Below are 215841 nucleotides of genomic sequence, written 5' to 3' on the forward strand. Positions count from 1 at the left end.
TGATTGTCACATACGTAAACCAAGTTGCATTCGCTTCAACTGCTTGTGTGCCAAGGCCAAGGAGAATACCACTCGCCTGAACAAGACCWWGCWGCAATTACAAGATACCTCGGCGTTATCCTTGGTCTTGTTCAGGCGATTGGTATTCTCCTTGGCCTTGGCACACAAGCAGTTGAAGCGAATGCAACTTGGTTTACGTATGTGACAATCATCGCCTGCCTCACAGCGGGTACGGCGCTCATCATGTGGATCGGCGAGCGGATCACAGAGCATGGTATTGGAAACGGTATCTCCCTGCTGATCTTTATCAGCATTATCTCCCGCGTACCGAATATGCTGCAAAATATTGGCGGCGCAGTGGTATCCGGGGAGACGAGCTTCTGGTCGGTGGTGATCGTTGCGGGCCTTGCGTTTGTCATTATCCTTGGTATCACGTTTGTGGACCTTGGGGAACGCAGGATTCCGGTGCAGTACGCAAAGCGTGTTGTCGGCAGGAAGATGTACGGCGGACAGTCCACCCACATCCCGATGAAGGTCAACCAAAGCGGCGTTATGCCTTTGATTTTCGCGGTAACGATCCTGATGCTTCCGGGCATGATCGGTCAGTTCTGGCCGGAAAGCGGATTCTATCAGTGGTATCAGCTGTACGCAGGACCGGGAACGATCGTTTATGGTGTGATTTACGCACTGCTGATTCTGTTCTTCTCGTATTTCTATTCACAGATTGCGTTCAATCCTGTGGATGTGAGTAAGAACCTGCAGCAAAACGGCGGATTTATTCCGGGTATCAGGCCGGGCAAGCCCACGTCTGATTACCTGGCAAAGATACTTTCCAGAATTACTCTGTTTGGCGCAATTTTCCTTGCGGTTGTTGCGGCGGTTCCGTCACTGTTTACATTTACGACGGGCGTTACCAGTATCTTCGGTGCAACCAGTTTGCTGATCATGGTAAATGTTGCGCTTGAGACAACCAAACAGCTGGAATCGCAGATGATGATGAGGCACTACAAAGGCTTCCTGAACTAGGGAGCAGCGTCCGAACCTTGGGTTCGGCTAATGTTGCCCCGGCAAGGGATGTCCGTGATGCCTGACGCTCTGAATGCGGAGCATTCAGCAAGCGGAAGGTATGCAGAGCGCGCGAGCCGCAGGCGAAGCGGAAGCGGGAACATCCTACTGCCTGCATCTCATTTGCTCTATGCAAATACGACATAATGCTCTCAAAAGAGCAGAGAGGGAATTACCATGAACGTGATTTTCTTGGGCCCTCCCGGATCGGGAAAAGGCACAATGGCTGAAATAGTCGGCAAAGAAATGAAGCTCGCCCACATCTCCACCGGCGATATGCTGCGTGCTGAGATGAAAGCGGGAAGCGAGCTTGGAACGCTGGCAAAGTCCTATATCGATAAAGGCGCTCTGGTGCCGGATCAGGTGATCATTGATATGATGGGCCAGCGTATGAAGCAGGATGATGCAAAGGAAGGCGTGCTGCTGGACGGATTTCCAAGAACGGTCGCTCAGGCGGAAGCGCTTGACCAAATCGCTTCGATTGATGCGGTTGTAAACCTTGAGGTTGACGTTCAGGTAATCGTAAACCGTGTGCTTGCACGAAGGGTATGCCCGGACTGCGGCGCGGTATACAGCACAAAAAGCCACGCATCTGAAAAGTGCGATAAATGCAATGGCACGCTCATAACGCGTGCAGACGATAACGAAGAGACGGTTCGTGAGCGTTTCAGAGTTTATGAGGAGCAGACAGCGCCGCTCATTGATTTTTACGCAAAACGCGGAAAAGTCAGCAACGTAGACGGGACAATGCCCATCGACGAAGAAGCGGCTTATATCTGTGAGATACTGAAAAAAATATGATCAATATCAAATCGCCGCAGGAGATCGCGCTGATGCGCGAGTCCGGGCGGCTGTTATACAACTGTATGCAGGAACTGCTTGCGCAGGTTCGCCCGGGCGTATCGACCGGACAGCTTGACAGGATCGTAGCGCAGTATCTGGAGGATGCGGGAGCAATTCCCTCCTTCAAAGGATACCAGGGCTTCCCGGGGAACATCTGTACCTCGGTCAACGATGGCGTGGTGCACGGCATCCCGTCGGACAAGGAGATTCTGAAGGACGGCGATATCCTCAGTGTCGATATGGGCGCAATACTCTCCGGCTGGCAGTCGGATATGGCGCGCACCGTGGCGGTGGGAGATATTACGCCGACCGAGCAAAAGCTGATCGACGTAACGCGCGAAAGCTTCTTTGCAGGAGCAAAGCAGGCGCGCGAAGGAAACCGCCTCAAAGACATCAGCAGGGCGGTTGAAGAAGTAATTCTTGCAAACGATATGGGAATTGTAAGGGAGCTTGTGGGCCATGGGATCGGGCGTGAAATGCACGAATCGCCGGAAATCCCGAATTATACGTTCCGCGGGCCGAATCCACGGCTTGAGGTGGGCATGGTGCTCGCCATAGAGCCAATGGTGACTTTGGGATCGGACCGGATCAAGTGGACGGATGACGGATGGCTGGTGAAGACCGCGGACGGCAGTATGGCCGCCCACTATGAAAACACCGTAGCGATCACAGAAAACGGGCCTGAAATCCTTACAGCGCCGTAAATAAGAAAAGCGTGGGATATATATGTCAAATAACAACCCCGTGGAAATAGGCAGAGTCGTGCTCAGCAGATCAGGCAGGGACAAAGGACGTGCGTTCCTGATCGTGGGAGTGATAGACAGCCCGTATGTGCTCATTGCCGACGGCGGCCTGAGACGGCTTGCAAAGCCAAAGAAAAAGAAGCTTAAGCACCTGGATTTACAGCCAATGGTTCTTGAAAACATTCAGGAAAAGCTCACACAAGGGAAAAAGGTGTTCGACGCGGAGCTGAGAAGCGCGCTTAAGAACGCAATGGAATCACAGAAGGAGGAGTGAATTTGTCTAAAAGCGACGTAATCGAAGTGGAAGGAACCGTAACAGATACCTATCCAAACGCTTCATTTGAAGTAGAGCTTGAAAACGGACACAAAGTACTGGCGCATATCTCCGGGAAACTGCGTATGCACTATATCCGCATATTGCCCGGCGACAAAGTGACAGTGGAACTCTCACCCTACGACCTCACAAGAGGCAGGATCACATGGCGTGGAAAGGCGTAAGCCAAAAGGCCGTGTGCGTTATATAATTGCAAGAAAAAGAGGAGGCTTTTAAGATGAAAGTAAGACCATCGGTAAAACCCATTTGCGAAAAATGCAAAATCATCAAGAGAAAAGGGAAAGTAATGGTAATCTGCCCGAACGTAAAGCATAAGCAGAAACAGGGCTAAGGAAAATAACGTTTATACGAGCGGCTGATTTGCAACGCGAAAAGTGTGTGCGAATATTACGTATAAGCTTTATATAACACAGATAATGTGGTATAATTAACCAGTTATCATCATTTTTGGAAAAACAAAAAAGTAGCAGCGGCGAACCCGCTTATAATTCACGGAGGTGTTTAAAAAAGTATGGCACGTATTGCTGGCGTAGACTTGCCCAGAGACAAACGCGTAGAGATTGGCCTCACATACATTTATGGGATCGGCCTGAGAACCTCTCAGCGGATTTTATCTGAGACAAATGTAAATCCTGACATCAGAGTGAAAGACCTCGATGAGAACGATCTTTCCAAAATCAGGGAATATATCGACAAAAACATTAAAGTAGAAGGCGACCTGAGAAGAGAAGTATCTCTTAACATCAAGCGCCTGATGGAAATCGGTTGCTATCGCGGCATCCGTCATAGAAAAGGCCTGCCTGTTCGCGGTCAGAGCACGAAGCAGAATGCTCGTACCCGCAAGGGACCGAAGAGAACAGTTGCCGGTAAGAAAAAGTAAGGAGGAATTCGTAAATGGCTGCACCTAAGAAAAAAGTGTCCAGAAGACGCAGAGAAAAGAAGAACATTGAAAAAGGCCAGGCGCATATTCGTTCTTCCTTTAACAATACGATTGTTACAATGACAGATATGCAGGGAAATGCTCTTTCGCAGGCGAGCTCCGGGGCAATGGGCTTCCGTGGTTCCAAAAAGAGCACACCTTTTGCTGCACAGGTTGCTTCCGAAACGGCTGCAAGGGCCGCAATGGAACATGGTCTTAAGTTTGTAGAAGTTTTTGTAAAAGGCCCGGGCAGCGGCAGGGAAGCCGCGATCCGCGCACTGCAGACAGCAGGACTTGAAGTAACGCTGATCAAAGACGTGACGCCCATTCCGCACAACGGATGCCGTCCGCCAAAACGCAGAAGGGTATAAGGAGGTAACGAATTATGGCTAGATATACAGGACCGGTTTGCCGCCTATGCCGCAGGGAAGGAGCAAAGCTCTTCCTGAAGGGAGATAAATGCTACTCCCAGAAGTGCGCTTACACACTGCGCCCCAACGCTCCGGGACAGCATGGAGCAGGAAGACATGGAAAGATGTCTGAATATGGTACGCAGCTTCGTGAAAAACAGAAGGTAAAACGCGCATACGGTATTTTGGAAAGCCAGTTTAGAAAATATTTTGATATTGCTGCAAAAATGAAGGGTAAAGCGGGCGAGAACCTGCTGCAATTACTGGAACGCCGTCTTGATAACGTGTGCTTCCGCCTTGGCATCGGTGACAGCCGTGCACAGGCGCGCCAGCTCGTTATGCACGGTCATATCCTGGTAAATGGGCACAAGGTTGATATTCCGTCCTACTTGGTGGAAGCCGGAGATGTGATTACAGTAGCTCAGAAATCCGCTTCGCAGGAGTACTTCAAAACGCTCAAGGAAGAGGGCGGTAAAGGTCTTCCGAAATGGTTGGAATTTGACGTCGCTACGCTTACCGGCAAGGTAGTTGCCCTGCCTGAAAGAGACGACATCGACCTCACGATCGAGGAGCATCTCATCGTCGAGTTGTATTCCAAATAATGAGATCCCGGTATACACCTTGTGTATCCCAGACTGCTTATTACGCAGTATCAGGTTACCTGCACGCGTTATGGGCGCGTGCGCGTAGCTCATTCTTAAGGGAGGTTACAATATGCTTGAGATAGAAAGACCAAACATAGAATGCGTCAGCATGAGTGAAGACAAGAAGTATGCCAAGTTTGTCATGGAGCCGCTCGAAAGAGGCTTTGGAACGACGCTCGGTAATTCTTTGAGACGTATCCTTATGTCTAGTCTGCCCGGCGTTGCAGTAACAAGCGTAAAGATAGACGGCGTATTGCACGAATTCTCCACCATTGAGGGCGTACATGAAGATGTAACGAATATCGTGCTGAATTTAAAGGGCCTGTGTGCGAAAATGTATACGGACGAGCCCAAGAAGCTGATTATCAATGCAAAAGGCCCCAAGGATGTCACTGCCGCAGATATCGAAACGGATTCCGAAGTGGAAATTATCAATCCAGACCTCCACATCGCGACGATCGATAAGTCGGCAAATCTCTATATGGAGATTATGCTGGAAAAAGGCAGAGGCTATGTCCTTGCGGATAAGAATAAAGACGCGAATACGCCGATCGGCGAGGTTCCGATGGATTCGCTGTTCACTCCTGTAACAAAGGTAAATTTTGCAGTAGAGAATACGCGTGTCGGACAGATCACCGATTTTGACAAATTGACACTTGAAGTCTGGACAAACGGCAGCATCAATGCCGATGAAGCAACTTCTTTGGCTGCGAAAATCATGAGCGAATATTTATCGCAGTTCATCAACCTGACAGATCACGTAAGCGACGTGGAAATCATGGTGGAAAAAGAAGAAGACAAAAAAGAAAAAATACTGGAAATCACGATCGAGGAACTGGATCTTTCGGTACGCTCCTACAACTGCTTGAAGCGTGCGGGGATCAACACAGTGGAAGAGCTTATTATGCGCGACGAAGAGGAAATGATGAAAGTGCGTAACTTGGGCAAAAAATCACTGGAAGAAGTTCAGCAGAAGCTGGAGGCCCTGGGGCTTTCGCTGCGCAAGGAAGACTGATTTTCTGTAACAAAATGTACGGAGGTATAAAAACGCTATGAGAAAATTAGGCAGACCTTCCGACCAGAGAAAAGCGATGCTTCGCGGCCTTGTGACTTCGCTGCTTTGGAACGGCAAGATAGAAACGACAATGATGCGTGCGAAAGAAACGCAGAGAATTGCGGAAAAGCTGATTACAAAAGCAATCAGGCAATATGACAATACGGTAGAGGTAGAAAAGACGATCGACGGCACGAAAACAAAGGTTGTCAACGACTCGCCGGAAAAGCTGGCTGTACGCCGTGCGATTATTTCATATTTGTATAACGTTCCTGAGAAAAAGCAGGAAAAGGAAAGCAAATACGATTACAGGAAACGTACAGGCGACGTAAATATGCCGGTTGTGGAGAAATTGTTCCGCGATATCGCTCCCAAGTACGCACAGCGTGCAAAGGACAAAGGACAGGGCGGCGGTTATTCACGCATCATCAAAAAGGGACCGAGACGCGGAGACGCGGCGGAGGTTGTCATTTTGGAGTTGGTGTAACGCACACCGCAAAGTAAGAATTTGGGAGGGGGAACTTAAAGAGGTGTCTTAAGTTCCTTCTTTTGGTTTCCCGGGAGTACAAAAGGATTGGTAGTATGTCGAACATCATCGATGCGAAAAACTTAAAATATTCCTACCCCGTTATGGAAGGCGAAAAGCCAAAAGATGCGCTCAGGGGCGTTTCGGTCACTGTGGAAAAGGGCCAGTTTGTGGCGGTGCTTGGGCATAACGGAAGCGGGAAATCAACGTTTGCAAAACATATCAATGTGCTTTTGAAGGCGCAGGAAGGCACGCTTTTTGTAGTGGGGCTCGACGCGTCCGATGAGAAAAATGTGTGGGACATCCGCAGGAATGCGGGTATGGTGTTCCAGAATCCGGATAACCAGATTGTTTCCACCATTGTGGAGGAGGACGTCGCATTTGGCCCGGAGAACCTCGGCGTGCCGCAGGAAGAAATTCAGGAACGCGTACAGGAGGCGCTCGGGGCGGTTGGCATGACAGGCTTTGAAAAACGTGCGCCACATATGCTTTCCGGCGGACAGAAGCAGCGGGTTGCGATTGCAGGCGTACTTGCAATGCACCCGGACATCGTTGTGTTTGACGAACCTACGGCGATGCTCGATCCACAGGGACGCAAAGAAGTCATGGATACGATCAAGTATCTCAACAAAGAAGAGGGAAAGACGATCATCCTGATCACACATTATATGGAAGAGGCCTCGGAAGCAGACAAGGTATTTGTAATGACCGACGGCATTATTACTGACGAGGGTATACCGCGCGAGGTGTTTTCACACCAGGAAAAACTCGATGAGGCGGGCCTTATGCCGCCGCTGGCAACACAGGTGTATCAGGATCTGAAAAAGAATGGGATTGACCTTGGCGTATGCCCGGTCACGCTGCATGAATTGGTGGATGAATTATGCCGCTTGTAATCAAAGATTTAAACTATTATTATATGACAGGAACGCCCTTTGAGGTTCATGCGCTGAAGGGTATCAACCTGCGTGTGGAAGATGGGGAGTTTGTGGGGATAATCGGACACACAGGCTGCGGAAAGTCCACGCTTACCCAGCAGATCGCCGGGCTGTTGAAACCGACGAGCGGGACAGTCGAGATCAATGGTGAGGATATCAACGCCTCCGGCTATGACCGCAAAAAGCTGCGCCGGACGGTAGGAGTGGTATTCCAGTATCCGGAATACCAGCTTTTCGAAGAAAACGTCGGCAAAGACGTTGCGTTTGGGCCGACAAAGGTAGGCATGAGCGAGGATGAAGTAAACCAGTCGGTAGACGATGCGTTGCGCCTTGTTGGCTTTGAGCCGGAGCAAATCAAAGAGTCGTCTCCCTTCGATCTCTCCGGGGGACAAAAGCGCAAGGTTGCAATCGCTGGCGTATTGGCCATGAAACCGGGCATACTGATCCTCGATGAGCCGATTGCAGGGCTTGATCCTGTGGGGCGTGAGCAGTTTATGGAGCTGATCAAAAGGCTCAACAACGAGGGAACCACGATTCTGATGATATCGCATAATATGGACGGACTGTGCGATTACGCTTCGCGTATCATCGCTATGGAGCATGGCGAGATTTATGCGGACGGCACGCCAAAGGAGGTCTTCTCAGACCTTGATAGGCTCCGTGAAATAGGGTTGGGGGCAAGCGAGGCGCGTACGGCGGCGTACCTGCTAAAACAGCGCGGATGGAATGCGCCGGATGACATTATCAAAAAAGACGAATTGGTTTCGTATATCATGAACCATTATAAAGAGGGCGGCAAATGCTGAAAAACATTACATTGGGCCAGTACTTTCCGGGCGATACGGTCGTCCACAGACTGGACCCGCGCACAAAAATTTTAATTGCCATTCTATTCCTGGTAGCCGTATTTGTGGTACGTACCTACTATGGATTCCTGGCGCTGGCGATCCTGTTTGGAATCATCATTGCACTTTCCAGGGTTGGCGTCCGAACGATCCTGCGAAGCATCAAACCGCTATTATTTATTATTATATTTACGTTTTTACTCAATATTTTCTTTTACACAGGCGAAACAATTCTTTGGGAATGGGGAATCCTGCATATTTCCGTGCAGGGGATCGAGAAAGCCATCTTTATTGCAATCAGGCTGCTGCTGCTTATTATCGCAACCAGCCTTTTAACGCTTACAACGTCGCCAATGCAGCTGACAGACGGGATGGAGAGCCTGCTGAAGCCACTGAAAAAGATTAAATTCCCAGTCCATGAAATGGCGATGATGATGAGCATCGCCATGCGCTTTATCCCTACGCTCGTAGAGGAAACAGACCGTATTATGAAAGCGCAGACAGCGCGTGGAGCTGAGTTTGACAGCGGTAATCTCCTGAAAAAAGCCAAAAACATGATCCCGCTTCTTGTGCCGCTTTTTGTGGGAGCATTCAAGCGTGCGGATGAGCTTGCGCTTGCCATGGAAAGCCGTTGTTACCGCGGCGATATTGGCAGGACAAAAATGAAAACCCTCAGGCTTGGACGTATCGACCTGTGGTCGCTCGTTATCTGCACGGCGTCGTGCGTATTGATGATGGTTTTTTTATAGGAGAGAAAAGCTTGAGAGTCGTTCTGTACATTGAATATGACGGGACAAATTACTGCGGCTGGCAGATACAAAAGAACGGCGTCAGCATTCAGCAGAAAATAGAGGAGGCGCTGGAAAAAACGCTTGGAACCCAAACAGCCGTCCACGCTTCAGGAAGGACGGACGCGGGCGTACATGCGCTTTGCCAGGTTGCGCATTTCGATGCGGAGACGGATATTCCCGCAGATAAGTTTTCTTATGTGTTAAATGTGCTGTTGCCGGAAGATATCCGCATCAAAAGGTCTTTTGAGGCGGATGGGGATTTTCATGCGCGTTTTTGCGCCAAGGGCAAGCATTACCGTTATATCATCCATAATGTCAGGCAGAAGAGCGCCTTAAGCAGGCTTTATTGCATGAATGTGCCGGTGCCGCTTGAGCTCCGGAGCATGCAGGAGGCTGCAAAATATATCGAAGGCACGCATGATTTTTCGGCCTTCTGCGCGGCGGGTACGGACATCAAGGGAACGGTGCGTACTGTGGAGCGTGTGCAGGTGGAAAAGCATGGCGAGTATATCCATATCGATGTTTATGGAAGCGGATTTTTGTATAATATGGTGCGGATCATTGCAGGGACGCTTATTGCCGTTGGCAAGGGAAAGATGGAACCACAGCAGGTAGGGGCGGCAATCGAGCGAAAGGACAGGACGCTCGCGGGAGCGACAGCGCAGGCACAGGGCCTGTTTTTGGTAGAAGTTTTTTATTGAGCGCTATGTTGGGGGAAGAAAATGGAAGTTACAGTTCGTAAATACAGGCGGCAGGACCTGACAGAAATGACAGAAATATGGAATCGTGTGGTTGAGGCAGCAAACGCATTCCCCCAGATGGAGCCCATGGGCGAAGCGGAAGCGGAGCAGTTTTTTGCCGCACAGTCTTACACCGGTGTGGCGGAGCGTTTTGGAGAGATCGTGGGGCTGTACATCCTCCATCCCAATAACGTCGGACGCTGTGGGCACATCGCCAATGCTTCCTACGCTGTAAAGGATGGCTGCCGCGGCCTGCACATCGGTGAACAGCTGGTCAGGGACTGTCTGCTTCAAGGCAGGGAACTGGGCTTTCGGATCCTGCAGTTTAATGCTGTGGTCGCATCCAATACGGCTGCAATCAGGCTGTATAAAAAGCTTGGCTTCGATGTGATCGGCACAGTAAAAGGCGGCTTTCTGATGAAGGACGGAAGCTATGAGGATATCGTTCTGTTTTATATTGAGCTGTAATATAAAACAGGACCTTATTCAAGGCCCTTTACGTATTCGACCAACGGCTGAATATTGCCGATATCAGTGAAATCATTTTTTTCATAAAAATGCGCAAGCAGCCCGTTTTCCCAATCGGCCTTTTCGGTAGCTTTGCGCTTTTCAAGCATTTTTTTCAGCATATTCATGAGCAATTTATCCCTGGCAGTCATGGAATCATAATCAAGCGCGCCGCGCAGGTAAAAAAGAGGGATGTTTTGCATGGTTGTTGTCAGGTTATGCTTTTTGACTTCGTTTACCACTTCGTCCGACGCGGGAGAAGAACCGACGGCAAACAAAACCAGGTTTTTTCCGGTGAAGCCCGGAAAATGCTTTTTTATCTTTGGGAAACCGGCGATACCGCCTGCGTAAAGGCCGCCGCCATAAATGATTACATCATATTGCAGAAGGCTTTTTAAAGACGCTTCCTTCTGGGTACAAAGCGTTGCACCCAGCTCCCGGGCGATCCATTCCGCATATTTTTTCGTACTGCCGTATTTCGAGCGATATACAACGACGATTTGTTTCATTTGTTTTCTCCTTGCATTTGCAGTAAATTTTCATAAAGTGAAGCCAATCCGTCCTGCAATTTTTTTAGTTCGGTACTCGAAAAGCCTTCAAACAGGGTTTTCAGGAAGATTTCGTTTTTTGCGTGATGTAGCTTTTCATATTCCTGCGCTTTTTCCAGAGGCACGATGCGCAGGACGCGGCGGTCGGACGTATCCTTCCTGATATCGATAAAGCCTTTTTCCTCTAGGCGCAACGCGAGCTGTTTAACATTTTGATGTGAATTACCCATTTGCGCTGCGAGCTGGCCTACAGTCGGCGGCTCTTTGAAGAACGTTGTCAATACAGCAAGAAAAAACCATTGCTTTACTGTCAGCTCATCCAGAAAATCATTCCCGATTGCCTCAAGTTTAGTGGAAAGTAAAAACAGGCTGCCAAAAACTGCATGCCTGCTGTCTATGGTGGAAGGGATTGTCATTGCGGCGGTTTTCCAATCTCCAAGTAGGTAATATATTACCTTTATAAGGTAGTATATTACCTGAATATGTTTTTGTCAACGGCAGGGAAAATAAATGCCTGCATGGGAAGAAATTCATGAAAAAGCTTGACATTATGCGGAATTTTGCGTAAAATATTTCATGCGCCTATATGCACAATTAGCCCTGTGCTGGCGCAAAGCAATGTTTTTTGTTTTGAAAATTGGGACCTTTCAAAAGAGGAAGCAATGCGCCAATTACATTACAATACCATGGGAGGAAAGCCTAATGAACACATATATGGCGAAACCCGGTGAAGTTGAGCAAAAGTGGTATGTTGTCGATGCTGAGGGACAGGTATTCGGCAGACTTGCAAGTAAGGTTGCAGACATTCTCCACGGCAAAAACAAACCGGAATATACCCCGCACGTTGATACAGGCGATTTTGTAATCGTGATCAATGCGGAAAAGCTCGTATTTACGGGCAAAAAACTGGACCAGAAAATTTATTACAAGCACTCAGGATATGTGGGTGGCCTGAAAGAAACAAAATACAGGGACCTGATGCAGGAAAAGCCTGAATTTGCTTTCTATGAAGCGGTAAGAAGAATGCTTCCTAAAAATAAGCTGGGTAGCAAAATGCTTAAGAAGCTGCGCGTATACAGAGGCGCAGAGCACGACCACGCGGCCCAGAAGCCCGAAGCAATAGAGCTATAAAAGGGAGGGAAGTAGTAAATGGCAAAGAAAGAACAGTTCCTGGGAACAGGCAGAAGAAAAAAATCGATTGCCAGAGTCCGCATCATGCCGGGCAAAGGCGAGATCACGATCAACAAAAGAGATATCGAAGAATTTTTTGGATATGAGACTCTGAAGATGCTGGTTCGTTCACCGTTTGTCGTAACAGACACAATGGGCAAATACGACGTATTTGTATCGGTGAAGGGCGGCGGTTATACCGGTCAGGCCGGCGCTGTCCGTCACGGCATTGCAAGGGCGCTGATCAAAGCAGAGCCGGAACTTCGCGGCGCGCTTAAGTCGGCAGGGTTCCTGACGCGCGATCCGAGAATGAAGGAGAGAAAGAAATACGGCCTGAAGGCTGCAAGAAGAGCTCCACAGTTCTCCAAGCGTTAATCAGGCGAACAAACATTATTGTATCAAAAAAACCCGCCGTCCAGTTGGACGGCGGTTTTTTTGTAAGGAAATACGCCGGGATAAGACTACGATATCCATAGCTCAGGCGGAAAAGATGATGCCGGCTTGCCTGCGCATCTGTGCGGTTACTTCAGATACTGCAATGCACAATTCGCGGATATAGGTATATTCATGGTACGTTTCCTCCGGCTTTTCAATATATCGTATCAGGTCGCGGATTTCATTTGCCATAAGCGTAAGTCTTGGAACATCGTCCGCAATCCGCTCTGTCGTCCCATTGTTATAATGAATCGTAATATCCGTAAAATTGGAAACGAGGCCGAAGGTCATGGTGCCCAGAGTTCCCATGATTTCAGAGCCAAGATAGCTTTGGCCGGCTTTGCTGCTTGTAAGCGTTACGAGTTTGTCCGGATAACGGTAGATGCTGCAGAAGCTGATATCCGCGCCGCTGTCCAGGAGCTGCGCCTGGGTAAAAAGTTCATCCGGCCGCCCGAAAAGGCCGAGTGCAGTATAAATGATATAAACTCCCAGATTCATCATGCAACCTGATGCAAATTTTGGGTTGAAAACATTTGGATTTTCTCCTTCCAGATACTTCTGGTATTTTGCTGAATACTGGGAATAATCCAGCCGCGCACTCAGGATGGGGCCTATTTTTTTTAAGGACGTTTTAACAGTATGAAATTGCGGCTGATGTAACATAATGATCGCTTCCAAAAAAATAACGTGATTTTTGTCCGCGATATGATAAAGCTCGCGCGCCTCATCAGGGTAAACAACTGCCGGCTTTTCGCATATGACATGCTTGCCGTTTTCAAGAAAAAGCCTGCATTGTTTATAATGCAGCGAATTCGGGCTCGCGATGTAGACGAGGTCGATGTCGCTCGTTGCAAGCCTTTCAAGGTCGTCATAAGCGACGGCGCAGTTGTTTTTCGCGGCGAATTTGCGCGCGCGTAAAATATCGCGCGAATATACGCCCGCAAGTTCAAAGTTATTCATCGTATTTGCGCTGTCGATGAAGGCCTGTGTGATCCATCCGGTTCCTATGGTTCCATATTTCATATTGATACCTCCTTTTCCACTACAAAAGATTATATAACAAGAGTAAACGTTTAACAATGCTATATAAAAGAAAAAATAAGACATTTTACATGGGATTTTAAAGAATAAATAAATGAATTGACAATCAATGGAGATGATTATATAATGAGAACAAAAGAAACAAGCTCATTTAAAAAACAAAAAAACAAATTTTCAGGTGAAAAGTATGAAATATAGGATTGGAATCGATATTGGCGGCACAAAAATCGCCTACGGAATTTTTGATAACAACAGAGTAATCGTTTACCGTAATCAAACAAAAACAAACGCACTCGCGACGCCAAAGGAATTTGAAGAACAAATTGTCGGGGACGTGATCCATATTTTGGACGGTCAACGGCTTAAAATAAGCGATCTCAGTGGAATCGCAATGGGATTTCCGTCGTATGTAAACTTTGACAAAGGCGAAGTGGTATTTACCAGCAATATGCCAAACTTGCATCATTTTCGGGCAAGGAAAGCGTTTGAAAAGCGTTTCCCGGGAGTCAGGATCGTTGTGGATAACGATACCAATATCGCGGCTATCGCAGAACACAGATACGGTGCGGGACGCGGCTACGACCATATGCTGTATACAGCGGTCAGCACGGGAATCGGCAGCGGTTTTATACTGAATGGAAAGATCTACAGGGGCGCTTATGGGGGCGCGGGCGAATCAGGGCATATGCTGATCACACCGGATGCGGGAGTGATGTGCGGTTGTGAAAACAGGGGTTGCTTTATGAGTAACGCCTCTGGATCGATGATCGTGAAGCACGCAAAGGCCGCGATTTTAAACGGACGGGAATCGGTACTTCCCGGCATGGTGGACGGGGACCTCGATCAGTTGACTGCTGTTCATATCAATGAAGCGTTTGCCATGGGCGACGCGCTGGCAACAGAAATGATAGATCAAATCGGATACTATATGGGAGTGTATACCTACAATTTTTTTATCGGGCTCAACCTGAACTGCTATGTTTACGGAGGAGGCATGATGAATATTGGCCAGCCGCTCATTGAACGGATACACCGTACCTTTGAACGGTATAACCACCAGAAGGACCAGAAAGTATTTTTGAAGATAGCGGAACTGAAACAGGACGTTGGAATTATTGGAGCGGCAGAGCTCCTGTACTGATCGGTTGCTTGATACGATAAATGGAGGTGCAGAATGGAATATTTTGGAAAACCAAACGGAAGAATCACACGGATGCGCGAGGATATCATGGATACACAGCCAACCGTATGCGCAGAGCGAGCGGTGCTTACGACACAGGCTTACCAGGCAAACAAGGAAAAAAGGCCGGTCCTGAAACGTGCGCTTGCGCTCGACCATGTGCTCAGGAATATGACGATCTATATTGAGAAGGAGGGGCTTATTGTCGGGAATCAGGCAAGTGCGAATCGGGCGGCGCCGATCTTCCCGGAATACGCAATGGACTGGGTCGTGGAAGAACTGGACCTATGGGAAAAACGGAACGGGGACCGGTTCACTATTACGGAAGCAAACAAGAAAAAAATACGGGAGATCGCTCCTTTTTGGGAAGGAATTACAGTAAAAGATAAAGGGCTTGCCCTGATGCCCCCGCTCGCAAGGAAATATTATGACATTGGTATTATCAAGGTGGAGGGAAACCTCACTGCGGGGGACGCGCATCTGGCGGTGGATTATGAAAAGCTCCTGCGGTGCGGACTGCAGGGAATCCGGGAAGAGGCGTTTGCCGCGAAGAAAAAAGTGGACATGAGCGATTTTTCCCAAATGAAAAAAGAATATTTTTATGAAGCGGTCATTATCATGATCGATGCGTGCATTGCTTTTGCAAACAGGTATGCGCAGCTTGCCGAAGAAATGGCGGGACAGGAACGGGATACGGTGCGCAAACAGGAATTGCTGGAAATTGCGGAGGTCTGCAGGCGGGTGCCGCAATATCCTGCGCGGACATTCCGCGAAGCAGTACAGTCCCTGTGGTTCGCGCACTTGATCCTGCAGATCGAGTCGAGCGGGCATTCCCTTTCTTTCGGCAGGTTTGACCAGTTCATGTATCCTTATTTTCAACGGGAAATGGAAGAAGGAACGTTGACGGAGGAGGGAGCGCTGGAGCTGCTGGAAAATCTTTGGCTGAAAACTTTTACGATCAATAAGATCAGGAGCGACGCGCATACCAAGTTTTCGGCAGGAAGCCCGCTTTACCAGAATGTGTGTATCGGCGGACAGACGCAGGATGGAAAGGACGCGGTTAACCAGTTATCTTTCCTTGTTTTAAAGAGCGTCGCGCAGCTGCACCTGACGCAGCCCAATTTATCCGTCAGGTATCACAAAGGGATATCCGACAAATTCATGTACGATTGTGTGCAGATGATCAAAATGGGTTTTGGCATGCCCTCTTTCAATAATGATGAAATCATTATCGATTCGTATATCAAACGGGGCGTGGCAAAAGAGGACGCATATAATTACTGCTCGATCGGCTGTATCGAGGTATCCATTCCCGGAAAATTCGGGTACCGGACGTCTGGGATGAACTTTATGAACTTCCCTAAAATATTGATGATCACCCTTAACAATGGCGTGGATGTCACTACGGGGGAAAAGGTGTATGACGGCGGCGGATATTTCCCGGACATGAAAAGCTTTGACGAGGTCTGGGAGGCATGGAGAAAAGCGGTAAAGTATTATACCAGGTATAGCGTGATCCTTGATAACTGTGCAGATCTTGCGCTGGAAGAAGAGGTGCCGGACCTGCTTTGCTCTTCGCTGGTACAGGATTGCATCAAAAGGGGACTGACGCTCAAAGAGGGCGGCGCGGTTTACGATTTCATCGGGCCGTTGCAGGTTGGGATCGCAAATATTGGCGATTCGCTGGCGGCAATCAAAAAACTGGTATTTGAAGAGAAAAAGATAACGCCTCAGGAGCTTTGGATGGCCCTGCTCAGCGATTTTGCCGGGGAAGAAGGAGAACGGATCCGGAAGATGCTCCTTTATGACGCGCCAAAATTTGGAAATGACGACGATTATGTTGACCAGCTGACGGCGGATGCTTATGAGGTATATATTGACGAGATAGCAAAGTATAAAAATACCCGCTATGGAAGGGGGCCGATCGGCGGCGGATACTACGCGGGGACGTCTTCCATTTCCGCCAATGTTCCGCAAGGCAAAATCGTGTGCGCTACGCCGGATGGAAGGAAAGCGGGGGAACCCCTTGCGGAAGGATGCTCTCCTACGCATTCGACGGATGTAAACGGCCCGACGGCGGTGTTTAAATCCATCTCCAAGCTTCCGACGATTAAGCTTACGGGCGGAGTACTGCTGAATCAAAAGTTAAATCCGAAATCCCTGGAAGAGGAGCGCGATATCAAAAAGCTGATCCTGATGCTCCGCACCTTTTTTGATACGCTGAAAGGATTCCATGTACAATATAATGTCGTATCGAAGGATACCCTGCTCGATGCGCAGGAGCATCCGGAGAAACACAGGGACCTTATTGTACGCGTGGCCGGGTACAGCGCGTTTTTCAACGTGCTCTCAAGGGAGACGCAGGATGATATTATTGAAAGAACGGAGCATACGCTTTAGGTGGAACAGGAAAAAAAGGGGCTGGTTTACAATATTCAACGATACAGCATTCATGACGGCCCCGGAATCAGGACTACCGTTTTCCTGAAGGGATGCCCGCTGCGCTGCAAATGGTGCGCAAATCCAGAGTCGCAGGAGCGGGCGGTGGAGCTTGCATACGATGGGACTAAATGTATTTTGTGCGGCAGGTGTATTGCGGCCTGCGGAAGCGGCGCGTTATCAATAGGAACTGAGAAAGTGCGGATCGACCGGCAATTATGCACGCGGTGTATGGACTGCGTGCAGGTATGCCCTGCGCACGCGCTGTTCGTGGAGGGCCGGGAATATACGGTGGAAGAAGTGATGCGGGAAGTCCGCAAGGATAAGCCGTTTTACGACAAATCAGGCGGAGGTGTGACGCTATCGGGCGGGGAACCACTGATGCAGCGGGAGTTTGTAATGGCACTGCTCGGGGAGCTCAAAAAGGAAGGAATCCACGTTGTGGTGGAAACCTCTGGGTATAGCGCGTTTTTCAGGGAAGCGCTGCCGTATATCGACCTGCTGTATTTTGATGTAAAGCATCCCGACACTCAAAAGCATCTCACCATGACAGGGAAGGATAACATCCTGATTTTGGAGAACCTGCAGTATGCGCTCCGGCAGGGGAAGGATGTGGTAGCGCGCATCCCTGTGATCCCCGGGCTTAACGATACAAAAGAGGATTGGGCTGCATATGGAAGGCTTTTCCGGGAGCTTGGCGTCAAAAAGGCGCACTTGCTGCCTTTCCACCAGTTCGGTTTGGGAAAATACCGGGATATGGGCAGGGAATATGCGTATGAAGGGTATCCTTCCATGGATAAAAACGAGCTTTGGGAGATGAAAAAATTTTTTGACGACATGGGCCTCAGTACGCAGCTGGGGGGGGTGAAAACGCCTTGTGTCGTTGACAAAGGAAGTAAAAAAAATTAAAATGTCATTATGGCTGAAAATTCAGAAAGCGGGAAAAAAATGGGCGAGAATGGCGAGAAAATCTCCATAAAAAAACTGTCCGAAATCACAGGTTATTCTGTTGCGACCGTTTCACGCGTCATCAACAATGTGGGACGATACTCCAAGGAAACCGAAAATAAGATCAAGCGGGCGATCCGGCAGTATAATTATGTGCCGAATATGATTGCCAAGGGGCTGCGTACAAACCAGATACCGACGATCGGTATTATCGTGCCGGATATTACCAACGAGTTTTTTTCGCGTATTACGCTGGCGGCGCAGACAGCATTGTTTAAGCAGTCTTATTCCGCTTTTATCTGTAATACAAATGAAAAAAAGGCGTTGGAGGAGCGGCATTTGGAACTGATGCGTGCAAACCACATCAGCGGGGTCATTTTTGTCTGCTCTGAGCACGTGTACGAAGGTGATTTATACAGGCAGATTCCGAGGGTTTATGTGGACAGGATGCCGGCGGCGCTCGAGGAAGACACAAGCGACCAGTTTTACCTGATACAGTCGGATAACTATGAAGGCGGCAGGATGGCAATCAGGGAGCTTGTGAACAGCGGATGTAAACGGATCATCTCTATTTTCGAGAAGCGGGAAATTTCGCCTAAAAAAGAGCGCCTGCGCGGGGTAAAAGACGAGCTTTCCGCTCATGGAATGCAGAGCGATGAAAACATTTACTATGCTCAAAACCTTACGTTCAAGGATTCTTACGATATCGTTAACCAGATACTCGACGAGGGGAAAAGCTTTGACGGGATTTTTTGTTATACTGATATCAGTGCGCTTGGTGCGATACGGGCGCTTTCCAACAGGGGGATCAGCGCGCCGCGCGGCGTAAGGGTAGTCGGATTTGACGATGTAACGGCCGCCGGGCATAATACCCCTTCCATTACCACGATCCACCAGCCTATGGAAGAAATGGGCGAAATGGCGGCAAATGTGATGCTGCGCCTTTTGCAGGCAGACGATAAGGTGGAGAAACGTTACAGGCTTCCCGTAAAGCTTGTTCGCAGGGAAACTACGAAATGTTAAAATAAAATTGTTGACAAGCAAAATGAAAAGTAGTATATTTATAGCATCGATGAGTAATCGTTTACCTAATAAATTTAAAGTTTAATCATTTCAATCATCAATAAGCAATACCAAAAGTAAACAGGCCAGTTTCAAAATGTAAAAAGCAGTTGAATTTTACAGAAAAAAAACAGAAACCAATAAATTTAAAAAAAAATAATGTGACAGTTCAAAAATAGTAAAACAATTTTTAAAAATGAGTAATCGTTTACCTAACGCATCGATATATAGTTAGGAGGGAGAAAGTTTTGATGATAGGAATTGGAAGCGACCATACGGCCTTGGAATTAAAAGGAATCATAAAGGAACATTTGGAAAAGTGTGGATTTTTGGTGAAGGATTATGGGACGCATACCCCCGAACGTACTGATTATCCAATCTACGCAGAAAAGGTTGCCCTGGCAGTAAAAAACGGGGAATGTGAACGTGGGATCTTGATCTGCGGTTCCGGCGTCGGGATGGGAATCGCGGCAAACAAAATAAGAGGAATACGTTGCGTTATATGCAGCGAAGCATATTCCGCGAGGATGAGCAGGAAGCACAATGATACCAATATGCTGGCGTTGGGCGCGCGCGTGGTAGGGCCTGACGCGGCAAAAATGATTGTGGATGAATGGCTCGGTACGGAATATGAAGGAGGTCGGCACCAGCGGCGGGTGGATATGATCTGTTCGTTGGAGCAGGAAATATGAATTTGGTTTTCCCAAGGGAAAAAATATATTAGTTATTAGGAGGAAACAAATGAAAAAAGTAAAAACGATGGTTGCATTGACGGTGGTGATCATACTGTGCGCTACGATGCTTATGGCTTGTGGGCAGCCGGCGCAGCAGGAGACAAACACGGAACCAACGCAGACGATTGAAGCATCAGCTGGCGCAAGTGAATCTGCGGCGCAGAGCACAGGAACGGCGGACGGCAACGCAGAGGACGTCAGTCTCTATTTTATACTGAAAACCTTTTCGAATCCCTTCCATGTAGCGATTGCGGATGCGATTAAGGCGGAAGCGGAAGCGCAGGGTGTAACCGTTTTTGTTGACGCGATGAATTCTGAGGATGAAGCCACGCCGCAGCTTGATAAGCTGATGACGGCTGTTAACAGCGATTACGACGGCGTAGGCGTAGGACCGATTTCCGCGACGAACCTGGTGGAAGGGATTGCGGCAGCATCGGAAAAGGGAATCCCGGTTGTAGACCTTGACGAGCCGATCGACGAAGCAGGCCTTGAAGCGTCTGGCGGTTATCTGGCGGCTTTTATTACAACGGATAATAAGGATGTAGGGAAGAAAGGCGCACAATACATCATTGACCAAATCGGCGCGGACGGTGGAAAGGTTGCGATTATTGAAGGAAAAGCAGGTTCGGCAGCTGGTGAAGACCGCAAAGCGGGAGCGACGGAGGCATTTGAATCGGCGGAAGGAATCGAGCTTGTGGACAGCCAGCCGGCGGATTGGGACAGGAACAGGGCGCTTGACGTCGCGACCAATATCCTCAGCCAGAATCCGGACCTGAAAGGCTTCTACTGCTGTAACGATACCATGGCGCTTGGCGTACAGGAAGCGGTTGAAAATTCCGGCCTGGAAGGAAAATGTATCGTAGTCGGCACGGACGGCCTGGATGAGGCGTACGATTCGATCAGGGCGGGCAAAATGGCCGCCACGGTAGCGCAGGACCCGGCGATGATCGGAAAGACGGCTTTTGAAAAATTGCTGCAGTCAGTCAGGGACGGAAATGCGGGAACAAAAGGACAGGCTCCGGAACCGACCTATATTGATTCCATTTTATACACGAAAGACAATCTGAAATAAAGTAACCGGAGAATGATGCGCCCCCTTTTACAGGACTCTGGAAGGGGGCCAATTCTCAGGACAGACGGGAGGCAAAAATGGAAAAACTGGTAGAAATGGAACATATTACCAAGAAATTTCCGGGAGTCGTCGCCCTGGACAATATGAGCCTTGATCTTTATCCGGGCGAGGTACACGTCCTGATGGGGGAAAACGGCGCGGGCAAATCGACGCTGATGAAAATACTCAGCGGGATCTATACGCCCACAAGCGGACAAATTAGGCTGCATGGCAAAACATACCAGCATCTTACGCCCGGAATTTCACAGGAAAGCGGGATCAGCATCATTTATCAGGAGCTGAGCGTGATCGATGAATTGTCTATCGCGGAAAACCTGTTTGTAGGAAGACTGCCGCAGCGCAGGCTTCTGGGGGTGCCGGTGGTCGATTTTAAGTATATCAACAAAAAAGCAAAAGAAATGATGGAGCTCGTTGGGCTTAGGCGTTCTCCGGGAACGATGGTGGAAGACCTGCCGATTTCTGAGAAACAGCTGGTAGAGATCGCAAAAGCGCTGGTACTCAACACAAAAATACTGATTATGGACGAACCGACCTCATCGCTGACGATCGACGAAACACAAAACCTGTTCAAGATCATACGTTCCCTTCAGGAGAAGGGAGTCGGAATTATTTACATTTCACATAAAATTGATGAAGTAAAACAAATCGGCAACCGAATCACGGTTCTCAAAGACGGAAAATATGTGGGAACGAAGAATGTTGCGGATATCACCAGCAAAGAAGAAATCGTTACGATGATGGTGGGGCGCGAACTCAAGGACAAGTATTTAAGCGGACAAAAAAAGACGGACGCGCACGGACAGGTCATCTTCCAGGCGGAACACATCTCGCGGCAGGATAAAAAAGTAAACGATGTGAGTTTTCATCTGCGCAAATATGAAATACTTGGATTTGCGGGGCTGGTGGGATCTGGCCGCACGGAGCTTATGAATGTGCTGTTTGGCGTTGAAAAAAAGGAAACGGGAGACGTTTCCCTCAATGGGAAAAAGCTTGAGATCAGGCGCACGTACGACGCGGTGAAGGAAGGAATTGCGTATCTAACCGAAAACAGGCGTGAAACGGGATTTTTTGATAATTTTGAAATATGGAAAAACATTGCGATGGAGCAGTCGCTCAAAAGTTCGAAATGGGGCGGGATTTATGGCCTTTCGAATGCAAGGCGGGAGCAGGAGGAGGCGCGCTCGGCGGCGGAAAAGCTCAATGTAAAGTGCACGTCGGTCTATCAGAATATTACCGAGCTGTCTGGCGGCAACCAGCAAAAGGTTATCGTTGCAAAGTGGCTTGCGGCGAATGCGGAGTTGTTGATTTTTGACGAACCGACCCGCGGGATCGACGTAGGGGCAAAGAGCGAAATTTACAAGATCATGCGCCAGCTTGCCGACGAAGGAAAAGGAGTACTTATGGTGTCTTCCGAGCTTCCTGAGCTTTTGGCTGTGTGCGACAGGATCCTCGTTTTTAACGAGGGGGAGATCAAGGCGGAATTCAGCAGCGAAGAGGCGACCGAAGAAAAAATAATACTTGCTGCTACCTAAGGAGGAGATTACAATGAATAGTTTCAGTCGAAAAGCGGAGAGCCTTACGGCAAAAAAGGATTTTGCATATTATTGGGCGCGCTTTGGGACGTTGATCATATTTTTTATGCTTATGGTGGTAATTGCCATCATCGCGCCAAAGGGAAGCAACTTCCTGTCGCCGGCGAACCTGATCAACATTGTCTATCAAAGCACGGATAAAATACTAATTGGCCTGGGCGTGTTTTTTGCGATATTGATCGCGGGGATCGATCTTTCGATCGGTTCGGTAATGGCATTGTGCGGGATATGGATGGGCCTTATGATGAAGGCTGGTATGCCGGTGTGGTCGGCGATCCTGATTGGCGCGGTGCTCGGCGGAGCGTTGCTTGGCGCGATCAATGGAAGCCTTGTAAACCTTACGGGCGTACATCCGTTTATTATTACGCTTGGCACACAATGGATTTTCCGTGGGATTATTATGGTTATATCCGGCGCGCGGTCTGTGTCCGGGTTCCCGGAAAGCTTTAAAGAAGTAGTAAATTACCGCGTGGGAGGACAGATTCCCATGGCAATTTTTATTGCTATAGGAGTAGCCGCGATCCTGTGGTTTATTGCGGCGCATACGAAGATGGGCAGGAACATCTATGCCTTTGGCGGAAATAAAGAGGCGGCATGGTATTCGGGGATCAATATCAAGTTGCACACGCTGATCGTGTTTATGATTTCCGGCATCTGCGCGGGGCTCGCGGGCCTGATTATAACGGCGAAGACGGGAGCGGCAGAACCGCTTGCGGGCAGCGGATACGAAACTTTTGCCATTGCTGCGGCTGTAATCGGCGGCACAAGCTTTTTCGGCGGGAAAGGAAATGTCTGGAGCGTCGTGGTTGGCGGCTTGATTATAGGCCTGATTAACAACGGCCTGAATATGATGCGCGTGGATTCGTTCTACCAGCAGGTGGTAATGGGAATCCTGATCATTGCAGCCGTAACGCTTGATACCCTGTTGCTCAGAAAGAGGAAATAAACATGAAAGTAAAAATCTCTCCTTCATTGATGTGTATGGATATGATGAATGTGCAGGAGCAAATGAAGGTTTTAAACCGGGCGGATTACCTGCACATCGATATTCTGGACTGGCATTACGTGAAGAACCTATGTCTGGCTCCCTGCTTTATGGAGCAGTTGAAAGAGATCACGGATGTCCCGATGGACGCGCACCTGATGGTGGATAATACGGACGTAGACCTCGTGGATCTCTGCATTGATTCGGGCGCGGGGATAGTCACGCTCGCCCCGGACGTCGTGGAACGCAAGGCATTTCGCCTGATCGACCATATCAAATCAAAGGGCGCGCGGGCGGGCGCTTATATCAATCCGGGCATGGCGCTCGAAGTGGTATTCCCTTACATCCATTTGCTGGACGTGATTACGTTTATGACAGTAGACCCCGGCTTTGCAGGGCAGCGGTTTATAGGGGAATCACTTGAAAAAATGAGGCAGGCAAAACGCCTGAAGCAGGAAAAAGGCTATGCTTATGAAATTCAGGTGGACGGATCGTGCAATAAAACGACATACAAAAAAATGTATGACGCGGGCGCCGAGATATTCGTAGTGGGTTCGTCCGGACTGTTTGGAAACGACCCTGACCTTGTAAAAGCATGGGAGATTATGGAACGCGATATTGCGAAAGCGATCGGATAGCGTATGGAAGAGGAAAGATGGATTGTCGGGATCGACATCGGCGGGACAAATTTCAGGATAGGCTGCGTTTCTACAAGCGGAAGAGTGGCAAACGTAAAAATTACGCCAAGCAGCTTTTTGACAAGGGGTGAATGCGTCCAGAAAACGCTTGCCGGGTACATCACGAAGTATAGAAAGGAAACCGGCGTTACGCCGGCGTGCATATCGGTGGGGATTCCGGGTTCGGTCAGCAAGGGCAGGCGCAGTATAATTTCTGTACCAAACCTGCAGGATGCGAAAGGGACCCATTTGCTGGACGGACTGAATCTTGCGGACGATTTGGAAAAGCTTATGGGAACACGGGTGATCCTGAATAAGGATGTGGATAACCTTTTGGCGTTTGACATCCTGATGAACGGGCTCGTAGATGAGGAAATCGTGGTCGGTTGCTATATTGGCACCGGCTTTGGCGGGGCGATCCGCATTATGGGCCGATATCTCTCAGGAAAAAACGGCGCCGCAAATGAGATCGGACATATCCCATTCTATAAGAAAGACCTTATTTGCGGTTGCGGAAAAAGAGGTTGTGCGGAGTGCTATGCTTCGGGAACCGCGCTTAAAAGGATACAGGAAAAATACTACCCGGAAACCTTTATTGGCGATATTTTTGTAGAGCATGGGACGCAGCAGCGACTCATAGAATTTGTAGAGGCATGCGCGCTTCCCATTGCCACGGAAATAAATATTTTTGATCCGGACTGCGTGGTCATTGGCGGCGGCGTTGTGGATATGCCGGGGTTTCCAAAAGATATGCTGAAGCAGTTTATATGGGACAACACCAGGAAGCCGCTTCCGGCAGGGAATCTGAAATTGATTTTTTCCAATCAGGACAAGGACATGGGCGTTATCGGCGCAGCGTTGCTGGCGGCAGAAGGGTTGAAGCTCGATCGCGAGAAAATGACGCGCGGCCTGTTGGAGCATTTTGGCAAACACTGATCCTCGTGGGAGGATAGGAGGTGACCTTATGAAAATAGGCGCGTATTTTGCATATTGGGAACAGGAATGGGATGTAGCATTCCTGCCTTATGTGGAGAAATATAAAAGGTTGGGATTGGATGTGCTCGAAATTTCCGGCGGGGGACTCATGAATATGGAAGACGACGAGATTACCGCGCTCAGGGAAAAGGCGGAAGAAAACGATATCGTCATTACCTGCGGGATCGGCCTTCCGCAGGAATTCAGTACTTCTTCACCGGATAAAAGGGTTCGCACAGCTGGAATGGATTATATGAAGCGGTTATTTGACGCGATGGGAAAACTGGACGCAAAATTAATCGGAGGAACGGTTCATTCCTATTGGCCGGCGGACTATTCAAAACCTGTGGAAAAGCGGAAGGAGTGGGAAATATCCATCCAAAGCGTGAAGGAACTCGCAGATTATGCTGTGCAATACGGTATTGTAATCGCCGTGGAAGCTTTGAACCGCTTTGAACAATATCTGGTAAACGATACAAACGAGGCGGTACGGTACGTGGAAGAGGTAAATAGGCACAACGTAAAGCTTTTGCTGGATACGTTCCATATGAATGTCGAGGAAGATAATCTTCCGGACGCGATCCGGAAGGCGGGAAATCATTTGGCGCATTTCCATGCTGGTGAAGCGAACCGGAGGGTGCCGGGGAAGGGCAGTATGCCGTGGAAGGAAATTGGCCGCGCGTTACATGATATCGGCTACCAGGGCTATATCGTTATGGAACCTTTTGTGAGGCCGGGAGGCACGGTCGGCTCGGATATTAAGCTGTGGAGGGATCTTTCCGGTCATGCCGATAACGATAAGCTGGACCGGGATATTAAAGAAGCAGCCTGTTTTTTAAAAGGCGTATTATAAAGTTGGATCGGACATGAAAGGAATATAGGATATGAAAATATTATTTGTTGGGGAATCATGGACCGTCCAGGAGACGCATATCAAAGGCTTTGACAGCGTTGACCTGGGAAGGCTGGAGCAAACCACTGCCGGGCCGGTACTGGACGCGCTTGACGAAGCTGGAATTGAAGTGGAATATATGCCCAGCCACATTGCACAGTACAGTTTTCCGGAAACGGCAGAACAGTTAGGCGAATATGATGCGATCGCCCTGAGCGACATTGGAAGCAACACCCTGATGCTCGATCCGGTTATGCAGCTTCAGGGAAAACGGAAAGGGAACCGTCTGCTGGCCTGCAAAGAATACGTAATGAATGGCGGGGGACTCGTTATGATAGGCGGTTACCTGAGCTTTGCGGGAATCGGGAACAAAGCCCGCTATGCGATGACGCCGTTGGCGGAAGTATTACCGGTGGAAATACTTCATTATGACGACAGAATGGAACACCCGGAGGGCATAAGGCCGGAAATTACCTTGCCCGGCCATCCGGTGCTGGAAGGGATAGACGATAAAAAATGGCCTTATTTTTTGGGGTATAATAAGGTAAGGGCAAAAGAAACTGCGGATGAAATTGCGACGATCAACGGGGATACGTTTATGGCGGCAATGGAATTTGGAAAAGGCAGGAGCTTTGTATTTACGTCAGACTGTACGTTCCATTGGGGGTCGGAGGAGTTTTTAAGCTGGCCTTACTACAGGAAATTATTTGGGAATATCTTTTTATGGCTGGATAAAGAATTGTGAAAATAAAACTGATTTGAGAGACAACAAGACACACATGATATAACAAAAACACCTTGCCCCGGGGCAAGGTGTTTTTTTAGCGCAATTTTTTATTCACCAATAATCTGAACGTCCACGGTTCTCTTACGGGCGCGTACCTGATCCCAGTCAATGAAATAGACATAACCGAAATCGCCCAAATCAAGCTCGCCGTCGCAGGCGACGATCGTTTCTGAGCGTCCAAAGAAAACGGAACGAAGATGCGCCTCCGTATTGAGGCTAGTCCATTCTCCTTCCTCTGTTCCAAGGCCCATTGCAAATTCGATGTGCTTGGGGCCCGGGTGCATATATTGTCCTTCATAGCGGCAGGTAGGAATCAGTTTTTCCATAATGTTGCACAAATCCTGCTGCAGGAATTCATGTCCAAAATAGGTTTTGTCGTGCGAGCATTCCTGCGTCATGACAGAACAGGTTGTGTGGTGGGAATAGACAACGCAAATCCCGTTTTGAATGCCGGAGTTTTCGAATATCTTTTTCACCTCGGCCGTAATGTCGTGGAATGTTGGGTTCAGGCCGTTCGATTGTACGTCGATTGTTTCGCGATAAGTTTTCATTTTGTTACTCTCCTTTGTTCTTGTTATTTGTGGGCTGCGCGTCGCGCAGCTGAATATCTGGCTGTTTTCAGAATGCTTTGTGCCGCGCATCCCATGCGTCGCGCAGGGCATGGATCATTTCATCCACCATACCGATTGGATCGTCCGCCTTCACAATGCCGCTTGTGCAGCCGGTGGCCTCTGCCCCTGCGTAAATTACATCATATACATCCTGCGGCGTACTGATGCCTGCGCCCTGCAGGACGTGGATATCAGGGTTAACGTCTTTGATTGCTTTCGTGGTAGAAAGGACGTAGTCCAGTCCGCTTGTTTTGCCTGTACCAATCAGCTCCGTCGGCTCTGCGACAATGATATTTGGCGCAAAATGAGCGATTGCGCTCGCGTCTTCAAGGGAATCGGCGCATACGATAGTGGCAAGTCCAATCTCATCGGCACGTTTGATGGTCTGGTTCAACACAGAAAGGCCAAGGGGATGTTCTGCATGGTTTAACATAACGCCTTTTGCACCGGCTGCTTTTACAGCTTCCGGAAGTACGGAGCCAAGGCCGCGTCCAACGCATAACGCATCCATATGCTGGGCAAAAACCAGTAGTCTTTTGGTTTCATTCGAAAGTAAAGGGATATCGGTGTATTGCGGTGTGAATATGATTTGGACGTCATATTTTTCGCAGGCTCGCTCGGCTGCGAGCGCAAGCTCCAAAACATCCCTGCCATATAGATACGCTTTCGGGCCAATTTCAAAAAACGGCGGTTTAATAGAGAAATCCTTATACATACTGAGACCTCCATTTTGTTTTAGTGAGATAATTTACAAAAGTGTATTCAATGCATCGAATGTTTTCCTGTATAGTTGCAGCATAACATACACTTTCGAAAACGTCAATAAAAATATTTCGAATAACTTATGATTGATTTTATAAAAACAATATATTAAACTGAAAAGAAAGAAAAACAAAAGGAGTAAAATTGAAATGAAGGACAAAGGTTTGGAATTTGCACTGAAATCTGTAGAGATCGAAGCCGCAGAAGTGGCGCGTGTTGCTGAAATCGTAAAAACGGCGGAGTTTGCGCAGGCGGTGGATATCCTCAGCAAGGCAAATAAAATCGTAACGTCAGGCAGCGGCGGTACGGGCGTTGCCGCGAAGAAGTTCGCGCATTCGCTTTCGTGTATCGAGCGCAACGGCGTGTTCCTCTCGCCCGCGGAGGGAATGCACGGCGGCATGGGAGTGGTGCAGAAGGGAGACGCAATGGTGGTGGTCTCCAAGGGAGGAAAAACGGCAGAGCTGCTGCCGCTGATCGACGTGTGCAAAAAGAAGGGAGCAAAGCTCATTGGAGTGACGCAAAACCCGGATTCGCCGCTTGCAAAGCAGGCGGATGTGTTTTTAAAGATGGACGTGCATCACGAAAGCGACCGTTACGACATCATGGCAACGTCGAGCGTAATCGCACTGGTGGCACTGTTCGACGCGCTGCAGGTGGCGATCATGGAGGAGACGGACTACAAACTGGAACAGTTTGCGCTCATCCATCCGGGCGGCGCCGTGGGGCAGAAGCTGAATGCGTAAAAAACACGAAGAAAAAGGGCTCTGGAATCATTTCCAAAGCCCTTGATATTCATATGAAGCCTGTTTAATTGGAAGGTGCACGGCTTACACGGTGACCACGTTCACACCCTTTTTGACAATTTTCTCCAGATGAGCGGGCAGCGCATTCGTATCCGTGATCAGGTAATCGATACTGTCAATGTCCGCAACCTGGGAAAAGGCCTCCTGACCTATTTTTGAGAAATCCGTAACGGCGATCGAATACTTGGAGCGTTCGATCATCAGCCTGCTTACTTCCGTCTCTTCAAAATCGCGGATAGAGATTCCGGCCGTTGCGCTTACGCCGTCTATGGAAAGGATGGCGACGTCAGCCTTATATTTCCGCAGCGCGACGAGCGTGTCGTCTCCGTAGGTGAAGGAATGCGGAAACTTGATATTACCGCCAAGCAATATAATTTGGTTGTAGGGCGAGTCGCTCATTTCAGTCGCGATATTGACGGAGTTTGTAACTACCTTCAGGTGCTTTTTTGACTTTAACTCACGTGCGATAAAAAAAGAAGTGGTGCCGGAGCTGAGCATTACGGTATCCCGGTCGTGTATCATATCAGCGGCAGCCGCAGCAATGCGGTGCTTTTCTTCGGCATGCTTTGTTTTCCGTTCGTAAAAATTCATGCTGTAATAGGTACGCATAGAAGGAATCGCGCCTCCGTGCACACGCTCCAGCGCATTTTCCCTCTCCAGGTCTGCAAGGTCATTGCGGATCGTTACTTCCGAAATCGAAAATATCCGGCTTAATTCGCTGACCTTCACCTTGCCTTCCTCATTCAGGATATCCAATATTTTTTTTCGCCGCTTGTCGGCATTCAAGTTGCTGAAATCAGACATCATTGTCTACTCCTTCACCATTTTATTATGGAAAAATAAACTTCTACTTAAAATATAGCATAGAATGAACAAGAATACCACGGAATAGAATGAAAGCAGAGCGAAAACAGATCGCTTTGATATAGAAAGCCATTATATCTTTTTTCGAAACTCAGAAGGAGAACAGCCCGTATATTTCTTAAAGATAAGGCTGAAGTAGTAAGGATCGCTGATCCCGACCTTTTCACTGATCTCAAAAATTTTCAGGCTCGGATCCTTCAGCAAATTTTGAGCCTCCGAAACCCGTACCTTATTGACAAATTCGGAAAAAGAAATTCCTTCATTCTTTTTAAAGAGCTGTCCAAGGTAGTTTCGGCTTACGCCCAGCCGCTCTGCTACGCCCGCAATGGATATATTGTCGGAATATTCGGCAAATGCTATTCTTTTTGCCTGTTCGAGCAATTTTTTACCCGAGCCGGACGACGTGTTTTTGGTATACTCAAGCACCTGGTCGATCATATGGAATATCTGGACACGGCATTCCTCCTTATCGGTCACCTTTAAATCATAATTGAGCATTTCCTCATAATCGTTGATGTATTTGTTGTTGACTTCAACATTAATTTCTCCAAATACGCTGATACAGGCGAAAGCAACTCCCATGATGAGCGCCTGCAGGCTTTCCGGTTTACAGCTTTGCGGATCGTCTCCCACCGCAAGAAGCTGCTCTTCGAGAAGCGCATGGACGCGCTTTTTGTTGCCAAGCTTTAAATTCACGTGCAGATCGATGATCTGGTTCAAATTCAGGTTTGCGCTGGCATACCTGCGTACGTCGGATATCTTCTTCATGGACGGCTGGCTGCCACGGTCAAACGAGCTGTAGCGCAAGGCAAAGCATGCCTCCAGATAGGAAGTCCGCAGCTCTGTGATGCAGTCTGTTTCCATTCCGAGCCCTGATATCAGAAGCAGGTCGTGTTCCGTCCTGCAATACGAAGTCAGTTTGCCAAGAAGCTCGGTTGCAATGCTGTCGGGGGCAAAAAACGCGAACGCCATCTTTTTGTCCTGGACAGGGAAAGCAAAGTAATCCGTCTGCCCGGGGAAAAGAAAGGCCAGCGCGTCCTTTACCCTTTGGACGGGCATATGCTTTAAAAGCTCTTTACGGGAAAGGCGCGCTGAAAGATTTGTCGTTGGAGATATTTTTGATATGGTAAGCACTGCCGCCTGGAATATACGCCTGTCAAAGGGGAGGGAAAGCTCTTTGCACTTGGTACGAATCTCCTGGGTACTGAGCCGCCCGGAAAAAACGTCCTGAAAAAATACGCTCAGGATATCGGGCAGGTGCAGGTCCAGCGTGCGCTGCATATTCGAGATCGTCTCGATGTTTTTTTTGTGCCGGGAGGCCTTTGTAAAAAGATCGGAGGCTATTTCCGGTATCTGCGCTGGGGCGAGCGGTTTCAGGATAAATTCCGCAACGCCATACTTTATCGTTTCCTGAGCGAATGAAAAATCGTCGTATCCGGATAAAACAATTTTGACAGACTGCGAAAAATTTCCATTGGGATTCTCATCCTGTAAGGTCTTCAAAAACTCCATGCCATTCATTTTAGGCATCATCAGGTCAATTATCATGGCCGAAAAGGAATGCTCCCGGCACAGCTCCATGGCTTCAAGTCCATTTTTGGCGCACAGGATCGAATCAAACAGGCCAAGCTCTCCAATGCTTTCCGCCAAACCATTGCGAATAATCGTTTCATCGTCAATAATCAGTAAACTAAGCATTATTAATTCCCCCTCACGATTGGTATCCTGATCCTGATAACGGTCCAGGATTCCTCGATTTCATAATGAAGGCCATATTCATCACCGTACGCGCATTTAATACGGTCGTTTACATTCACGATGCCCAGGCCAAGCCGCGCATCCTGTACGGAAGGATGCGAGAGGCGGTGATTGATTTCCTTCATTTTTTCCGGCGCCAGATTACCGCCGTTGTCAGACACCTCCAGCAGAATATGGTCACCCATAAGCCGTCCGCGGATTGCGATGACGCCGTTGTCGTTTCCGCGCACGCCATGGTAAATCGCATTTTCCACAAGCGGCTGCAGTATCATTTTGATTACAAGGCAAGCGTTAATCTGCTCTTCGACGTCAAATTGATAGACAAAGTCGCCCTCATAGCGTATCATCTGAATATCGAGGTAATATTTGATATGCTCCATTTCCTTTGAAATAGGGATCACTTCATTTCCGCGGCTGGTGCTAATTCGGAACATCTGCGAAAGCGCATGCGTCATAACGGCGGCTTTTTCGTTTTGCCCGCGGTCAATCAGCCAGATGATTGTGGATAGGGTATTATACAAAAAGTGCGGCTTTATCTGCGCCTCAAATGCCTTTAGCTCCAGCTCGCGCTGCTTTTTCCTGCCCTCGTCAAGCAGATAGTTCTGGTGGTTGAGCTCTTCCGCCATATTGTTATAGCAACGCATGATGTAACCCATTTCGTCATAATATTTGGGCGTAAGCGTCTGTATTTTACCCAGCTTTGCTTTTTGCATCAGCTGCGCGAGCTTTTGGATTGGGTTCACAAAGGAATTTGACAAAATGATTGCCAGCAGGAAGACAATAAAAATAATGGTGAGCACAAGCATAAAGGTGAGGCTGATAATGCCGCTGTTTGTCTGCGTCGCTTCAGAGACAGGTAAAATACTCAGATAGCGTCCATAATTGGAATTTGTATCCGGGTTGGAATTAACGAGATATTTGACCCCTGAAAAATCTATGATCCTGCCGGAAACAGGACGATCTGCGGGAATCGAAGAAATCAGCGAGCCAAGGGCAAGCGTGGAGCCCGGCTGCGTGCTGGAAAAGACGGAATTATCCTGATCGATCAGTACAATCGTTCCAATCGCAGAGGAATCATTTTCATTGACCAAACGCTTTACCGATTTTTCATTGACGCCTGAGAAAACATAGCCGGTCACTTTTTGGTTTGTATTGTCAAATACCTTCTGTGCAAAGGTCTTGTAGCGCGCCTGGCCAATCTGTATGACAGGGCCGTAATAGGTGAGCGCCGGGCTTTGCTCAAATTCAGAAAAAGAGGGGCTGGCGGCGATATCGGATATCGCAGAATCGATGCCCTCCGTACGGGAAAAATGCAGGCCGTTCTTTCCATAAAGGTATAAAAAATTTGTATATGGATTCGACGTGCCCGTAATGAGCAGCTTTTGTATCTGCGGATAGGAATGCGAGTCTGCCGGAACGCTGCGTTCCATGAAGCTTACAATATTTTCATCCCGCGCAATTTCAATCGACTGGTAGATCAGGTCGTCGTAAATCTGGCTCCGGACTATGCTGTGTATGTTTTTAAGCAAGTTTTGCGATTCTGCGCTCTTTGCCTTCAAAACGCTGTCCTGCGAGAGGGAATAGGAATAGATACCGATAATTGTGATGGGAATTACGGAAACGCAGATCATCATAATAAACAGCTTTTTTTTAAGGCTAAGATTGCCAAAAAAGTGAATAGCTGCTTTTTTGCCCCTTTTTAACCAATGCTTCATTGATTCACCATAAATAAAAATACGACTGTAAAAATACACTGTTGCGGTCCGGTAAGACCGGTACAAAAATAGTAATAGTGCCATAAAAAGCTGCGTTGGTACAAATATTGATAAATTAATAATAACAATAACTGTCGGTTTTGTAAATAAAATATTATGAAATATTATATAATTGATTTTGTTTTAGCTTCGTTTAATGAAAAATCGTTGTTTTTTAATATTAATATTACATTATTCAATTCTAATCCCTTTCCACGCCCACTATAATTAAAGTAACAATTCAAAGGTGTGGAAAAGAGGTGAGAACTGTTTGGCAAAAGAAGTAATGACCAGAAGGAGTGCGGACAACGAATATTTCCACAAGGACTTCCATATCTCCTGCGACCTTGGAATATCCTATGTAGGCGAACATTATGGCGACGACGGCGCGAGGGAATATATCAGGAATTATACGGCAAACTACCTTGCGCCCCTTTCAAATCAAATCCGCGAGGAAGGCTTTCAGGCGCTGGAGCAGTATTTAAAAAAACTGTACGAAACGGAAAAAGCGCCCGGGGTGCTGAAAATACGGCGCAGCGACGATGAAATCGAAGTTACGATCACTGCCTGCCCCGCCATTGCCTTTATGAAAGAAAGCGGGCATACTCCATCAAAATGGTATATCGATACGACTACGGTGTTGTATGAAACGATTGCGCAGAACGCAGGCGCCCAATTTGAACTGATCCAATATGACGAGCAAAGCGGCGCTGCACAATTCAGAATGTTTTCAGGAACAAAATAATCCATATCGCGTAAAATGCGACAGTAAATTCTTAATAAAAATGAATAAAATGCCGGAGGGCAAAACGGAAAGGAAGTGATTTCCTGTGATTTCATGTACGCAATTTATCCCTGCCTACAGCGAATTGTTCCGCTTTCTTGAGGAACGTGAGGGATACGCGGGCGTTCAAAAATATTGGGAATATGTATCAGACAATTATGTGGAGCCGCGGCTTGGCAAGGCGATCCAAAAGAGCGGTTTAAGAGGATGCTTTGAATATTGGTCTCATTCGCTCAATGAAGAATCCGCAGATTTTACAATGACGCTGGATGAGGACGAAGGCGTTTTTCAGATCGATATGCACGACTGCCCGTCCAAGGGCAGGCTCAATCAGATCAGCCACATAAAGCCGTACGAAAATTATTGCAGGCACTGCGATATCCTGTATCGTCGGGTGGTGGAACGCTACGGCTTTCAATACGAATTTCAATGCCCTGAAGGCAGCGAAACACATTGCGTTCTGAGGGTGCTGCAGACCAAAAGCCTGTAACCACCCTTTTAACAAATTGCTATCAAAGCAAAAGACCAATCAACAGATTAAGGACGGGAGAGAAGAAGGATGAATAAAACAGTAGGAACGATGGAGGGGGGCCTGGGTTCCCGGGTACTGGGTAAGATCAAAGGATTTTTCAGAGAGTATGCTATTATCTATGCGGTGTTGGCGCTGATTGTCATTTTGTCATTTGCATCTCCGAATTTCTTTCAGGTTTCAAATTTTGTAAACGTACTGAGGCAGATTTCGATGATCGCGATTTTGGCGGTTGGAATTTTCTTCGTCATGGTGGGCGCAGGAATTGATATCTCAATCGGCGCTATCGTAGGATTGACTGGCGTACTGTTTGCGATGTTCATGGTAAATTACGGCATACCGCCGGTTCTGGCGTTTGTTTTCACAGCGCTTGTCGGCCTTGGGATTGGAATCGTCAACGGGCTGATGGTGGCAAAGCTGAGTATACCGGCGATGATTGCGACGCTGGCGACCCAATCCGTGTGCCGCGGCATGACCTACGTTATCACAGGGGCCTATCCGATTTCCGGATTACCGGAGGAAGTTTCCTTCCTTGGCAGAGGCTATGTCGGCGGACTTGAATGGCTTCCTTGGCCTGTATTTATTATGGTAATCGTAGCCATTTTGGCTCATATCGTATCAGAGCGCACGAAGTTTGGACGGTCGGTTTATGCAATCGGCGGAAACCCGGAGGCGGCGCACCTTTCCGGAATCAAGCACAAAAAAGTAGAGATTACAACGTATGTTATCTGCGGTGGGCTTGCGGCGTTAGCCGGCATGATCCTGACGTCCAGGATGGATTCCGGCCAGCCAAACGGCGGCCTTACCTGGGAATTCGAGGCGATCACCGCGGCGGTTATCGGCGGCGTATCGATCACCGGCGGACGGGGAAAGGTTTTGGGAGCGTTATTGGGGGCGATTTTGGTAGGCTTGCTCACAAACGGTATGACATTGCTCAACGTAAACTCATACTATCAGCAGGTGGTAAAGGGAGTCGTAATGGTTGTGGCAATCGCCTTTGACGTATATTCCGTCAAGAGAAAGCAGAAGAGATAAGGAGGTCGCACCATGAACGAAAATGATTATGTATTGCGCGTGCAGAACATATCAAAGGCATTTCCGGGCGTAAAGGCACTGGACGACGTAAGCTTTGACATCAGGCGCGGGAGCTTCCATGCGCTGGTCGGTGAAAACGGCGCGGGAAAGTCGACGCTGATCAAAATACTCTCAGGAGTTTATATCGCCGATTCCGGCTCTGTCACCTTCAATGGGAAACCGATGGAGGTCAAAAGCCCGCTGGAGGCGCAGCAGCTTGGCATCAGTGTTGTGCATCAGGAGCTAAAGCTCGTTGAATCGCTCACTGTAAAGGAAAATATTTTCCTCGGGCGGCCGATTATGGGGAAGTTTGGCGTGAGCATGCAAAAAATGCGCGAGGAGGCCCGAAAGTTCCTCGACCGGCTCAAAATGCCGCTCGATCCGGATGAGTTGGTGTCCAACCTTTCCGTGGCGCAGAAGCAAATCGTCGAAATCTGCAAGGCGCTGTCGTTTAACTCAGACCTGATCATTATGGACGAACCGTCGGCGACGTTGACTGAAAAGGAATTGGAGCTGTTGTTCGATATCCTGAGGGACCTGAAAAAAGCGGGCATCACCATCATCTATATTTCCCATCGCCTGGAAGAAATATTTGAACTGGCGGACGAGGTGTCCGTAATCCGCGATGGCAAACATATCAAAACCATGCCGGTTGAAGGCGTGACGCGCGAAGAGCTGATACGGCTGATGGTGGGCCGGACGCTGGGAATGGAATATCCCAAGAAAAAGGTAAATATCGGCGAAACCATCATGAAGGTGGAGCACCTCTCCAGCAAGGACGTATTGCACGATATCAATTTTGAATTGCGCAGCGGTGAGATATTAGGCTTTGCAGGACTTGTAGGCGCAGGCCGTACAGAGGTGGCGAGGGCGCTGTTCGGAGCGGATAAAAACGCAACAGGCAATGTGACGGTCAAAGGGAAAGCATACCACATTAAAAATGTACCCAACGCCATTGAACACAAAATAGGCCTTGTACCGGAGGATCGTAAGCTTCAGGGGCTGATCCTCGAGATGAAAATCAGGGAAAACGTATCGATGGCGAATATGGACGCAATCACACGTTCACGGATGCTCTCGTTCCATAAGGAAGAAAAGCTGGCATGGGATTATGTGGATAAGCTTCATATCGCAACGCCGGACGTAGTCCGCAAGGTGGCGGATTTATCAGGGGGGAACCAGCAAAAGGTGGTCATTGCAAAATGGCTCAACGCAGACAGCGACATCCTGATCATCGACGAACCGACACGGGGAATCGACGTTGGCGCGAAGGCTGAAATTTATAACCTGATTTGCGATATGGCGGCGCAGGGCAAAGCGATCATCATGATATCGTCGGATATGCCGGAGCTCCTTGGCGTGTGCGACCGGATCATCGTGATGCACGACGGACGTATTACAGGGGAACTCAACATCGAAGAAGCCACACAGGAAAGGATACTGGAATACGCGATTCAATAAAGATCAATTTTTGGGAAGCATTCCCAAACAAATACAAGGAGGAAGAAAAATGAGAATGAAAAAACAAATTGCGGTAATCCTTGGGATTTTACTGCTGGCAACCTGCCTTCTGGCGGGATGCTCGTCCCAGGAAGCGCCCGCGCCGTCCGCGGACGGCACGACAGAAGCAAAGGCGAGCGAAAGCGCCGCGGCAGTGCAAAGCGCGGATGGTGAGAAGAGCGGAAAGCCGGTTCTGGGCGTATCGCTGTTCTATCGCAGGGATGAATACTACAAGGATCTTGACGCTTCATTCGTAAAAGAAGCGGCGGATGCGGGCCTTGACATTATCATCCAGGATGCAGACAGCGATGCTTCCAAGCAGACGCAGCAGCTTGAGGACTTTGTACAGCAGGGTGTGGACGCAATCGCGCTCGCTCCATGCGATCCGGCAGGGCTGGTGCCGGCCATCGAAGCGGCTGTGGACGCAGGTATCCCGGTTGTTGTGTTTGATAACCAGGCAGAGACGGATAAGGTTTCAACGTCGGTAAACTTCGATTACGAAGAAGACGGCGGCATGGTGGGCGATTGGACGGCAAACTACATCAATGAAAAGCTGGACGGCAAAGCCAAGGTAGCTGTCATCGATTTTCCGCAGTCCCCCATCGTATGCGGCGGACGCGTGAACGGCTTTGTCAATAAAGTAAAAGAGCTGCCCGGCGTAGAAATCGTTTCCCAGCAGGACGGCAAGGCGAGCAGGTCGGATTCCATGAACGTAATGGAAAACATCCTGACCTCAAACCCTGACGTACAGATCGTATTTGGCGTAAACTTTGACACCTGCGCGGGCGCAAAAGCGGCTATCGAAGCGGCAGGACGCGACGATATCATCGTGGTTGGCTCTGCGTACGGCGAAGAGGAATTCCAAGCGCTTGCGAATGACGACGCGATACTCAAGGCATTTTCAACAAGCTCGCCGCAGCAGCAGGCAAAAGACACGGTAGCAGCGGTTGTAAAAATACTGAACGGCGAATCCGTTGAAAAGGACACGCTTTCGCACTCTCAGCTTTTGGATGCACAAACCATCAAGGACTATGACTGGGAGTCGATTATTGCAGCAAGGGAAAGCTAACCGCTTATACTCTTTGGAAACCGGGAAAGGAACGGATTGTCCGTTCCTCCGGGTTCCAGCATAAGAATCCTAATTGGGGCAGGTACCATGAAAAATACGATGGGAAAAATCGGAATCGTCAATTTATGCCATAAGGATTATCTGGACGAAACGGTTGAAATTTTATTTCAAAATGCGGTGGATACCGTAAGGCAAACGGGCGTGGAGCTTGTCCTTGCGCCGGAGTATGTCTGGGATTTTAAAGACGGGATCAAAGCGGGAGTCGCCCTTTGCGGGCAGGATCTTGACGGAGTGATCCTGTTTCTGGGTTCGTGGATCGAATGCAGCGCCGCGATGGCGGTTTTGCGGGAGGTAGAGCATCTGCCGCTGCTTTTGTGGGGCGTGCCCATGTTTGAAGCAAAGGGGCAGATGTGCAGCACAGGCTCGTATGTGTCGTTTGCGATGTTTAAAGGTTCTATGACAAGGGCCGGATATGTATCTGAGGACGTTTTGGGGCTTCCGGAAGACAGTCAGGCGCAGGAAAAAATAACTGATTTTTGTTGCGCGGCGCGGGCAAAAAAATTACTGAAAAGACAAAAAATAGGGCTGATTGGTTACAGCTCTATGAATATATATCCCGGTACCTTCGACCACCTCTTCCTGAGGACAAAAATTGGCCCTGAGGTAGAGCAGATGGACGCGTATACCGTCATTGGCAGGGCACAGGACTATGGCAGGGAAGCGCTTTTGGATGGCGCGGCGAAGATAGGTAAAGCGGGGGAAATTTGCACCGGTGTAAGTGAGAAGGCGCTTTTGAAAACAGCGGGAATCTATCTTGCGCTCAGGGAGCTTTGTTATGAGCGGCAATGGGATGCGTTCAATATCAAATGCCAATACGAATTTTCAAAGGAATACCGGGCGGTTCCATGCGTGCCGGTTGGAATGCTTGCGGATGAAGGCGTCGTTGCGTCCTGCGAGGGAGATATGCTGTGCACGGTTTCCATGATGATGCTTTCGCTGCTGTCCGGGCAGGTGGTAACATATGGGGACGCCATCAACCACACAGGAAATGTGCTGAAAATTTCCTCCTGTGGAATGCTGCCTTTTTCCATGGGCTTTGGGCAGCGTCATATCAGGAAATTTATGCCGCACGACGGCTTTCATGGAATCCAGGCAAGCTTTGTAATGAGGCCGGAAAAAGTTACGTTGCTGCGGCTCGTGGAAGACTGCGGCAGTTACCATCTGTTGTATGGAACCGGAATGGGGCAGTTAACGCAGCTTCGACAGGGATATATGCCGGCCCTCGATATCCTTCTTGACGGAAGTATGGAAAACCTGATCCGGCATTATGCCGGGCAGCATTTCGCGGTGTGCTATGGAGATTATGCAGGCAAGCTGGAAACACTCGCGGCCATGATGGGAATTGGCACGGTCAAAATATGATAAGAAGAAAGAGGAAAAAAGATGGAAAAAAATTTTTTGTTTGAACCGGCGGCGTTTGTACCGTTTCGCGACAGGGAAGTATTGGAGCGGGTACGCAACCTGACAAGGGAAGAAATCACGCAGCATTCCAACCCGGATTTTAAAATCAAAATCGTTCCGGACGCTACGAGCATTTGGGTAGGGGATATGGTAATGCGTATGAAGGAATCCGACGAGCAGGATAAAAAATGCGTCATGATTGTTCCGAATCCGTGTCCCGCAGTCTATATCCAGGTTGCGGAGCTTGTGAACCGCTTCAGGATCGATTGCCGCAACGTACATTTGTTCGCCATGGACGAGTGGGCGGATCAGGATGGCAATATTGCGCCGCTCTCTTACCAGGCGGGTTTTGGGCATTCCATGATGAAGTATTTCGTGGGAAATATCGACGAAGAGCTGCGTATGCCCGCTCAAAATGTACATTACCACAGTAACGAAACCATCAAGGATTATACGAAAATCCTTGAGGATGTCGGCGAAGGCGGAGCGGATGTTTGTTACAGCGGGCCCGGATGGGCGGGGCATATTGCCTTTGTCGATCCTGACGTGCCTGAGCTTGCGGCAGATTCGCTGGAAGAATATCTGGATTATGGCGCGCGCGTTGTGACGCTGCATCCCCTCACGGTAGCACAGAATTCGCTCCACGGGTGCTTTGGATGGTCCGGAGACCTTGCAAATGTTCCGCCAAAGGCTGCGACAATCGGGCCACGCGATGTCAAAAATGCGAGAAACCGTCTTGAAATCCACTCGCTTACCACGATGGGAACCTTTTCTTCCTGGCAGCGAATGGTTTCGCGGCTGATACTCCACGGGCCTGTTACGCCAAAGGTGCCGAGCTCTATTCTACAATTATGGCCGACGACCGTTTATGTCAGCGAACAGATTGCCGCGCCGATTGTGTGCGACGAATTGGGCGGCTACTGATCAGGAGATGCAAATGCAGGAATATAAAGCGATTGTAAACGCAAAGGTCGTTACCGAACAGGAAATCATAAACGATGGGTTTATTTTGTACGGAGATGGAAAAATTGTCGAAGCGGGGAAAAACTGCGGGAGGCTTCCGCAGGGCAATACGGAAATCATCGATGCGCGCGGGTGCTATGTTGGCCCGGGATTCGTAGATATCCACTGCCATGCAGGCGGGGAACACTGGTGCCATGAAGAGCCGGAAAAAATGGCGCTCCATCACCTTCACGGCGGTACGACCTCGCTTGTATGCACGCTGTACCACAATATTGGGATTGACGGTATTCTGTCCGGAGGCAAAAAGATCAAACGGGCGATGCTGGAAGGCCGTCCGGGAAATATCGCCGGAATCCATATAGAAGGCCCCTACCTTTCAAAGAAATACGGCGCAACGGCAAGCAATGCGCGAACGCCTGAAACAAAGGAACACGAGCTGTACCTGAAAGAGTTTGGCGACGCGATCCGCCAGTGGACGGTGTCGCCCGAGGTGGAGGGAATCGAGCCGTTTGTCAAATCGGCGCTCGATGCGGGTATTGTGATATCGCTTGGACATTCAGAAGCGTCGCCGGAGCGGGTTTATGAAATGGCAGAAATGGGCGCTGGAATCTGCACCCATATTACGAATGCGACGGGCTGCGCTATCTCGCCCACAAGGTATGGCGGAACGCTCGAGGTATCCTTTGATCATGCGGCAATGCTGTGCGACAGCCTGCTTTGTGAAATGATCAACGACGAAAAGGGCGTGCATATGCGGCCGGATATGACAAGGCTTGTACTCAAAACGATTGGCATAAGCCGTGCAGTGGGCGTTACGGACGCTTGCGCGGGCAGGGATGACGGCGAGCAGGTGAACATCGTGGACGGTGAGATTTTTGGATCAAAGCTCAAAATGAATCAGGTCGCTAAAAATTTCAGGAACAATACCGGCCTTGGCGTATCTGATATTTTCCGCGTTTGTTCTTCAAACCCTGCGCGCGCGGTAAAGCTTACGCAGGTGGGAAGCATTTCGCCGGGCAAGGATGCGGATTTTGTTTTTCTGGATGAAAATCTGGAGCTTTTGAAGGTGATTCTCAAAGGAAAAGAGGTGCCATATGATTGATCATAAAGAATGCAGGCTGGGAGTTTGCCCGATTGGTAAATTTGCATTCTCGCATGAAGATGCAAAGGTACAAAAAAATGCGGTTATGGATAAGCTGCGCGAACTGGGCGTGGATTATGCAGATATTGAGGAAGCCGTGCCGGATGGACTCGTACGCTCCAAAGACCAGGCTGCGGCAGTCGTGGCGTATTTAAAGGAAAAACAGGTTGACGCGCTTTTTATGCCGCACTGTAATTTTGGAACGGAGGATGCGACAGGGATTATCGCAAGGGAGCTGGATGTGCCGGTACTTTTGTGGGCGCCGCGGGACGGGGCTCCGCTTGCGGATGGTTCGCGCCTGCGGGATTCGTTATGCGGGAGCTTTGCGGCAAGCAAGGTTTTGCATACAATGGGCGTGAAATTCGACTATATCGAAAATTGCCGTGTGGAAGACGGGGCGTTCCGGCGTGGAATGGAATTGTTTTTGGGCGCGGTGCGCGTGGTAAAGGCTGTAAAAACAGCGCGGATCGGGCAGATTGGGATCCGGATTCCGTTTTTCTGGTGTACGGTCATTGACGAAGCAAGGCTGCTAAACCAGCTTGGCGTACAGGTATATCCGTTTGATATGGTGGAATTTATCGAACGTTACCGCACACGACTTAAAAAAGACGGGAAGAAATACGAGGAAGAGCTGCGGGAAATACGCAAATGGCTTGATCCGGGAAATATTGCGGAGCAGGGAATGCTTACAAGCCTCGCCATGAAGGACGAGCTTTTTGAGATGGCGGAGCAAAATGGGATTGACGCTTATGCAATCCAGAATTTTGATTCGCTTACGGTAGATATGGGCGAGGGCTCCGGCCTTGGCGGCGCGCTTGCGGAGGAGCGTATCCCGGTTGCGGCCGAAACAGATATTCATGGAGCATTGAGCTCAATTATCATCGAAGCCGCGGCGAATGGCAGGGAACCGTCGTTTTTTCCGGAGTTCACAATCCGTCATCCACAAAACGATAATGCCGTTTTGATGTGGCATGCGTCGGCGCCGCCGTCCCTGCGCGATCCGCAAAAGGGAAAGGTAAGCATCAGGGAGCCATGGATTTTAAAATCGCTTCCGGCTACAAGCCTTCAATTTCCGCTTAAAAACGGGGAATTAACGGTATGCCGCTTTGACGGGAATAACGGCGAATACCGGATCGGCACGGGAGAAGGCAAGGCAATCGACGGGCCGCAGACGCGGGAGGTATACACCTGGTATGAGGTGGACGACTGGCCCAAATGGGAACGCAGGCTGATCGAAGGGCCTTACGTACACCACGTATCGTGCCTGTATGGGAATTATTCCGATATCCTCGAAAAGGCGTGCAGGTTTTTGCCGGGCGTTGTATGCGAAAGGTTTGACAGGTAATAAAATGGCATGGATAGCGATTGATCTTGGAACAACAGGGTGCAGGAGCCTGATATTTGACGAACGGCTTCAAATCGTTGGGGAATCGTACTATGAGTACCCGCTCATCACACTCTCAGACCTCGCCATCGAGCAGGACGCAAATCTGTGGTGGGAGCTTACAAAGAAAACGATTCTCGAGGCGCTGCGGCGTTCAGGGATTCCAGCGGAAACGATAAAAGGGATTGGCATCAGCACGCAGGGTATTTCCGTTGTGCCGGTGGATCAAAACGGAAATGCGCTCCGCAATGCGTTTAGCTGGCTGGACCGGCGCGCGCAGGAGGAAGCGGAAAAAATCGAGGCGGATTTTGGCGCGGAAGGGATTTTTGACCTTGCAGGCAAGCCTGCGGCGGCGGCCTATACGCTCCCCAAGCTTATGTGGATGAAAAAGCACGAGAGAAAGCTTTACGACAGTACCTACCGCTTTTTACTTCCGCACGATTACCTGGTGATGAAGCTGACCGGCGAATTTTTGACCGACCATACAATGGCGGGCGGAACGCTCCTGTATGATATCAAAAAACAGGGCTGGTCGGACGAAATCCTCGAAAAGGAAGGGATAGACAGGTCAAAGCTTCCGAATATCCGCTGGAGCGGCGAGGGTGCGGGCACGCTTCGAAGCGAGGTCGCACGGGAGCTGGGGCTTGCGGAATCGGTGGTTGTGGCAATCGGCGGACAGGATCAGAAATGCGCCGCGTTTGGGGCCGGGATTGCCGGCGATGTGATCACATTGTCGCTTGGTACGGCAGGAGCCATCGAAAAAATTTACGATTATCCCTTTGTTGATCCGGCGCGGAAAACGCCTTCATTTTCTTTCCTTTCGCCTCGAATGTGGATTGCGGAAGGCGTAGTCGATACGGCGGCGGGCGCAATGCGCTGGCTCAAGGACACCCTGTTTCCGGATTGCGGTTACGGGCAGATGAGCGCTTTAGCGCAGCAGGCACTTTGCAGCCCGTTGTTTTTCCATCCGCATTTGTGCGGGGACAGCTCAGTGGGAAGTAAGAAAAATGCCTGCGGGAATTATTATAATATCAGCCTGCATACAAAGCGCGGTGAGTTTGTCAGCGCGCTGATGGAAGGGGTTGCATTCGAAATAAAACGAATCGTTTCGCAGATGGAGGCGCAGGAAAAACCAACGGCGGAGATCAGGATTTTCGGCGGCGGGGCCAAGAGTGATGTTTGGTGCCATATCATTGCGGATATTACGAAAAAAACGGTGCGAAAGGTTTCTACAGAAGAAGCGGCAAGCGCGGGCGCGGCAATGCTCGCAGGGATCGCGCAGGGTAGCTACGGCAGGGATTCGGCCGGGGAACTCATCGGCGTCTCGCACGCCTTTGAACCGGAGGAGATTCTTATGAGGCGCTACGAAAAAAAATATGACGATTATATGGAGCTTTACGACAGGCTGTGGGAGTAAGCCGCAAACCGAAAAACAGTTTTTTATCATATAACTAAAATTACAGGAGGAAAAAAGATGTCGTTTTACTTTGGAGAAAAAACATGGGAAGAAATTGATGAATACCGCAAAAAAAATGCACTTGTGATCCTTCCGGTGGGTACGACCGAGGAGCATGGAAGCCACCTGCCCGTAGAAACGGATGCGATCATCGCAACGGAATTTGGAAGGGTGCTTGGCGAGGTTTGCGAAGAAAAAGGAATACCCGCGCTTGTGATGCGTACAATTTATTATGGATTTTCCATGGGGATCGTACGCAAATGGCCGGGATGTCCGAATGTGGAGCCGGACACCTTTACAGATTATATTTACAATATCGTAAAATCGACGGTGGAAATGGGATTCAAAAAAATTGTATTGCTCGATTGCCACGGAAACCACGATTGCCTGCTACGTACGGTAATGCGGAAAATTGCGGACGAATACAATATTTTTATTATGGTGCTCAACCCGTTTGCGCTTGCAGGCAAAAAGTACAACGAAATCAAAAAGGATCCGGCCGGGGACATTCACGGCGGGGAATATGAGACGTCCTGTGTGCTGCACGTGCGTCCCGAGCTCGTAAAGACTGATAAATACACCAACGTAGACGCGATTCGCTGCAACAGCAAGCTTCGCGGCCCGGTATCCACATGGGGGCTGCAGGAAACGAAAACCGGGCTGTTCGGCGATCCGACCTATTCCGAGGCGGAAACCGGGAAGGCCATTTTTGACGCATTGCGCGAGGAAGGCTATTCTTATCTTGAAGCCTTTTATCAGCATCAGGAACAAAGCGAATAATCTCTGAAAACATGTGGCAAATAAATCAAACGCAAGAAAAAACCCGCCGGAAGTTCTTCCGGCGGGTTTGGTTTTTTCCGCGTCAGTGATGGCTTCAGCAAATGACAGATTTTACCAAAAATATCCATGGAACATAAAATAATGAAAAACCTCTTGACTTGGAGCGGACTCCAGGGTGTAGAGTAACTGTAGGAAAAGCAATCGATCAAAAAATAATGGAGACAATATGGATGGTATATCAGATGCACTTGTCGACAGGGGAATTGGTTGAGGTTGGTCTGTTTGGAAGAAGGCCTCGTTAAATTGATGATAACAGGAAAGGAAAAATTGAAATGTCAAAAAAAAGTCTGGTTGTTTATTATACCCACTCCGGAAACACGAAAAAAATCGCAGAGCTGATCGCAGAAAAAACGGGAAGCACATTATTTGCGATAGAGCCTGAAAAGGCTTATCCAACGGCCTATCAAGCGGTGGTAGAGCAGGCAAAACAGGAAATACGGGCAGGCTACAGGCCCGCGTTAAACAGCACGATTGATGTGGGGGATTACAACATGGTATTTGTGGGTTCGCCTAATTGGTGGAGCACGATCGCCCCGCCGGTTGCGTCTTTCCTGGATGAAGCGGACTTTGCGGGAAAGACGGTTGTTCCTTTTTGTACGCATGGCGGCGGAGGGATGGCAAATGTCGCCCGGGATATCGCGCAGCTATGTCCTGATTCCGAGGTTTTAAACGGGTTCGAAATTTATGGAAACGGAAGCGCACGGGCACGCGGGGAAGTGGGCGCGTGGCTGGAAAGAATTGGAATAAAGCTGTAAAAAATTGGAGGTAGTGCTATGCCACATATTGCGATTACGATGTTCCCCGGACGCAGCCGGGAGGTAAAGGCGGAGCTGGCCGTTAAGGTACAGGATTTTGTTGCGGCGGAGCTGCAGCTCAAAAAGGAATTTGTCTCAGTCTCGGTTGAAGATATTCCAAAAGAGCAATGGGAGGAATCGATCAAAAAATACCCGGAAGACGTTATGTATGTAAAACCGGGCGTATAAGGAAAAAGAAGCGCTATTCATGCGAGCCTGCGTGGCAAAGACGATTCTGAGCGGAAGACGTATCCCTTTTGTTTAAAAGCCTTTGCACCGGCCTGTGGCGTAGCTTTTGGTAGACATGATGCAGCAGGATCAATAAAAGCACAATGCCGATTCCAGACAACAGGCAAAGGAAACGATTCTCGATTGCGTCAGGGGTGTTGAGCAGGAGAAGGGAGGCATTGAGCGCGCAAATCGCGTTTGCGATTTGTTTGTATTTGTACTCGGGCGTGTAAAAACTCAGGTAGCAAAACAACATGATCAGCAGCATGGAGAATTCCGCGGGGACAAGGATCTGGAACAATATCACGAATACGGCGGAACCGATCAAAGTGGCGACCACGCGGTATTTGATACGCAGGAAGGTCTCGCTGAATTCAAGCTGTGTGAGGGACATGACGACGATGCTGATCCACAAAGGCTTTTTCAAATGGAAGGCCATGCCGATCAGCATTGCAAGCGCAAGGCCGACAGACATCCGCAGGATCAGGCTTTTTCGTTTGCTGCTGAGCAAAACCTGTTCTTTCAGGCTGCGTGCATTTTTGCCGTAGCCTTTTTTGCGCCACCAGATGACAGTTGCGGCACAAACAATAACAGAGCCGATCAGCAGGCTTTCCATACGGAGTGGGAATTCGCTCCAGGGTACGGGCGTTGCCTGCGAAAAGATAAAGCAAAGCAGAAAACAGATAAAGGGCTTTAATTGATAAGGCTCGCTTGTCAGCAGCATGATCAGCATAACAAAGACGAAGTTGATTGGAAGCGCAATTAAGGGTGAAGCAAGCGCGAGCTGTGCCGTAAGCCCGGAACCAAGGAACAATAAAAACGTAATAAAAACCATGGTCAGCGGCCTGATACCAAAATCTGTGATTGGGAACATCGTAGCCGCAACGCATACGGCAACGCCGGGCAGGATGTTAGCCGGCCCAAAAATCATCTGGTATACCCAGACAAAGGCGATATTGAATAAAAAAAGAAGCGTGTTTTTACAAATCAGCTTCGCAGTGGAATGCTTTTTAAGCAGCTTTTTGGTTTCCGACATCGTTCATTCCCCCTGTCCGCATAGACGCCGGTATGATCATTTCTTTTTATGATAGCAATTTGTAAAACCGGCTACAAGAACGTCGGTTTGTGAATTTTTTATGAACAAATTTATTTTCGTGAGCGGTTTATCCAATCTGCTGTAAAATCGCGCTGCAAAAATAAGTGGGAAAACATCGCAGCGCGATAGATTTTCATACGTTTTTGATGTAAAATGAAAAAAGAATCGGAGGGTGCAAATGGAAGAGATCAAATTTACAACAAAAACGGATTTTCAGGTGTTCAGGGATTATTGGATGTTTACACTGTTTGAAAAGAAGGGCGTAAACGGAAAAATGAACGCTTTTTCCAAATATATGCTGGTGCTTTGCATTGTACTTGGAGCAGCGGTGGTTCTTGCGGTGTGTAACTATGCGCTGCTCGATAATATGATGGGTATTGTACCGTTGATTTTGCTTTTGGCGGTGATCGCGGCGTTTGCGTCCTGTTTTATCACTGTGACACAGACGCAGCCCAAAAGGCAGTATAAGCTTGTGCAGGCCGCGGTAGAAAGCCCGCAGAAATATACGTTTACCCCGCTTCAGATGGAAGTGCGCGAGGACGACGAGGAAGAGGGGCGCGAAACGCTCGCTGAGTTCCCCTATGACAGGTTGTCGGAAGTCTACGAGACAGGAAAAGCCTTTTATCTGTTTATCAGCGATACGGAAGCGTTCCTGATTCCAAGGGAGCAGATTACAGGGATATCGCCGGAGGCGTTCGCCGCATTTTTGCAGGAGAAAGCACCGGGAAAATATCACAAAAGCAAAAAGAAAAACAAAGGGTGACACGTCCTGTTTTTTTGTGTTTATATATGAATTATGATATGATATGGAAAGGTTATTTCGAGGAGGTTTTTCGATGACATATGATGTGATTATTGCAGGCGCGGGGCCGGCGGGGCTTACTGCTGCCATATATGCGTGCAGGGGCGGGCTCAAAACGCTTGTTTTGGAACGCGCGTTTGCGGGCGGGCAGATGGCGATCAGCCATGTAATCGATAATTATCCGGGATTTGAAATGGAAGTAACCGGAGCAAAGCTCGCGCACAGCATGAAACTGCAGGCACAAAATCTGGGCGCGGAGATCATCACGGAAGAGATCACAAAATTTGAGCTGAAGCAGCCGGTCAAAAAGATTACGACGCTCAAAAACACCTATGAAGCAAAAGCGGTCATCCTCGCAATGGGCGCGACTCCCAAAAAGCTTGGGATGAAGGGCGAGGACGAATTTATCGGCGCGGGGGTTTCTTATTGTGCGACATGCGACGGGGCGTTTTTCCGGGAACGCGACGTAGCGGTAATCGGCGGCGGAAATACTGCGGTTGAGGATGCTTTGTATCTCGCAAAATTTTGTAAAAAGGTTTATATCGTACACCGGCGCGATGAGTTCCGTGCGCTCAAAGGAATGGTAGACGCTGCTGCGGAAATCGACAACATAGAATTTGTATTGAGCCACGTGCCGGAATCGATTAATGGAGAGAATACGGTGCAGAGCCTTACGGTAAAGGACGTGAATACCGGACAGGAAAAGGACCTTTTTGTGTCGGGTATTTTTATTGCGGTGGGCCAAACGCCAAAAACCGATCTTGTGAAGGATCAGGTCGAGCTTGGCGAAGGCGGATTTATCAAGGCGGATGAATCTTGTAAAACAAACCTGCCGGGCGTCTCCTGCGCGGGCGATATCCGCACCAAGCGGATGCGCCAGATCGTAACGGCAGTTGCCGACGGAGCTGTCGCGGCGGATAACAGCCTCGGTATTGATTGCGTGCTGCAGGCAAGCAGGGCAAACCAGTAAAATAAAAGTATTGTTTTGGATAAGGAGAATTGAATGGCAAGGCTATTTGGGACGGACGGCGTTCGAGGAATCGCCAATGAAAAATTGACCTCTAAGCTCGCTTATGATTTGGGGCGGGCGGGCGCGTATTGCCTTACGAATGAAATACACAGCGCAAAAATACTGATTGGCAAGGATACCCGCGGTTCGGGAGATATGCTTGAATCCGCATTGGTGGCAGGAATTTGTTCGGCAGGCGCGGAAGCGGTGGTCGCGTGTACGCTGCCAACCTCGGCGATTGCTTATTTGACGCGGCATTCCGGCTATGACGCGGGAGTTGTGATTTCCGCCTCCCACAACACGGTGGAATATAATGGAATCAAATTTTTCAATTCGAACGGCTATAAACTGGCCGATGAAATTGAAGACCGTATCGAGAACATTATCATGAACCACTCGGAAGAGGTGCCCCAGCCAACCGGCAAAAAGATCGGGCGAAGGGTGCGACTCAAAAAAGCCGCGCAGGATTACATTGATTTCGTGGTAGAGAGTACGGATGTGAGCCTTGACGGGCTCAAGGTTGTGCTCGACTGCGCAAATGGCGCGTCCAGCGAAGTCGCTCCATGGATTTTCAAGCTGCTTGGCGCTGAGGTGATTCCCTATTACAATATGCCGGATGGCAATAATATCAATGAAAATTGCGGTTCAACGCATCCGGAGCAGCTTTCACGCCTGGTTTCCGAGCTTGGCGCGGATGTGGGGCTTGCGTTTGACGGGGACGCCGACCGCCTCATAGCGGTGGATGAGCATGGCGGCATCGTGGACGGGGATAAGGTTATGGCGATTTGTGCGATGGACCTTAAGAAGCGCGGGATGCTGAAAAAGGATACGCTCGTCGCAACGGTGATGAGCAATATGGGCGTAGAGTCTACGCTCAAAGAAAACGGGATCCATCTGAAGCGCACAGGCGTGGGAGACCGCTATGTGCTGGAGGAGATGCTTGCAAACGGCTATAATTTCGGCGGCGAGCAGTCGGGGCATATCATATTTCTTGACCACAATACGACAGGCGACGGAATCCTGTCGGGTGTGCAGCTGATGTCGGTCATGAAGCGGGAGGATAAGCCGCTTGCGCGCCTTGCGCGCCCGGTAAGCATTTATCCCCAGGTACTGGTAAACGCGCTGGTAAACGAAGAAAAGAAGCATGATTACGACAAGGACGAAGAAATCCTGTCCGCAATCGCAAAGCTTGAAAAGGAATTCAATGGCGAGGGACGCGTGCTCATAAGGACGTCGGGTACGGAGCCGCTTGTGCGGGTGATGATCGAAGGCAAGGATAAGGATGCGATTACAAAGCAGGCGGTTGCCGTGGCAAGGCTGATCGAGCAAAGGCTGAAATAATAACAGAAATAAAGGGAGACGCAGAAATGCGTTTCTTTTTCTATTTTCTTTTTGTATGAAATCAGATATAATAGAAAATGATTTTATTTTTTACAAAAACAGGACAGGAGAAAATTCATGTGCGGAATTGTTGGTTATATTGGTGACAGAAATGTAATCCCCGTTTTAATTGGCGGGTTGCAGAAGCTGGAATACCGTGGTTATGACAGCGCGGGAATTGCATATCTGGATCAGGGGAAACTGACGGTATATAAAGAAAAAGGAAAACTTGCGGAGCTTGAAAAGCTGGTAAACGGAAAGGTGTCCGAGCATACGCTCGGTATTGGGCATACGCGCTGGGCGACGCATGGCGAGCCGAGCAGGATCAATGCGCATCCGCATACAAACAGCGCGGGAGACCTCGCAATCGTGCACAATGGGATCATTGAAAACTATATGCACCTGCGCGAGTGGCTTTCCAAAAAAGGGGTGCAGTTTGTTTCGGATACGGATACTGAGGTAATCGTCCACCTGATCGATTACTATTTAAAGGATGATTTGAAGGAAGCTGTGGCGCAGGCGATTTCCAAGCTGAAGGGAAGCTATGCGCTGGGCGTTGTAAGCGAACGCTTTCCGCAGGAAATTGTCGCGGTTCGCAAAGACAGCCCGCTTGTCGTGGGCGTGGGAGAAAACGAAAACCTGATCGCATCGGATATCCCGGCGCTTCTTGAATACACACGCGATGTGTATTTCCTGAATAATGGAGAGATTGCCGTCGTGAAAAAGGACGGTGTGCAGCTTTACGACGAAGTACTCAATCCCATTGAACGCGAGTTGTTTACGGTGGAGTGGGACGTATCCCAGGCGGAAAAAGCAGGCTATCCGCATTTCATGCTCAAGGAGATTGAAGAACAGCCGCGCGTGCTTGCTGAGACAATCAATCCGCGTGTGAAAGACGGGGAAATTTGTTTTGATGAAATAAACCTGACGGATGAAACGCTCAGGGATATCGATAAAATCACGATCATTGCCTGCGGAACGGCTTACCATGCGTCCTGCGTTGGGAAATATGTGATGGAGCGCTTTGCGCGCGTGCCGGTCGAGGTGGAGATCGCGTCGGAGTTCCGTTACAAAGAGCCGATTATGGACGAAAACAGTTTTGTGATTATCGTGAGCCAGTCCGGCGAGACGGCGGATACGATTGCCGCAATGCGCGAGGCGAAAAAACGCGGTGCGTATGTTCTTGCGATTGCAAACGTGGTGGGTTCCACCATTGCGCGCGAGGCGGACAGCGTACTCTATACGCGCGCAGGGCTGGAGATTGCGGTTGCGTCCACCAAGGCGTACACAACCCAGCTGATGTCCATGTATATGTTCTCTTTGAAGCTTGCGTATGCAAAAGGCCGGATTTCAAAAGAGGATTACCTGAAATATGTAAAGGAGCTGCAGGCCGTGCCGGATAAGGCCGCGCAGGTGATTGCAAACAAAGAGCTCTTACAGAAGTTTGCTTATGAACATTTTACGGAGCACAGCGTTTTTTATATCGGCAGGGGGCTTGATTACGCGCTTGCCATGGAAGGCTCGCTCAAACTCAAGGAGATCAGCTATATCCATTCCGAAGCATATGCGGCGGGAGAGTTGAAGCATGGAACCATTGCGCTCATCGAACAGGGAACGTTGGTTGTCGCGGCGCTCACACAGGGAGACCTGCTTGAGAAATGCGTCAGCAACGTCAAAGAGGTGAAATCCCGCGGCGCGGTGGTTATGGTGATCACGCAGGAGCGTTATCAGGATCTTGTGAAGGATATTGCGGATAAATTGGTGATCATACCGGATACTGTAGATTTTGAAGCGACGATCACATCCATTATTCCAATGCAGATTTTTGCGTATTATATGTCTGTGCAAAAGGGCTGCGATGTGGATAAGCCTAGGAACCTTGCAAAAAGCGTTACGGTGGAATAAACGGAATCAATCAGCATCGGATGATCAAAACGCCGCAATTTGCGGCGTTTTTCATCATTTGTTTACATTCATGACAAAATTGTGTGATATAATCATATAGTATCACGAAATAAAAGATAAGCAGGCATAAGTGAATGGGGAGAATGAAGAGCAGGACTCAAAGGACAAAAGCGCGGACGGAAAAGAAGAAAGCGGTTTGGGGCTGGGTGATCGCAATCGGTGTGGCAGTGGCCGTCGCATTTCTGGTCAGGGCGTTTTTATTTGAAATTATAATGGTGGATGGGCCGTCTATGCAGCCGACGCTGCACACGGACGAACGCCTCGCGGTGGAAAAGGTGTCGCGTTATGCGGGGATGCCCCAGCGCGGGGACATTATCATCGTCCATTATTCGGATGGAACAAACAACAATTATGTTAAGCGCGCAATCGGACTTCCGGGCGATACGGTGGAGATCAAAGACAGCGTTGTTTACATCAATGGGGAAGCGCTCAGCGAGGATTATGTGAGCCCTGCGCCATATGCGGACATGGAGGCGGTGGTCGTGCCGGAGGATGAGGTGTTTGTCATGGGAGATAACCGCGCCAATTCTATGGACAGCCGTATGGTGGGGCCGATTAAGCATGAACAAATCGTCGGGCACGCAATGGCGGTTATTTTTCCTTTCAATGAAATACGTGGATTGAATTAAGTAAGTCAAAGCATAAAAAAGCCGCGGCACTGCCGCGGCTTTTGTTTTGTTTCCGGTTTACCGGACGTCGATTTTGTGGGACTTTTTTTCTTCCTCTGTACTTTTGGGAAGATTGATTTTTAAAACGCCATCCTTATATTCCGCGGTGATTTCATCATCCTTCACATCGGGGACGGAGAAAGAACGCGATACGCGCCCCGTCCTGCGTTCGTTGATGACATAATCATCCTTTTCCGTTTTGGATTCTTCATCCATATCAGCGCTGATTGTGAGCATTCCGTCGTTGATTGTGACGTCAATCATTTCACGGTGCAGACCGGGAAGGTCTGCGTCGATTTGATAATGATCGCCTTTGTCCCTTACATCCACGCGAAAGTTGCTGAAGCCTTCCGAGCCGTTAAAAAAGTTTCGCAGAAAGCTTTTGTCCCAAAAATCCAGGTCGTCAAAAGTATTCATTCTCGAGAGTCCGTGACGACGCGAACCAAATGGTGTCAGTTCTGCCATATGAAACATCTCCTTTATTGGTATTCTTATTTCTATCATACCAACAAATCAGGACTTTAAACAAAACCCGGCGAATTTTAATCAATCAAAAAGAATCGCGGGACATCAGGCTTGCTTTACACAAAAATTCGTAAATTGGCTTCAAAAGAGCAAAATCAGAAGTAAGCTTATCGGCAAGGCCGTCGGAGAATAAAACGTCCGCGTCCGTACTATTGCACATAAAATCGATGTTGCGGCGGTCCAGCCAGTTGCGAAGCGCCTTTGATGCCTCGGGGGCCTTGCTGCGTTTGTAGAAATCGCCTTCCATCTGAAAGACGTCCTGTCTGGATGCGGCCCTTTTGGCTCTGCGGAAAGAGGGATCGTCCTGCAAAATCAGTTGGCGCATGACTTCCATCGTTTTTGTAGGAGCGTCGTAATATCCGCAGCCGTAACGAAAACCCTGCGGTGAAAATTCAAATACAAAACCAGGCAGGTCTCCGTGCTCTTTCTTGCTTCGTACAAAACATACCCACATCACCTCGCGATACAACGATTTATCATGCGAAAACCGCGTATCCCTGTAAATACGGGAAATGGTTCGATCCACCTTTGGCTCCGTCACAAACTGAGGATCGATTTCCAGCATTTTAGGAGCCATACGAATAGAAAGCTCCTTTAACGGTTCAAGCACATAACGCTGATATTCCGGTTTGTGTTCCAAATACCATTGCCTGCTGTTGTGGAATCTGTTTTCTGCCAGAAAGCGTAGCGTCTCATTTGTGATTGGCATAATATTCCTCCCGATCGTATCATTTTTCTATTTGTATTGTAGCATGAAGGGCGGAAAAAGTCGATTACAGCAACGTCTGTAAATAAATTTCAAAAAATGAAAAAAGGTGCGAATTTTATTCCTGATATTGAAATAAATTTCCTGATTGACAATATCTTTCAAAACAGATTGACTTTAAAGGCTATTTGAATTATTGTAAATGGCAGATGCAAATAAAATAGAGACCATCAAATAACGACTCAGCACCTGCTGAATGAATCTGATTGAAATCATGTAAAAAAGTGAATGTTGCAAACTGGTATGCGTTTTGGGCGATTACTTTTGTTTCGTATTGCCTGAAATGGAATGATGAGGAATATTTGGACATTTTTGTATGTACAAAAATGTACGACAACCAAAAAACATGAAGCAAGGGGCTATGATATGAAAAAGAAAAAAATTGTTATGTTTGGAAGCTATGTTGCTGACCTGACCGGTATTGCGGAGCATTTGCCAAAAGCGGCGGAAACCGTGTTTGGCGACGAGTTTAAAATTGGACCGGGCGGAAAGGGAAGTAACCAGGCGGTTGCGGCGCATCGCGCAGGTGCGGATATTACGATTGTAACAAAAATAGGCCGCGACGTATTTGGCCAGCTCGCTACGGATTTTTACAGGAAGGAAAACATCAATACGGAATATGTTTTGGTGGATGAGGAAAAGGGAACCGGGGTTGCTCTCATCTGCGTGGACCAGCAGACAGGACAGAACCAGATATTGGTCATTCCGGGAGCCTGCACCAATTTTACACAGTCTGATATCGATAAGATACGCGTGGTTTTGCAGGATGCGGATATCCTGCTCGCACAATTCGAGGTCAATATGGAGGCGCTTGCACAGGTGATTGGGATTGCAGAAAGCGCAGGCGTGATGGTAGTCTTAAATCCGGCTCCCGCACGGGAAATATCGCTGGAAACGCTTCAGAAGGTAGATATTATAACGCCAAACGAGGTAGAGGCGGAGGCGCTCACGGGCGTAGCAGTACCGGATGAAGCGGGAGCGAAAGCTGCTGCGGATGTATTCCATTCCTGGGGAATTCCCTCTGTTATTATTACAATGGGAAAGCAGGGCGTATTTGTAAGCACGGTGGAAGGAACGCGTATGGTTCCGGCACGGCTTGTGGAGGCGGTAGATACGACGGGCGCAGGCGATGCCTTTAACGGCGGTTTCGTGACGGGGATTTCGGAGGGCATGGATTTATTTGCCGCGGCGGAATTTGGAAACATGGTTGCGTCGCTGTCTGTCCAGAAATTTGGAACCGCGCCATCCATGCCTCTGCGTGAGGAGATCGATAAGCTCGTATAGGAAAAGCTTTTTACAGCGAACGGATGAAACGTTGCAAAGAGTGCAGGTATAATAACCTGCGCTGCATAGCGGTTTTGGTAAATGTGAGTGAAACCATTTGATAAGCTGCAATAGGAAATGAGGGGACATATGAAACGATTTGCATTGATTCTGGTAACAATGATTTTTGCGTGCGCGTTATTTGCGGGATGCGGGGCGTCCTGGGACGGCGTGGCGGACGACGCGGTGGTTGCGCAGGTTGGAGATATATCAATCACTTACCGCCTCTTGAAGTATTACAGCGCGCAACAGGAGATCGGATCTGAGATTGCGAACGAACTGCTCAAAGAGCAGGGCCAGCAGGTCAAAGCAGAAAAGCTGTCCGAACAGGATTACCTTGATGAGCTGATAGAAAACGCAGCGCTTGCCCAGGTTGCGCTATCCCGTGATGACGCGCTTTCACGCGACGATGCCCTTTCGCGGGCAAAGGAAGAGTTTACGCAGGTAAACTATGACTACCTGGAGGACTACAACAACAAGTTGAAAGAAAAGATGGGATTCAATGACGATGAGCTGCTTGCGGTTGCCGCGGAAGACCGGTATATTTCCCTTAACGCGGATCTCGTACTGGCCGACGTAGCCGAGAGCCTTGGGGACAGCGTGGCGCAGGATAAGCTTGGAGACGAGATTGCAAAAAAGCTTGCAGAGCTTACAAATGGCCTGGAAATAAAACAGCTTATCCCAACCGAGAAAACAGTGAAGCCTGATTTCAAAAAACTCGGGGGACAGGCGGCGATCCTGTATTAGCCCTTGAACCGATATTCCGCACAACCATGCGGAATACCGGGTGAATACATGATTTTTTGTAACCGGTTACTTTTTTTCTGAAATCTATTGACAGGCCAAAAGAATAGTGATACTATAATTACTGTAACCGGTTACATTATTACAAATGCAAATTCAATTTTTACATGATTTCAAACAAGTATTGATGATTTCAATCAACAGGATATCGACTGCCCGTGAAAAGCTGCAGGCAATGCGGACAAAGATATAAAGAAGATTTCCACAAGGAGATAATTTTATTATGGCACAGGGGAGACTCATTAATTCCAAAAATGTAAAGCCTTTTATATGTGATGAAACCTATTCGTCAAAGCTTTTGATTGGCGACGAGGTTGCCGGTTGCGAAGTAATCAACGTCAACGAAGGAACGCTGGAAGCCAGGCAGAGAACTGCCGGCGGCGTGCATGAGCAGACGGAAATTTATTATATTGTAAGCGGGACGGGAGATGTGTGGCTCGACGAAACCTGCTATCATGTAGTGCCGGGCGATTTTATTATCATCCCGCCGGGAACGTTCCATTATATAGACAACACAATGAACGATGAGAAATTTGTGCTGATGACCTTCTGGTCGCGGCAGGAATATAACGAAGTATATTTTGCAAGGAAAGAAGCTTGGGGGAAATCCTTCAAGACAATCGACGAAGAATAACAGTCTCGCTTTTACAAAACAAAATTTATGATATCCATAAAAAGTACGGGAAGCTTAGAAGGCGGCAACATATTATGGATATTTGCAGCAGTGTATTCATCAGGTCTGGCAAACTCCAATAAAAATTAAGGTTTAAACAGGTAATGCGAAAAAAGAGAAAATCGCATTGTCATGTTTAATGCACCAAAAAATACTAGGAGGGAATTGAAATGAAAAAAAAGACCAAACTGCTCTGCATGGTAATGGCAATTTTACTGTGCGCATCTGTATTCGTTGCCTGCGCGGCTGAGCCCGCAGCATCCGAATCGCCTTCACAGGCTGCTTCCGAGTCTGCATCGGCTGAGGCGTCCGCGCCCGCGGAATCGGCTGAGGCTTCGCAGGCGTCAAGCGGCGGAGATGACATCAATCCGGCTGAATATCCGGTTGCTGTTGCAATGATGCTGAAAAACCATCCTGTTCACAGAATGGTACAGCTCGGCTTCCTGAAAGCTGCAAAAGAGCTCGGCTACACAGACGCGCAGGTTATCGGAACAGAGAGCGCGGATGTAAACGAACAATATACGGCATGCGACACCTTCGCGGCACAGGGCGGAAAAGGCCTGCTGCTGTGGTCAGGCGACGACACCTGCTTCCCGACGCTTAAGAAAATGAAAGCAGCGGGCGTAAGGGTTGGTATCCCGCACTTTAAACTGATCGAGGAAGATGGCGAAATGCCGGAAGGACTCGATTTCAACATGGCGTGCGATCCGGTTGCATACGGCAAGCTGGTAGCAGACTTTATGGCGGAAAAACTGGAAGGCAAGACCGGTAAAGTAGCCGTCACACAGAACACGAAAAACAACACGGAAAATGCAGCTGCCGAATCGTTTGCGGCACGCATGGCGGAACTGAACCTGGACGGCATTACGGTTCTTGAACCGGAGCTGGAAGGTGGAGAAGCGACACAGGCTGCAAATGTAAACGCGGCGATCATCCAGAAGAATCCTGACCTCGTAGGCGCGTTCTCTACAACGGGCGGCGGCAGCGCTTCCTGGTCTACGGCAGCTCAGAAGGCTGGAAAAGAGAATGGCGAAATCGTAATCGTTGCGATGGATATCACGGAAGAAAACCTGAAGTATCTGGAAGACGGACAGGTTGCGGCTCTCGTATATCAGCCGCTTTATGAGGAAGCTTTCAAAACAATGGAATATCTTGACACACTGTTCCGCGGCGGCGAAGTGCCGGCATGGACAGACCTCGACGCACCTCTCGTATATGTTGGTGGCAGCGGAGCATCCGATCCGGCTACTTACAAGAGCTACATCGACGAAGTAAAGACATGGTTCGAGCAATAAATGGCAGGGAACCACAACACTATCTGTAGAATGATTGAGGGGAAACGGCCAACCGTTTCCCCTCAAAAAAAGATATGGGGAAAAGACATCAAAGTGAAGAGGCGCGCCGGTAAGATCGCATGGGATAACCGGGGCCTCAATCAGCAATGATGAGCGTCAAACAGGCGGTGCAAAAAAAATTCAGTTGCATTGTCATGTTATATATAACAACTTAGGAGGGAATTTGTAAATGAAGAAAATGACCAAAATGCTCTGCGTAGTAATCGCAATTATGCTGTGTGTATCCGTATTCGCAGCGTGCTCCGCCCAGCCGGCGGCATCAGAATCGCCTTCACAGGCAGCTTCTGAATCTCCGTCAGCGGAAGCATCAGCATCGGCTGAAGCATCCCAGGCATCGAGCGGCGGCAACGACATCAATCCGGCTGAATATCCGGTAGCGATTGCGATGGATTCCAAGAACCATCCTGTTCACAGAATGGTACAGCTTGGATTTTTGAAAGCTGCAAAAGAGCTGGGCTACACTGACGCACAGGTTATCGGTACGGAGGGCGCGGATGCGAACGAAGTATATACGGCCTGCGATACCTTCGCTGCCCAGGGCGGCAAGGGCCTGATGCTGTGGCGTGGTGACGACACCTGTTTCCCTACGCTCAAAAAGATGAAGGCTGCTGGCGTTAAGGTTGGCATAGCTCACTTCAAGTTTGTGCAGGATGACGGAACATTACCAGATGGCCTTGATTTTAACATGGCTTGCGATCCCGCGAAATACGGCGCTGATGTGGCGGATTTCATGGCGGAAAGACTGGAAGGAAAGACGGGAAAAATTGCTGTAACACAGAACACAAAGAACGCGACGGAAAATGCTGCTGCAGAAGCATTCACAGCACGCATGAAGGAACTGAACCTGGATGGGATCACGGTTCTCGACGCTGAGCTCGAGGGCTCTGACGCAACGCAGGCTGCAAATGTAAACGCGGCGATCATCCAGAAGAATCCCGACCTCGTAGGCGCGTTCTCCACAACGGGCGGCGGTGCTGCTTCCTGGTCCACAGCGGCCCAGAAAGCTGGAAAATCCGACGACGACCTGGTGTTGGTTGCAATGGACATCACAGAAGAGAACCTTGGCTACCTCAACGACGGCAAAATCGACGGAATCGTATATCAGCCGCTCTATGAAGAAGCTTTCCAGACGATGGAAAACCTCGACAAGCTGTTCCGCGGTGAAGAAGTACCTGTATGGACAGACCTTGAAGCTCCAATCGTGTATGTTGGCGGTAGTGGTGCATCCGATCCGGCAACCTATCAGAGCTATATCGACGAAGTAAAAACATGGTTTGAACAGTAATACGGCCGCGAACGGGAAAAAGAGGAAAATAAACGCTTATGGCAATTTGTCAAAAGACCAGTTACAAACTTTTGATATAAATTGCAGATGCAAGCGATTTATCGTAAGTATTGCATAAACTGCATTCAGTAAAATCGCTGCAGGATCAAAAAAGAGGGGGGACGGCATGTCCCCCCAAAAATAAAAGATATACCAGGGGATACCGCTTCCCGCCGCAGGGAGGGTGCGGCAGGAAGCAAAATCAGAAATCATTATACATAGTAACCCTGCATTGTCGAGCAAGTTTTTGTGGCTTTATGAGTAACTATAAGGAAGTGAGAATGATCATGGGAGAATACATACTCGAAGCGATTAATATAACCAAAAAATTTCCGGGCGTAATCGCAAACGATAATGTGTGTTTAAATACAAAAAAAGGTGAAATTCTTGGACTGATCGGTGAGAACGGTGCGGGAAAATCAACCATTTTAAAAATATTAAACGGCATTTACCCAAGCGGTAGCTACACGGGCACGCTTAAGATAAACGGCGAAGTGGTGGAGCCGAAAAGCCCGCAGGACGCGATTGACTTGGGAATCGGTTTTGTACCGCAGGAAATCAATGTGCTCAATAATTTCAGCGTTGCTGAAAATATCTATATGAGTGATCTTGGGCTTGGGAACAAGAACGCGAAAACGGTTAATTTCAAGGAACTCTTCAACAGGGCAAGCGAATTACTCAGCAGCAATAAAATTAACCTTGATCCCCGGGCAGATGTAAGAAAACTTTCTATCGGCCAGCAGCAGATGCTGATGATCGCAAGAGCGCTTTCCAGCCAGCCCAAAATACTGATTCTGGACGAGCCGACCACCTCTCTTTCCGCAGCGGACGTGGAAAGCCTGTTTGAAGTGGTAAGGCACCTGAAAGAAAAGGGAACGAGCGTTATTTTCGTAACGCACAAGCTTGCGGAAATTCTGGAGCTTACAGACCGCGTCACAATCCTGCGCGACGGCAAGAATATCAGCAGCTTTGAAAAGGCGGAATACCAGACCGAAAAAATTATCGCGGATATGATCGGACGTAAAATGGACAACATGTATCCGGCAAGAAACGCAAAGATAGGGGATGTCGTGCTGGAGGTAAACGGCCTTACAGTGCCACATCCGCATATTTTGGGCAGGAACCTCATTGAAGACATATCCTTTAAAGTCCGTGCGGGCCAGGTTGTCGGCCTTGCAGGACTTGTCGGCGCCGGGCGCACAGAAGTTGTTTCCGCAATTTACGGCATGTTCCAGCCGAGCGCCGGTACGATTACGATGAACGGCAAGCCCGTCAAAATACGCAATACAACGGACGCAGTAAATCAGGGAATTGCCCTTGCAAGCGAGGACCGCAAAAAATACGGCCTCAATTTTGTGTGGGATATCAAAAAGAATATCGCAGTTTCCAACCTGGACGCAATTTCTACCGCAGGGATATTTATATCCGGGCAAAAGGAAGATAAGCGTTCGCGGCGCTACTTTGACGAAATGCACATCAAAGCACCGTCGCTGAAAACAAAGGTCGGTACGCTTTCCGGCGGTAACCAGCAGAAGGTCGTAATTGCCCGCTGCCTCAACGCAGAGCCAAAGCTGATCATTCTGGACGAGCCTACAAAAGGAATCGACGTTGGTTCTAAAAATGAAATCTACCAGCTCATCAACCAGCTTGCCGAAGAGGGCAACGCGGTGTTGATGATTTCGTCGGAGCTGCCCGAGCTGATGGCTATGAGCGACCACTTCATTGTTATGGCGGAAGGAAGGGTTGTCGGAGAGCTTAAGAAGGGTGAAGCCACAGACTCCAGGATTATGGAAATGGCTGTATCGACGTTTAAGGAATTTTAGCTCAGGTAAGGAGTCATACTATGGAAAAAGGATTAAATACCCGCAAATCGGGAAAAGCGTCAAAAATATTTTTAAGCCCGGCGTTTAGCATTGCGATACCGATTATCATTATTTGTATTGTAACCGGTATTTCTAAACCAAGCTTTGCATCGCTGGGAAATGTTCAGGCAATACTCACCACCTGTATCTTCATCGGTACGGCGGCCCTTGGGCAAAGCGTCGTCATGATGAGCGGTGAAATCGACCTTTCCGTCGGTTGCGCCGCGGGCTTCAATGGCATTATGTTTGGTGCTGCGGCAGTCTGGTGGGGCTTGAATCCGTTCTTATGCGTTCTGATCGGCCTTGCAGCCGGCGCGTTCGTCGGGTTCATCAATGGACTTTTGGTTGCAAAGCTTGGCATGGTGAACTTTATCGCAACGCTCGCAACCATGTTTATTACGCAGGGCGTCGGACTGACGATCTCGCAGGGAACGCCTATCGGTCCGCTGCCGGATTTCTGGATCGACGTTGCGATTGCAAAACCGCTTGGGCTTTCCATTATGTTCTTCATCTTTATCGCAATCTATATTGGCTTGTTCATATTGATGCGTTGCACGAAAACAGGAACAAAAATACTCGCCGTGGGCGGTAATAAAAACGCGGCCCTGATGGCGGGCATCAACGTCACAAAAGTAAAATGGGGCGTGTATATCCTTTCAGGCGTACTTGCAGCGGTATCCGGTATTTTCTCGGCGATCACAATGAGCGCGGCTTCGGCTGAGACCGGCATCGGAATGGAATTCAGGACGATTACGGCATGCGCGATCGGCGGAATCAGCTTTGCAGGCGGCAAAGGATCGATGGTCGGCCTTCTGATCGGTATTTTATTTATCAATGTGCTCAACAATGCGCTTCAGGCTCTTGCCGTTGAGTCGAATGTCCAGATGGTTATTATCGGTATCATTCTGATCGCAGCGGTGCTTGTTGAAATCGTACGCGACAAAATGGAAGCAAAAAGTGTTGCGGAATAAGCGCTACTGGGGATAGGAGTGAATGATATGGAAAAACAATTAACAATCAAGAAAGAATCACTGTGGTCAAGAATCGTTCACACGGACGAGTTCGGCGTTGTAATTCCGCTGGTGGCCCTGATTATTATAACAGGAATTATCAATCCGGATTTTATGACGGTGAGCAATTTCACCACAATACTGAAAAACGCACCGTTCCAGGGGATTTGCGCGCTGGGTATTATGTTCGTGCTGATCACCGGAAAGGTGGATATCTCGGTTGGACGTGTCGCGGGCTTTGCGGGAATGATTTTCCCCTTCTGCATGATGCGCCTTGGGATGCACTGGGCTCCGGCTCTGATTATCGCTCTTGCGGTAGGCGCGGGCTTCGGGCTTCTGAACGGACTTTTGATCGTAAAGGTCGGCATGCCGGACTTCGTTGCGACGATCGGTACGCTCTACATTGCCGGGGGGCTTCGTTTCCTGCTTACGGCGGGGTATCCGCTGACAGACCTGCCTTATGACCTTGGCGCGTGGGGAGACCAGGTGGTGCTTGGCGTCTCATGGCCATTCTGGATTATGATAGGACTCTTTATAGTAGCGGCCTTTGTGTTGAAAAAGACGCTTTGGGGCCGGCACCTGCTGGCAACGGGCGACAGCCAGGAGGTTGCGGCGCTGGCAGGTATCAAGACGGTAAAGGTACGCATGACGGCGCATGTTATTTGTAGCGTGCTCGCAGCGGTTGCAGGCGTTTTGCTTACGATCGACGCGAACAACGGGCTACCGCAAAGTGGCGATGGCTGGGAATTCCGTGCGATTGCGGCATGTGCGGTTGGCGGCGTCAGCCTTGCCGGCGGCAAGGGCTCCGCGATCGGCGCGCTCATCGGCGTGGTGCTGTTGTACGTCCTGGAAAATGCGCTCGTAATGATCGGCATTCCGTCTACCATGCAAAAGGCGGTAAACGGCGCGGTTCTGGCAGGCGCGGTATTATTCGATATGTATAAACAAAACAGGAAAATCAAAGCTTAACGTTGAAAAATCAATCGCTATGATTTGTTAACAGCATATTAACAAATCATAGCGCACGATGTGCGTATAAAAAATGTTTGCTGCATGGCAGTTTCCTGCAAAGATTGCTTGCACAATCATTTGAGAAACAGCAATAAGAGATCGAAAAATCCTGTTGAGTATATTGAAAGGGCATGGATTTATGGTATGATGAATAATATCACCATACCTACATTTTGGAAGAAATGAAAGCGGGTGGTGAAAGACGTAAGAAGCAAATGCGAAGGGCGGGGACGATTCATGATGTTGCAGACAAAGGTTACGATTTACGATGTGGCCAAGGAATTGGGTATATCCACGGCAACGGTAAACAGGGCGCTTGGTGGAAAAGCAAATGTGAGCGACAAGACAAGAAAGCTCGTGGTTGAAACTGCTGAGAAGATGGGATATCGGCCCAGCAAAACAGCGTCGTCCCTGAAGAGGAATCCGAAAAAAATAGCGGTATTGCTGCCTGTAACGGTACACGGCTTTGTAGCCGAGGTGGCGCGGGGCGCGAGGAAAGCCTTTGAAGACCTGTTCGACTACGGAGTTTATGGCGAAATTATTGAAATGGTAGGCGAAGAAACAGATGCCTTTCTCGAACGCCTTTACGAAATAGGGCAGAGCGATTACGATGGAGTCGTGATCCTGCCGAACTCTGACGAGGCGGCGGTGACACGGGTTGTGAAGGAGCTTTCGGTAAATCCAAAGCAAATTTACGCGACCGTAACGTCGGATCTTACAGGCTCAGGCAGGATATTGTCGGTGCAGAACAACGGTAAAGTCGCCGGTAAGATGGCGGCGGAGCTGATTGGGTATATGATGCCGGATAAAACGCGTCCGGTAGCCCTCGTGACAGGGCAGGTAAGCTCGCTCGTCCACAGGAAAACGGTGGAGGGCTTCGTATCGGACATCGATAAGTACGGCCTGGGGTTTGCCGGGGTATACGAGCATCACGACGTGTTGCAGAATGCGTACGATTTGGTGGAAGTAATCCTGAAAGCCCATCCGGACTTGGGAGCGATTTATTTCAGCTCGGCGAACTCGGTAACGTTCTGTAACCGTCTTAAGGAGCTGGGACACGGACACGACATGACAATCGTGGCTTCCGACGTCTTTCCGGATATCGTAAACCTGATGGACGAAGGCGTTATCAATGCCACCATCTTCCAGAACCCGTTTTTACAGGGGAGGCTGGCTGTGCGCTATTTGTACGAATATATGGTAGAAGGCAGACGGTTTGAAGAAGACATCGTGCTGCTCGATCCGCAAATCGTACTCAGAAGCAACCTGTCGCTGTTTTCCGAAATTCTGGAACAGATGAAAGACGACATTATCCTCTAGTACTTCCTTAAAAGCATTTGCAGCATTACAATTATCATTCAAACAAATCATTCGATTTCAATGGAAAAACTGAACAGGCCCTGTTGCACGTACTGCTTGTGTAAAAGGGCCTTATCTGCAAAAGGGCTGTGTCCGTCCGCCGTACAGGTGTGAACAGGAATCATGGCTTAATAAACGCAGGCGTCTTTCGCGATGCCTGGAAGGAGTATGTATGAATATTGATTTAACAGGAAAGACTGCGGTCGTAACGGGTGGTTCCGGAGCGATCGGCGGCGCAATGTGCGAATATTATATAAAGTCCGGCGCCCAGGTGGCGGTTGTGGATGTAAATGCCGAACGCGGCGAAGAATTTGTACAAACGCTCAGGGATATGGGCGGCGACGCAAAATTTTTCCAGGGAGATGTTTCTGGTAAGGAGAGCATGGAAAAAATGTGCGCGGACGTGCTTGGCACATTTGGCAAAATAGATATCCTGGTAAATAACGCAGGCGTGAACGTCGGACCGGAGGGACGCGTGCCGATTCAGGAGTTTGCCGAAAAGGACTGGAACCGGATCATTAATATCGATCTTTCAGGCGTGTATTATTGCTCCGGGCCAATTATCCGGCATATGGCGGAACGTAAATACGGAAGGATTATCAATGTTGCATCTATTGTTGGATTGGTGCCGCTCCGCTACCAGTGCGCATTTGCTGCGGCAAAGGCGGGCGTTGTAAACCTGACGAAGGCAATGGCAATCGAGCTTGCGCCCGATGGGATCCTTGTGAATGGGATATGCCCGGGTTCCGTTATGTTTGAAGGGACAAGGGCGCTCTTCTATGCCGATAAGGAAAAGGCGGACCGCATGATGTCGCATATTCCTCTTGGAAGGCCGGGCGAACCGCACGAGATCGCAGGTTCCACGATTTTCCTTTCTTCAGATGAAATGACATATATGACGGGAAATATTCTCACGGTTGACGGTGGTTGGACTTGCGGCTTCGCAAGAGATTTTTAAGAAAGACATTTGCATACAACAGATTGAGAGGTAACTTGAATGAAGGCATTTATAGCAAAAGAACCTGGTGTAACGGAATTTGTGGAAGTTGACAAGCCGAAACTGGGACCAAAAGACATCTTGGCAAAGGTCGCTTATGCGGGAATATGCGCCACGGACATAGCCCTGATCACAGGAGATACAACATTTGTGAGAGAGGGTATGGCAAAATATCCTATCAGGATAGGGCATGAATGGTCAGGAGAAATCGTGGAGGTGGGCAGCGAGGTAAAAACGCTTAAGCCCGGCGACCATGTGATCGCAGAGAACGGGGTTCCATGTTTTGACTGCCCTACCTGCTGGAGCGGCGATTTTGCGCATTGCCCGAATGGAAAGAGCGTTGGAACGATTAACACCTACGACGGATGCTTTGCGGAATACATGAAAATGCCTGAACGAAGCACCTATAAGCTTGACGATTCCATAGATCTTGAGGAGGCGGCGCTCATAGAGCCCGCATCCATCGCAATGGCGGGAATCATCAAAAGCGGCGTAGGCTTTGGCGATATCGTTATGATGATTGGAACAGGGCCGATTGGGCTTACGGGCGTAGGGCTTTTAAAAGCAATCGGATGCACGGTAATCCTGGTTGGCAGACGGGATTCCAAGCTTGAGATCGGCAGGCAGATGGGTGCGGATTACCTTTTGAATTCCGCAACGCAGGACATCGCCGAAGAGCTTAAGAAAATCACGCCGACAGGACGTGTGTGCGCGGTGTTTGAATCCTCCGGAAATATCCAGATGTTCAAAGACACAGCCAATTTTGTCAAAAGCGGCGGAAACGTGATCATCCTGGGATTTTTCGAGCAGAATTTGAATGATTTCAACATCGATAAATTTGTCGTAAACGACGTAAACCTGTTGGGTGTTGCGGGAACCGGCGGAAGTATGCAGGGCATCATACAGCTGTTGAGAAACAAGCAGGTTTCATTCAGGCCTCTTATTTCGGCGGTTTATGATTTTGACGATGCGCAGGAAGCGGTTGAACGCGTCATTAAAAATGATGGCGACAGGATTAAAGTTCTGCTGAAATTTTAACCGAACGACAAGGGAAATTCCTCCAGGCAGGGCGTAACCGTCCTGCTTTTTCCCTGCATAAAGGGAAGCCTTTTGCAGGGGGTAACGATAAGGCGGGTGTGACAATGAGATTTTCAGAGAAAATAAAAAATTTGAAGGTAGAACCGGGCAGCGTGTGCGTCGTATGGATCGGACAGGCGGGGTTCCTCCTCAAAACGGCAGGCGGAAAAACGATAGTGATCGATCCGTACCTTACGGATTATGTGTATAAGCTGTTCCGTGAAGAGGAAGGGCTTGCGTTTAAGAGGTTGTCCGTGCCGCTTTTTGAACCGGATGAAATTGAGCCGGATTACCTGCTGATTTCCCATGAGCATGGAGACCACCTCGATATGGAAGCGCTGCCGTTTTTTCTTGGAAACGGAAAAACGCAATGCTATGCAAACCGCGTATGTATTGAAGAAGCGGAAAAAGCGGGGATCAAAACGGACGGTATCCATTGCATTGAAAAAAACAAGAGCTACGACCTGGGTGAATTTAAACTGAAAACGCTGGACTGCGATCATGGCGAGCTATCGCCGGAGGCGCTCGGTCTTTTGCTGGATTTTGGTTTTACGAAGGTATATTATTCGGGCGACACTTCCTACAGCCTTGCACGGCTACAGGGTGCGGTTGCCCTGCGCCCGGAGGTAGCGCTTTTGCCAATCAACGGTGCGTTTGGGAACCTTGACGCGAAAGAGGCGGCTCAGTTTGCAGCCGACCTTCATGCGCGCGTATGTATTCCCCACCATTTCTGGACGTTTCCCAAGCACCTTGGAAATCCGATTGAAGCGCTCGATACCTTCCCGGAATATGCGCCGGATTGCAGGCTTGATATGGTTACGCCCGGGGATATCTGCATTTACTGAGGAACGTGACCGGAAAGGATGAAACGCTATGCCCTGTTATGAAGGAAGCTATAAAGACCAGCGTGCGGTTGTTTTAAAAAATGGAATGCTGGAAGTGCGTTTTTTGCCGGACACAGGGGCAAACCTCGCTTACCTTTCGGACGGACGGCGCCAGTTTATGGTTCAGCGCCCGGAGGGAAGCTACCGCCGGGTGCCTTTCGACGGCAGCTATGTAGACGGCGAATGCTGCGGGATGGACGATATGTTTCCAACCATCGACGTTTGCTACTGCGAAAATTTTCCGTGGCAGGGAACGAAGCTCGCGGATCACGGCGAGGTGTGGAACCTTGCCTGCGATACAAAAATAGAAGGAGAAAGCGCTACGTTCAAAATGAACGGCGTACGCTTGCCGTACCTGTTTGAAAAACGCGTAAGCCTGGTTCGCGAAAACTGCCTGCGGATCGATTACAAGGCGACGAACCTGAGCGCGTTTGATATGGATTTTTTGTGGGCGGGCCACACAATGCTTGTCAGCGAGCCGGGGCTGAGGCTTTTTGTTCCTGGTGACTGCAGGACTGGAATCGCCGTGTTTTCGAGCAAAGGGGAAATCGGCGCGTACGGAGATGCGTTTTCTTATCCTGTTTTCACTACAAAGGATGGCAAACAAAGGGATATGAGCGTCATGGGCGAACCGGAAAACGAGTCGGAGAAGTTTTATTTTAAAAACAAACTAAAGGATGGCTGGTGTGCAATTAAGTATCCTGACGGGACAAAGCTCACGATGAGATTCCCGGCAGACCGGATTCCTTATCTGGGAATTTTGCAGAACAGGGGAGGGTTCCGTGACATTTACAACATATTTCTGGAGCCGTGCAGCGCGCCCTTTGACAGGCCGGATGTTGCGCGGATACGGGGACAGCAAAGCGTGCTATATGCAAATACGTCCCTTACATGGTATGTAGAAATGGAAATCGAATCATAATAAGGAGGACAGACAAATGAAGGAAATGCTGCCGGTAGGCGTTAGACGCGACGGCTCTTATTATACGAAGGTGGTGTGGGCGAGCCATACGGAAAAGGATCCGACCTTTTGGGTGTGCAACGCCATCAGCGACGACAACGAAAGGAATGGAGGTACGTGGGCCACAAATACCATGGGCCCCGCGAACCTGGTGATTGATTTCTGGGGGGAAACGCAGAAAATATCAACGATCAAGCTGTTCCGCAATGTTGGGGTTACAATCAGCATTCTAAAGGAGCTGGCAAAGGATATCAATATCTATGTTTCAAACGACGACGCGGATAAAAAGCTGCGCCGCGAAGGGGATGATATCGAATCTGTAAACTGGAAGCTGATTGCACAGGTGGAAACGGAAGAGGCGGAAGGCTGGCAGGCGGTGGAGCTCGCAGAGCCCGTGGAAGCAAGGTTTGTACGCGTGGAGCTTGTGCGAAACCATGGAACCACGCCGGACATTCCGTGGACGGAAATCAACCAAATCAAACTCTATCCATGACAGGCGGAACCGGAATGAAGAAAAATATTGGAATCGACATCGGCGGGACAAAGGTACTGATGGGTGTGGTAGACGAGCAGGGAACCGTCCACGCGGAAAAAAAGATAGCGATGGAACCGGCAAAACCACCCAAAGAAATGATTGGTGAAATCGCCCGGGCGCTAAAAAAGATGCTTGAGGACGCTGGAATCAGGCTCGGGGAAATCGGCTTTATCGGCGCGGGAGTTCCGGGCACGACTAACACAAAAACAGGGATTGTGGAATACTGCCCCAATATCAGCTGGGTGGACGTACCCGCGGGAGAATATTTCAGGCAGGCGCTGGGGCGCGAGGTGCTTTTGTCACAGGATTCATGGCTGGCTGCCCTGGGGGAATCGCTGTTCGGAGCGGGAAAAAATTATGACAGCATTGCCTGCATTACGCTTGGAACGGGTATTGGCTGCGGTCTCATCTATGACCGCAAGATTTTTGGCGGAGGACTTGGAACGGCGGGAGAGCTTGGACATACTGTTTTTGTGCCGGGCGGAAGGGACTGCCCGTGCGGACGGCAGGGGTGTCTGGAGCGCTACAGCTCCGGAACGGGAATCCTGCTTGAAGCAAAGGAGCGTTATCCGGATGCGTTTTCCGGTGTGAAGCGTACAGAAGATGTGTTTGAGCTTGCCTACGGGGGAAACGAACCGGCAAAGGAAGTGATAGCGGACTGCGTGGATAAGCTGGCATTTGGTATCGCCGCACTTGTGAATCTCGTTGCGCCGCAGGCAGTCGTTATCAGCGGGGGATTGTGCGTTCACGAAGAGCTTGTGGTAGCGCCGCTCGAGCGCGAGGTATACCGGCAGGGATATGTGGCCTGGACGCGGAAAAAACAATTCAGGATACTGCCGGCAGAGCTTGGAAGCAGGGCACCGATGATCGGCGCATCGGCATTATACCGCGGAATCTGAAACCACTGGAGTTTGGGGGCGTCGGGTTTGAAAGAAACGAATACGGCAAAAAACGAGGATATTCTGGCAGGGTGTGGAGAAGTTTTCACCGCTTTTGCAGGATATCCTTTTTTTACAAAAATGAAATAAGTTTGTTAGAATTTTCGCAAGCTGTGAAATAAATTTCATGGGGAAAAGAGAAATAAAATGTCGTTTTGAAATAAATTTCATAATTTGAATTTTTGTGCAAAATCGGTTGACTTTCAACCTCCAATGACTTATTTTGGTAGTAGACAACAAAGGGTTTGACAGAAAAAATCAAGGAAGTAAACATTCAAACTCTTATGCAAAGATAACGATCCTGAAAAGCAAACAGATATGAAAAGAGGAGCGCCGGAAGATAGAATTGACGTGCAGGCTTGTTTCGTATTGCCTTTTTCAGGAAAAGGGGCGGGGGAAATCACTTGAACCAGCAGGAATTGGGGCAAAAGATACGTGCAGAGGTACTGGAAGCGGTAAAGGAAAAAACGGGAAAACGCTATGTCCCGGCTGCCGCGTCAAACAGGCATGTGCATCTTTGCCAAAAAGATATCGATACCCTTTTTGGGGAAGGCTACCAGCTTACGCCGGTAAAGCCGCTTTCCCAGCCAAACCAGTTTGCGGGCAAAGAGACGCTCACGCTTGTGGGCCCAAAGGGAAAAATTGAAAAAATACGTGTTTTGGGGCCGGCAAGGAAGGAAACACAGGTGGAAATCTCCATCACGGATTCCTTCAAGCTTGGCATAAAGCCGGAGATCCGCATGTCAGGAGACACCGCGGGAACGCCGGGAGGCACGCTCGTAAGCGAGCGCGCGAGCGTAGAGCTCGCGCAGGGCGTAATGGTGTCCGCAAGGCACCTGCATTTGTCCGGACAGCAGGCGGCTGCGTTTGGCCTTCGCGACGGGCAAACCGTTTCGCTGCGGTCTCAGGGGCAGCGTGCGGTTGTTTTTGAAAACGTACTGGTACGCAGCGGCGACGCGCATGAAATGGAGGTTCACCTCGATGTGGACGAAGCAAATGCCGCAGGGCTGAAAAATGGAGACATTCTGGAAATTATAGAATGAGCAGAGAAGAGCTAAACGCACTGATCAATCGAATAACACAAGAGGTATTATACCGGTTAAAGGAATTGGAACCGGCTGACGAGAACGTATCGGGGACGGTTGTGATTGTTTCCTCCTTTATCCCGTCCCCGAAAACAGCGCTTGAAACCATCCATACCCGTTATGGAAAGGACGCGCAGTTTATCACGTTCGGAACGTCGTTCACACCCATTGGGAGCCGTGTACTGAACGCGGAAGAACAGGAGAAGGACAGCATCCTTGAAAGGGTTGCCGGCAGTGCGAATATAGTGCTGATGACGCCGAAGGTGGGGCTGCTATCCAATATCGCGCTGGGCAATGACGACGGGTTTATCGAGCATCTTGTTATGAGGTCGCTGCTGTGGGGCAGGAAGGTCAGCGTGCTTCTGGATTTCAAGCCGCCGCGTTTCAAACGAAACACCTTCTTTGAAAAGATCGTTACGGTGATTGAAACGCTTGGCGATATGGGCGTGGAGGTGCTGAGCTATCAATGCGCAGTGGCAAAGGATGGCGAGCGCCTGACGCTGGTAACGGAAAACGAAGTGGTAGCGGCATACAAAACAAAGGAAAAGCAGGTGCTGTGCGCTGCTGATGCGATCATCACGCCATCGGCAAAGGACAAGGCAAAGGAACTGGGCGTAGACTTAAATTATTAGGAGCTAAACAATGCAGATTGCAAGAGTAAAAGGAACGGTGGTCAGCACCAATAAATCAGATAAGCTTACGGGGCTGAAGCTGCTGATCGTAAAACCGATCGATATTGAAACCTTTGAGGAAAAGGGCAGCCTGATGGTGGCAATTGACGCCGTAGGCGCAGGCGAAGGGGAAATCGTGATGTGCGTGGGCGGCAGCTCGTCGCGGCAGACGGCGATTACTGACGGCAAGCCGGTAGACCAGTCCATCGTGGCGATCATCGATTCTGTGGATGTGGACGGTAAAAGGGTGTTTGAGAAGTTTGCAGCCTTTGAATGAAGGATCGGGACAGCAATGCAGGCTGCATGCTGCGTCAGCAAAAGAATTTCAACAAATATTTTGTCTCATTCTTTTGTAACTACGCTATAACGAAAAAAATAAACAGTTTGAACAAAGAAACCGAGGGATGAAAAATGGGGCTCAGTGAACAGCAAATCAAACAAATCGTAGAAGAAACAGTAAGGAATATCGGCACGGGAACAGCCGGGGCCGCCTGCAGCGGAAGCTGGATGTGCGACGATGCGAACGATGCTGTGGAAAACGCAAAACGCGCGCAAAAGCAGCTTATGACCATGACGCTCGAGCAGCGTGGAAGGCTTGTTTCGGCAATGCGCGAGGCGGCGCTTGCAAATTCTGTAAAGCTTGCGGAAATGGCGCATGAAGAAACCGGGTACGGCAGCGTAGAGCATAAAATTATGAAAAACGAGCTTGCGGCGAAAAAAACGCCGGGCATCGAAGACCTGCACACGCAGGCGTTCAGCGGAGACGACGGGCTTACAATCGTGGAACAGGCGCCGTTTGGGGTAATCGGCTCCATCACGCCCTCCACCAATCCGACCTCAACGGTCATCAATAATTCAATCAGCATGGTAGCGGCGGGAAACGCCGTTGTATATAACCCGCATCCGGCGGCAAAACGGGCATCGCAGGAAGCGATGCGGATTCTGAACGAGGCGATCGTATCGGCTGGCGGCCCTGCGACGCTCATTACGACGGTGAAGGAGCCTACCCTCGAAAGCGGGCAGGTGATCATGAACCACAGGGATATCAAAATGCTTTCGATCACAGGCGGCGAGGCTGTTGTGGCAGTGGCGATGAAGACCGGTAAAAAGGTCGTTGCCGCAGGCCCGGGGAATCCTCCGGTCATCGTGGACGATACGGCGGTGATTCCCAAGGCGGCTAAGGATATCGTAGACGGCGCGAGCTTTGACAATAACGTGCTGTGCGTCGCCGAAAAAGAGGTGTTCGCGTTTGATAACATCACGGACCAGCTGATGAGCGAAATGGAGAAAAACGGCGCATACCGCGTAAGCGGCGAGGACATTAACAAGATTGTGAACACAGTGCTTGTTTTGAAGGACGGGCATTATGTAATCAACCGGAAATTTGTAGGAAGGGACGCAACCTACATCATGCAGGAGTCCGGCGTATCCTATACCGGCAATCCGCGGCTCGTGATTGCCGAGGTGAGCGCAAACCATCCGTTTGTCACGGTGGAGATGCTGATGCCGGTGCTGGGCGTGGTACGGGTAAGGAATATTGACGAGGCTGTGGACGAGGCGTTCCGTGCGGAGCGCGGATGCCAGCATTCGGCGCTCATCCATTCAACCAATATCCGCAATATGTCCAAGGCCGCATCAACAATGAATACGACAATCTTTGTAAAAAATGCGCCCTCCTATTCGGGACTTGGATTCGGCGGAGAGGGTTATGCGACGCTTACGATTGCGACGCCGACGGGCGAAGGGCTGACAAGCGCAAAGACCTTTACCCGCGCAAGAAGATGTGTGTTAAAAGGCGATCTGCGGATCATTTGAGGATAACAGGAAATGGATATTGCAGGTAAAATCCGCGAAGCCGGCATCGTAGGTGCGGGTGGGGCGGGATTTCCGACTCATGTAAAAGTAAATTGTAAGGCGGAATATGTGATCGCAAACGGCGCGGAGTGCGAGCCGCTTTTGCGGGTAGACCAGCAGGTGATGCAGTATTATGCGGACGGCGTGGTCGAAGGGTTGCTTGCCGTCATGGAGCAGACCGGCGCAAAGAAGGGCGTGATCGCTCTCAAGGATCACTATAAGGATGCAATCGCGGCGCTTGAAAAAGCGATACAGGGCGCGGACGACGTGGAGCTGCACATCATGAACAGCTATTATCCCGCAGGAGACGAACAGCAGATCGTCTACGAAGTGACGGGGCGCGTGGTTCCGACCGGCGGATTGCCGCTGGATGTGGGAGCTGTGGTGTGCAATGTGAGCACATTGACAGAGATCGCGCGGGCGCTGGAAGGCAAAACCGTCACAGATAAGTTTGTAACCGTGGGCGGAGCGGTAAAAAATCCGCGCACGCTGAAGGTTCCAATCGGTATTTCAGGACTGGAGCTGATTGAAGCGGCAGGCGGCACGACAGATGACTGCGTATACGTTATTGGCGGGCCGTGTATGGGCAGGATGAGCGATACAGCGGATGTTCCGGTCACAAAGACGACCGGCGGGCTGCTCGCAATTCCCAAAAACCATCCGCTGGTACAGAAAAAGGACGACTGCATGAATGTGCAGGTGATACAGGCAGTTTGCTGCCAGTGCTCCATGTGCACGCAGATGTGTCCGAGGAATGCGTTGGGGCTCAACGTAGCGCCGCATAAGGCGATGCGTGCGGTGGCCAACGGGGTAGACCTCATCGGGAACAGCATGAATGGAATCTTTTCCTGCTGCGACTGCGGGATATGCACCTATTACGCGTGCAACTTCGGCCTGAAGCCCTCCAAAATAATGCAGCGCTTCAAGGCGCAGCTGATGAATGCGGGGGTAAAACCCAAAAAAGAAGTATTCACCACGGTTGATACGTGCTTTGATACCAAAAAGCTTCCGGTGTCGCGCATTATATCGCGGCTGGGCATCGAGGAGTTCGACGTGCCGGCGCCGATGCAGCAATCGAGGCTTAGGACGGATGTGGTGAGGATTCCGCTCAAAATGCACGTAGGCGCGCCGGCAGTTCCGGTGGTAAGCGAAGGGCAGCAGGTAAAGCGGGGAATGATGATCGCGGACATCAGGGAAAAGGCCCTGGGGGCAAAAATACATGCGAGCATCACAGGAACGGTTACGAAGGTCACGGACGACTGGATCGAGATAAGGGGAACCAAAGCATGAACTCACTGGGAATGGTAGAAATCGTAAGCGTACCGGCAGGAATCGAGGCCGGGGATACCATGCTCAAAGCGGCTTCCGTAGAGCTGGTAACGGCACAGCCGGTCTGTGCGGGAAAATATATTGTGATCGTGACGGGAGACGTTGCGGCGGTGAAGGCAAGCGTGAAGGCGGGCGCAAAGTCCGCAGGGGCAATGCTTATCGACAGCGTCATCATCTCCGGCATACACGAGCAGGTACCGCGGGCAATCAACGCCTGCAGCGAAATCGGCAAAGTAAGCGCGGTGGGTGTGATGGAAACATTTTCATTGTGCGCGGCGGTCATCACGGCAGACGCGGCGGTGAAGGCAGCGGACATCGACCTCATCGAAATAAGGCTTGGGCGCGGGCTTGGCGGGAAATCGTTTATTACGATGACAGGCGAAGTGGCGGCGGTGAAAGCCGCTGTAGACGCGGCGAAAGCCATTAAACAGGCTCAGGGACTGATGTCGGGGAGCGTAGTAATACCCTCGCCGCATCCTGATATAATCAAATCGCTAATATAAAATCTGGGAGGATAAATAGCAATGTCAAAAGAAGCACTCGGAATGGTAGAAACAAAAGGACTCATCGGTGCAATCGAGGCGGCTGACGCAATGGTAAAGGCTGCAAACGTAACGCTCATCGGGAAACAGCAGATCGGATCGGGACTCGTAACGGTTATGGTTCGCGGCGACGTAGGAGCGGTGAAGGCATCCGTAGACGCGGGGGCTGCAGCTGCAAAGCGCGTAGGCGACCTCTATGGAGTACATGTCATTCCAAGCCCGCACGGCGATGTGGAATCGATCCTGCCTACAGTTGCAAAAACAACGGTTACACCGGGAAAGTAAGCAGAACGAATGTATACGGGCGAAGTGGTTGGCTGCGTCGTAGCGACGGTCAAGGAAGAAAATCTGAATAATATCCCGCTTTTGGTCGTAAGGCTCATAGAGAACGGGAAAAAGACGAAGATGATCGTGGCGGCGGATGCAACCAGGCAGGCCGGCCGGGGAGACTTTGTATATCTGATCGGATCCAAGGAGGCCGCGCGTATGTTCCGCAAGCAATATACGCCTGCGGACGCGGCAATCGTGGGATTCATTGATCAATATAGGGAACAACTATAAATCACTAAAAAATGCGAGGTTAAACAAAATGGAAAAACAGGCTTTAGGAATGGTAGAAACAAAGGGATTGATCGGCTCTATCGAAGCGGCTGACGCAATGGTAAAAGCGGCTGACGTAATGCTGATCGGCAAGGAGCAGATCGGATCCGGACTCGTTACGGTCATGGTTCGCGGCGACGTTGGCGCAGTGAAGGCTGCTGTGGATGCAGGCGCTGCGGCTGCAAAGCGCGTGGGCGACCTGTATGGCGTACACGTAATTCCGAGCCCGCATAACGACGTGGAAATGATCCTGCCGAAAAAATAAGGGGACCCGCATGAGAATTGCAAGGGTTGTAGGGAATGTTGTTTCCACCATCAAGGATGAGTCGTATTACGGCTACAAATTGATGATTATCGAATATCTGGATGAAAACGGGGAGCCGGACGGCAACCGCCTGATTGCGTTTGACGCGGGGCAGGCGGGCGTTGGGGACACCGTTCTGGTTAATGTTGACGGCGGGGCTGCAAATATGCTGCTCGACAAAGACATTATCGCGGATGTTACGATATGCGGGGTTCTGGACAGCTTCACCTACGACGGCAAGACGACAAGGCTCAACTGATAAGGGTAAAGGGCATGGATATAGACAAAATTATAAAAGAGGTCATGGAACAGGTTCATGCGCAAAGCACGGCGAGCGCCGTGATTACGGATATGTGCTGCGATGCGTTTGAGGTTCCCTCAAGGCTCGAGCATTCCCTGCTGAACCCCGACGTGTGCGTGGACAAGATACGCGAGGAATGCTTAAGTGCGCGCAGATACTGCGTGGCGGCGGTTTGCGTCGCGCCGTATTATGTATCGGAGGCGGCGGACTCTTTGCGGGGTTCGAGCGTAAAGGTATGCGCGGCGATTGGTTTTCCGCATGGGGCGATGTCTGCTGCCGCAAAGGCGGCTGAAGCGCGCGAGTGCATCAAAAACGGCGCGCAGGAGCTTGACGTTGCGATGAATATCCTCGCGGTAAAGTCCGGCAGGATGTCGGATGCGCGCAGGGATTTGGAGGAGATCGTTTCGGTCGCGCAGGGCAAGGCGCAGGTAAAGGCTGTTTTTGAACACTGCGTGTATACGGACGACGAAAAGGTTTCGGTGCTTAACATGGCGCGGTCGTGCGGCGTGGATTTTGTGAAAATACAAAATGTGCTGAGCGGCAAGGGCGCGGACGTGGAAGACATCCGGTTCGCGAAGGAAATACTTGGGAACAACGTAAAAATCAAAATAGACGGCGGTGTAAAAACGCTGGAAAAGGCACAGGAACTGATCTGTGCCGGAGCAGACAGAATCGGTCTCACAGCTACGGTCAAAATAGCACAGGAAGCATTGGGCGCAAAATAGGAGCGAAAGCAGTGGCAAAAGATATCGAGAACAACGAGCTGAACCTGATGATCAGCGTGGTCAAAAAGTATTACGAGCTGGGAATGAACCAGGAGCAGATCGCCAAAGAGGAATTTATTTCAAAATCGTCCGTATGCCGCCTGATCAAAAAAGCGGTGGACAACGGTTATGTGAAATTCCAGATCAATTATCCGGTCGAATCCGTCAAAACGCTGGAAAATGAATTCCACAGGATGTTCGACCTGGATAAGGTATTCATTACGCCTACCTATACGGAAGACGCGGATATCAGGCTTAAGGATACCTGTAAATCCGTAGCGGGCGATATCTGTAAAATCGTAAAGCCTGACGATATTATCGGCGTTACATGGGGAACCACGATGGAGCAGCTCGCAAATACGATCATGACCATACCGAACACCAAAAAATGTTCCAAGGTTGTTCTGATAAACGGTTCTGTGGCGGGCGATATCAGCTCCACAAAATCAAGCCAGATCGTAGAGCAGTTCTCGCAGTTTTTTTCGGCGCAGGGGTTTTTGCTCCCGGTTCCGCTGGTAGTGGACAACAAACGTATCGCTCAGGCAATCCAGATGGATTCCCATGTGAAGTACGTAATGGATTTGGCGCATGAATCGCAGCTGGCGATTGTAAGCGTGGGCGCGGTTTCCTATGAATCGGTGCTGCGGACGAGAAGCGCATATTCCAAAGAGGATTTTGACGAAATTATGGCGCTTGGCGCGGTGGGCGATATTGCCGGAAGATGTTTTGATATCAATGGCAAACAGGTCAGCAAACCGGTGATAGACCGAACGATTGGCCTGAAAACAGAGGACATCAAAAGTAAAAAAGTCCGCATTGGCGTAGCGGTGGGCGAAAAAAAGGTAAAGGCCATCATCGGCGCGCTGCGCGGAGGTATTATCAACAGATTTTATACGGATGAGATTACAGCGCAGGAAGTCATCAAGGTCTTTAAAAACATACAAAGAGAGGAAAAGCAATGAAAGCGGTTAGAATGTATAAACCCGGCGACCTGAGGGTGGAAGACGTACCAAAGCCGGTACCTACGGACGACGAGGTTTTATTAAAAGTTATGGCGTGCGGCGTGTGCGGTTCGGATATCCCGCGCGTACTGACCTATGGGGCACATATCGCGCCTCTCACGATCGGACATGAATTTTCCGCGGAAGTGGAAGAAGTAGGAAAAAATATCAAAAATTTCAAGGTGGGCGACAGAGTAACGGTTCCGCCGCTGATGCCCTGCCATAAGTGCGAATGGTGCGAAAAGGGAATTTATTCCCTGTGTGAAGATTACGATTATTTCGGTTCCAGAAGGGACGGCGCAATGGCTGAATACGTGTGCTCTCCTGAAGAGAACCTGATGAAGCTGCCGGATAACGTGGATTATCTGGACGCAGCGACGACAGATCCGTGCGCAAATGCGATTCATGGACTGACGCGCGGCAATATCCAGGAAGGCGATACCGTATGTATTTACGGTGCGGGGCCGATCGGATTGTTTGCCATCCAGTGCGCGAAGGTGTTTGGCGCTGATAAGGTGATCGCCGTAGACCTCGGTGCGGAAAAGCTTGCGGTTGCAAAAGAATGCGGCGCGGATTATATCATCGACTCCAAAGAGCAGGATGCGGTGGAAGAGATCAAAAAGATTACGGACGGCGAGATGGCTGACGTGGTTGTAGATTTTACAGGCGCTCCGCCGGCACAGCTTAACGCGATCAATTCAGCTGGAAAAATGGGCCGGGTTGTATTCGTGGGAATTTCCCATAAGGGCCTCAACCTTGGGGATAAGGAAGTGGACAACATCATGAGGGGGCAGATTTCCCTGATTGGTTCGTGGAACTCCTTTACAGATCCGTTCCCGGGCTACGACTGGACGGAATCCTTAAAGCTGTTTGAAGAAGGCAAAATTACGGCAAAACCGATGCTCAGCCATAAGCTTCCGCTTGACGACGCACCGGCGATTTTCCAGAAAATCAAAGAAGGCGGGTTCTTCTTCAATAAGATTTTGTTCCTGCCGCACGGCGAAAATTTTGACAAATAAATAATAAAACCGGATCAGATAAAGAAAGAACGAAGCGCCGGCGCGCCGCGCCGGCCCAAGGAGGTAGGTTCCACAATGGATATCAATGAAATCATAAAACAGGTTACCGAACAGGTTTGTGCAAAATACTATAGCCAGCCTTCCGGCGCAGAGCAGGGCGATTACTCCCCGGCATCGCTGGCAAAATATATCGATCATACACTTTTGAAGCAGCAGGCTTCTTTGGACGACATCCGTAAGGTGTGCGACGAAGCGAAGAAATACCACTTTGCAAGCGTGTGCGTCAATCCGTCCTATATTAAGTTCGTAGCGGATTATCTTGAAGGCAGCGGCGTAACGCCGTGCTGTGTTATTGCCTTCCCACTGGGGGCAAGCACGCCGGAGGCCAAGGCAAACGAGGCGCTTGACGCGGCAAACAACGGCGCGAAGGAAGTAGATATGGTGATCAACGTCGGCGCAATCAAATCCGGCGACTGGATGCTCGTAAAACGCGACATCGAGGGCGTTGTTATGGCGACGCGGGGCCGTGCAATCGTAAAGGTAATCATTGAGACATGCCTGCTTACAGATGAAGAAAAGGTAAAGGCGTGTGCGGTGAGCAAGCTTGCGGGGGCGCATTTTGTAAAAACGTCCACGGGCTTCTCTACAGGCGGCGCGACAGCTGAGGATGTGAAGCTGATGAGGGAAACGGTTGGCCCGGAAATCGGCGTAAAGGCCTCTGGCGGCGTGAAAACGTACGACGACGCAGTGAAGATGATCAAAGCGGGAGCAAGCAGGCTTGGAACGAGCTCGGGCGCGGCGATTGTGAGCGGCGGCGGTACGGGACACGAATGCGTAAACTGCGGCGCATGCAAAAAGACCTGCCCGACAGGAAATGCAACGATTGTAAAGAACTGCTATTGAGCCATTTGTTGAACAAAGAAGAATTATAATTGTTCCAGATAATATGAAACGGTAAATGGCTTTTGGGGAAAAGCCATTTACCGGACAGCAAGGTGGGGAAAATGTCAAAGTCATATTTTATGGGCCTTGATTTTGGTACGCAGGGAGTCAGATGCGGCGTTACCGACGAGCAGGGCAACATTCTGAATTACAGTGAAAAAAAGTATCAAACAACATATCCGAAACCTGGCTGGGCAGAGCAATCTCCGGCTGATTGGGTGGAGAAGATGGAGCAAAGCATCGGCGAATGCTACGACAAGCTTGGAGCGGAAATTTTTTCCGGCATCAAGGCAATGGCGGTTTGCACAACCTCTTCCACAGTCATTCCAATGAGCGATGGGGACGAATACCTTTCAGACGCGATTTTGTGGATGGATAACCGTTCCGTAGAGCAGGCAAGGCGGATCAACGCCTCAGGGCACGCGCTTTTGAAGCACTGCGGCAAGGAAGTGTCTGTGGAATGGATCGTTCCCAAGATGATGTGGCTCAAGGAAAACAGGCCTGACGTCTACGAAAAAGCCGAGAGGATTGTAGAGCAGCAGGATTATATCAACCATCATTTTACCGGGCGGTGGTGCGCGTCGGTCAGCCAGGCTACCTGCAAATCGAATTTTGTGGAGGAAGCGGGCGGCTACGATAAAAGCTTCTTTGAGGCGATCGGTTTTCCGGATTTTTTTGAAAAAGCGGATACGGACGTTTTGAGGCAGGCGCAGCCGGTCGGTGCGATAAAGGATGAGATCGCGGACAAATACCACCTGAGCCGCGGAATAATTGTCTATCAGGGCGGCGTGGACGCACATGTCAACATGATTGGCCTTGGGGTTGTGAATCCCGGCGAAACGGGTGTGGTGATGGGCAGCAGTTTTGTACATCTTTCGCTGACAGACCAGGAAATTTTTAAGGACGGTATCTGGGGGCCTTATAAGGATGCGATTATACCGGACATGTATTGCATGGAGGGTGGGCAGGTGTCCGCAGGTTCGATCACAAAGTGGTTTTTGAACGAATTTGGCGTCGGCGGGGAAAATCCCTACGGAACCATGGCGGAAGAAGCCGCGAAGATTCCGGCGGGAAGCGAAGGCGTGGTCGCGCTGGACTTTTTCCAGGGGAACCGCACGCCGTACAAGGATCCGGTGGCAAAAGGTATTTTCTATGGGATTACGCTGAGCCACACGCGCGCGCACCTCTATCGCGCGATTCTTGAAAGCGTTGCCTATGGCACGCGTAACATTGTGGAATCGATGGAATCAGAGGAAAACAAAATCAATCGTTTGCGCGGATGCGGCGGCGTGGTGTTCAATCCGCTGTGGCTGCAAATCATTGCAGACGTAACAGGAAAGCCGATTGTACTCACCGAGCAATCGGGAAACGCGGGCGTACTGGGATGCGCTGTGATCGCGGCAGTTGGAAGCGGAGAATATGAAAGCTTCCCGCAGGCGTGCGAGCATATGGTTCACGTGACAAAGGTTGTAGAACCGGATGAGCAGGCTCACGAGGCTTACAGCGGGAATTACCGGAAATATCTTGATTTATACAAATGCACAAAACATTTAAACGAAATTTGAGGGCAGGCATGATAGCAATTTGTCAAAAGGCTGGCAACAGGCTTTTGGTATAAATTGCATATGCAAGCGATTTATCGTAAGTTTTGCATAACCTGCATTCAGTTAAATTGCTGCAGAGGGAGAAATTTTACAATGAGAAGACCGATTATAGCGGGAAACTGGAAAATGAATAAAACGCCGTCGGAGACGATCAAACTGATCAGCGAGCTGAAGCCGCTCGTGGCCGGTGCGAATGCCCAGGTAGTGGTTTGCCCGACGTCCGTATGCCTGTTTGCCGCAAAGGGCGCGGCGGAAGGCTCTAATATAGCGATTGGCGCGCAAAATGTGTTTTTTGAGGATGCAGGGGCCTATACGGGTGAAATCAGCTGCGATTCTCTGCTCGAGCTGGGCGTGGAATTTGTGATTATCGGGCACTCCGAACGCCGCCAGTATTTTGCGGAGACAGATGAAACGGTCAATAAGAAGGTGCTCAAAGCGTTACAAAAAGGCCTGAAACCCATCATATGTGTGGGAGAGCACCTGAAAGAGAAGGAGCATGGGATCACAAACGAGATCGTTCGGATGCAGACGAAGCTCGCGCTTGAGGGCGTACTTGCAAACGATATCGAAAACATTGTGATCGCGTACGAGCCTGTTTGGGCAATCGGCACGGGGCTGACGGCTACAAGCCAGGAAGCAAACAACACGATTCGTGAAATACGCAAAGCAGTGGGTGAGCTGTATGGAGAGAGGGCTGAAGATATCCGTATTCAGTATGGCGGCAGCATGAACGCGGGCAACGCGTCCGAGCTGATGGGAATGAGCGATATAGATGGCGGCCTCATTGGCGGCGCAAGCCTGAAAGCCGCAGATTTTGCAAAAGTAGTCAATTATTGAAAAAAGACCGAAATCGTAGACTTTTTTGGTCGAGTTGATTTTTAACCTGAAACGCCTGAAAAGGCGTTTTTATTATGCCTTTTTTGCCGACCAAAAAAGTCTACATTATCCTGTCAGCAAGCCATGCCGTGTTATGGTATGGCAGGCAAAAACAAATTTGTATTGTGGAACGATTGCAGTTTATCAGTTGTATTTTATTAATTAGCTGTAAGACAAGTAGAAATTAGGAGGTGGCACGAATGTCTGAACCAATCCTTGAGATGAAACAGATCAATAAAGGATTTCCGGGTGTGCAGGCTTTGAGCGATGTCGACTTTACGGTAAACAGGGGTGAAGTGCATTGCCTGATTGGGGCAAACGGCGCAGGAAAATCGACGTTGATGAAAATCCTTGCCGGAGCATATCCAAAAGACAGCGGAACCGTTACGTTTGACGGAGTCGAGCTCAAAAACGGAAACACGCTGGATGCGAAGAAAAACGGTATATCGGTTATTTACCAGGAGCTTTCTCTGGTAAACGAACTGTCAGTAACGGAAAACATACTGATTAACAATATGCCGCGTAAATTTGGAAAAATAGACTGGAAGGAATCCAACCGGATTGCGCAACGGCTGGTGGATCAGTTAAACCTCAATATTGACGTCCACGCAAAAGCGGGAGAATTGAGCATCGGTTCACGCCAGCTGGTGGAATTGATGAAGTGCCTTGCGTGCGATTCCAAGTTGATCGTAATGGACGAGCCGTCGGCGACGCTTTCCCAAAGCGAATTTGATACGCTCATGAAGACCATTGCGGACCTCAAAGAAAAAGGAATGACGATTGTTTATATTTCCCACAGGCTGGAGGAGCTGTTTATCGTGGGAGACCGCGTGACGATCCTCAAGGACGGAAAAAATGTCGCGGTATGCGAGCTTGCGGGTATCAACCAGGACCAGCTCGTGGAATATATGATCGGGCATAAAATAGAAGCGCGCAGGTATGAAAGCACGACGGAAAACGATAACGAAGTCGTTCTGGAAACAAAGAATTTCAATAACAAGAATCTGGATAACGTATCCCTGAAGCTCCACAAAGGCGAAATTATCGGAATGTACGGATTGGTTGGCGCCGGACGGACTGAATTTCTGCGGGCGATTTACGGCGCGGACAAAATTGATTCCGGCGAGCTGTTTATCCATGGCAAATCCCACAAACCAAAGGATCCGCGTACTTCGATCAAAAACGGAATCGGGATGCTGCCGGAAAACCGGAAAATGCAGGGCCTGGTGCTCGATCTTCCCGTGTGGGAAAACATGATCATGGTTGCGGTCAAAGATTTCGTAGGCAAAGGCATACTCAATTATAAGAAGGTCACAAAGGAATGCCAGGCCTATATCGACAGCCTTTCGATCAAAACACCCAGCGAAAAGACGCCTACGGTATCCCTTTCAGGCGGAAACCAGCAGAAGGTGATCCTCGCAAAGTGGTTGTTACAGAATTCGGACATCCTGCTGGTGGACGAGCCGACGCAGGGTATCGACGTAGGGGTAAAGGACGAGATCTACAAGATATTGAGACAAGCAGCGGAAGACGGACATTCCATTATCATCGCATCGAGCGAGCTTGAGGAGTTGGTCGGCGTGTGCGACCGCATCATAGCGATGCACCATGGGAAAATAGTTGCCGACTTTGGAAAAGACGATTTAGATGAAGTAGCTATTCTGCAGTATGCAGTGGCGGGGAGGTAGTTTTATGGAATCAGTACAGAAACAAGGTATGACGTTTAAACAATTTTTGAAAAGGTACAGCACGCTGCTGCTGCTGATCGTTTTCATTATTCTGGCTACGTGCCTTTCACAGAACTTCTTTACGCTGGGCAACCTTTCGAACATCCTGCTGTCCTATGCGGCTCCGGGCATCATAGCAATCGGTATGACGTTCGTCATATTGACGGGAGGCGTAGACCTTTCAGTCGGCTCGGTTGCAGCCCTTTCCGCTATGGTTTCGGCAATGTGCCTCGTGCAGGGCGTTCCTGTATTTGTGGCAGTGCTGGTCGGCGTGTTTGTGGGTGCGGTGCTTGGTACGGTAACGGGACTCATCGTAACCTTTGCACGGCTCGAGCCGTTTATCTGCTCCCTTGCCACAATGGTTTCGGCCCGCGGACTGGCGATGCTGGCAACGGATGGTAAGGTTATCTCAGGCTTGAAAAGCCTTGCGGGCGGCGAAGCGTTTTGCTACCTTGGAGGCGGCTCGATCGATCTTGGATTTATGAGGCTTCCGATTGCAGGGCTCACATGGATCGCGATCACAATCATTGCGGCGCTGATCCTCAAATACACAATTTTTGGAAGAGGCGTATACGCAATCGGCGGCAATCGTGAAGCGGCAATCCTTTCAGGCGTTCGCGTAAAATTATTCGGAACGCTCGTGTGGACGATCTCCGGGGCGCTTGCCGGTTATGCGGGCATCATGACGATCTCGTGGCTCACAACGGCCCAGCCGACAATCATGGACGGCGCAGAGCTTGACGCAATCGCAGCGGCGGTTATCGGCGGAACGTCGATGACAGGCGGTAAAGGAGGGATGATCGGCACCTTTGCCGGCGTAATCCTGCTGGCAATTATCACGAATATTTTCAATCTGCTGGGGCTGCAGTCTTACTGGCAACAGATATTCAAAGGTATCATCATCGTGGCGGCTCTGCTGCTGAACCTGTTCGTATCAAAGCAGGAAGATTAACGACGAATCAAAGCTTGCCGTGCGAAGTGTACGGCGCGATATAAAAAAGACATAGGAGGAATTAAAAATGTCGAAAAAAATTTTGGTAGTGTTTGCTGTTATCCTGACAGTCGCTATGCTGGCAGTCGGATGTAGCGGCCAGCCCGCGGCATCCACATCCCCGTCCGCTGAGGCGTCCGCTTCTGTAGAGGCATCTGCGGCGGCATCGGAAAGCGCAGAGGCGAGCAAACCCGCTTCCGGCGACAAAATCAAGATCGGTTTCTCTCAGGCTACAATGGCAGGGCCGTTCTATGTATCGGAAGTAGACGCTGCAAAAGCGGCTGCTGAAGCTGCAGGCGTAGAACTCGTTGTTGCCGATGCAAACGAAGACGTTGCAAAGCAGAACCAGGACGTGCTCGACATGATCCAGTCCGGCATCCAGGTACTGATCCTCAACGCGGTTGATCCGGATGGCGTGGCTCCGTCCCTCGAAGCGTGCAAGAATGCAGGAATCCCGATCGTAACGGAAGACCGTTTCGTAAATGGCGATGTTGACTGCGTCGTAGGACGTGACAACCAGGAAATGGGTAAACTCGTCGGCGAGCAGATCGTTGAAGCACTGGGCGGAAAAGGCCAGGCAAAAGGTAAAGTCCTTGAAGTAATGGGCAGCGGCGGAGACCGCGTGCAGGAAGCACGCAGCGCTGGTTTCCACGAAGCTGTAGACGCTGAACCCGGTATCACGGTTGTTCAGACTCCTTACTGCGACTATGACCGTTCCAAAGCTGCAACGGCTACACAGGACATGATCCAGTCCAATCCTGACATCGACGTAGTTTATGGCCATAACGACGACATGGGCCTGGGCGCGCTGGGCGTATGCCTCGACAACGGTATGGATAACGTTCTTGGCAGCGGCGTTGACGGACTGATGGAAGCAGTACAGTCTATCATCGATGGAAAATACATTGCAACAGCTGCAAACGATCCGCAGAAAATGGGCCAGGTTGCTCTCGAGCAGGCTCTGAAAATCGCTAAGGGCGAAACAGTAGAAGCAAACGTTGACTGCGGTACGGTTCTCGTAAACAAAGACAATGCAAACGATTACTATGACGACAGCATTATGTTCGTTCATCAGGCAGACTAATCAAACTTTGGAAGTTGGCAACCGCCTACTTTGGTAGGTTACAATACCAATAAGGAAAAAGGCCCGGCGCATATGCGCGGGTGTCATAAAGAAGTATGGAAGCGGTGTAGCCCTACTGGGCTATACCGCTTTAACGCTGCAGGGAAAATCCTTTGAGGGAATTTCACCAATGAAGTTGTAGTAAATATCGATCTGCTGGGTGCGCTTGCCGGAGGACTTGTCCGGGGCGTGAATAACAATCTTGTGAATAAACTCGTTTAGGATTGTCGCGTCCAGCTTTTCAATGCGTGTATACTTGTGTACTATCGCAAGGAAGTTGCCAATGCCGGACACTTTTCGCTCCGTTTCGTCAAGCCGCGCCTGCAACTCCCGCATACTGGATTTCAGCGCAGCCTGTTCGTCCTCGTAGCCTTTGGACAGAATACCGAAGCGTTCGTCAGATATCCTGCCGGAAACATTATCCTCATAGAGCCTTTGGAACAGTGCGTCGAGCTGCGCGATTCGTTTTTGCGCGGCAGTGAGGGCGCTGTGCGCGTCCCGGCGCTCTTTTTCCCAGCTCCGTGCGGATTGGTCGCTGACCGCCTGAATAAAGTCATCCTCGAAGCCCCTGGCAAACGCAAGCGTCTGCCGCAGGTGTTCGTGAACCAACTTTTCGAGGACAAGCTGGCGGATGTAATGCGCGGAACACGTTCCGGTGTTGCTCTTGTAGTTCGCGCAAACGAAGAAGTCCTGATTCGGTGTAAAGTTATTCGTTGTGCAGTAGTAGAGCTTTTCACCGCAATCGGCGCAGTACACCAGCCCTGAGAATATGCTGGACTTTCCGGTTTTGCAGGGTCTGCGCTTGTGTTTGCGCAGTTCCTGCACCCTGTCCCACACATCTTGCTGGATGACCGGTTTGTGCGTGCCCTCAAACACCCGTTGGTTTTCCACCGGATTCACCTTTGACCTTTTATCCTTGTAGGATTTGGTGAAGGTCTTGAAATTGACCGTGTGGCCAAGGTAATCCTTACGCGCAAGGATTTTCGCGACAGTTTCCGCCTTCCATTTGCAGGGATCGGCGGGAATGGGATTGCGCTGCTTGTGTCCCTGATGCACGACATAGGCCGCGGGACATAACACACGGTCAGCGCGGAGGATTCTTGCGATCTGCATCGGGCCATAGCCATCCATGCACAGCGAGAAGATACGTTGTACCACGCCAGCGGCTTCTTCATCAACGACCCATCGTTTGGGATTCTCCTTATCCTTTACATACCCGTAGGGTGGGTGCGAAGCGATATGTTCGCCCGCTTCGCCTTTTGCCTTGAACACCGCCCGAATTTTCTTAGAGCTGTCCTTTAAGTACCATTCGTTGATGATGTTGAGGAAAGGGGTAAAATCGCTGTCCTGCTGATTGATGCTGTCGATCCCGTTGCCAATGGCGATGAAGCGCACATCCATGTCGGGAAACATAACCTCGGTGTAAAAGCCTACCTTGAGGTAGTCCCGGCCGAAACGGGACATATCCCTGACAATGATTGTCCCGATCTTTCCGTCCCGCACCAGTGAAATCATACGGTTGAAGTCCGGACGGTCAAAATCCCCGCCGGAATACCCGTCGTCCACGAAAAATTCGGGATTGTGGAATTTGTGTTCTTTGGCGAATTTATCCAGCATTTTTTTCTGATTTGCAATACTGTAGGAATCACCTTCGTTTTCGTCGTCACGCGAAAGCCTGCAATACAACGCGGTGATCCGTTCTGGCTGCTTTGTCATATGTTTCTATGCCTCCTTTATACAAAGGCAGCCGGACAAACGGTAATGCAGCGTAGCAACATTATACCGTACCCGGCTGCCCAAGTCTATCCTAAGCGGGGAATTTGCGTGAAAGAATAACCCGCCGCAGTTTGGAGGCCATATCCTCCCTTGCGTCTTTCCTGAAGTATCCTTTCACAATATATGCCGTCCCGCCAATTTTCCCGCAAAGCCTGAGTTCCGGTATTTTTTTCGTGCTGCCCGTGTCACTCATACTGCTCCTCCATATTCTGTTTTCAAAGTGTGTGTGTTTCGTATAAAGTACCTCCTCCTGTAGTTATTTGAACAAATGGATCAAGGTGTCGAATAAGACAATCGTGGGCACAACGGCGAGATAAATGGATATCCAGACATTGCGCCTGCGCTGGGAGGCCCAATACCGCTCGTGCTGCCTGTGGGCTTCGGAAATATCATTTTGAACAACAGTAATATATTGCCGCACTGCTTTGTTCACATTGCCGAGAGTTTCATCTAAGCCCTGCCGTGTATCCTTACAGAGAGCGTCCATCGTCCCTGCGAATCCCGCGATGCTGCCGTCTATTGCCTCTTTGAGCGCCAGGTTGCTGTCTTTTAGTTTCCGCAGCCTTATCCCTACGTTCTCCCAATGCTCCTGTTCCTTCCGATTCATTGCGTCCAATTCCTGATTCAGAGTATCTGTCTGGGATTGCTTGAATATCCTCCAATCTTGAGCGAAGCTTGTCCACAGCTCCTTGAGCTGCGCGTTTTCCAGAGTGAGCAGATCGCGGTTCACCCGCTCTTCCAGTATATCCTTGTTCCTTTGTATTTCCGTATTCCTGTCTTTGCGCATTTGATTCAAATCCATGCAGCAGTTCCTCCTTTGAAAGATTGACCTTAAAGGTTGCGGAGAGTGTCTTATTCCGGACTTTTTTCCCGTCCGGCGTGATGAAGGTGATATATTTCCTGCCGCCTTTCCAATTCACAGTATATCCTTTATCTTCCAGTACCTGTATGAAAGCATCCCTGCTTCGGGACATTTGCATTGCATCCTGCACCGCAATGACAGTATCCAGCAGCCGGCTATGGTATGTGCCCTGCGCGGCTTTTTCCAAAGCCTTGTATGCTTTGGTACGGAAGGAGGTAACGGAGCGCCCCTTTTCGCAGACGCTCTTGCCGCGCTCTTTGAGGATTTTGTCGGAAAAGTCCTTGAGTTCCTGTAACATCCGTTTGGAATACCGGAACTTATATCCATGCTCAAAACTGACTGAATTGACAATCCAATGCGTGTGGATGTGTCCCTTGTCTATATGGGTGGCGTAACAGACCTCATAGCCCTTGAATAAAGGGGAACGGCGGATCAGTTCCCCTGCGATGTCAAAAGCTTCCTCCGGGGTAATATCTTCATCGTAGGGGAAGCTTTGGATGAAGTGTTTGTACTGCCTGCCACCCGTCTTGCGCCATGCGTCTTTGGTGTCCCGCATTTCCTCAATGGCGCACATGGGATTGCAGTTGTATCCGCCGACCAGCGTGCGCTCCGTTTTCTCACCGCCTGTGATGTAGTTGACAGCCCGCGCAAGGCTTGCCCGTGAATTTACCGCCTTGATTACTGCCATGCCCTGCGCACCTCCCGCACCTCAGCATAGATATGCTGCAGCTCCTGTGCACAGTCATAAATGCGCCCGGCGTTGGCAAGGTAAGTAAGCTGGTTGAGATTGTTTCCCAAACGCTTAAGTTCCACGACTACCTCGCGCCCGCCGGGTTTGACAATAATGTCTTTGCCGCAAACACACCGCAGGAAAAACTCCCGCAGCGTCAGCCCGGACAACCGTACTTTCCTTTGAATCAGCTTCCACTCCCTGTCGTTTACCCGTAGCCCTATATTATGTTTTCTGCTGCGTTCTGCTATACGCATCTCTCCTTCCTGTGCAATGCCCTTTTTCCTTACCCGCAAAACCCGATTGCGGGTTTGCGGGGCAACGGGACGGCGGCTTCTACTGCGGCAGCCGTTCCGCGCCTACGGGGGTTCAAAGGGGGGGCGCCCCCCTTGCAAGCTTCCGGGGTCCCCGACCGACATGGTCGGTTGGGGTGGTCTCCAAGTGGCGTGCCACTTGGGGAGCTTGCCATACCCGCCGCAAGGGCGGGTATGTGATGTGATCCATTTACCTCGATGTTTTCCCGGAATTTTTTTCACCCCCTGCGGACTGGTTGTGGATAACTTCTCCTCCTTCCGTTTCATAGAAAAGACCGTTTCGAACCTTCCTCCCCGCATTCCTGTGCCGGGCCGTCCCCATTGCGTGCGGCGCGTATGTTCGTGCTGCGCCCAGGCTGTGGCTGGACGGAAGTATCATTGTGCAGTTGGCAGGATACAAGCTGTCGTTCAGGGCTTGACAAAATCCCGTAAAAATATTATCCTCAAAATATGAAGAGTTAAAAAGAGCTAATATTTATATAATAAGGGGGATTGAACGTGCACAAAGATAATATAGGAGCTATATTAAAGAAGATCATTAAGGACAGGGGGTTCACACAGGAAGAGTTTGCCGAAGCGGCGGGAGTGGGCCTGTCCAGCTTAAAGAAATATATGTCGGGAAAAGTGAGCTATTCGGTGGAAACGCTGGAGATCATGGCAGATATATTGCAATGCTCGTATGATTACCTGCTGGGGAAAAGCCACACGCCGGAGCGGGAGCTTCAGGATGTGAAGGAGGCCACGCAGCTGTCCGACGGAGCGTTGGAGCGGATCACGGAACACGCGAAGCAGTATGATAGCGACGGTTACAGCAGGAAATATTTGAATACGTTAAGTACATTGGTGCAGACGAATTTCCTGATTGACCGGATCATGGATTTCCTGTATATCGATGTGGAGGAACCTTACCTGACGACAGAACGGGATACTCTGCCGCAGCCGGGTTTGTGGATTGGAACCGAACACCTGACCGTACCGGATGTGGAGGATGCGTACCTGCTGGGGATCGTACGGGCGCTTGCGCAGGCGCGGGAAGTTGTCAATGAGAATATTCCTATAAGACGACGGAATTACAGGACAAAATTAGTAGAAAAAGAAAAATCTAAAAATAGCGTTGAATAAAATCTTCATATAATATATCATGTTATATGAATAAGTACTGTGTTAAGGAGAAATGCGCATGGTGGCAGTAGGCGATAGGCTTCGCATATTGCGTGATAGGATTGATTTTTCACAAAAAACCTTGCGGAAGAATTCGGAACAGTGCAATCGGCAATAAACCGTTATGAAAAAAACATTCAGACGCACCATATAAAATACTACTGAAATATGCGGAATATTTTGATGTTTCTTTGGACTGTTTTTTGCCGCATGGATACCGTAGGGCAAATTATATAATTATGAGGCGCAGGCATTGAAAGGCCGTGCCGCTAAAGATGATACGTGGAAAGAATTTGTGGATATGTGTTTCGATCCCACTTCCCCTATGAATACTAAACTCAAAAAAATGATGTTGGATATGGCAGGGAAAAAAAGAAAAATGAAAATTTAGTTGTCGATTCCACAGAAATCACAATTCTAAAAATTGAAGATAAAGACTGTATCTCCCTTACAGATATGATTAAGGCAAAGGATGGAGACTTTTCATTTCAGATTGGTTACGTAACCGGAATACAGTTGAATTTTCAGGAATTTGGGAACAGATACATAGCCCGGTTTTTAATTATGGCAAATTCGCCATAATTAGGAGTCAAGCAGGGCTGAATCATTACAAAATAAGCGTGAAGGAATGGGCGCGAAAAATTATTGATGGTACCAATAAAATTTATGATATAAATTGCGGATTTATTTTTCCCTATGATATGATATATAATTATTTTCCCATTCGATGGACGGTTGGAGAGACATTCTATGATTTACAATGTAACCTTTGATATTTGCGCCGGAGTGATTTCCGTTCTTTCCCTATATGTGATTATTTCCAAAAAAGGGGTGCAAAAAGAATCCAATCAATTACTGTTATTTGTTATTATTGCAGCACTGATCTCCGCTGTTTTTGATATCTGGAGTTCTGTTGGTAATTCTTATATAGATCAATATACGTATTTTTCACGGGATATCCTCAACTATATTTTCTTATTTGTTCATACCAGCACAGCATGCTTGTTTGCATGGTATATGATCGTATTGCTTGGATTGAAGCATCGCATTAAAAAGCCGCTTTTTATTCTGTTTCTGTTGCCGGAAGTTCTTTTCATTTTTCTGCCGCTGGCGCTGAATCCGGTTTTGGGCTGGGTATTTTATTACGATGCAAATGGTATCTATTCCCACGGCGTTATGATCTACGCTCTATATGGTGCAGGGTATTTATACATGCTATTGGCGGTATATTTAGCAATTCGGTTTCAGAACCTATTACTTAAATCGCAGCGGCATGCGGCGATCATGCTGCTTATTTTCAGCATTATTCCTATTTTTGTGCAGCAGGTTTTCATGTCGCATCAGCTTCTGGAGCTTTTCTTCCAGTCTATCGGTATTTTTGGATTTTTGACTACAGTAGAAAATCTGGACGTAACCTATAATCCGGTTACAAAAGTATACAACCGCGCAGCTTTTTTGCGAAGTATTGATTTGGCAGTCCAAAATCAAGCCAGCCTTTATGTGACGATAGTCAAGCTCTCGCGTTCCCATTATTTTGATATTGCCGCGCTTGGCGCAGGATATGTTAATGGATTTATGGCTGGTGCGGCAGAATGGCTCAATAGCCTATCTAAAAAAATAGACGTGTATGACTGTGAAAGAGGACATTTTGTTCTGACGGTATTCCGTGATAGTTATGATATGCAACTATTAACAGAGAAAATAGCCCGAAAATTTTCTGGTGAATGGCAGTACAAAAATCAAATGGTGCGGCTTCCCATACAAATTTGCGCAGTAGATTTAACGGGAACAGACTGGACGGTGGAAGACTTGATGCGTCTTGTGGATCTATCATATATCGGGCATAATAAGCAAACGGTGACCGTCAAGACAGAAGAATTAAAAGCTGCGGAGCAGGAACGAACGGCTGAAGAATCCGGGGAAGGCCAATTTGCTTCTGAAGTTTTAAGTATGCTGGATTCTTTTGTGGAGCGGACTGCGGCATTGACTCCGGCTGAACGGAATATTCTGAAATATTATATAAACGGACGTGAAATTGCTGAAATACCGGGGTTGGCATTTATCAGCATTCATACGGTACGAAAACACAATAAAAATATCTATCGAAAGCTTGCGGTCAGTACGAAAGAAGAACTGTTGCTCTATATTGACCTGCTCCGCCGCAGCAACCGATTGGTTGAAATTGAAAACTTGACCGATTAAAACAATTATAAAGCCTGAAAAACCGAATTTTTTCAAGAATGGTACCCGCGTGGTACCGTTTTTTATTATGGCATAAAAAGGGAAGCAAACCAAAGAGTACCCGTTGGGTACTATACTATTCCGTATAGATTTTGATATTATCTTGGATAGAAAAAGGCCTTTTGCAGATCAATTCTATGTTGGTGAAATCACAACTAAAATTTAAAAATAATACGGGAGAGAAGAAATGAAAAAAGTTTATATTGTTATTTTAGTTTTGTTTGTCTTTTGCCTATTCGCGGGCTGCGGCGCAGGGGGATTGCAAGAAGAAGCTTCACCTCTGGTGGGGAAATGGCAAAGCGCGGATCTTATGGAAGAAGTTTACGAATTCAAGGCGGACGGTACAGGTCATAATGAAAATGCGTTGTTGGCCTATGATTTCAAATATGATACGGATGAAGATCAACTCAACATTTATGCTGAACTATTCGGAATGGAAAGTGACGAAGCGATGGTGTTTTCCTACTCGGTCAACGGCGACACTTTAATCTTGACAGATATGTCGACAGGCGAAGAAGGCATCAGTTACGAGTATACGCGGGAATAATTTGCATGGACACGATTTAAGATTAAGAGAGGTACACTTATGAAAACTTCAAAATTTTTAAAAGTAATGGGAATTATTATGCTGATTTTCGGGATCATCGCAATCATCGGCGGATTGCTTTCGCTGGCAGGGATCGGGATGGTCGTATCATTGGCAGGATTGGCCGGGGTTGCAGTACCGGTGGAACTATTGACGGCGTCTCTTATTATAGCATTGGCCAGCGCAGTTTTTGAGTTGATTGCAGGGATTCTGGGAATCAAAAATTGGAATGTTCCGGAGAAAGTAAACGGCTGCATGATTTGTGGAATTTTAACTGTCACGTTGTGCGTTATATCTATTATAATGACACTGGTGGGCTATCCTGACAGTTTCAGTATATTGTCCATTGTGACAGGACTGGTTGTTCCCGTTCTTTATTTGGCCGCGACGTTTCAATATAAAGCAAAACAATAAAAAGCAAGCCAACAATTTTTGGGGGAGTCTGTTTCTATCATTTACAGATTACCGAAAACATTAAAAAACAAGGAAGATAAATTTCTTCCTTGTTTTTCAGTTTGCCCGTTGCCTCTTAGATGGGATAAATTACTTCTTTATCCTACCTGTCCTTATGCGCCGGGCCTTTTTCCTTTGCTCAATATCAGTCCTCTACAATCGCGATCACACTGACAGGACAGCTTTGTTCCGCTTCAAACGCGGCGTCTTTGTTTTCATCAGTCACCTCGGCATAAGCTTCGGCCTTTCCGTCGTCATCCATTCGAAAAACCTCGGGACATATGCTCTCGCACAACGCGCAGCCGATGCAACCGTCTTTATCTACTGTGGCTGTCATAACGCATCCCCTTCTTTCACTGGAAATACAACGACAAGAAACATTTTGAACTGCTCGGGAGCAAAAACAGCGTGCGGGTGCTTTGCCGGCATTACAATCGCTTCGCCTGTCTGTAAAGAGTGCTTCTGCCCGTCGATCGTAACTTCGCCAGTTCCTTCGAGTGCGATTACAAGCGCGTCGCCCTGTGATTCATGTGTACTGATTTCCTCCCCCTTGTCAAAAGCAAACAGGGTAAGGCTCACATAAGGGTTTTGCGCGAGCGTTTTGCTTGTGACCTGCCCGGGAAGATAACCGACCTGGTCTGCAAATGACAGCGCCGCCTCAAATTCAATATTTTTCAAAAGCTGTTTCATAGTGTCGTTTCCTTTCTTTACTCTCTTTTTATTTTATAATCTTCCTGCGGGGAATGAAACATAAATTTCTCAATAAGCAGCAGAAAAGCTGCGAGAATTTTGTTTGAAATCAGTGCCATTCTGTTATATATTAATAAGTGAATTTACCAAAGGGGGGTAATTTGTATGGCCACGGAAAATAAAATAATTTGTAATTGTAAACAGGTGTCTCTCGCTGATATTGAGTACGCCCTGCGCCATTCCAAAAACATGAGCGACGTGGAGTCCGCGTTTGCAGACGTACAGGAACAGACGCATTGCTCAACCGGATGCGGAAAATGCCACGATAACATCATGGACGTGATATCCGATATGATCTACGAGATCATCTGAATCATGAAAAATGATTTTCAGCAGGAGCCTTTGGCTCCTGTTTTTTTATACTGGTTTGCCATTTTTGGCATATGCAATCTTTTTATTTTTTATGCTTCCCAAGATACCTGTCTTCTTCGCTGAAAATACAACCGCAGTATTTCTGCATATAAATACCAAGTTCGCGCGCGGTTTGCTGGCCCTGCCTGAAATATGGGCGGAAGTCACGGTAAATAAAACGAATCCCGTTTTGCCCGGCCGCCTTTTCACCGGTTTCACAAATCAGTTCATGGTTTTGGTATGGGCTGATGAGCAGGGTGGTAGAAAATCCGTCATATCCGTTTTCTGCGGCATAACGGGCCGTGGCTCCAAGACGGGTATCGTAGCAATAATTGCAGCGATGGTCTATGTCGGAGGAAACGGCCTCAACAAAAGGGCGAAGCCCGTAGTGATCCTGTAAAAGCAGCCCGGCGCCAATCTCTTCTGCATAACCGATCATGGCGTCCCTGCGGGAACGGTACTCCGTAACGGGATGAATATTGGGATTATACCAAAAAAGCGTTGGCTCCAATCCCTCTTCGCGGAGGGCTTCAATACATTTGATCGAACAGGGAGCACAACAAACATGAAGCAATAATTTCATACAATTCCCCTTTCATAAGTCATCTAATATAATATTCAGTATAAAGAAAAGCAAAGCATGTGGCAAGTGAAATCGTCTGTGGCTGCCGCTGGTTTATCCGCTGTAGCGAGACTGTTTGACAATTCTTTTGACACGTATATTTTGTCCGTTGGTAGTACGCTTGCACTATGATAGTATTTCGTGCCTTTGCGGGCAAAATCACCTGGCAGGAGGTTATTATAAGTTAAGACTCGTTGCAATCGAAGTCAAATAATTTGTTGACAGGAAAAGGAAAAAGGTTTATATTGTTAGCATAGCAACTATTTGCGTGCTAACTTATTGGGGAGGGTTGAAAATGAATGACACAAGACCGAAAACGGTTGGGATGGAAATCAAGAAGCTTTCGCATCTTATTATGCGGGAAATTTCAAAAATGTCAAAGGATATGCCAATTCCGAGTCCCCCAACAGAGATGCAGGTGCGCGTGGTTGATTACCTGTTAAGGGCCGGCGGACAGGAAGTTGTGCAAAAGGATCTGGAGGAAGCATTTACCATCCGTAAATCCACGGTATCCCGCCTGCTTGATTCGCTGGAACAAAAGGGAATTGTCAAACGGCTCCCAGTATCCGGCGATGCGCGGCTCAAACGGCTTGTCATAGCAGATGAGGCGCTTGAGAATCATACCAGAATGATGAAAAAAGCGGCTGAAATGGAAAACAGGATGCTTGAAGGCGTAACGGAAGAGGAAAGGGAAACATTCTTCCGCGTGATTGACAAAATTAAAGATAATCTAAAATAAAGCCGTCTCTTTTCAGGGTGGCTTTAAAAATAATCATATAGTTAGCGTGCTTACAGTAAGCATCATAACGAATGAAAGGACAAATTATGCTAAAGATACTGAGATATTTGAAAAAGGAAGAATGGGCGATGATTGGCGTCAGCCTTGCGTTTATCGTGCTGCAGGTATATTTGGATCTGTTGCTGCCCGACTTCATGAATAACATCACCACGCTCATTCAGTCCGGTACGGCAACAGTGAATGCGTTGCTGACCGAGGGCGCCCGAATGCTGCTCTGTGCGTTGGGAAGCGTAGGAACATCCTTTGTCGTCGGATTTTTTGCGGCTAAGGTGGCAGCAGGTCTTTCGAGGACGCTTCGTGAGTTGCAGTTTGATAAGACGCTTTCGTTTTCTATGGAAGAAATCAACAAGTTCTCCACAGCCAGCCTGATTACCCGCTCCACCAATGATATCACGCAGATACAGACACTGGTGGCGATGGGATTGCAGGCAATCATTAAGGCTCCTATCCTTGCCGTATGGGCGATCATCAAGATTGCAGGCAAAAGCTGGCAATGGACGGCTGCCACGGGCCTCGCTGTTATCGCGCTTATGATTGTGATTGCAGTTGTCATCATCTTTGCCGTGCCAAAGTTCAAAAAAGTACAGAAGCAGACGGATAAAATCAATCAGGTGACGCGTGAAAACCTGACCGGCCTGCGCGTAGTGCGGGCATATAATGCTGAAGGTTATCAGGAAGAAAAATTTGAACAGGCAAACGAGGACCTCACGAAAACAAACCTGTTCACCAACCGGATCATGGCTTTGTTGTCGCCGACCATGACGCTCGTTATGTCAGGATTAACCCTTGCAGTTTACTGGATTGGAGCCTATCTGATCGGTGGCGCGGGGGGCTCGCAACAAATGGTATTGTTTTCAGATATGGTAGTATTCTCATCTTATGCGATGCAGGTCGTGATGGCGTTTATGTTGCTGACAATGATCTTTATCCTGCTGCCGCGCGCCAGCGTTGCCGCCGGACGCATCTGCGACGTATTGGAGACAGGTCTTTCCATACAGGACGGGAGGCTGACAGACGGGCTCGACGGCATTACAGGCACTGTGGAATTTAAAAACGTCAGCTTTCGCTATCCGGACGCCAAGGGCACAGTTTTGGAGGAAATCAGCTTCACTGCCAAAAAGGGCGAGACAGTAGCCTTTATCGGCGCGACGGGAAGCGGTAAATCCACTCTGGTACAAATGATTCCACGTTTTTACGACGCAACATCCGGTGAGGTGTTTGTGGATGGACGCAACGTAAAAGAGTACAATCAGGAAGTGCTGCACAATAAGATCGGTTATGTTTCGCAACAGGCTACAATGTTCAGCGGCACAATACGCTCCAATGTAGCTTATGGAGATAACGGAAAACCGCCGGCTTCGGACCAGGCGGTTAAGGAAGCGGTGCGCGAAGCACAGGCAACAGAATTTGTGGAAAAGGCAGACGGCGGATACAATGCTGCTGTTTCGCAGGGGGGTACAAACCTTTCCGGCGGTCAAAAACAGCGGCTATCTATTGCGCGTGCGCTGTGCAAAAATCCGGAAATCCTTATTTTCGACGACAGTTTTTCCGCACTGGACTACAAGACCGATAAAAAGCTGCGCAAAACGTTGAATCAAAAAACGGCCGACACGACCAAGATTATCGTGGCCCAACGCATTGGCACGATCAAAGATGCCGACACCATCATTGTGCTTGATGAGGGAAAGATCGTGGGGATGGGCAAACATAAGGAATTACTGAAAAATTGTCCCGTTTATCAGGAGATCGCCCATTCACAGCTTAGCGAGGAGGAACTTACATATGCCTAATAACGAATATAAGATTGGCAGCCAACATAAGACTGAACACAAAGGGCCGGGAATCGGCGGGGGACCGGGGATGTCGGTAGGCTCCGGCGAAAAAGCCAAAAATTTTGGAAAAACATGGGGCAAGCTTATTGCATATTGCAAGCCTTACCTGCCTGCCATCATCATCGCGCTGTTGCTGGCGTGCGTCGGCTCCGTCTTCAATATTATCGGGCCGAGCAAGCTGAGCGAGATCACAGACCTCATCACGGCGGGTATGGGGGGCGGAGCCATAGACCTTGGCGCAATCACCGGTGTGGGGCTTACACTTGTCGCATTGTACCTAATGGGCTACGCATTCAATTACATTCAGGGCTTTATCATGGCGACTATGACGCAAAAGGTTTCCAAGGGACTGCGGACGGATATCTCGAAAAAGATCAACCGCGTACCTTTAAGTTATTTTGACAAGACGAGCTATGGCGATGTGCTCTCCCGCGTGACAAACGATGTGGATACCATTGGCCAGACGCTCAATCAAAGCATCGGTATGCTGGTGACATCCATCACGATGTTCGTCGGCTCTTTTATCATGATGCTTACGATCAACGTACTTATGACGGTAGCGGCGGTTGTCGCCGTGGTGATTGGGTTTGTTCTGATGCTTGTGATCATTTCGCACTCTCAGAAGCACTTCAACCGCCAGCAAAAAGCGCTTGGTAAAATGAACGGACATGTCGAGGAGGTTTACGCCGGGCATTCGGTTGTAAAAGCATACAATGGAGAAAAGGATGAGAAAAAAACATTTGATCAAATCAACAAAGATTTGTATCAAAGCGCGTGGAAATCCCAGTTTATGTCCGGTATGATGATGCCCATCATGACGTTTATTGGAAATCTTGGCTATGTTGCGGTGTGCGTTGTGGGCGCGATCCTTGCCATTAATGGCTCCATTACATTTGGTGTGATCGTAGCGTTTATGGTGTATATACGCCTGTTTACACAGCCCCTTTCGCAGATTGCGCAAGCAGCTACAACCCTGCAATCCACAGCTGCTGCAGGCGAGCGCGTGTTCGAATTTCTGGAAGAAAGGGAACTCGAGGATGAAAGCGGAAAAACACAGGTTTTAAAAAATATAGAAGGGAACGTTACATTTAAAAACGTTCAGTTTGGCTATACCAAAAACAAGACGATCATAAAAAATTTCTCCGTAGATGTAAAGGCCGGACAGAAGGTGGCAATCGTGGGGCCTACCGGCGCCGGAAAGACTACCATGGTAAACCTGCTCATGCGTTTTTATGAGATTGGGGATGGACAGATCAAGGTTGACGGCGTACCCATTGATTCGCTGACGCGCGAAAATGTGCACGATATGTTTTGCATGGTGCTTCAGGACACATGGCTGTTTGAGGGGACGATAAAAGAAAATATTATCTATAATAAAGAAGGCGTAACAGACGAGCAGGTTGTAAATGCCTGCAAAGCTGCGGGAGTTCACAAATTTATTACCTCGCTGCCACATGGTTATGATACGATCCTGAACGACAAGGCCAATCTTTCCGCGGGGCAAAAACAACTGATTACCATTGCGCGCGCCATGGTGGATGACGCTCCCATGCTCATCTTGGACGAGGCGACAAGCTCAGTCGATACGCGTACTGAGATCATGATCCAGCGGGCTATGGATAAACTGATGGACGGACGCACTACCTTTGTGATCGCGCACAGGCTGTCTACCATCAAGAATTCCAATTTGATCCTGACGATGTGCGACGGCGATATTGTCGAAGCAGGTACGCATGAGGAATTGCTTGCCTTAGACGGCATTTATGCAGAGCTTTACAACAGCCAATTTGAAAATAACGCTGCGTAGGTAGAAAAAGATGTGAACACGGTTAGGATAAAATAAAGCAGCCTGTATCATTTGATACAGGCTGCTTTTGTTGGTGGAGACAGCTGGGCTCGAACCAGTGACCCCTTGCGTGTGGAGCAAGTGCTCTACCAACTGAGCTATGCCTCCGATGTGTTTTATTATAGCATAGATGTTAGCGCTTGAAAATGGATTTTTTTTGAAATACGCTACTTTTTTATGGGCAACGGGTTACAAATATATGCAAAGAGAATGGCAATAGGATTGGAAAACAGCATCTGTATATTAAGAAAATATAAAGATAAATGAAAAATTTGGAGTAATTTTATTAGGATTTTATGAATTTTGGTTTCGGTTCATATCCAGGCAATAAAATATGCTATAATAAAAGATATTATTAGGGCGTTGAAAGGACTGACATGGGGGAGAAAGAGCGTTTTCAGACTGACTGTAAAATGGGGCTTACGGACGAGCAGGTCAAGAGCCGGATTGACGCGGGGCTGACGAATAATTTTAACACCAACACAACAAAATCATATCGCCAGATTTTTAAAGATAATTTGTTCACTTTTTTCAATGTGCTGAATTTGGTGTTTACCGTTTTGATCATTATGACGGGCTACATCAAAGAGCTTGTCTTTTTGCTTGTAGTCGTGGGGAATCTTATCATAGGTATCGCGCAGGAGATCGTGACCAAAAAGACACTGGATAAGCTTTCCGTAATTGTCGCCGCTAAGGTGGATGTCGTGCGCAACGGCAAAGAATACAGGATTAACGTTGCAGACCTTGTGCTGGACGACATTATGCAAATGAAGCCCGGCGATCAGGTATGTGCCGACGGGATTATCCTCGAAGGTACTGTGGAGGTAAACGAATCGCTGATTACGGGCGAAGCGGACGTGGTTGTAAAATCCGCAGGGGATTTTCTGTATTCCGGCAGCTTTATTGTCTCCGGTAATGCCTACACACGCGTAGAGCGGGTGGGTATGGAGAATTATGCCAACAAAATTTCATACGATGCGAAAGCGTCCAAAAAACGGACTTCCGAGCTTCGCACGGCGTTGAATAAAATATTGAAGGTTATCAGTATTATCATTGTGCCAATCGGGATACTGTTGTTCCTGAAGCAAGGGCTTATCGTGGGGCTGCCGATTGCGGATAATACGGTTAAAACAGTTGGGGCCCTCATAGGGATGATCCCGGAAGGGCTTATTTTACTGACGAGTATTTCCCTTGCGACGAGCGCGGTGATCCTCGCCACAAGGCGGACGCTTGTGCAGGACCTTTACTGTATTGAGACGCTCGCAAGGGTTGACGTGCTCTGCCTCGATAAAACAGGGACGATCACTGAGGGCAAAATGCACGTGGAAAAGGTCGTCAATCTGGATCAAACGGAACATATCGACGAGATATTGGCAAATATGGCGGGAGCCCTGCAGGACGACAACGCCACCTTCCACGCGGTTGTGGAGAAATTCGGGAAGCGGTTCGACTATCAGGTCAGGTCAATCGTACCCTTTTCCTCCGCTCGTAAATACAGCGGAGTCAGCTTTGAGCAGGAAGGAACCTACTTTCTGGGAGCGTTTGAATTTATTTTTCCTGAGGGATACGGGGATATCGATACGGAGCAGTACGCAAAAGAGGGATGCCGCGTTCTTGTTCTGGCGCACAGCGATACAATGGACGTAATCGATAATAAAGTGCCAGTGGGGATGAAGCCTTTGGCGCTGCTATTGATTACGGACCGCATCCGCGACGATGCTGCGGCGACGCTGGAATATTTCGAAAAGCAAAAGGTACAGCTTAAAATTATCTCGGGCGACAGCCCGGTCACAGTCAGCGCGGTTGCAAGGCGCGCTGGAATGAAGGAATATGACGCAGTGGATGCGACCACGCTTAAAACGCCGGAAGATATCGAAGCGGCGGCAAAGAAATACAATGTATTTGGGAGGGTTACGCCCTCGCAGAAAAAGGAACTGATTGCAGCGCTGAAAAAGCAGGGGCATACGGTCGCCATGACAGGCGACGGTGTAAACGATGTTTTGGCGCTTAAGGAATCGGACTGCAGCATTGCAATGGCGTCCGGCAGCGACGCAGCCAAAAATATTGCAAACCTGGTGCTGCTTGATTCCAATTTTGCGACAATGCCGGGCATCGTAAATGAAGGCCGCAAGGTGATTAATAATATCGAGCGTGTGGCTACATTGTTTATCACCAAGACAGTATATGCCGTGTTGCTGGCGCTTGCAACTGTCATCTTCCTTGATAACAGCTATCCGTTTACGCCGCTGCAGCTTACGCTGATCAGTTTCGTAACGATTGGATTTCCTGCATTCTTTCTTGCGCTGGAACCGAATTTTGCTCCAATCAAAAAGCGGTTTTTGCTTAACATCCTGAAGAAATCGCTTCCAGGCGGATTATCTGTCATCATAGGGATTCTGGTGGTCAATATCCTCGCCGGGATTTTCAACTATACGCCCGCGGCAGTTTCCACAATGTGCATGCTGCTTGCGGTAGCAGCGGGCATGTGGGTGGTTGCAAAGGTCAGCGTACCATTTACCACTGCGCGGAAGGTTATTTTTGGAAGCGCAATCGGCCTGTTTTTCCTGTGCCTGATCTTCCTGAGTTCTTTCTTTGATATTGCGCCCATCAGTCTGCCGCAGGCGGTTGTCGTGCTTGCGATTACGGCGGTGATGCCGTTCATGATGAAGCTCGTGGAAAAGGGCGTTGGAAAATGGGCGGATAAAATACTGTCAAAAAAGCTGATTAAAAAAGGCCTGAGCAAAATCAAATAGGAATGAGATAGTATTTGCCAAAAGGGGATGTTTTGAGTGTTGCTGAATGGGGCTCAGGCTCCCCTTTTGTTATCCTGTAAACCGCAGGAGGGCAAGAATAAAAAAATAGTATTGACACATCCATAGGATTCGTGTTATAAATTATGTAAAAGATGTAAACGTTATCATTTTCAATGACCAGCTTTATAATACAGTACCCGGAGATACTTTATGGCAGTTACAATCAAGGATATCGCATCAAAAGCAAATGTATCCATCGCGACGGTTTCCAGATACCTGAACAACCCTGAAGTCGTCTCGGTAAAAACGGGGAAGGCCATTCAGGAAGCAATCGAAGAGCTGGACTATACGCCCAACGACATTGCGCGCAGCCTGATCACAAACAACAGTTATACGATCGGGCTGATATTACCGGATATTAATAACGTTTTTTATCCTCCTATTTTAAGAGGGATAGAGGATATCGCAGAGCAATACGATTATATTTTTTTCTTATGTAATACAGACCAGAATATACGGCGCGAAAAAAAATATATCGACGTTTTGCTCAGCAAACGGGCCGCCGGAATGATTTTTATCGGCACACGGCCAACGGACGACGAAAAAAACAGGCATATCTTTACGCTGAGTAAAAAGCTCCCCGTATTGCTCCTGTATGAGCATTTCGAGGGAATCAGCAGCATAACGACAGACGATATGCTCGGATCATACAAGGCGGTCAATTACCTGTTCGATCTTGGGCACAGGGACATAGCCTTTGTGAGCGCGCCGCCAAATTTTTCGACCTACGTGCGAAAGCGCCGCGGATATGAAAAGGCGATGCGCGAAGCCGGGATTCCTTTCAGGGACGAATATGTCGTATACCAGGATGCTTATGAGTCGGGCGGTTATCAGGCGATGTGCCAGCTGCTCAAACTCAAAAACCGCCCTACCGCTGTGCACGCGGTCAACGACCAGATGGCAATCGGCGTGATGCGCGCGGCGCTTGAAAACGGGCTTAAAATACCGGAAGACCTTTCCGTAGTGGGCTTCTCCAATTCATCGATCTCTTCACAGATCTATCCAAGGCTCACAACGGTAAACCAGTTTGGTTATGATGTTGGCAAAATGGCGGCAAAAAAAATAATCAATATGATCAATAAAAAAGACGTGGACAAAACCATGGAATTGATCGAGCCTGAGCTTGTTGTCAGGAACTCCTGCGCAAGAATAGGGCAGTAACCGCTTTTTATAAATACATTTTATTACAGTTATCAAATAGTTACGTAAGCAATATTGCTGTACGGCGTTCACGATTGTATCCGTGTCGTTCGCTGCGGCTCATGAATTAACTGTAAATTTTCACAGGAAACACAACTGAATGAAAGCAAATGCTTAACTCTGGTAAAAAAGGATGATGGCAATATTATTTAAACAAAAATGAAAACGTTTACATTTCGAGACATGACAATACGAAAAGGAGAAAATGAGATGAAAGCAGTCGTTTATGAAAAACCAAGGGAGTTTGGCGTTACGGAAATCGGCAAACCAAAAATCGAGGACAATCAGGTACTTTTAAAAGTGGAGCTGTGCGGGATTTGCCGTACGGATATGCACATCCATAACGGTGAATTTATTTCACGCTTTCCGCTTACGCCTGGGCATGAATTTACGGGATATGTCAGCGAAGTCGGAAAAAATGTAGAAGGGTTTGCGGTTGGGGACAGGGTGGTTGCAGATAACACGGTACTGTGCGGGGAATGCGAATATTGCCGTCGCGATATGCCGCTTTTCTGCGAACGTTTTTATTCCCTTGGCGTAAATGGACCGGGTGGATTCGCGGAATATGTCGCAGTCAATTATGACAAGGTGTTCCACATCAGCGACAGCCTTACGTTTGAGCAGGCCGCGTTTGCGGAGCCGGTTGCTTGCGCGGTGCATGGAATGGATGTGATCGACGTTTCGTGCGGGGATGACATTCTGGTTTTCGGCGCGGGGCCGACCGGTATTATTTTGACGCAGCTTTTGAAGCAGGGCGGGGCGGGCCGTGTAGTAGTATGTGCTTCCTCCCGCAAAAAACTGGAGCTGATCGAAAAAAACGGATATGCGCAAACAGTCCTGATGGACAGGGGCGATTACTCTTTGCACACGGGCGAACTGATCGATATGGCGCCGAAGGGCTTTGATATCGTAGTCGACGCCACAGGCTCGCCAAAGGTTCTCGAGCAATGCTTCAATTTTGTCCGGCCAACCGGAAAGATCGTGATTTATGGAGTTTGCGGAAATGACGAACGTATCACGATCAGCCCATACCGCATTTTTGAAAATGAGCTGAAGATACTCGGTTCCTTTGCACAGACGCATTGTTTTCCCCGTGCGGTGAAGTTTCTGGAGGAAGGAATCGTCAAGGTGGACGACCTTGTTTCCAGCACGTATCCTTTGAGCGAATTTTCCGATGCGCTGGAGTTGATGGAAAAGGGAAAAGACATTTTGAAAATTATGATAAAGCCATAACAGGCGGCTTCAAAAGCACTTGAATGAAAGGGGGAAAAACATGAACGGTGAGAACGAATTTATTCTGGAGATGAAGAACTGCCGAAAGGAATTTCCGGGCGTTGTGGCGCTCGACGATGTTTCCCTGTATGTAAAGCGCGGGGAAGTACATGCGCTGATGGGGGAAAATGGCGCGGGGAAATCCACCATCATGAAAATACTTGCGGGGATTTATACCCTGGACGGCGGAGAAATCCTTATGAATGGGGAACCCTTTGTTGCAAAAAGTCCTGCGGACGCACTGCAAAAGGGCATATCCATGATCCATCAGGAGCTTGAAATGCTTCCGGATATGACTGTGGAACAAAACATCTTCGCCGGAAGGGAAAAAGCGGGGCCCTGCGGGGTAATCAACAGGAAAAAGCTGGTCAGGCAGGCGCAAAAAATACTGGATGATATGAATCTTGATATTGACGCGAATACCCGTGTACGGGATCTCAGCGTTGCCCAGATGCAGATGGTGGAGATTGCCAAGGCAACCTCTGTCAATGCGGAGATCATCATTATGGACGAGCCGACCTCGGCAATCCCGGATAAAGAAGTGGAACAGCTTTTCGAAATTATCGGACGTCTTAAAAAACAAAATAAAGCAATTATCTATATTTCCCACAGGCTGGATGAGATTTTCCAGATTACAGACATGATCACTGTGATGCGCGACGGCTGTCTTGTGGGCACAAAGCCCACAAAGGATATCACGCGTGAAGAGCTTGTGCATATGATGGTAGGCCGGGAGCTTAAGGATATGTTTGTCAAAGAGAGCGGCCGGGAATTTGGGAAGAACAGCGACGTGGTACTGAAGGTGGAAGGGCTCACCCGGGAAGGTGAATTTGAGGACGTAAGCTTTGAAGTGCACCGCGGAGAAATTTTTGGCATTTCAGGCCTCATGGGCGCAGGGCGAACAGAGGTAATGGAAACTGTGTTTGGCATGCGCAGCGCGGATGCGGGAGAAATATACCTGAACGGAAACAAGGTAAAGATCAAAACGCCAAAGGATGCTATTCGGCAGGGAATCGCGTTTATCACTGAGGACAGGAAACTGTACGGACTGAATCTCTTAGGCTCGATCAAAACAAACATAACGCAGGCATATATGGATCAAATCACCAAAATGAGCTGCATTATGGATTTGAAAAAGGAAAAGGGGACTGTCGATTCCCTGATGAAAACACTTCGCGTAAAAGCGCCGGACAGGGAAACAATCGTCAATAATTTATCCGGCGGGAACCAGCAAAAGGTTGTCATTGCCAAATGGCTGATGGGGAAACCGGACGTACTCATTATGGACGAGCCGACGCGGGGAATTGACGTGGGCGCAAAGGCGGAGATTTACCAGATCATGGACTCCCTTGCAAAAGAGGGAAAGACGATTATTATGATCTCTTCGGAAATGCCTGAGCTTCTTGGAATGAGCGACCGCGTGGTGGTGTTGTGCAACGGGAGGATAACAGGAGAATTTCTGCGGGATGAATGCAGTCAGGAAAAGCTGATGGCATGTGCGATTGGCGAGGGAGGTATGAACTAATGGAAAAGAGTTTGAAACAATTTGGTGTAAAAAAGTTACTTGGAAAATATGCGGTATACCTGGCGTTTTTGATACTGTTTATCGCGTGCGCGCTCGCGTCGCCGGTGTTCCTCACCGCAAATAACCTGATCAATGTGCTGCGGCAGATCGCCGTCATCGGAATCATCAGCGTGGGCATGACGTTCGTTATTATTACAGGCGGAATCGACCTCTCGGTAGGCGCGATCGTAGCAATGAGCGCGGTCGTCGCCACGAGCTTTGCCAGGGAAGGCTCGCAGTTCCCCGTAGGATTTGCGGTGCTCCTTGGCATTCTGGTCGGCCTTGCAATGGGCGCGTTCACAGGCTTCTTTGTTGCAAAAATGAAAGTCGCCCCGTTTATCGCCACGCTTGCCACAATGACCATAGGCAGGGGGTTTGCTTATATCTATACGGATGGGAGGCCGATCACGGGCCTTTCCGACGCATATACGTTTATTGGAAAAGGAACGGTTGGCGTGGTTCCGGTTCCGGTCATCATTTTTGCGGTGGTGGTGGTAATCGGCGTGTTCCTGCTGCATTACACTAAATTCGGACGGCAGGTATTCGCGGTCGGCGGAAACGAGCATTCGGCGGTCGTATCCGGCATCAACGCCACAAAAATCAAATTTTTCGTTTACCTGCTTTCAGGCCTGCTTTCAGCAGTTGCGGCAATCGTACTTTCCTCGCGGATACAGACAGGGCAGCCAAACGCGGGCGACGGATACGAGCTTGACGCGATTACCGCGGTCGTGATCGGCGGTACCAGTCTTTCCGGGGGAACGGGAACAATCGTCGGCTCTATGATCGGTATGCTGATTATCGGCGTGATGACCAATGGGCTTGACCTTTTGAGCGTATCGTCATATTACCAGCAGGTAATCAAAGGCGTAATCATACTCGTCGCGGTCACGATGGACCGCAAAAAATTAGCATAGGAATTGAATTTGCCGAAAGGCAGAAAAAAAGGCTCACAAGCCAAATAACAGGAGGAAAACATGAAAAAAATAGTGGTTTTGGTTTTGGCGGTATTCCTGGCGTTTTCGCTGGTCGCTTGTTCTGCGGGAGGGGAAACCCCAAGCGCGGCGGCAACGGAAAGTGCCGCAGGATCGGCAGAACAGACAGAATCGGCTCAGCCGGCTGCGCAGGCAGGGGAAAAGGACGAATATGTAATCGGCGTAACCATCCCCAATATGCAGAATGAATCGAATGCGGTATACGCCGAGGCAATGCAGAAGTACGCAGACGAGCTTGGCAATGTAAAGCTGCTCGTGACGGATGGCGCTGGTTCGGCGGAAAACCAGGTATCCCAGTGCGAAACCTTTGCAACACAGGGAGTGGACGCCGTCATCCTTTGCCCATACGACGCGCAGGGCTGCGTACCTGCGGCACAGGCGTGCGTGGATGCGGGCATCCCGGTGCTGACCTCTAAGGTTGAAATTGCCGACCAGAGCCTTGTATCCTGCTATGTTGGGGCGGACGATTTCAACGGCGGCCAGATCGAAATGCAGTATATTGCGGATAAGCTTGGCGGTAAGGGAAATATCGTAGTACTGGAAGGCCCGACGGGGATTTCTGCGGCGACGCTCCGCATGGACGGCATCAACGACGTACTGACAAAATACCCGGACATCAAGGTTTTGCATACGCAGCCTGCGGACTGGGACCGTAACCTTGCAATGCAAACCATGGAAAACTGGCTGCAGCTTGGAGAGCAAATCGACGCGGTTGTCGCGCACAACGATGAAATGGCGCTCGGCGCATATGACGCGCTCAAAGACGCAGGAAAAGAAAAAGAGGTTCCGGTGATTGGCATTGACGCGATTGACGCTGCGCTCGAGTCTGTAAAAGCGGGAGGCCTCACAGCGACAGTATTCCAGGATGTAGAGGGAATCGCGCGCAAGGCTGTTGATGTTGCACTGGAGATTGCACAGGGCAAACCGGTTGACGAGAACTATTATATTGACTATGTGCTGATCGATTCCAGTAATATTGACGAATACGCGAAGTAATAGTGTGTGCAGGTACCGTTTTTTGAAGCGGTACCTGCCAATAATCCGAAGGCCCGCGGGGCACGGAAGAGGATAATCGAGTCCGCAGGGCCAAAAACAAGGAGTAAGCAGTATGAAAAACCAGACGGCTTTTTTAGACGAAGCGTTTAAAATTAATATCAGGAATACGAAAATGCCGCAGATTGGCGACGAGGATGTTCTGGTAAAAATATCGCATGTCACAATTTGCGGATCGGATGCGTATTTTTTCAGGGATCCTACGTTTGCGGGTACGATTGTGCCCCCCATTCTTCCAATCGTTCTGGGACATGAATGCGGGGGCGTGATCGAAGAGGTCGGATCGAACGTAAAGCACCTCAAAAAGGGAGACCGGGTGGCGATTGAGCCCGGGGCAGGCTGCGGCGAATGCGATGATTGCCTGAGCGGACGGTATAACCTGTGCCGCGATATGGATTTTATGGCCGCTCCGCCTTTTACAAGGGGAGCGCTCTCAAGATATGTTTCGCATCCGGCGAAAATGGTATTCAAACTACCGGACAATATGGATACCATAGAAGGAGCCCTTATTGAGCCTCTTTCCGTTGGGATGCACGCCGCAAACAGGGGTGGTGCAAAGCTGGGGAAAACGGCTGTCGTGCTTGGCGCGGGCTGCATTGGCCTGATGACCATAGCGTCCTTGAAAGCAATGGGAGTAAGCACGGTTATTGCCTCAGACCTGTATCAAAACAGGCTTGAGAATGCGAAAAAAATGGGCGCAGGCAATACAGTGAATGCAAAAGAGGAAGACGTCAAAAAAAGGGTGATGGAGCTTACCGGCGGACGAGGGGCGGATCTTGTGTTCGAAACTGCGGGAAACCAAAAAACAGCGGCGCAGACGATAGACCTTGTAAGGCCGGGCGGCAAGATTGTTATGGTGGGAAATGTGCATGGAGAAACCCCGTTCCGGTTTATGGAAGCGAACAACAAGGAAGCGGATGTGATTTCCGTATTCCGCTATGTTAACATCTATCCTATGGCAATCAGCGCGGTGGCAAGCGGACAGATCAACGTAAAGGATATGATCAGCAAAACCTTCCCGTTCGAAAAAACGCAGGAAGCGTTTGAATGCGCGGTAAACGAGCAGGATACTGTAATGAAGGTATTGATCGAATTCTGAAAAGAAGGAAACGAAAAGGCATGAAGAAAACGGGAATTATCAATAAGAAGCTGTGCGAGCAGCTTGCAGGGCTTGGGCATACGGATTGCTTTTTGGTGTGCGACGCAGGATTTCCAGTCCCGCGGGATGCAATATGTATCGATCTTGCCATACGGTTTGGGGAACCGGGACTCACGGATTGCGTGGACGCCATCCTTTCCGAGGTGATTGTGGAAGAAGTGGCGATTGCAGAAGAGAGCCTCGAAAACAACCGGATATTACCGGACTATGTGGAAAAAAGATTCCGAAACCAAAGGATAAGTACGCTGCCGCAAAAAGAACTTGCAGAATGTGGAAAAAATGCAAAGTTTATTGTGCGGAGCGGCGATGTGGAGCCATATTCGAATATTCTGCTTACAGCGGCTTCAGGCGTGGAAAAGTACAGGCGCGGCCTGGTGATAGAGCCGGATTGACAGGAGCCTGCCAAAGAGGCTGATAGCATGTGGATGAGCGGATAAAAAAATATTTTTCAAAAGGGCGGCATATATTTTCAAAGCCGCCTTTTTGTATACAACTTTGAAACAAATGCCATATAAAATAATTTAAGGACTTTGTGGAATGATAGCCAATATCAACGGGTGTTATGCTATAATGAAAACGTAGGCTGTGGGTGTGATATTGAAAGGGTTCATTTTGCCCCCATGGATCGCCATGGGGATTTTTTATGCAACGGAGGATACGGTGTGGAGCCAATCATTGCCGCCAGGAATTTAAAAAAAATATACCGGATGGGAAGCGCGAAGATACACGCTCTGGACGGCGTTGATATCGACGTGATGCCGGGTGAGATATGCGCGATTCTGGGAACCTCAGGCAGCGGAAAATCAACGCTGCTGAGCCTGCTTGCAGGCCTTGAGCATCCGAGTGCCGGTAAAATTTTCATCAAGAAAAAACCAACCTATAAGATGACGGAAAAAGAGCTGGTGGATTTCCGGCTGGAGCACATTGGATTCGTATTCCAGTCCTTTAACCTGATGCCCACGATGACCGCGGCTGAAAATGTGGCCCTGCCGCTGATGTTTCGCGGCGTTCCGCGTGCAAAGCGTCTCAAGGCTGCAAAAAAGCTTCTGATCAAAATGGGCATGAAGCAGCAGCTTGGTAACCATCCAAACCAGCTTTCCGGAGGGCAGCAGCAGCGCGTATCCATCGCGCGTGCAATTATCGCAAAGCCTGAAATTATTTTTGCGGACGAGCCGACCGGAAACCTTGATTCTGCAACAGCAATACAAATCATGGATATTATGTGCGGCGCCGCGAGGGAACGGGGCGCTACGCTGCTTTTTGTAACGCACGATCCAAGCAAGGCGGAATATGCGGATCAGGTTATACATATTATTGACGGAAAGGTTGCAAAGCGGGAGACGCGCAGCCGTGAAATCGATGCAGAAACCATCGTACAGGCAGAATTAGGAACACAAGGAGAAGAATGAAATGAAAAAACGGATTTTAGTATTTGTGCTCGTGCTGCTACTGGCATTTGGCTGTATGGTCCCGGTTGCGGGAGCTACGGTGCCCGAGTCAAACCGCGGAACGGCATTGCGTATTGATGCGACCTACCTCTATCCTGGTATGGATAATACCTATCAGGGCGGTTACAGTCCCACGGTATCGGACGGGCAGGCGCAAATCGTGCTGCCGCTGATCGATGGGGCCGGCTCGCAGCAGGTAAAAGCCGGCGCGGAGGTCAACATTTCAGTAAACCTTGGGGATCCGTCAAAAGCCCCGTTTGTGTTCAATAATTATGATACGGTGGTAAAAAAGCAAAGCAATTCGCTTGCAGACGGCAGTACAAGGGATTCTTATCTGGTAAACCTCGACCTGCCGCTTGCGGAAAACCGGACAAACGGCAATTATCCTGTGGTAATCACCGCAAAATATCCAATCGCGGACGGGACGGTCAAGATGCAGGAATTTACCGTTTTTGTCAAAATTACAGATGGAAGCGGCCCGGCAGATCCGGGCGGCGAGCCTTCTTCAGAACCAACGCCCGATGAGCCGGCAGTAGATCCGGGAACGGGCGGCGGCGGTGGAGGCGGTGGAGGTACCGCTTCGCAGCCAAAGGTGATTATCAGCAATTATACAATCTCGCCGGATCCGGTCAATGCGGGCGAGCGTTTTACGGTGGATGTGACGCTTACCAATACGAGCAAATCTACAAGCGTAAAAAATATCACGGTTACGTTCAAAAGCCAGACAACGGATCTGATGCCCGGCGATAACACCAACACGGCTTACATCGAAAAAATCAGTCCGCAGAAAACGGCGGATTTCAGTTTTTCCATGATTGCGCGTGCCGACGCAAAGGCAGGGCCGCAGAAAATAGATATTGCGATTGCTTACGAGGACAGTCAGGCGGCCCAGCTTACCGCTGCGGATGAAATCAGCGTTGAGGTGCACCAGAAAATCCGTCTGGAATACGATCCGCCGAAATTTCCCACACAGGTATATATGGGGGATTCCACCTCGGCGAGCCTGAATCTTTATAACAAGGGTAAAAATACGCTGTATAACGTGACGGTAACGCTTGACGTTCCGGGCCTTACGCCTGAATCGAGCGCGTTCCTTGGGAATATGGAATCCGGAACGGCAAAAACAGCAGACATTTATGCGGCTGTCGCGCCCGATCCAACCGCAGGCATGGAGCCGGCAGGGGAAGACGGAATGGCGGACGGCGGCGGTATGGCAATGGCAGGTATGGAAGCCGGAGTCGATATGTCTGTAATCGGCGGCGCGGACGGCCCGGCAGGTATGGCTGTGAATAACGAAGGGGACGTCAAGGATGGCGCAGCTGCTTCAGGCGAAGCGGGCGCAGATATGGCGGAGATGGTGCAGCCCGGGCCGGTGGAAGGAAATTTCGTCGTTACGTATGAGGATGAGTATGGCGAAGAATATGAGATCAAAGTACCGGTATCGACAGAGCTCGTGCCCATGCCCGATTATAACGGCGGCATGGAGCCGGGAGAAGATATTCCGCCGGAGGAGACCGGTTTCCCATGGTGGGGATGGGTTCTGATTGCAGCAGGCGCTGCTGCCGTGGTAATCGTAGTCGTGCTCAAAAAGAAAAAGAAGAAACGCGCGCAGGAGCTTGAGGAGGATATGGACGACGATGACATTCTTTGATATAGTCGCGCTTGCGGCGTCTAATCTGTGGCGGCGCAAAATGCGTACCATTCTAACGGTTTTGGGCGTTATCATCGGCACGGCATGTATTGTCATCATGGTTGCACTGGGGCTTGGAAACCTAGAGCAGTTCAAGCAAAACATTTTGCAGAGTACAGACCTGACGCAGATCGAGATATCTCCGATGGGCTCCGGCGAAAACGCAAAACTGACGGATGCGAAGTTGAACCAGATCAGGGGGATTAAGGGCGTGAAAAGCGCAACGGGCGTGATGCAGATACCCTCCTATATTGTGATGGGAAAGTACAAAGCGGATACGTCCGTCATGGCGGTTGATCCCAAAACCATGGATTTTAAGTTTATGGATGGCAGCGTTTTTTCGGACAACACGAACGTTGAGCTTGTGGTTGGAGCAAACGCGCGCCAGTTTTTTAGCGATCCAAACGATACCTCCGGCATGGGCGGAATGATGTACATGGGGGGCGGGATGGCCATGGCGACCTCCGTAGACGGGGAATACCAGGAGCCCACAGGCCCTGACGTAGACTGGGTTGGCATGAATGTGAAGTATTATCCGGGCAGCGGATACCTGATCGAAAATCCGGATCCCACCACGCCGGACCAGCCAAAGCCCAAGGAATACAGGGGAAAGATCACAGGCATACTGGAACAGTCCGACAGCCAGGAAAGCTACAATATTTATATGAGCATCCCCGCGGCAAACCAGCTGATACGGGATAACCGCAAATTGATGGATCAGGCGGGCGTAAAAGAGGGACAGTATTCCCAGGGGTATGTCAACGCGGTGGATGTGGATTCTGTGACGGATGTGCTCGCGGCGGTCAAGGATATGGGATTCCAGGCCTATAGCCCCACCGAATGGATTACGCAGATGCAGGAAGAGCAGTCGCGGCAGCAGTCGCAGCTGATTGCGATTGGCCTTATTTCGCTGCTCGTATCGGCGATTGGCATTGCAAATACCATGCTTGCAAGCATTCTGGAACGCAGCCGCGAGATCGGCGTAATGAAGGTCATTGGGCTTTCCATCCCCAAAATCAACCTGATGTTTTTGGTGGAGGCTGCAATGATCGGGCTTCTGGGGGGATTGATTGGCCTTGGTATCAGCTATATTCTGGGGGCGATCGTAAACTTTGGCGGCGGGGAGGTCAGCTTCCTTGGAATGTATTTCCAAAACGGCGTGCAGCTTTCGATCCCGTGGTGGCTTGCGCTTGGCGCGGTTGCAATCGCCGTAGGCGTGGGAATTGTGTCTGGTATCTATCCGGCGCGCAAAGCAACGAAGATGAGCCCGCTGGAGGCAATCAGGAGTTCCAACTAGGATAAATAAAAAGGCGGCTATTCATAAGAAAGTGAACCTGAAGGAATAGCTGTCAAACAGGATTAAAGTGAAAAGATCAATGAGCAGAATTTACTTATTGGTCTTTTTTTGTAGAAATGATTCCAAAAAACAAAATAGTAATTACTCGTGCGGCTTAATCCCTCTGAAAAATTCCGCAAAATCCACATTACAAACCTGGTGGAGCGCAACCAAATCCGTCACCTTTATATTGCGTTTTCCAAGTTCTATTTTGAATAAGCACTTCTTTCAAGGAGACTCCCAAGCAAATTAATTTTAGCAGTAAGCGCCTCTTGCGATAACCCCGATTCTTTCCGTAAGCGTTTTAAATTTGTAGATAAGCTAACGTTTTGGATAAGCATATTTCTCATAACAATACCTCTCTAAAAAATGTGGCGTATTAAGCACAAATTTTAAACGAAGAGCATCGCAGCTTTGAAGTAAGGCGAAAACGTCTTGAGGAATTAGACCGGCAAAATAAATTGTAACGATTTCTGAAAAAGGTTCTTTTTCCGGTATTTCAGATTAAAAGAATCCAAGCTGTTTGCCGACGGGCGGATTTTTGGGATTGGCCTTGCCTTCCTCAAGAGCGATATTTGGGATGCCGCTTAAAAACGGGGAACGTTCCTGCGGATCGGTCAAAAGCAAAAGCTCGTCCTGCGCGCGTGTCATTCCCACATAAAAAAGCCGCCGTTCCTCGCTCAGGTCGCATGTGTGTTTTTCGTTTTGCAGGGGAATCGTGCCGTCCGTTACACCACAAAGGAACACCACCGGATATTCGAGTCCCTTGGAAGCGTGCAGCGTCATCAGCGTAACAGCGTCAGGGGAATAGACCTTCGCGCCGCTGCGCGTAATATCGCCCTCGCTGCCAAGCGAAAGGTTTTGCAGGAACGCGGGCATCCTGTCATAAAAAAGTGCGGTATTTTGCAGGCGTTCCATGCAGTTTAAATGCTCGCCCAAACCGTTATCCTCCATCCATTGCCCAATCAGCTCGTCCGGCTTTGTGTTGCGGACAAGCGGCGCATATTTTTCAAGCAGGCCGGCGAGGCCTTCCATATTGCCAAGGCCGCGTATGAGGTCAATCGCGGAAGCGATATTCTGCTTCCCCGCAGTATACTGCAAAAGCAGCTCCTGCGCCGCTACGGGCGGGACGCTTGCCGCTTTGAGGCAGGTGGTGAGCGATACGCTGTCCCTGGGATCGCACAGAAAGCGGAAAAAGGAAAGCGCACTACGCACCCTGCGGTCAGACAGGGAATCATCCCTGCCCGTTACCACATAAGGAATGCCTTCCTTTTTCAGGCAATCCTCGATGATTTCAGACTGGCGGTGCGTGCGGTACAGGACGGCGATCTCAGAAAAGCCGCGCACCCTTTCCCCACGTTTTTTGGAAGAGGAGTGTGCGTCCAGCATGTCCACGCCGCCGACCATACGGTTGATCTCTTTGGCGATAAAAAGCGCTTCGGAAAACGGGGATTCAGCTGTCAAAAGGCGTACCTTTGCGCTGTCCGCACGGTTTGCCTGCAGGAAGGCTTCGTCGTGGCCCAGCACAGGCAAAGCCGCTCTCAGGATTTGAGGAGTGGAGCGGTAATTTTGCGTCAGGCGTATTTCGCGCACTGATGAAAAATCGCGGCGCAGCCTGTCAAAGCAATGCGCATCCGAGCCGCGGAAGCCATAAATGGCCTGGTCCGGATCGCCGATCACAAAGATAGCGTCGCTCTTTTTCCCCCATTGCCTGATCAGGCGGTACTGAACCGCGTTGATATCCTGGAATTCATCCACCAGAAGCTGGGAAAAACGCGGCAGCAGGGCCTCGCATTTTTGATCGCCGCTTTCAAATTTTTCGAGCGCCTGAAGCAGGATATCGTCATAATCAACTGTGTGGTATTTTTCAAGCTGGGCTTGGTATGCTTCAAAAACCACTTGTGGAATCACTGCGCTTTCGAGTGAAACCTGTCCGTTTTTGATCCTCGAAATCTCCTGCATGGCGTCGCGCACAGCAACGGTACAGTTGCACGCGCGCAGTACATCCGCGAGGATGGAAAGCGCCTCGTGGGGATCTATGATTGTGACGTTTTTATTCCATTCCGAAAGCTGTTTCAGGCAGATGGAATGAAAGGTTCCGATATTCATGGCTTTCACAAGGCGTTTGTCATTAAAATGTTCCTGCAGGCGTTCGCGCATCTCGCCGGCAGCCTTATTGGTAAATGTAACTGCGGTGATGGCGGACGGATCTACGCCGCGTTCTTCCACAAGGTAAGCGACGCGGTACACCAGCGTGCGCGTTTTACCGGTGCCGGGGCCTGCGAGCACTGCTGTTACGGTATCCGTGGCGCTTACGCCCTGCCACTGCCCGTCGTTAAGCCCATAAAGCGTCTTCGCGTCACAGGCGGGATGGGGAGGAACGCTTTGCACAGGGCTTGAAGGTGTAACCGGTTTTGGAAGCCCGGCAAAAGAAGCGTCCTTGTGTTTGGCTTTTTCTTCTTTTTCAAACAGGCTTATCTGTCCTGCAAAACGGCTTACGTCGTCCTTGTTCATGACAAGGATTTTGCCATATTCGCCGTCATAACCAGGATGGATTTCCACTTCGTGGCAGCGCAGGCGGCGGATGCCCTCCGCAATACCCGGGCCCGCCTTGCGGCTGATCTCCTCAAGCGGCGCATCCCGTAAAATAAAAAGCTCCGGTCCCAGCTCTTTGATGATATCTTCATAGGCTGCCTTTACTTTTTTGCTGGCAGTGGTCATCCCCATGGACGAGGCGACGACCTCGGGCAATGGAACGATGCTTTCAAAGTGCTTGTGCCGTTCCGGGATGTAGCCGGGCTCGCGGTCGGCAAGCTCCACTACGCGGTGCAGCACGCCAACGGTGATCCTGCGCCCGCAAACCGGGCATTTCCCCCCGGCGGCAATCGTTTCCTCCGGCGTCAGGCAAATTTTGCAGTTCCGGTGTCCGTCGTTATGGTATTTACCCTCTTCAGGGAAAAATTCAAGCGTGCCGTAAAATTCGTCGGTATCGTGATTTTGAAGCGCCGCTGCGATTGCGGGATAGGAAAGCTCCGTATTGAAAAGGTTTGCTTCGCGCGCAAGGTTGGCGGGCGAATGCGCGTCTGAATTCGATACCATTGTATAAGAATCGAGCGCGGACAGCCGCCAGTTCATTGGCGGATCAGAGGACAGCCCGGTTTCGAGCGCGTGAATATGCGGCGTCAGATCCGAAAAACAGTCTTCAATGCGGTCAAAACCCGAGTAAGCGCCAAACAGTGAAAAGTGCGGCGTCCAGATATGCGCGGGAATAAAAATGGCGTCAGGGCAGATTTCAAGCGTGATCTCCAGAAGGTCATGGCTGGAAAGGCCCAATATCGGCCTGCCGTCAGAGTGCAGGTTTCCCACCAGTTCGAGCCGGTGTGCAAGCGCTTCCGATGCCTCGATAGAAGGGAGAAGAATCACATTATGCACTTTGCGGACTTTACCGTCCTGCTTGTAGATAGAGCTGATTTCACCTGAAATAATAAAGCGCGGTTTTGCATCTCCGCCTACAGTCTCTTTCAGCCTGTGCTCATCCTTTAAAACATACAGACCTTCCTCCTGTGGAGTTAGCTTTTCTTTCAGCTCGTCCCGCCAGGCGGGGTGTGTAAAATCGCCGGTGCCAATCAGGTCAAGCCCCTTGCGCCGCGCCCATAAATCCAGATATTCAGGCACGCATTCTTTACTCGTAGCCCTGGAATATTTGGAATGAGTATGCAAATCAGCGATAAACATGGTTTTTCTCCGTTTCATTTGGATATTCTTTTCTTTATGATAGCACAAAAAGGCGGCGGCATACAAAAAAGGAGTTCAATTTTTTGCAGGTTGGACGCAAAAGGAACAGCCGCCGGCATTGGCAGATGCCGACGGCTGTACACACGGAGTATCAAACAAGAAAAAGACACGCGCTGCGCGCCGATTCCGTCCGAACGAAATAATAGATTACCGAATAGGTATGCTTTATGCCTTCAAAAAACGATCTAGTCAGCCTCGTTTTCCTTAACGGCAAAGTGCTCGCAATGGCGCCTTTCCCCTGTCAGCAGTTCGGGGGCAATATCCCCATAAATCTGGCAGGAACGAAGCTCCGGCATTCCCGGAGCAAAGGAAAGCACTCCATAATGCACGCAGGTATAACACAGCACATTTTCCTCGTTGACATAATTTTGCTTGATCTGTATTCCCATTGTGCGTTATTCTCCTTTCGGTCAGTCTCTATTATATCTTGTTTATGGACAGAATTACAAGCTCTGGTCACAAATTTTAAAGAAATTTTATTGATTGTTGACAAAAATAAATCTGTCGTATATACCAAAGACAAATAATTCTTCTGATTTAACGGCAGATTTAAAAAACATGTGAACACACGGCAATAACCGCCGGCTGGCGTATACAGGAAGCCCCAGTCCATGAAGCAGATTGTTGCAGCGGTGAAAGAGCAGGGAAGCGTAACGTGGGGATATAAGACCGATCACACTTATTTGTGCAACATGTGCGAGAAGGGCCTGATTACCTCGGAAGAGCGAACCCTGAAGGATAAGCTGTATTCTGCCGCAGTATCGAGGGAAGAGGCTATGAAGGCGGAATCGGACAGCATCGTTACACGCAGCAATTATTTTGGATCGGCTGGGTTGGCGAGGTCAACCTCAAACGCGATATCAAAAGAAGCACTGCGCCTGTACCAAAATAGGTGCGGGAGGAATTGGCCGACTACAAAAAGTGGCTTGGCATCAAACGGCCGTGGGATTTCCCACGGCCGTTTGTTTATCAAAGCAGTTCGCCATATCTTCGCACAAATTTGTTTTTGAGCAGGGTTACAAGCAGCATATACAACACGAGCGTGATAAGCAGCAGCGGGAAATAGACTGCCGGCATGGGCAGCAGGCCGATTGCCCCGCCGATGGGCGTATAGGGGATAATCGTTCCGATTGCGATGCCGATGGTGGTCAGCAGGGTAAGCTGCCAGGATGCGCGGCTCTTGACAAACGGGATGTGCGGCGTGCGGATCATGTGGATAACAAGTGTCTGCGACCACAGCGATTCCACAAACCAGCCCGCGTGGAACAATGCGGTAAAGCCCTCCTGACCGGCCTCTCCAAGTGTGTGGTATGCTCCGCCGAATACCATTGGGCAAATCAGGAAATACATCGCAAGATAGGTCGTAATATCAAAAACCGAGCTTGACGGGCCGATCCATACCATAAATTTGCTGATGGAGGACGCGTCCCATTGCCGTGGAACCCTGAGGTAATCCTCATCCACATTATCCCATGGGATGGCAAGGCAGGAAACGTCGTAAATCAGGTTCAGCAGCAAAATCTGCACCGGAGTCATGGGGAGGAAGGGCAGGAACGCGCTTGCAGCCAGAACCGAAAACATATTTCCAAAATTGGAGCTTGCCGTCATTTTAATATATTTGATGATATTGGCATATGTTTTGCGCCCTTCGATCACGCCTTCCTCCAGCACCATCAGGTCTTTTTCGAGCAAAATGATGTTGGCGGATTCCTTGGCAATATCCACAGCCGTATCCACGGAAATACCCACATCCGCTTCGCGCATGGCTGCCGCGTCGTTGATGCCGTCGCCCATAAAGCCTACGGTGTGGCCCTTTGCACGCAACGCCGCGACGATACGTGCCTTTTGCTGCGGGGACAGCTTTGCAAATACGTGTACGCCTTCCACGATGGACTCCAGCTCGCCGTCGTCCATCCTTTCCACGTCAGCGCCTGACAGGATGTGCTTTGCGGGTATGCCGACCTTGCTGCAAATGTATTTCGTGACCGCGTCGTTATCTCCGGTCAGAACCTTTACATCCACCCCGTATTCATGGAGCGCCCGCAGCGCGCGCTTTGTGCTTTCCTTGGGCGGATCGAGAAACGCGAGAAAACCGATGAGCACCATGTCCGATTCGTCGGCAACGGAAAACGCTCCGGCAGGCGCGGGATTGGTCTTATGTGCAATACCAAGGACGCGCATTCCGTCCGCATTGTATTTTTCCACGGTTTTCAGGATTTCCGTACGGATTTCATCCGTCATCGGCTCCACCCTGCCGTCAAATTCGGCATAAGCGCACACGCTGAGCATTTCCTCAATCGCGCCTTTGGTGATGAGCTGCGTTTTCTGGTTTTTGTCTTCCACCACAACGCTCATACGGCGGCGCGCAAAGTCAAAAGGAATTTCGTCTACCTTGTGATAGTTGCGGATAAGCCCTTCCATGCCCTGTTCCTCCGCATGGCTTACAATCGCCGCGTCCATCAGGTTGCGAAGGCCGGTCTGGTGATAGCTGTTGAGAAAGCCGTGGCGCAGTACGCGGGGATCTTCGTTGCCGTGAATATCGAGCGAATACTCCAGTACCACCTTATCCTGCGTAAGCGTGCCTGTTTTATCCGTACAGAGCACGTCCATCGCGCCGAAGTTCTGGATCGCGTGCAGGTCTTTTACGATCACCTTCTTTTTGGACATTGCAACCGCGCCTTTCGCAAGGTTGGCGGAAACGATCATGGGCAGCATTTCGGGAGTGAGGCCCACCGCAACAGAGATTGCGAACAGGAACGCCTGTATCCAGTCGCCCTTGGTAAAACCATTCAAAAAAAGTACGACGGGAACCATCACCAGCATAAAGCGGATGAGGATCCACGAGACAGAGTTAACGCCTTTTTCAAAGCTGGTTTTAGGTTTTTTTTCAGTGAGCTGATGGGCGAGCGAACCAAACAGCGTATCGTCGCCCACGGCGACCACAATGGCGCTTGCGCTGCCGCTTACGACGTTGCTCCCCATAAACGCAAGGTTATCCGCCCCAAGGACGTCCGTAACCTCTCCCTTAAGCGCCCGGCCAAATTTTTCTACCGGTTCGCTTTCGCCGGTCAGCGAGGACTGGCTTACAAACAGGTCTTTTGCCTGTAATATACGTACGTCGGCGGGTATCATGTCTCCTGCCGCAAGACGCACCACATCGCCCACCACGATTTCATCGAGAGGGATTTCGGTTTCAACTCCCCCGCGTATGGCGGCTGTCGTCGTCTCTACCAGTTCGCTCAGTTTCTCTGCCGATTTTTCAGAGCGGGTTTCCTGCACAAACTGCAGCGTCCCGCTGATCAGCACCATTGCCAGCACGATAATCACGGAAACAACGTCCTTATCGCCGGGGGCGGCCATTACAACGTCCGTCACAAACGAAATGACGGCGAGCACAAGCAGCACCACGGTAAACGGATTGATGAACGCTTTAAACAGACGCTTTAAGAGCGAATCGCCGTTTTGATAGGTGATACGGTTTTCACCGTATTTGCCGCGCATTTTTTCCACGCGCTCCGGTGAAAAGCCTTCATAGGTATTGGAATATTTTTTGAGTACGCTGTCCTGGCTTTGCACCGCGGCTGCAAGCAGCCGTTTTTTTGCCTGCTGCACGCCGGGGCTTTCCTGGATCAGGTTCTTTTTGATCATGTTCATTGGCCGAAACCTCCTTTTCCGGTTTCTGCCCGGCGTTGCTGATAAACAGACACGCCGGACAAAGGTTCGTTTCAAGAAAAGGGCGTATGGCCGGAGAGGTTATAAAATGCGCTTCTCCCGGGCACGAAAAGCGGAGATGAGCCGCAGCCGCGCCGCAGGAAATAACACTGGTATCATTCGCCCCCCGGGGCCCTTGCCGTTGTTACTTCGTTCAATATCCACTTTTCTCACCCCCTGACGCTTCAAAAATGCGGGATGGAAACTGTGTCCATCCGTATGAATCGATCCTTCCGGCAGGCCAACCAAAAAATCCCTGCCCAAGCAAGAACGCTTTTGGCAGGGATTTCTCCACAATCAAAACAACACTGTATGCACTACCGTTCAAGCTTCAGCTTCGCAGGGCGATGTAATTGCGTTAGTCTATGCCTTGGTTTCGACATAAACTGCTGGCCCTCTCATAGTGTCTCCACTACTCCGCGGCAGCAATCCGTATCCCTGCGGTAACCTCACCTACCGAAATATTCAATTCCGAAACCCAGTATAGCGATCATTTGCTTTTTTGTCAAATTTCCATCCGTACCGGCCCGGCGCAAAGGATTTTTGCCTTCCTTGTTGTAAACAAAATCTATTTGCGGTAAGATATCTAATGTAATAATAAACACAATAAGCGGAGGCGGAACATGAAATTTGCGGATAAAATGCAAGTGTTCGACATGAACATTTTTTCCAAACTGGAGGATAAAAAAGCGGAGATCGCAAAAAGCGGCAGGGAGGTCATTAATCTCTCGGTGGGCACGCCGGATTTTAAGCCGGACGATCATGTGATCGCAGCGCTTAAGGAAGCTGCGGGCGTTGCGGATAATTTTAAATATTCGCTTGCGGACCTGCCGGAGTTGATCGACGCAGTGATTGCGTGGTATGCAAGGCGCTATGGCGTTACGCTCGAAAGAGATCAGGTGATGTCTGTGTACGGCACGCAGGAAGGGATGGCGCATGTGGCGCTGCCCATCTGCAATCCGGGCGACCTTGTGATCGCCCCGGATCCATGTTACCCTGTTTTTATGTTTGGGCCGCGTATGGCGGAGGCGGAAATCTATTATACGCCGCTCAAAAAGGAGAACGGATTCCTCATCGATTTTGACAGTATCCCGCAGGACGTGGCACAGCGGGCAAAAATGATCGTGGTGTCTTATCCAAACAACCCTGTTACCGCGCTTGCTACCTTTGAATTTTATGAAAAACTCGTGGCATGGGCCCAAAAATACGATGTGGTCGTGGTGCATGACAACGCTTATTCCGAGCTTGTGATGGACGAGGAGCCAGGGATGTCCTTTTTGAAGGTTCCGGGTGCAATGGATGTGGGTATCGAGTTTAATTCGCTGTCCAAATCGTATAACCTGACGGGCCTTCGGATTTCGTTTGCCATGGGAAATACAGAAATCATACGGAATTTCCGCTGCCTGCGTTCGCAGATCGATTATGGCATTTCCTTTCCGGTGCAAAAAGCCGCGATTGCGGCACTTAACGGTCCGCAGGATATTTTGGAGCGAAACAGGAAGGGATACCGCGAGCGCCGCGACGCGCTGTGCGGAGGGCTCAGGAGCATTGGCTGGGACGTGCCCGATTCGCCGGGAACGATGTTTGTATGGGCGCCGCTGCCAAGTGGCTATGATAAATCATTCGATTTTGTGTTGGAATTGATGGAAAAAACGGGCGTGATCTGCGTGCCGGGCGAAAGCTTTGGGCCTGCGGGCGAGGGATTCGTACGGTTTGCGCTTGTGGCGGGCGTGCCTACAATAGAAAAAGCGGTCAGGCTGATTGCGGAAAGCGGAATCGTTCGATAATTTGTAATAAAGTTGGAGTTGGTTGGAATTGAAGGAGCAGATAGAGTATATCTGTTCTTTTTTTGTAAAAATTGCAATAAAACACAAGTTTTAATGTTGCAATACAATGTAAATGTGGTATAATAACAATAGAAAAGGTTGGAGTTGATTGGAATTATGAAAAAATTAACGCAGGAAAGAAGAAATGAAATCGCCCAAAAGCTGCTTCTTGACGGGAAGGTAAGCGCTTCCGCGCTCGCAGAAGAATATGGCGTTTCGGCGGAGACAATCCGCAAGGATATGATTTACCTCGAGGAAAACGGCATTGCCAAAAAGGGCTACGGCGGCGCTGTGGTTGCAACAGAGCTGATGGAACCGAGCTTTCTTGAGAAGTCCGTTAAGCATCAGGATAAAAAGGCTGCGATCGCGGGAAAGGCCGCGGAGCTTGTGGCGGACGGCAGCACAGTGCTGCTTGATAACGGCAGTACAGTGCTTGCGATTGCAAAGCAGCTCATTTTGAAAAAGGATATTACGGTGTTCACCAACTCGATCAAGGTTGCACAGGTGCTCATCGATTCAGGCGTGAAGGTCTATCTGCTGGGAGGCGAGATGCGTCATACGAGCAACGCCGTCGTGGGCAGCTGGACGCTGAGGGCGCTCGCAGAGATCAGGGCGGATATTGCATTTTTAGGGACGAGCGGATTTATGGGCCGCAAAGGGCCGTGTATCGAAAATTTCCAGGAAAGCGACGTAAAACAGGCGATGATGAAAAGCGCAAACCGTGTGATTGTCGTTGCGGACAGCAGCAAAGCGTCGAGCGATTCCATGATACAGTTCGGAACGTGGGAGGAAATGGACGCTCTTGTCACAGACAGCGATATCGATCCGGCGGTCATAAAAGAACTGGAAAAAAAGACGGAAATCATACTGGCATAAGGAGAAGCATTTGGAACAGAAGGGAATTGTTTTCGGGATACAGCATTTTTCGATTCATGACGGCCCGGGAATCCGTACGACGGTTTTCCTGAAAGGCTGCAATATGAATTGCGCGTGGTGCCATAACCCGGAGAGTATCGCAAAAAAACCGACGCTTGCCTATACGGACAGCAAATGTATCCGGTGCGGGGACTGCGTGCGGGTTTGCCCGCAGGTGCACAGTATCAGGGATGGAATCCATAAGATAGACAGAAGTAAGTGCACTTGCTGCGGAAGATGCGTGCAGGCCTGCTGCAAGGGGGCCCTTTCCATAATGGGCGAAGAAATGGATGCAGGCGAGGTGATCGGGGAGGCCTTAAGGGATAAACGTTACTTTGAAAGAAGCGGGGGCGGGATCACGATCTCCGGCGGAGAGCCGATGTGTCAGGCGGCGTTCACAAAAGCCCTGTGCAAAAAGGCAAAGGAAGAGGGCGTCAGTACTGCAATCGAGACAAATGGGTACGCGGATTTTTCGGAATATGAAAAGCTGCTTCCTTACGCAGACCTGTTCCTGATCGATTATAAGCTGACGGACGACGCAAAGCACAAGAAATTTACGGGCGTATCGGGGAAAAGGATACTGGAAAACCTGAAACACTTTTGCATGGCGGGAAAGCCGGTGATCCTGAGGTGTCCGGTCATACCGGGCGTCAACGATACGGATGGTCATTTCAAGGCAATCGCGTTGCTTACGAGGCAGTATCATAACATATTGGGCTTTGAACTGATGCCCTACCATAAGCTGGGAATGTCAAAGGCAAAGCGTATCGGCGAGGAAGGCTACGAGGAATTTGAGGTTCCTGACGCCAGTACGGTGGAAAGCTGGACGGAACGGGTTTGTTCCTTCGGCGGGAGAATTTATGAAGCAGATGGTCTGGAGGTTAAAAAACATGAGCGACAGAATTGAACAAATGAGAAAAAACATAGACGCATTAAATGACGCGGGGGTTAGAAGCACTTATTTTTATCCAATGGTTTACGAATCGCTTCAGCAGACGAAGGGCGAGCCGACGCAGATCAGGAGGGCGAAGGCAATCGCGCACCTGATGGATGAATCGCCCATCGAAGTGTTGCCATACGAGCTTCTTGTGGGAACGATGGCAGCCTTTTGCCCGGTTGCGAAAAACGTTCCGCCTTATGAGGAAACCAGGAAGGAAGCGGTACAGATTATAGAGGATTACCTGCGGCAAAAGAAACAGGGAACCGCGCAGGAAACGGTGAAAACAGGGGAGATCAAAACCTTCGAGGCGGATTTCACAACAAAGAAAAGCCGTTGGGCATTGATGAGCCGCGTACACCACGACGCAAATATAGATTACAGCGACCTGCAGAAGCTGATTGCGGAAATGCAGGAGCAGTTTAAAGACGAGGACATCGAAAAATATGAGATCGGCAGGGAGCTGGAGCGCAGCTTTAAGATTGATTACGGCAAGGGCGTGCGCGAGGAAATAGACGCGCTGCCATGGTTTGCCGCCAATCATCTGAGCCTGAACTATGGAAGAATTGTGGAGCAGGGGCTTGGCGCGACGAAAAAGAGAATCGTGGAAAAGCTGGGCGAAGCCAAAGACGAAGAGAAAAAAGAATATTATAACGCGGCGCTGATTACGGTAGAAAGCGTTATACGCTACATCATGCGCTATGCGGACGAGCTCAAAAAGCAGAGCAAAAATGAAATGCACAGCAAAGAGCGCAGGCAGGAGCTTGCAGCAATGGCGGAAATCTGTGCAAAGGTTTCGACAGAAAAAGCGGATACCTTTTATGAGGGCGTACAGCTTGTATGGCTGCTACACATGGTGCAGAGCATATGCTGGGGCTCGGCGCTTTCCTTTGGGCGGTTTGACCAGTATCTGGCGGGGCTTTATGAAAACGATATCAAAAACGGCACGATTACAAAGGATCAGGCAAAGGAAATCCTGTGCTGTATGTGGCTTAAGGTAAATGAACCGCGCATGAGAACCGTGCAGAGCCTGACAGTCGGCGGAATTACGCCGGACGGAAAGGATGCGGCAAACAGCCTGACACGCCTGTGCCTTGAGGTCGTCAGGGAAATGAAGCTTCCGTATCCAAATGTGGGCGCGCGTATCAATAAGCTCAATCCGGAATGGCTGTACGATGAAATCGTGGATTCCATCCGCGCTGGCGGCGGACAGCCGATGATTATGAACGACGACGTTTGGATTGCGGCGCTCCGGCGTCTTGGCTATGAGGACAAATACGCCAACGATTATTACAACATGGGATGTGTGGAAATCATGATTCCCGGCAAGCAGCCAAACTGGGGCGTGACAGATCCGATCGCATTCCCGATGCTGATAGAAGATATCTTTACAAAATACAGGCAGGGAAGCCTGAAACTCGATACGTTTGAGGATTTTTATGCAGCTTATGTGGACGAACTCAAAGCTGCTGTCGCCGCGGACAGGAAGGAAGCGCAGGGCAAGATCGAAAACATGGCGGGCAGGTGCTTTGATCCGTTTGCGTCGCTTCTCATCGACGGCTGCATCGAGAACGGAAAGGATATGTTCCAGGGCGGCAGCGAGATCGGCACGCACTGGTCGGTATACGCGTACGGGCTGGGCACTGCGGCGGACGCAATGGCAGCCGTGAAAAAGTTTGTATACGACGACAAAACGGTTTCAATCGCGCAAATGTCGCAAGCGCTTGAGCATAATTTTGAAGGATACGAAAAGCTGCAGGCCTTCCTCGACACCAAAACGCCGAGCTATGGAAACGACAAGGACGACGTAGACCTGCTTGCAAAGGATATGCTGCTGAATTTTACGGACATCGTCTTTGACCAGAACGAGCCTGGAAGCAGGGACAAATACGTTTCGACGTTGTTTGGATATTTTTTCCACATCTATCACGGAGAGATCACAGGCGCAACGCCCAACGGCAGGAGAAGAGGGGAAACCTTCAGCGACAGCATGGGGCCATCGCAGGGTAAGGACGTAAGCGGGCCGACAAGGATGCTCAATTCCGTTCTCAAGCTTAACCACGACGAGGTGACGGGCGGTTATGCTTTGAACCTCAAGATCAACCCGGAGCTTGTGCGCGACGGCGTGGGTATCAATGCGTTAAAGGCGCTTGTAAAATCATACATCGAGGGTGGCGGCCCGCAGCTGCAGGTGAATTTTGTGGATGTGGAATCGCTTAAAAAAGCGAAGACCGAGCCGGAGAAATACAGGAACCTTATCGTGAGAATCGGCGGTTACTGCGAATATTTTGTAAATCTTGACGGATCTCTGCAGGATGAGATCATTACAAGGACAATACACGGACTGTAATAAGGAAGGAAACGGGAATGAAGGTAAAAGCGGTTAGATTATATGGGAAAAAGGATTTACGGTTTGAGGAATTCGACCTGCGGGACATCGGCCCGGATGAAATCCTTGCTAAGGTACTCACAGACAGCCTTTGCATGTCAAGCTACAAAGCAATGTTGCAGGCAAGCGAGCACAGGTGCATTCCGGACGATATCGACAAAAACCCTGTCATCATGGGGCACGAGCTTTCAGGCGTAATCGTAGAGGTTGGCGATCATCTCAAAGGGGCCTACAGCGTGGGAGATACCTTTGCGGTGCAGGCGAAGATGTATTTTGGAGAGCGAATCACATCGCCGGGATATTCCTATACGGAATACGGCGGAAATGCAACCCATATTATTGTCCCTGCGGAAGTCATAGAAGGCGGATACATCCTGAAATACGACGGGGACGCACACTTTAAAGCATCGGTGGCAGAACCGATTTCCTGCCTGATTTCAGCGCTCACCTCGGCTTATCACCTTGCGGAAAACAATAAGGATCACATTATGGGACTGAAGCAGGGCGGAAACATGGCGATCCTTGCAGGCTGCGGCCCGATGGGGCTTGGCGCGGCGGAGCTTGCGATGAATATGAAGCAAAAGCCGAAGCGCCTTGTAATTACAGACATTGACGAGAATCGCGTCCAGCGGGCTAAGAAGGTATTGAAGCCACAGAACGGCGTGGAGCTTATTTTTGCGAATACCGCAGGAAAGGAAAATGAAGCGGAGTTCTTAAAGGGGCTTACAGGCGGCGAAGGGTTTGACGATGTGCTGATTATGGCGCCTGTGCCGGCGGTAATCGAAACAGCGGATAAAATCGCAGGGCTCGATAGCTGCCTTAACTTCTTTGCAGGCCCCACAAAGAAAGATTTTTACGCGAATATCAACTTCTATGACGTGCATTACAACTATAAGCACATCATCGGAACATCCGGAGGGGATCTCACCGATATGAAAGAGGCTGTGCGTATGATCGAAACGAATACGATTGATCCTTCGATCCTGATCACACATATTGGAGGGCTCAACAGCGCGGCTGAGGCGACGCTCAACCTGCCGCAGATTCCGGGCGGCAAAAAGCTGATTTACTGCAACATTGACCTTCCTTTGACAGCGATTGACGAATTTGAGGAAAAAGGAAAAAGTGATCCGCTGTTTCAGGCGCTGCACGAAATCTGCAGCCGGAATTCCATGCTGTGGAATAAGGAAGCGGAGGACTATCTTCTCGCACACGGAAAAGATATTATGCAATGAGGAGCCCGGATGGCGATTAAATTAAAAAAACGGCAGCGGTTCTCTCCAACCGGACAAGTATGTTGAAAAGCAAAGGAGAAACAGAGCATAAAAAGACAGGCGGAAAGCCACCTGTCTTTTTTTGGTTGTTATTTTTATGAATAAGTTTAACGGAAGGAAAGCGGACAGTGCATGGCAGAGAACAACGGTTTATAACCCGTCTTGCCATCTGATGAAAGCTTCTGGCTTTTCGACCGTCAGCGACAGAGACAGCCTTGCCTGTTTTATAGCCGTTTGCCGGTTTCTTTATCGGTAAATACTGCCTCATAGTCATAATTCAAAATATCGGCTATTTGTTTCAGGTCTTTTTCCGAAAAATTATCACGGGCCATTTTTCCACTCATTGTTGACAAACTTTTATTTAACAGTTTGGATAAATCTGTAAGTGTCATTTCGCGCTCAACTAAAAGCATTTTTATTTTTTTGCAGCAGCCAATTAAATCACCTCGTTTTTCTTAATTATACGTTTATTGCCGAAGAACATCAATTAAAAAACGAATAAAATTTGGGTAATATTGAATTTGCCGTCGCCTTTATTTGGCATATACCGTAATAATAATCTGTACGAGTGGGAGAACAGAAAGCCAGCGCTTATTTTAACAAAATTAGCGCGGCAGGGGGTATATCTTCAGATATGCCCCTGCCGTAAATCTGCTGTCAGTTCTATCGCACCGGAGTACAGTTTCCAGAACCTACTTGCGTTTGCGCGACAGGTTCAGGATGGAAAGCGTATAAAAAATTGCGGCAGTTGCGAACAGCACGATGATACAGGTTGTGATCGTCGTAGTGAAATCGCCAAACTGGAAGTTTACACCCATCTCGTGCGTAAAATCTTCCACCGCGCTTGCGGGCGCGCCGTCAAAGGAGACGGCCATCGGCTGCTCAAGCATGGACGTGCGGAACAGGGAGGCGGAATAAGAAACGGGAAATGCCTTGATGATTCCCTGCACAGCGTCAGGAAGACTGCCAATGGGAATATATACGCCGGTCAAAAAGCCGATCAGCGTCCCGATGATCGTGCTTGCGGTGCCAAACGCGTTCTGGCTTTTGAAAAAAGAGACGATGAAAAGCACGATCGAACTGCTCGAGAATACGGAAAGGAAAATTCCACCGATCACCTGTAACATATTTTCCGTGGGAAGCAGCTCCCCGCCGGCTGCTACGATGTAGAGCTCTCCGATCACAAGAGCCACAAGGCTCATGATAATACCCACGCATACGGAGCACAGGATGTAGCCTCCCGCGATATCCCCGCGCCTTAAGGGCGATACTGAGAAATCCTTGGATATCTTTTTGGCGCGGTCCTCCACCATAACGCCAAACGCACCCAACGTGGAAGTCATAGAGATGACTGCGAGGATTCCTGCGATCACCCAACTGTTGACCAGATTATCGATTCCCGGAACGTTTTCGTTGCCGCTTGTGATTGTATCGCCCAGAAAAACGGCGTACAGTGCAATGATGATGAAGACTGCAAGGAGCGAGAAAAATACCGAGCTCCTGTCCCTGAAAAAAACCTTTATATTTCTTTTTGCCATATTGAGCATCAGTTTCTTACCTCCGAGCCAGTAATGTTTAAAAATACGTCGTCCATAGAGCCGCGGCGGACTTCCATTCCCGCGATGTTTTCTTTGTTTTGTTCGATGATGCCAATCGCGTCGGCTGTGTGTTTTAGCCGGACGACATATTCGCCGCCTGTTTTCTGAAATGAAATACTGCTTTTTTCAAGGCTTGCTTCAAGCGCTGACGCATCCTTGGGGGTTATCTTGAGGCTATCCTTGGTATACTCTTCTTTGAGCTGCGCGGGCGTGCCTTTGGCAAGGATTTTGCCGTGGTCCATGATGGTAATGTAATCCGCCTGCGCGGCTTCTTCCATGTAATGCGTGGTCAGGAAAATCGTCATATTGCGTTCCTTTTGCAGGAGCCGGATGGTTTCCCATACCTTTTTACGCGTCTGCGGATCAAGGCCGGTCGTCGGCTCGTCCAAAAACAGGATTTCCGGCGTATTGATAAGGGCGCGCGCAATATCCGCCCGCCTTCTCTGGCCTCCGGAAAGCTTGCCATAACGCTGGTTGAGAAAATCGCCGACATCCGCAGTGCGTACCGCGCTTTCTACGGCGTTTTTGAGCTGCGCCCGGCTGAGGCCGTAAAAGCTGCCGCGCAGGAAAAGATTTTCCCTGACGGTAAGAAGCGCGTCGAGTACGCTGTCCTGGAACACGATACCAATCTCCGCGCGGATTTTTCCGTCGCCCTTCCCAAGCTGGTTACCATCTACGATAACCCTGCCGCTATCCGGTTTCAGCTGTGTGGAGATCATATCGATCGTTGTGGATTTTCCCGCGCCGTTTGGCCCTAAAAATGCAAACAACGAGCCCTTTTCCACATAAAAATCAATTCCTTTCACAGCTTCTATGGTTCCAAAGGATTTTTTAAGTCCTGAAACTTCAATAATTTTTTGCATATTATTCCCTTTCCTGTTTCATTTTTTTGATTTGGCGGTTGATGTTTTCCGCATCGGCCCTGTTTTTGATTGCAAGCACGCCGAACGTTCCGAAATAGACCGCTGCGATCATGCCAAGCACGATTCCGACATAAGGGGCCTCAAACGGGATGAAGCCTGTAAAGCCGCCGATGATAAATACCACGGCCACAATGTCTGCAAGGTTTAGCGCCATAGAAAGGGGCGTTGAATTCACAGGTATCTTATCCGTCAGGAAGATCAGTACGGCGATGCAGGTCGTCATCAGGAACAGGATAAATATTGCCTCAACTGCTACAGTCGCAAAACCGAACGCAGACAGGAGGCTGTAAAGAAGTGCCAAAAGCGTAAACGAGACGCAGTCCATTGTAAAATAATATTTAAACTTTGCCATAATGCTCCTCCTCTATATCTTCATTTTTTTCTTGAGCGCGTCTACATAATGGCGGTTGATGACCACCTTTTCGCCATTGCTGAGTTCCGCCTCCATTTTGCCGTGCAGCAGCGCCCGGACGCTCTCAAGCACCATGATATTCAGGATGCTCGATTTGCTGATGCGGACAAAATTGGTTTTGGTAAGTTGCTCTTCCAGCTCGTAGAGCTTGAGGTCGCATTGGTACACCTCGTCTCGGGTGTACACAAAGGTCCTGTTGTCCACAGATTCGAAATAATAAATATCGGAAAGGCTTATGTTGTATTGCTTGCCGTCGCGTCGCGCTGATACCGAAAACGAATAAAGCCTTATCTGGGCAATCAGTTTTTCAAGCTCCGTATCTATAAGGCCGCATTTGATGATGATTTCAACTTCCTCGTTGTCTGGAGACTGGTCGATTAGAAGCTTCAATAGATTTCACACTCCCGTTTTTTGATATATGGCACCGTATCACAGTTACTAAGGTAACAGACGGGCAGCGCCGTTTCAACCGGTTTTATGTAAGATGCACAAATAAAATGGTGAAATACATTTTCAGGCAGCGTGCACACAGACTTCACTTTACTGTGGATAATAAAATATAAGATCAAACAGGAAAGGAGCACGATCATGAAAAAATTATGGATGATTGTACTGGGAATAACGCTTTTTGCGTTCATATTTACCGCTTGTTCTTCGCCTGCTGCGACGAGCTCTGCACAGCAGACAGGGGAAACGGCGAAAGAAGTGTACGGGCAGGTGACGGCGGTTGACGGAGATGAGATAACGATTTCGCTGGGAACCGTACAGGAACCGGAAATGGACGGCGCGCCGGATATGGAAAACGGTGGAACGCCGCCATCCGGTGCACCGTCAGGGGAAATACCTGAGGCGGGGAGCGGCGGCGGACAGGGCGAAATGCCATCGGGAGAACCGCCGCAGGGCAGCGGCGCACCAGACAGCTCAGGTGAAGGCGGCGCACCCCCTGAATTGCCTTCCACAGAAACCGGAACGGGGAATGCTGAAGGCGGCACGCCTCCGGAGATGCCGCAGGGCGGCGGAATGGGAGGCTTTACCGCAGACGGCACCACGATCAAAATTACGCTTTCGGACGACGTGGCCGTAACGAGGCAAAACGGGGAGGAAACGCAGGAGGCATCCCTTTCAGACCTTGCGGTAAACGACATCCTGAAAATGACGGGGAGCGGCGAAGGGGTTGGATTTGTTCCCGCAGAAATCGTCATACAATCCATGGGGACAGGCGGCCCCGGTGGAAATATGGAGGGCTCCGATACGGGGAGCATTGAGCTGACAGGCGTTTATACTGTGGACGGCACAGAAGAAACGTCGGATGGCACCGATTACGCATCCAGCTCCGCTGACCAGAATACGGTGCTGGTAACAAACGGCGGCGACCTGGTGCTCAGCGGCGGTACGCTCTCTAAAACGGGAGACAGCTCCAGCGCGGACGAAAGCAACTTTTACGCACTGAATGCAGTATTTGCAGCGGCGGCAGGCAGCACTGCGCAAATTTCCGATGCGCAGGTCACGTCGGACGCCGAAGGTGCGAACGCAATTTTTGCAACAGGGGAAGGCTCTGACGTTCTTGTGAAAAACGTTACCATACAGACGGCAGGCGATTCCTCGCGCGGACTGGATGCAACCTATGGCGGAAGTATTACCGCACAGGATGTGAATATTACAACGCAGGGCGCGCACTCTGCGCCGATCGCAACAGACCGCGGGGAAGGGACGATCAATGTGACCACGGCAACCGTATCTGCGGCGGGGGACGGCAGTCCCTGTATTTACTCTACGGGAACGATTACAGTAAACGATGTAACAGGGACGGCGACCGGCAGCCAGGCGGCTGTTGTGGAGGGTAAGAATTCGATCACGATGACGGATACGGATCTCACCGGAGCGGGCCCGAACGGCGTTATGCTCTACCAGAGCACATCGGGCGACGCTGCGGAGGGGACGGCGATGTTTACAGCCGTGGATTCCCGGCTGTCCACCACTACGGACGGGCCAATGTTTTACGTAACCAATACCGAGGCCGAGGCAGACCTTTCCAATACGGAATTGTCTTTTGCGAGCGGTATACTGGCAAACGTTGCGGGCAACGATACAAATAACTGGGGAACGCCCGGCTCAAACGGCGGGGATTTCACACTCAAAGGAACGGGCCAGACGCTTGCGGGCGACGTGACCTGCGACAGCATCAGTACGTTTTCATTGATACTCAATGAAAGCTCCGCATATACGGGAGCGGTTAACAGCGAAAATACTGCAAAAGAGGTGAGCGTATCGCTTGATGCTTCCAGCACATGGACGCTGACAGGCGACAGCTACGTAACAGTGTTTGCAAACGGCGATACAAGTTGCGCCAATATTGCCTCCAATGGGTTTCATATTTATTATGATTCGGAAAACGAGGCGAACCAATGGCTCAACGCAAGGACGATTACGCTTGCGGGGGGCGGAAGTCTGACGCCTGCCTGAACTTACATGAAAAAGAGCCGGGGATTGGTTGTCCCCGGCTCTTTTGACATTTATTTTATTCTGCTTCCCGTTTGTTAACGTAGTCCACCACATCCTGCACCGTATCGAACAGGCGCAGGTCGCGGTCCGGTATTGAGATACTGAATTCCTTTTCGAAGACGGAAACAGTGTCAAGGAGACTGAAAGAATCAAGCTCCAGGTCTTTCACAAGATGCTTTTCCGGAGTGATCTCATCCTCCGTAACGGGCGACGCCTCGGCGAGTAAATGCCTGATTGTTGCAAGCTCTGCCATAAATATGATACCTCCTTCATCAAAACGATCGGTTCATATTTAAATTACCCTAAATGCACCGCATTCAAACCGCGAAAGCTCTGGCGTTTGAATTCGCTTTTGTCATATTCTTTTTCGATCTCCGGATCAACCATCGGGATCACGGAAAAGCATTTATCGTAACATTTTGCGGGCGTATCCCTTCCGCAGCATTCCTGCCATGAAAGGGAACCCTTTTTTGCGAATTCGGCAAAGTCCCTCTGCACCTCTGCGGAAATACGTTTTGACGTTTTGGCGGAGGACAGCAAAAACATCCATTTAAAGATACCCGCATGGAAGTTGCCGAATACGAACGGGATATCGCTTGAATGGCACGCACGCAGCGCGCAGGCTTTCATTGCAGTCGTTTCATAATCAAAACGGTACATCCATGTGTTGGCGTATTGGCTGTATACCTCCGCATACCATACGCTCGCCATGCGAAATACACGGTCCGTAAGCATCATGGATTCCGCGCGCTTACCATAACGCAGGTAGGCTTTTTCAAGACGCATCCGGGTTTCTTCCTTTTCAAGCGCGATATTGCGTTTCAATATTTTTTTGATATCGAGTACGTTGGAGAGAACCTTGATGCACAGAAAAGACATTTCTTCCTTGGTTGTACCAATCAAAATAGGAATATCCTTTGCAGCACCCTGCGCCGCTGCGGGAATGGGGTATTCCGGAACCAAGCCGCCGTCTACCTCGATCATAAACGTGCCGTCTCCAAGTCCGCAATGGGACGCAAATTTCTTTTGACTTCCCACGAGCCTGGCAGCAGGAATGCTAAGAAGTTCCTGCGCGCTTGAAATCCCCATGAATTTCATAAACTGCTTTGCGACATTCTGGTACTCTTCCCTGGTATAAAGCAGCGTTGGGCCGCCGCTCATCATGATTACCCTGGAAACATATTTTTTTGCCGCCGGCATAACAGGCAGCACGGAGGCTGCAATCGCCCCGGCAGACTGGCCCAGCACCGTAATGCTTTCCGGATCGCCGCCGAATGCGCTGATGTTTTCGTAAACCCAGCGCAGCGCCTGCACGATATCAGAGAGGCCGCAGTTGGGCGAAAATTCCTCTCCCAGAAAAGAAAAATCAAGGAAACCGAGCGCTCCGAGGCGGTAGTTGATGGTCACAACCACAACATCCGCAGCCTTGGCAAGGTTTGCGCCGTTGTATTCAGGATCGCTTCCCGCACCTGAGCAAAAGGAACCGCCATGGATGTAAAAAAATACGGCGCGTTTCCGGTCATCCGCCCCGGGAGACCAGATGTTCAGCGTCAGGCAATCTTCGCTTGCGATTTGCCTGGAACGCCTGTTTTGCGGACAGATTGCGCTATGCGCCGAGGCGTCCAAAATACCCTTCCAGTTTTCCGGCGGCTGGGCCGGACGAAAGCGCAGGTTGCCTACGGGCGGTGCCGCGTAAGGGATTCCTTTCCATGTGGCGACGTCCTTTTCATAGGCGCCGCTTACTCTGCCGCTTTTTGTTTCGACTATGTTATCCTGTTTATTATCCTGCATATTTTAACCTTTATTACCTTGTCAGTTTTCCTTATTATACTACTTCAAAAAACAATGTAAACAAAACAAAGGTTTCTTTTCAAAAATTTAACATTTTAAGCCGTTGTGTAAAGTGGTTTGCCTGTATGAAATTTATTTCTGAGCGCGAAAGTGCTATCATATAAATAACCGGTATTGGTTTTTACAGGAGACGGGCAGGGTATTAATGGAACAGGTGGGTATGCCTTTAGAATCAAAGGGGGTAATCGTGTGGAGAAGGCAAAAATAATATTGACGGCGATTGTTTCCTCCGTGCTTATCGTAGGCGGCATTTTCCTTGCGGCAAACCCTATCATGATTATCGGCGTATTTGCGCGTGTTCTGGGCATCCTGCTCACAATCTTTGGAAGCGTCAGGATATTATTCTTTCTGTTTGTGCGCGATAATGCGCCTCATATTACTGCGTCGACGATCGTAATTGGGCTGATCACACTTGGCTGCGGTATTTTTTTGTTGGCATATCCGGGAGTGATCGACCAGGTCGTACGGATTACATTAGCGGTATGGCTCTTTTTCTCCGGTGGAGTGAGCCTGCTGACTGCCTATTCCTATCACGCAAACGACGAGAAAAAGTGGGTGCCCGCGCTGATATGGGGAATCCTCCTTATGGCGGCGTTCCTGGCGCTGCTTACCGCGCAGGAGCTGTGGGTATTTGTGCTTTCCACGTTTGTCGCAGCCTATTGCATCATGCTGGGGTTTACGGCCCTGCTGCGGCTTTTTATGATTGTGAATCAAAAAAATAAAAAACGGAAAAATATACCATTGCCATTTTTTGTGGAGGCGGCCCTTCCCAAGGCGACATTGGAATGGGTTAAATCCACATTCGAAGGGGACGCGGACGAATCGGACGGCGAAGTGGTGACAAGCGGAAATATCCCCAAAGGGCCAACGGATATCGAAATACTCGTTCATTTATCGGATATTGGGACAAACGCCCTTGGCCACGTGGACCTTGTGGTGGATGGACAGGTGTTTTCGTACGGCAATTACGATCATGATCCAAAGCAGACAAGGTTGTTCGGACTTTTCTGGGACGGCGTCTTTGCCGTCTGCGGGCGCGAAAAGTATATCAAATTTTCGCTTGACAGCGCGCGCAAAACGATCATTGGTTATGAGCTGCAGCTTTCCGGGGAAGATGAAGAGCGCGTGAAAGCCAATATAGCCGATTTTCTGAAGGACTGCGAGCCATGGGAGCCGCAGGAACCGCAGAAAAACGGATACGCCCGGGCGCTTGCCCGCCAGGGGGCAAAGCTGTTTAAAGTAAAGCAGGGAAAATATAAAACATATTTTATGCTCAATACCAACTGCGCGCTGCTCCTTGAAGATTTCCTTGCGGGAACGAGCATCCCAAAGGCACGCGTATTTGGAGGCGTTATGACGCCGGGGGCGCTGCTTTCCATGTATGAAAACGAACTGAAGAGGCCGGGGAGCCCGGTTGTGGGAAGGACGCTGTATGTAAGCGAGCGTATGGCGTCGGCGCAAAAGAAAAAGACGCACGAGGGGCTTTTGGATTTGAAGGATTTTATCCAGCATGAACTGGAAGAACGGAAAATAAAAAAACACCCCGACTGAGCGCAGCCGGGGTGAGATACTTTTTTCAATTTGAGGAGTAGGCCTCGTCCACGATTGTGAAGATTTCATCGATCCACAGTCCGGACTGCCTTGCTTCGCGCGTGGCCTTTACAAACATCTCGCGTATTTCCTCCTTACGCATTTCCTTGATGCGCATGGCGTTATCGGCTACGAAATCGCCCTTGCCCGCCACGGAATAGAGGATGCCCTCCTTTTCGAGCAGTGCATAGGATTTCTGGATGGTATTGGGGTTTACGCCAAGCTCCCGGGCCATTTTACGCACCGAAGGAATCTGCTCGTGCGGATGGAGTTTACCCATCATTACAAGGGATTTCAGACCGTCGACAATCTGGCGGTAAATTGGTTGTTTTAATGAGTGGTCAAGCTGGATCAGCGCCATGGATGTTGCTCCTTTATTTGAAAATCTGTATTATGTGTATTAGTACAATTAAGATTATATAAGGAGGAAAAGCTGATGTCAACCGATAATTTCGCAAGTTTTTTTACCTAAATAACTAAATTGGTATTTCCATACTACCAATTTAGTATTATAATGAAAATAATACTTTAGGTAATGGCTTTGAGAACCGTTTCTATTATCCGTATGAAATAATTCAATAATAGGAGGGATCGAAGGAATGAACATTATGTATCTGGCTCTGATCGGAGCCCTCATTGCACTTGTTTTTGCGGCAGTCACCGCATCGGGTGTCATGAAGAAAAGCGAAGGCAGCGAGAAAATCAAGAAAATTGCCGGAGCAATCAAGAAGGGCGCAAACGCATATCTTAAGCGCCAGTATAAAAGCGTTGCAATCTTTTTTATCATTGTTACAATTCTACTGTTTATCATGGTGGCGTTCGGCTTTATGTCGTTCTTTGTACCGATCGCATTTTTTGTGGGCGGCGTTTTCAGCGCAATGGCGGGCTTCATCGGCATGAAGATAGCGACTGCGGCAAACTCGCGTACGGTAAACGGCGCTACAAAGAGCCTCAATTCGGCGCTTCGCGTGTCTTTTTCAAGCGGCGCGGTCATGGGAATGACGGTTGTGGGCCTTGGGCTTTTGTATCTCACAATCTGGTATTTTATCCTCAACGCGTATTATGCGGGGGATTCTGCCCAGATTGCAAGTAATATGCTGATGTTTGGCATGGGCGCATCCTGTATGGCGCTGTTCGCGCGTGTGGGCGGCGGTATCTTCACCAAAGCTGCCGACGTGGGTGCAGACCTTGTCGGCAAGGTGGAAGCGGGCATCCCGGAGGACGATCCGAGGAACCCGGCTACCATTGCGGATAATGTTGGCGATAATGTCGGCGACGTTGCGGGCATGGGCGCAGACCTTTATGAATCGTATGTAGGTTCTATTATTTCGTCGGGCGCGCTTGCCATTGCGGCAGGCCTTGGCGCAAACGGGCTTGCGCTGCCGATGATTCTGGCGGCGCTCGGAATCGTTGCGAGCGTAATCGGAACATTCTTTGTAAGGACAAAAGAAAACGCTTCCCAGAAGAGCCTTCTTTCAGCACTGCATAAAGGAGTTTATATCGCAGCGGCGATTGTTGCCGTCGTAAGTTTCTTTGTCGTGACCGGAATGCTCGGAATGGAAAACATCGGCGTGTATTTTGCGATCATCTCCGGCCTCGTGGCAGGCATTGTGATCGGCTACTACACAGAATATGTTACGAGCGACCACTTCAAACCAACGCAGACGCTTGCAGATTCCGCAGTAACAGGCCCGGCGACAACGATTATCAACGGCTTTGCGCTTGGTATGAAATCGACGGCCATCCCGGTCATCGTAGTGGTGGCAAGCGTGCTGATCAGCTATTTCGCATCCGGCGGGGCAAATGGTTTTGACGTCGGCCTTTACGGCGTTGCAATCTCGGCGGTAGGCATGCTTTCCACACTTGGAATCACGCTGGCGACAGATGCTTACGGCCCGGTTGCGGATAACGCAGGGGGCCTCGCGGAAATGAGCGGGCAGGAAGAGATCGTAAGGGAGCGTACAGACGCGCTCGATTCGCTTGGAAATACAACGGCGGCTACGGGTAAGGGCTTTGCAATCGGCAGTGCGGCGCTGACTGCGCTGGCGCTGATTGCGGCGTTTGCAGATCAGGTTAAGCTTGACGTTTCCAACCTCAGTCTTTTGAATCCAACGCTTTTGATGGGAATCTTTATCGGCGCGATGCTGCCATTCCTGTTCTCAGCGCTCACGATGAGCGCGGTGGGTACGGCGGCGCAGAAAATCGTTGTGGAGGTGCGCAGGCAGTTCAAGCACATCAAAGGCATTATGACGGGGGAGGCAGAGCCTGATTATGAATCGTGCGTGGACATCTGCACAAAGAGCGCGCTGCACCTGATGCTGGCGCCTGCTATCCTGGGTTTTGTATCGCCTATTATCGTTGGAGTTGTGCTGGGAGCCAGCGGTGTGATCGGTATGCTTGCAGGAGCGACGGCCAGCGGCTTTGTGCTTGCGGTCATGATGGCAAATTCCGGCGGCGCATGGGATAACGCCAAGAAATACATCGAAGGCGGAAAACACGGCGGCAAAGGCTCTGAGGCGCATAAAGCGGCTGTTGTGGGCGATACGGTTGGCGATCCGTTCAAGGATACTTCCGGGCCGTCCATCAATATCCTCATCAAGCTGATGTCCATGGTTGCGGTGGTTTTCGCATCGTTTATCATGAGTGTCTCCATACTGTAACCGAAAGTAAAACAGCGCCGTAAAAACGGCGCTGTTTTTTTTGTCTGATGAAATATCCTTACCCCACGCTATACCCGGCGTATTCTTTAGACAAAAAAAAGACCGCACAATGGTAGCTATCCATAAGACAGGGGATAGCTGCCAAACAGGATAAATGAGAAAAGGCCAATGAGCAAAATTTAACTCATTGGCCTTTTTGCTGCGTCGACATTTAGACAAGAGTTTCCAATATTGGTATGATGCCTCAATTACATTTCGAGAAGATGTTTCTGAATATGTAAAATCTATTGAACTCTTGTTTTTGGGTTCCAAAGATGTTCTAAAAGACTATTTTGGTGTCATATTTAATTAATAATTAATTACTCGTGCGGCTTAATTCCTTTAAAGAACTCCGCAAAATCCACATTGTAAACTTGCTGGAGCGCAACCAAATCCGTCACCTTTATGTTGCGCGTTCCAAGTTCTATTTTCGTATAAGTGTTTCGATCAATCGTACTGCCCAGTAGATTCATTTTCGATGTTAATTCCCTTTGAGATAATCCTGCGGCAGCCCGTAGTCTCCTCAAATTTGTTTGTAAACTTGCATTCTGTAATATTAAACCTTTCATAGAATTCTCCCTTATAAAAAAGTGACTCATTAGCACATGTTTATCTTGATTATATTCCTAAAAGGAGATACAATAGGTGCTAACAAGTAACCTATCTATTTTTAGTTAAGGAGCACAACTATGTCAAATAAAAAAGTATTGGAAAGTTTGGAGCAGAATATAGAGGGCGTGGAGCAGCTGGTATATTTCATGCAATACAACGAAGAATTGACGGCAGATGAATTGATGATAGATATTGAAATCGACCGCTTCAAGGGCTATGAACACTGTTTGGCAATCATGCTGCTTGCGGCTGATGATCCTGTTATCAATCGCACAAGAAAAAGACTATTCTTACAATGGTTCGGAGCAGAAATGAAAAAGGCTGGCGAGGAACAAACCATAAACAGGATTGCACAAATTTTAAACGAAGAACATCACAGCTTTGAAGCAAGACGAAAGCGTCTTGAGGAATTAGACCAGTAAAATAAATTGTAAGAAATAATCTACTATAAAATAAGGTCTATTTCTTGAAACTCGCGTCGCCCGTTATAAAATTTCTGGAAAAGGTTCCTTTTTGGGCGCTTCGGATTGTGTTAGTAGTGAGGGGACATATAAGGGATATTAGTCTACCAGCAAGCATAGGAAGTGTATTAACACTTCCACATTTTGAATCATGACCGCTTGCGCGTCCATGAATCAAAATTGCTTGTTGGGGATTCTCCCCAAACCCCTTTAGTCTATCACGAAACGGAGAGGAACCCATGAGCAAAATACGAATCGTAAATAACAGTATCGTTGTAAAGAACCCGACCACATTCACCCAAAACGAAAAAACGGCATAGCGGAAAACCGCTATACCGTTTCAAATACTCATACTGTCTTATGCAGCCGCCACTAACGTGCGGCCTTTTTGTAGCTGCTATTTTTTCAGCGCAACCGGTGAAAAATCATTTCCGCCGAGGCTGAATTCTTTTGCGTTTGCCCAGTCCAGAGGAACTTCATATACGAGGACTGTTTGTACGCGGCTGCCGTCTGACTGAAAGGCAATCGCTTTGCACGGATACTGCGTAGTACCGTCCGTTACGTAGGAAGGCGTTCCCCCGGCAGGGAGAAACGATGCCTGCGCGTCGTCAAGACTGTTTTCAGCCGTACCGAGCTTTACCACGAGAAACGTATTCCCACTGCCCGGAGCCATTCCTGAAACCTCGTTTGAGGAGGTGATTTCCGCTACGTCATACGAAGCGCCGGAAGTCTGGAATGTAACAGGCGAGCTGCAGGCAGTCAGTACCATGCAGCAAAGAAGCGCGACACACAGGACAGTTATGATCTTTTTCATGGGCCCTCCGGTAAAACATATCAAAATAGGTGGAATCTATATATCTATCTAAATATCATAGTACGATAATTGATTTCAAAAGTCAATGAGCAACGCCGTATATCGTGGGTATGACGCGGTAAAATATGAACCTGCGAATGGGATGCGCGGGTATACTTTGCGCATAGCACAGCGGAAATTCTGAAAAGAAGTTGACGGAAGGCCTTGTAATTTGTTAGAATAAGACAGGGTATCGCAATGGAGTGCAATGTTCCATCGCGATATTTTTTTGCGGCAAGCCGTTTCATGAATGGCTGTGCGGCTTCCCAAATAATGTAATTGTTAGGAGTGAACGAAATGTCCGGTATTGTTGTGTTCGGCGCTCAGTGGGGCGACGAAGGAAAGGGCAGATTTGTAGATTATCTCGCTTCCAAGGCCGATATGGTGGTTCGTTACCAGGGAGGCAACAACGCGGGCCATACCGTTGTTGCAGACGGCGTAACCTATAAGCTGCACCTGATCCCGTCTGGAATTCTTTCGAAAAAGGCGTGCGTAATCGCAAACGGCGTGGTGATAGATCCTAAGGCGCTGAAAAAGGAGATCGATTATCTTGCGGAGCGCGGCGTTTCCGTGGATCAGCTTTATATCAGCGACAGGGCCCATATGATTATGCCATATCACAGGGAGCTTGACGTTCTCAACGAAAAAAAGCTGGGCGATTTCAAGATTGGCACGACCTGCAACGGCATCGGGCCATGCTATACGGATAAAGTGGCGCGCACAGGGCTTCGTATGTGCGACCTCATCGATGAAAACACCTTCCCCGCAAAGCTCAAAAAGTGCGTGGAAGACAAAAACGAAGTCATTACAAAGGTATATGGCGGCGAGCCTCTCGATTATGAAGAAATGCTCGAGGAATACCGCCAGCACGCAAAATATTTTAAACCGTTCATCTGTGATACGGTTTCCATGCTGCAGGAATACCATGCCGCGGGAAAAAATCTGCTTTTCGAGGGCGCTCAGGGAATGCTGCTCGATATCGATTTCGGCACCTATCCTTATGTAACCTCCTCGCATCCGAATACGGGCGGGGTTTGCTCGGGGGCGGGCGTTGGGCCGCAGACCATTACCGATGTGATCGGCGTGGTAAAGGCGTATACGACGCGCGTGGGAGAGGGCCCGTTTGTAACGGAGCTTCTTGATGCGACAGGAGACGAGATTCGCGAAAAAGGCCACGAATACGGTACGACGACAGGCCGTCCGCGCCGCTGCGGGTGGCTGGATCTGGTAATCGTTGATTTTGCGGCAAAAACAAGCGGTATTACGGGATTTGCCGTGTCACGCATGGATACGCTCGGCGGCCTTGATAAAGTTTTTGTTTGCATTGGCTATGACATTGATGGTAAAATAGTAAATACGTATCCGGCGTCGCTTGAAACGCTTGCGAAGGCAAAGCCGGTTTACAAGGAATTCGAGGGCTGGAGCAGCGACCTTTCGCACATCCGCAAATACGAAGATTTGCCGGCAGCGGCGAAGACCTACATTGAGTTCATCGAAGAGCAGACCGGAGTACCGGTTGTGATGATCGGCGTGGGCGCGGGCCGTGAGGAATGTATTTTCCGTGGGCTGTAAGCACCTCGTAATAAAATATTGTTTTCAAGTTTGCCGTACTAGACGGGGAGTTAGCGGTGTCCTGTAACCCGCAAGCCGCTATAGCGGGGTTGAATCCCATGCGGAGGGTTTTCTTTGTAGGGTATGGAGTACATTACTTGGCGTTGAGGGATGGGTCCTGTGCAATGTTGCGTTGTGAACCCTGTCAGGTCCTGACGGAAGCAGCAGTAAGCAAATTGCAGCGTGTGCCGCAGGTTCGCCTGTTCTGAGTCAATGATGTAAATTCCTCTTATGAGGCCAAAATTCGATGTATGGTGTACGGCTTCTAATTTAAAAAATGCCGGTCAGAAATGACCGGCATTTTTGATGCGTTTTTATCTTTTTCTCGCTGATACGAGCAGCATCATGGGCCGCCGCAGCTCGTCCGTCATACCGGACACGGTATGCAGCATTTCTTCGCTTGGCTCCGGCTCGATCAAGCCGGTGATTTCAAAGCCTGTCCGAATCAGGCCGTTTACATACGTTGTGAGCGTTTTGTGGTATTTTTGCACGGTCTCTCCAAGGAAGATGGTGCTGCGCCTGCCCTCGTTAAAATACCGGTCTACCGGCCAATGCAGGATATTGCCCCTGTCATCGTAATACCAATCCTCGGTGCCGTAGGCCGTAAAGACAGGATGTTCTACAGAGAAAACAAAATTACTGCCCGGCGAAAGGCTGTCGTACACTTTTTTACAGATATCCTCAAAAGACTGGATATAATGGAAGGCCAGCGAGCTGATCACAACATCAAAGGATGAAGGCGGGAAGGCGATGTCTTCGATGGGCAGGCAAATATATGAAATCGCGTCCGAGCTCCTTTTGGCGTGCGCCTCGGCCAGCATTTTTTCTGAAATATCGATGCCGACAGCGCTCGCCGCACCGTTTTTTATTGCGTACTCACAGTGCCAGCCGAAGCCGCAGCCAAGATCCAGAATGCGTTTGCCCCTGAAATCAGGCAGCATTTGTTTGAGTACATGCCACTCGCCTGCGCCGTCCAGTCCTTTTTTGGAACGGTCCATCTGGCTGTATTTTTCAAAAAAAACATTGTCGTCATATTTATTTTCCTTCATGTTTCAATTCTCCTGTTACCCTTGATTTTCCTGTTCATCCGCATCCGGTTCTTTGGGATTCAGGATAAAGCGGTTGATGGGAAGCGCTACGAATACGCCTGCCAGCGTTTCGAGCGTCCGGTTTATGACATATGGCACCGTATCAAGCGCGCTGCCTGTGTGGAAGAATACGATGACTGCAAAGATAACGCAGCTTGGGGCAACCGAGTCCTTCAGGTTTAATACGTTGCACACAAAAATGAGCGCAAGCATCATCAGTGGAAATATGATGATATATAGAAATTCGTTATAGTATGGAATAATCCCTGCAAGCTCCAGCGTAAGAAGGCTGAAGCCGGAGCCAATCAGCGTTCCGATTACACGGTGAAAACCGGTGTGCTTTGACTTATCATAGGTTGGCTGGATACAGAGAATTGCCGCGACTACTGCAAATACGGCGGTAGAGCGGCCGAAAATATAACTTAAAAACAGGCAGACTGCAACTGCGATTGCCGTTTTGATTGCACGATATCCTAGCCTGTAAGAAAAATCCATTTTTGATTCACATTCCTTCCGTCGTTCCTGCGCGCAGCATCCGGGCCGGAGGAAAACGGCAGGTTATTCCGTAATCAATCCGCGCTTGAAGTGTTTGTTGAAAAATACTAATACACCGACGACCGCGCCGCAAATACCGGTAATCACCATGAGCGTCTCGATGCGTATGGTATCGGCAATCGGCCCGAAAAAGACCATGCCAATGGGCACCATGGCAGTCATGACGATCTGCGTCAGGCTAAATACGCGTCCCTGCATATTGGGATCCACCTGTTCCTGTAATAACACCATGGAAGGGGTTGTAAACAGGGGGACCGTACTTCCCGTAAGAAACATCAGGATCAAAAAGGCGACAAATCCGGGAATAATCCCCACAAGCATTGTAAGGGTACCAAACAGGATACAGCAGAGCGCAATCGTGTGCATGCGGTTTTTGAAGCCACCCCATGCGGAAATCACGATACCACCCAAAACGCCGCCCGCCGAAAAGGTAATTTCCATTGTGGAAAGCCGCCAGTATTCGTCGCCGAAGGTACGCGAGACCATCAGCGGCGTAAGCTGCGACGCAGGTACGATCAGGAAGAAGAACAGCGCGTAAAACAGGAAATATGACCGGAAGAAACCGCTGCCCGCCACGTATTTGATCCCTGCCGTAAGATCGTCGAAGTAGCCGCCTTTTTGTCTGAGCTTTGCTTTTTCATGCAGCGGAATTTTCAGGCAGACCATGATTACAATCGCGACAGCCGCTGTGCTCACGTCGATAAAAAAGGTCGATTCCAGCGATGCGATGGAAAGCAGCATTCCTGCCGCCGCGGGTGAAAGAATAAACATCACTGATTGGAGGCTTCCATTGATCCCGCCAATCCGGATCAGCTTGTCAGGAGGCACAATCTGCGGGAGCACCGCGTTCACTGCGGGCGTTTGGATACCCGAGCCGACGGACCGGATCGCCGATACCAGGAATACCATCCACAGGTCGTCGTGGCCGGACAGAAAGAAGAGCGCCAACACAAAGGTGGCGGAAGCGACCATTGCATCCGCGCCGATGATCAGCAGCTTACGGTTGTAGCGATCCGCCCACACGCCGGAAAAAAGGGATATCGCAACCTGCGGCGCGAAGCCGCATACGGAGGCTATGGTCATCATAGCTCCGGACTGCGTGGAAAGGGTAATATACCATATGATTGCAAACTGCACCAGCGAAGAGCCGAACAGGGATACCGTCTGGCCGGATAAAAATAATGCTGTTTTTTGCTTCCAGCGTGAAAAATCGCCGGAAGGCTTTGTTGGTTCTGGTTTGATAGCTTCTGTTTCCGTCATTTAGGAGGTTCCTTTCCGGGCGATATATTTCCCTTTTTCAAAAGGGTTCTCTTAATATAACATACCCCCTTGGGGCAAAGTCAAGTAATTTGTTTCTCTTTTGCAAATATATACATTGACAGGCGAGGTATATGAATATATAATGTAAATTGAAATTGGACATATTTTATTGAGAGGAGGGAACTGAATGTCATTAACTTCGGATCTAATCCGCGGGCATACTGAAACGATTATCCTGGCGCAGCTGCTCAAAAAAGACAGCTATGGCTATGAGATCAACAAGTCGATCCAACAGACGACGCACGGGGAATACGAACTGAAAGAAGCGACGCTCTATTCCGCCTTCCGGCGGCTTGAAAACGCCGAGATGATCGAATCCTACTGGGGAGACGAAACAACAGGCGCGCGCAGGCGCTACTACCGCATCACCAGGCTGGGGCGGGCAATGTATGAACAGAATAAAGAAGAGTGGGAAAGAACCAAACAGTTGATTGATCACCTGATCTAACCACTGCGGGAGGAAGAAAATGGAAGAAAAATTACGTCAGTATGTGGAAAATCTTTTTGCAGATGCTCCAAAATCCAGAAAAATGCTGGAGCTGCGGGAGGAAATTTTTACAAATCTCAAAGAGAAGTACTACGACCTGAGGGAAACGGGCGCCTCTGAGGAAGAAGCGTACGACATCGTCAAAAGCAGCATCGGCGATGTGGACGAGTTGATCAGCAGCGCGAACGATCCTGTGGCAAATAAAGCCCAAACCGAGGCGGAACGCAGGCGCAGCGCGCGCCTGGTGGCGATTGCAATCATGCTCTATATCCTGTCGCCGGTGGCAATTATTATTCTGGGAAGGATGAACCAGCCAATTATTGGCCTCACCATTATGTTTGCGCTGATTGCGGTAGCCACAGGCCTGCTTGTTTACAACAGCTCGCTGCGCCCAAAGTACGAAAAAATGGACGACACCATGGTAGAGGAATTCAAGCAGTGGCAGGACGAAAGCAAGCACAAAAACGAAAAACGCTCCGCGTACCTTGGCGCGTTCTGGTCGCTCATCGTGGCGCTTTACTTCATCATCAGCTTTGCGACGATGGCCTGGTATATCACCTGGATCATCTTCCTGATCGGCGCGGCGGTAGAGCAGATCATCAAGGCGTCGACTAAATAAGGAGAAACGGGAATGGACGAACAACAACACAAAAAGATGGAACAGATCAAAGCGTATCAAAGTGCGATGTGGCTGATTATCGTGGCATTGTACTTTGTAATCAGCTTCACCACACATGCGTGGTATATCACATGGCTGATTTTCCTTGTTGGGGCGGCGTTGCAGCAGCTTTTGAAGGCTGCGCTGACAGACGAAAGCATTGCGTCTCAGCCGCCGACACGGGAGGAACGGCAGCACGCGTATACCTCGGCATTGTGGCTGATTATTGTGATTTTGTATTTTGTAATCAGCTTTACGACGCGCGCCTGGTATATCACGTGGATTATCTTCCTGATCGGTGGGGCGGTTAGCTCGATCGTCAAGGTCAACATAAAGTGAGGTAATATAATGAGTAAAACGGGAAAAATCGTATTATGGGCCATTGTGGCGGTTATACTGGCTGCGGTCATGTTTTGGGGAATTATAGGCGGCTCGGCCATCAGGGGATTCTTTGGCAATATTGCAAACACCATAACGGGAATCAGCGCTGAGGACTTTGTGGACAACCTTCCGGACGACGCGCAGAAAAATGTGGAATTTGAGAAGCCGGTTGCAGACATCAAAGAAATTTCCATGCGTTTTGTTGACGAGAACATCGAAATTGTTCCTACGGATGAGAATGTGATCCGTGTGGAGGAAACCAGCAGCCATAAGATTGAGGAAGAAGACGTTATGCGTTACGGCGTGAAAAATGGAGAGCTTGTAATACAGAGCGGGCGCAACGGGAAGACGTTCCTTAATTGGGGCAGGAGCTACAGGATAGACGTAAAGGTAATGGTGCCCAAAAGCTTTGCAGGCGTACTCGATATCCAGACCATTTCAGGCGAGCTTTCTGCGGAAACAATCAATGCGACAAGAGCGCTATTCTCTACGACGTCGGGCAATATTTCCGTTGCAGGCGGAATGTGCGACAACCTGAGCCTTGACAGCACATCCGGCAGGATAGACGCAACGGACATACAAGCGGAAAAGGCCTCTGCAGACACAATGTCGGGAGAGATCACGCTCAAGGGAACCTTCGGATATATAGAGGGAGACAGCACGTCCGGCAGCGTCAAAATCGAAGCCGCAAACGTGCAGGAGGTCAGCACGGACACCACCAGCGGATCGATTGAAGTCGTATGTGTCGACTCGGACCTGCTCGAAAAAATCGACGCAAATTCTGTTTCCGGCAGCGTGCGGATCGTTTTACCTGATGAGACGGGCTTCAAATTGAGCTATGACACGGTTTCAGGCTCGACGGACAACGATTTTGCAATGAAGAATGATCAGTACAGCGACGGACGTGTTTCCATCAACGTGGATACAGTTTCGGGCTCGCTCAAAATTCTTCAAAAATAATTCATTAACAATTAAGAATTGTGAGGAAAAAAACCTGATATAATAAAGGTGGGAAAAATAAGGGGAATGGCAAAAAACCTTGTTCTTCCTGCCTTTTTCTTTGGGAAACAGGAGCTGGGCGGGGATGCGATCGGAGGCTTATGGAAACAAAATACCCATTGGATACTGCGGCGAAGCTTTTCCCGGCGGTGACCAGGAGGACCAATACGTCTGTTTACAGGATATCGGCGATATTAAAGGAAGAGGTGTGTAAGGAGACGTTACAGCAAGCCGTGCGGGATACGCTCAAACGGTATCCGGCCTTTGCGGTCAAGCTGACAAGCACTTCGTTTGACCAGTATTTCGAACCAAACGACGCTCCTTTTTTTGTAAAACATGAAGTGGAATATCCCTGCGCGCTGATGAAGCCGGAGGAAAACAACGGCTATTTGTTCCTGGTTCTGTATTATGGGAACCGCATTTCGCTCGAGGCGTTCCATGCGCTTGCGGATGGCGCGGGCGCGGTGGAATTTTTAAAAACGCTGCTATACAGGTATTTCACCCTGCGCGGAGAGAAAATCGATCCGGAAGGGAAAATTTTACTGCCGGAGGATACGCCGGGCGCGGAAGAGTCGGAAGACGCTTTACTGAAGTATTATGACGCAGACAGGAGCAAGGTAAGCAAACTGCCGCCTGCTTTTAAAATCAAGGGAACGCCATACGAGCCATATGGTAATAACGTGCTGCAGGGCGTAGTCAGCGTAAGTGCGCTCAAAGCTGCTGCCAAAAGAAGCGACGCGACAATCACGGAATATCTTACGGCGCTTTTGATCCTTGCGATCTACAGGGAAGCGGTGCGCGAGGAGCTTGACGACGAGCCTATCGTGATATCGGTTCCGGTGAACCTGCGTAGTTTGTTCCCATCGAAAACAGTCCGGAATTTTTTCTGTATCCTGAATCTGTCGGTACCGATCCGTACGGGAATGAATTTTGAATCGATCCTTACGGAGGTGCAGCGGCAGATCAGGGAAAAGACGAGCGAGGAGAACCTCCTTGGCGCGATTGCAGAAAGCTGCGGTGTGATGGAGCATCCTGTAGTCAAAGCGGTTCCGCGGTTTATGCGGGAGGCGGGCACAAAATTTGTATTTGCATTTTTTGGCGAGGACATCAAGACGATGACGCTTTCCAATGTAGGATTGATCGATTTGCCTGCGGGCCTGGCAAAGCACGTGGAGCGGGCGGAATCAATCATATATCCTACGGAACGCAGCCCAATTAACTGCTGTATGTGTTCGGTAAATGGGAAGCTGACGATTTCTTTTATTAAAACGATCAAAGAGACTGCGATTATCCGTTATTTCTTTGGTTTCCTGGCAAGGGAAACAGGGACGGATGTAGAGATTTATACAAATAACTGGGGGATCTGTGATGAACAGGTGTGAATATTGTAATGTTTCTGTGGATGGGGCGCTGACGACCTGTCCGCTGTGTGGCAGGACGGTCGCACGCGGCGAAAAAGAAAGAAAGCAGGCGCAGAGCTATCCGGCTTACAGTATGGAAAGCCGGGAAGAGGAGCCAAAAAAGCGTCCTGTGTATAAAGCGGCTGCGGTAACCGCGGGCGTGGTGGGCATATGCGCGTGGATCAACCTTGCCACGCGCGGTGTGAACGGCGGTTTTTGGTGCCTTGATATCGCGGTGATTTTTGGATACATCTGGCTGCTTGTGCTCAATACCGTGCGCTCCAAAATACGGGGCAGTGTAAAACTGATGCTGCAGGCGGGGATTATCAGCCTGATGCTGTGCGTGTTTGACTGGAATGCCGGACGAGGCCTTTGGTCTGTGAATTACGCAATTCCAATCGCTTGTATCGCGCTCAATTTTTTGGTAACATATATAGTGTTCACAAGGAAGCTTTCGTGGCGCGAATATATTGGATACATGATTGCCGTTCTCATCTTTGGGCAGACGCCTTTTATCGGTGTGTTGACAGGCGTGACGCTTGTCGTATGGCCAAGCTTTACGGCGGGAGCTTACGCGGTAGTAACCTTTGTGATGATGCTGGTTTGCGCGGACGGGAAATATAAGGAAAGCCGTGCAAAGAGATTTCGTTTTTAAGGGAGAATGCGGGGATGGCAATCAATACAGGTGCGCTGGTTGAAGAAATGATGAAGTATGAGCGGGGGATTCCGCATCGGGTGAATCACTTTTTGAAGGTATATTCTTTTGCAAAGGTGATTGGAGAGCTCGAACAGCTGGACAGGGATATGCAGGACACGCTGGAAACGGCGGCGATCGTGCACGACATCGGAATCCGCCCAAGCGTGGAAAAGTACCAGTCTGACGGTGGGAATTTCCAGGAAATAGAGGGACCGCCGATTGCGCGTGAAATGCTTGGCCGCCTTGGGTATCCGGAAGAAATGACAGAGCGTGTGTGCTGGCTTGTGGGGCATCACCATACCTATGGAAATATAGAAGAAAAAGATCATCAAATATTGGTGGAAGCGGATTTTCTGGTGAACCTGTACGAACAGAAATCGAACAAACAGGCGATCCTTTCCGCACGCAAAAATATTTTCCGCACAGCCGCGGGGATCAGGCTGATCAATCATCTGTTCAGCCTGCCGGAAGTATGATTACATTTAAGAAAATAGAAGCTGATAAAAAACAATATATGGATTTATTGTGGGAGGCCGATCCGTCTGAAAAGATGATAGACCGTTATCTTGAGGACGGGGATCTTTATGTGGCCGAGGATGACGGCAGCGCGGTCTGCGTGGCTGTTGTGCTGCCTGTTTCGAAACGGGAATGCGAGCTGAAAAACCTTGCCGTTGCGCCGATGCTTCATGCAAAGGGCTACGGAAGGCAGATGGTTCAGTATCTTTTCCGGGTTTACAGGGGAAGGTTTGCGGTAATGAGCGTAGGCACTGCGGATATAGAAACCGGATGCAAGGGATTTTATGAAAAGCAGGGCTTCTCGTATACCCACACGCTCAAAGGTTTTTTTACGGATAACTATGAAGAGCCGATTTATGAAAATGGAACGCTCATTGAGGATATGGCGTATTTTGAGAAGGTGCTTTAGCAATGGACTTATTCGACCTGAAGGAAAAACGCGCGATTGTGACCGGCGGCAGCAGGGGTATTGGCCTTGCGCTTGCAAGGTTTCTTGCGCAGGCGGGCGCGCAGGTCGTTGTTTTTTACCACCATACAAAATTTGAAGCGGAAGACCGCATACAGGGAGTAAGCTGCGACCTGCTTGACCGGCAGGATATGAAGCGTGCATTTTGCGAGGCCGTTTCACTGCTCGGCGGCGTTGATATTCTGGTAAACGCAGCCGGTTTGCACAAAAAAGAGGATGCGGAGCGTTTCCCGCTGGAAGAATGGGAGAATATCCAGAAGGTAAACGTATTTGCAGCGTTTCGGATGTGCCAGTTGGCAGGAAATGAAATGATCAGGCAGGGCGGCGGCAAGATCGTCAATATCTGCTCGGTGCGCAGCGTGCTTGCAGGGGAACGCAGCTCGGCTTACTCCACAAGCAAGGCGGCGCTTCTGCAAATGACAAAAGCGCTGGCAAAGGAATGGGGAAAATACAGTATTAATGTAAATGCGCTTGCTCCCGGGTATATCCTGACGGATATGACGGCGGAATCGTTAACGGATCCGCAGACAAAAGAAGCGCTTTTGGAACATACGCCAATCCGGCGGTTCGGCACAATGGAAGACCTGCGCGGCGCGCTTTATTTCCTGTGCAGCGCCGCATCCGATTACGCTACAGGAATATTACTGCCGGTGGACGGCGGATTTTTGTGCTGAAAATAAAAAATAAATCAAAATTTGTTCAGTGCTTTTACTAATTTTTTGTAATTGACCGTTTTGGAACTGTCAAGACCGACTGCTTTGGCTATATCCTGGCAAAGGGCTGACGACTCATTTCGATAGGCTTCCAATTTCTTATATTCACTACCATTTAAAGTTTCTTTGTTTGCTTTGAGATATTTCGCCAACAGATTTGTTCTTGCAACGACATCAATTGCGAGCTCCCAATCTGTTTTTTTTCTTATTTCTGTAGGAATGGAAAGAAATGTAATCGTATTGCGTTGTATTTTCGAAAAGTATTTTTGAAAGAAATCCATCACGGGCATGCCCAAAATATTTTTGTCCAGATATTTTTTTGCCTCTTCTTCAGAAATAGCCAATGTGCGGATATCTGTAAGCAGTGTGTGTAATAGATTTTGTTTGTTGATAAAACTAACGCAAAAACCCAGAAAATTAATACATATCAATATTGCTATAAAAGAGGCGGTTGCAGTCATCTGATTTAAAGTAATGGAAAACGTAGTAAATTTAGCTTTGTGATATGTAACTAGCAAAAAAGAGAAAATAAGCAAACAAATTGATAAAGCAATCAACAATTTTGTACGATGATAGCGGATAAAAAAATAAATTGAATGTTTATGAAATGATGGAGATGGATGGTCATTGAATTGTGCAATGATAACAACAACGAATAAAAACATACCAATAAAGAAAAGGATTAAATAAAGAATTGAATCAGGGATAAGCATAAGTGGCATTACAAATATGAAAAGACAAAACATAAGAAGCCAGACAGTATTTGCAATTTGAAACCCGGAAACAAATCTGGTTACGATTGGATGGTTTATTTTATTGTTGGATACACAAAAAATAATGACAAATAAAAACGCAACCCAAAGTGCAGAAATGAATAATAATGTAATCAAGGTCGAAAATTCTTCTGATCCAAATGGAACCGCAGTTGTGTGTTCAATAAATTTGAACATTAAGGTGACGATTAGTCCCAACAATAGCCAGAGTGATATTCCATAAAAAGTCCTTTTTTGCTGATTTTGATCCAATAACGAAATAACGGTTTGTTCAATTTTTTCCATGATAGATTCTCCTTATGGATACATCTCATTCCGCCGCACACAATACACATCATGCGGCATATCGATACCATAATAATGCTTTAGCAGCGTGCCGGTTTTGTGCATGCCATTTTTTCGCGCAACCTTTTTGGACGCTTCGTTGGAATCGCGGATGATGGAATAGACCGCTTCGAATCCCAGGACATGGAAAGCGTATTCCCGGCAGGCAATGGCTGCCTCTGTGGCGTAACCGCAGTGCCAGAATGCCTTGCGGAAAAGATATCCAATCTCAGGGACTTCCGTTCCGTTACAGTCCTGCATTGTGATTCCGCATTGACCGATAAATTCGCCCGTTTCTTTCAGGATGACAGCCCACAGGCCGAAACCGTCCTTTTCATAGCGTCTGAGCTGGCGGCATAACCATTCGCTGACTTCATCGTCGCTGAATGCGTGCTCGTAAGCATACATCACCTGCGCGTCCTGCAAGATACTGCACAGATTGCTGAAATCGTCTTTATTTAATTTGCGCAGGTATAAACGTTCTGTTTCCAGGATCAAGGAAACTCCTCCAATCGAAAATATGTGTATTGCTAAAGATATCATAAAATGAATTTCGACCAATGTAAAGATACAACAAAAAGAAAACCCCGGCGGCATAAGCTGGGGTTTCCTTCAGACTTATATATTAATTGTAGGTTCTGTTTGGGTGGGTTATGTTTCTCAGGTCATTTTTTTACCATAGGCACGAACCTCCTTGCTTCCTTTGTTAAACTTATGTTAACGCTCCTGTGTGAATTCTATATGAAAAAGATATGAACTTTTTAAGAATTCGTTGGAACGGATTCTGTCAGCGTAACGTTCGTGGAAGCAGTCCTGCCTGAACGTTCAATCGTGATTTCCACTGTGTCTCCGGGCGAATGGCTTTTCAGGACGTTATTCAGGTCTGTCGCACCGGTAATTTCCGTGCCGTCAAGCGATACGATGCGGTCTCCCGCCTTGATTCCAAGGTTTGCAGCCTCGGAGCCGTCCTCTACCTGCAGGACATATACGCCCGTCGAGGACAGCCTGTAGGACATTGCTGCCTGCTGGGAATTCACGTCGATTACGCTCATGCCAAGGCTTGCGCGTCCCTGTACGTAGCCGTTTTCAATCAGTTCGTCAAGAATCGTCTTTGCTTCGTTGCCGGGGATTGCAAATCCAAGGCCTTCGATGTTGGTTCCGCCGGATTTTGCAACCACTACGCCGATAAGCTCGCCTTGCCCGTTAAAGAGGCCGCCGCCCGAGTTGCCGGGGTTGATTGCGGCATTCGTCTGGATCAGGCTCATTGTGCCGTCGCCAAGGTCTATTTCGCGGTTGAGCGCACTGATGATGCCGTTGGTTACTGTGCCGCCCAGTGTGCCAAGGGGATTGCCGATCGCAACTGCCGTGTCGCCCACTTCAAGCGCGCTCGAATCGCCGAATGTGACTGGCGTAAGGCCTTCCGCCTCAACCTTGAGCACCGCAAGGTCCATTGTGGGATCCCTGCCGATGAGTGTAGCATCGTAGCTTTCACCATTCTTCAGGCGGACGGTAAAGCTGGTTCCGCCTTCCACTACATGGTTATTGGTCGCGATGTAGCCATCCGCGGAAATGATGATGCCGCTTCCAGCCGCTTCACCGGAAACCTCCTGCATAAACTGGTTTGTCTGGACAACCTCCGTTGTGATTTCCACAATCGAATTCTGTGTCTTATTAACAATATCTGAAACAGAAAGGTCGCTGCCCGTGCCGCCGGCCTCCGCCGCGGTCTGGATGACGCCCGTGTCGCTGCCTGCGCTGCCCGTGCTGTTGCCCTGACCGCTCATCACGCCTGCGCTATACCCAAAAACAGCGGATGCGCCAACGCACAGCGCCAATACTATGGCCGCCGCCTTTTTGGTCAGGAAGGGCGTTTTTTCCTTTTTGGGCTTTCTGCCGCCTGAGCCTGGGCCGTCCTGGTAAAACTGCTCGCTGCCCATCCGGCGCGGATAGGGAGAGCTATTCTGGCTCAAAATTTCGTTTTCCTGCCGGGGCGTAATTCCCTCCTGCGGCGTATTGCCGTTATTTACATAGGATGGCGCGCCTTGCAGGCCATCGTTGTTATGATTGCTGTTATCATTATAAAAAAATCTATTATCATTCATTTGTTATAAGCCTCCTCATATATTTTCGTATATTTCAAAACGTTGTTTTCGTTTTTTGTTTTACAATTTAATGATAAAGCACAAAAGTGACCAATTCTTGAACTGCATTTGAATAATATTTGAAGGAAAAGTAACAAAATTGTGAAGATAAAAAGGGCGCGGCATTTTTGCCGCGCCCTTTTTATGGAGAGCTGTAAATGAGGATTCAGATTAAGAATGGGGGGACGGTTGCTGCGCCGCCTTTGCTTTTTTGTCCTGGAACAACCTGATAACCGTCAAGATAACGCTTATGCACAAAATAGCCGTGCCAATCGCGTATACGGTCTGCATTCCATAGACAAATACATCCGGCCTTCCGTTAATATAGCCCTTGACCTGATAACCGACCTTTGAGCTCATCAAAGAGTAAAGCAAAGTGGTGAGGAGCGAGATTCCCGTCACACTCCCAAAATTGCGTGTGAAAGCGTTGATACTGCCCACAATCCCAAGCTTTTCCTTGGGGGCTGTGGACATAATCAGCGAAGTATTCGGCGCGGAGAATATACCTGCGCCAAGACCTACGATGCACAGGAATACAATCAGCTTAATCACAGGCTCCGTTGCGGTCATGGTTGCGAGCAGGCCAAGGCCTAATGTCATGATTACAAGGCCTACAAGCGTAATTTTTGCAGCGCCGACCTTGTCTGAGATATATCCTGAAAGCGGCGACATAATCCCCATTACGATTGGAAAGCTCATCATGATCAGGCCCGTAGAACCGGGATCGATTTTCAGGACGTCCTCGATATAGAAGGGCTGTATAATACTGATACCGCTCATCGCAAAGAACTGGATCAATACGCAAATGACACTGAGTGTAAACAAAGAATTTTTGAACAGGGAAAGATCAATGATAGGCTGCTGGCTTCTTTTTTCAAAGTACAGGAAAAGGGCAACCAGAATCACCGCCCCTGCAAAGGACATTATGATGTAGTATTTATCATAGCCCTTGCTCTGTCCGGTTAAAAGTCCAAAGAAAAACAGGATGACAGCCGCTGCAAGCAAAGCGGTGCCCCGGTAATCGACCTGCTGGTCTGTCTTTTTGCCGCGCGGCAGCAGCTTGAGCGCCAATATAAAAGCGACGATGCCAACCGGCACATTAATCAGGAAGATGTAATTCCAACTGAGATAGGTAACGATCAGCCCGCCGATGGGGGGGCCCAGCATGGTGCCAAGTGCGACGGAGATGCCGGAGATGCCCAGTGCGCGTCCCCGTTCATTCGCGGGGAAGACCTCGGTGATAATACCCTGGTTGTTGGCAAGCGCCGCGGCGCCGCCTATTCCTTCGATCACGCGCGATACAATCAGAAATTCGAGCGTGTGCGAAAGACCGGCCATAAGCGAACCGGCGGTAAAAACAACGGTGCCAAACATAAAGAGGCGTCCTTTGCCCTTGATGTCGCCAAGCCGTCCAAACAGCAGGATAGACGCAACCACGGCAACAAGATAAACGATCACCACCATTTGGATCGATTCCATATCCGTATTGAGGTCCTTCACCATGACGGGGAGCGCGACGTTTACGACAGTTCCGTCAAGGGTTACCATAAAAGGCATAAAAATAAGGACTGCCAGAATCGACCATTTATGTTTCGCGTAATAATCCAATGAAGTTCTGTCTGCCATAATTCTTCCTCTTTCCGTGTGATTTGTAATAAAAACGATAAAAAATTTACAATAAAACGGTAAATAACATTAATTATATAAACAGGAAGCTGGCAGATAATCATTGAAAGCGTCAAAAGCAGTAGCGGAAAAATTAAAATGAACAATAAAAAAATCGGTTTGACACCAATCAAAAAGACAAGCTTATTTCCAGATGAAAAGGCCGGCCGGTTCCGACAAACGTCAGGAATCAGCCGGCAGAAGGCGGACCAGCACGATTTCCGGCTGTGCGAAAAGGCGCACAGGCACGACGCTTGAACCAAGGCCCTTGCTTAAAATCATGGTGGTGCTGCCGCTGGTGTAAAGGCCGTCCGAATATTCAGGAAGCCATTCGCCTGAGGGGGAAAACAACGCCTTGCCTCCGGGAAGGCGCAACTGGCCGCCATGCGTATGGCCGGAAAGGACAAGATCGGCTTTTTTCTGGTCGTAGGTTCCGCGGAACGGATCCGGCGTATGTGCGAGCAGCACATTGAAATGCCGGGAGTCCGGGAACCGGAGCTTTTCTATGCTGCCCGGATCAACGGTGGCGTCGTCAGTTCCGCCAATGTTAAGGGAAGTTGTCCCGACGATAAGGGGAATCACATTTCCATGGAGCACGGCAACCCCGTTTTTGGAAAACAGTTTTTTCACCTCGTCCGCCCAGAAGCGTTCGTGGTTTCCGGTCACAAAAAACGAAGGGGCGATACCGGAGCAACGCCTTGCGACGTTTTCGATGTAAGCGGTATTCAGGCTGTCCGTATAGGAATGATAGATCATATCTCCCGTGATGCAGATGAGGTCAGGGTTAAGACTTTCGACCGTATCAAACAGGCGGGAGTTGTCTTTTCCAAAGGATTTCTCGTGCAGGTCGGAAATCTGGACAAGCGTAACGGGACTATCAATTTTACTGCTTTTTATTTCATATTCTGTTATTTCAACGATATTGTTTTGTCCGATGTAAGCCATGGGAAGATTCACCGCAAAAAATGCGATCAGCAGGAAAAAAAGGATGCTTCGTTTTTGTTTTTTCATAAAAAAGTAAAATCCCTTCCTGTGTTTTTTTAAGAGTATATAAAAAAGCCCATGCAATGTAAATAAAAAAAACATGAACAATCTGTAAAAACATTGGAAAAAATCATTGCTTTTTGCTGCGCTTATGCTATAATAAATAATGCTACTTTTGGAAGAAAGAGGTGAAGGGTAATGAAAGAAGGAATTCATCCGAAGTATGGCGAATGCACCGTTACGTGTGCGTGCGGCGAAACTTTTAAGACCGGCTCTGTAAAACCAGAGATGAGAGTTGATATTTGTTCAAAATGCCATCCGTTCTTCACGGGAAAACAGAAGCTTGTTGATACAGGCGGTCGTGTAGACAGATTTAAGAAAAGATACGGCATTAAATAATACAATACTGTTTATTTTGACGTGTTTTAAAAGACTGCAGACCGTGACGTTTTTAAGGTTCACGGTCTGTTTTTTTGCAGTATGCAAAAGCCGCGTTTTTGCGGCATAAGGAGCAAAGCATGAAAAGAACAAGTATCGGAGGACAGGGGGTTCTTGAGGGCGTTATGATGCGCTCGCCGGAAAAAACGGCGATTGCAGTGCGCAGGGAATCCGGCGAGATCGTAACACAAAAGCAGGACTCGCAGTCGCTTTCCACCCGTTATAAAATATTAGGAGTGCCGATTATCCGCGGCGTGGTCAATTTTATAGAAATGATGGTTTCCGGCGTCAAGACGATTACAGATGCAGCGCGGATGTATGATCCGGAGGATGAAGAGCTCGAACCGAGCAAAACAGAAGAGTATATCGCGGAAAAGACTGGCAAAAACCCAATGGACGTGGCAATCGTTTTTGCGGTTGTGATCGCCCTTGTGATTGCAGTCGGCCTGTTTTTTATCCTGCCCAACCTGATTACAGGCTGGATTACGCCTTACGTACACACAGCGTTTGGCAAAAATCTGATCGACGGGCTGATCCGCGTGGGAATGTTTTTGATTTACCTCGTGGCGATCAGCAATATGAAGGATATTAAACGCCTGTTTGGTTACCATGGCGCAGAGCATAAGGTGATCAACTGTTTTGAGCATGATATGCCGATGGACGTGGAGCACGCGCGCCAGAATACGCGGTTACACCCGCGTTGCGGAACAAGCTTTCTTTTGATCGTCATGATTATTTCCATCCTGCTCTTTACGCTGCTTGGCTGGAGCGACAACTGGGCGGTCCGCATTGGCCTTCGCCTTGCGATGCTCCCAATCGTCGCAGGCGTATCCTACGAAGTGCTGAAGCTTCTTGCAAAGTACGAGAATAAGTTTACGGAGGCGCTCAGAAAGCCGGGTATGGCCTTGCAATACCTTACGACGCGCGAACCGGACGATGGAATGCTGGAGGTGGCGCTTGTGTCGTTCCTTGCGGCAGAGGACAAAAAGACGGACGAGGAAATCGATAAAATGGCGAGGGATTACAGCCACAAGATCGACGGATCGCCGGCTGATTTTGCGGACGCAGCAGATGCGGCGCAGGCTGAGGCGGCGCCTGAAGGACTTACTGCGTCGGCGCTCGAGATAAATGAGTAATTGGGGAGAGGTTTACCATAATACTTTAAGAACGCTTGAGCAGGCGGGCTTTGAGGAGGCTGCCACAGAGGCGAAGATGATATTAGCGCACGTGTACGGCGGCGATTTTTCGCAGCTGTACCTGCGCTTTTTCGATGCCTGCAATCAGGAGCCCGAGGTGCAGGGGCTGACGCTTGCGCGGCTTTCCGGCAGGCCACTTGCGTATGTGTTGGGTGAAAAGTATTTCTACGGGCGGCGGTTTTATGTGGATGAGCGCGTGCTGATTCCGCGTTACGATACGGAGCCCGTTGTGGAAAGGGCGCTTAGCCTTGCGCGGGAGCGCGGGTACATCAAGGCGCTTGATCTTTGCTGTGGCAGCGGTATCATTGGGGTGACGCTTGCAGCCGAGGGACGATTTGGCAAAATTTGCTTTGCAGATTTATCGGCGGGAGCGCTTGAGGTGGCAAAAGAGAACGCCCGCGCGCTTGTGCCGGATCAGTGCTGCAGCTTTGTCCAGGGGGATTTTCTGGAAAACATCTGCGAAACCTTCGATCTTGTAGTGTGCAATCCGCCTTACATCAGTGCGCGGGATTACAAAGGGCTGGAACCGCAGGTAAGGGATTACGAACCGCAAAGCGCGCTTCTTGCGGCAAACGAAGGATACCTGTTTTATGAGCGGGCGGCAAAGGAGCTGCCGCCTGTTTTGAACCCGGGCGGCGCGGTCGTTTTTGAGATCGGCGACACACAGGAAGCGCGCGTGTGCGCCTTGCTTGAAGAGGCAGGATTTGATAAGATAGAAAGCGGATGCGATATGGCCGGCAGGCCACGGTTTGTGTGCGCTGTCATGGCATAACAGGGGCAGGATTGTCTCAATGAAACAATAAAAAATTTAGATTTTGCGGAGAATCATATATGCTTGATAAACTCAAAACAATCAAAGAACGTTACGACGCTATTTCAAAGGAGCTTTCCAACCCGGAGGTGATCGGAAACCAGGACAGGTTTCGCTCGCTCGCTCAGGAACAGGCCTCGATTGCAGAGATCGTCGAAGCATACGACAGGTATGCCATGATCCTTGACCATATTGCCCAGAACAGGGAGATTATGGAAACAGAGACGGACGATGAATTCCTTGCACTGGCAAAGGAAGAGCTCGCGCCGCTTGAGAAAGAAAAAGAGGAAATGGAAGCAGAGCTTAAGGTATTGCTGATTCCCAAGGATAAAAATGACGAAAAGAACGTTATTCTGGAAATCCGTGCGGGAACGGGCGGCGACGAAGCCGCGCTTTTTGGAGGAGACCTGCTGCGGATGTACCTGCGTTACGCGGAACGGCATGGCTTTACGGTGGAAACGCTCTCGTCCAATGTGACGGAGCTTGGCGGCGTGAAAGAAATGGTCGTTTCCATCGCCGGAAAGGGAGCTTATGCGCGCCTGAAGTACGAAAGCGGCGTGCACCGTGTGCAGCGCGTGCCGGATACGGAATCCTCAGGAAGAATCCATACGTCTGCCGCAACGGTGGCGGTGCTGCCGGAAGCAGAAGAGGTGGAGGTGGACCTGAATCCAAACGACCTTCGCGTAGATGTGTTCCGCAGCGGCGGGCATGGAGGGCAGAGTGTCAATACAACGGACAGCGCGGTGCGTATTACGCATTTACCGTCAGGGCTTGTCGTCACATGCCAGGATGAAAAATCACAGATCAAAAATAAGGCAAAAGCGATGAAGGTACTCGCTTCGCGTTTATATGACTTGTATAAGGATGCGGCGGACAGCGAGCTTTCGGAAAACCGCCGCAGCCAGGTAGGCTCCGGAGACCGCAGCGAACGTATCCGTACATACAACTTCCCGCAGGGCCGTGTAACGGATCACCGCATCGGCATGACGCTTTATAAGCTGGAGGCGTTTCTTGACGGGGATATGGATGAAATGATCGACGCGCTCATTCTGGACGAACGCCAGAGAAAACTGCAGGAAGCATAACGTATGTGATATCGCTCGGGGGACTTATTATTACATCGCTTCATTTCACGCCGGGTTAGCTCATTGCCTTCAAAGCCTGCTTACTTCGTGCGCAAAGGCATTTTCACGCAATGAGCTAACCCGGCGTTGGCAATAATGTGTAAGAGATTTGTGGAACACCTGCCGGCGAGCACATAAGATGCCGCAATGAGGAGCTTGAGAAGTCGTATCACGTTGAACCATATTTGCTCTGATAGACGAATGCAGAGCGCCGTACACAGTGTTTTTTTCCTGAGTTGTACGGCGCGTCTCCGAAGGGCGGCGTCTCATGCGCTTGCCTTCGAGTATCCGGGCGATCACATATCTATGCTGTGAAATTTCATAAAAAGCATGGGTTTTAAACGGTATTGTGGTTTCTACCATACCGTTTTTTCATCTATTCATATAAATCATTGTTTCCATTTTATTCGACATTTGACAAACTTTTTTGCGTATTGACTATCTGGTCAACATTATAAAGCAATTCTATTATACAATTAAAAAAATGACGATCAGTCAAAAATCAAAAGAGGATTCATGTAAATGGAAAATTTGATTCTTCAAAATGCTTCGTTACCCGATAATTTACGGAAACTGCGTAATCAGGCAGGGTTGACGCAAGAGGAGCTCGTCGCGAAAATGAATTTACTGGGAAGCGTCATTGAACGTACGGCTTACTCGAAAATCGAGGCGGGCACGCGTAATATCAAGGTAACGGATTTGGTTGCGCTTCAGCAAATTTATCAGGTTGATTTCGCGGAGTTCTTCAAGGGCGTTAAACCCCATGAATGAAAATAAGCATATATCCTGTCCGGCAGATGCCATATGACGGCGTGTTACAGGATTGCCGCCGGACGCTATATTTTTGTTTCCTCATGTTTCATCACAATACTGCGGTAGGGATAAGGGATTTCTATCCCGTTCCTGTCAAATACCTTTTTTGTCTCGTAACGCAGGTCAGAAAGCGTAGGAAAGCTTGTGCCGGCGTCCTTTGTCCAAACGAACGCGCGCAGCTTGATCGACGATTCGGCAAGCTCCTGAACGCGTACGGTGACGGCTGGCGCACCCTGCGCCTTTTCTTCCGGAGTACGTACATCCAAAGAGTCTTTGTGAGCGCCCACGATATCTGCCAGAAGCTTCATTGCCAAGTCAATATCGCTGCCGTAAGAGATTCCCACGTCAAGGAAGCTGCATACGGTCGTTTCTTCGTTGTTATGCAGCGCGCGTACGATGTTTTTATCAATTACGCTGTTTGGAATCACGATGCTTTTATTGGTTGCGTCAATGATGGTTGTATGCCGAAGGCCGATGTCCTTCACAACGCCCATAAGGGGAGGGGTAACGTCGAGTATCTCGATATATTCCCCAACCTCGAACGGTTTTGACGCGCTGATCGATATGCCGCTGAACACATTGCCAAGCGTTTGCTGCGCTGCAAGGCCGATGACTACGGCGGCGATTCCCGAGCTTGCAAGAATAGCAGTACCAAGGCTGTTAAGCGGCTTGATGGTCATCAGGACGGAAAAAACTGCGATCACAATGATCGCCACATAAATAAGCCGGTAAAAAATACGCATATTCCCGGAAAGTTTTTTTGCCAGGAAATGCTGAATCAGCTTGATGATCAGAAAGGTAATCCCGGTGACGATCGCCGCATAGATCAGCGTATTAACCAGCCCGAGTGAAAAAGTTTCCCTGTTCCATACATCAAACGCACTTTCCGCAGCCTGCCCTGTGTTTGCCGCCGTATCGGCAAGCAGGCGTACATAATCTCCTGTCATATTTTTTGTTCTCCTGTTAAGTATTGCGTGATTGTGATATCCACGGCAGGCAATCAATATCCCGCGAATGGACCGGATATCATATCATTATGAAATCTATTATACACAGTCCGGCAGGGAATAGAAAGAATAAGCATGTAAAATCGAAAGGTTATGGGAGCCGGATATTTTCCAAAATGCGGTGTTTCTTGCACTTTTCCTTGAAATTGACGCACGAAAATTATATAATATAATGCGTATAATTATTTTCATGGAAGGAATGGCAAAAGCAATGTACCGATTTGCAAAACGCTTTGACGGCGTTGGCGGAAGCGAGATCCGTAAGATATTCAGCCTGCTTGGCGTGCCGGGCATGATTTCGTTTGCGGGGGGGAATCCTTCGCCGGATTTATTCCCGTCGGAAACGCTGGCGGAAATCAGCGAGGAAATCATCGCGGAGCAGGGCAAAAGCGTCCTGCAATATGGCGGAACGCTTGGCGTGGCGCAGTTTATCGAGCTGCTGAAAGTAAGAAACGCGGACATCATGAAGGAAGACGACGATTTGGTCGTGATTTCCGGATCCTCGCAGGGTATTGACTTTTTTGCCCATACGATGATCGAGCCGGGCGACGTTATGCTTGCCGAGTCTCCTTCGTTTTTGGGGGCGTTGCAGACTTTCCGGCTGGCAGACGCGCAAATAAGGACCGTTCCAATGCAAAACGACGGGGTGGATACCACGCTGCTTGAAGAGCAGATCAAAAAGTATAAACCCAAGTTTTTTTATACGATACCAACGTTCCAGAACCCTTCCGGCATAACAATGAGCGCGGAAAAAAGGCAGCAGGTATACGACATCTGCAGCAAATACGGCGTTTTGATTCTGGAAGACGATCCGTATGCAGAGCTCCGTTACAGCGGCGAGCCGTTAAGAAGCATCAAGGCGCTTGACAACAGCGGCATTGTTTGCAAGCTTTCGAGCTTTTCCAAGACGATTTCGCCGGGGCTGCGCGTGGGCTACGCGATTGCGAACAGGGATATCATCGCGAAGTTTAACCTGCTCAAGCAGGGGGCCGACGTGCACACCTCAAACCTCACGCAGACGATGGTGATGGAGTTTTTGAAGCGCGGTTATTATGACGACCATGTTAAAATGCTGTGCAGGGAATATAAAAAGCAGCGCGACGCAATGTGCGAAGCAATCGACAAGCATTTTCCGGACGGCGTACAGCGTACAGATCCGCAGGGCGGATTGTTTGTATGGGTGACGCTTCCCGCCGGGATGGATTCGCGCAAGCTGTTTGAAGCGTGTGTCGCGCAAAAAGTGGCGTTTGTATCCGGGCCTCCGTTTTACGCGGATGGCGGGCACGAGAATACGCTGCGTATGAATTTTTCCATGCCGTCCATTCCGGACATAGAAAAGGGCGTGGAAAGAATGGGGCGGATTATCCGGGAATTTGTATAAAATATTCCGGTTCGCGGCTTTCCAGTTGGAAGGGACGCGGATATGTGGGCTTTTGTGTAAGAGCGGCTGAACCTTCCGGCTGGTCAGGGGAGGCGCGGCTGGGTACAATCAAACAGAATTTTTTTAGGAGTTTAGATAAATGGCAGCGAACGTTTTTGATACATTACAGGAAAGAGGCTTTTTGAAGCAGACCACACATGAGGGCCTCAAAGAAATGCTTGGCAAGGAAAGCGTAAAATTTTACGTTGGGTTCGACGCGACTGCGGACAGCCTGCACGTAGGGCACTTTGTCCAGCTGATGGCAATGGCGCACATGCAGCGCGCCGGACATGTGCCGATTGTCCTCATTGGCGGCGGTACGACGATGATCGGCGATCCAAGCGGGAAATCCGATATGCGCCGGATGATGACGCGCGAAGTAATCGCGCATAATGCGGAGATATTCAAGCGGCAGATTGGCAAATTTCTTGATTTTTCAGACAATAAAGCCATCATGGTGGATAACGCAGACTGGCTTTTAGACCTTAATTATGTGGAATTCCTGCGGGAGATCGGCACGTGTTTTTCTGTGAACAGTATGCTCACGGCGCGGTGCTACAAGGAGCGGCTTGAAAAGGGCCTTACATTTTTTGAGTTCAACTATATGCTGATGCAGGCATACGACTTTTTGGTATTAAACCGCAAATATGGCTGCAAGCTCGAAATGGGCGGGGACGACCAATGGTCGAACATCCTTGCGGGCGCCGACCTTATCCGCCGCAAAGAGCAAAAGGAAGCGTATGGCCTTACGATCACACTGCTTTTGAAGAGCGACGGCAAAAAGATGGGCAAAACCGAATCCGGGGCAGTGTGGCTTGATCCGGAAAAAACGTCGCCTTATGATTTTTACCAATACTGGAGGAATGTTGCGGATGCGGACGTAAAAACATGCCTTTCGCTGCTGACGTTCCTGCCGATGGAGGAAGTAAACAGGCTGTCGGCATTAAAGGATAGCGAGATCAATGATGCAAAAAAGATACTTGCATTTGAGATAACAAAACAGGTACATGGAGAGCAGGCTGCAAAAGAGGCGCAACAGGCTGCGGAGGCGTTGTTTGGCGGCGCGGGCGCGGGCGGAAGCATACCGACCACGGAGCTTGCCATGGCGCAGCTCAAAGAGAAGCCGCAGCTTATAGACATTATGATAGAATGCGGGCTCACGAAGTCGCGCGGGGAGGGCCGCAGGCTGATTACCGGCGGCGGTGTACTGCTGAACGGCGAAAAAGTAACCGACGAGTTCAGGGAAGTCGCCGAGCAGGATTTCGCGGACGGAGAACTGATGATTAAAAAAGGCAAAAAGGTATTCCATCGTGTGAAGCTTGTCTCATAGGGCACGGTAACGAACGTGGATAAAAAGGAAAGGTTTCGCGGATATATCTGCATCAGGCAACAAACGCAGCATGAGCTTGTAATCAAAAAATCAAGGTTTTTATGCAGCCTGATTCCGGTGGAAACAGAGCAGCAGGCGGCAGACGAGCTTGCGAAGATCAAAAAAAAGCATTACAACGCGGCGCATAATTGCTCGGCAATGGTAATCGGCCCGGATTCGTCATTCCTGCGAAGCTCGGATGACGGAGAGCCGCAGGGCACTGCGGGCGTACCGATGCTCGAGGTTTTAAAACGCAGCGGAGTGACCAATATCCTTGCGGTTGTGACGCGGTATTTCGGCGGTACGCTTCTTGGTGCGGGAGGTCTGGTGCGTGCCTATTCGCAAAGCGTGAGCGAGGCGTTAAGGGAAGCGCAGCTTGAAAAAAAGACTTTGGCTGTGCAACTGGATTTTTCTGTTGAGTATGCCGACTATGCCAAACTGATGAACATAGCAAATGAATATGGGGCTACAGTGGAAGCCGAATTTGGCGAAAAGGTGAACGCCCGTATGACGCTTGAAAAAGAATATTATCCTGCGGTGGCTAAAAAAGTCAGTGAGGCCTTCCTGGGAGCGGCGGTCTATCGTGAGGCTGGGGAGTGTTATGTAGGCCGGCCGGTAAGTAAAGAGTCTTTTGAATAAATTTATATAAGTAAGGAATGATGGGTATGGATATCAAATTTTTGGAAACGGACCAACTGAAAAAGAAACCGGACGATGAAAGTAAATTAGGTTTCGGAACGATCTTTTCGGATTATATGTTCATCATGAACTATACCGAAGGCCAGGGATGGCACGACGCAGAGATCAGGAAATACGAGAATTTCAGTATTTCGCCTGCTGCGACGGTTTTTCACTACGGCCAGGAGGTATTCGAGGGGTTAAAGGCATATCGGCAGGTGACAGGAGATATTGCACTGTTTCGCGCTGCGGATAATTTTAAGAGGCTCAACAATTCCGCAAAGCGTCTTGCAATGCCCCTGATTGATGAAGAATTTGCACACAAAGCATTGCGTGAGCTTGTTGTGGTCGAAAAAGACTGGATTCCAAAATCAAAAGGAACCTCGCTCTACATTCGTCCGAACTACATCGGCATGGATCCGTTTATTGGGGTGAGTGCGGCAAGGGAATATGCGTTTTATATCATGATGGGGCCTGTGGGCGCTTATTATGCGCATGGGCTGCAGCCGGTCAAAATTTTGATAGAACAGGAATATGTGCGCGCGGCAAAGGGCGGCATGGGCTTTGCAAAAACGGCAGGCAACTATGCGGCAAGCCTGATTGCGGGAGTTGAGGCGCATGAAAAGGGCTGCGACCAGGTGTTGTGGCTGGATGCGGAAGAACGCAAATATGTGGAAGAGGTCGGTTCCATGAACATTATGTTTGTGATCGACGGAAAACTGGTAACACCGGATCTTGACGGAAGTATCCTGCCCGGAATTACGCGCGACAGCGTCATGACGATTGCGCGCGATATGGGCATCACTGTGGAGGAACGCAGAGTGTCGGTTGAGGAAGTGATCGAGACTGCGAAATCGGGAGCGATGAGCGAAGCGTTCGGCACAGGCACGGCGGCGGTGGTAAGCCCCGTCGGGGAGTTTGTATACGGAGATGAAACGATTACCGTTGCAGGCGGTAAGATGGGAAAACTGGCGCTTGAATTCTATGACATCCTCACTGGCATCCAGTATGGCGAAATAGAAGATAAATTCGGATGGACAGAAAAGCTCTGAGTTTCCCATGACTCCGGAAATACTGCGAAATTTGACCTTTAAACGGAGGGAAAACATTTGAAAAAAAGAATCATATCGGTTTTACTTGTGATTGCGCTTGCAGCTGCGCTTTGCTTTGCAACGGGCGTAACGGCGTTTGCCGCCGGTTCGGTAAAGCTGACTGTGGAGATCAGCCCAAAATCCCTGACGGGAGCGGGCACCGTATCGGTTAAGGCAACCGTGCAAAACAATACGGATAATGAAATCACGGATGTGTCCGTTACCTTTCCGGGCACGGATCCGGCCTCGATAGGAAGTATCGCGGCGGGGGATTCCGGTACAAAATCCAACTCCGAATGGGAGGTATCGAGCGATATGCTGGATACGCCCCTCGAGTTCACTGCGGATTTTACGGACGCGAACGGAAACGAGAAGTCTGTGAGCGCATCGGCGACCATTACCAAAAAGGATTCCGTTGTTGACGCACAGGCAAGCGCCAGTGTAGATAAAAAGGAAATCGATAAGGGCGGCAAGGTAAAGTTTACCTTTGTTCTGGAAAACAACGGGAATGTGACGCTGGAAAAGGTATCGCTCAAAGCGCCGCCGCTCAATGGCGGAGACCAGCTTGGAGATACGTTTACGCTGAAGGCCGGTGAAAAAAAGACCATGACATGGAGCCCCACGCTTTCGGCGGGGGTGGAAGTGAAGCCGGTATTCAGCTATACGGCGAATGGTGAAAAGGGAACGGCAAAGGCAGATACCGTAAGCGTTAAGATCAAAGGCGAAGACGATGCCGAGTCGTCGGCAAGCGCGGCGGCAGATGCGCTTTCCATTTCTGCTACAGCAGATAATACGACTGTAGTTTCGGGAAGCACGGTGGCTTTTCAGATCACGGTAAAGAACAGCAGTTCTGATAAAATCAGGAACCTGAAAGCGACCGATTCGGCAGGAAACAACGTAAAGCTTTCCGCGACAACTGTGGAAGGTAATGGAAGCGTTACAGGCACCGCAAGCATCGTGGCGGAGAAAACGGACAGCATTTCGTTTACCGTGACAGGCGAGGATGCCGACGGGAACAGCGTGAAGGCAACGTCGAGCCCGGTCAGCATCACAGTGCAGGAAGTAGATCCTGCAACGGCTATCGGAATGGACATCAGTATTCCAACGCTTACGCTTACCAAGGCGGGGCCGGTTGAATTTACCTTTATCGTAAAAAATAATTCAGGTGTGGAGCTTAAGGACGTAAAAATCACGGAAGCCACGCTTGGAGATATCGAGACGATAGCCTCCATGACGGACGCGCAGCAGGAGATCAAAAAGTCGATCGAAATCGATAAGACGACAACGCTGACATTCCAGATCAGCGCGACGCTTCCTGACGGCACGCAGGTGGAAAAAGCGGCAACTCCCGTTACAATGACGCTTGATCAGGGAATCGGCGGCATGGGAAATATGCTGATGATTCTGCTGATTGTTGTCATTGCGATTGTGGTAGTGGCGATTGTGCTGGGTGTGTTTATCCATAAGAACAAAAAAGCGGGCTTTACTGCGTTTGGAAAACCGAGAAACGGTAAAGGCGGTAAGAACGGATCGAATGGCCGTCCGGCGAAGCCCATAAACGGACAGCGTCAGGCGCAGGGGCAGTTGCCGCAGCAAAGGCCGCAGCAGCACAGACAGGCACAGCAAAAGCCGCGTAACCATATGTCCGTGGAGAATATTGAACCATCAAAGACACAGCAGCGCCCACCAAAACAACGGCAGCAAAAACCGCCTGCGAAAAAAGGCGGGGCAAATTATACGGACAGGAATAAGTTCTGATAATACTTAAAAAACCGGCAGTTATCCTGCCGGTTTTTTTGTGCAAAAATTATCTTTTTTCAAAAACAGCAGGAATTATCATTTTTAATCCGGCAGGATTGCTACAATAAAGGAAAAGAAAGCGCAGGAGAAACAAATGATATACACGCAAGCAACTTGTCTGGAACTCGCAGGTACGAATTATGAGATTGGCCGCAGGATGGGGGAACACATAAAACGTTATCCGAAGCCGGGAATCCCGCAGCAACCATGCGGCCTGGGCGCACAGGATATGATATATGCAAGGCACCTGCTGGAGCAATGGTGCAGCGGAATCAACGAAGAGATTGAGGGCGTTGCTGATGTGCTTGGTTTCCCGCCGGAAATCAGCGCATATTATACCATGACATATCTGGTGCCGCGGTGTTCGCAGGCCGTGGTGCTTCCGCAACGCACGGAAAACAGGCATACAATGCTTGCAAGGAGCTATGAATTTTCTCCGGCGGCAGAAGATTTTATTCTTGCGCGTACGAGCGTAAAGGGAAAATATACGCATATTGGGACGACTGCGATGCAGCTTGGAAGGGATGAGGGAGTAAACGAATGTGGACTTGCGGTCACGATGAGCTCCTGCGGATTGCCGGTGGGAGCGCCAAAAGGGATGCGAGCGCCCGCGTTACGCGGGTTGCAGTTTTGGGCTGTGATCCGCACGCTGCTGGAAAATTGCGCGGATGTTGCCCAGGCAATCGATTATTTGGATGGAATGCCAATCGCATACAATATCAACCTGATTCTGGCGGATAAGGCAGGCAACGCCGCGCTGTTTGAAACGCTCGATGGGGAGACCGGGATCAGGCAAATCGGAACGGATACGCAGGAACAATATTTATTCGCAACAAACCATGCGGCGCTTCCTTTGCTTATCAGGAGGGAACCGTTTGCAATGCGGCATTCGCTCGTGCGGTATGAAAAAATCAGGAATTTCCTGGAAACTACGCAGCGTGTGGACAGCGGCTTGCTCAGGAAGCTGCTGCACGAAAAATATCCACAGGGACTGTACTGCCCATATTACAAGGATTTTTTTGGAACGACAAAAAGTATGCTGCTGGATGTAAATGATGGTACAATAGAGCTGTGCTGGGGAGGGATAGAACAGAATGGCTGGAAATGTTATGGGGTGGATACGCCGCTCAAAGAAAGCAGGGAGCGCATTGCAATGGAGCCCGAGCCTTCGCCGCGCGGTTTGTATGAAGCATTACCTTTGAGGGAGGAAACCATTGGATAAACTGGAGGCATTGGAGCGCGCAGTCTCGGTCATTGAAGACGACCTTGGAAGTGTCGGCGCACAGGAAGCGGCGCAAAAAGCAGGATACTCTTATTATCATTTGACGCGCCTGTTTTCAAATATGCTGGGAGAGCCGATGGGCAGTTATATCAAAAAACGCAGGCTGGCGGATGGAGCGCACAAGCTTCTTTATACAGATAAACGGGTGATCGATATTGCAGTGGAAAACGGGTTTGGTTCTTCAGAAGCATTTAGCAGGGCGTTCAAGGCAGTGTACTGTGTAAGCCCTGCACAGTACAGAAGAAACAGGCGGGACGTGATCGTTGGCGCTAAAAAAAGATTGCAGCCCGGGTTATTGAGGCACATAGCGGGAAATGTAACGGTACGGCCTCAAATTGTGAAGTTTGAGGGGGCGGCCGTTGCAGGGCTGCGCGGACAGACGACGATCGGTAAAAATGTTGTGCCGCTGCTTTGGAAACGTTTTTTGGAAATGGAAGGAATGATCACAGGCCGGGCGAAAAACGCACGCCGTTTTGGGATATGCGAGACAGATGAGACGGTTTATACCATGAACAGGGATGCGGTGTTTTCGGAATTTGTAGGCATCGAGGTGGAAAGCGCCAAAGGGCTGCCGGAGCAGTTCGAACAAAAAATACTGCACGCAGGAAAATATGCGGTTTTTACGCATACGGGAAGTCTTGCGCGCCTGAGGGAAACCTTTGACTTCATTTGGGGAACCTGGTTTCCGGCGAGTGGCACTCAGCTTGATTATGGCGAGGACTTCGAGCTGTATGACGAACGGTTCCGCGGGCCGGACAATCCAGAGTCGCAAATCGATATTTATGTACCCATAAAATAAAAGACCGCGGGAAGAAATCCGGCGGTCTTTGCCGTTTAACTGAGCTTTCGCCTGTTCTTGCGGATGCTGAGCGCGAGAAACGCGAAAGCGACGAGGCCAAGAAGGAGGAAGGACAGGAGAAAGGGTGCAAAATCATAATCGCCACCCTGCCAGAAGCTTTGGAAATCCGTACTGATGTAGGTCATGGGAAGCGCTTTGGCAACCATTTGCAGGCCCTGCGGGAGTTTATCCACAGGCAGGCCCATCATGCCGCAAATAATCAGAAAAAAGAAATACAGCGTCATGGTGATGCCGTATGTGGGCCCGAACTTTCCGGTAAGAGAGGCGATTGCATGCGCAAGGACAAACAGGATAATCGCAAGCAGGTAAAGAGACGCGATCAAAATCAGCGCGGAAGCAGGCGCAGGGATTTGCAGCCTCAAAAAGATAGAATCGAAGACTGTGTAGATAACAAGCGCGATTGTCATAAAAATGAGGTTGGCAATCATTTTTGCGCCCAGCATACTCTGCTCGTGGTAGCCAAACAGGCACAGGCGCAGCGGCACCTCGTTTTCCAGTTCCTGTGAGTAATTGGCGGCATAGCCGATAAGCAGCGTCGCCAATGGAATTACAATACTCATGGAAAGAAATACGCCCGTATTCGCTGCGGGGATCGCCTCCTGCGGAAGCTCGCCCAGAAATACGTTTGCAATTAAAAGGGACATCAGGATTGGAAACGCAATCCCAAAAAAGATAGTGAACCAGTTTCCCGCTGTATTGAGGAGTTCGTATCGAATGAGACGAAGACTTATTCTTTTTTGTTTCATTGTAAATCCCTCCTTTTTTCATAGAAGCGCCGTACAGCGACTGTAAAAATACTTTCGATGTCCCGGTTGCTCCGCCTGTAATTTACATTGTTTTGGATAAATAAGGAGGCAAGCTCTGTTTCCGCGGTCCCGTCGGGGCAGGAAAAGGAGAGCAGGTGGCGCGGAGATTCTATCGTCTTGAAATTTGCTGTGAGGGAACGGTTAAATTCCGTATTCTCGATGGTCATGATGGATTTCCCGCAGTATTTTAAAAACAGCTCGTCTGTGCCGCCAAAATCGACGACAAAACCTTTTTCTAAAATCAACAGCTTGTCCGCAATCCGTTCAAGCTCGTCATAGTAATGGGATACCATACAAAGCGCTGTTTTTTTGCCGCGGTACCAGTCTACGAGAGTATCCATCAGCTTTTGCCGTGTTTCAAAGTCAAGGCCGGACGTAACCTCGTCAAAAAACGTGAGAGGCGCGTCCTGCATGAGTACGAGTATGATAGTAAAGCGCTGCTTCTCACCGCCGGAAAGCATTTGAAAGCGTTTGTACAGGCAGCTTTCAAAAGAAAAAAAGCCGATCAGCTCCTGCAGTTTTCCGTTGGTGCGGATTGCGGTGTCAAGGACGGTTTCCATAATGTTTTTTACAGTCATGGTTCGGACATAATTGTTTTGCTGCATATGGACGGCAATTTGCTCGGGCGTCAGGCGGGTTTTTATATGGCCTTCATAGCGAGTCAGGCCGAGCACGGATTTGACAAGCGTTGTTTTGCCCGCACCGTTTGAACCAATCACGCCGATGCGGTCGTTTTCGCGGATAACGATTGGTTTTGTAATGCAAAGCGCTGTCTGCTCCCTGTATTTTACCTGTAAATTTTCAATGGTCAGCATAACAAAAACTCCTTTCGATGAGTAAAGTATAGCATCGTGGGAGAGGAAATTCATCCTGCTTTGGGCAAGTGGCAATACAGCAGGTGTGACGTGTCGTAAAACGGCAGCAAGTTACTGCGCGACAGAAGGCAGGCAAAGGTTTTTTTTGAGCAACGTTTGTGATATACTGAAAATAATACGAATCAATCAGGACGATAGTTTGGTTTATGATGGAGTTGGGATATGAAAAGACACTGGAAAAAACTTACCGCGTTTTTGGCGGCTGGCGTTATGCTCCTGCCGATTGTTGCCGCCTGTAGCAAGCAGGAAAGCAAAAGCGATCCCCAGGCTTACCGGGCGCAGTTCCAAAGTACGGCGGAAAACAGGCTGCTGGATGCGGCAGATGGTGTGCAGGCTGTGAAAACGCTGGAGTCGGAGGGGAATACGCTTATTTCTGTGGATTGTCCGTCAGTACAGGGTAATGCTGACGTGTCTGCCCGGCTCAAAGAATTTGCGGACGGGGCGCTGGCTGAATTCCGTACCGCCGCAGATGCTGCCCACAGCGAAAAGGAAAATGCGGATAAAGTCTTCGAATATACGATGACATATAAACCATACGTCATACAGGGCGGCATTTTCAGTGTAAAATTTACCACAAATTCAAAGCTTATTGAACCGGAAAAGGTTAATTATGTCGACGCCTTTGCATACGATCTGGGCACAGGCCAGCAGCTGGCGGTTGCGGATTTGTTTGATACGTCACAGGATTACCTGAACGTTTTATCCAGGGAGACGCAGGAGTATTTGATGCGCAATGAAATATTGCGCAAGAACATGGACGAAAGCCTGTTCGCGCAGGGGACTGCGGCAAATGAAGCGAATTTTAGTAATTTTGCAATCACGCCGGAAAAGATATTGTTCTTCTTTAACAGGGGGACCATCGCGCCGGCAGAGGCCGGCACGTTTGAAGTTGGGATTCCTCTTGCCAAGGTGGATGAGCTGTTGAATGCGCAGATCAAAGCAAAGCTCAGCGCGGCGGGCCTGGCAGAAGGCGGCGATGAGGGGGCGGCAGCTTCGCAGGCATCTCCGGGAAGCGCAGGCGTAACGCCTGCAGGGCCTGCTGATACGGATATCAAGCAGCTTCGCGCGCGAGATGGGTTTATGCCTGCAAGAAGTATTGACGGAATCGATCCGATGAATGACAAGGTAATCGCGCTGACATTCGACGACGGTCCGCACGAGACGCTTACGCCTGAGCTTTTACAAATTTTAAAGGACAATGACGCGGTGGCTACATTTTTCGTGGTGGGCACCAACGTAGAGAAATATCCTGAGCTTGTGAAGCAGGCATACGAGCAGGGCAATGATATCGGAACGCACAGCTGGAATCATCCTGCGGATGAAACGTGGAAAAATATGTCTGTGGACGAAAAGCTGGAGCAGTACAGAAAGGCAAACGACGCAATCGAGGCGGCAACAGGCCTTCGCGCATTATTTGACAGACCGCCCGGCGGCAGGATGACGGAAAGTGAAGCCGCACAGCTTGGACGCGAACAGATTCTGTGGTCCATGGATCCCAAAGACTGGAAAAAGGCGAACCGTGATCCGGATACTATTTATACAAACGTAATCGAAGGCGGGGAAGGGACGGAAGGAAAGATTGCCGATGGCGGCGTAATCCTTTCGCATGATATTCACGAGTCGACTGTGCAGGCCTATGACAGGATTATCAAAGAGCTTAAGGCTGAGGGCTATCAGTTTGTGACGATTTCGCAAATGATGCAAATTGCCGAAGCAAGGGGCGAAGAATTAAAATATATGTTCTATAACGCCCCAACGGCGGCACAGGGACAAAAATCGGAAAGCGGCACAGGGAGCGAAGAGGAATAAGCTTTGTTTTCGCGTGAAAGGCCTTTTTGAGGTCGCGAAATAATATTGGTTTAGTTTACAACTTTGATGCAGTTGTAGTATACTGTAGGACGAGTGAGAGAAACGGGCGCTGGAATAGAAACAGAAGGTCCGGAAGGAGATACAATGAACAAAACAAAAAAAATAGTATGCGTTTTTTTGACTATGCTTTTCTGCACAGGCCTGATTGCGGGATGTGCAGATGGAAGTGCAGCTGAAACCAGCTCGACGCCTACAATCATTTCAACAGAAAACGAGCAGGCGACGCCGTCCGCAGAAGCAACTGCAACCGCTACGCCAACGCCCGAACCAACGCCAACACCAACGCCGGAGGTTACGAGCAGTTTGCCGCAGCTTCAGGCCAAGGAAGGCTATATGAAGCCAAAGAGCCTTGACGGAATCGATCCGCTTAACGATAAGGTTGTTGCACTGACGTTTGACGACGGCCCCGGGCCGTATACCGAAAAAATGCTGGATATCCTCAAAGATAACGGGATCAACGCGACATTTTTCCTGGTTGGGAAAAATGTAAGCAGCTATCCTGACGTTGTGAAAAGGATGTATGAGGAAGGAAATGAAATAGGTACGCACAGCTGGGATCACAGCGACCTGAAAAAGCTTTCGCTGGACCAGATCATGCAGGACCAGTACGGCAAGGCAAACGACGCGATCGAGGAAGTCACCGGGCTGCGTGCGTTGATTGACAGGCCGCCTTATGGCTCCATGACAGAGGATCTTGCAGAGCAGATTGGCCGTGAGCAGATTTTGTGGTCGGTGGATCCAAATGACTGGAAAAAGGAAAACAGGGATCCTGATATTGTCTATGACCATGTTGTCAACGGGACTTCTGACGGCGGACACGTCGCGGATGGCGGTATCGTGTTATCGCATGACATCCACGAGACAACTGTGCAGGCATACGACAGGATCATCAAAGCGCTCAAGGACGAGGGCTATAAATTTGTAACGGTAACCCAGATGATGCAGATCGCGGAGATCAGGGGAAAAGATATCGGCTATCGTTTTGCAAACGCGCCGACGGCAAAGGAAGCGGTACAGGCTTCCGCAGAAGGCTCTTCGGAAACGTCAAAAAGCGCTGAAAGCGCGGAATAGATAACCGGTTATAGCAATTTGCCAAAAGGCCGTTTATAAGCTTTTGGCATAAATTGCAAATGCAAGCGATTTATCGTAAGTATTGCATAACCTGCATTCAGTGGAATCGCTGTAAGCGGCAAAAAAAAGAGCATGACTCAGGTCATGCTCTTTTTCGTAGGGGAGTTATGCAGGGCAGCGTCGCTATTGCTGCCTTTGTCTCGATTTTTTCTTTACCGCCACCAGTATGATCGCTCCGGCAGCAGCCGCAGCAGCCACAATCAGCGGAATCAGGGGAAGCGTGTCGTCTCCGGTTTTTGGTGTGGAAGCATTTGCAGCAGTGCCCGTTCCGGATGTTGTGTTATCCGTTGAATCGCCGGGCGTAGTACCCACAGGCTCCCACCTTGCGTACAGCGTAAGGCTTTCGTTTACGTCATAGTGGTCAAAGAACCAGTAACGGACGCATTCAGGCTCCTGATACCATCCGTAAAAGACGTATCCATCCCGCGTCGGCGGCTGCGGAGCCGCGAGGCGTGAGCCGGGGACAATGTTTGTGATGGGATCTACACCGGTTCCACCCTGCGAGTCGAATGTTACCGTATAGTAATTCGCAGGCTGCGATGCCGGTTGCCATCTGGCGTACAGAGTCTTGTGGTCGTTGATTGTATCGCGCCCGAAATCCCAGCAGGGATCGTCGGTTGTGCATGTGCAGTCCGGCGTATTGTGCCATCCGTCAAACACATGGTTGTCACGTGTGGGCGGCACAGGGGCTGAAACCTTACTGCCCGCAGCGATATTTGTGATCGGATCGACGTGCGTCCCGCCCTGAGAATCAAAGGTCAGGGTGTAGAGCGAGATCGGCGCGGTATTGTCCTGCCACTGCGCATACAGCTTGAGGTTGCCGGTGATTGGGAAGGTCTGGCCTTCCGTATAAGCCGTTCCGCCTCCGACTGGATTAGTATCCCAGCCGATAAAGGTGTGATTCGTCAGCGACATTGTTCCAGAACCGGAGATCGTCGCCGTCGCTCCGCTGTTATAGGTATCGGTAGCAGGAACGATCCCGCCATCGCTGCCGTTTCCGTCGTATTCGACTGTGTACTGGACCGGAACAGGCGTCCACTGAGCGGTGAGCGTTACGTTGCCTGAAGGCATCGTGAATGTAGCGCCCGCCTGATAGACCGTACCGTCGTCTGCCTTCCAGCCGTCAAATGTATGAGCGGCGCGCGTGGGAGGCGTTGTGTTTACCTGATATGAGGTATTTTCCGCCACGGTATCCGTTCCCGGGACCGTTCCTGCATCCGCGCCGTTTCCGTCATAAGTTACGGTGTATTCAGTTGCCGCCGTTTTCCAGTGCGCATAAAGCGTCTGGTCGGTCGCGGTCACGCTGCCCGTTACCTCAGTGCCGCCCGTTGCCTGCGTGTACCAGCCGTCGAAAACCAGCGCTCCATTGGCGGGCAGATCGCTTGTAAGCACACTTACACTTCCGCCCGGATCCGTCACGAGGAAATATCCTGTTGAGGCGGTGTCGTCCGCATAATATTTGGTACCGTCATAGGTGAGGCTGGAAAGCCCGCTCCATGCGCCGCCATTTGCGTCAAACTTCACGAATTTGATTTCCATTGCGCCGGCGTCCGAGCTCGAACCGTCGCGTGTGAAGCCCCGTGCGTCTTTGCTGTAAACAGGCGTACCCGCAGAATTATCCGCCTGGCCCGCTACGCCGTCGTTCGGCTGTATGACAACGGTCATCAGTGTTCCGGTATGGCCGGAGCCCTCTTTGCCAACCGCTCCGTACTGGGTGTTGTTGGCCCGCGGCTGCGGAGAAGTGCCGAATACGCTTTCTGCCGTTACGTCTGCTGGAACAGGCGTGCCGTTATCGTAGCCTATATTACCGCCAAGGTCGGTTCCGTCCGGGATGTCGACGTTGCGCGAAGCGTAATTATTGCCTCCGTTTCCGCCGTTGCCGACAAAAATATTGTTCTGGAAGGTCGCCGAGGGACGTACCGCCGCATTTGCGGAGTCCACGTGCTGGCCTACTGCCGCGCCAGCCCCGTGCAGGCTCGCGTAATTGGGAGCGGTATTGCCGATAAACGTATTATTCTTAAAGTGGCCAATCACGTCGAGGGAAAGCTGCACCACACCGCCGCTGTCTGCGGCAGCCAAAAGGTATTTGCTCGCTTTGTTTCCATAAAACGTATTTTGCGTCACGTTTGCGACCACCATGTCGTTACGGCCCTCAAAGAAGAGCGCGCTTCCATCGTCCTGCGCTGTGTTTCCAATGAACGTATTGTTATCCACATTAACGGTACACATCACGCTTGAGCTGTTGTTGTATACGCCGATTGCGCCGCCGTCGCTGTTTGCGTTCTTACCGGAAACGCCGTTGGCTTCAAAGTAGCTGTAGCTGACGTTAACCGTGCCGCCGTATTGATAGAGCCCAATCGCGCCGCCATAGCGTGAGGCTTTATTGTCCTTGAAGTATGAACGTGTGACATTGAGCGTTTTTCCCGAGCCGCCATAACCGACAATCGCCCCTTGTATGTATCCGCTGTCCAGAGTGGACGCGCTGTTTACGAAGCTGGAATCTTCTACCGTGAGGTTTGTTCCGGCATAAATCGCGCTGCCGTGGCCTCCGCGTTGGTTGCGTACATTCTCAAATAATGTATTTTTGATCGTTGCATTTGCGCCGCCGCTGACGCCGATACCATTGCTTTCTGAAAACGTACAATCGTCAATGGTGAGATTGCCGCCCGAACCGTCCACACCGACGCCCGCAATGTTCGTGATCGTGGAGCCGGTGAGCGTAAGCGTGTTGTTGCCGACTGAGATACCCGTTCCGTTTGTTACACCGTCGATTGTGGTATCCGTGATGTCCGCGCCACCGCTGCCAAGCGTAATGCCTGTTGTGGCGATCGTTTTGAATTCGGAAGCGTCGATTGTAAGCAGGCCAGTGCCGCCGGTCACGCCGGTTTTCGCACCCTCTACGGTTACGTCCATAAGAGTTGCCGCGCCAGCTGCGCTGATTGCCGTACCTGTAATGGTTTTAAAGGACGAGCCTGTAATGGCAAGCGTTCCTGCGCTTGTTTTTACGCCGGTTGCCGCTCCTTCGACGTTTACATCCGTAAGCGTTACGGCGTTTGTGCCGATGGCGTCGATTGCCGTACCGGTCGCCTGATCGATTGAAATATTGTCAAGCTTTGCGCTGCCACCGGAAAGTACAACACTTCCAGAACCACCTGTTGCATCCAGTTTTATATTCTGAAGCGTCACCGTACCCGTACCCGAGTTTGTGATGCGAAAATGAGCGCCGCCGGAAGGTGCGTTTAAAGAAATGCCCCCGCCGTCGATGATCACACTGTTGTTATGCGCTATGGTGAAATCAGCCGTGGCCGGCATGGCGCCCGCAAGAGACGGATCGAGGTGAATTACCTTACCATCCACATCCGCCTGTTCCACGGAATCTTTCAGGTCTTCCCATGTGTTTACGGTGACGTCCGCGCCCGTAATAAGCCCGAACGGCGCCAATAGCATCTCTTCTTCCACCGGCTCCGCCTCTTCGGCCGCCGCAGAAGGGGAAGGTTGTGCATTTGCAGAAGCGCCCGGCTGCTGGTTATCAGCAGTAGCGGATGGTTCCGGCTCGGCGCCAGCCGCCGGTTCTTCCGAAGATTCCGCCGTCTGCAACCCTGTAGATTCCTCTGTGTTTTCCTGTGTAGGAGCGCTTTGCACGCCCATATCTGCTGATTCGGCAAACGCTGTTGTAAGTAGCGTAAACACAAGAAGCAGCGATAATAAAATTGTAGTTAGTCTTTGTCCGCGTCTCATATTGTAATCGTGATCCTCCTGTAAAATGATTGATATTATTTCGCGACAAGCTGCGGGAAACAAAACGCCCGAAGGCGTTTTTAGCGTTTAATACTGTTCGCATAACTGCGAGATATTCAGCGTGTCGAGCTTACTGATCAGTTCCTGCTGAAGGTTTTTAAGGAACCTGTGCATAGAACATTGTTCGGTGGCGTCCCTGCTGCAAAAACGGTCCTCCTCCAGACAACGGTTGAGTGTGATATCACCTTCGATCACCTTAACTACGTCATAGAGTGAAATGTTTTCCGCCGTCTTGGCGAGCTGGTAACCTCCGTTACAACCCTGTACTGATTTAAGCAGGCCGGATTGCTTTAAATAGCCGCTTATCTTCATAAAATATAAATAGGTAATCCCAAGCTCCTTTGACAGGTCAGCAGCAGTTGTAAGCCGGTTGTTGTGCTCGTGCAGATAACATAGAATACGTATCGCATAATCTGTTGCAAGCTGTAATTTCATTTTAATCTTCCCTCCCTTGATCTATAAAATCCCTGATCTTGCAAGTATGAAATATTTGTACCGTCTCATGCGAATACGGATATATTACTTACTTTGCTGTGTTTCTATATTTATGATAATTGAATGCAAGGAAGGTTAAAATAGAAGGGAACTGTTAGCACGTATTATGTGTGATAAAACTGTGATTAATGAAAAACGCTGCGCCAAATACTGAAAAAGCAGGATTTTGAAAAAATTTTTCGGGATTTATCTCAAAAAACAGGACGGATATCACATGTGAATTTTAAAAATGAAGTGTGATTTGCAGAAAAAAAATACCGTCGAAAAGGATATGCTTTTCAGTTATTTTTTTAGCAAAAACCCCGGGCGCATTTCGTCCGGGGTTTTTTGTTACATTATATATAATAATATTTGAAAAAAGATTTTTGACAGCTTAGAATTGTGGGAGCGTAATTTTTTCTCCGTCGCGCAAACAGGATTCATGACCGCAAATACCCACTGCTGTAATATTGGCAGATACCTTTGCGTTCAAAAGAGGCTCGCGCTCCTCGATGATGGAACCGATGAATTCCTGCACAAGATGCGGATGGGAACCGCCATGCCCGGAACCCTGGATGAAAGAAACATTGTCTTTGTTGAGGATTACTTCGCGTTTTGTAAAGGATTTCAGCTCGTCGATCAGCAATTCATCGGTATCGGGCGCCACGATGCGGCGCGCATTTTCTCCGCCGTCAAACAACGCGGAGCCTTCGTCGGCAATCTGGTCCCATTCATAAGACATCTTTGTTCCGTAGACGTCAAAGCTTTCGCGATACTGGCGTACGGTCTCATACAGTGCACGCGTTGCTTCCGCAACAATGTCTGTGTCCTTTAATTTGAGGGTAAGCGTCTCGCAGGCAAAGGGAGAACCGTACCTTTTGGCAAGATCGTCAGATATATGTCCGGAACCGTGGCCGACGACATATTCCGCCAGGGTATTGTTAATTAATAACAGTGGGGAAATTGCGTGCGTTCCATACCAGAAGGGTGGAAATCCAAGCCAGTATTCAGGCCATCCCTCAAGCCCCATATCCTGCATATGGCTGCCGCGTACAAACTGGATGCGCCCAAGCTGCCCGCTTTCCACCAGGTTTTTTACATACAGGTATTCACGCGTATATACGGCGGTCTCCATCATCATGTAGACTTTGCCGGATTCTTTTTGTGCATCGCACAGGCTCTGAAGCTCCTCGATACTGGTAGCCATGGGCACTGTGCACGCAGTATGCTTGCCTGCGTTAAGGGAAGCGAGGGATTGTTTGTAATGGTCCAAAATAGGCGTTATGATGTGGATTGCATCGATGTCCTGCGAAGCGCAAACCTCGTCAAAATCTGTGAATTGCATGTCTTCCTCCACGCCAAGTTCACGGCCTGTTTGCCTGAGCGTTTCCGGATTCCGCTGACATATTGCAACCTTTCCTACGTTTGGATGCGCCTGATAGAGTTTTACAAATTCTTTGCCAAAGTTCATTCCAATGACTGCAACGTTAATTTTTTTCATAAAAACCACCTCTCTTTGAAAAAATTATCACCATTCTATCACGCAATGTGAAAAAAAATCAATAGCCTGTTAAAACAGATAGGGTATTGACAAGGCGGAAAATATATATTAAGCTAAGCACAAGAACAAAGCCTGTAGGGTTTTTACAGGAATGTGCACGAGCACGGTTGCATTTAAGGCCGGAATTCCGGAATTTCCGGAAAAAGTTTTTCAATAAAATCACAAAAAGGGTAAGACAGCCCGCTTCACATTTGAATGAAATAGCACACTTTTTCGTTCAAACTGTTTTTTATGGAATTAACGCCGATTACGGCGTTTTTTTTATGTTTTTTTCCCGCGCGTTAAAGTGTAACTTATTGTGCAAAAAAATCTGATTTTACAAAATGCAGGAGGGGAACTTATGGGAGAAACGTTGCTGGAAATGGTCAACATTAACAAAGAATTTCCCGGCGTACGCGCACTTTCAAACATCAATTTTGATCTCAAAAAAGGCGAAGTGCACTGCATCTGCGGTGAAAACGGCGCCGGAAAATCAACTCTGATTAAGATCATATCGGGTGCGTACCAGCCGGATGAAGGCGGGGAAATTTATTTTGAAGGGGAACGGGTTCAGCTAAATCCAAAATACGCGATGGAGCTTGGAATACAGACAATTTACCAGGAGCACTCGGTATTTGGAACGCTCAACGTAACTGAAAACCTGTTTACCGGTATGGAAATCACGAAAAACGGCGTAATGCAGCATGCGCAGATGCGTAAACGCACAAAGGAAGTTTTGGAGTACCTGAACAGTAATATCGATCCGGACGCGATTGTTGGCAACCTTACGAGCGGCGAACAGAAGATGGTGGAAATCGCAAAGGCATTGATTACCGAGGCAAAAATCATCATCCTCGATGAACCTACGGCTTCATTTTCCCTGTCGGAGATCGATTACCTGCTCAACGTCATAGAGGAAATCAAAAAAAGCGGGATTGGGATTATCTACATTTCGCATCATCTTGAAGAAGTATTTAAGATTGCAGACCGCATCACGGTCATTCGCGACGGAATTTGGATCAGTAATTATGAAAACAAGGATATCGATGAATCCAGATTGATCAAGGACATGGTGGGCAGGGATGCTTCTGCATTCTACAACCGTGAATCAGTCGCGCCCGGCGAGGTTGTTTTTGAAGCGAAGGATATCAGCGGAAAAGGCGTGTCGGCAGCATCCTTCAAGGTGCGCCGCGGGGAAATCGTCGGCTTTGCAGGCATGGTCGGCTCCGGCAGGTCGGAGCTTATGGATATTCTGTTTGGAGTCTCTGAAAAATTTACGGGAGAGACTTATATCAAGGGCAAAAAGGTGGAGCTGAAAACTCCGACGGACGCGATAGAAAACGGTATGTGCTATATCACTGAGGACAGGCAGCACACAGGTTTGTTTTTAAAGCAAACCATCGCGGAAAATACGATCAGCGCCGATCTTGTGAAGATGAAAAAAGCGATTATCAAGCCAAAAGAGGTCTTTGAAATCGGGGATGAGTACATCAAAAAAGTAGGAACAAAGGCAAATGATTCACATGTCCTGGCCATGAATCTGTCGGGCGGGAATCAACAAAAGGTGGTTCTTGCAAAATGGTTTGTGACCGACGGCGATATTTATATTTTCGACGAACCGACGCGCGGTATTGACATCGGCGCAAAACAGGAAATTTACCAGATCATGGTTAACCTGCTCAAAGCGGGGAAGGCGATCATCATGGTATCGTCCGATATGCCGGAGGTGATCTCTATGAGCGACCGCGTGCTCGTTATGTGCAAGGGCAGGGTGGTCGGCGAACTGACAAAAGACGAACTGACAGAAGAAAACATACTGAAGTATTCAATTGGAGGGGCGGGTATATGAACAAAAACACGGCAGGAAAAAAGACATCCATACTGAAAAAGAATGAAAATATGACGATTCTATTCATCTTTTTGGGATTTTTGGCGGCGATTACAATTTTGCAGCTGTGCATGAATGCAGCGAGGGGAGCCGTCGGCTTTCCGAATTTTATTAGTCCGAGCAATCTTTTTAATATCATGATGCAGGTGGCCTGCGTCGGAATTTTGACGATTGGCATGATGATGATCATGGTTACCGGCGCAATCGACCTTTCGGTTGGTATGCAGGTATCGCTGATTGCGATTTTTACGGCGCTTTGTATCTCCGACTGGGGAATTGCAACGCCCGTGGCAATTATACTGGCCCTGCTCCTGTCCGTTGGGTGCAGCGCACTTCTTGGTTTTATTATTTCAAGGCTAAAGGTGGAATCCTTTATTATCACACTGGGCGGGCAGCTGATGTTTCAGGGCATAGCGCTCCTGATCTGCAACTCGCGGGAAGTAAGGCTTTTGAACGATGAGCTTGCGTTTTTCAAAACGAACCTTCTGCCTGATTGGCAGATTGGCGGCCTGAGCGTATCGCTTCCGATCTACGTTGTGTTTTTTGTCGCGATCGCGGTCATAATCTGGCTGATCATGAAATACACAAAATTCGGACGCAGGATGTATGCCGTGGGTTCCAACCAGGATGCGGCATATCTCGCGGGAATTAACGTCGCGAATATCAGATTATTCTCCTTCATGATCAACGGCCTTTTGGTCGGCTTTGCAAGCGTTCTGCTGCTGGCGCGTGTCAACGTTGGTATTATTACGCTGGGCCAGGGACTGGAGCTGGATGCAATCGCAGGCGCGGTCATTGGCGGAACGGCAATGGCCGGAGGCAAGGGCAATGTGTGGGGAGCGTTTATTGGCGCGATCCTTCTGGCGACCATTGGAAACGCAATGAATATCCTTCGTATCCAGGCAGAGTGGCAATATGTTGTAAAGGGAATTATTATCATCGTCGCGGTGTCTGCCGGTGCAATCTCTGCTATCCTCGCGGAGCGCAAGCTGAAAAAGCAGCAGGCTGCGAGAACGAAAGAAAGCAACTGAATTTGTTTTTATTGGGGATACCCCAACAAAATAAAAATACTAGGAGGAAATAAGAAAAATGAAAAAACTAATTGCAGTAGTAGTATGCGTGCTGATGCTCGCAACTGTATTTGCAGGCTGCGCGTCGGCTCCGGCGGAATCTTCGGCTCCGGCTGAGTCCTCGGCCCCGGCGGAATCTTCAGCTGCGGCTTCGGCTTCAAGCGAAGCGAGCAATACCGCCCAGGCAGGTAAAAAGCTTACAATCGGCTACTACAAAGACGGCCCGGACGACTATTACAAAGCTGGTTCCGATGTGTTTATCGCACTGGCAAACGAGGTTGGCTGGGAAGTAATCGACAAGACAGGCCAGGGCACGGCTCCCGAGCAGATTGCAGCGGTTGAGGACTTTATCACGACGGGCGTTGACGCGATCGTAGTGGTTCAGAACTCTCCGGAAGCGACTTCCGAATGTATCGATAAAGCAAATGCCGCAGGCATTCCTTACTTTGCGGCAACGCACATGCCTACTGTAAAATCCGGACAGGAGCTTGCAGGGTTCGTCGGCTATGATTTTGTTGAAGCAGGCGTTATGGGCGGCAAAGACGCTCTCGAAAAAGGCGTGAAAAAGGTAATCATGATCGAAGGCAAGCTGGGCCAGGGTACGGCTTCCGCGCAGACAGAAGGCTTTATCAAAGCTTATGTTGACGCTGGCAAGGACGTTGGCGACCTGTGGGTAGACGGCGCTCCGAACATTGACGGCAAGGGCGGCGCTGACCTTGAACTGGTTGCAAAGGCTTCCGGCGAGTGGTTTGCTGATCCGGCGAAAAAGGCAATGCAGGATGCAATCACCTCCCTTGGTAAGGATGGCTTTGACGGCGCTTACGTGCAGAACGATGAAATGATGGACGGCGCAATCCAGGCAATCAAAGAAGCTGGCCTTAACCCGGCAGACTACTGGCTCGGTTCTTCAAACGGTAAAGAGAAATCCTGGAAATGGGTTGAAGACGGTGAAATGACGATGGACGTTAACCAGACGCCTACGCTTGAAGCAGACATTCTCTTCCAGATGATCCAGCAGTATTTTGACGGAACGTTGAAGAAACCTTATGTAAATTCAGTGTTGAAGCCGTTCAATAAGGAAACGATGACGGATATGACGCTCATTCCTTACGCGCTTGACACATATATGGCTGACAGGGACAAATACACCATCAGCATCGACGACGCATCTGTTGTTGAAGTGGAAGGACTTGACGGAAAATAAACAAACCGGTCATACGGAAATAGAACCTTTGCGCTATCTCCCGTCCGCTTCGGCGGGCGGGAGGGCAGTGCAAAAAAACAAGGGCACAAAAATACTTTAAGCGAATAAATGGGAACTGGCACATGACGCAGATACGACCATGTACGCTGCACAAGGAAAAATTAGCTCGGGGAGAAAAGATAGATTCTTCCGGGGAACGGCAGTTTTTGGCAAATGGCAATCATTTGATAAACTGCAATTATGACGAAACAAATCTGAAATCATTTCAAGTTGATATAGAAAAAATCAAATAAAAGGACCAATAGCGAAGGGAGTAATGATTATGGCAAGACCGGTAACACTCATGACGGCGCAATGGGGCGACATGGACTTTGAAACGCTGTGCAAAACAGCAAAGGAAATGGGATATGACGGGCTGGAGATTATGTGCTGTTCTCATATCAATCCGGAGCGCGCGGCGAAGGATATGGAATATTGCAATTCGCTGAAAGCGACGATGGATCGATATGGGCTCAAAACGTGGGCGCTGGCAGCGCATATCGTTGGGCAGTGCGTAGGCGACAGGTGGGATCCGCGCCTGGATAACTTCGCTCCGGCAGAGCTTGCGGGAAAGCCGGAAGAAATTCGCAACTGGGCGGTCAAGACCATGAAATATGTACCGCAGGCAGCCAAAAACATGGGCGTGGACGTTGTGACGGGCTTTATGGGTTCGCCAATCTGGGCCTATTGGTACTCCTTCCCTCAGACGACGGAGGAAATGGTAGACCAGGGGTTCCGCGAGATCGTCGACCTGTGGACGCCGATTTTTGACGAGTTCGACAAATACGGCGTAAGGTTTGCGCTTGAGGTGCATCCAACAGAAATTGCATTTGACTATTATACCGCGGACCGCCTTCTGGAAGAATTTGATTACAGGGAGACGCTTGGATTCAATTTCGATCCGTCGCACCTTTTGTGGCAGGGCGTAAATCCGACTATTTTCCTGAGGGATTTTATCGACTCCGTATACCACGTGCATATGAAAGACGCCGCGGTTACGCTTGACGGCCGCGCAGGTATACTTGGCTCCTTTATTACCTTTGGCGATACGCGCCGCGGATGGAATTTCCGCTCGCTGGGACACGGCGATGTGGATTTTGAAGAAATCATTCGTGAGTTAAACCAATATGGCTATGAAGGGCCGCTGTCTGTAGAATGGGAAGACAGTGGAATGGAACGGATTTTTGGCGCGACAGAGGCGTGCGACTTTGTACGGAAAGTTGATTTTGCAGCATCGGATGTGGCGTTCGACAAGGCAATCGCAAACGACTGAAACATGGTTTCACACTAAAATGCGGATTCAAGGAGGATATAAAATGGAACGTAAATTGAGATATGGCATGATTGGCGGCGGCCCCGGCGCGTTTATTGGAGGAGTTCACCGTGCGGCTATACGACTGAATGACGAAGCGCAGCTTGTCGCGGGATGTTTCTCCTATATTGAAGAAGAACGCGAGCAGGCTGGACGCGAGCTTTGCATCGATCCGGAACGCAACTATTCGACCTTTGAGGAAATGGCGGAGGCGGAAGGAAAACGCGAAGATAAGATCGACTGGGTAGATATCGTAACGCCCAACCGGTTTCATTATCCCGCCGCAAAACTTTTTTTGGAGCAGGGGATTAACGTTGTGTGCGAAAAACCGCTGTGCTTTACCGTAGAAGAGGGCGAGGACCTGAAAAAGACGGCACGGGAAAACGGCTGCCTTTTCTGCGTCACATATACCTATACCGGGCACGTCATGGCACGGCAGGCACGTGCTATGATCGGGAAAGGGCAGATTGGCGATATCCGCATGGTTATGGCGGAATATCCGCAGGATTGGCTGCTGGATTCGCTGGAAACAATTACAGAAGATAACAGGCCGTGGCGTGCAGATCCAAAGCTATCAGGACGCGGCGCGTGCGTGGCAGACCTTGGCACGCACATTGAAAACTGGGTGAACTATGCCACGGGATTAAAAATTGACAGGCTTTGCTGCAACCTCGACGTGTTTGGCAAAGGCGGGGTGCTTGATAACAATGTGGAAGTCATGGTGAAATTCAAAGGCGGCGCTACAGGAATGTACTGGACGTCACAGGTAGCGATCGGGTTTGACAATGCGCTCAAAATCCGTATTTTCGGTGAGAAGGGAACCATAGAATTCGTGCAGGAGGAAAACAACTATTTGCGCGTTTCCATGCGCCACGAACCGCCGAAAATATACAGCCGCGGCTGCGGATACCTCGAGGAGGAGGCTGCAAAATATGTACGCGTTCCATGCGGGCATCCCGAAGGATTGACGGAAGCGTTTGCAAATATCTACAAGGATTTTTGCGCCGCTTTAAAGGACAAGCTTGCGGGCAGGGATGTGAATGAAGCGGATTACGGATATCCGACAATCGATATGGGGATCGAGGGCGTAGAATTTTCAAATAAATGCGTGGACAGCTCTGAAGCGGGCAGCGTATGGGTTAAGATGGAAAAGTAAAGAACACTCAGGAGGACAATGCAATGAAATTTGGAATTAACTCACTGGCATGGCAATCGCCGTTCAGCGATCCGGCAGGCCAGTTTGCCAAGGCAAAAAAATATGGCTGCGATATTTATGAAATCGCGGTGGAGGACTTTTCGACGATTGACGTTGATGCGGTTAATGCCGCAAAAAAGGAAACAGGGATTCAGACGCCTACCATTTGCGGCGCTTTTGGCGAAACAAGGGACGTATCGTCAGAAAATCCGCAATACCGTCAAACCGGATTACAGTATATTAAAGATATGACGGATTTTGCTGTAAAAATCGATTGCAAAGTGATTGCCGGGCCGCTGTATTCCGCGGTGGGCAAGGCACGGCAGATTTCTGAGGATGAAAAAAAGCAGCAATGGGATTGGGCTGTGGAAAATCTTAAAATTGCTGCAGAATACGCGCAGGACAAGGGAATTAAACTGGCGATCGAGCCGCTCAACCGTTTTGAAACAGATTTTATCAATACGGTGGAGCAAGGACTGGAGCTGATTGCAAGGATCGGTTATTCCAATGTGGGGTTCCTGCTCGATACGTTTCATATGAATGTGGAGGAAGCCGATATTCCGGGAGCGATCCGTTCGGCAAGGGGATTGATTATGGATTTGCATACCTGCGCGAACAACAGGGGGACTCCCGGACAGGACAACTTTGACTGGAAGGCGATTGCCGCGGCAATCAGGGACGCGGGTTATGACGATTATTGCGTCATTGAATCCTTTACGCCGGATTGTAAGGAGATTGCAAAAGCCGCGTCTGTGTGGAGGCCGTTTGCAAAATCACCGGAAGCGATTGCGGAAAACGGGCTGCCTTTTTTAAGGAAGGTATTCGCAGAATAAGCAGTTCAAAAATAAGGAAAGAGCACTCTGGAAGAACGCCTGTTTCAGGCGGCTGGAGAAACGTGGATAGGAAGAATGGCAGTTACGATCAAACAAGTCGCCGCTGCCGCGGGCGTGTCCCGCGGGACTGTAGACCGTGTTTTGCATAATCGCGGCGGTGTAAAGCCGGATGTGGAAAAGCATATCCGGAAAACGGCTGACAAAATGGGCTACTTTCCAAACCGGGCGGGAAAAATCCTGGCGGGACGAAAGCAGCCCCTTACAATAGGATATGTGCTCCCGAGTATCGGCAACCTGTTTTTTGAAGACGTCAAAACAGGGATACATACCGCCGAACGGGAAATGAAGGATTTTGGCGTTAACATTACAATCAAAGAAGTGCGCGGCTTTGACGTTAAGGACCACATCGGCGCGATCAATGCCATGATGGAGGAAAACCCAAGCGCATTATGTATATCGAGTATCGACCTTCCTGAAATCAGGAAATGCGTCAACAAAATCGTGAAAAAAGGAACGCCTGTTGTCGCAATCAACAATGACCTGAGCAATACGAAGCGACTGTGCTATGTGGGCAGCGACTATATTGTGTCCGGAAGGACTGCGGCAGGGCTTATGCTTTTATGCAGGTCGCGCAAAAAAGAGAATGTTTTAATCGCGACGGGTTCCCTGAACGTAAAAGGGCATAATGAGCGCATTCAAGGCTTTAACGAGGTGTTCCGCGAACGAAACGTACAATATCATCTGGAAGATCTTTTCGAGACGCAGGATGACAATGAAATTGCCTATTTCAAGGCAAAGAAAATGCTGGAAAGCCATCCGGACGTAGACTGGGTATATATCACCGCCGCGGGCGTGCAGGGCGTATGCCGCGCGATTGAAGAGCGTACGCAAGGGAAAGAAATTCGCGTCATTTGCTTTGATACCAATCAATATGTGAGGGATTATGTCGAGCGGGGGATCATCGATTATGTGATCTGCCAGGAACCGAAGGAACAGGGCTACCAATCTGTGAAGAAGCTGTTTGATTATTTTGTGGACGGCGCGAAGGGGCATGTGGATGATTACATTACAAAAGCAGTGATCAAAATCAATGAAAATATGAACTTTACATGAAAAGTATTGACAAGAAAGGGTGGAAAATATGAAAAAAGTATCGATAGGGAGCTGGGCGTATGTATTCGGAGCGTTTGAAAAAGATCCGGTTTTACTGCCGCAGCTGTGCGACAAACTGAACGAGCTGGGATTTGACGGAATCAGCATGGGCGGCTTTCGGCCGCATGCCAATCCTGAGCTTTACGACACTCCTGAAAAAAGGGAGGAATTGAAACAGCTTTTGAAAAAATATAATCTGGAGGTTGCTGATTTTGCCTGCGACCTGTGGAGTATTGACGCGCTGCAGCAAAGCGACGAATGGGTGAAGCTGTTTGAGAAAAATGCAGAATTTGCCTCGCAGATGGGTTTTCAGATCATCCGTGTGGATTCCGGCACGCCGCCCGTCCTTCCGGAGGGGATGAGCTATGCGCTTGCCCGTAAAAAAATTGTGGATAATTTCAAACGTATATCCAAAATTGCACAAAAATACGGCCTGCAGGTGGTATGGGAATTTGAACCGGGCTTTCTGATCAACGAACCCAAATATATTCTGGAAACATATGAGGCGGTAAACGAACCCAATTTCAGTATTTTGTTCGACACCTGCCACGGCTATATGTCGGCTGTTGTGGGCGCGCGCCACATTGAACCAAATAAGCTCGCGGGAGGGCTTGCGGAATTTGCAGAGATGCTCAAAGGAAAGATAGGGCTTGTGCACCTGATCGACTCGGACGGTACGCTGAATGAAGCGGAAACAAGCACGCACGCGCCGTTTGGCCTGGGAGCCATTGATTTCGACGAGATTATCCCGGTGCTGCTTGACAAAGCGGATTACAAGGGCGAATGGTGGGCGATAGACCTGTGCGAATGGCCGGATGCGTGGAATGTTACGGCGGATTGCAAGGCGTTTGTAGATAAATTGAACCAAGAGTATTGCGGCTGAAGGGAAATCAACATGGAGACAAAAAAAATCAAAGAAATACTGGAAAGCGGAGAGGGCATATTATCAATGGCCCCAAACTGGGTGCCGCGCCCGTTTAACAGGCCGGGCAAACGCATCCGTTTGCATCCTGACGATTATTATGCAATGGGATTAAAGCGCGGCGCGATTGTAGAACGCTGGTTTTCGTCTGTTACAAAGGTGGAAACGGACGGCGCGGGCGAATTTGAGGGGATGAGCTTTGTCAATACGGACGGGAATACCGGCCATCTGGTGCTTTTTAAGGATTTTGTAGATGAACTCGGAGCCGGATTGATTGGCGGTAAGCTGATGGACGAATATGGCACGTGGCCCATGTACTCAAAATTTTATGACTACAACGAGCCGCTTTTCCATCATGTGCATCATAAGGAAGAAGCCTGCGCAAAGGTTGGCGTCAAGCCAAAGCATGAGCATTATTTTTTCCCCAAGCAATACAACAATCATCTGGGCATTCGTCCGGTCAGCTATTTTGGCTTTGATCCCTCTGTCACAAAGGAGGAAGTCAAAGAGCGGCTTTCTAAATTCGAAACAGCGGATGGGCGGATACTGGAGCTTTCGCGTGCATTCCGGGTAGAGCTTGGAACAGGCTGGTTTACACCGGCAGGTATTGTTCACGCGCCGGGATCACTGTGCACCTATGAACCGCAATGGAACAGCGATGTTATGGCAATGTGGGAAAATATTGTGGAAGGCGAAGTATTTGACTATAGCAGCTTGTGCGGTTATGTGCCGGCAGGAAGCGAGCGTGATCTTGACGTTATCATGGACGCAGCCGACTGGGAGATGAATACGATCCCCAATTACCGTGAAAAATATTTCCGGCCTCCGGTACCGGACCACGCAGGCGAGGGATATGTGCAGAACTGGATTTGCTATGGCAACGACTTTATCGGGGCAAAGGAGCTTACGATAGAACCGGGCGCGCAGGTTACGATTAAAGACGCGGCGGCATACGGATGCCTTGCCGTACAGGGGCGCGGTGAATTTGGAAAATTTGTTGTCGAATCCCCAACGCTCATCCGTTACGGACAATTAACGGCGGACGAATTTTTCGTATCGCACGCCCGTGCAAAGGAAGGCGTTGTGATCAGGAACACGTCGCCTGTGGAGCCGCTTGTTATTCTCAAACATTTTGGGCCTGATTGCGGGATGCCGCAGATGAACGGGAAAAAGTGATATGCCAATCAACCAGGCGCAAAATTGGTAAAAGGATGGGGAGAGATCCCTTTTTCCGGGCGCTATGCAACGCGTTGCGGAAAACGGAGGAAAAAGAATCATGAAAATGAAAGTTCAGAATTTTTACGAACCGATGGTGATGAAGCTGGAGGAACATGACGTTCCACAGATCGCGGACAATGAGGTATTGATCAAGGTAAAAGCGGTAGGTATTTGCGGATCGGATATTTCGTATTATTACGGGCATAGCCCGCTTGATACACCGGATGGAAAAGGGCCGTTGTATTTGGGGCACGAGGCTTCCGGCGTTGTGGCAAAGGTGGGCGGCATCGCGCAAAAGCTAGGGCTGTTCCGGGAAGGAGACCGCGTCGCGGTGAACCCGGTACAGCAATGTAACGCATGCCCGGCCTGCATGCGTGGGGAATTCAATATATGCAGCCATTCTGAGGTCATTGGCGTTTCGGCGAACGGTTGTTTTGCGGAATATGTAAAGGTGAAATATACGCACGTTTATCACATACCGGACGAGGTGAGCTTCGAAGACGCCGCGCTTGCAGAGCCGCTTGCGTGCGCGACGCACAGTATAGAACTGCTCGATATCAGGCTTGGACAGACGGTTGTGGTATATGGAACGGGCGGAATCGGGCTCATGCAGGCACAGCTCGCAAAGGCGGCAGGCGCCGGTAAAGTGGTCGTTGTCGCAAGAAAGGATTACGGCCTGAACAAAGCGCTTGAATGCGGAGCGACACACGTTGTCAATAATTCGGACAGCAGCTCCAAATACTATGCCGCAGACGTTGCGGCGCGAATTATGGAAATCAACGGCGGCGACAAAGCGCCCCGCGCGATTGTTGCGACAAGCAACATGGAGGCCTTACAGGATGCGCTTTGCGTGACAGGCGGATGCTCGACGATCGTATTTTTTGGACTCCCGGGACCGGAGGATAAGCTGCAGGTGCCTGTTCTTGAAGCAATCCAGTCGGAACGCACGCTGAAATTTTCATGGCTTGCGCCTCTTGTGTGGAATGAGGTATTTGAGGTCATCGCTTCGGGACAGGTAAACCTGAAGCCGATCATTACCCAGCGTTTCACGCTTGAAGACGCGGAAAAGGGAATCGTATTCATGAAAGAATCAACGGAACCAAAGATCAAGGGCGTCGTACTGTTTGACTGATTAAAAGCCCGTTCCGAAACAAAGGGAAAGTCATCAATCAAACCGGAAAAATATATGATCCAATAAAAAACTACCTATTATGTTATAGGACGCGGCAGCGCTCATCAAAAAAGGAGAAAAAATGATGAATGAGGAACTGTTATTTACCCCTGTAAAAATCGGAAACAAGACTGCGCCCAACCGGATTGCCATCAATGCGATGGAATGCTGCGACGCGGACGAAAACGGAAATCCATCGGCAAGAACGTATGAACGCTATGAAAAGCTGTTCGACGGGGGCTCCGGGTTTATAGACCTTGAAGCGATTACCGCGCAATACGATAACATTTCGAGAAAAAACCAGTTGAGTATTTTGCCGCATAACCAAAAGGCGCTTACAGAGTTTGTCAGGCATATGAAGGAAATCAACAAGGATACGGTCTTTGTGTTCCAGCTTACCCATTCGGGCGAGATCAGCCATCCAACCCTGTCAAAAAGGATTCGCGTTACAAAAGAACCGCTTTATGGATATGAGGACGCGCGCCTGATTGGCGAGGATGAAGTGGAACGGATCATGGACGAGCTTGTGCTTGCGGCAAAAATTGCCCATGACGCGGGCGCGGACGGGATTGACATGAAATTCTGTCACGGATATCTGGGTTCGCAGATTTTAAGGCCGTTTAATAAACATAACTGGAAGTATGGCGGAGCATGGGAAAACCGCAGACAATACGCGTTTGACCTTACCGAGCGCGTCATAAAGGAAATCAACGATCCGAATTTTATCGTAGGCTCAAAGGTTTCTATTTATGAGGGCTTTCCGGGAGGACAGGGCACTGCGGGACCGGATACGGCGCTCATGGACCTTACGGAATCGATTGACCTTTTAAAAGGACTCGAGGAGCGCGGGGCGAGTTATGTTATCCAGTCGGCGGGATCGCCCTCCCATACGCTTGCGCTTTCGCAGCCGGACAAGAAGCTGCCGGATTATGGCTACCTGCACCAATATTTCCAGAAGGTATGCCGCGATAACCTGAAACCTGAGACAGTGGTCATCGGTTCTGCGTACAGTATTTTCAGGAATGGAAAAGGGACGAATTTCCAGGCGGTTGCGCCGGAAAAGAACAGCGTGCGGTATTGGGGAAACAAGAACATTGAGCAGGGCGTTGTGGACATGATATGCCTTGGACGGCAATCGTTTGCAGATCCGTATGTGGCAAAGAAAATGGCGGAAGGCCGTGAAGACGAGATCAAATGGTGTACGGCCTGCGATAATTGTATCGAGTTTTTGATTCGTCAGGAAAACGTGGGATGCTCTACTTATAATCCACCATATACAAAGCGCATGGCGGAGATTCGCGCGGAAAAAGGTCTACTGAAAGAAAAGCATACCTGATGCACCAATCATAATCCAATGCGCAAAAGAGAACCGCCAGCGGCTCTCTTTTGCGCATTATTGCGAGCGGGAGGACAGAAAATGAATGTTTGTGGGCTGGACGTTGGTACGAGCGGCGTGAAGGCTGTCGTTTTTGACGAGAAGGGAGCCGGCATAGCGAATGCGTACCGCGCTTATGAAACGCAGATTGATCCGGACGGAAAAAGAGGGCTTGATGCACGCCGTTTGTGGGAAAAGACAAAAGAAGCGCTTGCCTGCGTATGCGCGCAGACAAACGGTGACATTGCGGCGATTGCAGTAGCATCTTTTGGAGAAGCGTTTGTGCTTCTTGACGAGCACGACGGGGTATTGCACGACATTATGATTTACACCGACCGCAGGGGAGAAAAGGAATTTCTGCGTGAAGCGGAAAAAACGTCGCAGGAAGAAGTCGCCTGTGTTTGCGGGTTGCCGTTTTCCCCCACATACAGCGTATCCAAGCTGCTTTATTTAAAGGAGTGCAGGCCGAAGCTTTATAACAGGGCGAAGAAGGTGCTGTTTATTGAGGATTATGTGGGGTATCTGCTGAGCGGGGAACGGGCGGTCGATTATTCGGTTGCTTCGCGCTCCATGCTCCTGGATGCAAAAAATTGTTGCTGGAGCAGCATCATGATGAATCAATTTGGGATAGAAAAGGCGTTGTTTTCCCAAACGGTAGCTGCGGGTACGGTCATCGGGACGATAAAAAAAGAAATTGCGCAAGAGCTTGGTGCGTCGGCGTCTATGAAGATTGTCGCAGGAATACACGATCAGCCCGCGTCCGCCATTGGAGCGGGACTAAGGGAAGGAAGCGTCGCGTGTTCGATGGGGACTTCAGAATGTATGACGCCTGTATTCAGCGGTATGTTTCCGGTGAAGGTGACCGCACGGCAGGGATTGTGTTCGGAGCCGGTGTGGGAGAAAGAAAAATACTGCACGCTTGCTTATAACCCGTCAAGCGGTCTTCTGATCGAATGGTTTTTTAAAACATTTGCCGCCGCGGAGACGCAGCAACACGGCGCGCCGTATGCGCTGTTTGAAGAACATTTTCCACCGCAGCCTACAAAAATCATGATACAGCCGTATCTGGCGGGGAGCGGAACGCCGTATCTGGATTATCTTGCGAGGCTTGGAATAGCGGGGATAGGGCTGGAAACCACGCGTTTTGATTTATACCGTGCGATGCTCGAAGGTTTGGCGCTGGATCAGTGCCTGAATCTTGAAACAATCACCAGACAGGGCGTTGCGGCGCAAAGCCTGATGTGCGTGGGCGGCGGCAGCAGGAGCAGGCCATGGCTCCAGGTGAAGGCGGATGTGATGCAAATACCTGTTTCAACACTCGATTGCGGCGAGGCGGGCGCGCTTGGATGCGCGGCCTTATGTGCGGTTGCCACAGGCGTATACGCAAGTGTGGAGGAAGCAGCTCAAAATATGTCGCGTGTGAAAGAAGTGCTTGAACCAAATAAAGGAAACCGGGAATTTTATCGCGAGAAATTTGAACAATACCGCTTACTGCACACCCATCTCAGGGAAGAATCAGAATACGCGTGCCGGTAAGAAGAGATCCAGATTACGGCATTCAAGGGCAGGTTTACGGAGCATTTTCTCATGGATATGGAAAGGCGTGTTTGGGAGAAGGTCATGGAATACGAATTTATCAAACATATTGCGGGAACGGGCCTCAAAACATTTGTGGTGGCGATCAACTGGCGTGAATTGCATTTTCACAATGATATGGAATTGCTGCTGGTGCTTGACGGAAGCGTCAGCATGGATGATGGAAAACAAAGGTACACCCTGAAAAAGAATGATATTTTCCTGAGCAACAAAAATGCAATCCACAGCCTGAGGCGTACGCATGAGGATAATTTATTGATGGTGATCCAGTTTGATCCAAACCTTTGCAAGGAATATTATCCAAAAATACCACGGGTGCGGTTTTCCCAAAACCATATCAAAAAGGATTCCGACGGGCAGTACTGGGAAATGCTGTATCGTTGCATGCGCGAAATCGTTTCCTGCTATTCCCAAAAACACGACGGTTTTGCAATCGAAATGATGTCCATCCTCAATCACATGTTGTTCTGTATGCTGCAAAACGACCAATATACGATTCTGGACGAAAAAACAGCTGCTGCTGAAAACCGCAACATGGAAAGGCTGCGGCGCGTGATCGAATTTGTAAGGGAAAATTATATGTATCCCATCACGCTAAAGGAAATTGCAGAAAAGGAAAAGCTGGATATGTGCTATCTTTCGCATTTTATCAAAGCGCACCTTGGGATATCCTTCCAGAATTACCTGAACCGGATGCGTGTAGAAAAAGCGGAATACCTCTTGCTGCATACCGATCTCAGCCATATTGATATTTGCATGGAATGCGGTTTTTCCGACTACAAATATCTCAATAAGACGTTTGAGAAGGGGTTTGGTTGCTCTCCTGCCGATTACAGGGAGAAATACCGGACATGCTCTATGCGGGTAGACGAGCAAAATGAACAGCATATTGTTATGGAGGTTAGCCGCGCCTTCCGTTTTTTTGGCGGGCACAGCATATGCTGATTATGATATGAAATGATTCGGAAGATGGCGCAGGAAAACCGGCGCCGGGGAGGTACTAATGAGTTACTTGATTGGAATAGACGTAGGGACGTCCGGGACAAAAACGGTCCTGTTTGACGAAACGGGCGAAGCAAGGGCAAGCGCAACGATGGAATACCCGCTCTACCAGCCCAAAAACGGCTGGGCAGAGCAGGATCCGCACGACTGGTGGAACGCCGTGTGTAAAACCGTCCCGGACGTGATCAGAAAATCCGGCGTGCAGGCGGCTGAAATAAAGGGAGTCGGGCTTTCCGGACAGATGCACGGGCTCGTTATGCTTACAAAGGATGGCGAAGTAATTCGCAATTCCATCATCTGGTGCGACGGCAGGACGGGCGACGAATGCGCCTATATCACAAAAACGATAGGCAAGGAACGGCTGGTAGAGCTATCGGCCAATCCCGCCCTTACGGGTTTTACGGCAGGAAAGATTTTATGGGTACGCAACAACGAGCCGCAAAACTATGAACGCTGCGCGCATATCCTTTTGCCAAAGGATTACATCCGTTATATGCTGACGGGTGAGTTTGCAACGGAGGTAAGCGACGCGTCCGGGATGAACCTGATGGATATCCCGGCGCGCACGTGGTCGGATGAGATTTTAAACAAGCTGGAAATTGACCAATCGATGCTGGGCAGGCTGTATGAGTCCTGTGAAGTCACAGGGGCTATCACCGGAGAGGCGGCGAAACTGACCGGATTACAACCCGGCACGCCTGTTGTGGGCGGCGCAGGAGATAATGCGGCGGCGGCCGTCGGCACGGGCGTTGTAAAGCAGGGAAAGGCGTTTATAACGATCGGCACCTCCGGCGTAATATTCGCACATTCTGAGCGCGTGGCAATCGATCCTGAGGGACGGGTGCATACCTTTTGCGCTGCGGTGCCGGGCGCGTGGACAGTAATGAGCTGTACGCTCGCAGCAGGCCTCTCCTTAAAATGGTACCGCGACCATTTCTGTAAAGCGGAAATGGAGGCGGCGGAAGGCATGGGCGTGGATTCGTATCTGCTGCTCAATGAACAGATTGCCAGAGTGCCGATTGGAGCAGATAAATTAATTTTTGCGCCCTACCTGATGGGGGAACGGTCGCCGATCCTGGATGAAAATGCACGGGGTGTATTTTTGGGGCTGTCTGCCCGGCATACGAAATATAATTTGCTGCGCGCTGTGATGGAAGGCGTTACATTTTCGCAGAAGGAATGTTATAACATTTTATGCGGGATGGGCGTTCCGTTTTCAGAAATGCTGGCAACCGGCGGCGGGGGAAAAAGCCCGTTGTGGAGGCAGATGATCGCGGATGTTTGCGGCTGTAATGTAACGACGCTCAAAACGCAGGAAGGCCCCGCGCTGGGCGCTGCGATTCTTGCGGGAGTGGGAGCGGGCGTTTATGGGAGCGTGCAGCAGGGCTGCGAAGCGGTTATCCGTACTGGCACAGTGCAAAAGCCGGTTACGGAAAACAGTGCTGAATATGAAAAATATTACCGCATATACAGGGAAATATATCCAGGCCTGAAAGAGCAGTTCAGGGCGCTGGCAGACATGGAAGGAACAGGGGATTGACTTTAAATCATTAAAATTGACAATAGGCAAGGAGGGTAATGAAATGATGAAAAATATGCCGGAGGTAAAACTCGGCGTGATTGCGGTAAGCAGGGATTGCTTTGTCATATCGCTGTCCGAAAGGAGAAGAAGCGCCGTGGTGGAGGCGTGCAGGAAAGAGCAGGGCATTGATGTTTTTGAAGCGAAGACAACGGTGGAAAATGAAACCGATATGCTCAAAGCCGTCGATGAGGTAAAGGCTGCGGGCTGTAACGCGCTCATGGTGTTCCTTGGGAATTTCGGGCCGGAAACGCCGGAAACATTGATCGCAAAGAATTTTAAAGGGCCTGTGATGTATGCGGCTGCAGCGGAAGAAGGGGACTTAATCCAGGGCAGGGGAGACGCATACTGCGGGATGCTGAACTGCTCTTATAACCTGGGCCTTCGCAACCTGAGGGCAGTGATCCCGGAATACCCTGTGGGTACGGCGGCAGATGTCGCGCGTATGGTCGCGGATTTTATACCAACCGCAAGGGCGATTATTGGGATTTCTTCCCTTAAAATCATAACCTTTGGGCCGAGGCCGCAGGACTTTTTTTCGTGCAACGCGCCCATCAAAGGGTTATACGATATGGGGATAGAAATCGAAGAGAACTCAGAGCTGGATTTGCTTGTTTCCTACCGCAAGCACGAGGGCGACGACCGGATCAACGGCATCGTTGAGGACATGGCGCGGGAACTGGGAGCCGATGGCAACCATTACCCGGATTTATTGCCGCGCATGGCACAGTTTGAGCTGACGCTTCTGGACTGGATGAACGACCATAAAGGCGCCTGCGAATATGTGGCCTTTGCAAACAAATGCTGGCCAGCGTTCCCGACGGAATTTGGCTTCGAGCCATGCTATGTCAACAGCAGGCTGGCGTCAAGGGGGATTCCTGTGGCGTGTGAGGTGGATATTTATGGCGCGCTTTCCGAATACATCGGCGCGTGCGTTACGCAGGATGCGGTTACGCTTCTGGATATCAACAATTCTGTGCCGGAAGACCTTTTTGAACAGGATATCAAAGGAAAGTATGATTATACCATAAGGGATACCTTTATGGGCTTCCATTGCGGGAATACGCCTTTCTGCAAGCTTTCGGAAGGAGCGGTGAAATACCAGCTGATCCAGAACAGGCTGCTCGAGGACGGCGGCGAGCCGGATGTAACGCGGGGAACGCTTGAAGGGGACATTGCCCCCGGCGAAATCACATTTTTCCGTATCCATTCCAATGCGGACACCAGGATGCAGGCATATATCGCGCAGGGAGAGGTCCTGCCGGTGGCGACGCGTTCCTTTGGAGGAATTGGTATATTTGCAATTCCGCAGATGGGGCGTTTTTACAGGCACGTACTGATCGAAAAACACTATCCGCACCATGGCGCGGTTGCGTTTGGGCATGTGGGTAAAACATTGTACACGGTCATGAATTACCTCGGCGTGGAGGATATTGCGTTTAACCATCCTGCCGGAATGCTTTATAAAACGGAAAACCCATTCTGAGAGTTTGCCGGAAACATGGCGGGGACACAAAAAGAAACAGGCGCACAATATACAAGACGCAGCGTGAAAAATCCGCTGCGTTTTTTATGGGGCAAAATTTTGTTTGTGGCAAACAAGCAGATAGGTGTTTTAATTTCATGAATAATAGTGATATAATAGGTAAATCACAGGCGCATGGGAGGAATGGCGTTGCAAAAGCTCAAGCTCTATGGATTCAACAACCTGACAAAAACGTTGAGTTTTAATTTATACGATATCTGTTATGCAAACACAGTAAAGGACAGGCAAAGCTACATAGAATATATCGACGAATACTATAATGCGCAGCGGCTGACTGCGATTTTAAAAGACGTCGCAAAGCGGATTGGCGCGCATGTGCTGAACATTGCCCAGCAGGATTATGAGCCGCAGGGGGCGTCGGTCACGATGCTCATTGCGGAGGAAGAAATTCCCGCGAGCCTCGTTGGGCATCTCGATAAAAGCCATCTAACCGTGCATACCTATCCGGAAAGCCATCCGCACAACGGCGTGTGCACTTTCCGTGCGGATATCGACGTTTCTACCTGCGGGGAGATATCGCCGCTCAACACGCTGGAAAAGCTGATCAAGAGCTTTGATTCTGATATCATAACAATGGATTACCGTGTGCGCGGCTTTACGCGCAGCGAAAGCGGCGGGAAGATTTTTATGGACCACGATATTATGTCCATCCAGGATTTTATCCCGCATGATATTTTGAAAAAATACGATACCTACGATGTGAATTTATATGAGGAACGTATTTTCCACACGAGTATGATGCTCAGGGAATATGATCTGGATAATTACCTGTTCAATCTGGATGCGGTTGATTTAAAGGAGAAGACGCGCAGCAGGATCGAGCGGAACCTGGAGCGCGAAATGCAGGAGATTTTTTATGGCAAAAATTTCGAAGGATAACTGGTTTTACGAATATTTTACGGATAGCGCAAAATTTGGAATCAAAATCAGGGAACATTTGGTCGACACAAAGAGCGAGTTCCAGAAAATTGATTTTTACGATTCTTATGAATTTGGAAGGTTTTTTACGCTGGACGGGTTTATCATGATGACACAGCGGGACGAATTTATTTACCACGAAATGCTGGTACACGTGCCCATGGCTGTGAAGCCGGACGTGAAGCGTGTGCTTGTGATCGGCGGCGGCGACGGCGGCGCTGTGCGCGAGCTGACGCGTTATAGGACGATTGAAAAGATCGACATGGTGGAAATTGACGAAAAGGTGGTTTCCCTTTGCAGGGAGTATCTGCCACAGACGGCGGGAAAACTTGACGACGGGCGGGTAACGCTGCATTTTTGCGACGGGATTGCGTTTGTGCGGGATGCGAAGGAGCAATATGATCTGGTTTTGGTAGATTCCACAGATCCTGTCGGCGTGGGAGAGGGGCTTTTCTCCATGCGGTTTTATGAGGACTGCTTTCGCCTGCTTACGGAGGACGGCGTGATGATCAATCAGCACGAAAGCCCCTATTATGAAGGCGACGCGCTGGAGATGGAGCGCGCGCACAAAAAGCTTGCCGCGGTATTCCCTGTGTGCAGGGTGTATCAGTTCCATATGCCGACCTATGCGTCCGGGCACTGGCTGTTTGGGTTTGCGTCCAAGAAAAAGGATCCGCTTGTTTTTGATGAAGCAGCCTGGAACGCACTTGGAATCGAAACAAATTACTACAATACAAAGCTTCACAAAGGGTGCTTTGCATTACCAACTTATGTGCAAAGGCGGCTTCACAAAGCGGAGGAGGAAACAATAAAAAAGGAATGTGAATAATTTCATAATTTATTCATAAAATACCCCTTGCCAAATAACAGAAACTGTTATAGAATAAGAGCATATCTTAGAGCGATTTAAGATATGTCAATCCCCACCCTTTTATTATTTTTTGGAAGACCGATTCGTAAGAATCGGTTTTTCTCGTCTCTGGACAAAAAAAGAGGCCGCGGATGTGCGGCCTTTTCCTTTTTGGTTCAAGTCGTTACAAGCGGCCTGTATATTTTATCCTTGTTGCGCAGCAGAACATACATGACGCAGATATAAACAGCGCAGGTAATGTATGTTGTGGGCAGGCGCGATATCATCAGCTCCAGATACGGCGCGCCCAAAAACAGCGACAGCCAGAATGTGTTGAGAAGCGCCGAAAAAACGGTTTGGATCACTAAAATCGAGATAAAAACCTTGGGAAAGGAAATTTTTTCCTTTTTGTAAAAAAGCAATCCCGCAGCAATACCGTAAAGAGCCATTGTGAGGGCGAGGCCCGGATTAAACGCGCCGCCTGGATTAAAGGGGTTTACAAAAAATGATATAAAATTTGATAAAAAACCGATAACACCTCCGGCGACCGGCCCCAAAATCGCGCCGGCGAACATCACGGCAATGGGCGCAAGGGAAAGCTTGATCTGCGGGCCCAGATAGGGCGAAAAGATACCAAGGATGATTGCAATCGCAATCAACGCGGCGTAATAGACAATACGCATTGTTTTTGATGAAATTCTGGACATAAAAAAATACCTTCCTTTCGTAAAAAAATGGCACGCCTCTACAAAAGAAAGATATTGCCCGCACGACGCACAACCGGCGGATTCTTTTGTGAGCAGCGGACGCAGTTTTGAACCGCAAGGCCAAAGGCCTTTTCGTTATAAGGCGACATCCCATCCTTATACACTTGACGCGCAAAACCTACTCTGCACATTTTTATGGAGTTGTACGGATAAAGCGTTCTCTCCTTTATCCGTATCCCAGTATACCACCGTAATGATTACGTGACAACAGGGAATTTTATTTTGCGCTATTTCCTGCGGCTTGGAGCGGTAAACCTGTACTGCGCCACCATTCCGGCAATCGCAAACACAGCGGTGGGAATGACGAGCGCCCACGTAGCTCCCGCGGGAAAAATACTGATCGACTCAAACACCTGCTGGTAGTTGCCCCAGGTGATGGTGGATAGAAGTCCTGAATTGAAAAACAGGCCGATGATGATGCCCACTGTGTGGATAATGGTGTATCCGCCGAAAATAGCCGAGAAAATAATTACAAAATGCCGCTGTGAGGCAAGCGTGATCGCACCGAACACCACAAACAGCCCAAGGCCGATAATGAACAGCGTCATTGGATCCATCGAGGAGAACGTTTCAGCGAAGCCGCTGCGCAGCAGGCCATAAACGAGCAGGCCGACAATACCGCCTACTACGAATATTGCAAATTTGATAAAGAAAAACGATAACAATGCAAAAACAAGGCCTATAATCAGGCTGATCAGCCAGAGCCAGTTGGTTGCGTCCGGCAAATAGGTGCCCACAAGGGTATAAGAATAGTACGCGCCCATGAAGAAGGCATACAGGAAAATAATGACCTTCAGGTATTTGTAGCCCCAAAAACAATACAGGATTCCTAGGACAAGGGCAATCAATAATATAATAATTGGGACAATTCCGTTCATAAAAAAGACCTCCGCTTCTTTCATTATTATAAAGCAGCGGTCATATGATTTCAATAAAATCGATTCTTAATAATTTTTTACGAAACAATTTTACATTTATGTCGATATAAATAAAATAGGCCTGAAAAATCCAGTATCCCTGAAAGGCCTGAAAAACAATGAGAAAACAGCGCAGGAAGGCGTGCCTTGCAGATTCATATGAAAAAAATTGATTAACACTTTAGAAAAAAAAGCCGTTGTGCTATAATGATTTTTAGCGTTTAGCAAATTGGGGGAGGTTACTATGAGCCTTACGTTTAAGGGCGGCGTTCATCCGCTCAAAGAAATATATGAAGGAAAGAAACTGACCGAGAAGTGTGCGATCGAGGAAATGCCCGCAGGGCATATCGTAAAAATTCCGCTTTCGCAGCATGTCGGCGCGCCCGCGGAGCCGATTGTCAAGACGGGCGAGCGCGTTCTGTTGGGTCAGAAAATAGCCGAAGCGCAGGGGTTTGTGAGCGTGCCGGTGCACGCAAGCGTTTCAGGCGTGGTGATGGAGATTACGCAGATTACCGGTGCGAACGGAAAACCGGTTCAGGCAATCGTGATCGAAAATGATTTTAAGGATGAAGCGCTCCCCTTCCGGGAAGAGGATATTGAGGCGCTTTCTGCGCAGGAGATTATTGAACGCATCAAGGAGGCCGGTAATGTCGGTATGGGCGGGGCAACCTTTCCAACGCATGTGAAATTATCGCCGCCAGAAGGAAAAAGCGTAAACCTGCTGATTTTAAACGGCGCGGAATGCGAGCCGTTTTTGACTGCGGATTACCGCCTGATGGTGGAATGCCCCAAGCGTGTGATTATGGGTGTGAAGATATTGATGCGCGCCCTTGGAATCAAAAAAGCGATTGTAGGGATTGAAGACAATAAGCCGGAGGCGATTCAGAAAATGACCGCGGCGGTGGATACCCACGCCATCCGGGTTGTCGACGTGGAAACAAAATACCCGCAGGGCTCTGAAAAGCAACTGATTAACGCAATTACAGGCCGTGTCGTACCGGCGGGAGGACTGCCGATGGACGCAGGCGTAGTGGTGGTGAACGTCGGATCGGCAAAGGCGATTGCAGATGCGTTTTGCGTAGGAGAGCCGCTTTACCGCCGCGTTGTGACAGTGAGCGGCGCGGTTAAAAATCCCAAAAACCTGTTGGTGCGTTTTGGCGTAAGCGCGCGGGAGGTGCTCGAATATGTGGGCGGACCATCGAGCGAACCCTTGAAAATTCTTTCCGGCGGGCCAATGATGGGGCTGCCGCTGCCTACGCTTGATTGCGTGGTCACGAAAGGTTTTTCCGGGCTCGTGGTTCTGGATTCGCAGTATACCAAAAAGCAGAAGGAAACAAACTGCATCAAATGCGGAAAATGCGCGGACGTATGTCCGATGAATTTAATGCCTATGATGATTTCCGCCTCCGCTGTTTTTGAAGATTTTGAAAAAGCGGAGAAATATAACGCGATGGACTGCATGAGCTGCGGCTGCTGCAGTTATATCTGCCCGGCTAAAAAACCGATTGCCCAGAATATTAAGTTTGCAAAGGACATGATCAGCGTGCAGCGCATGAAGGAACGGCGCAAAGCCGAACAGGAAAAGGCGGAGCGCGAAGCGGCAGAGTAAATGAGTTATTAAAAAATTATTGGATAAAAGAATCGAGAAAGGAAATGCTATGCAACAAGAGTTGATTTTATCTGGTTCGCCGCATATCAAATCAAACCAAAGCACCACGCGTATTATGCTTGACGTCCTGATTGCGCTTATTCCGGCGTGCGTTGCCGCGGTTTATTTCTTTGGTATCGGCTGCATTACGACCATCGCATTATGTGTGGGCAGTGCGGTTGGCTGCGAAGCTGCAATTCAGTTTTTCACAAAAAAAGCGGTCACGATCAGTGATTTATCCGCAGTGGTAACAGGCGTCCTGCTGGCGCTGAACCTGCCGCCGAATGTACCGTGGTACCTTCCGGTGTGCGGGAGTGCGTTTGCGATCATTATCGTGAAACAGTGCTTTGGAGGCCTCGGACATAATTTTATGAATCCCGCGCTTGCGGCGCGCTGCTTCCTGCTGATTTCATGGCCGGTCGCAATGACGACGTTTATCGCCCCGTTTGCAGGTGTGGACGCCGTGGCCAGCGCAACCCCGCTTGCCGCATTGAAGGAGGGCGCGACCACAGCGCCGGCGCTCTACGATATGTTTATTGGCAATATCGGCGGCAGTATGGGGGAGACAAGTGTGCTCGCGCTCCTGATTGGCGGGGTATACCTGATGATACGCAAGGTTATTTCCGTGCGGATACCGCTTGCCTACCTTGGCACCGTCGCGCTGATTACGCTTTTAACCGGCAAGCCGGAAATGATCTTATTTGAGCTGTTTGCGGGCGGGCTGATGCTCGGCGCGTTTTTTATGGCGACGGATTATGTTTCGTCTCCGTCCTCTCCAAAAGCGCAGATTGTATTTGGGATTGGCTGTGGTGTAATCACAATGGTCGTCAGGCTGTGGGGCGGCTATCCGGAGGGCGTATCCTTCTCCATATTGTTTATGAACCTTTTGACGCCGCTGCTTGATAAGGCGCTGCGTCCCAAGGTGTTCGGGGAGGTGCAAAAGGTCAATGAATAAAGCAAAGAATGACAGCATTTTTAACCTTACCCTGCGGCTTGTGATCATTACGGTATGCGCAGGCCTCATATTAGGGCTTGTGTACGGGATCACAAAGGGGCCGATCGAGCAGCAGGAGATCAAAAAAGCGACGGAAGCACGCCAGATGGTGCTGCCGGACGCGACTGATTTCAAACAGATTGCGCTCGACGGAATCGATTACGACAGGGAAAAATATTCCGATATACAGGAAGTTTATGAAGGAACGGCAAACGGACAGGCAGTCGGCTATACGTTTTCTATCGTCACCAAGGGTTATAAGCCCGGGCTTTCGCTGACGATCGGCCTTTCCACGGATGGAAAGGTAATGGGCGTTACCATTGTCAGCCACGATGAAACGCCGGGCCTTGGAGCAAATGCGACAAAGCCGGATTTTCTCGACCAGTTTATCGGTACGGACGGGCCGCTTACCATAGGTAAAACGCCCAGTGGAGCGGAAAATGAAATACAGGCGCTTACCGGCGCGACAATCACGAGTAAGGGCGTTACAAACGCCGTTAATCTTGTGCGTGAATTCTCTGAGCAGTATCTCGGAAAGGGGGCGTGAGCAAGGTGGATAAGAAAATGATGAAAGGCGTTTTTGTAAACGGTATCCTGAATGAAAATCCAACGTTCCGCCTGGTGCTTGGAATGTGCCCGACAATCGCCGTTACGACCTCTGTGACAAATGCGCTTGGCATGGGCGCGGCGGTTATATTCGTGCTGATGTGCTCGAATATGCTGATTTCCCTGCTGCGGAACTTTATACCGGAAAAAGTGAGGATTCCATGCTACGTCGTGGTGATCGCGATGTTTGTTACGGTGGTACAGATGGTGCTGAAGGCCTTTATTCCGGCGCTCGACGCTTCGCTTGGAATTTTTATCCCGTTGATTGTGGTAAACTGTATTATTCTTGCGCGCGCGGAAGCATTTGCGGCAAAGAACAGCGTAATACCTTCCATGATAGACGGGATCGGCATGGGCGTAGGCTTCACTTGCTCGCTTTCGTTGATTGCTATGGTACGTGAGTTGCTTGGAGCAGGCTCGCTTTTCGGCATTTCCGTATTTGGGGCGGATTACCCGCCGGCACTGATGTTTATCCTCGCGCCTGGTGGATTCCTGGTACTCGGACTGTTGCTCGCGCTGATCAATAAAATTGTGCTGATGCGCGAGAAAGTGCAGCCAAAGAAAAAAGAAGAAGCAATCGAAGCAGGGGAGGTGCGTGAATAATGGATATGTTTATTCGAATTCTAACCATCCTTTTGAGCTCGATTTTGGTCAACAACTTTGTACTGTCGCGCTTTTTGGGAATATGCCCGTTCCTCGGCGTATCGAAAAAGGTGGAAACGGCAGTTGGAATGGGTATGGCAGTTACATTTGTCATGGCAATGGCGTCGCTGATTACGTGGCTGGTGCAGTATTACGTATTGGTGCCGCTGGGTGTGGGATATATGCAGACGATTGCCTTTATCCTTGTAATCGCGGCCCTTGTACAGCTGGTGGAAATGGTTTTGCAAAAAACAAGCCCGGGGCTGTACCAGAGTTTGGGGGTATATTTGCCGCTGATTACGACGAACTGTGCGGTGCTCGGAGTTGCGATCCTCAATATCACGGAAAATTATAACCTTGTGGAATCCCTTGTAAACGGTGTGGGCGGAGCGCTTGGGTTTACGCTTGCAATCGTTCTGTTTGCGGGAATACGTGAGCGTCTGGAGTTGTCGTCGATACCAAAGCCGTTCCAGGGTTTCCCGATTGCCCTCATAACTGCGTCGCTGATGAGCGTTGCGTTTATGGGCTTCTCAGGGCTGGTGTAGGTCTGGGATTTTTACAGGCGAAGTAAAAAACAGGAAAGCAAACAAACGAAGAGGGTATAGGTAATTATGTTTGAGCCGATTATTTGGTCAATAGTAGTATTAGGAGGGCTTGGAGCCGTTTTTGGCATTATGCTGGGCGTGGCCTCCAAGAAATTTGCTGTGGAAAAAGATGAAAAGGTAGTCCTGGTACGTGAAAACCTGCCGGGCGCAAACTGCGGGGGCTGCGGTTTCCCGGGATGCGACGGTCTGGCGGAAGCGCTTGGGGCAGGCAAGGCGGAGGTGAGCGCATGCGCTGTGCTCTCTTCGGACAAGGCAAAGGACATTGCGGAGATACTGGGTGTTTCCGTCGGTGAAATGAAGCCGAAGATTGCACGTATCATGTGCCTTGGAAGCGAAGGACACTGCAAGAATAAATTTGAGTATGACGGCGCGCTTGATTGCCGTGCGGCATATTCGATCGCCGGTGGCTTTAAAGCCTGCAAGTTTGCGTGCCTTGGACTCGGAACGTGCGCGAAGGTGTGCAAATTTGACGCAATCACAATGGGCCCGGACGGGATTGCGTTTATCGACGAAGACAAGTGCACGGGCTGCGGACGGTGTGTGGAGCAGTGCCCGCAGAGCTCGATTGCGGTGCTGGAGCGCGACGTAGACGTTTATACGGCGTGCACCAATACAGGCAGGGGCAGGGAAGTCATGGAAAACTGCAGTGCGGGCTGTATTGGCTGTGGAAAATGCGCGAGCCTGTGCCCGTTTGGAGCGATTACAATGGAAAACAACCTGCCGGTGATCGACATGGACAAATGCAGGAGCTGTTGGCTTTGCGTGGAGCAATGTCCGCGCAAATGTATCTTAACGACAAAATCCGACTTGAAAGCGAAGATCAACCCGCAAAAGTGCGTTGGCTGTACGCAGTGCGCGAAGGCATGCCCGTTCGGTGCAATCGAAGGGGAATTGAAAATGACGCATAAGGTGACAGACCTGTGCCGCGGATGCGGCTTGTGTGAAGAAGCGTGCAAGCTGGATGCGATCAGCATGGTGGCAAAATGATCATCCTGGCCTCGGCTTCCCCGCGCAGGGAAGAGCTGCTGCATCTGATTACGGACGATTTTAAAGTAGTGGTAAGCTGCGTGGATGAAGACGCACAAATTGCAGACGCCAAAAAACTTGTGCGCTTTCTGGCCGAGAAAAAAGCGGCGGACGTTGCGCGCAGCAATCCCCACGATGTGGTGATCGGCGCGGACACAGTCGTAGAGGCGGGCGGAGAAATATTCGGCAAACCCGCAGGCCTTGCGGATGCGCGCAGGATGATTGGAGCAATGTCCGGGCAAACGCACTTTGTGCATACCGGTGTTTGTGTCATCAAAGGGGATGTGCGCGTGAGCGAGGTGTGTTCCACCGCAGTAACTTTCAACACGGTCGGCAAAGAGGAACTGGAGCATTACCTGCGTACGGAGGACATCATGGATAAGGCGGGCGCTTACGCCATTCAGGGCGGCGCCGCGAAATTTATAGCCCGTATAGAAGGCTGCTTTTTTAACGTGGTAGGGTTGCCCGTTTCAAAGCTCTATCAAATATTACAGCGATTTAACGAAAAGCAGGTTATGTAAAACTTACGATAAATCGCTTGCATATGCAATTTATACCAACAGTTTGTAACCAACCTTTTGACAAATTGCTATAAAATGGATGCGGTAGATTAAAATTTTATCTTTAAAAAGTAAGTACAAAGTTGGAAATACGCTGTAAACCAGCGTATTTTTTTATGCGCTAAAAAAGGCTGCGTGCGTACAAATGTTCTTTTAATGCCGAATTGTCACGAAAGATGATATTCTGTGGAGTGCCGGATCAAAATACAGGAGGTTAAAAAATGGGCACTTACGGCTATGCGAGAGTCTCTACAAAGGATCAGAATGAGGACAGGCAAATGATCTCGCTGCTGGGATTTCCGGTGGCAAAAAAGAATATTTATCTGGATAAGCTGAGCGGAAAGGATTTTAACCGGCCGCAATATAAAAGGCTTATCAGGAAGCTGAAAAAAGGTGATTTACTGGTCATACACTCCATTGACCGCCTCGGGCGGAATTATGAGGAGATTATCGATCAATGGCGGATGATTACCAAGGAAAAAGGCGTGCAGGTCGTCGTACAGGATATGCCGCTGCTCGATACGCGGCAGGGAAGGGATCTTACGGGAACGTTGATTGCGGATATTGTATTGCAGCTATTGTCTTATGTGGCGCAAACCGAGCGCGAAAATATCCGCCAAAGGCAGGCGGAGGGAATTGCCGCCGCCCATCGGCGCGGGATACGCTTTGGGCGGCCCCAAAAAGAGATGCCTGCTGATTTTGCGGATATTTACAATATCTGGAAGGAAGGCAAAATCAGCGGAAGAGAGGCGGCGCGCAGGCTTTATATTACGCATAACACATTTTTCAAATGGGTAAAAATTGTTGAAAATAATAAAAAGAAGTGACAAAAAAAGTAGACTTTTGCGATCAGTAAATTTTTTGCGATTTATTAAGTAGACTTTTATAGCCATATGAATTATACTGATAAAAAAGATTAAAAGATTAAATATCGGGGCATTTTTGGGGGAAATGCAGCAAAATGCCCGGATTTATTAATTGGTCAAAAAAGTCTACTTTTTTTGTCACTTCTTTTTATTATTTTCAACAATTTTTACCCATTTGAAAAATGTGTTATGCGT

Annotated in this window: 209 protein-coding genes, 1 tRNA gene, 1 other RNA gene, 1 pseudogene and 2 riboswitches; of the genes and pseudogenes, 164 read left to right on the forward strand and 48 right to left on the reverse strand. The window is 49.4% G+C overall.

Annotation, left to right across the window (positions count from 1 at the left end; all coding sequences use genetic code 11):
• Positions 1–45: 45 nt before the first annotated feature.
• The 16 genes from secY (at position 46) to CHK_RS14225 (ending at position 10320) form a co-directional block, all read left to right on the forward strand.
• Positions 46–1026: a preprotein translocase subunit SecY gene (secY, locus tag CHK_RS14150; protein ID WP_160295691.1), complete on the forward strand. Its 981-nt coding sequence runs from the start codon at positions 46–48 to the stop codon at positions 1024–1026.
• A gap of 216 nt (positions 1027–1242) precedes the next feature.
• Entirely contained in the window at positions 1243–1866 is a 624-nt protein-coding gene (locus CHK_RS14155; protein ID WP_046444726.1) for an adenylate kinase, read from the forward strand.
• Positions 1863–2612: a type I methionyl aminopeptidase gene (gene map, locus CHK_RS14160; protein ID WP_046444727.1), complete on the forward strand. Its 750-nt coding sequence runs from the start codon at positions 1863–1865 to the stop codon at positions 2610–2612. Before CHK_RS14155 ends, map begins: the two co-directional genes overlap by 4 nt.
• A 22-nt stretch (positions 2613–2634) precedes the next feature.
• Positions 2635–2925, forward strand: a complete 291-nt coding sequence (locus CHK_RS14165) for a KOW domain-containing RNA-binding protein (protein ID WP_046444728.1) — start codon at positions 2635–2637, stop codon at positions 2923–2925.
• 2 nt (positions 2926–2927) lie between these two features.
• Positions 2928–3149, forward strand: a complete 222-nt coding sequence (infA, locus tag CHK_RS14170) for a translation initiation factor IF-1 (RefSeq protein ID WP_046444729.1) — start codon at positions 2928–2930, stop codon at positions 3147–3149.
• A gap of 53 nt (positions 3150–3202) precedes the next feature.
• Positions 3203–3316, forward strand: a complete 114-nt coding sequence (rpmJ, locus tag CHK_RS14175) for a 50S ribosomal protein L36 (RefSeq protein ID WP_046444730.1) — start codon at positions 3203–3205, stop codon at positions 3314–3316.
• Between the two features lie 180 nt (positions 3317–3496).
• Positions 3497–3865, forward strand: coding sequence for a 30S ribosomal protein S13 (gene rpsM / locus CHK_RS14180; RefSeq protein ID WP_046444731.1), 369 nt, complete (start codon positions 3497–3499; stop codon positions 3863–3865).
• 14 nt (positions 3866–3879) lie between these two features.
• The gene (rpsK, locus tag CHK_RS14185) at positions 3880–4275 is read left to right on the forward strand and encodes a 30S ribosomal protein S11 (RefSeq protein ID WP_046444732.1); all 396 of its coding nucleotides are present in this window, start codon (positions 3880–3882) and stop codon (positions 4273–4275) included.
• 14 nt (positions 4276–4289) lie between these two features.
• Positions 4290–4916 (forward strand): 30S ribosomal protein S4, encoded by a 627-nt coding sequence (rpsD, locus tag CHK_RS14190; RefSeq protein WP_046444733.1) that lies wholly within the window; start codon positions 4290–4292, stop codon positions 4914–4916.
• Positions 4917–5028: 112 nt separating this feature from the next.
• Positions 5029–5973, forward strand: a complete 945-nt coding sequence (locus CHK_RS14195) for a DNA-directed RNA polymerase subunit alpha (RefSeq protein WP_046444734.1) — start codon at positions 5029–5031, stop codon at positions 5971–5973.
• Between the two features lie 37 nt (positions 5974–6010).
• Positions 6011–6499, forward strand: coding sequence for a 50S ribosomal protein L17 (gene rplQ, locus CHK_RS14200; protein WP_046444735.1), 489 nt, complete (start codon positions 6011–6013; stop codon positions 6497–6499).
• Positions 6500–6594: 95 nt separating this feature from the next.
• Entirely contained in the window at positions 6595–7434 is an 840-nt protein-coding gene (locus CHK_RS14205; RefSeq protein WP_046444736.1) for an energy-coupling factor transporter ATPase, read from the forward strand.
• Complete coding sequence (locus tag CHK_RS14210; RefSeq protein WP_046444737.1) at positions 7422–8282, forward strand: energy-coupling factor transporter ATPase; 861 nt, start codon at positions 7422–7424, stop codon at positions 8280–8282. Before CHK_RS14205 ends, CHK_RS14210 begins: the two co-directional genes overlap by 13 nt.
• Positions 8276–9070, forward strand: coding sequence for an energy-coupling factor transporter transmembrane component T family protein (locus tag CHK_RS14215; RefSeq protein WP_046444738.1), 795 nt, complete (start codon positions 8276–8278; stop codon positions 9068–9070). Before CHK_RS14210 ends, CHK_RS14215 begins: the two co-directional genes overlap by 7 nt.
• Positions 9071–9081: 11 nt before the next feature.
• The gene (gene truA, locus CHK_RS14220; RefSeq protein ID WP_046444739.1) at positions 9082–9813 is read left to right on the forward strand and encodes a tRNA pseudouridine(38-40) synthase TruA; all 732 of its coding nucleotides are present in this window, start codon (positions 9082–9084) and stop codon (positions 9811–9813) included.
• A 21-nt stretch (positions 9814–9834) separates the two neighbouring features.
• Positions 9835–10320, forward strand: a complete 486-nt coding sequence (locus CHK_RS14225) for a GNAT family N-acetyltransferase (protein ID WP_046444740.1) — start codon at positions 9835–9837, stop codon at positions 10318–10320.
• A gap of 14 nt (positions 10321–10334) precedes the next feature.
• Here CHK_RS14225 and CHK_RS14230 read toward each other — a convergent pair whose 3' ends face one another.
• Positions 10335–10868, reverse strand: a complete 534-nt coding sequence (locus tag CHK_RS14230; RefSeq protein ID WP_046444741.1) for a flavodoxin domain-containing protein — start codon at positions 10866–10868, stop codon at positions 10335–10337.
• Positions 10865–11323: a MarR family winged helix-turn-helix transcriptional regulator gene (locus tag CHK_RS14235; RefSeq protein ID WP_046444742.1), complete on the reverse strand. Its 459-nt coding sequence runs from the start codon at positions 11321–11323 to the stop codon at positions 10865–10867. The genes CHK_RS14230 and CHK_RS14235 overlap by 4 nt, the downstream gene beginning before the upstream one ends.
• Positions 11324–11609: 286 nt before the next feature.
• Between CHK_RS14235 and rplM the strand changes: the two genes are divergently transcribed.
• Together rplM and rpsI are read left to right on the forward strand one after the other, a co-directional pair.
• Positions 11610–12038, forward strand: a complete 429-nt coding sequence (gene rplM, locus CHK_RS14240) for a 50S ribosomal protein L13 (RefSeq protein ID WP_046444743.1) — start codon at positions 11610–11612, stop codon at positions 12036–12038.
• A gap of 18 nt (positions 12039–12056) precedes the next feature.
• Positions 12057–12452 carry a 30S ribosomal protein S9 gene (rpsI, locus tag CHK_RS14245; protein ID WP_046444744.1) on the forward strand — a complete coding sequence of 132 codons (396 nt, stop codon included), beginning with the start codon at positions 12057–12059 and terminating at the stop codon, positions 12450–12452.
• 102 nt (positions 12453–12554) lie between these two features.
• Here the strand turns inward: rpsI and CHK_RS14250 are convergent, their stop codons facing one another.
• Positions 12555–13535 carry a Gfo/Idh/MocA family protein gene (locus tag CHK_RS14250; RefSeq protein ID WP_052740623.1) on the reverse strand — a complete coding sequence of 327 codons (981 nt, stop codon included), beginning with the start codon at positions 13533–13535 and terminating at the stop codon, positions 12555–12557.
• A 205-nt stretch (positions 13536–13740) separates the two neighbouring features.
• Between CHK_RS14250 and CHK_RS14255 the strand changes: the two genes are divergently transcribed.
• The 12 genes from CHK_RS14255 to CHK_RS14310 all read left to right on the forward strand — a co-directional run bounded on the left by CHK_RS14255 (position 13741) and on the right by CHK_RS14310 (position 26914).
• Positions 13741–14694: an ROK family protein gene (locus CHK_RS14255; RefSeq protein ID WP_046444745.1), complete on the forward strand. Its 954-nt coding sequence runs from the start codon at positions 13741–13743 to the stop codon at positions 14692–14694.
• 33 nt (positions 14695–14727) lie between these two features.
• Positions 14728–17133 (forward strand): glycyl radical protein, encoded by a 2406-nt coding sequence (locus CHK_RS14260; protein WP_046444746.1) that lies wholly within the window; start codon positions 14728–14730, stop codon positions 17131–17133.
• Positions 17134–18081, forward strand: coding sequence for a glycyl-radical enzyme activating protein (locus CHK_RS14265; protein WP_046444747.1), 948 nt, complete (start codon positions 17134–17136; stop codon positions 18079–18081). It begins immediately after the preceding gene.
• A 9-nt stretch (positions 18082–18090) separates the two neighbouring features.
• Positions 18091–19143, forward strand: a complete 1053-nt coding sequence (locus CHK_RS14270) for a LacI family DNA-binding transcriptional regulator (protein ID WP_052740624.1) — start codon at positions 18091–18093, stop codon at positions 19141–19143.
• Positions 19144–19430: 287 nt separating this feature from the next.
• Positions 19431–19874, forward strand: a complete 444-nt coding sequence (gene rpiB, locus CHK_RS14275) for a ribose 5-phosphate isomerase B (protein WP_046444748.1) — start codon at positions 19431–19433, stop codon at positions 19872–19874.
• 49 nt (positions 19875–19923) lie between these two features.
• Positions 19924–20988 (forward strand): D-allose transporter substrate-binding protein, encoded by a 1065-nt coding sequence (gene alsB / locus CHK_RS14280; protein WP_131924785.1) that lies wholly within the window; start codon positions 19924–19926, stop codon positions 20986–20988.
• 77 nt (positions 20989–21065) lie between these two features.
• Positions 21066–22580: a sugar ABC transporter ATP-binding protein gene (locus CHK_RS14285; protein WP_046444749.1), complete on the forward strand. Its 1515-nt coding sequence runs from the start codon at positions 21066–21068 to the stop codon at positions 22578–22580.
• Between the two features lie 13 nt (positions 22581–22593).
• Positions 22594–23586 (forward strand): D-allose ABC transporter permease, encoded by a 993-nt coding sequence (gene alsC / locus CHK_RS14290; protein ID WP_046444750.1) that lies wholly within the window; start codon positions 22594–22596, stop codon positions 23584–23586.
• Positions 23587–23588: 2 nt separating this feature from the next.
• Positions 23589–24263 carry a D-allulose 6-phosphate 3-epimerase gene (alsE, locus tag CHK_RS14295; protein WP_046444751.1) on the forward strand — a complete coding sequence of 225 codons (675 nt, stop codon included), beginning with the start codon at positions 23589–23591 and terminating at the stop codon, positions 24261–24263.
• Between the two features lie 3 nt (positions 24264–24266).
• Positions 24267–25238, forward strand: coding sequence for an allose kinase (alsK, locus tag CHK_RS14300; RefSeq protein WP_046444752.1), 972 nt, complete (start codon positions 24267–24269; stop codon positions 25236–25238).
• Positions 25239–25266: 28 nt separating this feature from the next.
• A complete protein-coding gene (locus CHK_RS14305) occupies positions 25267–26130 on the forward strand; it encodes a D-psicose 3-epimerase (protein ID WP_046444753.1) in 864 nt (287 codons plus the stop codon).
• Between the two features lie 31 nt (positions 26131–26161).
• Positions 26162–26914: a glutamine amidotransferase gene (locus CHK_RS14310; protein ID WP_046444754.1), complete on the forward strand. Its 753-nt coding sequence runs from the start codon at positions 26162–26164 to the stop codon at positions 26912–26914.
• A gap of 89 nt (positions 26915–27003) precedes the next feature.
• Here CHK_RS14310 and CHK_RS14315 read toward each other — a convergent pair whose 3' ends face one another.
• Positions 27004–27507 carry a YjbQ family protein gene (locus tag CHK_RS14315; protein ID WP_046444755.1) on the reverse strand — a complete coding sequence of 168 codons (504 nt, stop codon included), beginning with the start codon at positions 27505–27507 and terminating at the stop codon, positions 27004–27006.
• Positions 27508–27574: 67 nt separating this feature from the next.
• Positions 27575–28282, reverse strand: a complete 708-nt coding sequence (locus tag CHK_RS14320; RefSeq protein ID WP_046444756.1) for a triose-phosphate isomerase — start codon at positions 28280–28282, stop codon at positions 27575–27577.
• 196 nt (positions 28283–28478) lie between these two features.
• On the opposite strand from CHK_RS14320, the gene CHK_RS14325 reads away from it, so the two are divergent.
• Positions 28479–29072, forward strand: coding sequence for a KpsF/GutQ family sugar-phosphate isomerase (locus tag CHK_RS14325; RefSeq protein ID WP_046444757.1), 594 nt, complete (start codon positions 28479–28481; stop codon positions 29070–29072).
• Positions 29073–29156: 84 nt separating this feature from the next.
• Here CHK_RS14325 and CHK_RS14330 read toward each other — a convergent pair whose 3' ends face one another.
• From CHK_RS14330 to CHK_RS14340, 3 genes are all read right to left on the reverse strand, one after another.
• Positions 29157–29939 carry a DeoR/GlpR family DNA-binding transcription regulator gene (locus CHK_RS14330; RefSeq protein WP_082103592.1) on the reverse strand — a complete coding sequence of 261 codons (783 nt, stop codon included), beginning with the start codon at positions 29937–29939 and terminating at the stop codon, positions 29157–29159.
• Positions 29940–30068: 129 nt separating this feature from the next.
• Positions 30069–31694 carry a response regulator transcription factor gene (locus tag CHK_RS14335; RefSeq protein ID WP_046444759.1) on the reverse strand — a complete coding sequence of 542 codons (1626 nt, stop codon included), beginning with the start codon at positions 31692–31694 and terminating at the stop codon, positions 30069–30071.
• A gap of 2 nt (positions 31695–31696) precedes the next feature.
• The gene (locus tag CHK_RS14340; protein ID WP_160295693.1) at positions 31697–33388 is read right to left on the reverse strand and encodes a cache domain-containing sensor histidine kinase; all 1692 of its coding nucleotides are present in this window, start codon (positions 33386–33388) and stop codon (positions 31697–31699) included.
• A gap of 391 nt (positions 33389–33779) precedes the next feature.
• Here CHK_RS14340 and CHK_RS14345 point away from each other — a divergent pair, with 391 nt between their 5' ends.
• The 13 genes from CHK_RS14345 to CHK_RS14405 all read left to right on the forward strand — a co-directional run bounded on the left by CHK_RS14345 (position 33780) and on the right by CHK_RS14405 (position 46692).
• Positions 33780–34253: a hypothetical protein gene (locus CHK_RS14345; protein WP_046444761.1), complete on the forward strand. Its 474-nt coding sequence runs from the start codon at positions 33780–33782 to the stop codon at positions 34251–34253.
• An 85-nt stretch (positions 34254–34338) separates the two neighbouring features.
• Complete coding sequence (locus CHK_RS14350; protein WP_046444762.1) at positions 34339–34782, forward strand: hypothetical protein; 444 nt, start codon at positions 34339–34341, stop codon at positions 34780–34782.
• A 69-nt stretch (positions 34783–34851) separates the two neighbouring features.
• Positions 34852–35856 (forward strand): ABC transporter permease, encoded by a 1005-nt coding sequence (locus CHK_RS14355; protein WP_052740625.1) that lies wholly within the window; start codon positions 34852–34854, stop codon positions 35854–35856.
• 12 nt (positions 35857–35868) lie between these two features.
• Positions 35869–37356: a sugar ABC transporter ATP-binding protein gene (locus CHK_RS14360; RefSeq protein WP_046444763.1), complete on the forward strand. Its 1488-nt coding sequence runs from the start codon at positions 35869–35871 to the stop codon at positions 37354–37356.
• Between the two features lie 49 nt (positions 37357–37405).
• The gene (locus CHK_RS14365) at positions 37406–38464 is read left to right on the forward strand and encodes a substrate-binding domain-containing protein (RefSeq protein ID WP_046444764.1); all 1059 of its coding nucleotides are present in this window, start codon (positions 37406–37408) and stop codon (positions 38462–38464) included.
• An 87-nt stretch (positions 38465–38551) separates the two neighbouring features.
• Positions 38552–39886 carry a hypothetical protein gene (locus tag CHK_RS14370; RefSeq protein WP_046444765.1) on the forward strand — a complete coding sequence of 445 codons (1335 nt, stop codon included), beginning with the start codon at positions 38552–38554 and terminating at the stop codon, positions 39884–39886.
• A 21-nt stretch (positions 39887–39907) separates the two neighbouring features.
• A complete protein-coding gene (locus CHK_RS14375; protein WP_052740626.1) occupies positions 39908–40849 on the forward strand; it encodes a sugar phosphate isomerase family in 942 nt (313 codons plus the stop codon).
• Positions 40850–40862: 13 nt separating this feature from the next.
• Positions 40863–41990, forward strand: a complete 1128-nt coding sequence (locus CHK_RS14380; protein WP_046444766.1) for an N-acetylglucosamine-6-phosphate deacetylase — start codon at positions 40863–40865, stop codon at positions 41988–41990.
• Positions 41983–43374, forward strand: a complete 1392-nt coding sequence (locus tag CHK_RS16420) for an L-fucose/L-arabinose isomerase family protein (protein ID WP_046444767.1) — start codon at positions 41983–41985, stop codon at positions 43372–43374. The genes CHK_RS14380 and CHK_RS16420 overlap by 8 nt, the downstream gene beginning before the upstream one ends.
• Before the next feature lie 4 nt (positions 43375–43378).
• Positions 43379–44830: a xylulokinase gene (locus CHK_RS14390; RefSeq protein WP_046444768.1), complete on the forward strand. Its 1452-nt coding sequence runs from the start codon at positions 43379–43381 to the stop codon at positions 44828–44830.
• 57 nt (positions 44831–44887) lie between these two features.
• Complete coding sequence (locus CHK_RS14395; protein WP_046444769.1) at positions 44888–45649, forward strand: creatininase family protein; 762 nt, start codon at positions 44888–44890, stop codon at positions 45647–45649.
• A gap of 332 nt (positions 45650–45981) precedes the next feature.
• On the forward strand, positions 45982–46464 hold the full coding sequence (locus CHK_RS14400; protein WP_046444770.1) for a flavodoxin: 483 nt from the start codon (positions 45982–45984) through the stop codon (positions 46462–46464).
• Positions 46465–46482: 18 nt separating this feature from the next.
• On the forward strand, positions 46483–46692 hold the full coding sequence (locus CHK_RS14405; protein ID WP_046444771.1) for a tautomerase family protein: 210 nt from the start codon (positions 46483–46485) through the stop codon (positions 46690–46692).
• A 13-nt stretch (positions 46693–46705) separates the two neighbouring features.
• Here CHK_RS14405 and CHK_RS14410 read toward each other — a convergent pair whose 3' ends face one another.
• On the reverse strand, positions 46706–47767 hold the full coding sequence (locus CHK_RS14410) for an FUSC family protein (protein WP_052740627.1): 1062 nt from the start codon (positions 47765–47767) through the stop codon (positions 46706–46708).
• Between the two features lie 238 nt (positions 47768–48005).
• On the opposite strand from CHK_RS14410, the gene CHK_RS14415 reads away from it, so the two are divergent.
• The 5 genes from CHK_RS14415 to lepB all read left to right on the forward strand — a co-directional run bounded on the left by CHK_RS14415 (position 48006) and on the right by lepB (position 53612).
• Positions 48006–48590 carry a YcxB family protein gene (locus CHK_RS14415; protein ID WP_046444772.1) on the forward strand — a complete coding sequence of 195 codons (585 nt, stop codon included), beginning with the start codon at positions 48006–48008 and terminating at the stop codon, positions 48588–48590.
• Between the two features lie 73 nt (positions 48591–48663).
• A complete protein-coding gene (gene trxB, locus CHK_RS14420; protein WP_046444773.1) occupies positions 48664–49599 on the forward strand; it encodes a thioredoxin-disulfide reductase in 936 nt (311 codons plus the stop codon).
• A gap of 33 nt (positions 49600–49632) precedes the next feature.
• Entirely contained in the window at positions 49633–50979 is a 1347-nt protein-coding gene (glmM, locus tag CHK_RS14425) for a phosphoglucosamine mutase (protein ID WP_046444774.1), read from the forward strand.
• A gap of 117 nt (positions 50980–51096) precedes the next feature.
• Positions 51097–52923, forward strand: coding sequence for a glutamine--fructose-6-phosphate transaminase (isomerizing) (glmS, locus tag CHK_RS14430; RefSeq protein ID WP_046444775.1), 1827 nt, complete (start codon positions 51097–51099; stop codon positions 52921–52923).
• Positions 52924–53057: 134 nt separating this feature from the next.
• The gene (gene lepB, locus CHK_RS14435) at positions 53058–53612 is read left to right on the forward strand and encodes a signal peptidase I (RefSeq protein ID WP_197408891.1); all 555 of its coding nucleotides are present in this window, start codon (positions 53058–53060) and stop codon (positions 53610–53612) included.
• Positions 53613–53669: 57 nt separating this feature from the next.
• Here the strand turns inward: lepB and CHK_RS14440 are convergent, their stop codons facing one another.
• Together CHK_RS14440 and CHK_RS14445 are read right to left on the reverse strand one after the other, a co-directional pair.
• Complete coding sequence (locus CHK_RS14440; RefSeq protein ID WP_046444776.1) at positions 53670–54116, reverse strand: Hsp20/alpha crystallin family protein; 447 nt, start codon at positions 54114–54116, stop codon at positions 53670–53672.
• A gap of 85 nt (positions 54117–54201) precedes the next feature.
• Positions 54202–54885, reverse strand: coding sequence for a DUF2461 domain-containing protein (locus CHK_RS14445; RefSeq protein ID WP_046444777.1), 684 nt, complete (start codon positions 54883–54885; stop codon positions 54202–54204).
• A gap of 423 nt (positions 54886–55308) precedes the next feature.
• Here CHK_RS14445 and rbsK point away from each other — a divergent pair, with 423 nt between their 5' ends.
• The 34 genes from rbsK (at position 55309) to CHK_RS14615 (ending at position 87749) form a co-directional block, all read left to right on the forward strand.
• Entirely contained in the window at positions 55309–56226 is a 918-nt protein-coding gene (gene rbsK, locus CHK_RS14450; RefSeq protein WP_046444913.1) for a ribokinase, read from the forward strand.
• 129 nt (positions 56227–56355) lie between these two features.
• Positions 56356–57012 (forward strand): hypothetical protein, encoded by a 657-nt coding sequence (locus CHK_RS14455; protein ID WP_046444778.1) that lies wholly within the window; start codon positions 56356–56358, stop codon positions 57010–57012.
• A 280-nt stretch (positions 57013–57292) separates the two neighbouring features.
• Entirely contained in the window at positions 57293–57703 is a 411-nt protein-coding gene (locus CHK_RS14460) for a cupin domain-containing protein (RefSeq protein ID WP_046444779.1), read from the forward strand.
• Positions 57704–57912: 209 nt separating this feature from the next.
• A complete protein-coding gene (locus CHK_RS14465; protein ID WP_046444780.1) occupies positions 57913–59037 on the forward strand; it encodes a sugar ABC transporter substrate-binding protein in 1125 nt (374 codons plus the stop codon).
• 229 nt (positions 59038–59266) lie between these two features.
• The gene (locus CHK_RS14470; RefSeq protein WP_046444781.1) at positions 59267–60382 is read left to right on the forward strand and encodes a sugar ABC transporter substrate-binding protein; all 1116 of its coding nucleotides are present in this window, start codon (positions 59267–59269) and stop codon (positions 60380–60382) included.
• 296 nt (positions 60383–60678) lie between these two features.
• A complete protein-coding gene (locus CHK_RS14475) occupies positions 60679–62244 on the forward strand; it encodes a sugar ABC transporter ATP-binding protein (protein WP_082103598.1) in 1566 nt (521 codons plus the stop codon).
• A gap of 20 nt (positions 62245–62264) precedes the next feature.
• Positions 62265–63254 carry an ABC transporter permease gene (locus CHK_RS14480; protein ID WP_046444782.1) on the forward strand — a complete coding sequence of 330 codons (990 nt, stop codon included), beginning with the start codon at positions 62265–62267 and terminating at the stop codon, positions 63252–63254.
• Between the two features lie 27 nt (positions 63255–63281).
• Positions 63282–64262, forward strand: coding sequence for an ABC transporter permease (locus CHK_RS14485; protein ID WP_046444783.1), 981 nt, complete (start codon positions 63282–63284; stop codon positions 64260–64262).
• 279 nt (positions 64263–64541) lie between these two features.
• Positions 64542–65624, forward strand: coding sequence for a LacI family DNA-binding transcriptional regulator (locus tag CHK_RS14490; protein WP_046444784.1), 1083 nt, complete (start codon positions 64542–64544; stop codon positions 65622–65624).
• Between the two features lie 211 nt (positions 65625–65835).
• A complete protein-coding gene (locus tag CHK_RS14495) occupies positions 65836–66621 on the forward strand; it encodes an SDR family NAD(P)-dependent oxidoreductase (protein WP_046444785.1) in 786 nt (261 codons plus the stop codon).
• 39 nt (positions 66622–66660) lie between these two features.
• Positions 66661–67698, forward strand: a complete 1038-nt coding sequence (locus CHK_RS14500) for a zinc-dependent alcohol dehydrogenase (protein ID WP_052740629.1) — start codon at positions 66661–66663, stop codon at positions 67696–67698.
• Between the two features lie 104 nt (positions 67699–67802).
• The gene (locus CHK_RS14505; protein ID WP_046444786.1) at positions 67803–68582 is read left to right on the forward strand and encodes an MBL fold metallo-hydrolase; all 780 of its coding nucleotides are present in this window, start codon (positions 67803–67805) and stop codon (positions 68580–68582) included.
• Between the two features lie 28 nt (positions 68583–68610).
• The gene (locus tag CHK_RS14510; protein WP_046444787.1) at positions 68611–69543 is read left to right on the forward strand and encodes a hypothetical protein; all 933 of its coding nucleotides are present in this window, start codon (positions 68611–68613) and stop codon (positions 69541–69543) included.
• 16 nt (positions 69544–69559) lie between these two features.
• Positions 69560–70075, forward strand: coding sequence for a discoidin domain-containing protein (locus CHK_RS14515; RefSeq protein WP_046444788.1), 516 nt, complete (start codon positions 69560–69562; stop codon positions 70073–70075).
• Between the two features lie 14 nt (positions 70076–70089).
• A complete protein-coding gene (locus tag CHK_RS14520) occupies positions 70090–71016 on the forward strand; it encodes an ROK family protein (protein ID WP_052740630.1) in 927 nt (308 codons plus the stop codon).
• A 485-nt stretch (positions 71017–71501) separates the two neighbouring features.
• Complete coding sequence (gene pduL / locus CHK_RS14525; RefSeq protein WP_046444917.1) at positions 71502–72098, forward strand: phosphate propanoyltransferase; 597 nt, start codon at positions 71502–71504, stop codon at positions 72096–72098.
• On the forward strand, positions 72095–72772 hold the full coding sequence (locus CHK_RS14530; RefSeq protein ID WP_046444789.1) for a hypothetical protein: 678 nt from the start codon (positions 72095–72097) through the stop codon (positions 72770–72772). The genes pduL and CHK_RS14530 overlap by 4 nt, the downstream gene beginning before the upstream one ends.
• Positions 72773–72782: 10 nt before the next feature.
• Positions 72783–73088 carry a EutN/CcmL family microcompartment protein gene (locus tag CHK_RS14535; RefSeq protein ID WP_046444790.1) on the forward strand — a complete coding sequence of 102 codons (306 nt, stop codon included), beginning with the start codon at positions 72783–72785 and terminating at the stop codon, positions 73086–73088.
• A 134-nt stretch (positions 73089–73222) separates the two neighbouring features.
• Positions 73223–74626: an aldehyde dehydrogenase family protein gene (locus tag CHK_RS14540; RefSeq protein ID WP_046444791.1), complete on the forward strand. Its 1404-nt coding sequence runs from the start codon at positions 73223–73225 to the stop codon at positions 74624–74626.
• Positions 74627–74638: 12 nt separating this feature from the next.
• Positions 74639–75955 (forward strand): 4Fe-4S dicluster domain-containing protein, encoded by a 1317-nt coding sequence (locus CHK_RS14545; RefSeq protein WP_046444792.1) that lies wholly within the window; start codon positions 74639–74641, stop codon positions 75953–75955.
• Positions 75952–76497: a BMC domain-containing protein gene (locus CHK_RS14550; protein ID WP_046444793.1), complete on the forward strand. Its 546-nt coding sequence runs from the start codon at positions 75952–75954 to the stop codon at positions 76495–76497. The genes CHK_RS14545 and CHK_RS14550 overlap by 4 nt, the downstream gene beginning before the upstream one ends.
• Before the next feature lie 21 nt (positions 76498–76518).
• Positions 76519–76821: a BMC domain-containing protein gene (locus CHK_RS14555; protein ID WP_046444794.1), complete on the forward strand. Its 303-nt coding sequence runs from the start codon at positions 76519–76521 to the stop codon at positions 76819–76821.
• Between the two features lie 9 nt (positions 76822–76830).
• On the forward strand, positions 76831–77097 hold the full coding sequence (locus CHK_RS14560) for a EutN/CcmL family microcompartment protein (protein WP_046444795.1): 267 nt from the start codon (positions 76831–76833) through the stop codon (positions 77095–77097).
• A 28-nt stretch (positions 77098–77125) separates the two neighbouring features.
• Complete coding sequence (locus CHK_RS14565) at positions 77126–77401, forward strand: BMC domain-containing protein (RefSeq protein ID WP_046444796.1); 276 nt, start codon at positions 77126–77128, stop codon at positions 77399–77401.
• 10 nt (positions 77402–77411) lie between these two features.
• Positions 77412–77699, forward strand: a complete 288-nt coding sequence (locus CHK_RS14570) for a EutN/CcmL family microcompartment protein (RefSeq protein ID WP_046444797.1) — start codon at positions 77412–77414, stop codon at positions 77697–77699.
• 14 nt (positions 77700–77713) lie between these two features.
• Positions 77714–78466 carry a deoxyribose-phosphate aldolase gene (gene deoC, locus CHK_RS14575; RefSeq protein ID WP_052740631.1) on the forward strand — a complete coding sequence of 251 codons (753 nt, stop codon included), beginning with the start codon at positions 77714–77716 and terminating at the stop codon, positions 78464–78466.
• A gap of 11 nt (positions 78467–78477) precedes the next feature.
• Positions 78478–79467, forward strand: a complete 990-nt coding sequence (locus CHK_RS14580; protein WP_046444798.1) for a sugar-binding transcriptional regulator — start codon at positions 78478–78480, stop codon at positions 79465–79467.
• Positions 79464–80525 carry a galactitol-1-phosphate 5-dehydrogenase gene (locus CHK_RS14585; protein ID WP_046444799.1) on the forward strand — a complete coding sequence of 354 codons (1062 nt, stop codon included), beginning with the start codon at positions 79464–79466 and terminating at the stop codon, positions 80523–80525. Before CHK_RS14580 ends, CHK_RS14585 begins: the two co-directional genes overlap by 4 nt.
• A gap of 75 nt (positions 80526–80600) precedes the next feature.
• A complete protein-coding gene (gene deoC / locus CHK_RS14590; protein ID WP_082103602.1) occupies positions 80601–81428 on the forward strand; it encodes a deoxyribose-phosphate aldolase in 828 nt (275 codons plus the stop codon).
• A gap of 101 nt (positions 81429–81529) precedes the next feature.
• Positions 81530–83032 (forward strand): FGGY-family carbohydrate kinase, encoded by a 1503-nt coding sequence (locus tag CHK_RS14595; RefSeq protein WP_046444800.1) that lies wholly within the window; start codon positions 81530–81532, stop codon positions 83030–83032.
• A gap of 132 nt (positions 83033–83164) precedes the next feature.
• On the forward strand, positions 83165–83908 hold the full coding sequence (gene tpiA / locus CHK_RS14600; protein WP_046444801.1) for a triose-phosphate isomerase: 744 nt from the start codon (positions 83165–83167) through the stop codon (positions 83906–83908).
• A gap of 239 nt (positions 83909–84147) precedes the next feature.
• Positions 84148–85635, forward strand: a complete 1488-nt coding sequence (locus tag CHK_RS14605; RefSeq protein WP_046444802.1) for a sugar ABC transporter ATP-binding protein — start codon at positions 84148–84150, stop codon at positions 85633–85635.
• Between the two features lie 4 nt (positions 85636–85639).
• Positions 85640–86626, forward strand: a complete 987-nt coding sequence (locus tag CHK_RS14610) for an ABC transporter permease (RefSeq protein WP_046444803.1) — start codon at positions 85640–85642, stop codon at positions 86624–86626.
• Positions 86627–86693: 67 nt separating this feature from the next.
• The gene (locus CHK_RS14615) at positions 86694–87749 is read left to right on the forward strand and encodes a substrate-binding domain-containing protein (RefSeq protein WP_082103603.1); all 1056 of its coding nucleotides are present in this window, start codon (positions 86694–86696) and stop codon (positions 87747–87749) included.
• Between the two features lie 120 nt (positions 87750–87869).
• Here CHK_RS14615 and CHK_RS14620 read toward each other — a convergent pair whose 3' ends face one another.
• The 4 genes from CHK_RS14620 to CHK_RS14635 form a co-directional block, all read right to left on the reverse strand.
• Positions 87870–89504 carry a recombinase family protein gene (locus tag CHK_RS14620; protein WP_046444804.1) on the reverse strand — a complete coding sequence of 545 codons (1635 nt, stop codon included), beginning with the start codon at positions 89502–89504 and terminating at the stop codon, positions 87870–87872.
• A 91-nt stretch (positions 89505–89595) separates the two neighbouring features.
• Positions 89596–89757 carry a transposon-encoded TnpW family protein gene (locus tag CHK_RS16250; RefSeq protein ID WP_082103604.1) on the reverse strand — a complete coding sequence of 54 codons (162 nt, stop codon included), beginning with the start codon at positions 89755–89757 and terminating at the stop codon, positions 89596–89598.
• Between the two features lie 277 nt (positions 89758–90034).
• Positions 90035–91114: a relaxase/mobilization nuclease domain-containing protein gene (locus CHK_RS14630; RefSeq protein ID WP_046444806.1), complete on the reverse strand. Its 1080-nt coding sequence runs from the start codon at positions 91112–91114 to the stop codon at positions 90035–90037.
• The gene (locus CHK_RS14635; protein ID WP_160295695.1) at positions 91105–91452 is read right to left on the reverse strand and encodes a plasmid mobilization protein; all 348 of its coding nucleotides are present in this window, start codon (positions 91450–91452) and stop codon (positions 91105–91107) included. The genes CHK_RS14630 and CHK_RS14635 overlap by 10 nt, the downstream gene beginning before the upstream one ends.
• A 516-nt stretch (positions 91453–91968) precedes the next feature.
• On the opposite strand from CHK_RS14635, the gene CHK_RS15885 reads away from it, so the two are divergent.
• From CHK_RS15885 to CHK_RS14655, 5 genes and pseudogenes are all read left to right on the forward strand, one after another.
• Positions 91969–92592, forward strand: a complete 624-nt coding sequence (locus tag CHK_RS15885) for a helix-turn-helix domain-containing protein (RefSeq protein ID WP_052740633.1) — start codon at positions 91969–91971, stop codon at positions 92590–92592.
• 447 nt (positions 92593–93039) lie between these two features.
• Positions 93040–93272: pseudogene (locus CHK_RS17200) on the forward strand (KilA-N domain-containing protein); the annotation flags it as partial.
• A gap of 109 nt (positions 93273–93381) precedes the next feature.
• Positions 93382–94833, forward strand: coding sequence for a LuxR C-terminal-related transcriptional regulator (locus CHK_RS14645; protein WP_046444807.1), 1452 nt, complete (start codon positions 93382–93384; stop codon positions 94831–94833).
• A 226-nt stretch (positions 94834–95059) separates the two neighbouring features.
• Positions 95060–95419 (forward strand): DUF5640 domain-containing protein, encoded by a 360-nt coding sequence (locus CHK_RS14650; protein ID WP_046444808.1) that lies wholly within the window; start codon positions 95060–95062, stop codon positions 95417–95419.
• Positions 95420–95458: 39 nt separating this feature from the next.
• Positions 95459–95872, forward strand: coding sequence for a hypothetical protein (locus CHK_RS14655; RefSeq protein WP_046444809.1), 414 nt, complete (start codon positions 95459–95461; stop codon positions 95870–95872).
• Positions 95873–96056: 184 nt separating this feature from the next.
• Here CHK_RS14655 and CHK_RS14660 read toward each other — a convergent pair whose 3' ends face one another.
• Both CHK_RS14660 and CHK_RS14665 read right to left on the reverse strand, forming a co-directional pair.
• A complete protein-coding gene (locus CHK_RS14660) occupies positions 96057–96248 on the reverse strand; it encodes a ferredoxin (RefSeq protein WP_046444810.1) in 192 nt (63 codons plus the stop codon).
• Positions 96245–96601, reverse strand: a complete 357-nt coding sequence (locus CHK_RS14665; protein WP_046444811.1) for a cupin domain-containing protein — start codon at positions 96599–96601, stop codon at positions 96245–96247. Before CHK_RS14665 ends, CHK_RS14660 begins: the two co-directional genes overlap by 4 nt.
• A 165-nt stretch (positions 96602–96766) precedes the next feature.
• On the opposite strand from CHK_RS14665, the gene CHK_RS14670 reads away from it, so the two are divergent.
• Entirely contained in the window at positions 96767–96973 is a 207-nt protein-coding gene (locus CHK_RS14670) for a (2Fe-2S)-binding protein (protein WP_046444812.1), read from the forward strand.
• 82 nt (positions 96974–97055) lie between these two features.
• Here CHK_RS14670 and CHK_RS14675 read toward each other — a convergent pair whose 3' ends face one another.
• Positions 97056–97595 (reverse strand): epoxyqueuosine reductase QueH, encoded by a 540-nt coding sequence (locus CHK_RS14675; RefSeq protein WP_046444813.1) that lies wholly within the window; start codon positions 97593–97595, stop codon positions 97056–97058.
• Between the two features lie 334 nt (positions 97596–97929).
• Between CHK_RS14675 and CHK_RS14680 the strand changes: the two genes are divergently transcribed.
• From CHK_RS14680 to CHK_RS14690, 3 genes are all read left to right on the forward strand, one after another.
• Entirely contained in the window at positions 97930–98373 is a 444-nt protein-coding gene (locus CHK_RS14680) for a MarR family winged helix-turn-helix transcriptional regulator (protein ID WP_046444814.1), read from the forward strand.
• Between the two features lie 86 nt (positions 98374–98459).
• The gene (locus CHK_RS14685; RefSeq protein WP_046444815.1) at positions 98460–100223 is read left to right on the forward strand and encodes an ABC transporter ATP-binding protein; all 1764 of its coding nucleotides are present in this window, start codon (positions 98460–98462) and stop codon (positions 100221–100223) included.
• Positions 100216–102072 (forward strand): ABC transporter ATP-binding protein, encoded by a 1857-nt coding sequence (locus CHK_RS14690; RefSeq protein WP_046444816.1) that lies wholly within the window; start codon positions 100216–100218, stop codon positions 102070–102072. The genes CHK_RS14685 and CHK_RS14690 overlap by 8 nt, the downstream gene beginning before the upstream one ends.
• 71 nt (positions 102073–102143) lie before the next feature.
• On the opposite strand, the gene CHK_RS14695 is transcribed toward CHK_RS14690, so the two are convergent.
• Positions 102144–102219, reverse strand: a tRNA-Val gene (locus tag CHK_RS14695).
• Between the two features lie 269 nt (positions 102220–102488).
• Here CHK_RS14695 and CHK_RS14700 point away from each other — a divergent pair.
• The 11 genes from CHK_RS14700 to CHK_RS14750 all read left to right on the forward strand — a co-directional run bounded on the left by CHK_RS14700 (position 102489) and on the right by CHK_RS14750 (position 116599).
• The gene (locus tag CHK_RS14700) at positions 102489–104864 is read left to right on the forward strand and encodes a cation-translocating P-type ATPase (protein WP_046444817.1); all 2376 of its coding nucleotides are present in this window, start codon (positions 102489–102491) and stop codon (positions 104862–104864) included.
• A 210-nt stretch (positions 104865–105074) separates the two neighbouring features.
• Positions 105075–106085 carry a LacI family DNA-binding transcriptional regulator gene (locus tag CHK_RS14705; protein WP_046444818.1) on the forward strand — a complete coding sequence of 337 codons (1011 nt, stop codon included), beginning with the start codon at positions 105075–105077 and terminating at the stop codon, positions 106083–106085.
• A gap of 249 nt (positions 106086–106334) precedes the next feature.
• The gene (locus CHK_RS14710) at positions 106335–107357 is read left to right on the forward strand and encodes a zinc-dependent alcohol dehydrogenase family protein (RefSeq protein WP_046444819.1); all 1023 of its coding nucleotides are present in this window, start codon (positions 106335–106337) and stop codon (positions 107355–107357) included.
• A gap of 40 nt (positions 107358–107397) precedes the next feature.
• Positions 107398–108921 (forward strand): sugar ABC transporter ATP-binding protein, encoded by a 1524-nt coding sequence (locus CHK_RS14715; protein ID WP_046444820.1) that lies wholly within the window; start codon positions 107398–107400, stop codon positions 108919–108921.
• On the forward strand, positions 108921–109874 hold the full coding sequence (locus CHK_RS14720; protein ID WP_046444821.1) for an ABC transporter permease: 954 nt from the start codon (positions 108921–108923) through the stop codon (positions 109872–109874). The genes CHK_RS14715 and CHK_RS14720 overlap by 1 nt, the downstream gene beginning before the upstream one ends.
• A gap of 60 nt (positions 109875–109934) precedes the next feature.
• The gene (locus CHK_RS14725; protein ID WP_046444822.1) at positions 109935–110948 is read left to right on the forward strand and encodes a substrate-binding domain-containing protein; all 1014 of its coding nucleotides are present in this window, start codon (positions 109935–109937) and stop codon (positions 110946–110948) included.
• Positions 110949–111060: 112 nt separating this feature from the next.
• Positions 111061–112104: an NAD(P)-dependent alcohol dehydrogenase gene (locus CHK_RS14730; protein WP_046444823.1), complete on the forward strand. Its 1044-nt coding sequence runs from the start codon at positions 111061–111063 to the stop codon at positions 112102–112104.
• A 20-nt stretch (positions 112105–112124) separates the two neighbouring features.
• Positions 112125–112556, forward strand: a complete 432-nt coding sequence (rbsD, locus tag CHK_RS14735; RefSeq protein ID WP_046444824.1) for a D-ribose pyranase — start codon at positions 112125–112127, stop codon at positions 112554–112556.
• 270 nt (positions 112557–112826) lie between these two features.
• Complete coding sequence (locus tag CHK_RS14740) at positions 112827–113573, forward strand: ABC transporter ATP-binding protein (protein WP_052740634.1); 747 nt, start codon at positions 112827–112829, stop codon at positions 113571–113573.
• A gap of 1 nt (position 113574) precedes the next feature.
• Positions 113575–115263, forward strand: coding sequence for a COG1361 S-layer family protein (locus CHK_RS14745; RefSeq protein WP_046444825.1), 1689 nt, complete (start codon positions 113575–113577; stop codon positions 115261–115263).
• Positions 115250–116599 carry an ABC transporter permease gene (locus tag CHK_RS14750; RefSeq protein ID WP_046444826.1) on the forward strand — a complete coding sequence of 450 codons (1350 nt, stop codon included), beginning with the start codon at positions 115250–115252 and terminating at the stop codon, positions 116597–116599. Before CHK_RS14745 ends, CHK_RS14750 begins: the two co-directional genes overlap by 14 nt.
• 543 nt (positions 116600–117142) lie before the next feature.
• Here the strand turns inward: CHK_RS14750 and CHK_RS14755 are convergent.
• On the reverse strand, positions 117143–120373 hold the full coding sequence (locus CHK_RS14755; RefSeq protein ID WP_046444827.1) for a UvrD-helicase domain-containing protein: 3231 nt from the start codon (positions 120371–120373) through the stop codon (positions 117143–117145).
• Between the two features lie 245 nt (positions 120374–120618).
• Entirely contained in the window at positions 120619–120822 is a 204-nt protein-coding gene (locus CHK_RS14765; protein WP_046444829.1) for a hypothetical protein, read from the reverse strand.
• A gap of 222 nt (positions 120823–121044) precedes the next feature.
• Between CHK_RS14765 and CHK_RS14770 the strand changes: the two genes are divergently transcribed.
• The gene (locus CHK_RS14770; protein ID WP_046444830.1) at positions 121045–121443 is read left to right on the forward strand and encodes a BlaI/MecI/CopY family transcriptional regulator; all 399 of its coding nucleotides are present in this window, start codon (positions 121045–121047) and stop codon (positions 121441–121443) included.
• On the opposite strand, the gene mgtA is transcribed toward CHK_RS14770, so the two are convergent.
• A complete protein-coding gene (gene mgtA, locus CHK_RS14775) occupies positions 121403–124087 on the reverse strand; it encodes a magnesium-translocating P-type ATPase (protein WP_082103607.1) in 2685 nt (894 codons plus the stop codon). The two genes, CHK_RS14770 and mgtA, sit on opposite strands and share 41 nt — an antisense overlap.
• A 248-nt stretch (positions 124088–124335) precedes the next feature.
• Between mgtA and CHK_RS16765 the strand changes: the two genes are divergently transcribed.
• The 6 genes from CHK_RS16765 (at position 124336) to CHK_RS14805 (ending at position 131446) form a co-directional block, all read left to right on the forward strand.
• Positions 124336–124497: a hypothetical protein gene (locus CHK_RS16765; protein WP_160295697.1), complete on the forward strand. Its 162-nt coding sequence runs from the start codon at positions 124336–124338 to the stop codon at positions 124495–124497.
• Positions 124456–124612, reverse strand: a riboswitch (M-box (ykoK) riboswitch). Its footprint overlaps the gene before it by 42 nt.
• Positions 124613–124767: 155 nt before the next feature.
• The gene (locus CHK_RS14785) at positions 124768–125931 is read left to right on the forward strand and encodes an aminotransferase class I/II-fold pyridoxal phosphate-dependent enzyme (RefSeq protein WP_046444832.1); all 1164 of its coding nucleotides are present in this window, start codon (positions 124768–124770) and stop codon (positions 125929–125931) included.
• Positions 125932–126087: 156 nt separating this feature from the next.
• Positions 126088–126846: a DeoR/GlpR family DNA-binding transcription regulator gene (locus CHK_RS14790; RefSeq protein ID WP_046444833.1), complete on the forward strand. Its 759-nt coding sequence runs from the start codon at positions 126088–126090 to the stop codon at positions 126844–126846.
• Positions 126847–126856: 10 nt separating this feature from the next.
• Positions 126857–127792, forward strand: coding sequence for a glycyl-radical enzyme activating protein (locus CHK_RS14795; protein ID WP_046444834.1), 936 nt, complete (start codon positions 126857–126859; stop codon positions 127790–127792).
• Entirely contained in the window at positions 127776–130172 is a 2397-nt protein-coding gene (locus CHK_RS14800; protein ID WP_046444835.1) for a pyruvate formate lyase family protein, read from the forward strand. The genes CHK_RS14795 and CHK_RS14800 overlap by 17 nt, the downstream gene beginning before the upstream one ends.
• A 17-nt stretch (positions 130173–130189) precedes the next feature.
• Complete coding sequence (locus CHK_RS14805) at positions 130190–131446, forward strand: zinc-binding dehydrogenase (RefSeq protein WP_046444836.1); 1257 nt, start codon at positions 130190–130192, stop codon at positions 131444–131446.
• 263 nt (positions 131447–131709) lie between these two features.
• On the opposite strand, the gene CHK_RS14810 is transcribed toward CHK_RS14805, so the two are convergent.
• The 5 genes from CHK_RS14810 to CHK_RS14830 form a co-directional block, all read right to left on the reverse strand.
• On the reverse strand, positions 131710–131898 hold the full coding sequence (locus CHK_RS14810; RefSeq protein ID WP_052740635.1) for a helix-turn-helix domain-containing protein: 189 nt from the start codon (positions 131896–131898) through the stop codon (positions 131710–131712).
• 279 nt (positions 131899–132177) lie between these two features.
• Positions 132178–133023, reverse strand: a complete 846-nt coding sequence (locus CHK_RS14815; protein WP_242844874.1) for an ABC transporter permease — start codon at positions 133021–133023, stop codon at positions 132178–132180.
• Between the two features lie 8 nt (positions 133024–133031).
• Positions 133032–133946 (reverse strand): ABC transporter ATP-binding protein, encoded by a 915-nt coding sequence (locus tag CHK_RS14820; protein WP_046444839.1) that lies wholly within the window; start codon positions 133944–133946, stop codon positions 133032–133034.
• Between the two features lies 1 nt (position 133947).
• A complete protein-coding gene (locus CHK_RS14825) occupies positions 133948–134358 on the reverse strand; it encodes a DUF3021 family protein (protein WP_046444840.1) in 411 nt (136 codons plus the stop codon).
• Between the two features lie 12 nt (positions 134359–134370).
• A complete protein-coding gene (locus tag CHK_RS14830) occupies positions 134371–134808 on the reverse strand; it encodes a LytTR family DNA-binding domain-containing protein (RefSeq protein WP_046444841.1) in 438 nt (145 codons plus the stop codon).
• 198 nt (positions 134809–135006) lie between these two features.
• Between CHK_RS14830 and CHK_RS14840 the strand changes: the two genes are divergently transcribed.
• Positions 135007–136881 (forward strand): hypothetical protein, encoded by a 1875-nt coding sequence (locus CHK_RS14840; RefSeq protein ID WP_046444843.1) that lies wholly within the window; start codon positions 135007–135009, stop codon positions 136879–136881.
• 55 nt (positions 136882–136936) lie between these two features.
• On the opposite strand, the gene CHK_RS14845 is transcribed toward CHK_RS14840, so the two are convergent.
• Both CHK_RS14845 and CHK_RS14850 read right to left on the reverse strand, forming a co-directional pair.
• Positions 136937–137173 carry an acyl carrier protein gene (locus tag CHK_RS14845; protein ID WP_046444844.1) on the reverse strand — a complete coding sequence of 79 codons (237 nt, stop codon included), beginning with the start codon at positions 137171–137173 and terminating at the stop codon, positions 136937–136939.
• Positions 137174–137217: 44 nt separating this feature from the next.
• Complete coding sequence (locus tag CHK_RS14850; RefSeq protein WP_052740636.1) at positions 137218–138711, reverse strand: carboxylesterase/lipase family protein; 1494 nt, start codon at positions 138709–138711, stop codon at positions 137218–137220.
• A gap of 249 nt (positions 138712–138960) precedes the next feature.
• Between CHK_RS14850 and CHK_RS15890 the strand changes: the two genes are divergently transcribed.
• Positions 138961–140322 carry an HdeD family acid-resistance protein gene (locus CHK_RS15890; protein ID WP_052740637.1) on the forward strand — a complete coding sequence of 454 codons (1362 nt, stop codon included), beginning with the start codon at positions 138961–138963 and terminating at the stop codon, positions 140320–140322.
• A 25-nt stretch (positions 140323–140347) separates the two neighbouring features.
• Here the strand turns inward: CHK_RS15890 and CHK_RS14860 are convergent, their stop codons facing one another.
• Entirely contained in the window at positions 140348–140722 is a 375-nt protein-coding gene (locus CHK_RS14860; RefSeq protein WP_046444845.1) for a GntR family transcriptional regulator, read from the reverse strand.
• 238 nt (positions 140723–140960) lie between these two features.
• Between CHK_RS14860 and CHK_RS14865 the strand changes: the two genes are divergently transcribed.
• The gene (locus CHK_RS14865) at positions 140961–143021 is read left to right on the forward strand and encodes a sodium-translocating pyrophosphatase (RefSeq protein WP_046444846.1); all 2061 of its coding nucleotides are present in this window, start codon (positions 140961–140963) and stop codon (positions 143019–143021) included.
• Between the two features lie 359 nt (positions 143022–143380).
• Here the strand turns inward: CHK_RS14865 and CHK_RS17020 are convergent, their stop codons facing one another.
• Complete coding sequence (locus tag CHK_RS17020) at positions 143381–143659, reverse strand: helix-turn-helix domain-containing protein (RefSeq protein ID WP_082103609.1); 279 nt, start codon at positions 143657–143659, stop codon at positions 143381–143383.
• Between the two features lie 90 nt (positions 143660–143749).
• Between CHK_RS17020 and CHK_RS14875 the strand changes: the two genes are divergently transcribed.
• Positions 143750–144094 carry a hypothetical protein gene (locus tag CHK_RS14875; RefSeq protein WP_046444848.1) on the forward strand — a complete coding sequence of 115 codons (345 nt, stop codon included), beginning with the start codon at positions 143750–143752 and terminating at the stop codon, positions 144092–144094.
• A gap of 436 nt (positions 144095–144530) precedes the next feature.
• On the opposite strand, the gene CHK_RS14880 is transcribed toward CHK_RS14875, so the two are convergent.
• The gene (locus tag CHK_RS14880) at positions 144531–144947 is read right to left on the reverse strand and encodes a hypothetical protein (RefSeq protein WP_046444849.1); all 417 of its coding nucleotides are present in this window, start codon (positions 144945–144947) and stop codon (positions 144531–144533) included.
• Positions 144948–145283: 336 nt separating this feature from the next.
• On the opposite strand from CHK_RS14880, the gene CHK_RS14885 reads away from it, so the two are divergent.
• Positions 145284–146558 carry an adenylosuccinate synthase gene (locus CHK_RS14885; protein ID WP_046444850.1) on the forward strand — a complete coding sequence of 425 codons (1275 nt, stop codon included), beginning with the start codon at positions 145284–145286 and terminating at the stop codon, positions 146556–146558.
• A 33-nt stretch (positions 146559–146591) separates the two neighbouring features.
• Positions 146592–146859, forward strand: an RNA gene (ffs, locus tag CHK_RS16260) — signal recognition particle sRNA large type.
• Between the two features lie 52 nt (positions 146860–146911).
• Here ffs and CHK_RS14890 read toward each other — a convergent pair.
• From CHK_RS14890 to CHK_RS14900, 3 genes are all read right to left on the reverse strand, one after another.
• Positions 146912–147646, reverse strand: a complete 735-nt coding sequence (locus CHK_RS14890) for a class I SAM-dependent methyltransferase (RefSeq protein WP_046444851.1) — start codon at positions 147644–147646, stop codon at positions 146912–146914.
• A 15-nt stretch (positions 147647–147661) separates the two neighbouring features.
• On the reverse strand, positions 147662–148180 hold the full coding sequence (locus CHK_RS14895) for an FUSC family protein (protein WP_046444852.1): 519 nt from the start codon (positions 148178–148180) through the stop codon (positions 147662–147664).
• A 63-nt stretch (positions 148181–148243) separates the two neighbouring features.
• Positions 148244–149500, reverse strand: a complete 1257-nt coding sequence (locus CHK_RS14900) for an MFS transporter (RefSeq protein WP_046444853.1) — start codon at positions 149498–149500, stop codon at positions 148244–148246.
• Between the two features lie 187 nt (positions 149501–149687).
• Between CHK_RS14900 and CHK_RS14905 the strand changes: the two genes are divergently transcribed.
• The 9 genes from CHK_RS14905 (at position 149688) to CHK_RS14945 (ending at position 155838) form a co-directional block, all read left to right on the forward strand.
• Positions 149688–150008 (forward strand): PadR family transcriptional regulator, encoded by a 321-nt coding sequence (locus CHK_RS14905; RefSeq protein ID WP_046444854.1) that lies wholly within the window; start codon positions 149688–149690, stop codon positions 150006–150008.
• A 19-nt stretch (positions 150009–150027) separates the two neighbouring features.
• On the forward strand, positions 150028–150666 hold the full coding sequence (locus tag CHK_RS14910) for a permease prefix domain 1-containing protein (RefSeq protein WP_046444855.1): 639 nt from the start codon (positions 150028–150030) through the stop codon (positions 150664–150666).
• 12 nt (positions 150667–150678) lie between these two features.
• Positions 150679–151044, forward strand: a complete 366-nt coding sequence (locus CHK_RS14915) for a hypothetical protein (protein WP_046444856.1) — start codon at positions 150679–150681, stop codon at positions 151042–151044.
• Between the two features lie 9 nt (positions 151045–151053).
• Complete coding sequence (locus CHK_RS14920) at positions 151054–152046, forward strand: DUF4097 family beta strand repeat-containing protein (protein ID WP_046444857.1); 993 nt, start codon at positions 151054–151056, stop codon at positions 152044–152046.
• Between the two features lie 140 nt (positions 152047–152186).
• A complete protein-coding gene (locus tag CHK_RS14925; RefSeq protein WP_046444858.1) occupies positions 152187–153467 on the forward strand; it encodes a hypothetical protein in 1281 nt (426 codons plus the stop codon).
• On the forward strand, positions 153454–154140 hold the full coding sequence (locus CHK_RS14930; RefSeq protein WP_046444859.1) for a DUF6320 domain-containing protein: 687 nt from the start codon (positions 153454–153456) through the stop codon (positions 154138–154140). Before CHK_RS14925 ends, CHK_RS14930 begins: the two co-directional genes overlap by 14 nt.
• Before the next feature lie 14 nt (positions 154141–154154).
• Positions 154155–154658 carry an HD domain-containing protein gene (locus tag CHK_RS14935; protein WP_046444860.1) on the forward strand — a complete coding sequence of 168 codons (504 nt, stop codon included), beginning with the start codon at positions 154155–154157 and terminating at the stop codon, positions 154656–154658.
• 38 nt (positions 154659–154696) lie between these two features.
• Positions 154697–155107 carry a GNAT family N-acetyltransferase gene (locus CHK_RS14940; protein WP_242844875.1) on the forward strand — a complete coding sequence of 137 codons (411 nt, stop codon included), beginning with the start codon at positions 154697–154699 and terminating at the stop codon, positions 155105–155107.
• Positions 155108–155109: 2 nt separating this feature from the next.
• Positions 155110–155838, forward strand: a complete 729-nt coding sequence (locus CHK_RS14945; RefSeq protein ID WP_046444862.1) for an SDR family NAD(P)-dependent oxidoreductase — start codon at positions 155110–155112, stop codon at positions 155836–155838.
• 14 nt (positions 155839–155852) lie between these two features.
• Here the strand turns inward: CHK_RS14945 and CHK_RS14950 are convergent, their stop codons facing one another.
• The 5 genes from CHK_RS14950 to CHK_RS14970 form a co-directional block, all read right to left on the reverse strand.
• Positions 155853–156935 (reverse strand): hypothetical protein, encoded by a 1083-nt coding sequence (locus tag CHK_RS14950; RefSeq protein WP_046444863.1) that lies wholly within the window; start codon positions 156933–156935, stop codon positions 155853–155855.
• A 12-nt stretch (positions 156936–156947) separates the two neighbouring features.
• Positions 156948–157517: a GNAT family N-acetyltransferase gene (locus tag CHK_RS14955; protein WP_046444927.1), complete on the reverse strand. Its 570-nt coding sequence runs from the start codon at positions 157515–157517 to the stop codon at positions 156948–156950.
• A gap of 218 nt (positions 157518–157735) precedes the next feature.
• On the reverse strand, positions 157736–159076 hold the full coding sequence (locus CHK_RS14960) for a S1C family serine protease (protein WP_235843828.1): 1341 nt from the start codon (positions 159074–159076) through the stop codon (positions 157736–157738).
• Between the two features lie 210 nt (positions 159077–159286).
• Positions 159287–160741, reverse strand: a complete 1455-nt coding sequence (locus tag CHK_RS14965; RefSeq protein WP_046444864.1) for an MFS transporter — start codon at positions 160739–160741, stop codon at positions 159287–159289.
• A 222-nt stretch (positions 160742–160963) separates the two neighbouring features.
• Positions 160964–161791: a metallophosphoesterase gene (locus CHK_RS14970; protein WP_046444929.1), complete on the reverse strand. Its 828-nt coding sequence runs from the start codon at positions 161789–161791 to the stop codon at positions 160964–160966.
• Positions 161792–161962: 171 nt separating this feature from the next.
• Between CHK_RS14970 and rpmE the strand changes: the two genes are divergently transcribed.
• The 5 genes from rpmE to CHK_RS14995 all read left to right on the forward strand — a co-directional run bounded on the left by rpmE (position 161963) and on the right by CHK_RS14995 (position 166104).
• On the forward strand, positions 161963–162163 hold the full coding sequence (gene rpmE, locus CHK_RS14975; protein ID WP_046444865.1) for a 50S ribosomal protein L31: 201 nt from the start codon (positions 161963–161965) through the stop codon (positions 162161–162163).
• A 119-nt stretch (positions 162164–162282) separates the two neighbouring features.
• Complete coding sequence (locus tag CHK_RS14980; RefSeq protein WP_052740639.1) at positions 162283–163338, forward strand: DUF1385 domain-containing protein; 1056 nt, start codon at positions 162283–162285, stop codon at positions 163336–163338.
• Complete coding sequence (prmC, locus tag CHK_RS14985; protein ID WP_046444866.1) at positions 163331–164170, forward strand: peptide chain release factor N(5)-glutamine methyltransferase; 840 nt, start codon at positions 163331–163333, stop codon at positions 164168–164170. Before CHK_RS14980 ends, prmC begins: the two co-directional genes overlap by 8 nt.
• Before the next feature lie 59 nt (positions 164171–164229).
• Positions 164230–165294, forward strand: a complete 1065-nt coding sequence (prfA, locus tag CHK_RS14990; protein WP_046444867.1) for a peptide chain release factor 1 — start codon at positions 164230–164232, stop codon at positions 165292–165294.
• Positions 165295–165855: 561 nt separating this feature from the next.
• Positions 165856–166104 carry a helix-turn-helix domain-containing protein gene (locus tag CHK_RS14995; RefSeq protein WP_046444868.1) on the forward strand — a complete coding sequence of 83 codons (249 nt, stop codon included), beginning with the start codon at positions 165856–165858 and terminating at the stop codon, positions 166102–166104.
• A gap of 65 nt (positions 166105–166169) precedes the next feature.
• Here CHK_RS14995 and CHK_RS15000 read toward each other — a convergent pair whose 3' ends face one another.
• Positions 166170–167093, reverse strand: coding sequence for a mechanosensitive ion channel family protein (locus CHK_RS15000; protein ID WP_046444869.1), 924 nt, complete (start codon positions 167091–167093; stop codon positions 166170–166172).
• Between the two features lie 259 nt (positions 167094–167352).
• Here CHK_RS15000 and CHK_RS15005 point away from each other — a divergent pair, with 259 nt between their 5' ends.
• The 7 genes from CHK_RS15005 to CHK_RS15035 all read left to right on the forward strand — a co-directional run bounded on the left by CHK_RS15005 (position 167353) and on the right by CHK_RS15035 (position 175592).
• A complete protein-coding gene (locus CHK_RS15005; RefSeq protein WP_160295698.1) occupies positions 167353–168534 on the forward strand; it encodes an aminotransferase-like domain-containing protein in 1182 nt (393 codons plus the stop codon).
• Positions 168535–168673: 139 nt separating this feature from the next.
• Positions 168674–169903, forward strand: coding sequence for a tyrosine--tRNA ligase (gene tyrS, locus CHK_RS15010; RefSeq protein WP_046444870.1), 1230 nt, complete (start codon positions 168674–168676; stop codon positions 169901–169903).
• A gap of 15 nt (positions 169904–169918) precedes the next feature.
• Entirely contained in the window at positions 169919–170581 is a 663-nt protein-coding gene (locus tag CHK_RS15015; protein ID WP_046444871.1) for a YigZ family protein, read from the forward strand.
• A 26-nt stretch (positions 170582–170607) separates the two neighbouring features.
• The gene (locus CHK_RS15020; RefSeq protein ID WP_046444872.1) at positions 170608–171672 is read left to right on the forward strand and encodes a branched-chain amino acid aminotransferase; all 1065 of its coding nucleotides are present in this window, start codon (positions 170608–170610) and stop codon (positions 171670–171672) included.
• A gap of 57 nt (positions 171673–171729) precedes the next feature.
• Positions 171730–173469: a COG1361 family protein gene (locus CHK_RS15025; protein ID WP_046444873.1), complete on the forward strand. Its 1740-nt coding sequence runs from the start codon at positions 171730–171732 to the stop codon at positions 173467–173469.
• Between the two features lie 136 nt (positions 173470–173605).
• Positions 173606–174733, forward strand: coding sequence for a C45 family autoproteolytic acyltransferase/hydolase (locus tag CHK_RS15030; RefSeq protein ID WP_046444874.1), 1128 nt, complete (start codon positions 173606–173608; stop codon positions 174731–174733).
• Entirely contained in the window at positions 174726–175592 is an 867-nt protein-coding gene (locus CHK_RS15035) for an AraC family transcriptional regulator (protein ID WP_046444875.1), read from the forward strand. The genes CHK_RS15030 and CHK_RS15035 overlap by 8 nt, the downstream gene beginning before the upstream one ends.
• A 35-nt stretch (positions 175593–175627) precedes the next feature.
• On the opposite strand, the gene CHK_RS15040 is transcribed toward CHK_RS15035, so the two are convergent.
• The gene (locus tag CHK_RS15040) at positions 175628–176398 is read right to left on the reverse strand and encodes an ABC transporter permease (RefSeq protein WP_046444876.1); all 771 of its coding nucleotides are present in this window, start codon (positions 176396–176398) and stop codon (positions 175628–175630) included.
• On the reverse strand, positions 176395–177273 hold the full coding sequence (locus CHK_RS15045) for an ATP-binding cassette domain-containing protein (protein WP_046444877.1): 879 nt from the start codon (positions 177271–177273) through the stop codon (positions 176395–176397). The genes CHK_RS15040 and CHK_RS15045 overlap by 4 nt, the downstream gene beginning before the upstream one ends.
• 222 nt (positions 177274–177495) lie before the next feature.
• On the opposite strand from CHK_RS15045, the gene CHK_RS15895 reads away from it, so the two are divergent.
• Positions 177496–179142 carry a polysaccharide deacetylase family protein gene (locus CHK_RS15895; protein WP_052740641.1) on the forward strand — a complete coding sequence of 549 codons (1647 nt, stop codon included), beginning with the start codon at positions 177496–177498 and terminating at the stop codon, positions 179140–179142.
• A gap of 144 nt (positions 179143–179286) precedes the next feature.
• The gene (locus CHK_RS15900) at positions 179287–180273 is read left to right on the forward strand and encodes a polysaccharide deacetylase family protein (RefSeq protein WP_052740642.1); all 987 of its coding nucleotides are present in this window, start codon (positions 179287–179289) and stop codon (positions 180271–180273) included.
• 183 nt (positions 180274–180456) lie between these two features.
• Here the strand turns inward: CHK_RS15900 and CHK_RS15060 are convergent, their stop codons facing one another.
• From CHK_RS15060 to CHK_RS15070, 3 genes are all read right to left on the reverse strand, one after another.
• On the reverse strand, positions 180457–184071 hold the full coding sequence (locus tag CHK_RS15060) for an InlB B-repeat-containing protein (RefSeq protein WP_046444878.1): 3615 nt from the start codon (positions 184069–184071) through the stop codon (positions 180457–180459).
• A gap of 87 nt (positions 184072–184158) precedes the next feature.
• Positions 184159–184566 (reverse strand): RrF2 family transcriptional regulator, encoded by a 408-nt coding sequence (locus CHK_RS15065; RefSeq protein WP_046444879.1) that lies wholly within the window; start codon positions 184564–184566, stop codon positions 184159–184161.
• Positions 184567–184999: 433 nt separating this feature from the next.
• The gene (locus CHK_RS15070) at positions 185000–186106 is read right to left on the reverse strand and encodes a Gfo/Idh/MocA family protein (protein ID WP_046444880.1); all 1107 of its coding nucleotides are present in this window, start codon (positions 186104–186106) and stop codon (positions 185000–185002) included.
• Positions 186107–186506: 400 nt separating this feature from the next.
• Between CHK_RS15070 and CHK_RS15080 the strand changes: the two genes are divergently transcribed.
• The 17 genes from CHK_RS15080 to speE all read left to right on the forward strand — a co-directional run bounded on the left by CHK_RS15080 (position 186507) and on the right by speE (position 206994).
• Positions 186507–187994: a sugar ABC transporter ATP-binding protein gene (locus CHK_RS15080; protein WP_046444882.1), complete on the forward strand. Its 1488-nt coding sequence runs from the start codon at positions 186507–186509 to the stop codon at positions 187992–187994.
• The gene (locus tag CHK_RS15085; RefSeq protein ID WP_052740643.1) at positions 187991–189064 is read left to right on the forward strand and encodes an ABC transporter permease; all 1074 of its coding nucleotides are present in this window, start codon (positions 187991–187993) and stop codon (positions 189062–189064) included. Before CHK_RS15080 ends, CHK_RS15085 begins: the two co-directional genes overlap by 4 nt.
• A 58-nt stretch (positions 189065–189122) precedes the next feature.
• A complete protein-coding gene (locus CHK_RS15090; protein ID WP_046444883.1) occupies positions 189123–190307 on the forward strand; it encodes a sugar ABC transporter substrate-binding protein in 1185 nt (394 codons plus the stop codon).
• Positions 190308–190629: 322 nt separating this feature from the next.
• Positions 190630–191619 carry a sugar phosphate isomerase/epimerase family protein gene (locus CHK_RS15095; protein WP_046444884.1) on the forward strand — a complete coding sequence of 330 codons (990 nt, stop codon included), beginning with the start codon at positions 190630–190632 and terminating at the stop codon, positions 191617–191619.
• Between the two features lie 43 nt (positions 191620–191662).
• On the forward strand, positions 191663–192814 hold the full coding sequence (locus CHK_RS15100) for a Gfo/Idh/MocA family protein (RefSeq protein WP_197408944.1): 1152 nt from the start codon (positions 191663–191665) through the stop codon (positions 192812–192814).
• A 23-nt stretch (positions 192815–192837) separates the two neighbouring features.
• Positions 192838–193686, forward strand: coding sequence for a sugar phosphate isomerase/epimerase family protein (locus CHK_RS15105; RefSeq protein WP_046444886.1), 849 nt, complete (start codon positions 192838–192840; stop codon positions 193684–193686).
• Between the two features lie 75 nt (positions 193687–193761).
• Positions 193762–194799, forward strand: a complete 1038-nt coding sequence (locus tag CHK_RS15110) for a LacI family DNA-binding transcriptional regulator (RefSeq protein WP_046444887.1) — start codon at positions 193762–193764, stop codon at positions 194797–194799.
• A 28-nt stretch (positions 194800–194827) separates the two neighbouring features.
• On the forward strand, positions 194828–195721 hold the full coding sequence (locus CHK_RS15115; RefSeq protein WP_046444888.1) for a sugar phosphate isomerase/epimerase family protein: 894 nt from the start codon (positions 194828–194830) through the stop codon (positions 195719–195721).
• A gap of 12 nt (positions 195722–195733) precedes the next feature.
• On the forward strand, positions 195734–196936 hold the full coding sequence (locus CHK_RS15120) for a cupin domain-containing protein (RefSeq protein WP_046444889.1): 1203 nt from the start codon (positions 195734–195736) through the stop codon (positions 196934–196936).
• A gap of 100 nt (positions 196937–197036) precedes the next feature.
• Entirely contained in the window at positions 197037–198110 is a 1074-nt protein-coding gene (locus CHK_RS15905; RefSeq protein ID WP_160295700.1) for a zinc-dependent alcohol dehydrogenase, read from the forward strand.
• A 121-nt stretch (positions 198111–198231) separates the two neighbouring features.
• Complete coding sequence (locus tag CHK_RS15130) at positions 198232–199485, forward strand: oxidoreductase (protein WP_197408942.1); 1254 nt, start codon at positions 198232–198234, stop codon at positions 199483–199485.
• A gap of 81 nt (positions 199486–199566) precedes the next feature.
• Positions 199567–201060 (forward strand): FGGY-family carbohydrate kinase, encoded by a 1494-nt coding sequence (locus CHK_RS15135; RefSeq protein ID WP_046444891.1) that lies wholly within the window; start codon positions 199567–199569, stop codon positions 201058–201060.
• 51 nt (positions 201061–201111) lie between these two features.
• Positions 201112–202065 (forward strand): AraC family transcriptional regulator, encoded by a 954-nt coding sequence (locus CHK_RS15140; protein ID WP_046444892.1) that lies wholly within the window; start codon positions 201112–201114, stop codon positions 202063–202065.
• 58 nt (positions 202066–202123) lie between these two features.
• Positions 202124–203662 (forward strand): xylulokinase, encoded by a 1539-nt coding sequence (gene xylB / locus CHK_RS15145; RefSeq protein ID WP_046444893.1) that lies wholly within the window; start codon positions 202124–202126, stop codon positions 203660–203662.
• A gap of 43 nt (positions 203663–203705) precedes the next feature.
• On the forward strand, positions 203706–205187 hold the full coding sequence (locus CHK_RS15150; RefSeq protein ID WP_046444894.1) for an L-fucose/L-arabinose isomerase family protein: 1482 nt from the start codon (positions 203706–203708) through the stop codon (positions 205185–205187).
• Positions 205188–205370: 183 nt separating this feature from the next.
• Positions 205371–206126 (forward strand): adenosylmethionine decarboxylase, encoded by a 756-nt coding sequence (gene speD, locus CHK_RS15155; protein WP_046444895.1) that lies wholly within the window; start codon positions 205371–205373, stop codon positions 206124–206126.
• Positions 206104–206994, forward strand: a complete 891-nt coding sequence (gene speE / locus CHK_RS15160) for a polyamine aminopropyltransferase (protein ID WP_046444896.1) — start codon at positions 206104–206106, stop codon at positions 206992–206994. The genes speD and speE overlap by 23 nt, the downstream gene beginning before the upstream one ends.
• Before the next feature lie 197 nt (positions 206995–207191).
• On the opposite strand, the gene CHK_RS15165 is transcribed toward speE, so the two are convergent.
• Together CHK_RS15165 and CHK_RS15170 are read right to left on the reverse strand one after the other, a co-directional pair.
• A complete protein-coding gene (locus tag CHK_RS15165) occupies positions 207192–207722 on the reverse strand; it encodes a folate family ECF transporter S component (protein WP_046444897.1) in 531 nt (176 codons plus the stop codon).
• A 91-nt stretch (positions 207723–207813) separates the two neighbouring features.
• A riboswitch (THF riboswitch) is annotated at positions 207814–207910 on the reverse strand.
• A gap of 99 nt (positions 207911–208009) precedes the next feature.
• On the reverse strand, positions 208010–208660 hold the full coding sequence (locus tag CHK_RS15170) for a TM7S3/TM198-like domain-containing protein (RefSeq protein WP_046444898.1): 651 nt from the start codon (positions 208658–208660) through the stop codon (positions 208010–208012).
• A gap of 283 nt (positions 208661–208943) precedes the next feature.
• Here CHK_RS15170 and rsxC point away from each other — a divergent pair, with 283 nt between their 5' ends.
• From rsxC to CHK_RS15210, 8 genes are all read left to right on the forward strand, one after another.
• Positions 208944–210308, forward strand: a complete 1365-nt coding sequence (gene rsxC, locus CHK_RS15175) for an electron transport complex subunit RsxC (protein ID WP_046444899.1) — start codon at positions 208944–208946, stop codon at positions 210306–210308.
• 49 nt (positions 210309–210357) lie between these two features.
• The gene (locus tag CHK_RS15180) at positions 210358–211302 is read left to right on the forward strand and encodes an RnfABCDGE type electron transport complex subunit D (protein ID WP_046444900.1); all 945 of its coding nucleotides are present in this window, start codon (positions 210358–210360) and stop codon (positions 211300–211302) included.
• On the forward strand, positions 211295–211888 hold the full coding sequence (locus tag CHK_RS15185) for an RnfABCDGE type electron transport complex subunit G (protein WP_046444901.1): 594 nt from the start codon (positions 211295–211297) through the stop codon (positions 211886–211888). The genes CHK_RS15180 and CHK_RS15185 overlap by 8 nt, the downstream gene beginning before the upstream one ends.
• 17 nt (positions 211889–211905) lie before the next feature.
• A complete protein-coding gene (gene rsxE / locus CHK_RS15190) occupies positions 211906–212550 on the forward strand; it encodes an electron transport complex subunit RsxE (protein ID WP_052740650.1) in 645 nt (214 codons plus the stop codon).
• A gap of 5 nt (positions 212551–212555) precedes the next feature.
• On the forward strand, positions 212556–213134 hold the full coding sequence (rsxA, locus tag CHK_RS15195; RefSeq protein ID WP_046444937.1) for an electron transport complex subunit RsxA: 579 nt from the start codon (positions 212556–212558) through the stop codon (positions 213132–213134).
• Positions 213135–213200: 66 nt separating this feature from the next.
• On the forward strand, positions 213201–214181 hold the full coding sequence (locus tag CHK_RS15200; protein ID WP_046444902.1) for an RnfABCDGE type electron transport complex subunit B: 981 nt from the start codon (positions 213201–213203) through the stop codon (positions 214179–214181).
• The gene (locus CHK_RS15205; protein ID WP_046444903.1) at positions 214178–214741 is read left to right on the forward strand and encodes a Maf family protein; all 564 of its coding nucleotides are present in this window, start codon (positions 214178–214180) and stop codon (positions 214739–214741) included. Before CHK_RS15200 ends, CHK_RS15205 begins: the two co-directional genes overlap by 4 nt.
• A 260-nt stretch (positions 214742–215001) precedes the next feature.
• Positions 215002–215607, forward strand: coding sequence for a recombinase family protein (locus CHK_RS15210; protein WP_046444904.1), 606 nt, complete (start codon positions 215002–215004; stop codon positions 215605–215607).
• Positions 215608–215841 lie beyond the last annotated feature (234 nt).

The sequence above is a fragment of the Christensenella hongkongensis genome (assembly GCF_000981035.1).
In the GTDB taxonomy this organism is placed as follows: domain Bacteria; phylum Bacillota; class Clostridia; order Christensenellales; family Christensenellaceae; genus Christensenella; species Christensenella hongkongensis.

Coding starts and splice junctions, on each gene's coding strand:
- CHK_RS14155 (WP_046444726.1), top strand. CDS start 1,243: ATGAACGTGATTTTCTTGGGCCCTCCCGGATCGGGAAAAGGCACAATG.
- map (WP_046444727.1), top strand. CDS start 1,863: ATGATCAATATCAAATCGCCGCAGGAGATCGCGCTGATGCGCGAGTCC.
- CHK_RS14165 (WP_046444728.1), top strand. CDS start 2,635: ATGTCAAATAACAACCCCGTGGAAATAGGCAGAGTCGTGCTCAGCAGA.
- rpmJ (WP_046444730.1), top strand. CDS start 3,203: ATGAAAGTAAGACCATCGGTAAAACCCATTTGCGAAAAATGCAAAATC.
- rpsM (WP_046444731.1), top strand. CDS start 3,497: ATGGCACGTATTGCTGGCGTAGACTTGCCCAGAGACAAACGCGTAGAG.
- rpsK (WP_046444732.1), top strand. CDS start 3,880: ATGGCTGCACCTAAGAAAAAAGTGTCCAGAAGACGCAGAGAAAAGAAG.
- rpsD (WP_046444733.1), top strand. CDS start 4,290: ATGGCTAGATATACAGGACCGGTTTGCCGCCTATGCCGCAGGGAAGGA.
- CHK_RS14195 (WP_046444734.1), top strand. CDS start 5,029: ATGCTTGAGATAGAAAGACCAAACATAGAATGCGTCAGCATGAGTGAA.
- rplQ (WP_046444735.1), top strand. CDS start 6,011: ATGAGAAAATTAGGCAGACCTTCCGACCAGAGAAAAGCGATGCTTCGC.
- CHK_RS14205 (WP_046444736.1), top strand. CDS start 6,595: ATGTCGAACATCATCGATGCGAAAAACTTAAAATATTCCTACCCCGTT.
- CHK_RS14210 (WP_046444737.1), top strand. CDS start 7,422: ATGCCGCTTGTAATCAAAGATTTAAACTATTATTATATGACAGGAACG.
- CHK_RS14215 (WP_046444738.1), top strand. CDS start 8,276: ATGCTGAAAAACATTACATTGGGCCAGTACTTTCCGGGCGATACGGTC.
- CHK_RS14225 (WP_046444740.1), top strand. CDS start 9,835: ATGGAAGTTACAGTTCGTAAATACAGGCGGCAGGACCTGACAGAAATG.
- CHK_RS14230 (WP_046444741.1), bottom strand. CDS start 10,868: ATGAAACAAATCGTCGTTGTATATCGCTCGAAATACGGCAGTACGAAA.
- CHK_RS14235 (WP_046444742.1), bottom strand. CDS start 11,323: ATGACAATCCCTTCCACCATAGACAGCAGGCATGCAGTTTTTGGCAGC.
- rplM (WP_046444743.1), top strand. CDS start 11,610: ATGAACACATATATGGCGAAACCCGGTGAAGTTGAGCAAAAGTGGTAT.
- rpsI (WP_046444744.1), top strand. CDS start 12,057: ATGGCAAAGAAAGAACAGTTCCTGGGAACAGGCAGAAGAAAAAAATCG.
- CHK_RS14250 (WP_052740623.1), bottom strand. CDS start 13,535: ATGAAATATGGAACCATAGGAACCGGATGGATCACACAGGCCTTCATC.
- CHK_RS14255 (WP_046444745.1), top strand. CDS start 13,741: ATGAAATATAGGATTGGAATCGATATTGGCGGCACAAAAATCGCCTAC.
- CHK_RS14260 (WP_046444746.1), top strand. CDS start 14,728: ATGGAATATTTTGGAAAACCAAACGGAAGAATCACACGGATGCGCGAG.
- CHK_RS14270 (WP_052740624.1), top strand. CDS start 18,091: ATGGCTGAAAATTCAGAAAGCGGGAAAAAAATGGGCGAGAATGGCGAG.
- alsB (WP_131924785.1), top strand. CDS start 19,924: ATGAAAAAAGTAAAAACGATGGTTGCATTGACGGTGGTGATCATACTG.
- CHK_RS14285 (WP_046444749.1), top strand. CDS start 21,066: ATGGAAAAACTGGTAGAAATGGAACATATTACCAAGAAATTTCCGGGA.
- alsC (WP_046444750.1), top strand. CDS start 22,594: ATGAATAGTTTCAGTCGAAAAGCGGAGAGCCTTACGGCAAAAAAGGAT.
- alsE (WP_046444751.1), top strand. CDS start 23,589: ATGAAAGTAAAAATCTCTCCTTCATTGATGTGTATGGATATGATGAAT.
- alsK (WP_046444752.1), top strand. CDS start 24,267: ATGGAAGAGGAAAGATGGATTGTCGGGATCGACATCGGCGGGACAAAT.
- CHK_RS14305 (WP_046444753.1), top strand. CDS start 25,267: ATGAAAATAGGCGCGTATTTTGCATATTGGGAACAGGAATGGGATGTA.
- CHK_RS14310 (WP_046444754.1), top strand. CDS start 26,162: ATGAAAATATTATTTGTTGGGGAATCATGGACCGTCCAGGAGACGCAT.
- CHK_RS14315 (WP_046444755.1), bottom strand. CDS start 27,507: ATGAAAACTTATCGCGAAACAATCGACGTACAATCGAACGGCCTGAAC.
- CHK_RS14320 (WP_046444756.1), bottom strand. CDS start 28,282: ATGTATAAGGATTTCTCTATTAAACCGCCGTTTTTTGAAATTGGCCCG.
- CHK_RS14325 (WP_046444757.1), top strand. CDS start 28,479: ATGAAGGACAAAGGTTTGGAATTTGCACTGAAATCTGTAGAGATCGAA.
- CHK_RS14330 (WP_082103592.1), bottom strand. CDS start 29,939: ATGATGTCTGATTTCAGCAACTTGAATGCCGACAAGCGGCGAAAAAAA.
- CHK_RS14335 (WP_046444759.1), bottom strand. CDS start 31,694: ATGCTTAGTTTACTGATTATTGACGATGAAACGATTATTCGCAATGGT.
- CHK_RS14340 (WP_160295693.1), bottom strand. CDS start 33,388: ATGATGATCTGCGTTTCCGTAATTCCCATCACAATTATCGGTATCTAT.
- CHK_RS14355 (WP_052740625.1), top strand. CDS start 34,852: ATGAATAAAACAGTAGGAACGATGGAGGGGGGCCTGGGTTCCCGGGTA.
- CHK_RS14360 (WP_046444763.1), top strand. CDS start 35,869: ATGAACGAAAATGATTATGTATTGCGCGTGCAGAACATATCAAAGGCA.
- CHK_RS14365 (WP_046444764.1), top strand. CDS start 37,406: ATGAGAATGAAAAAACAAATTGCGGTAATCCTTGGGATTTTACTGCTG.
- CHK_RS14370 (WP_046444765.1), top strand. CDS start 38,552: ATGAAAAATACGATGGGAAAAATCGGAATCGTCAATTTATGCCATAAG.
- CHK_RS14375 (WP_052740626.1), top strand. CDS start 39,908: ATGGAAAAAAATTTTTTGTTTGAACCGGCGGCGTTTGTACCGTTTCGC.
- CHK_RS14380 (WP_046444766.1), top strand. CDS start 40,863: ATGCAGGAATATAAAGCGATTGTAAACGCAAAGGTCGTTACCGAACAG.
- CHK_RS16420 (WP_046444767.1), top strand. CDS start 41,983: ATGATTGATCATAAAGAATGCAGGCTGGGAGTTTGCCCGATTGGTAAA.
- CHK_RS14390 (WP_046444768.1), top strand. CDS start 43,379: ATGGCATGGATAGCGATTGATCTTGGAACAACAGGGTGCAGGAGCCTG.
- CHK_RS14395 (WP_046444769.1), top strand. CDS start 44,888: ATGTCGTTTTACTTTGGAGAAAAAACATGGGAAGAAATTGATGAATAC.
- CHK_RS14400 (WP_046444770.1), top strand. CDS start 45,982: ATGTCAAAAAAAAGTCTGGTTGTTTATTATACCCACTCCGGAAACACG.
- CHK_RS14405 (WP_046444771.1), top strand. CDS start 46,483: ATGCCACATATTGCGATTACGATGTTCCCCGGACGCAGCCGGGAGGTA.
- CHK_RS14410 (WP_052740627.1), bottom strand. CDS start 47,767: ATGTCGGAAACCAAAAAGCTGCTTAAAAAGCATTCCACTGCGAAGCTG.
- CHK_RS14415 (WP_046444772.1), top strand. CDS start 48,006: ATGGAAGAGATCAAATTTACAACAAAAACGGATTTTCAGGTGTTCAGG.
- trxB (WP_046444773.1), top strand. CDS start 48,664: ATGACATATGATGTGATTATTGCAGGCGCGGGGCCGGCGGGGCTTACT.
- glmM (WP_046444774.1), top strand. CDS start 49,633: ATGGCAAGGCTATTTGGGACGGACGGCGTTCGAGGAATCGCCAATGAA.
- glmS (WP_046444775.1), top strand. CDS start 51,097: ATGTGCGGAATTGTTGGTTATATTGGTGACAGAAATGTAATCCCCGTT.
- lepB (WP_197408891.1), top strand. CDS start 53,058: ATGGGGAGAATGAAGAGCAGGACTCAAAGGACAAAAGCGCGGACGGAA.
- CHK_RS14440 (WP_046444776.1), bottom strand. CDS start 54,116: ATGGCAGAACTGACACCATTTGGTTCGCGTCGTCACGGACTCTCGAGA.
- CHK_RS14445 (WP_046444777.1), bottom strand. CDS start 54,885: ATGCCAATCACAAATGAGACGCTACGCTTTCTGGCAGAAAACAGATTC.
- rbsK (WP_046444913.1), top strand. CDS start 55,309: ATGAAAAAGAAAAAAATTGTTATGTTTGGAAGCTATGTTGCTGACCTG.
- CHK_RS14455 (WP_046444778.1), top strand. CDS start 56,356: ATGAAACGATTTGCATTGATTCTGGTAACAATGATTTTTGCGTGCGCG.
- CHK_RS14460 (WP_046444779.1), top strand. CDS start 57,293: ATGGCACAGGGGAGACTCATTAATTCCAAAAATGTAAAGCCTTTTATA.
- CHK_RS14465 (WP_046444780.1), top strand. CDS start 57,913: ATGAAAAAAAAGACCAAACTGCTCTGCATGGTAATGGCAATTTTACTG.
- CHK_RS14470 (WP_046444781.1), top strand. CDS start 59,267: ATGAAGAAAATGACCAAAATGCTCTGCGTAGTAATCGCAATTATGCTG.
- CHK_RS14475 (WP_082103598.1), top strand. CDS start 60,679: ATGAGTAACTATAAGGAAGTGAGAATGATCATGGGAGAATACATACTC.
- CHK_RS14480 (WP_046444782.1), top strand. CDS start 62,265: ATGGAAAAAGGATTAAATACCCGCAAATCGGGAAAAGCGTCAAAAATA.
- CHK_RS14485 (WP_046444783.1), top strand. CDS start 63,282: ATGGAAAAACAATTAACAATCAAGAAAGAATCACTGTGGTCAAGAATC.
- CHK_RS14490 (WP_046444784.1), top strand. CDS start 64,542: ATGATGTTGCAGACAAAGGTTACGATTTACGATGTGGCCAAGGAATTG.
- CHK_RS14495 (WP_046444785.1), top strand. CDS start 65,836: ATGAATATTGATTTAACAGGAAAGACTGCGGTCGTAACGGGTGGTTCC.
- CHK_RS14500 (WP_052740629.1), top strand. CDS start 66,661: ATGAAGGCATTTATAGCAAAAGAACCTGGTGTAACGGAATTTGTGGAA.
- CHK_RS14505 (WP_046444786.1), top strand. CDS start 67,803: ATGAGATTTTCAGAGAAAATAAAAAATTTGAAGGTAGAACCGGGCAGC.
- CHK_RS14510 (WP_046444787.1), top strand. CDS start 68,611: ATGCCCTGTTATGAAGGAAGCTATAAAGACCAGCGTGCGGTTGTTTTA.
- CHK_RS14515 (WP_046444788.1), top strand. CDS start 69,560: ATGAAGGAAATGCTGCCGGTAGGCGTTAGACGCGACGGCTCTTATTAT.
- CHK_RS14520 (WP_052740630.1), top strand. CDS start 70,090: ATGAAGAAAAATATTGGAATCGACATCGGCGGGACAAAGGTACTGATG.
- CHK_RS14530 (WP_046444789.1), top strand. CDS start 72,095: ATGAGCAGAGAAGAGCTAAACGCACTGATCAATCGAATAACACAAGAG.
- CHK_RS14535 (WP_046444790.1), top strand. CDS start 72,783: ATGCAGATTGCAAGAGTAAAAGGAACGGTGGTCAGCACCAATAAATCA.
- CHK_RS14540 (WP_046444791.1), top strand. CDS start 73,223: ATGGGGCTCAGTGAACAGCAAATCAAACAAATCGTAGAAGAAACAGTA.
- CHK_RS14545 (WP_046444792.1), top strand. CDS start 74,639: ATGGATATTGCAGGTAAAATCCGCGAAGCCGGCATCGTAGGTGCGGGT.
- CHK_RS14550 (WP_046444793.1), top strand. CDS start 75,952: ATGAACTCACTGGGAATGGTAGAAATCGTAAGCGTACCGGCAGGAATC.
- CHK_RS14555 (WP_046444794.1), top strand. CDS start 76,519: ATGTCAAAAGAAGCACTCGGAATGGTAGAAACAAAAGGACTCATCGGT.
- CHK_RS14560 (WP_046444795.1), top strand. CDS start 76,831: ATGTATACGGGCGAAGTGGTTGGCTGCGTCGTAGCGACGGTCAAGGAA.
- CHK_RS14565 (WP_046444796.1), top strand. CDS start 77,126: ATGGAAAAACAGGCTTTAGGAATGGTAGAAACAAAGGGATTGATCGGC.
- CHK_RS14570 (WP_046444797.1), top strand. CDS start 77,412: ATGAGAATTGCAAGGGTTGTAGGGAATGTTGTTTCCACCATCAAGGAT.
- deoC (WP_052740631.1), top strand. CDS start 77,714: ATGGATATAGACAAAATTATAAAAGAGGTCATGGAACAGGTTCATGCG.
- CHK_RS14585 (WP_046444799.1), top strand. CDS start 79,464: ATGAAAGCGGTTAGAATGTATAAACCCGGCGACCTGAGGGTGGAAGAC.
- deoC (WP_082103602.1), top strand. CDS start 80,601: ATGGATATCAATGAAATCATAAAACAGGTTACCGAACAGGTTTGTGCA.
- CHK_RS14595 (WP_046444800.1), top strand. CDS start 81,530: ATGTCAAAGTCATATTTTATGGGCCTTGATTTTGGTACGCAGGGAGTC.
- tpiA (WP_046444801.1), top strand. CDS start 83,165: ATGAGAAGACCGATTATAGCGGGAAACTGGAAAATGAATAAAACGCCG.
- CHK_RS14605 (WP_046444802.1), top strand. CDS start 84,148: ATGTCTGAACCAATCCTTGAGATGAAACAGATCAATAAAGGATTTCCG.
- CHK_RS14610 (WP_046444803.1), top strand. CDS start 85,640: ATGGAATCAGTACAGAAACAAGGTATGACGTTTAAACAATTTTTGAAA.
- CHK_RS14615 (WP_082103603.1), top strand. CDS start 86,694: ATGTCGAAAAAAATTTTGGTAGTGTTTGCTGTTATCCTGACAGTCGCT.
- CHK_RS14620 (WP_046444804.1), bottom strand. CDS start 89,504: ATGACAAAGCAGCCAGAACGGATCACCGCGTTGTATTGCAGGCTTTCG.
- CHK_RS16250 (WP_082103604.1), bottom strand. CDS start 89,757: ATGAGTGACACGGGCAGCACGAAAAAAATACCGGAACTCAGGCTTTGC.
- CHK_RS14630 (WP_046444806.1), bottom strand. CDS start 91,114: ATGGCAGTAATCAAGGCGGTAAATTCACGGGCAAGCCTTGCGCGGGCT.
- CHK_RS14645 (WP_046444807.1), top strand. CDS start 93,382: ATGATTTACAATGTAACCTTTGATATTTGCGCCGGAGTGATTTCCGTT.
- CHK_RS14650 (WP_046444808.1), top strand. CDS start 95,060: ATGAAAAAAGTTTATATTGTTATTTTAGTTTTGTTTGTCTTTTGCCTA.
- CHK_RS14655 (WP_046444809.1), top strand. CDS start 95,459: ATGAAAACTTCAAAATTTTTAAAAGTAATGGGAATTATTATGCTGATT.
- CHK_RS14660 (WP_046444810.1), bottom strand. CDS start 96,248: ATGACAGCCACAGTAGATAAAGACGGTTGCATCGGCTGCGCGTTGTGC.
- CHK_RS14665 (WP_046444811.1), bottom strand. CDS start 96,601: ATGAAACAGCTTTTGAAAAATATTGAATTTGAGGCGGCGCTGTCATTT.
- CHK_RS14670 (WP_046444812.1), top strand. CDS start 96,767: ATGGCCACGGAAAATAAAATAATTTGTAATTGTAAACAGGTGTCTCTC.
- CHK_RS14675 (WP_046444813.1), bottom strand. CDS start 97,595: ATGAAATTATTGCTTCATGTTTGTTGTGCTCCCTGTTCGATCAAATGT.
- CHK_RS14680 (WP_046444814.1), top strand. CDS start 97,930: ATGAATGACACAAGACCGAAAACGGTTGGGATGGAAATCAAGAAGCTT.
- CHK_RS14685 (WP_046444815.1), top strand. CDS start 98,460: ATGCTAAAGATACTGAGATATTTGAAAAAGGAAGAATGGGCGATGATT.
- CHK_RS14690 (WP_046444816.1), top strand. CDS start 100,216: ATGCCTAATAACGAATATAAGATTGGCAGCCAACATAAGACTGAACAC.
- CHK_RS14700 (WP_046444817.1), top strand. CDS start 102,489: ATGGGGGAGAAAGAGCGTTTTCAGACTGACTGTAAAATGGGGCTTACG.
- CHK_RS14705 (WP_046444818.1), top strand. CDS start 105,075: ATGGCAGTTACAATCAAGGATATCGCATCAAAAGCAAATGTATCCATC.
- CHK_RS14710 (WP_046444819.1), top strand. CDS start 106,335: ATGAAAGCAGTCGTTTATGAAAAACCAAGGGAGTTTGGCGTTACGGAA.
- CHK_RS14715 (WP_046444820.1), top strand. CDS start 107,398: ATGAACGGTGAGAACGAATTTATTCTGGAGATGAAGAACTGCCGAAAG.
- CHK_RS14720 (WP_046444821.1), top strand. CDS start 108,921: ATGGAAAAGAGTTTGAAACAATTTGGTGTAAAAAAGTTACTTGGAAAA.
- CHK_RS14725 (WP_046444822.1), top strand. CDS start 109,935: ATGAAAAAAATAGTGGTTTTGGTTTTGGCGGTATTCCTGGCGTTTTCG.
- CHK_RS14730 (WP_046444823.1), top strand. CDS start 111,061: ATGAAAAACCAGACGGCTTTTTTAGACGAAGCGTTTAAAATTAATATC.
- rbsD (WP_046444824.1), top strand. CDS start 112,125: ATGAAGAAAACGGGAATTATCAATAAGAAGCTGTGCGAGCAGCTTGCA.
- CHK_RS14745 (WP_046444825.1), top strand. CDS start 113,575: ATGAAAAAACGGATTTTAGTATTTGTGCTCGTGCTGCTACTGGCATTT.
- CHK_RS14750 (WP_046444826.1), top strand. CDS start 115,250: ATGACATTCTTTGATATAGTCGCGCTTGCGGCGTCTAATCTGTGGCGG.
- CHK_RS14755 (WP_046444827.1), bottom strand. CDS start 120,373: ATGTTTATCGCTGATTTGCATACTCATTCCAAATATTCCAGGGCTACG.
- CHK_RS14765 (WP_046444829.1), bottom strand. CDS start 120,822: ATGGGAATACAGATCAAGCAAAATTATGTCAACGAGGAAAATGTGCTG.
- CHK_RS14770 (WP_046444830.1), top strand. CDS start 121,045: ATGAAGCAGATTGTTGCAGCGGTGAAAGAGCAGGGAAGCGTAACGTGG.
- mgtA (WP_082103607.1), bottom strand. CDS start 124,087: ATGAACATGATCAAAAAGAACCTGATCCAGGAAAGCCCCGGCGTGCAG.
- CHK_RS16765 (WP_160295697.1), top strand. CDS start 124,336: ATGCGGGATGGAAACTGTGTCCATCCGTATGAATCGATCCTTCCGGCA.
- CHK_RS14785 (WP_046444832.1), top strand. CDS start 124,768: ATGAAATTTGCGGATAAAATGCAAGTGTTCGACATGAACATTTTTTCC.
- CHK_RS14790 (WP_046444833.1), top strand. CDS start 126,088: ATGAAAAAATTAACGCAGGAAAGAAGAAATGAAATCGCCCAAAAGCTG.
- CHK_RS14800 (WP_046444835.1), top strand. CDS start 127,776: ATGAGCGACAGAATTGAACAAATGAGAAAAAACATAGACGCATTAAAT.
- CHK_RS14805 (WP_046444836.1), top strand. CDS start 130,190: ATGAAGGTAAAAGCGGTTAGATTATATGGGAAAAAGGATTTACGGTTT.
- CHK_RS14810 (WP_052740635.1), bottom strand. CDS start 131,898: ATGCTTTTAGTTGAGCGCGAAATGACACTTACAGATTTATCCAAACTG.
- CHK_RS14815 (WP_242844874.1), bottom strand. CDS start 133,023: ATGGCAAAAAGAAATATAAAGGTTTTTTTCAGGGACAGGAGCTCGGTA.
- CHK_RS14820 (WP_046444839.1), bottom strand. CDS start 133,946: ATGCAAAAAATTATTGAAGTTTCAGGACTTAAAAAATCCTTTGGAACC.
- CHK_RS14825 (WP_046444840.1), bottom strand. CDS start 134,358: ATGGCAAAGTTTAAATATTATTTTACAATGGACTGCGTCTCGTTTACG.
- CHK_RS14840 (WP_046444843.1), top strand. CDS start 135,007: ATGAAAAAATTATGGATGATTGTACTGGGAATAACGCTTTTTGCGTTC.
- CHK_RS14845 (WP_046444844.1), bottom strand. CDS start 137,173: ATGGCAGAGCTTGCAACAATCAGGCATTTACTCGCCGAGGCGTCGCCC.
- CHK_RS14850 (WP_052740636.1), bottom strand. CDS start 138,711: ATGCAGGATAATAAACAGGATAACATAGTCGAAACAAAAAGCGGCAGA.
- CHK_RS14860 (WP_046444845.1), bottom strand. CDS start 140,722: ATGGCGCTGATCCAGCTTGACCACTCATTAAAACAACCAATTTACCGC.
- CHK_RS14865 (WP_046444846.1), top strand. CDS start 140,961: ATGAACATTATGTATCTGGCTCTGATCGGAGCCCTCATTGCACTTGTT.
- CHK_RS17020 (WP_082103609.1), bottom strand. CDS start 143,659: ATGAGTCACTTTTTTATAAGGGAGAATTCTATGAAAGGTTTAATATTA.
- CHK_RS14875 (WP_046444848.1), top strand. CDS start 143,750: ATGTCAAATAAAAAAGTATTGGAAAGTTTGGAGCAGAATATAGAGGGC.
- CHK_RS14880 (WP_046444849.1), bottom strand. CDS start 144,947: ATGAAAAAGATCATAACTGTCCTGTGTGTCGCGCTTCTTTGCTGCATG.
- CHK_RS14885 (WP_046444850.1), top strand. CDS start 145,284: ATGTCCGGTATTGTTGTGTTCGGCGCTCAGTGGGGCGACGAAGGAAAG.
- CHK_RS14890 (WP_046444851.1), bottom strand. CDS start 147,646: ATGAAGGAAAATAAATATGACGACAATGTTTTTTTTGAAAAATACAGC.
- CHK_RS14895 (WP_046444852.1), bottom strand. CDS start 148,180: ATGGATTTTTCTTACAGGCTAGGATATCGTGCAATCAAAACGGCAATC.
- CHK_RS14900 (WP_046444853.1), bottom strand. CDS start 149,500: ATGACGGAAACAGAAGCTATCAAACCAGAACCAACAAAGCCTTCCGGC.
- CHK_RS14905 (WP_046444854.1), top strand. CDS start 149,688: ATGTCATTAACTTCGGATCTAATCCGCGGGCATACTGAAACGATTATC.
- CHK_RS14910 (WP_046444855.1), top strand. CDS start 150,028: ATGGAAGAAAAATTACGTCAGTATGTGGAAAATCTTTTTGCAGATGCT.
- CHK_RS14915 (WP_046444856.1), top strand. CDS start 150,679: ATGGACGAACAACAACACAAAAAGATGGAACAGATCAAAGCGTATCAA.
- CHK_RS14920 (WP_046444857.1), top strand. CDS start 151,054: ATGAGTAAAACGGGAAAAATCGTATTATGGGCCATTGTGGCGGTTATA.
- CHK_RS14925 (WP_046444858.1), top strand. CDS start 152,187: ATGGAAACAAAATACCCATTGGATACTGCGGCGAAGCTTTTCCCGGCG.
- CHK_RS14930 (WP_046444859.1), top strand. CDS start 153,454: ATGAACAGGTGTGAATATTGTAATGTTTCTGTGGATGGGGCGCTGACG.
- CHK_RS14935 (WP_046444860.1), top strand. CDS start 154,155: ATGGCAATCAATACAGGTGCGCTGGTTGAAGAAATGATGAAGTATGAG.
- CHK_RS14940 (WP_242844875.1), top strand. CDS start 154,697: ATGGATTTATTGTGGGAGGCCGATCCGTCTGAAAAGATGATAGACCGT.
- CHK_RS14945 (WP_046444862.1), top strand. CDS start 155,110: ATGGACTTATTCGACCTGAAGGAAAAACGCGCGATTGTGACCGGCGGC.
- CHK_RS14950 (WP_046444863.1), bottom strand. CDS start 156,935: ATGGAAAAAATTGAACAAACCGTTATTTCGTTATTGGATCAAAATCAG.
- CHK_RS14955 (WP_046444927.1), bottom strand. CDS start 157,517: ATGATATCTTTAGCAATACACATATTTTCGATTGGAGGAGTTTCCTTG.
- CHK_RS14960 (WP_235843828.1), bottom strand. CDS start 159,076: ATGAATGATAATAGATTTTTTTATAATGATAACAGCAATCATAACAAC.
- CHK_RS14965 (WP_046444864.1), bottom strand. CDS start 160,741: ATGGCAGACAGAACTTCATTGGATTATTACGCGAAACATAAATGGTCG.
- CHK_RS14970 (WP_046444929.1), bottom strand. CDS start 161,791: ATGAAAAAACAAAAACGAAGCATCCTTTTTTTCCTGCTGATCGCATTT.
- rpmE (WP_046444865.1), top strand. CDS start 161,963: ATGAAAGAAGGAATTCATCCGAAGTATGGCGAATGCACCGTTACGTGT.
- CHK_RS14980 (WP_052740639.1), top strand. CDS start 162,283: ATGAAAAGAACAAGTATCGGAGGACAGGGGGTTCTTGAGGGCGTTATG.
- prmC (WP_046444866.1), top strand. CDS start 163,331: ATGAGTAATTGGGGAGAGGTTTACCATAATACTTTAAGAACGCTTGAG.
- prfA (WP_046444867.1), top strand. CDS start 164,230: ATGCTTGATAAACTCAAAACAATCAAAGAACGTTACGACGCTATTTCA.
- CHK_RS14995 (WP_046444868.1), top strand. CDS start 165,856: ATGGAAAATTTGATTCTTCAAAATGCTTCGTTACCCGATAATTTACGG.
- CHK_RS15000 (WP_046444869.1), bottom strand. CDS start 167,093: ATGACAGGAGATTATGTACGCCTGCTTGCCGATACGGCGGCAAACACA.
- CHK_RS15005 (WP_160295698.1), top strand. CDS start 167,353: ATGGCAAAAGCAATGTACCGATTTGCAAAACGCTTTGACGGCGTTGGC.
- tyrS (WP_046444870.1), top strand. CDS start 168,674: ATGGCAGCGAACGTTTTTGATACATTACAGGAAAGAGGCTTTTTGAAG.
- CHK_RS15020 (WP_046444872.1), top strand. CDS start 170,608: ATGGATATCAAATTTTTGGAAACGGACCAACTGAAAAAGAAACCGGAC.
- CHK_RS15030 (WP_046444874.1), top strand. CDS start 173,606: ATGATATACACGCAAGCAACTTGTCTGGAACTCGCAGGTACGAATTAT.
- CHK_RS15040 (WP_046444876.1), bottom strand. CDS start 176,398: ATGAAACAAAAAAGAATAAGTCTTCGTCTCATTCGATACGAACTCCTC.
- CHK_RS15045 (WP_046444877.1), bottom strand. CDS start 177,273: ATGCTGACCATTGAAAATTTACAGGTAAAATACAGGGAGCAGACAGCG.
- CHK_RS15895 (WP_052740641.1), top strand. CDS start 177,496: ATGAAAAGACACTGGAAAAAACTTACCGCGTTTTTGGCGGCTGGCGTT.
- CHK_RS15900 (WP_052740642.1), top strand. CDS start 179,287: ATGAACAAAACAAAAAAAATAGTATGCGTTTTTTTGACTATGCTTTTC.
- CHK_RS15060 (WP_046444878.1), bottom strand. CDS start 184,071: ATGAGACGCGGACAAAGACTAACTACAATTTTATTATCGCTGCTTCTT.
- CHK_RS15065 (WP_046444879.1), bottom strand. CDS start 184,566: ATGAAATTACAGCTTGCAACAGATTATGCGATACGTATTCTATGTTAT.
- CHK_RS15070 (WP_046444880.1), bottom strand. CDS start 186,106: ATGAAAAAAATTAACGTTGCAGTCATTGGAATGAACTTTGGCAAAGAA.
- CHK_RS15080 (WP_046444882.1), top strand. CDS start 186,507: ATGGGAGAAACGTTGCTGGAAATGGTCAACATTAACAAAGAATTTCCC.
- CHK_RS15085 (WP_052740643.1), top strand. CDS start 187,991: ATGAACAAAAACACGGCAGGAAAAAAGACATCCATACTGAAAAAGAAT.
- CHK_RS15090 (WP_046444883.1), top strand. CDS start 189,123: ATGAAAAAACTAATTGCAGTAGTAGTATGCGTGCTGATGCTCGCAACT.
- CHK_RS15095 (WP_046444884.1), top strand. CDS start 190,630: ATGGCAAGACCGGTAACACTCATGACGGCGCAATGGGGCGACATGGAC.
- CHK_RS15100 (WP_197408944.1), top strand. CDS start 191,663: ATGGAACGTAAATTGAGATATGGCATGATTGGCGGCGGCCCCGGCGCG.
- CHK_RS15105 (WP_046444886.1), top strand. CDS start 192,838: ATGAAATTTGGAATTAACTCACTGGCATGGCAATCGCCGTTCAGCGAT.
- CHK_RS15110 (WP_046444887.1), top strand. CDS start 193,762: ATGGCAGTTACGATCAAACAAGTCGCCGCTGCCGCGGGCGTGTCCCGC.
- CHK_RS15115 (WP_046444888.1), top strand. CDS start 194,828: ATGAAAAAAGTATCGATAGGGAGCTGGGCGTATGTATTCGGAGCGTTT.
- CHK_RS15120 (WP_046444889.1), top strand. CDS start 195,734: ATGGAGACAAAAAAAATCAAAGAAATACTGGAAAGCGGAGAGGGCATA.
- CHK_RS15905 (WP_160295700.1), top strand. CDS start 197,037: ATGAAAATGAAAGTTCAGAATTTTTACGAACCGATGGTGATGAAGCTG.
- CHK_RS15130 (WP_197408942.1), top strand. CDS start 198,232: ATGATGAATGAGGAACTGTTATTTACCCCTGTAAAAATCGGAAACAAG.
- CHK_RS15135 (WP_046444891.1), top strand. CDS start 199,567: ATGAATGTTTGTGGGCTGGACGTTGGTACGAGCGGCGTGAAGGCTGTC.
- CHK_RS15140 (WP_046444892.1), top strand. CDS start 201,112: ATGGATATGGAAAGGCGTGTTTGGGAGAAGGTCATGGAATACGAATTT.
- xylB (WP_046444893.1), top strand. CDS start 202,124: ATGAGTTACTTGATTGGAATAGACGTAGGGACGTCCGGGACAAAAACG.
- CHK_RS15150 (WP_046444894.1), top strand. CDS start 203,706: ATGATGAAAAATATGCCGGAGGTAAAACTCGGCGTGATTGCGGTAAGC.
- speD (WP_046444895.1), top strand. CDS start 205,371: ATGGCGTTGCAAAAGCTCAAGCTCTATGGATTCAACAACCTGACAAAA.
- speE (WP_046444896.1), top strand. CDS start 206,104: ATGGCAAAAATTTCGAAGGATAACTGGTTTTACGAATATTTTACGGAT.
- CHK_RS15165 (WP_046444897.1), bottom strand. CDS start 207,722: ATGTCCAGAATTTCATCAAAAACAATGCGTATTGTCTATTACGCCGCG.
- CHK_RS15170 (WP_046444898.1), bottom strand. CDS start 208,660: ATGAACGGAATTGTCCCAATTATTATATTATTGATTGCCCTTGTCCTA.
- rsxC (WP_046444899.1), top strand. CDS start 208,944: ATGAGCCTTACGTTTAAGGGCGGCGTTCATCCGCTCAAAGAAATATAT.
- CHK_RS15180 (WP_046444900.1), top strand. CDS start 210,358: ATGCAACAAGAGTTGATTTTATCTGGTTCGCCGCATATCAAATCAAAC.
- CHK_RS15185 (WP_046444901.1), top strand. CDS start 211,295: ATGAATAAAGCAAAGAATGACAGCATTTTTAACCTTACCCTGCGGCTT.
- rsxE (WP_052740650.1), top strand. CDS start 211,906: ATGATGAAAGGCGTTTTTGTAAACGGTATCCTGAATGAAAATCCAACG.
- rsxA (WP_046444937.1), top strand. CDS start 212,556: ATGTTTATTCGAATTCTAACCATCCTTTTGAGCTCGATTTTGGTCAAC.
- CHK_RS15200 (WP_046444902.1), top strand. CDS start 213,201: ATGTTTGAGCCGATTATTTGGTCAATAGTAGTATTAGGAGGGCTTGGA.
- CHK_RS15205 (WP_046444903.1), top strand. CDS start 214,178: ATGATCATCCTGGCCTCGGCTTCCCCGCGCAGGGAAGAGCTGCTGCAT.
- CHK_RS15210 (WP_046444904.1), top strand. CDS start 215,002: ATGGGCACTTACGGCTATGCGAGAGTCTCTACAAAGGATCAGAATGAG.